Genomic DNA, 230,686 nt, shown 5'->3' with positions numbered 1-230,686 from the left:
GGCGACGTGCTGGGCGCGAGCCAGTCCGGCCGGGCTCGCGGCGTTCGGCTCCTGGAGCTGCTCAAGGACGAGCGGCTCATCCTCGACGCCCGCGAGGAGGCGGCCCGGCTGGTCGCCGCCGATCCGGAACTCGCCGCGCATCCCGGGCTGGGCCGGTTGGTCGGCCTCGCCCTGGACGACCGGCCGGTCGAGTTCCTGGAGAAGGGATGACGCGGGTCGTCGGCGGTGCCGCCGGTGGCCGGCGGCTGGCGGTGCCACCGGGGCAGGGGACCAGGCCGACCTCGGACCGGGCCCGCGAGGGGCTCTTCAACTCGCTGGCGAGCCTGGTGGACCTAGCCGGGGCGCGGGTCGCCGACCTGTACGCGGGCAGCGGTGCCGTCGGTCTTGAGGCGCTGTCCCGGGGGGCCGCGCACGCGCTGCTGGTCGAGCGGGATCCCAAGGCGGCCCAGGTCATCCGCCGCAACGCCGCCGAGCTGGCACTGGCCGGGGCCGAGATCGTCGTCGGCGCCGTCGAACGTGTGGTGGACGCCACTCCCGGGCAGGCTTACGACGTGGTCTTCCTGGACCCTCCGTATGCGCTCGACGACGTTCGGCTGGGCGAGGTGCTGGCCCGGCTGGTTGATCGCCGCTGGCTGGATAGGGACGGTGTCTGTGTGGTCGAGCGGGCCCGCCGTTCGGCCGCTCCGCACTGGCCGGACGGCCTCGTCGAGGTCCGTTCGCGCGGGTATGGAGAAGCCGTCCTCTGGTACGGTTCTCGATCATGAGGAGGGCTGTCTGTCCTGGTTCCTTCGACCCGATCACGAACGGCCATCTCGACATCATCATGCGGGCCAGCACCCAGTTCGATGAGGTCGTCGTCGCCGTCCTGATCAACAAAGGCAAGTCCACCCTGTTCACGGTGGAGGAGCGCATGGACCTCATCCGGCAGGCGGTTAGAGATCATCCGCAGGCCGCCGGCAAGGTCGTCGTCGAGTCCTCCCACGGGTTGTTGGTCGACTTCTGCCGAGCCCACGGCATCCAGTCGATCGTGAAGGGCCTGCGGGCCGTCAGCGACTTCGATTACGAGTTGCAGATGGCCCAGATGAACCACCGGCTTGCCGGGGTCGAGACGCTCTTCATGAGCACCAACCCGCAGTACGCGTTCCTGTCGTCCAGCCTGGTCAAGGAAGTCGCCCGGTACGGCGGCGACGTGGCTGGCCTGGTCCCCGACGTCGTCCTCAAGCACCTGCGGGAGCGCCTATAAGGCGCCGCTCGAAGGGCGCCTGCGCGCCCTGTCGCCGGCACCGGGCCGGACCCTCCGCGCCCGGCCCAACCTTGATCTCCTGAAGGCCTGCATATCCGAGGCGAGCGGCTGTCCAGGGTTGAGATCCTGGTGCCGTTTCGGTGCGGGGGTTGCGAACCACGGCCTCGGACCTCACTAGATCTCGAGGCGGTCCGGTGGTGGGTCGAGGTTGCGGGGTTCGATCAGATAGGCTTGTAACCCGTGCCCGAAGCCATTTGGCGTCGGTGCGCGTTCCACCCACACACCTGCTCAACCTGACGAGATCTCGTGACCCGCGCCGCCATGACCGGACATCGACCCCGCCGCCAGACCCCGCGTGGCCCCTTCGTGCTCGACATCCGCGAGCTCGGCCGTCGGCCCGGGGCGATGCGGCCTGTCCGGGTTCAGGTGCCGGCGGCGGAGGACATGGGGACCCCGATGCTGTGGGTCCCGGCCGGCGGGCCCGTCGACCTGGACCTGCGGGTCGAGTCGGTTCTCGAAGGCGTGCTGGTCAGCGGCACCGCGTCCGCCGACCTGGTGGGCGAGTGCGCGCGCTGCCTCGACGAGGTCCGCGACGGGGTCACCGTCGAGTTGCGGGAGCTGTTCTACTACCCGGACCGGGCCGAAGAGATCGACGACGATGAAGAGGACGTCCTCGTCGTCGTGGACGACCACCTCGACCTGGCGCCGGTGGTGCGCGACGCGCTGGTTCTGGACCTGCCGTTGTCGCCGCTGTGCGACCCGGACTGCGAGGGCCTGTGCGTCGACTGTGGCGCCCGGCTGGCCGACGTGGAGCCGAACCACTCCCATGACAGCGCTGACCCCCGGTGGGCGGCGCTGTCGGCACTGACCGAAGCTGGAACCGCGGGCGACGCCGCTGCGCGGGAGACGAAGGAGAAGTCCTAGTGGCCGTCCCGAAGCGGCGGATGTCGCGCAGCAACACGCGTTCTCGGCGCTCGCAGTGGAAGGCTGTCCTTCCCGCCCTGTCGAAGTGCCCGCGTGGCCACGTGATCCGGCAGCACAACGCCTGCCCGACCTGTGGCCGGTACGGCGACCGACAGGTGCTCGACGTCTGATCTCGACGTGACCCGCGTCGCCGTAGATCTCCTCGGTGAAGGGGCCCAGCCCGAATTGGTGCTGGACTCCCTTCCCGCCGCGCTGGACGCTGACCCCGAACTGGTCGTGACGCTCGTCGTCCCTCCGGGCTCGACGACCGACGACCTGGCCGGGCGCGGCATCCTGACGGGTGACCGGGTACACGTTGTCACCGCCGCTCGGGGTATCCCCGCCGGCGCTGGCGCGGTCCGTGACGTGCGGGCCCGTCGGGACAGTGGCGTGCGCGTCGCCGCCCGGCTCGTCCGGGACGGCAAGGCGGACGCGATGGTCTCGGTGGCCCCGCTGGAAGCGATCGCGGCGGCGGCCCAGTTCACCTTCGGCCTGCTTCCGGGAGCTACCCGGGCCTCGCTCGCGGCCGTCGTCGATGTCAGCCGCCCGGGTGAGCCGGCTGGTGTCGTGCTCTGCGACGCGGGTGGGTCCGTCGACGTCACCTCGGACGACCTGGCCCAGTTCGCGCTCGCCGGAGCCGCCTACGCGCGGGTCCGGGCCGGCGCGGGTGAGCCGCGCGTGGGTCTGCTCGCCGCCCGCCCGGCGCTGCCCGACACGGTGCGCCGCGCCGCGCACGAGCTGCTCGGCACGCTGGGCGTCGACTACCTCGGCCAGGTGGATGCGGGGTCCCTGGTCGCCGCGAACGGCTCGGACCTGCCGCGCCCCGATGTGGTGGTGACCGACGGCTTCACCGGTGACGTGCTCCTGTCCTGCCTGCGCGCCGTGCGGGCGTCGACGGCCGGCCCGGACGCATCGGGGAGCCTGGACCCGGCCTGGCGCAGTCCGGCCGGCCCTGACCTGCAGGGGGGGACGATCGTGCTGGGGGTGGACGGCCTCGCGGTGCGCGCGGGCGATCCGGTCGGCGGTCCGGACGACCTGTCCACCGGCCTTCCCGCGGCGCTGGTGACCGCGGCGACCGTGTGGCGTGGTGGGCTGGTCGGCCAGATCCGCGCCGAGCTCGCGCGGCTGGTCGCGCGGCGCCGGGCACTCGCGGGGCTGTCCCTGTGAGCGCGGGAACGGGCGAGCGCAGGAGCGCCGGGCCGGACCGGGCCCGCCACTCCGCCAGCCGCGGCGCGGCGGTGACCGAGCTGCGCGCCGGCCTGCTCACGGCGCTGGGACTGAGCCTCAGTCCGGACCTGCTCGACCGCGCCCTCACCCATCGCTCGTACGCCTATGAGAACGGCGGGCTCCCGACCAACGAGCGGCTGGAGTTCCTCGGCGACGCCGTCCTGCAGCTGGTGGTCACCGACGCCCTGTACAACCGCCACCCAGACCTTCCCGAGGGAGCGCTGGCCAAGCAGCGCGCCTCGGTGGTGAACAGCCGCGCGCTGGCCGACGTCGCGCGTGTCATGGGTCCCAAGGGAATCGGGCCCTATCTGCTGCTGGGCAAGGGCGAGGAGACGACCGGCGGGCGGGACAAGGCGAGCATCCTCGCGGACACGCTCGAGGCGCTGATCGGCGCGGTCTACCTGGAGCTCGGGCTCGAGGTCGCCGCCGAGCTGGTCCACCGGTACTTCGACCCGCTGCTCGACGTGGCGGCCGGCCGCGGCGCCGGGCTCGACTGGAAGACCTCGCTGCAGGAGCGCACCGCCGAGCTGGGGATGGGCCCGCCGGACTACGTCGTCACCGACTCCGGCCCGGACCACGCCAAGCGGTTCACCGCCCGGGCCCGGATCTCCGACCGGATCTACGGCGAGGGCGAGGGCGGCAGCAAGAAGGAGGCCGAGCAGCGGGCCGCCGAGCGCGCCTTCCTCGCGCTCGAAGGCCGTACCGCAGCGAGCAACGGGGAACTGGAGTCCGCGGGCGACGGCGGCGCGGATCTGGTCGCCGCGGACGGCGTGCTCGGTGACGGCCAGGGGCCCCGCCCGCCCGAGCCTGGCCTGGACGAGCCTGACCGGGCCGACGCGGTTGCCCAGCCGGCCGATGCCGCCGCGCTGGGGCCAGAGGGCGCGACCGCGCGCGTGCTCGATCCGGGCTAGGACGTGCCCGAGCTCCCCGAGGTGGAGGTCGTCCGGCGCGGCCTGGAACGCGGCGTGGTCGGCCGGACCATCGCCACAGTCACGGTGCTGCACCCGCGGGCCGTGCGGCGCCACACCGGCGGCGGCGCCGACTTCGCGGGCGTCCTGACCGGCCAGACCGTCAACGCCGCCCGCCGTCGCGGCAAGTACCTGTGGCTCGCGCTCTCCGCCGGTACAGACCCGGCTCCAGCTCCGCTTCCCGAGCCCCCAGGTCTCGCCCTGGCCGCCGCGACGACGCTCGCCGGGCCCTGCGAGGGCGACGCGCTGCTCGGGCATCTGGGCATGAGCGGGCAGCTGCTCGTCGTGCCGCCCGGCGCTGCCGACCAGACGCACCTGCGGATTCGGTTCACCTTCACCGACGGCGGCCGGGAGCTGCGTTTCGTCGACCAGCGGACCTTCGGCCACATGCTGGTCGACGAGGCGGGAGCGGCGTTGCCAGCCCCGATGGCGCATATCGCCCGCGACCCGCTGGACCCGCTGTTCGACGACGACGCCTTCGTCGCCGGCCTGGCCGCCCGGCGCACCGGGCTGAAGCGGGCGCTGCTGGACCAGGGGCTTGTCAGCGGAATCGGCAACATCTATGCCGACGAGGCGCTCTGGGCGGCCAGGCTGCACTACGCCCGGCCGACGGAGACGTTGCGCGCGAGCGAAGCGCGCCGCCTGCTCGCCGATGTGCGGACGGTACTGACGGCGGCGCTCGCGGCCGGCGGGACGTCCTTCGACCGGCTCTACGTCTCGACCGAGGGCGTGAGCGGGCTGTTCGAGCGGGAGCTGACCGCCTACGGCCGGGCCGGCCTGCCGTGCTCGCGCTGCGGCAGCCCGATCCGCCGCGACTGCTTCATGAACCGTTCCAGCTTCACCTGCCCCAGCTGCCAGCCCTTGCCCCGTAACGCCCGCTACTAGCGCGCAGACGCGGCGGCGACACCCGAATCGGGGGGTGTACCCCCCGACCGCGACAGAGTCCTGGCTGGGCTGACACTGGGGGCACGGTTGGCCTGAGGGTCATCCCGGCAACGAAGGAGACACCCCATGAACTCGGATGCCCTGCTGGGACGGGTGCGCAAGCTTCTCGCGATGGCCGAGGCCGAGGGGCTGACCGACGCGGCCCGCGAGACGTACAACGCGAAGGCCGCCGAGCTGATCGCGCAGTACGGGATCGACCGGGCGCTGGTCGAGGAGGCCGGGCCGGCTCGGGTGGCCGCGGCGGACCTCGTGCTGGAGGTGCATCCGCCCTACGCACGGGACAAGATCACTCTGCTGGCCAGCATCGTGGCGCCGCTGGGCTGCCGGCTGGTGCACCGCACCGAGCGACGCGGCGGTGCCACCGGGCACTGCGCGCACCTGTTCGGCATGGACGCCGACCTGACCAGGGCGCAGCTGCTGTTCACCTCGCTGCTGGTGCAGCAGGCGCACGGGCTGGCCGTGGCGGTCCCGCCGCCGTGGGAGGACGCGCGGGCGTTCCGCCGGTCCTGGATGGCCGGGTTCGCGGTCGCGGTGCGTCAGCGGCTGACCGCCGCGGAACAGGCGGCGCGGTCAGCGGCCGAGCCGGCGGCCCAACCGGGCACGTCGGTCGCGTTGGTGCTCGCGGACCGGTCGGCCCGGGTCGACGAGCACCTCGCCAGCGTCTACCCGCGCCTGCGCTCCGCTCGGGGCCGCCAGCTCTCCGGCTCCGGCGGGCGCGCCGGTTTCGACGCCGGCCAGCGCGCAGACCTGGGCACCCAGTCCCATGTCGGCGCGACGCCAGCCCGCAGAGCCCTCAGCTGACGAATGCGAGGCGAGACCGCCTCAGTCGATCTTGCCGCCGGGGAGGTTCGGCGCGCCGGTCTGGGTCGGGCCGGCGGTGTGCGGCGGCGCGTAGCCGTCGGTCGGCGCGGATACGGCGTTCGGGTTGCCGTACGGCGTGGCCGGCGGCCCGTTCTGGATGGTCGCCTTCGGTACCGGGACGGCGCCGCCGTCCTGGGAGAAGTTCTGCCCGCAGCCGGCAAGCAACAGCGCCGAGCTGAGAGCACCGACGGTGACGGCCGCAGCGGCGGCACGTCGGCCGAGCCGGGCGGGCCGCGCGGCACGCCGGACCAGGCTGTTGGGGAGGAAGGATGTCGTGTTCACGATGGCTCAGTACCCTACCGTGCCGATGAATGACCTTCCTCAGAAGCCGACGCGGCCCAGCCAAAGCGCGACGTCGGACACAGCGGACGCGGCCTCGGCCGGGTCGACCGAGGCGGTCCGGCTGACCGCATCCGTGTTCGGCCTGGTGCAGGGCGTCGGTTTCCGGGACTACGTACGTACGAAGGGCCGGCGGCTCGGGCTGGTCGGCTCGGCGACCAACCGTCCGGATGGAGGCGTCGACGTGATCGCAGAGGGCCCGGCCGAGGCCTGCCGCGCACTGCTGGAACTCCTAGTAACCGGACACACCCCGGGGCGGACGGACCGGGTAGAACACGTGATCGGTCCGGCCACGGGCGGGCTGGCCGGATTTGTCCGCCGCTGAGCCGGCTGCACCCCCGATGACCTGGTCGGACAGGTCTGACGGCAACCCCGGATCGGGGCCGAGGTTGCCGGTGTCGCAGGGCTACGGGCCCCAGCCGTGGCATGCTCTTGACTTTCGGTGACGGGGTGTGAGAGGCTTAGGGCATTCTTTGGGGCGTACTCCGCCCACGTGTGCGGCACGAGTTGACGCGCATCGGAGGAGCAGACCAGAGGTGGAGTTGCACCGATGGTTGGACGGGGACGGCCTGACTGGGATTCGTCCCGGTTTTGTCGCGCCCAACACCCCGCAAGGTCACTCATCGTGGAGGACCATCACCATGGCGAAGGCCCTTTTCGGCCACGTCGGCTCCGGCAACGACCTCCGGCTCTCGTACGAGGTACGTCGGCTGCGTGCCCGCGTAGCCGAGCTCGAGGCTGAGCTTGCCCGTACGCGTGCCGTCAACGACGCGCTCGTTGGCGTTGACGTCCCGGAGGACGTCCGCGAGCTGGAAGCAGAGCCCGTCCTGACCTGATCTGAGCGGCGGATCGCCTGCTTGCCGCTCTGGCTGGCAGGCTGGACCACTGACTCAGTCGTCTCGCGAAAGACCCTCTGCTCCGAGGCCGGGATCTCTCGATCGGGCGGCGAGCCGCCCTGCATCGTCAGGCCTCGACGTGGGCGGCGTCCTTCGGCGACCAGAGACGTCGGCCTGCCTTCCTTCCATTCCGACGGGCGTAGGTCCGTTTCAACGTGGAAGGTTCCGCTTGGCGCTCCGGCTCTGGCCGGTAGCCAGGCGGGCACGGCGCTGGGCCGCGCCCGCGATCAGACCGACACGTGGTCGAGTCGGTCTCTATCGACATCGGGCGGTGGACCGTCCAGTCCCTGGATGCGTTCCGCTCTCGCCCCCTGACTCGTGGACTTCGCCCTGCGGGGCCGTCGCGTCCAGGGGTTCAGCTTGGCCTGCCGGAAGCAGGTTGGGAGTGGTCTGCTCGTTGGCCTCCCGTCGCCAGCGGTGGTCCGTCCGGAGGTACCCTCCCCGGCTGGGTCATACCTTGTTGCCGACCGCCAACACCCACAGGTCCCACAACTCTTCCCTGCCAGGTCAGATCGTGTTCGGCCCCTGGTCATCGACGGTTCGCTAGATAATGCCGGGTTCCGTTGGTCTTGGCACGTTTTTTCGGCGGCGTGTTGGGGATCGCCCCCACTGTGTCCGGCGACTAGTGGGGCGTCGAGGTCCGAGTGGTGGTCTCGCGCACACTATCGCGTTCTGTCTCCACTTCACGCGCAGCGGCGTGTCCTGTTCGTGACAGTGAGTTCGCGGATATCGTGGGCCCGCGGCTCGGAAACCCGCTACCGGCGGCGCTGGCCCGGTTGGTCCCCAACCGGTCACCTCGTCGCCCGGCGTGCCGGGTTCGCCGCGGGGCAGCGACCTACGTCGCGCTCCGTGCCGGTCGCGCCGCCCGTCACGACCGTCGCCATCGCCGCGGAGATCCGTGTACCTCAAGAGCCTGACACTGCGGGGCTTCAAGTCCTTCGCGAGTTCGACCACGCTGCGCCTCGAACCCGGGATCACCTGCGTCGTGGGCCCGAACGGCTCGGGCAAGAGCAATGTCGTCGACGCGATGGCGTGGGTCCTCGGCGAGCAGGGCGCGAAGGCACTGCGCGGCGGCACGATGTCGGACGTCATCTTCGCCGGCACCCCCTCGCGCCCGGCGCTCGGTCGTGCCGAGGTGCTGCTCACGATCGACAACTCCGACGGTGCGCTGCCGATCGCGTACAGCGAGGTCACCGTCGGCCGGCTGATGTTCCGCAGCGGCCAGAGCGAGTACACGATCAACGGCACGTCCTGCCGGCTGCTGGACATCCAGGAGCTGATGAGCGACTCGGGCATCGGGCGCGAGCTGCACGTCATCGTCGGCCAGGGCCAGCTCGACGCGGTGCTGCACGCGAGTCCCGAGGAACGCCGCGCGTTCATCGAGGAGGCGGCCGGCGTCCTGAAGCACCGCAAGCGCAAAGAGAAGGCGCTGCGCAAGCTGGAGGCGATGGCGGCCAACCTGACCCGGCTGTCCGACCTGTCCGCCGAGCTGCGCCGCCAGCTCGGCCCGCTCGGCCGGCAGGCCGAGATCGCCCGCAAGGCCGGCGCCATCCAGGCCAGCCTGCGCGACGCCCGGCTGCGGCTGCTCGCCGACGACCTGGTCACCGCCCGGGTGGAGCTCGCCGCGGACATCGCCGATGAGGAGACCGTCCGGGCCAAGCTCACCGAGACCGAGGGCGCCCACGCCGCCGCCGTCGAGCGGGAAGGCGCGCTGGAGCAGGAGCTGGCCCGGCTGGTCCCGCGGGCCGCAGCCGCGCAGGAGACCTGGTACGCCCTGTCGGGCGTGCGCGAGCGCCTGCGCGGTACCGGCCAGCTCGCCTCCGAGCGGGCCCGGCTGCTGCGGGCCGGCGCCCAGGCCGCCCGCGGCGGGCGTGACCCGGAAGAGCTGGAGCAGGAGGCCGCGGCCGTCCGGGAGCGGGAGGCGGCGCTGCTCGTCCGCCTCGACCGGGATCGCGACACGCAGGCCGACGTCATCGACCGGCGGGCCGAGCTCGAACGTGCGCTCGCCGCCGAGGAGCAGGCGCTCCTGGCCGCCAGCCGCGCGGCCGCCGCCCGGCGGGAGGGCATCGCCCGGCTCGCCGGCAAGGTCGAGGCCGCCCGCTCTCGGGCTGGCTCCGCCGAGGCGGACATCGTCCGGCTGACCGAGGCCCTGGACGCGGCGCAGGCACGCGACGCCGAGGCGAGCGGCTCCCGTACCGCCCTGGACACCGAGCTCGCCCGGATCGAGGCCGAGCGGGAGGAACTGGCCGAACGGCACGAGTCGGCCGTGGTCCTGCACACCGCCGCGAACGAGCGGCTGGAGGCGCTGCGCTCGGCCGAACGGGCTGCGGACCGGGACCGCGCGTCGGCCGCGGCCCGCCGGGAGGCGCTGTCGCTGTCGCTCTCGCCGGCGGACGGCGCGGCCGCGCTGCTCACCGCCACCTCCGGACCGGGTGCGGCCGAGGGCCCGGAGGGGAGCGGGCCGGACAAGGCCGCGTCCGGCAAGCCGGGCAGCGGGGGCAAAGCGGCCAAAGGCAAGGTTGTGGCCCCGGCCCCGGCCCCGCCCGACACGCCGATCCAGGTCGTCGGCCGGCTCGCGACCATTCTCGCGGTCACCCCCGGAGCGGAGGTGGCGATCGCCGCCGCGCTCGGCCAGGCGGCCGACGCGCTCGCCGTCGGGTCCGTCGACGACGTCGTCACTGCGCTGCGCTGGCTGCGGTCCGCTGAGGCGGGCCGGGCCGCGTTCGTGCCCGCGTCGCCGGCGCCGCCCGCCCCGAGTCGGCCGACGGAGCTGCCGTCGGGGGCGGTCGCCGCGCTCGACCTGGTCCGGGTGGTGGACGAGCGGTTCGCTCCGGCCGTCGCCGCCATCCTCGGCGCGGTGGTCGTCGTCGACGACCTTTCCGACGCCGCGAAGCTCGCCGGGCTGCGCCCCGCTCTCGCCATGGTCACCCGCGACGGGGACGTGCTGGGCCCGCCCGCAGCCATCGGCGGCAGCGCGCACGCGCCGTCGCTGCTGGAGCTCGCCGCCGCCGCCGACGAGGCAGCGGGCGCGATGGACACGGCGGCGGCCAGGGCCGACGCCGCGCGCGGCGCTATGGAGCCCGCCCGCGAGGAGGTCGCCAGGACGCGGGCCGCGATCGACGCGGCCAGCTCCGGCCGCTCGGCCGCGAACGCCCGTCACCGGGCACTGGCGGAGCAGCTCGCCCAGCTGGACCGGGGGCGTGGCTCCGTCGCGGGTGAGATCAGCCGGCTGGAACGCAACCGACTCGCCGCCGAGGCCGCCCGCGACCAGGCGTATGGCGCGCTCGGGGAGCTCGAGGCCCAACTGTCGGCGAGCGACGACGAGCCGGACGGGGAGGACCGTCCCGCGGACGAGCGGGACCGGCTGGTCGCCGCGACCGCCGCCGTGCGCGGCGAGGAGGTCGAGGCCCGGCTCGCGGTGCGTACCGCCGAGGAGCGGGCCCGTGGCCTCGCCGGCCGGGCGGACGCGCTTGTCCGCCAGGCCGGGCAGGAACGAGCCGCCCGCGCGGCCGCCGCCCGGACCCGGGCGCTGCGCGAGCAGCAGGCCAAGATTGCTTCCTCGGTCGCCGAGGTCGCGCAGGACGCGCTCGCGGCCTGCGAGACGTCGCTGGCCGGTGCCGCCGCGGAACGGGAACGGACCGACGCGGCCCGGCGGGCCACCGACACCGAGCTTTCCGGCGTCCGCGACCGGGTCCGCGCCTATGCGACGGCGCTCGCCGCACTGCGGGACGAGGCGCACCGCGACGAGTTGGCCCGCGAGGCCAAGCGGCTGCGCTCCGAGGCCCTGGAGGCCAAGGCGCTGGAGGAGCACGGCATCGCCGCCGACGACCTGGTCGCGGAGTACGGCCCAGAACTGCCGGTTCCGCCAGACGAGGAGGGCGGCGCACAGCGGCCCTACGACCGGGCCGAGCAGTCGGCGCGGCTCGCGACGGCCGAGAAGCAGCTGACCCGGCTCGGGAGGATCAACCCGCTGGCGCTGGAGGAGTTCGAGGCGCTGCAGGAGCGGGCCGCGTTCCTCTCGGCCCAGCTGGACGACATCAAGAACACCCGCCGTGACCTGCTGCTGGTCGTCGACGAGGTCGACTCGCGGGTTCGCGAGGTGTTCGCGGCCGCGTTCCACGACACCGCACGTGAGTTCGAAGTCGTCTTCGACACGCTGTTCCCCGGCGGTGAGGGCAGGCTGGTGCTCACCGATCCCGAGGACATGCTGGCCACCGGCATTGAGGTCGAGGCCCGTCCGCCGGGCAAGAAGGTCAAGCGACTGTCGCTACTGTCCGGCGGGGAACGCTCGCTCACGGCGCTTGCTCTCCTGCTGGCGATCTTCCGGGCACGGCCTTCGCCGTTCTACGTGCTCGACGAGGTCGAGGCGGCGCTCGACGACCGCAACCTGGGCCGGCTGCTGAACGCCGTCGAGGGCCTGCGGCAGAAGTCCCAACTGATCATCATCACCCACCAGAAGCGGACGATGGAGATCGCGGACGCGCTGTACGGGGTGTCGATGCGCGGCGACGGCGTGACCACGGTGATCAGCCAGCGCCTCCGCGAGCGCGCCTCGGCTTAGGGACGAGTGGCCGGAACGGGCGCTCAGCGCCCGTTCCGGCCACCCGACCGTCGGGCGCTGAGCGCCCTCCCACCCTGGCTCGGGGCTTGCCCGGAGACTTGTGGCCGGGGATGCACGATGGTCGGCGTCATGGCTGGGATGCGCTGATCGGTTGCGGGTTGCAGTGAGTGGTCGCGCGCCGCGCTTGTGCCCCGGCGGGCTCGGGCTTGCCGGGGCTGGAAGGATCGGGCTGTGGAGTACGTCTACCTGATCATCGCGATCGCCGTCGTCCTGGTCGCCACGATTGGCGCGCTGGTCGGGAACGCCGTGCGTAGGCGCGGCCGGCTGCCAAGCACCCGGGCCGGTGCCGAGACCCTGCCGTCCGGCGAGAAACCCGCCGTCGAGCAGGCAGGCGGCGAGCCGTCGGGCGGTGTCGGGCTGCTGGAGCGGCCGGCCGCGCCAGCCGCGCGCACCGCGGCCGACGAGGTCGAGGTCGTGGCCGCGCCTCCGGCGCACGAGATCCCGGCGCCGTCGGCGGGTCGGCTCGTGCGGCTGCGGGCCCGGCTCGCCCGCTCGCAGTCGTCGTTCGGGCGCGGTCTGCTCGCGCTGCTGTCGGGGGACGACCTGACCGACGAGGACTGGGAAGACGTGGAGTCGACCTTGCTGCTCGCCGACGTAGGCGTCGCCGCCACGAGTGAGCTCGTGGCGGCGCTCAAGGAACGCACCGCGGTGCTCGGCGCGCGCAGCTGGTCGGACGTGCGGGACATGCTGCGCGACGAGCTGCTCGCCCAGATCGGCACGACCGCCGACCGGTCGCTGCGCATGGCCGCCGACGGCCGGCCGGGTGTTCTCCTCGTCGTCGGCGTCAACGGGACCGGCAAGACCACCACCTGCGGCAAGATCGCCCGGCTGTTGGTCGCCGACGGGAAGTCCGTCGTGCTCGGCGCCGCCGACACGTTCCGCGCGGCTGCGGCGGACCAGCTGGAGACCTGGGGCGGCCGGGTCGGCGCCGTCACCGTGCGCGGGGCCGAGGGGGGCGACCCGGCGTCGGTCGCCTTCGACGCGGTCAAGCGCGGGATCGCGGACGGCGCCGACGTCGTCCTGATCGACACGGCTGGCCGGCTGCACACCAAAGTGGGCCTGATGGACGAGCTCTCGAAGATCAAACGAGTCGTCACCAAGCAGAGCCCGGTCGACGAGGTGATCCTCGTCCTCGACGCGACCACCGGGCAGAACGCGCTGACCCAGGCGCGGGTCTTCACCGAGGCCGTCGACATCACCGGCGTCGCGCTCACGAAGCTCGATGGCACCGCGAAGGGCGGTATCGTGATCGCGGTGCAGCGGGAGCTGGGTGTTCCGGTGAAGCTGGTCGGGCTCGGCGAGGGCCCGGATGATCTCGCGCCCTTCGAGCCCGAGGGCTTCGTCGACGCGCTACTCGGTGACCCCGTCCGATAGCCCGGACGCGACGCGCTGCACGCCTGTCTTGGGTGCTCCGCGACCGATAAGACGGATGTGTCCTGGGACACGCCGACGTGCCGATGGGGCTTTCCATCGGCAGGCAACCCGATCTAGCATTTTCCGGCGGTCTTCTTTGGCCTGCTGACCGCGCCACGTGCCTCCGCCAGGATCCCGTCCCGTGGCCCTGCCCGCGACGGGACACCAGCGTCCGGCGAGGTGTTCCGCCCTCCTCAACGAAGAGGGCGGACCCGGCTGGCGATCACCCGCCAGGTCCGGGTCCGTGCGGCATACCTCGCCGGACCGCGGACAGCCGCGGAGGGCCAAGCCAGGGCCTGGGCCGTGGTCGGATTCTTCTGGCTTGGCCGGCCGAGGTCGTTCGGGCCGACTGTCGGGGCGAGCGTTGGTCTGGGTGCGTACCCTAGGACTGTCCGTTCCGATGTTGTCCGAGGCCCCGCCTGAGCTCCAGCCCGGGGCCTGCCCGCGGTCCGCGCGCGCTGGCGGTGCCGGGGTCGGCGGGTGGACGGCGGCAAGCCCTACCCTCGGTGGCCCGACCCTCGGCAACCCGACGCGTCCCAGCGCGGGCCCGTGATTCCGGAGTGTGCGCGTGTTCGACACCCTGTCCAGCCGACTCGAGACGGTCTTCAAGTCGCTGCGCGGCCGGGGCCGGCTGTCCGAGGCCGACATCGACGCGACCGCGCGCGAGATCCGGGTCGCGCTGCTCGAGGCCGACGTCGCGCTGCCGGTCGTGCGCGCCTTCGTCGCCGCGATCAAGGAGCGGGCTCGCGGCGTCGAGGTCAGCCAGGCGCTGAACCCGGCCCAGCAGGTCATCAAGATCGTCAACGAGGAGCTCGTCGGCATCCTCGGTGGCCAGACGGCGAACATCCGGCTCGCCAAGACGCCCCCGACGGTCATCCTGCTCGCGGGCCTCCAGGGCACCGGAAAGACGACGCTCGCCGGCAAGCTCGGAATGTGGCTGAAGAAGCAGGGCCACACCCCGATGCTGGTCGCCGCCGACCTGCAGCGCCCGAACGCCGTCAACCAGCTGCAGGTGGTCGGTGCGCGCGCCGGGGTCGAGGTGTTCGCGCCGGAGCCGGGCAACGGGATCGGTGACCCGGTCGCCGTCGCCCGCGACGCGATCGCGCACGCCCGCCGCAATGTGTTCGACGTGGTGGTGGTCGACACCGCCGGGCGCCTCGGCGTCGACCAGGAACTGATGGAGCAGGCGGCCGATATCCGGGACGTCGTCAAGCCCGACGAGATCCTCTTCGTCGTCGACGCGATGGTCGGCCAGGACGCCGTCTCCACGGCGATGGCCTTCCTCGACGGCGTCGGCTTCAGCGGCGTGGTGCTGACCAAGCTCGACGGCGACGCCCGCGGCGGCGCCGCCTTGTCGGTCGCTCATGTGACCGGCCGGCCGATCATGTTCGCCTCGACCGGCGAGGCGCTCGGCGACTTCGACGTCTTCCACCCCGAGCGGATGGCGTCGCGCATCCTCGGCATGGGTGACGTGCTGACCCTGATCGAGCAGGCCGAGCAGGCCTTCGATCAGTCGGAAGCCGAAGAGATGGCGCGGAAGATGGCCGCGTCGGAGTTCACCCTCGAGGACTTCCTCAACCAGATGCTCCAGGTCCAGAAACTCGGGCCGATCGGCAACCTGCTCGGGATGCTGCCCGGTATGGGCCAGATGAAGGAACAGCTGGCGCAGGTAGACGACCGGGACGTCAACCGGGTCGTCGCCATCATCCGGTCGATGACGCCGGGCGAGCGGCGTGATCCGGGCATCCTGCAGAAGACCCGCAAGGAGCGGGTCGCCCGCGGTTCCGGCGTGACCGTGACCGAGGTCAACCAGTTGCTCGACCGGTTCGCCGAGGCGCGCAAGATGATGCGCCAGATGGCGGGCGGCGCGGGTTTCCCCGGTATGGGCCGTGGCAAGGGCGCCCAGGCCCGTAAGCAGACGAAGAAGGGCAAGGGCGCGAGCAAGAAGGGCAACCCGGCGGCGCGCGCCGCTCAGGCGGCCCAGGCGAAGAACAAGCAGCCCGGCGGCGGGGCTCCCGGCCTCGGTGGCCTCCCCGCCGGCCCACCCCCCAGCGACCTCGGCGACGTCGACCTGAGTGCCCTGCTCAAGCCAGGGGCGTTTGGGCAGAAAGGGCGCTGAGCGCCCTCTGCCCAAACGCCCGGTCGGGCGCTGAGCGCCCGACCAAGCCTTGTTGGTCGGTGGCGTGAAAGGCTGAGGCGAGCCTTCATGGGGGTCGAGTTCCCGGTCGGCTCCCGGTGTTCGGCGTGGAGGCTCGGCTCGGTTGTCAGCGGGCGCTGCGCGCCTGCTGCCCCGCCCTGCCAGCCTGCCGCTGGTGGGCGCGGGCACTTGATCGCCGTTTTCGCCCGCCTGGCCAGCCGTGCTGGGCGCCGGCCGCGAGGGAGCCGGCGGCCCATTGCGCCGGCGATCTGGCAGACTGTAGGCGCGAGCTGTTCGTTATAGGTTTGCCCGGGCCGGCTTGCCGCTGACCTCCGCAGGCGGCAGACCCAGGGTCAGCTCCCGGATCGTGAGGTCTGGCCGAGGGGCGACCCCCGGAGTATCGCGCCGCGAGTCCCGCGGCCCCTCAAGCAATGGAGCTTTTCAACAACCGTGGCTACCAAGATCAAGCTGCAGCGTACCGGCAAGATGCGTGAGCCGCACTACCGCATCGTCATCGCCGACGCCCGTACCAAGCGGGACGGGCGAGTCATCGAGGCCATCGGCCAGTACCACCCCAAGGACGAGCCGAGCACGATCATCGTGGACGGCGAGCGGGCGGCTCACTGGTTGTCTGTCGGCGCCCAGCCGACCGAGCCGGTGCTTGCCATCCTCAAGGTCACCGGTGACTGGCAGAAGTTCAAGGGCCTGCCGGCGCCCGAGCCGATGAAGGTCGCGGCCCCGAAGGTCAGCCGTAAGGAGATCTTCCAGGCTGCCGCGCGCGAGGCCGCCGGGCTCGAGGAGAAGCCGGCGACCACGCCGAAGAAGAAGGGCGGCAAGGCTGCCGCCGAGGGCGACGAGACCCCGGCTGCGGAGTAGTAGGTGCTGGAGGCCGCGCTCGAACACCTCGTTCGAGGCATCGTGGACCATCCGGACGACGTCCGGGTGGACCTGCTCTCCAACCGCCGCGGTCGCACCCTCGAGGTCCGGGTAAATCCCGAGGACCTCGGCAAGGTGATCGGCCGCCGCGGCCGGACTGCCCGCGCCCTGCGCACCGTGATGGCCGGAGTGGGCGGCCGGGGCCTGCGCGTCGACGTCGTCGACGTCGATCGGTGACCCGGGCGGCTGCCTTGGCTCGCCGCCCCTCGGCCGTCTCCCCGTTGGCACCGCCGGCCAGGTCTGGTCGGCGGATGCCGCTTGTGGACGTCTGCCGGCCCGGATCCTTCGGGGTCCCCGGTTCCGGACACCCGAGGTCGAGTTCCGCTCGGCCTCGGGCCGCGGCGACCGAGCCTGCGCGCTGGACCGGACCGTCCGATGGGTGAGCCCATCGTCGTCGGCCGAGTCGGGAAACCGCACGGTGTGCGCGGTGACGTGACCGTCGAGGTCCGGACCGATGTGCCCGACCGGCGGTTCGCCGCGGGGGAGAAGCTGGATCGCTCCGGCGGCGGCCCCGGCCTCGTCGTCGAGGACGCCCGTTGGCATTCCGGTCGGCTGCTCGTCCGCTTCGAGGGCGTGGCGGACCGGAACGGGGCCGAGTCGCTGCGCGGTGCGGTGCTGACCATCGACGCGGAGCGGGCCGGCGACGCCGTCGACCCGGACGAAGCTGACGAGGGCGGCGAGTTCTGGTGGGACCGCGACCTCGTCGGTCTGCGTGCCGTCACCCCGGACGGGAGTCCGCTCGGCGAGGTCACCGACGTGGTGCACACCGCGGCCGGTGAGCTGCTCGCGATCGGTAAGCCGGGCGGTGGTGAGCACCTGGTGCCGTTCGTCCGCGACATCGTCCCGACGGTCGACCGGGCCGGCGGGCTGCTCGTCGTCGACGCCCCGCCCGGCCTGCTCGACCTCGACTAGCGGATCGACGCGGAAGGACTGGCGCCGGCATGCGGGTCGACGTGGTGACGATCTTTCCGGCCTACCTGGAGCCACTTCGGCTGTCCCTGCTGGGCAAGGCCCGCGACCGCGGCATGCTGGAGATCAACGGCCACGACCTTCGGGACTGGACGACCGACCGGCACCGGACCGTGGACGACACGCCCTACGGCGGCGGGCCCGGCATGGTCATGCGCCCGGACCCGTGGGACGCGGCGTTGACCGCCATCGCGGGCTCAGACGGACCGGCGCCCCGGCCGAGGGTCATCGTTCCGACGCCTACCGGCCGGCCCTTCTCGCAGGCCTACGCGGCCGAGCTCGCGGCGGCCCCGTGGCTCGTCTTCTGCTGCGGCCGGTACGAGGGCATCGACGCCAGGGTGATCGACGCCTGGGCGGACGACGAGATCTCGATTGGCGACTATGTGCTGTCCGGCGGCGAGGTCGCGACCCTCGTCATGCTGGAGGCGATCGCCCGGCTGCTGCCGGGCGCCGTCGGCAACGCGGAGTCGATCACCGACGACTCGTTCGCCCACGGCCTGCTCGAAGGGCCGGTCTACACCCGGCCGCCGGACTGGGCGGGGCGGCGCGTCCCCGAGGTGCTGCTGTCCGGTGACCACGGTGCGATCGCCCGCTGGCGGCGCGACGAGGCGCTTCGGCGGACCGCTCGGCGCCGCCCCGACCTGCTGGCCGCGATGGACCTGGACCGCCGGGATGAGGCGGTCGTCGCGGCGGCGTTGGCCGAGCCCTCGGCGTGACCTGACCGGGCCGGCGCGACGCGTCGGGCGGTCCGTGTGGCACAGTAGGATGCAGTGTCCGTCGGTCCGTGGCCGACGGACGAGCCCTCTGGCCCCCGCTCTCGAGTACCTGCGGATCGGGGACCTGCGGATCGGGGACCTTCGCGATCGAGGACCTGCATGACCGGGGGACCGCACGATCGGGACGGGTTCGCCGCCGTAGGCGCGGCCCGCCGCGAGGGCCTTGGTTCAAGGATGCGTTCCTGATCCGCCCGGCCCCGCTGGTCACCTGTTGATCGGCGTCACCCACGGACGCGCGGTGCCATAGACCCACAGCCACCACTGAGTGCCTGTCACCACTGAGGAAGCGACTGCCATGCAAACCCTGGACAGCCTCGACGCCGAGTCGCTGAGGACCGACGTGCCCGAGTTCCGTCCGGGCGACAACCTCAAGGTCCACGTCCGCGTGGTCGAGGGCAACCGCCAGCGCATCCAGGTCTTCCAGGGCGCTGTGATCCGTCGCCAGGGTGACGGCCTGCGGGAGACGTTCACCGTCCGCAAGGTCAGCTTCGGCGTCGGTGTGGAGCGTACGTTCCCGGTGCACAGCCCGATCGTTCAGAAGATCGAGGTCGTCACCCGCGGCGACGTCCGCCGGGCGAAGCTCTACTACCTGCGTGACCTGCGCGGCAAGGCCGCCAAGATCAAGGAAAAGCGGTAGGCAACCGGGTCATCCCGGCCCACTGTCTGGCGCATGAGGCGTGGGCATCACCGCATGGTGGTGCCCACGCCTTTTGCTGAGCTACGCGACAGCACAACGCCGACACACCGGCGGCGCGGCGAGGGCGGGTGCCTGCCTGCGGCCGTCGGGTCGATGGGCGAAGATAGACGGGTTGTGATCCAGCGTCGCCGGGAGGGGTCTGGCTACGGCTGCCGCTCACAACGGGTGCGTCGGTGGATGTCGAGCCGGCTAGGCGCGGCGCCGGAGCCTCGCGAACCGGCGAGGACCACAACGTGAGGTGGCGTAGTGAGCTCGTCCGAGCAGGGCACACCAGACCCGGCTGACGTCGGCGGCGCGCTGCCCGCGGGCTCCGGCCGGGCCGGTGGCTGGTCACCGGCGACCGGGCCCCGGCATGCGGCCCCGCCGGCCGCCGGCCGCACGGCCGGGCGTGGCCCCTGGGAGAGCGACGTCCCGACGGATGACGTCGACACCGACGAATCCGGGTCCGGCGAAACCCCACCCGCCACCGGCCGACGTCTGCTGGGCCGGCGAGGCAGGTCCGGCGGGGGCGACGGCCGTGAGCAGCGGGGATCCTTTCTGCGCGAGCTTCCCGTGCTCGTACTGATCGCGTTCGTCCTCGCGCTGCTCATCAAGGCCCTGTTGGTTCAGGCGTTCTGGATTCCGTCCGAGTCGATGGAACGAACGCTGCTGATCAACGACCGGGTGCTCGTGAACAAGGTCGTCTATCACTTCCGGTCGGTCCATCGCGGCGACATCGTGGTGTTCAACGGCGACGGCACCGGCTTCCAGAGCCACGAGACGATGATCGCGCCGCCCTCGAACGGCTTCAGCAGGTTCGTCCGTGGCGTCCAGGACCTGCTCGGCCTCGGCGCGCCGAGCGACAAGGACTTCATCAAGCGGGTCATCGGTGTCGGCGGTGACACCGTCGCCTGCTGTGATCCGCAGGGCCGGGTGATGGTGAACGGCAAGGCGCTCGACGAGGGCTATCTCTTCGAGAACGACGTCCAGCCGTTTGGGCCGGTCAAGGTTCCCAAGGGTCAGCTGTGGGTCATGGGTGACCATCGCAGCGCCTCATCCGACTCGCGCGCCAACGGCACGATCCCGACGAGCGCGGTCGTCGGCCGGGCGTTCGTCCGGGTCTGGCCGCTCAGCCGGTCCGGCTTCCTGACGACGCCCGGAACCTTCCACGGCGTCCCCTCCGCCAGCGGGCCCGTTCCGGGCGTCGGCGGCTACGGCGCGGACTCGCTGTCGGCGGGGACGCCGGCCTCGGTCCCGTTGGTCGGCGCGCTGGCGCTCGCCGTCGGCACGCGAGGCGGGCGCGGTCGGCTTGTCAGGTCGCGGGCCGACCGTCGACGGGTGTGGTCGAAACGTTCCAGATGAGGCCGCCAGGCGTTGTCATCCGGCGTGACAGCGGCCTGTTCGGTTACGAGCGTGCGCTCGCGCGGCGCGGCCTCGGCCCGGTGGCCGGCGTCGATGAGGCGGGGCGTGGAGCCTGCGCCGGGCCGCTGGTCGTCGCCGCCGCCATCCTGGACCCGCGCCGCACCGGTCGGCTGTCCGCGCTCGCCGACTCGAAGCTACTGACCGAGCGGATCAGGGAGCAGGTCTACGAGGACGTACTGGCCGTGGCTTCGGCGTGGTCCGTGGTCGTGATCCCGGCGGCCGAGATCGACCGGCACGGCCTGCACGTGATGAACGTGACCGGCATGCGGCGCGCGGTCGCCCGGCTGGCGATTCATCCGGGGTACGTGCTTGTCGACGGGTTTCCGGTGCCCGGGATCGACACGCCGTCGCTGGCGGTGCGCAAGGGGGACCGGGTCGCGGCCTGCGTCGCCGCAGCCTCGGTGATCGCCAAGGTGGCCCGTGACCGGATCATGTGTCAACTGGACGAGCGCTACGGCGAGTACGATTTCGCGCAGCACAAGGGATACGTCACCGCGGCGCATGCCGCGGCACTGGCGAGACACGGGCCGTGCGAGGAGCACCGCCTCTCGTATGCCAACGTCCAGTCCCTGATAGTCCGGGACGGGGACGAACGAACGGCGCGGCTGGAGGAGACCGTGACAATGGCCGGCCGGCACGGCGCGACGGAGACCGCATGAGCGCCGAGGACCTCGAGAAGTACGAGACCGAGATGGAGCTCCAGCTCTATCGCGAGTACCGGGACGTGGTCGGGCTCTTCTCGTACGTCATCGAGACCGAACGCCGCTTCTACCTCGCGAACGAGTACAAGATCGAGGTGCGTAACACCGCCGACGGCGAGGTCTTCTTCGAGCTGTCGCTGCGGGACGCCTGGGTGTGGGACATGTTCCGCCCTGCCCGTTTCGTGAAGAACGTCCGGGTTGTGACCTTCAAGGACGTCAACGTCGAGGAGCTTACGAAGGCCGAGCTCTAGGGCGGAGCGGCCCGAACGGGCGCGGAGCGCCCGCGGGCCGCTCCGTCCGTCGGGCGCTGAGCGCCCTCTCTGCCTTTGCTGGGCCGTGGCCTGGAGGTCTGCGCTCTGGCTGGGTCGACGGTATCCAAAGCCGGCCGGCTGGCCGGCGGCTTGTGGACGGTTGGGGGTCGTCCACAGCTGAGTGCTCGGCCTCGACGTTGGGGCTGGGCGCTTTCATTGTGATCTCCGCAGGCGGCAGCAGCCGCCGTGGGCGGCGCGCTGACCACTGATCCTGGTCCGCGAGCCGTCAGGGAAGCCGGTTCCAGGGAGCCGGCTGGCGGCGGAGGTCCGGCTGTGGCATCCAGGCCAAGGGCAGGCCAGCGGGCCAAGGACGTGCTCGGCCGGTTCGGTGAGGACCTCGCCGCGCGGCACCTGGTCGAGGCCGGGGCGCAGATCCTCGACCGCAACTGGCGTTGCCGCGACGGCGAGCTCGACATCGTGGCACTCGACGCGGGCACGCTGGTGTTCTGCGAGGTCAAGACCCGAACGGGCACCCGGCACGGCACCCCGGCCGAGGCCGTGGACGACCGGAAGGTGGCCCGGGTCCGCCGCCTCGCGGCCCGCTGGCTGGCTGAGCACCCCCAGGTCTCCGGCCCGATACGGTTCGATCTGGTCGCCGTGTACCGCGAGGTTGCTCCGGGGCAGGCCGGCTCGGTACGGGTCGACCATCGGCGCGGGGCGTTCTGATGGCGCTCGCCCGTACTCTCGCCGTCGCGGTGATCGGCGTCGAGGGCCATCTCGTCGAGGTGGAGGCACATCTCGCCGGCGGCCTTCCCGCGCTGACACTGATCGGGCTGCCTGACGCCGCGCTGGCCGAGGCTCGCGACCGGATCCGGGCGGCGGTGCTGAACTCCGGGCAGAAATGGCCGGACGAGCGGATCACAATCGGGCTGTTCCCGGCGACGCTGCCCAAGTCCGGCAGCGGGTTCGACCTGGCGATGGCCCTTGCGATCATGGCGGCGGCCGGGGTCGTGCCGCAGCACACGCCCGGCCACCGGGTGCTGCTCGGTGAGCTGGCGCTCGACGGGCGGGTCCGCCCGGTCCGGGGCGTGCTGCCCGCGGTGCTGGCCGCCGTCGATGCGGGCGTGTCCCGGGTCGTCGTGCCCGGGCGCAACGCCGCCGAGGCCGCGCTCGTCCCCGGTGCCCAGGTCGAACCGGTCCCGGATCTGCGCAGTGCGATCGGCCTGCTGCGCGGTGAGTACGAGCCGGAGGCGGTCGCCGTGTCGCCTGTCGTTCGCGTGGCGCCGGGCACCGAGACCGAGCTGGACCTCGCGGACGTGGCGGGCCAGGGCCGTGGCCGGCTAGCCGTCGAGGTCGCCGGAGCCGGCGGGCATCACCTGTACCTGCAGGGGCCGCCGGGCGGTGGGAAGACGATGCTCGCCGAGCGGTTGCCCGGCCTGCTGCCCGACCTGGACCTGGCCGCGGCGATCGAGGTGACCGCCGTGCATTCGGTGGCAGGCGTCCTGCCGTCCGAAACGCCGCTGATCATTCGCCCGCCCTACCGCAGCCCGCACCACACGGCGACGCCGGCCGCGCTGGTCGGCGCCGGATCGACCGTGATCCGCCCCGGGCTCGCCTGCCAGGCCCACCGCGGAATCCTCTTTCTGGATGAGGCCCCGGAATTTCAGCGGACCGCGCTGGACGCGCTGCGTCAGCCGCTGGAGAGCGGCGTGATCGAGATTGCCAGGGCGCGCGCGACGACCCGCTTCCCGGCCCGGTTCCTCCTCGTCCTGGCGGCGAACCCGTGCCCCTGCGCCCGCGCGCGGGCAGCCGGGCCGAACGCCTGTGAATGCTCCAGCGTCGTGCGCCGCCGCTATCAGGCGCGACTCTCCGGGCCACTGCTGGACCGGATCGACCTCCAGGTCGAGATCGGCGCTCCCACCCGGGCGGAGCTGCGCGCCGACGCTGGTGCCGCCGAGTCGAGCGCCGTCGTGGCCGCCCGGGTCGCCGTCGCCAGGGCGGCGATGGCTTCCCGGCTGCGTGATACCCCGTGGCGCACGAACGCCGAGGTGCCGGGTGCGGTGCTGCGTCGCCGGTGGCCGCTGCCCGCGTCGGTCACCTTCGCCGCCGACCGGGCCTTTGAGACCGGGGCCCTGACGGCCCGGGGCCTCGACCGGGTGCTGCGGGTCGCCTGGACGCTCGCCGACCTCGAAGGTCTTGACCGGCCCGGTCCGGCCGAGCTCGGCCTCGCCCTCGATCTACGCATCCCCGGGCGCCCCGGATGAGCGCGAGCCAGACCTGCGCCGACGAGTCCCCGGAGCGGCTCGCGCGGGCGGCGCTGTCGCATCTGGTCGGCTACGGCAACGCGAGGCTCATGGCCGCGATCCGGACGTACGGGCCGGCCGAGGCCTGGGCGCGGGCGCGTCCGGACCACCCGGACATCGAGCCGCGCCGGGACCTGGACCGGCTGCGCGAGATCGGCGGCTGGCTCCTGTGCCCCGGCGACCCCGGCTGGCCAGACGGCCTCGCGGGTCTGGGACGGGTGGCCGAGCGGGCCGAGCCGGAGTACGGGACGCCGTTGGCCCTGTGGTGCCGCGGCGCCGCCGACCTGCCGGCGCCGAGCCCGGCGGGCCTCACCGACTGTGACCGGCGTGGCGTCGCGGTCGTCGGTAGCCGGGCCGCCACCGGCTACGGCCAGCACGTCGCCAGCGAGCTCGCCTGTTCCCTGGCTGAACGAGGCTGGACGGTTGTGTCCGGCGCGGCCTTCGGCATCGACGCCGCCGCGCACCGGGGCGCGATGGCCGGTGACGGTGTGACGGTCGCCGTCCTCGCCTGCGGCGTCGACATCCCCTATCCAGCAGCCCACCTGCGGCTGCTGGACGAGATCCGCGAGCGCGGGCTACTGATCAGCGAGGTGCCACCCGGCAGCCCCCCGTTACGTAGGCGCTTCCTGATCCGCAACCGGCTGATCGCCGGGCTGGCCAGAGGCACGGTCCTCGTCGAGGCCGGCCTGCGCAGCGGCGCGTTGAGCACAGCCCGGCATGCGCGGCGGCTCGGACGCGGGCTGATGGTGGTGCCGGGCCCGGTCACCAGCGCGATGTCGGCCGGCTGCCACCGGCTGCTGCGCGAGCACCGGGAGGCCTGCGCGCTGGTCACCGACGCGCGTGACGTCGAGGAGGAGATCGGGCCCGTGGGCCAGCCTGCCGGCGACGGCGAGACCGCGGCCGGCGGGCAGCCGCTGGGCCCGCGTGACGGCCTGCCCGCCGTCGTGGGCGCCTTGCTGGAGGCCATGCCTGCCCGAGGGTGCGTCGGGGTGGCGGTGTTGGCCGCGCGGATCGGCCAGCGGCCACGCGACGTGCTGGCGATGCTCGGGCCGCTCGCGGTCGAGGGACTGGTCGAGGCCCGGCCGGAGGGCTACCGACTGACCGCGCTCGGCCGTGGTCCGGCCCACCACCGTCCCAGCCGTGAGGACGGCGGAGACGGCGGAGACGACGGTTTGTTCCCAACCCGGGAGGTTCGCCCATGATTTCGAGTTCTGAGCTCGCCGGCCTGCGCGCGGCGCTCCGGCTGGTCCAGCGGGATCTCGACAGCCATCCGCGCGTCGAGACCCGCAACCGGCCGGCGGAGGCTGAGGACCAGGCCGGGGACGAGGCCGACGGGCCGGCCGGGATACCGCGCGCGGCGCGACTTCAACTGGTCGGCACGGAGCAGGGAGTCTTCGTCGCTCTCCCGGACGGGCGCTTCTGGCCCGCCGGGGCCGGGCCGCTTCCTGGCGGCACGCAGGGTGGTGCCACCGTGGTCGCTGTCGCGATGCGGGTGCAGGAATGCCTCGCCGAGATCCTCTGGCACAGCTGGCCCCGTTGCTCCGACCACGACACGGCGCTGCGCCCCGAGGCCTGCGATGACGACGCCGTGTGGTGTTGCGATGCCGACGTCGGCCATCAGGTAGCCGCGATCGGGCGGCTCGCGCAGTCCGGGTCGAGCCCGCTCGGCGCCCCAACCGGTACCTGAGCAATTGCCGGCAGGTCAGCCGCTGTGCCTCACTGGCGAGGCACGGCGGCTGACGCACGACGGTCCTCCTGGCTCGGATCCGCGGTTCGCCTGCCGTCGGCACGGCCTGGTCACTGTTCCGGTCCTGGACGGCGCGCGGTTCGGTTGGTCTGTCACGAACCAGGGCCGAGCGGGAGCAGGCGGGGTGGGGTGGGCAGCAGCAGCGTCAGCGGGCTCAGGTAGTCCCGGCCGCGGATGAGGCCCCAGTGCAGGCAGACCGCGGGCCGGCAGGCCGCGTGCCCGGCGTCGAGAAGACCAAGCGGTGCGCCGGCGGCGACCGGTTGGCCAACCTGGACCAGCACGGTCAGTGGCTCGTACGTCGTCCGGAGCTCCCCGTGGGTGACGGCGACGACGCCCCGGCCGGCGAGCACCCCCGCGAAGCTGACGACACCTGGCCCGGCGGCCCGAACCGTCGTCCCGGCCGGCGCCGCGAAGTCCACCCCGCGGTGGCCCGGCCCGTATGGAGTGGCCGGCGGCGCGAATGGCCGCATAACCGTCAGGGGCTCGTCGAGCGGAGCCCGCCACTCGGCCGCGGCGGGCGCCGTAGCCGCCGACGCCACACCGGTCGTGGCCACCGGAGCGGCTGACACCACCGCCGAGGCTGGCCCGACCGCCGAGGCCGCCGAGGCCCGCGCGCCCTGCGCGCCTGGAGCAGCCAGGGCGGCGCCGGGGCGGGGCCAGCCGAGGGCGAGGAGGGCAGCCAGCATCGTGGTCGCGACAAGTGCCGGGACGCGCGGGTCAGGGCGCGGGGACAAAGCCATCGGGGGCTCCTGCTGCTGTGGCTCAAGGGCTGGGCTGCTGTGGCACTGGCTGGGCTGGGGAATCCGGGAGCGACCGGGGGCGGCTGGCACGGGTGGAGGACCGGGCCGCCCCCGGTCGCCGGGTGCCGGCCCGGGGGCGGTTGGCCGGCGCCGCCCACGATCCGGGTCGCGGCCGGCCGGGCCAAGTGGCTGCGTCAGTCTGTGGATCGGCGGATTCCTGTGGAGAAGTCCTCGAACCGATGTTTGCGAGAACGTTTGTTCGTCCGGGCCGATCAGGCGGACCTCCGATGAGGCCGAGTATCATCGGACTCGGAGCTTCGCGAGGAGCTCACTTCGCACGCCCGCTCCTGGTGGGCGCGCAGGGCTCGGTGCCCGTCGATGTGTCTGTCGGTCCGGCGTTTGCCGCCGGTCGGATGTCCATCGGTCATCAACTGCCCGCGCGTCCCGTCCGCCCGGCTCGTCGTCGGCGCGGAGCCAGGAAGGCTCCCTCGGTCCACCGCCTCGCGGTGGTTTGGGGCCGCCCGGGCGTCAGGGGCCGCTGGCGCCAGCCGCGGCCGACAACCGAGACGTTCCGGCCGCGTGCCGGACGGGAAGGGCGGTCATGGCCGTCGTAACGATGAGGCAGCTGCTTGAGAGCGGCGTGCACTTTGGGCACCAGACCAAGCGCTGGAACCCGAAGATGAAGCGCTACATCCTCACAGAGCGCAATGGCATCTACATCATCGACCTCCAGCAGACGTTGTCCTACATCGACCGCGCCTACGACTTCGTCAAGGAGACCGTCGGGCACGGCGGAACGGTGCTGTTCATCGGCACCAAGAAGCAGGCCCAGGAGGCCGTCGAGGAGCAGGCCCGCCGCGTCGGGATGCCCTACGTCAAGGAGCGCTGGCTCGGCGGCATGCTGACCAACTTCTCCACGGTCTACAAGCGCCTGCAGCGGCTCAAGGAGCTCGAGGAGATCGAGCTGACCGGTGGTACCGAGGTCCGCACCAAGAAGGAGCAGCTCGTCCTCTCCCGGGAGAAGACGAAGCTGGAGCGCACCCTCGGTGGTATCCGGGACATGTCGCGCGTTCCCAGCGCGGTCTGGGTCGTTGACACCAAGAAGGAGCACATCGCCGTCGGCGAGGCTCGCAAGCTGAACATCCCGGTCGTCGCGATTCTTGACACCAACTGCGACCCGGACGAGGTCGACTACCCGATCCCGGGGAACGACGACGCGATCCGCAGCGCCGCGCTGCTCACCCGGGTGGTCGCGGACGCCGTCGCCGCCGGTCTGATGAGCCGCGCGGGCGCCAGCGCCGCCGACGTCAAGCCCGACCAGATCGCCGCCGCCGAGCCGCTGGCCGAGTGGGAGCAGGAAGTCCTGCGCCGCGACGCCGAGGCTGCCCCGGCCGAGACCGCCGAGGCCGTCGCGGTTGAGGCCATCGAGGTCGAGGCTCAGGCCGAGACCGTCTCCGCCGGCACCTCCGCCTGACTCGGCCTGGCTGTCGCCTCGGCCCGGCCGCACCGCGGCCGGGCCGAGGCGACAGCCGGCAACGCCCTGGTGGCCTGACGCGACTCTGAGGGTCGCGGCGGGCCGTCAACGAAGAAGGAGCCCGCTCTCGCGGTGGGCTCACCTTGACGATCATCTGCCGGCTGGCGTGCCGCCGCGCGACTCGGAGTGGGCCGCTGGAGGCGGACGGGACGTGCCGCGCCCCAGATCCAGCCAGCCCACGTGGGACCGACCTGTCACATCATCGGCCGGCCAGAGCGCCGCGGCGCGACCCAGCCGCGGCGTGGGACCAGAGTGGGACAGCCGGCCAAGGCCACCCAGAACGGGACGACAAAAACGATGGCAAACATTTCTGCCGCGGAGATCCGCAAGCTCCGCGAGGTGACCGGCGCCGGGATGAGCGACGTCAAGAAGGCGCTCGTCGACCATGACGGCGACTTCGAGAAGGCCAAGGCCTGGCTGCGGGAGAAGGGCCTCGCGGGCAACGCGAAGCGCTCCGGGCGGTCCACGGCGAACGGCCTGGTCGACTCCTACCTGCACCGGACCGACCCGCAGCTGCCGCCGACGATCGGCGTGCTGGTCGAGCTGCGCTGCGAGACCGACTTCGTGGCGAAGACCGACCAGTTCAAGCAGCTGGCCCGGGACATCGCGCAGCACGTCGCGGCGGCCGACCCGCTGTACGTGGCCGCGGACGCGATCCCGAACGAGGTCCTCGAGCAGGAGAAGCGGATCTACGAGGCCGCGGCCCGCGAGGAGGGCAAGCCCGAGGCGGCTCTCGCCAAGATCATCGAGGGCAAGCTCAACGGCTACAAGAAGAGCTCCGTGCTGCTTGAGCAGCCGTGGGTGAAGGACAACAAGGTCACCATCAAGGCGATGATCGAGGATGCGGGCGCCTCGCTCGGCGAGAAGATCGAGATCGGGCGCTTCGCCCGGTTCAACATTCGCCAGGCCTGAGCGGCCACCGCGGGCCGGGTCGGGCGCGCCGCACGAGCGGCGCGCCCAGGCCCGGCCCGCGCCATTTGTCACTGCTGGTCCCGGGTCCGTCGGGGGTACGGGCCGCCGGAGGTGGCCTGCGATGGGGCAGACTGCACTCAGCGACGTCTCCGGCCGACGAGTCCGGCGGCCGCAGCGATGCCAATGGGGGCGCGCTCATCTCCGAGCGGGCTTCTGGAAGCCTCCGTGGGGAGAGGGCCACCCGTGATCGATCAAGCCGAGGTGGCCACCGGGCCAGAACGCACCGAGCCCAGGTGGTCGCGCGTCCTTCTCAAGCTTTCCGGCGAGGCGTTCGCCGGCGGGGACCCGCTGGGGATCGACCCGACCACCGTCGCCACGATCGCGCGCCAGGTCGCGACGGTTGCCCGGTCCGGGATCGAGATCGCGGTGGTGGTCGGCGGGGGCAACATGTTCCGCGGGCCGGCGCTCGCCGAGCGCGGCATGGACCGGGCCCGCGCCGACTACATGGGCATGCTCGGCACCGTGATCAACTGCCTGGCGCTCGCGGACTTCCTGGAGCGCGAGGGCGCCGTGACCCGGGTCCAGACGGCGATCGCGATGGGCCAGGTCGCCGAGCCGTACCTGCCGCTGCGGGCCATCCGGCACCTGGAGAAGGGCCGGGTCGTCATCTTCGGTGCCGGCCTTGGTGCCCCGTTCTTCTCGACGGACACCACCGCCGCGCAGCGCTCTCTGGAGGTCAAGGCCCAGGCCGTGCTCAAGGCGACCAAGGTCGACGGCGTCTACGACTCCGACCCGCACACGAACCCGGCGGCGGTGAAGTTCGACACCCTCACCTACGGCGAGGTCCTCAACCGCGGGCTGAAGGTGATGGACGCCACGGCGATCAGCCTCTGCATGGACAACGCGATGCCGATCGTCGTCTTCGACCTGCTCACCGAGGGAAACATCTCGCGAGCCGTCCGAGGTGAGAAGATCGGGACTCTGGTCAGTGTCGACGCCTACGGAACGGAAGGACAGCGGTGATCGACGACACACTCCTCGAGGCCGAGGAGAAGATGGACAAGGCTGTCACGGTCGCCAAGGACGACTTCGCCAACATCCGGACGGGCCGCATCACGCCGTCGGTGTTCTCGAAGATCTTTGTCGACTACTACGGCGCCCCGACCCCCGTGCAGCAGCTCGCGTCGTTCCACATCCCCGAGCCGCGCATGGTCATCATCACGCCGTTCGACAAGTCCTCGCTGGGGGCCGTCGAGAAGGCGGTCCGGGACTCGGACCTCGGCGTGAACCCCAGCAATGACGGCTCGATCATCCGGGTGGTCTTCCCCGAGCTCTCCGAGCAGCGCCGGCGCGACCTGGTCAAGGTCGCCCGCGGCAAGGCCGAGGACGCGAAGATCAGCATCCGTAACGTGCGCCGGCACGCCAAGGAGGCGCTCGACAAGATCGTCAAGGATGGCGGCGCAGGCGAGGACGAGGGCCGCCGCGCGGAGAAGGACCTGGAAGAGTCGACCCACCGCTACGTCGCTCAGATCGACGAGCTGCTGAAGGCCAAGGAGTCCGACCTCCTCTCGGTCTGACCCCCTCGACCTGCCCGGCGTCGGCTCCGGTGGCCCGCTCTCTGCCGGTGGGGGAGGATCCCCCGGAACTGGCGAGACGCACGGCTGGCCGGACCGACGGCCGGCGATCTGACGTGAGCGAAGGGACGAGGTGAGCGACGGTCTGCGTGCCACCGCGCCCGGGGCTGCGGCCCTCGCGGCCCAGCCGGTCGACGGCGCCGTGAGCGCGCCAGGGGACCCGAACGAGCCCACCGCCCCCCGGCCGCCCCGGCGCCGGATCAGGGCCGGCCGCAACCTGCCGGCCGCGATCGCGGTGGGCGCCATCCTCGGCGCGTTCATCCTCGTGCCGCTGTTCACGCTGAAGGTGGGCTTCGTCGGCGTCGTCGGCCTCGCCGTGGCGATCGGCACCTTCGAGGTGGTTCGGGCGCTCCGGCTGGCGGGGCTGCGGACGCCACTGGTCCCACTGGTCGCCGGCGCCGTCGCGATGCCGGTCGTGGCCTACTTCTACGGCCCTGGCGCGCTGATCGGAGCGCTCGCCGTCACGCTGCTCATGGCGCTGGGCGTCCGCGCGGTCGGTGAGCCGGCCGGGCTCCTCCCGGATCTGGCCGGGACGATCTTCGCCGCGGTCTACGTCGGCTTCACCGCGGGCTTCGCGGCGCTGCTCACCGCCCCGGACGACGGCGACTGGCGGGTCGTCGCCTTCCTCGGCACCGTCGTCGCCAGCGACATCGGCGGCTACACGGCAGGCGTGCTGTCAGGCGGCCGGCACAAGCTCGCGCCGACGGTCTCGCCGGGCAAGTCGTGGGAGGGCTTCGCCGGCTCGGCGCTCGCCTGCGTGGTCGTGGCCAGCGTGGTGATGCGGTTCGCCCTGGGGGGCAGCGCCTGGCAGGGGGTCGTGCTCGGGCTCGCGGTCGTCTGCACGGCGACCGTCGGTGACCTCGGCGAGTCCCTGCTCAAGCGGGACATCGGCATCAAGGACATGGGCAACCTGCTGCCCGGCCACGGCGGGATCATGGACCGGCTGGACTCGCTGCTGTGCACGGCGCCGGTGGCCTGGCTCCTGATCACCGCCTTCCTGCCCCCGACCTGACGCGGCGCGTGCCAGCTCGGCCGGATTTGGCACACTGGACGAGCCATGACATCAACCAGCGCCCACAACGACCACCCCGCCGGCGCCGCGCCGGGCGCGGGCCGGGCGCTCGCCCTCACACCTCGGGCCTCCCGGCCCAGGCCGCCGCGGCACCTGGCCGATCTTTCCCGCGACGAGCGGCGCGCGGTCGCCGTGGAGCTGGGCCAACCGGCGTTCCGCGCCGACCAGCTGGCCCGCCACTACTTCGCCCGGCTGGCCGCTCCCGGTGACACGACCGGGATGACCGACGTGCCCGCCGCGGTCCGCGAACCACTGGCTGACGCGCTGCTGCCGCAGCTGCTCACCGCCAGCACGACGCTGACCTGCGACGACGGTGCCACCCGCAAGACCGCCTGGCGCACCGTCGACGGCGCGACCATCGAGTCGGTGCTGATGCGCTACCCGGACCGGGCCACCGTGTGTGTCTCCAGCCAGGCTGGTTGTGGCATGGGCTGCCCGTTCTGCGCCACCGGCCAGGGCGGCCTCACCCGCAACCTGACCGTCGCGGAGATCGTCGAACAGGTCGTGGACGCGGCCCGGGTGCTGCGGCGTGGCGGGCTGCCGGCCGCCGGCCACCGGCCCGCCGGGCAGGCGGGCGACGCGCGGCTGTCCAACGTCGTCTTCATGGGCATGGGCGAGCCGCTGGCGAACTACAGGGCGCTGGTCACCGCGCTGCACCGGATCAGCGACCCGGCTCCGGACGGGCTGGGAATCTCGGCCCGGACGCTGACCGTCTCCACCGTCGGGCTGGTGCCGGCGATCGGCCGGCTGGCCGAGGAGGGGCTGCCGGTGCGCCTCGCGGTCTCACTGCACGCTCCGGACGACGAGCTGCGCGACACGCTGGTCCCGATCAACACCCGGTGGAAGGTCGCCGAGGTGCTCGGCGCCGCCTGGGACTACGCGGCCCGAACCGGCCGGCGGGTCAGTATCGAGTACGCCCTCATCGACGGCGTCAACGACCAGCCCGAGCGAGCGGACCTGCTCGGCCGGCTGTTGCGCGACCGCCCGGTGCACGTCAACCTCATCCCGCTGAACCCGACCCGGGGCTCCAGCTGGCATGCCAGCGCGGCGGCCAGCGAGCGGGAGTTCGTGGCCCGGCTGCGCGGCCGCGGGGTCACCACGACGGTCCGGGACACCCGCGGCCGGGAGATCGCCGCCGCCTGTGGCCAGCTCGCCGCGGACGACTCCAGCTCCCGTCGCGGCCGGGCCGGTGCCGTCTCCGACGACCTGGCCGGCCTGGAGTCCGGCGCGGGCACGCTCGACGGGGTCCCGGACGCCTCGGACGTTCGGCCCAGCCTGGGCCTGGGCGGCATCGGCGAGGTCGCGGTGGACCATGGCCGTCCGTAACCCGGCGTCGCGGGGCCGCGGCCTGTCGACGCGCGCCGGTGCCCGGGCCTCGGCCGCGCGGTCCCGGGGCAACACGGTCTGGCTGCCGCTCGTCGCCGCGCTGGGCGTGCTCGTTCTGCTGCTCTGGTACATCCTCGCGCACCAGCCGTCCCACCCGGCGTCCAGCGGAGGCAGCCTGGGCGCGGCGGCCGCGAAGGCCGGTTTCCCCGACACGGCCGGGAGCGGGGCGCCCGCGGCGGGCGGCACCGGCGCCTCAGCGGTGGTGGCTGTCCCCACCGGCCCGAGCGGCTGCCAGACCGGCAGGACGCTGCCGGGGGGCGTGACGACCCAGACGGTGACCGTCGGCTCGGTCAAACGGACCTACCTGCTCGCCGTGCCGCAGCCGCTGCCGAACACCGGTCCGCTGCCACTGATCCTGAACTTCCACGCCGCCGGCGAGAGCCCGCTGCAGGCCGAGGCCGACACCGGGCTCGCTGGGACGGCGACCAAGCGGGGCTACGTCGTGGCCTACCCCGCCGGGGTGAGCGACCGGTGGAACGTCTCCCGGGCGACGGCGGCCGGGCCGGATGACGTGGCCTTCATCGCCGCCCTGCTGGGCGACCTGCGTACCCGTGGCTGCATGGCGGACAACAAGGTCTTCGCCGCCGGCCTCGGGGACGGCGCCGACATGGCCGTCACCGCCAGCTGCGCGATGCCGGGCCGGATCGCCGCGATCGTCTCGGTCGCGGGCAGTGTCGTGCCGGCCAGCTGCCCGAGCCCGGTCACGAACCTGTTCGAGATCCACGGCGCGGCGGACCCGATCTCGCCGTGGGACGGCGGCGGGCCGGCGCGCACGGCGCCGTTCGCCGCGGTCACCGCGCAGCCGGTGGCCGACCGGCTCGGCCGCTACGCGCAGGCCACCGGGTGCGCCGCCGCGGCGGCGAGCCAGCAGCTGCCCGGCCTCGGCGCCCTGACGTCGTGGACCTGCAACGGCAAGCCGGACGTCGGCGCGCTCTCGGTCATCGGGGGCGGTCACACCTGGCCGCAGGCGCCGGCTCATCCCGACCTGGGCCCGACGGCGGCGACCTTCTCCGCGACCGTGGTCAGCCTGCTGTACTTCCAGTCGCACCCGGTGCTCGGCTCGGTCGTCTCCCCGACCTCCCCAAGCCTCGCCCAGTCCCTCGGCGGCGCCCTGGGCGCCGCCGGCAACTGACTGAGCGCCGGTGCGCCCGAGCGCATGAGAGCCCGTCCGGGCGCACTTCCCTTAGCGGGCGGACCAAGAACTCGTCAGGCGGTAGATGCGGGTGCGCGATCGCCAAGCGGAACGCGACCAAGGCTCTGACCCTGGACAGCGCACACCCCCGGTCTTCTGCGCCACCTGAGTCTCACGTTGGGGAGGGCGCCCAGCGCCCGACCCGGTGGTGACGGCCGGCGGGCGCTCCGCGCCCGTTCCGGCCGTCAGCACCGCACCGTGTCGCGTAGAGAACAGGATGAACCGAACAGGCCGTCGTCGGTCCGCCGATGGGCCTGCGACAATGGTCTGGTGTCGAAGCCGCGCGCCGTTCGTGAGGTCGTACTGCTCGGGTCGACAGGCTCGATCGGAACCCAGGCAATCGACGTAGTTCAACGCAACCCGGACAAGTTCCGGGTGGCCGGGCTGCTCGGTGGGGGTTCCCGGGTGGACCTGCTGGCCACCCAGGCGCTCGACCTGGGTGTCGAGGTCGTCGGCGTCGCGGTCGCGTCAGCCGCGCAGGACCTGCAGCTCGCCTTCTACGCGGAGGCCGCCAAGCGTGGCTACCGCAAGGGTGAGTTCGCGGTCCCGAAGATCCTCGCCGGGCCGGAGGCGGCGGTCGAGATCGCCGCCTGGCCGTCGGATGTAGTGCTCAACGGCATCACCGGCTCGGTCGGCCTCGCGCCGACGCTCGCCGCGCTCGCCGCCGGCCGGACCGTGGCCCTGGCGAACAAGGAGTCGCTGGTCGCCGGCGGCCCGCTGGTGCTCGACGCGCTCGACGGTGACCCCGACCGGCTGATCCCGGTCGACTCGGAGCACTCGGCGCTCGCCCAGTGCCTGCGGGGTGGCCGGCGTGACGAGGTCCGCAAGCTGGTCCTGACCGCGTCCGGTGGCCCGTTCCGCGGCCGGACCCGCGCGGAGCTGACCGAGGTCACCCGGGAGCAGGCGCTGGCCCACCCGACCTGGGACATGGGGCCGTTCGTCACGATCAACTCGGCGACGCTGATGAACAAGGGTCTCGAGCTCATCGAGGCGCATCTGTTCTTCGGCGTCCCGTACGACGACATCGCCGTGGTCGTGCACCCGCAGTCGCTGGTGCACTCGATGGTCGAGTTCTACGACGGCTCGACGATCGCCCAGGTCTCGCCGCCGGACATGCGGCTGCCGATCGCGCTCGCGCTCGGCTGGCCGGACCGGGTGCCCGAGGCGCAGGCGCCGATGGACTGGACCCGCGCCCAGAACCTCACCTTCGAACCGCTGGACACGACGGCGTTCCCGTCGGTCGCGCTGGCCCGCGAGTCGGGCAAGCGCGGCGGGACGGCGCCCGCGGTGTTCAACGCGGCGAACGAGGAGGTCGTCGGCGCCTTCCTGGCCGGGAAGCTGCCGTTCGTCCGGATCGTCGACATCGTCGCCGAGGTGCTCGCCGGGCACGAGGTGATCCCCAAGCCGACGCTCGACGAGGTGTTCGCCACCGAGGTCGAGGCGCGGGCCGCCGCGGCCCGCCTCATCGGGCGCGCGGTGGCCGACGAGGGCGTAGTGGCCCGTCCTTGGCCGGGTGAGGCACAGGTGTCGCGGTGATGGCGCTCGGCATCGTCGCCTTCGCGGCGGCGCTGCTGATTTCGGTCTGCCTGCACGAGGCCGGGCACTTCATCACGGCTCGGCACTACGGGATGAAGGCGTCCCGCTTCTTCGTCGGTTTCGGCCCGACGCTGTGGTCGCGCGTCCGCGGCGAGACCGAGTACGGCGTCAAGCTCGTCCCGGCCGGCGGCTTCGTGAAGATCGAGGGGATGACCCCGCTCGAGGAGATCGATCCCGACGACGTGCCGCGGGCGTTCTACAACAAGCCCGCGAAGGCCCGGCTGGTCGTCATGTCGGCCGGCTCGATCGTGCACTTCATCATCGCGATCATCATGATCTACGGCGTGCTGTTGGCCCTGGGCACGCCGACCGACAGCCAGAACAAGGTCGGTGTCACCAGCTGCGTGTCGACCAGCGGCTCGTGCACCGGCCCCGGTCCGGCCGCCGCGGCCGGCCTGCGGGTGGGCGACCGGGTCGTCAGCTTCGACGGCACCCCGATCACCACCTGGAAGCAGTTCACCCAGCTCGTCCGCGACCACGGCAAGGGCGTGGCGACGGTCGTCGTCGACCGGGACGGCAAGCGGCTCACGCTCACGCCTGACCTCGTGCAGGTGCTGCGCAACCGGGAGACGGGCCTCGCCGGCAACGACCCGGTGGGCGCCCTCGGGGTGCGGCAGGGCACGGACACCAAGCACTACGGGCCGATCTCCGCCATCCCGAGTACCGGGAACTTCATGTGGACCGGTGTCAAGGGGATGTACGAGACCCTGACGCACCGGCTGTCGAGCCTCGGCGACCTGTTCAGCAGCAAGCGTGACGCGAACGGTTTCGTCAGCGTCGTGGGGGCCGCCCGGCTCGGTGGCGACGTGGTCGCCGCGTCCGACACGTCGTGGACCGACCGCATCCGCGGCTTCCTGGTGCTGGTGGCCGGCATCAACCTGGCGGTCGGAATCTTCAACCTGCTGCCGCTGCTGCCGCTGGACGGTGGCCATATCGCCGTCCTCGGCTTCGAGCAGGCCAGGCACGGGCTTCGCAGGCTGCGTGGATACCGTGGACCGGTCAAGCGGGTGGACTTCGCGAAGCTGTTACCAGCCACCTACGCGACGGTGTTCCTGCTCCTCGGGTTCAGTCTGCTCGTCCTGTCCGCCGACATCGTCAACCCGATTCGCCTGCAGTGATCCCCGCCCCGATCCTGGCAAGGCGGCACAGCCGGTCCTGGTCGAGATAAACCCAGGGCCACGCGCACACCGTAATCACATCCCAGTGAGGACAAAGTGACCGTAACTCTGGGCATGCCACAGGCTCCGGCTCGTCCGCTCGGCAAGCGCCGGGTGAGCCGGCAGATCAAGGTCGGCAGCGTCCTGGTCGGTGGCGACGCCCCCGTCTCGGTGCAGTCCATGTGCACCACGCTGACCGCGGACGTCAACGCGACGCTGCAGCAGATCGCGCAGCTGACCGCGTCTGGCTGCCAGATCGTCCGGGTCGCCGTACCGAGCCAGGACGACGCCGACGCCCTCTCCGCGATCGCGCGCAAGTCGCCGATCCCGGTGATCGCCGACATCCACTTCCAGCCGAAGTACGTGTTCGCCGCGATCGACGCAGGCTGCGCCGCCGTCCGGGTGAACCCTGGCAACATCAAGACGTTCGACGACAAGATCGGCGAGATCGCCAGGCGGGCCAAGGCCGCCGGCATCCCGATCCGGATCGGCGTCAACGCCGGCTCGCTCGACAAGCGGCTGCTCGCCAAGTACGGCAAGGCCACGCCGGAGGCGCTGACGGAGTCGGCGCTGTGGGAGTGCTCGCTGTTCGAGGAGCACGACTTCCGCGACATCAAGATCTCGGTCAAGCACCACGACCCGGTCGTGATGATCCAGGCCTACCGGATGCTGGCCGAGCGCTGCGACTACCCGCTGCACCTGGGCGTCACCGAGGCCGGCCCGCAGTTCCAGGGCACGGTCAAGTCGGCCGTCGCGTTCGGCGCGCTGCTCGCCGAGGGGATCGGGGACACCCTGCGGGTGTCGCTGTCCGCCCCGCCGGTCGAGGAGGTCAAGGTCGGCACAGCGATCCTGGAGTCGCTCGGCCTGCGTGAGCGGCGCCTCGAGATCGTCTCCTGCCCGTCCTGCGGCCGGGCCCAGGTCGACGTCTACACGTTGGCCGAACAGGTCTCCGCCGGCCTGGAGGGCATGACGATCCCGCTGCGGGTCGCGGTCATGGGCTGCGTCGTCAACGGCCCCGGCGAGGCCCGCGAGGCCGACCTGGGCGTCGCGTCCGGCAACGGCAAGGGCCAGATCTTCGTGCGTGGCGAGGTCATCAAGACCGTGCCCGAGGCGCAGATCGTCGAGACCCTGATCGAGGAGGCCATGCGACTGGCCGAGGAGATGGAGGCCGAGGGCGTCGCCTCCGGCGATCCGTCCGTCTCCGTCGGCTAGCGGCGGCGGGCACGGCAGCGGATGGGACTGCCGCTTCGATCAGCCCCGGTGAGGCTGCTGGACGACCGTGACCTGCCCGCGGTCCGTCAGCTGCTCGCGCGCGACCCGGTGACCGACGTCTTCGTCGCGTCCCGGGTCGAGGCGTGTGGGCTGGACCCCTGGCGTCTCGGGGCTGAGATCTGGGGACACATCGTCGACGGCCGGATCGCGGCGCTGTGCTACTCGGGCGCGAACCTGTGGCCGGTCGGCGCCGGGCCTTCGTCGGTGAAGCTCTTCGCCGAGCGGGCCCGGCGCGCCGGGCGCCGCTGCTCGTCGATCGTCGGCGAGGCGCGCTCGGTCGCCGAACTGTGGCGCCACCTGGAACCGGCCTGGGGACCGGCCCGGGAGGTGCGCGGCGAGCAGCCGCTGCTGGTCATCGACGGTCCACCGCTCATCCGGCCGGATCCGGGGGTACGGCTGGTCCGGCCCGACGAGCTGGACATCCTGATGCCGGCGAGCATCGCCATGTTCACCGAGGAGATCGGCGTCTCGCCGATCCTGGCCGATGGTGGCGCGCTCTACCGGGCCCGGGTCGCGGAGTTCGTCGGGCAGCGCCGTTCCTTTGCCCACATCGAGGACGGCCGGGTGCTGTTCAAGGCCGAGATCGGCGCGATCGCCGGTGGGGTCAGCCAGGTGCAGGGCGTCTGGGTCGCTCCGGCGCTGCGCGGGCGGGGCCATGGGGCCGCGGGCACGGCGAGCGTCGTCGCGCTGGCCCAGGCGATGTACGCCCCGGTGGTCAGCCTGTACGTCAACGACTTCAACACCCCGGCCCGCGTCGCCTACGAACGGGTGGGCTTCCAGCGGGCCGGTACCTTCGCGTCCGTTTTGTTCTAGATCGTCGGGTGCTCCGGCGGTCTGGCCGAGTCCTTTCTTCATAATCCCGATGAGCTAACTAGGAAAAGCGTTTCTCTAGGCCCCGCAGCGCTTTTTGGGTTGGTCATTCCGCCCGAACTACGCCCACGGCAGATTGTTGCAAGATCGTGTCATCGGTGCAACAAGCGGCTGGTTCTCCCGTGATCCCTCTGGCATGCTGGCGTTCCCGACAAGTCCGATTGACTTGCGTGTACCGTCGCTGTGTGCGTGTCCTGGGAGGAACAGATATGAAGCCGACGAGGCTGGGGTCATCCGGTCGGGGAGCGGGCTGGTCGACATCAGGGCCAAGGGCGGGCCGGTGGACATCAGGGCCGACAGCGGGCCGGGTGCGCCGTGGGGTACCCCTGATCGCTGCTGGTGCGGCTGTCGCGCTGGCGGTGGCCGCCTGCGGCGGCAGCTCGGGCGGCGGTGGCAGCGCGGCGGCGAGCGGCACCCCGGGCCCGAACGCGGGCCAGACGGTCGCGATCGTCGGGTATTCGGTTCCCAAGCCCGCGTACGACGCTCTGGAGGCGGCGTTCCTCAAGACCGACGCCGGTAAGGGCGTCAAGTTCTCGGAGACCTTCGGGGCGAGCGGAACCGAGAGCAAGGCCGTGGCGGCTGGCCAGAAGGCCGACTTCGTTGCTTTCTCCCTCGACCCGGACATGACCCGCCTTGTGCCGAAGTTCGTAGCCTCGGGCTGGAACGCGGATGCCAACAGGGGCCAGATCTCCGACTCGGTCGTCGTGATCGCGGTGCGCAAGGGCAACCCGAAGCACATCACCGGCTGGGATGACCTGATCAAGCCGGGCGTGAAGATCGTTACCCCGGACCCGGCGTCCTCCGGCTCCGCGAAGTGGAACATCCTCGCGGCCTACGAGCACGTCATCGCCGAGGGCGGCACCGACGCGGACGCCCAGACGTACCTGACGTCGTTCTTCAAGAACGTCGTGAGCAAGCCCTCCAGTGGCGCTGACGCGACCACGACGTTCACGCAGGGCACCGGTGACGTGCTGATCTCCTACGAGAACGAGGCCATCGGCGCCCGCCAGAAGGGCACGTCGCTCGACTACGTCGTGCCGAAGGAAAGCTTCCTGATCGAGAACCCGGTCGCGGTGACCCTGACCGCCAACTCGGCGGCCAAGGCGTTCCTGGACTTCGCGCGCAGTGACGCGGGCCAGGCCATCTTCGCCAGCAAGGGCTTCCGGCCGGTCGACCAGAACGTCACCGTCGGCACAGTGGCGGGCGCCAGCGACCCGAGCAAGCCGTTCCCGACGGTCGCCAAGCTGACCACCATCGCGGACCTCGGCGGCTGGTCGAAGGTCAACAAGGAGTTCTTCGACGCCGACAACGGCATCGTGACGAAGATCGAGAACGCTACCGGATGAGTATCGCGGTGGAGTCGGCTCCAGCGGCTTCACCGGCTCGGACCCGAGCCGCGCGGGACGCCTCCGGCGCCGCGCGGCTCGGTCGCGGGTCGGGCCTGGGGCTCGGCATGGCGGTCCTGTGGCTGAGCCTGCTGGTGTTGATCCCGCTGGCGGCGGTCGTCGCGCGCGGGTTCACCGGAGGGTGGAGCGGCTTCTGGGACAACATCACTGACCCCAGCGCCCTGCGGGCGCTGCGCCTGACGGTGACCAGCTCGCTGCTGGTGGCCGCGATCAACGCGGTGATGGGGACGCTGCTGGCCTGGGTGCTGGTGCGCGACCCGTTCCCCGGCCGGCGGCTGGTCGACCTGATCATCGACATCCCGTTCGCGCTGCCGACCATCGTGGCCGGGCTGGTGCTGCTGGCCGTGTACGGCAGCGACAGCCCGGTCGGGATCCATCTGCTCGGCACGCAGCGGGCGATCGTGCTCGGGCTGCTCTTCGTGACGCTCCCGTTCGTGGTCCGGTCGGTCCAGCCCGTGCTGATGGCGCTGGACACCGAGGCCGAGCAGGCCGCGGCCTGCCTGGGTGCCGGGCCCCTGACCATCTTCCGGCGGATCGTGCTCCCGCTGCTGCTGCCGGCCATCGCCTCCGGCGCGGCGCTCGCCTTCGCCCGGGCGATGGGGGAGTACGGGTCGGTGCTGCTGATCTCCGGTGGCCTGAGCCGGACCAGGGTCTCGTCGATGTACGCGTATCAGAAGATCGAGAACTTCGACTTCGGTGCCGCCTCGGCGACCGCCACCGTCCTGCTGGTGGTGAGCCTGCTGGTGATCGTCGGCCTCAACCTGCTCCAGCGTTGGGCGGCCCGCCGTGGGTAGCCGCGGCCCCGGGCGCCTCGTCGGCCGGTTCATCGCGCTGGCGTACGTCGCGATCCTCGTCCTGGTCCCACTCGTCGTGGTCTTCTGGAACACGGTGAGCGCCGGGCCGTCCGAGTTCTGGTCGGCGATCAGCTCCCACCAGGCGCTGACCGCCTTCCGGCTGACCGCCGAGATCTCAGTGGCCGCGGTGGCGCTCAACACCGTGTTCGGTGTCGGCCTGGCGCTGCTGATCGCCCGGCACCGCTTCCCCGGGCGCCGGCTGCTCGGCGCGCTGGCCGACCTGCCGATCTCGGTCTCCCCGATCGTCGTCGGTCTCGCGCTGGTACTGGTCTACGGCCCGGTCGACGGCTGGTTCGGGAAGGGCCTGCACAGCGCGGGCATCGAGATCATCTTCGCGGTTCCCGGCATGATCCTGGCGACGACGTTCGTCTCGATGCCGCTGATCCTGCGCGAGCTCGTCCCCGTCCTGGAGGAGGCCGGCACCGAGCAGGAGCAGGCCGCCCAGGTGCTCGGCGCCAATGCCTGGCAGCGGTTCGTCCGGATCACGATTCCGATCATCCGGCCGGCCCTGCTGTACGGCATCGTGCTCAGCCTGGCCCGGTCGATCGGCGAGTACGGCGCCGTGCTGGTGGTGTCCGGCAACGTCAGCGGAGCCAACCAGACCCAGACCGTGCCGCTGCTGGTCTCCGAACGGATCCAGCAGCTGGAGCCCGGCGCCTACCAGCTCGCGTGCCTGCTGATCGTGGTCACCGTGCTCGCGATCATCGTCGTCAACCTCCGGCGGACCAGGGACGAACCGAACAATGTCGAACCGCAGGACGCGGGACTGGACGAGGGTGGACTCTAGGTGAGCATCAAGGTCAACTCGGTCGGGAAGCGGTTCGGCACCTTCGTCGCGCTGGACGATGTCAACCTGTCCGTGGCGGACGGACGGCTGACCGCCCTGCTGGGGCCCAGCGGCGGCGGCAAGTCGACCCTGCTGCGCATCATCGGCGGCCTGGAGCAGCCGGACACCGGAACCGTCCGCATCAACGGGACGGACGCCACCGGGATCCCACCGCAGCGGCGCAACGTCGGCTTCGTGTTCCAGCACTACGCCGCGTTCAAGCACCTGTCGGTCTACCGGAACGTCGCGTTCGGGCTGGAGATCCGCAAGCGCCCGAAGGCCGAGATCCGGGAGCGGGTCCACGAGCTGCTGGCCCTCGTCCACCTGGAGCAGTTCGCCGACCGGCTGCCCGAGCAGCTCTCCGGCGGGCAGCGCCAGCGGATGGCGCTCGCCCGTGCCCTGGCGGTCGAGCCGTCGGTGCTCCTGCTCGACGAGCCGTTCGGGGCGTTGGACGCTCAGGTGCGCAAGGAGCTGCGCGACTGGCTGCGCCGGCTGCACGACGAGGTGCACGTGACGACCATCTTCGTGACGCACGACCAGGAGGAGGCCCTCGAGGTCGCCGACGAGCTGGTGGTCATCAACCACGGCCGGATCGAGCAGGTCGGCAGCCCAGCCGAGGTCTACGACAAGCCGGCGAACGACTTCGTGATGGGCTTCCTCGGTCCCGTCACCCGGCTGCGCGGCCGGCTGGTCCGCCCGCACGACCTGGAGATCTTCACGGCCGAGACGCCCGAAACGGTGCCGGCGGCGGTCGCCAGCCTGCAGCGGATCGGCTTCGAGGTGCGGGTCACGCTGGACGTCGACGCGGAGCAGTCCTGGGCCCAGCTCACCCGCGGGCAGTCCGAGGCGCTGGGACTCGCCACCGGTGACCGCGTGTGGGTCCGCGCGCCGCGCTGATCGCGGCGCGGCACCCGGCGTGGGCGTGATCATGGCGGGGGCGGCAAGATGGGGACATGCAGATCTCCGCGCGTGCCGACTACGCCCTGCGCGCACTGCTGACCCTCGCCGCCAGCGACGGCGGGCTGGTCAAGGGTGAGACGCTCGCGTCGGCGCAGGACCTGCCGTTGCGGTTCCTCGAGAACATCCTGACCGACCTGCGGCGCAGCGGCCTGGTCGCCAGCAGGCGCGGCGCCGAGGGCGGCTACCAGCTGGCGCGCCCGGCAGCCGAGATCGACGTGGCGACCGTCCTCCGGGCGACCGACGGCCCGCTCGCCGGCGTGCGCGGCCGGCGGCCGGAGGAGGTCACCTACGAGGGTGCCGCCCGCAGCCTGCAGGATGTCTGGATCGCCGTCCGGGTGAGCCTCCGTCAGGTGCTGGAGTCCGTGACCCTCGCCGACATCGCCTCGGGGGAGCTGCCCGAGCTGATCCGCGAACACAGCCAGGCCCCGGGCGCCTGGTCGCGCCGCTGATGCCGCGCCGCTGATGCCGCGCCGCTGATGCCGCGTCGCTGATGCCGCGTCGCTGACGCCCGCGTTGCCGGCTCGGTGGACCGCGCGCGTCAGGAGCGGCCAGGGAACGCCTCGATGGCGGTCGCGGCGCTCTTGCCGGCGATGAGCCTGGCCCGCGCGGCGCGGACGGACGCCTGGGTCAGCGCGTCGACGACCAGCTCGCGAGCGGGGCCGCCCACCGCCGCGACCGCGTTGTAGGCTGCGGCCGCCGTCTGGTCGTCGAGCTGCGCGAGCAGCGTCAACGCGGCTGGAACCGTCGCGGGGTCGACGGGCAGGGCGTAGGCGGGCAGCGCTGCCGGCGGCTGGGCGCCCGCGGCCAGCAGCAACGCGGTCAGCTGGTCGCGAAGCTCGCGGTGCGCGGCGTAGGCGGCGAACGCCAGCGTGCGGGCGTCCCCGGCCGGCGGGCCGAGCGGAGCGAGCGCCCCACCGGCCGCCGACGTCCCGTACACCGCCCCGTGCTCGACGGCGAGCAGCGCCGACAGCGCGGTCACCGCGGCCGGGCCGAGCGCCGCGGCCGCGGGCGACGGCGTCGCCGGCCGGCTGGTCCCCACCATCGTGCCCTTCCTCGTCCGCGTTGTCTGGGTCGGTCGCCGGGTCGTCCCAGGGCGGGACGCGACCCGGCCGGGTCAGCCGATGGCGCCGAGCGCGAGGAGATCGGCGTGGCAGGTCTCGGCCGCGCACAGGCTGGCGAGCAGCGGCGCGAGCACGGTAGTCGTCAGACAGCTCGCCCGGTGCGCGCCGGCCGCGGTGCGTTCGGCCGCCGCGAGGGCCGCCAGCGCGCTCGCCCGGGCCGCGGTGGAGTCGTCCACCGGTACCGCGGTCGTCCCGGTGGCGGTGGCGGGACTGGCGCCAGGCCTGGCGGAGCCGGCCCCCGACGGGGTCGGGACCGGGCCGGTGGGCGCGGCCGCGGGCACGAGCGCGGCCAGCGCGGCCAGGTGCTGCGCGTGGTGCGAGCGCAGGCCGGCGAGCAGCCCGGTGAGCGCCGGGTGGCTGGCGATCGCCGCGTCGTAGCGGGCGATCAGGGCGCGCTCGGTGCCGGCCGCCGCCCGGGCCGCGGGGAGATCGACCGGCGGTGCGAGGAAGCTGCTCGGCAGCGTCGTGCTGCAGCCGGCGGCAAGCGTGGCCAGGCCGGCCGTGGCCAGGCCGGCCGCCGGCAACGCCAGCACTGCCCGCCGGGACGGGGCCGCGACCCTACGCACGCAGCGCAGCCAATCACACTCCTGTGCGCCCGACGTGGTCTGGGCTCCCGCTCGGGCGAGCGGTCGAGTCGCGCGGCCACGCGGTGGCGACCGGACAGCCTGGTCATCATGGGACTCTGCCGGGCCAGGTCCTGGCAGCCCGGCGGTGAGGCTGGATTGGAGCCGTACCGCGACGGACGTAGGCTAAGGATCTCGAAGACCACCCAGACCGTCGGCAGGCGTCCTGATCGTCTCTGGCCAGCGGCAACACCCGGTGACGCGGCGCCAGTCGGTCGGCAGCAGCGGCGCGGGACGAGATCCGGCCGGGGGAGCATCTCCCGGGACCGCCCCAGACCCGCACACACCCACCGAGGCGCGAGCCTCATCGGGCAGGACAGAACGAAGGGATCGGGCGACGTGGCACGGGACGCGAGTGGCCGGACGGGCCACCGGCCGCAGGCGGGCGGCTCCGCCCGGCCTGGCGGCGCCGCCACGGGCGCCGGGCCGGCGGGAAAGAAGGCCCAGCCGGGCCGGTCGGTGCCCTCGGGGCACCTGGATGAGCCGGGGACGGCCCAGCGCGCCCGAGCCGGCTCGGGCGCGAAGGCCACAGCCGGCTCGCTGCCGGCCGAGATCCGCGACCGGCTCGCCGAGGCGCTCGCCGAGGACGGCTTCGACCTGGACGGCCTGAGCCTGTCCCGGGCCGGCTCCCGCAGCGTGTTGCGGGTGGCCGTCGACCGGGACGAGGGCATCGATCTCGACGCGGTCGCCGACGCCAGCCGGTTGATCTCCGAGCTGCTCGACCGGATCGGCGACGAGGGCGGCCTGGCCGGCGCGTATGTGCTGGAGGTGACGTCGCCCGGGGTTGACCGGCCGCTGACACAGCCCCAGCACTGGCGGCGGGCTCGCGGCCGGCTCGTCGAGGCGCAGCGCGCGGACGGCGCCGTCGTCGTCGGCCGCGTGCTCGGCGCGGACGACGAGGGCGCGGACCTCGCGGTCGCCGCCGGCCCGGTCCGGCGCGGCCGCCCGGTGAAGACGAAGCTCGAACGGCTACGGTTCGCCGATGTGGCCCGGGCCGTCGTCCAGATCGAGTTCGGCCCGGCCGGCGGGGACGCGGTCGCCGCCGCTGGAGTGGATGCGGGCCGCGTCGACCCGGCCGGCGACGAGCTGGATGACGGCTGGGCCGATGACGGCTGGGCCGATGACCTTGACGAGCTGGACGTCGGCGATGACCAGCACGGCGACGACGACCCGGGCGATGCCCGGCGCGCGCCGACCGCCGGGCGCCGCGAGGATGGCGGCGGGAGCCCGGGTGAGGAGACAGACCGGTGAAAATTAGCGTCGCCGAGCTGCGCGGCATCGAGCGGGAATACGATCTTTCGTTCGAGACGCTGGTCGAGGCGATCGAGACCGCGCTGCTCAAGGCATACCAACACACCCGTGTCCAGGCGGACGCGGGCGACGAGGAGGAGCCCCGGGCCGCCGACGCCCGGGTGGTCGTCGACCGCAAGACCGGTGAGGTGACCGTCCTGGCCCAGGAGATCCAGCCGGACGGCTCGGCCCGGGAGTGGGACGACACGCCGGCGGACTTCGGCCGCATCGCCCAGGCGACCGCCAAGCAGGTCATCATGCAGCGGCTGCGGGAGGCCAAGCAGGAGGTCACCTACGGCCAGTACGCGGACCGTGAGCACGAGATCGTCTCGGGCGTGGTCCAGCACCACGAGCAGCGGGCCGGTTCCAGGGTGGTCCTGGTCGACCTGGGCGCGGTCGAGGGCGTCCTGCCACCTGCCGAGCAGGTGCCCGGCGAGACGCTGGAACACGGTGACCGGATCAAGTGCTACGTCGTGCACGTCGCCCGTGGTCCGCACGGTGCGGCCGTCACTCTCTCCCGGACCCACCCCGAGCTGGTGAAGGGCCTGTTCCGGCTGGAGGTTCCCGAGGTCGCGGACGGTACTGTCGAGATCGCCGCGATCGCCCGGGAGGCCGGGCACCGCAGCAAGATCGCGGTTCGGTCCAAGGTCGCCGGGGTGAACCCGAAGGGCGCGTGCATCGGCCCGATGGGCAGCCGGGTCCGGGCGGTCATGGCCGAGCTGCACGGCGAGAAGATCGACATCGTCGACTGGTCAGCTGACCCGGCGACGTTCGTCGGCAACGCGCTCTCGCCCGCACGGGTGTCCCGCGTCGAGGTCACCGACCTCGCTGGCCGGGCCGCTCGGGTGACGGTGCCGGACTACCAGCTCTCGCTGGCGATCGGGCGCGAGGGGCAGAACGCGCGGCTCGCCGCCAGGCTGACCAGCTGGCGGATCGACATTCACTCGGACACGGAGGGTGATCATGGTGGCGTCGCGCGACGCCCCGCCGACTCGCCGCGCCGCGCCGGCGCCGGGCCGGCGGACCTCCGCCGCCCGGACGCGGCCTCAGTCGTCGCCGGACCGGGCGCCGGTGGACCGGGTGTCAGACGCTCGCCCGCAACGGGCGGGCAACCCAGGGGCGCAACGGGATAGACTCGCCGTGGCGCGCCGTTCGGAGCAGGGCCTAGCTGATCGAGATCTAGCTGATCGAGATCTAGCTGGGCAAGATCCAACTAGTTCGGTTCGGACCTGTGTTGGTTGTCGGTCCCGGGCGGCGCGGTCCGACCTGCTGCGTATCGTCGTGGTGGACGGGGAGCTCCTGCCCGATGTTCGCCGCCGCTTGCCCGGCCGGGGGGCGCATCTGCACCCCGACCTGGCATGTCTCGACCTCGCGGAGCGCCGGAGGGCTTTTCCCCGTGCGTTGCGGGTGTCCGGCCCACTCGGTCTCGAGCGGGTCCGGGCGCACGTCCAGCAGATTCCTCGCCCCGGTCGGGACGAGGACGAGCCGGGACGTTGTTGACAGTTCCTGCGGGAGCCGACGGCCCCCGCAGGGGCTGCCAGGTCTCGGGCAGGACCGGATGGCGTGCTCCTCGCGCTACCCGGGCAGGGAACGGTAAGGATCAAGGTGGGGGAGTGCCCCACTCGACGGTGGCGTCCGCCGGCGGGAAACCGGCTGACGCCGACATGGAAGCAGGTCGAGAGCGATGACCGCGCAATGAGCACGCAGCCATGATCGCGACCAGCAGGTAACGAGGTCACGCGGGCGCCGAACCGCGGGCCGAACGAAGGAGCACCGTGGCAGGTAAGGCCCGCGTACACGAGCTCGCCAAGGAGCTCGGCGTCGACAGCAAGACCGTGCTTGGCACGCTGAAAGACATGGGCGAGTTCGTCAAGTCCGCCTCGTCCACCGTTGAGGCGCCCGTCGTCCGCAAACTCAAGGAGCGCCTCGGCAGTCCCGCGGAGGCCGGCCCGAAGCCGGGCCGTCCCGGTCCTGCCGGCAACGGCGGTCGTCCCGCCAATGGTGCGGGTCCTCGTCCTGGTCCCGGCGCAGGTGCGCCCGGTCGGCCGGGCCCCCGCCCCGGCCCCGCCCCGGCTCCTGGCCGTCCCGGTCCCGCGACCGCTCCTCGGCCTGCCGCGGCTCCCACCGGCGGCGCCACCCCGGCCCCGGTGTCCAGCCGCCCGTCGGTGAACGCCCCGGTCGAGCCGGTGCGCCGGGAGCCGGTGCCGCAGGTGGACCGACCGGCCGCGCCCGCCGCGGTCGCGCAGTCGCCCACTCAGTCAGGTCCTCGTCCCGGCCCACGGCCTGGGATGCCTGGCCCGCCCGGGTCGCGGGCGCGCCCCGGTGGCCCGGCCGCCGCTCCTGGTAGCCCGGCCGCTGCTGGCGGTCCGGCTGCCCCGGGTGGCCCGGCCGCTCCTGGTAGCCCGGCCGCTCCTGGTGGTCAGGGGACCCCGCCTGCCGCCGCCGGTGGTCCGGCTGCCGGGGCCGCGCAGGCGGCCGCCGGTGGTCCGGCTGCCGCGCCGGCTCGTACCGGTGGCCCGCGGCCTGGTCCGCGTCCCGGCCCCCGGCCGCAGGGACCTGGCAACAACCCGTACACCACGCCCGGCTCCGCGGCGCCCCGCCCCAGTGGCGGCGCTCCTGGCGGTCCCAGGACTGGTGCTCCGCGTCCCGGTGGCGCGCCCGGCGCGCCGCGCTCGGGCGCCCCGGGCGGTCCCGGTGGCCCGCGGCCGAGTCCCGGCGGCATGCCGCCTCGGCCCGGTGGCAGCGGTGGCCCGCGGCCGGGTGGCTCTGGCGGCATGCCGCCGCGGCCCGGTGGCTCCGGCGGTCCGCGCCCTGGCCCCGGCATGTTCCAGCCTCGCCCGGCGGGCGGCGCTCCCGGCCGCCCCGGCGCGCCGGGGCCGCGTCCCGGCGGCGGTGGCGGTCCGCGACCCGGCGGAGGCGGCGGCTTCGCCGGCCGCGCCGGTGGTGCCCCCGGTCGTCCCGGTGGTCCGGGCGGCGCCGGTGGCGCTGGTCGTCCCGGTGGTCCCGGCGGCGGCGGTGGCGCGGGCGGCGGTGGCCGCCCGGCCGCCGGTGGTCGTGGCCGCGGCGGTACGACGGCGGGCGCGTTCGGTCCCGGTGGCCGTGGCCGTCCGGGCCGTCAGCGCAAGTCCAAGCGCGCGAAGCGCCAGGAATGGGAGAGCGGCCTCGAGGCGCCGCGCATGGGGGCGATGGTCCCGCGCGGTAACGGGCAGGCCATCCGGCTCCCGCGTGGCGCGTCGCTCGCCGACTTCGCCGACAAGATCGAGGCGAACCCGGGCGCTCTGGTCCAGGTGGTGTTCACCCAGCTCGGCGAGATGGTGACGGCGACCCAGTCGTGCACCGACGAGACGCTGCAGCTGCTCGGCGTCACCCTCGGCTACGAGGTCCAGATCGTCAGCCCCGAGGACGAGGACAAGGAGCTCCTGGAGACCTTCGACCTCGAGTTCGGTGGCGCCTACGCCGACGACGTCGTGCTCGGCACGCGTCCGCCGGTCGTCACGGTCATGGGTCACGTCGACCACGGCAAGACGAAGCTGCTTGACGCGATCCGGTCGGCCGACGTGGTCGCCGGCGAGGCGGGTGGCATCACCCAGCACATCGGCGCCTACCAGATCACCGCCACGGTCGACGGCGACGAGCGGCCGATCACCTTCATCGACACCCCGGGTCACGAGACCTTCACGGCCATGCGTGCCCGCGGTGCCCAGGTGACCGACATCGTCGTGCTGGTCGTCGCGGCTGACGACGGCGTCATGCCGCAGACGATCGAGGCGCTCAACCACGCCCAGGCGGCAAACGTGCCGATCGTGGTCGCGGTGAACAAGATCGACAAGGAGGGCGCGGACCCGGCGAAGGTCCGCGGCCAGCTCACCGAATATGGCCTGGTGGCCGAGGAGTACGGCGGCGACACGATGTTCGTCGACGTCTCCGCGCGCAGCCGGACCAACATCGACGGGCTGCTCGAGGCGATCATCCTCACGGCTGACGCGTCGCTTGACCTGCAGGCGGCGTTCGGCGTCGACGCGCAGGGTGTGGCGATCGAAGGCCGGCTCGACCGCGGCCGTGGCCCGGTCGCGACGGTTCTGGTGCAGCGCGGCACGCTGAAGATCGGTGACTCGATCGTCGCCGGCGAGGCCTTCGGCCGCGTCCGGGCGATGCTCGACGAGCACGGCGCGAACGTGACCGAGGCTGGTCCGGCCCGTCCGGTGCAGGTGCTGGGCTTCACCAGCGTGCCGGACGCGGGCGACAACCTCCTGGTCGTGCCCGAGGACCGGGTCGCCCGGCAGATCGCCGAGCGGCGTCAGGCCCGCGAGCGCAACGCCGAGCTGGCGATGAGCCGTGGCCGCCCGACGCTGGAGACCATCCTCGAGCGGATGAAGGAGGGCGAGAAGACTCAGCTCAACCTCATCCTCAAGGGAGACGTCTCCGGTTCGGTGGAGGCCCTCGAGGACGCGCTGCTCAAGATCGACCTCGGTGACGAGGTCGGGCTGCGCATCATCGACCGCGGGGTCGGCGCGATCACCGAGACCAACGTCATGCTGGCCTCGGCGTCGGACGCGCTCATCATCGGCTTCAACGTCCGCCCGCAGGGCAAGGCGACCGAGCTGGCCGACCGTGAGGGTGTCGAGGTCCGGTACTACTCGGTCATCTACCAGGCGATCGAGGACATCGAGAACGCCCTCAAGGGCATGCTCAAGCCGGTGTACGAGGAGGCCCAGCTCGGCACGGCGGAGGTCCGCGAGGTCTTCCGGGTGCCGCGGATCGGCAACGTCGCCGGCTGCATCGTCCGGACCGGGATCATCAGGCGTAACAGCAAGGCGCGCCTGATCCGGGACGGCGTGGTGGTCGCCGACAACCTCACCGTCGAGTCGCTGAAGCGGTTCAAGGACGACGCCGTCGAGGTCCGCGACGGGTACGAGTGCGGTATCGGGCTCGGCTCGTTCAACGACATCAAGATCGAAGACGTCATCGAAACCTTCGAGCAGCGCGAGATCCCGCGCGTCTGACCTGCGGTGACCGGCTCGGGCCGGCGCCCCCTGCTCGCTGCCTGACGGCAGCTTCGCCGGGGGCGCCGGTCAGATATCTGCTCCGGGGGGCGGCCCCCGGACCCCCGATGTCGCGCGCGGAGCGCGCGACCGGAGGCCCGGGGACGCCCGCCGCACGAGGGGCTCGGCGACTTACTAGTCAGTGGGAACAAGACTTGTATGTGGATAGGTCTGCTCAGTGTGGACGTGCGGCTTGGTGACGTTCATTCGCTGAAGGAGAAGCGGTCGCTCGTGCGGCCGGTCGTGGCCGAGCTGCGCAAGCGGTTTCCGGTGAGCGCGGCCGAGGTCGACCATCACGAGCTGCACCGGCGGGTGAAGTTCGGCATCGCGGTTGTCGCCGCCGACCGGGGCTTCTGCGTCGACGTCCTCGACGGCTGTGAGCGCCTGGTCGCCGAGCGGCCGGAGCTCGAGGTTCTCGAGGCGCGCCGCCGCTTTCTCGCCGAAGACGACATCGACGAACAGGCCGACCCCTCCAGTGGCTGGAGCGGCCTACAAGGGGCATGACCGACGGAGGCCGGCTAGGTCTCCGAGCGGCTTGCATGGAGGTGTGAACGGTGGCTGATCCCGCCCGCGCGCGCCGGTTGGCGGTCCGCGTTCGGGAAGTGGTCGCGGCCGCGCTCGAACGCGGTGTCAAGGACCCCAGGCTGGGGATGGTGACGATCACGGACGCCCGGGTAACCCCGGATCTCATGGAGGCGACTGTCTTCTACACCGTCTACGGCGACGACGAGGCTCGCGAGGCGTCGGCCCGCGCCCTGGAGTCGGCCAAGGGACTGCTGCGCTCCCAGGTGGGCAGGGCGACCGGCGTGAAGTCGACGCCGACGCTGACCTTCGTGCACGACCGGTTGCCCGACGACGCCCAGCACCTCAACGATCTGCTCGCGGTCGCCAGGGCACGGGACGCGGCGCTCGAGACCGCGCGCGAGGGCGCGAGCCCCGCGGGCGAGGCCGACCCCTACCGCAAGCCCAGGGAGGTCGACGACGGCCTCGACGACCTCGACGACCTGGACGACGACGAGCCTGGCTACGGTGCGTTCGGTACCGGCGAGCGCGATGACGAGGCGGACGAGCCAGGCCCGGCCAGCGAGGGCCGACCGGTGGGCGGCGTCGGGCGATGAGCCCCGAGGCGGCGTCCGGTCGTCCGTGGGTCTGGCCGGACGCGGTCGCGCTGCTGCGCGCGGCGCTGGACGAGGGCTGGGCGGTCGGGCTGTTCGCCCACGTCAACCCGGACTCGGACACGCTGGGCTCGGCGCTCGCCCTGGGGCTCGCGTTGCGCGCCGCCGGCGGGAAGGTCGTCGTGTCGTTCGACGCGGAACCCTTCCAGGTGCCGGACGGTCTCGCCTTCCTGCCGGGCCAGGACCTGCTGGTCGCTCCGGCGGAGCTGCCGGCGCGGTTCGACCTGGTGGTCACGCTCGACGCCGCCGCGCCGCACATGCTCGGTACCCTCGCCGACCGGATGGCGGGCGCCCCCCGCACCCTGGTCGTCGACCACCACCGGTCTGGCGCCGACTTCGGCCAGGTCCGGATGGTGGACCCCGACGCGCCGTCCACCTCGAGCGTGGTGCTCCAGCTGCTCGACCGGCTCGGCCTCGAGCTGACCGCCCACGTCGCGACCGCGCTGTATGCCGGGCTCGCGACCGACACCGGCTCGTTCCGGCAGGCCACCACCTCGGCGGCGGCGCACCGGGCGGCGGCCCGGCTGGTCGACGCCGGCGCGGATCCGACCGTGATCGGCTGGTCGGTCTGGGGGATACACCGGTTCGGCTACGTCGGCCTGCTCGCCGAGGTGCTCGGCCGGGCCGGCCTGTCCCAGTGCGCCGGGGCCGAGGAGCACCGGCTGGCGTGGACCTACATCACGGACGCCGACCTGACCAGGCACGGGCTGCGCCTGGAGCACGTCGAGGGTGTCGTCGACGTGCTGTGGGGGGTGCTGGAGGCCGACCTCGCCGCCGTCGCCAAGGAGCTGCCCGACCGGGGCTGGACGGTGTCGCTACGCTCGCGCGGGCCGATCGATGTCGGTGCCGTGGCGATGGGCCTCGGCGGCGGCGGTCACCGGGAGAAGGCCGGCTTCCTGGTCAGCCCCGCCACCGACCAGCCATCCGGCGGCCAGCCCTGTGCGGGCCAGGCCGGTGGCGGGCCGTCCGAGTACGAGGCACGCGTCGGCCAGATCGTGGCGAGCATTCTGAACCAGGTCCGCCGCCTGGCCGCTGGCCGCGGCGGCGTCGGGCCGATGGGCTTGCAGACCATCCGTGTCGCCCACCTCGCCGCCTCGCCACGGCGGTCCTGACGCGGCCGTGCCGCCCGGCGGCCCAGGAAAACCGCGGCCGGTCATGAACGGAGCAGGAGTGACCTTGTCATCGACGTCCGCGGCCGAGCCGTCACCGGCTCCGGTCGCGCCCGCTCCGGCCGCGCCCCCGCCCGTCCTGGACGGGCTGGTAATCCTAGACAAACCGGCCGGCTGGACGTCGCACGACGTGGTGGCGAAGGCCCGGCGGATCCTGCGCACCCGCAAGATCGGCCACGCCGGCACGCTCGACCCGATGGCGACCGGCGTCCTGGTCCTCGGTGTCGGCCGGGCAACCAAGCTGCTCGGCCACCTCGCGCTGACGGAAAAGGAGTACGAGGCGGTCATCAGGCTCGGGGTCACGACCGTCACGGACGACGCCGAGGGCGAGGTCGTCGAGGAGCGCCCGGTGGACGCCGCTCCGGCCGAGCTGGCCGCGGCCATGGCCAGGCTCACCGGCGGGATCGACCAGGTCCCGTCCAGCGTCAGCGCGGTGAAGATCGACGGGAAGCGCGCCTACGCCAGGGTCCGCTCCGGCGAGGAGGTCGCGTTGGCCGCCCGCCGGGTGACCGTGAGCGCCTTCGAGCTGCGGGAGCGCCGGGACCGTGACACCGGCGCCCTCGACCCGGCCGGCACCGACCTGGCCGTGCGGGTCGCCTGTTCGAGCGGGACCTACGTGCGGGCGCTGGCCCGAGACCTGGGCGCGGACCTCGGCTGTGGCGGCCATCTGACCTACCTCCGCCGCACCCGCGTCGGGCCGTTCGACGTCGCGGGTGCGCTGGATCTGGCCGCTTTCGCTGAACGAGCGGGCACGGCGGTGACTCCACTGGCCGACGCGGTCGCCGGGGCCTTCCCGGTGCGGCGCGTGGACGCGGATCAGGCCGACGCCGTGGCGCACGGCCGCCGGCTGCCCGCGGCTGGCCTCGCCGGGCCCTACGGCATCCTCGGCCCGGACGGCACGGCCCTCGCTCTCGCCGAGGACCACGGCCCGCAGGCCCGCTACCTGGTGGTCTTCGCCGCTGCGGGGTGAGCGGTCAGGACCGCTGCTGTGTGCCCCGGGGAGCCCCGCGGGCCGACCGGGCCCGAGCACGGCGTCATCCGGTGGCTAAGGGCGTCCACGCGTCGGCGGCCCGGCCGGCGGGGAGCTCCGGTCGCGGATCCGGTTGTGGATCATGTTGTTCGCCGCACCCGCGAAGGACCGCGCCCGCCATGCCCTAGGCTCGGCACGTGCGTTGGTGGCGAGGGCTGGACAACACACCAGTCGACTGGCGTGGTGGCGTCGTCACGATCGGTTTTTTTGACGGCGTCCATGTGGGCCATCGGAAGATCATCGGTCGGGCCGTCGCGCGGGCGCAGGCGCTAGGCCTGCCGTCGCTGGTGCTGACCTTCGATCCGCACCCGGGCGAGGTGCTGCGCCCCGGCAGCCATCCCGCGCTGCTGACGACGCTGCCGTTCAAGACCGAGCTGCTCGCGGCGAACGGCGTCGATGCCCTGTGCGTGCAGCCGTTCACCCTGGAGTTCAGCGAGATTCCGGCGGAGGAGTTCGTCGCCAAGATCCTGGTCGAGACGCTGCAGGCCCGGGTGGTCGTGGTCGGGCAGAACTTCAGCTACGGCCACCGGGCCCTTGGCAAGATCGACACCCTGGTCCGCTCCGGCGCGCAGCACGGGTTCGAGGTCGACGGCGTCCCGTTGCTGCGCGAGGACGAGCTGACCGGCCCTGACGCGACCCCGGTCGTCAGCTCCACCCACATCCGCGCCCAGGTCGCCGAGGGTGACGTCGCCGGCGCGGCGCAGGGCCTGGGCCGGCTGCACCGGGTCGAGGGGGTCGTGGTGCACGGCGACGCGCGCGGCCGCACCATCGGCTTCCCCACCGCGAACCTGCAGGTCACCCCATGGGCGGCGATCCCGGCCGACGGCGTCTACGCGGGTTACGCCTGCTGGTCGGGCCGTCGTCAGCCGGCCGCGATCTCGATCGGGACGAACCCGACCTTCGCCGGCCGGGAGCGTCGGGTGGAGGCGTTCCTGCTGGACTTCGACGGCGACCTGTATGGCGAGTACATGGCCTTCGAGTTCGTCGCCCTGCTGCGCCCGACCCTTAAATTCAACTCAGTTGAAGAACTCGTCAGCCAGATGACCCTCGACGTCGAGGCGACCCGCACCGCCACCATCCCCACCTGACCCGCGCCGCCGGCGGCCGGCGGGAGCGGCTGGTGGGCGCCGCACGGGCGGACGGCCGACCGCCGTAGCTGCTCGGTTCCCCGCAGTTGATAGGCTGCGGAGTGAAGACGGGTGAGGTGTGTTCGGATCGCTGCTGAGATGTATCGATTTTGAGACGAATCGCTTCTGAGACGGATCGCCGTTGAGACGGATCGCCGTTGAGACGGATCGCCGTTGAGACGGATCGCCGTTGAGACGGATCGCCGTTGAGACGTGGGTGGCCCGAGAAACGGCGAGATCTGATCAAGAGAGATTTTGATCAAGGCGCGGTGTGGACAGTCGGACTGCCTGGGTGACGAAGACCCCGGGCGCGCCCCCCGTACGAGAGATGAAGAGGTGGATCGTGCCGCTTTCCAGCGACGTGAAGCAGAAGATCATGTCCGATTACGCCACGGTCGAGCACGACACCGGCTCCCCTGAGGTGCAGGTGGCGATGCTGACCCGGCGGATCAGCGACCTGACCGAGCACCTGAAGGTGCACAAGCACGACCACCACAGCCGTCGCGGCCTGCTGCTGCTGGTCGGTCGGCGCCGCCGGCTGCTGAACTACCTGCAGAAGACGGACATCGGCCGGTACCGGGCCCTGATCGAAAGACTCGGCCTTCGCCGGTAACGACCAGAGGGAGCGGTCCTTGGGGCCGCTCCCTCTGCCGCATATCGGGTCGAGGCGGCTGATCCTGGTCGCGAGGCGGCTGATCCTGGTCGCGAGGCGGCTGATCCTGGTCGCGAGGCGGCTGATCCTGGTCGCGAGGCGGCTGATCCTGGTCGCCGCCCTGACGGGCGGCTTCCCGGTAGCCCGTGATGCTGGCCCCGGGGGGGGCGACCCCCGGACCCGCGGCGATCCGCGGGTCGCGGGTTCTCGGGCCGGTGGTCCGAGGGCCGGCAGCCGGCGGTTCAGGAGGCCGGCAGGCGGGCGCAAGGTACGAGAACGAGAAGTGCAGAACCGCGTCGGGCGAGACGAGACCCCGGGGCGGCGGAGGACCTGACCGGGTCCGTGGTGGCGCGAGCCGCCGGTCCTCGGTCGTGGCCCCCGGAGGCCCCGCCCTGGTGGGGCCGGCCGAGGGCCACGACTGAGCACCGGCACCCCTTCGCCAGACGGCCCCGGCCAGGCGAAGAGGATGGAGGTCCAAAGAAGTGGATGACTCGACAACGGCGACCGAGGCGGTCGTCACCACCCCGCTAGGCACCCGGACGATCCGGTTCGAGACCGGCCGGCTGGCCAAGCAGGCCGCCGGCTCCGTGGTCGCCTACCTGGGTGACACGATGGTGCTGTCCGCGACGACGGCCAGCAAGAACCCCAAGGACAACCTGGACTTCTTCCCGCTGACGGTCGACGTCGAGGAGCGGATGTACGCGGCCGGGCGCATCCCCGGCTCGTTCTTCCGCCGCGAGGGCCGGCCGAGCGAGGACGCGATCCTGACCTGCCGGCTGATCGACCGGCCGCTGCGCCCGTCGTTCACCAAGGGCCTGCGCAACGAGATCCAGGTCGTCGCGACGGTGCTCGCACTCGACCCGGAGACGCTCTACGACGTGGTCGCGATCAACGCGGCCAGCGCGTCGACGCTGCTCGCCGGCCTGCCGTTCACCGGCCCGGTCGGCGCGACCCGTGTCGGCTACGTCGACGGCCAGTGGGTCGCGTTCCCGACCCACGCCGAGCTCGCCCGCGCGACCTTCGACATGGTCGTCGCCGGCCGTGTGCTGGAGGACGACTCCGACGTCGCGATCATGATGGTCGAGGCGGAGGCGACGCCGGGCACCGTGGCACTGCTCGCCGACGGCGCCCCGGCGCCGACCGAGGACGTCGTCGCCGCAGGCTTGGAGGCCGCGAAGCCCGCGATCCGCGAGCTGTGCCGGGCCCAGCGGGAGCTGGCCGCCGCCGCGGCCAAGCCGGTCCGCGAGTACCCCGTGTTCCTGGACTACACCGACGACGTGCTCGACGTGCTGACCAGTGCGGTCGGCGACGAGCTGGCCGCCGCGCTGCGGATCGCCGGCAAGCAGGAGCGCGAGACCGAGCTCGACCGGGTCAAGGCCCTGGCGGTCGAGAAGGTCGGCTCGCAGTTCGACGGCCGCGACAAGGAGATCGGCGCCGCCTACCGCGCGCTGACCAAGAAGCTGGTCCGCAAGCGGGTCGTCGAGGACGGCCTGCGCATCGACGGCCGCGCGACCACCGAGATCCGCGCGCTGTCCGCCGAGGTGGACTACGTGCCGCGGGTGCACGGCTCCGCGCTGTTCGAGCGTGGCGAGACCCAGATCCTGGGCGTCACGACGCTGGCGATGCTGCGCCTCGAGCAGACCATCGACACGCTCAACCCGGACCGCACCAAGCGCTACATGCACAACTACAACTTCCCGCCGTACTCGACCGGTGAGACCGGCCGGGTCGGCTCGCCGAAGCGCCGCGAGATCGGCCACGGCGCGCTCGCCGAGCGGGCGCTGCTGCCGGTGCTGCCGAGCCGCGAGGAGTTCCCCTACGCGATCCGGCAGGTCTCCGAGGCCCTCAGCTCCAACGGCTCGACCTCGATGGGCTCCGTGTGCGCGAGCACGCTGTCGCTGCTGAACGCCGGTGTGCCGCTGCGGGCGCCGGTCGCCGGCATCGCGATGGGCCTGATCCGCGAGGGCGACGCGTTCGTCACGCTGACCGACATCCTCGGGGCCGAGGACGCCTACGGCGACATGGACTTCAAGGTCGCCGGCACCCGGGACTTCGTCACCGCGCTGCAGCTGGACACCAAGCTCGACGGCATCCCGGCGAACGTGCTGGCCGCCGCGCTGCAGCAGGCCCGCGCGGCCCGGCTCGCGATCCTCGACGTCATGGCCGAGGCCATCGAGGGACCGGACGAGATGTCGCAGCACGCGCCGCGGGTCATCTCCGTCAAGATCCCGGTGGACAAGATCGGCGAGGTCATCGGCCCGAAGGGCAAGATGATCAACCAGATCCAGGCCGACAGCGGCGCCGAGATCACCGTCGAGGACGACGGCACGATCTACATCGGCGCGGCCGACGGCGTCTCCGCGGAGACGGCGCGCTCGGCGATCAACGCGATCGCCAACCCGCAGATGCCGGAGGTCGGCGAGCGGTACCTGGGCACGATCGTGAAGATCACGAACTTCGGCGCCTTCGTCTCGCTCACCCCGGGCAAGGACGGGCTGCTGCACGTCAGCAAGCTCAAGCAGCTCTCCGGCGGCAAGCGGGTCGAGAAGGTCGAGGACGTGCTCAACGTCGGCCAGAAGCTGCAGGTCGAGATCACCGAGATCGACAGCCGTGGCAAGATCAGCCTTTCGCCGGCGGAGGAAGCCGCCGCCGTCGCGGGCGCCTGACACGCACATGACACAACTCGACGAGACCCAGACGCCGTCGGCCCGGACGGCCGCACTGCTCGCGGGGCGCCCGACCGAACAGCTGCTCGGCGGGAGTGCGCGGCGCACGGTCCTGCCCGGCGGCCTGCGGGTGCTGACCGAGCAGGTGCCCGGCGTGCGGTCGGCCGCCATCGGCGTCTGGGCCGGCGTCGGCTCGCGGGACGAGGACCCGGCGACGGCGGGCTGCTCGCACTTCCTGGAGCACCTGCTGTTCAAGGGGACGCCGAGCCGCGACGCGCTGACCATCAGCGCGTCCGTCGAGGCCGTCGGCGGTGATCTCAACGCGTTCACCGCGAAGGAGTACACCTGCTACTACGCGCGGGTCCTGGACGAGGACCTGCCGATGGCGATCGACGTCGTCTGCGACATGGTGGCGAACTCGCTCATCACCGCGGCCGACGTCGAGGCCGAACGGGGCGTGATCCTCGAGGAGATCGCCATGCACGAGGACGACCCCGGAGACGTCGTGCACGACGTCTTCGCCGAGGCCGTCCTCGGCTCGTCGTCGCTGGGCCGCCCGGTTCTCGGCACGATCGACTCGATCGAGTCGCTCAGCCGGGACACGATCGCCGACTACTACCGGGGGCGCTACACCGCGCCGGCGCTGGTGGTCGCGGTCGCGGGCAATATCGACCACGACCGGGCACTGGCGATGGTCGCGGAGGCCTTCGCCGACCGGCTGGCCGGTCCGGCCGACTCCGCCGGGCCACGCGGCGGCGCCTACGGCTACCCGGGCAAGCCGGGGCTGCTCGTCTCGCGCCGGCCGACCGAGCAGGCCAACGTCGTGCTCGGCACCGCGGGCATGTCCCGACGTGACCCGCGCCGGTTCGCGCTGGGCCTGCTCTCGACGGCCCTCGGCGGCGGCATGAGCTCCCGGCTGTTCCAGGAGGTCCGGGAGAGACGCGGCCTGGCGTACTCGGTCTACTCGTTCGCCACGCACTTCGCGGACGCGGGCCTGTTCGGCCTGTACGCAGGCTGCGCGCCCAAGCGGGCCCGCGAGGTGCTGGAGATCTGCCGCGACGAGGTCCGCCAGATCGCCGAGCGGGGGATCACCCAGGAGGAGCTTGACCGGGCCCGCGGCCAGACCCGCGGCTCGCTCGTCCTCGGCCTGGAGGACACCGGCTCCCGGATGAGCCGCCTCGGCAAGGGCGAGCTGGTCCACGGCGAGCTGCTCTCCGTCGACGAGGTGCTCGCCAGGGTCGACGCGGTGACCCTCACCGAGGTCCAGGCGATCGCCGGCGAGCTCGTCGCGCAGCCCTGGGGCCTCGGCGTCATCGGGCCGTTCAAGAACGACGGCGACTTCGCGGCCCTGGTCTCCTGACCGGTCCGCCCACCGAGGCCCTTCCCCGCCGGGGAAGGGCCTCGGCTGGTTCCGGACCGGTCCGAGCCGACCTGGCCCGTACCCACGTGGCGCCGCACTAACCTGACAGAGCGCAGCCGGTCCGTGGGCGTGTCCGCCGAGCTGATGGGTGGTTCCTTTTCATGATCAACGTTGGTGTGCTCGGGTCGCGGGGCCGGATGGGCGCGACCGTCCGCGCGGCCGTCGAGGCGGCCGACGACCTGGCGCTGGTGGCGGCCATCGACGCCGGTGACGACCGGTCGGCCCTCACCAAGGCCGAGGTGGTCGTCGACTTCACCAGCCCGTCCGCCGTCATGGACAACGTGCGCTGGTGCGTCGAGAACGGCCTGCACGCCGTCGTCGGCACCACCGGCTTCGACGACGAGCGCCTGGCCCAGGTACGAGGCTGGCTCGCGGCCTCTCCCGAGGTCGGCGTGCTCGTCGCGCCCAACTTCGGCATCGCCGCGGTCCTGATGATGCGGTTCGCCGCCCAGGCGGCCCCGTACTTCGAGTCGGTCGAGATCGTCGAGCTGCACCACCCGAACAAGGTCGACGCGCCGAGCGGCACCGCGAGGCGCACCGCCCAGCTCGTCGCCGCAGCCCGCCGCGAGGCCGGCCTGGACGCGGCTGGCCCGGACGCCACCACCACGTCCCTGGACGGAGCCCGCGGCGCGACCGTCGACGGCGTCCCCGTGCACGCGGTCCGCCTCGGTGGCCTGGTCGCCCACCAGGAGGTCCTCCTCGGCGGCTCCGGCGAGACCCTGACCATCCGCCACGACTCGCTCGACCGGACGTCCTTCATGCCCGGTGTCCTGCTCGCCGTCCGGCACGTCGGCGCCCGCCCGGGCCTCACCGTAGGCCTGGACCCGCTGCTCGGCCTGTAGCCCGTGGTTTGGCCGGGCCCGCCCTCGACCGGGATGAAGCGAGCGGTCTCGATCCCGTTGTGCGGACTTCCGATCGCGACCTGTGTCTGCCGGATCCGCCCCGACTCGGAGCCCTCGGCGGGTGTGCCGCTCATGAGCAGCCGGTGTACCTCGCACAACAAGGACACTGTCACCGAGCGGCCGTCGTCGACCCAGCCGTACGCGTTCAATCTCGCCGCCGCCGTGGGTCAGCCGAGGCGGTCGCGGGGAACAAGCAGGCGGCGGGCGGGCGGGGCGGCGATCGAGGCGACGATCAGCGTGCCGACGCGGTCGCGCAGGCAGGCGAAGATCGCGACGTGCAGCGGGCGGGCGGACGGGAGCGCGAGGCCGTTGTCTAGCTCGTAGCGGGTGTTGGTGACCTTCCGGAATCCCGCGACCGGGTCGTTGGCGGCGATCGGCGGCGCGTCGGGCCGCCAGGTGACGATCATCTCGGTGCAGCCGTCCGGCCAGGTCCACTGGAGCTTGCCGGCGACGACCGTGAGGTCACGGGCCGGTGCCAGGTCGTCGGCCGGTGTCCGGGTGAGCAGCCGGGTGCGCTCGCCGTCCGGGTCGGCCGCTTCCGCCGGCTGGCCCGCCGCGCCGCCGGCCGGCTCGGTGATCGTCTCGGCGGCCAGCTCCTCCGCGGCCGGTCCGCTCCAGACCGCGGGCTGCGACCACACCCCGCCGATGCCGGCGCGGACCTCGTAGCCCGGGATCGCAGCCGCGGCCGGCACACCGCCGTCGTCGATCCGGGTCGTCGCGGTGACGCCGACCGCGCGGCTGGAACCGTCGGCGCCGATCCGCAGCACGCGATAGCGGACCCCGGGCGTGGGGGAGGCGTCCCAGCTGACCTCGACGGCGCCGGCGGCCCGCCGGACGGCCAGCGCGCCGGGCGGCAGCAGGCTCTCGACGAGCATGGCGCGGGCCTGGCCCGAGTCCGCCACCAGCTCCAGTGCGGCGAGCGCCAGTGCGGCGCGGTCGGCCGGTGCCGCTTGCGCCGCGGCGGCCAGCAGCTCGCCGGCTCGCTGGTAGCGCTCCTCGATCTCCACCGCGACGGCGGCCAGCTCCGCGCCGTCCGGGCCGGGAACGTCCCGGGCGATCCGGCCGAGCTCGTCGGCCAGCTGCCTGGCCTGTTCCAGGCGGTGGGCGGCGACGGCCTGGGCGAGCCGCACCCAGCACTCCTGGCCTCGGCGGATCGACGCCTCGATCGTGTCGCCGAGCCGGCGGATCGGCGGGGTCGCGGTACCGGCGATCTCCAGGGCGTGGGCGAGCCGGTCGCTGGCCGCGATGGGCGCGCCGGCCTCGAGCAGGACCCTGGCCTGGCCGAGAACCTCACGCCACTCGTGGTCACGGGACCCCGGGTCGCCCGGCTGGTCGGCCGGCTCGGCCGCCGTCCTGGGCGTGCCAGTACGGCGCCTCGCCGTCGGCTCGGTCCGCCGGTCCGTGGGCGAGCCCGCCGCCGCGTGTTCCGGCTCGCAGGACGGCCCGACGACGGCGTCGTCCAGGCCGGCCTCACGGGCCAGCGCGCGGACCACGGCCTCGGCTCGGGCTCGGTCGAGGCCCTCGCCGCGCGCCGCCGTGACCAGCGCGGCCGCGTCGGCCGGCAGCAACCGGTCCTCCACGAGCAGCACGGCCGCCAGCCTGGGGCGCAGCAGCTCGGCCGCGGCGGCCGCGAGCCCGTCCAGGTAGGCCTCCGGGTCGCCGTCGATCAGCAGCGTCGCGACGGCGGCCAGCAGGTCGTCGATCAGCGCGCGGCGCCGGTCCGGCCGGCGGGCCCGGTTGCGGGTGGCCGCGTCGTCGTGGGCCGCCCGGATCGTCGCCCGGTCGCTGCCCGGAGGCACGCCGAGCAGGTCGAACAGGCTGCGTGGCGCGTCCTCGCCGACGATGCGGCCGAGCTCGTCCAGGTCGGCCCGGACCTGACGCAGCACCTGGCGTGGCACCGGGCGTCGCGTCGTGCGTTCCGGGGTGCCGGCTGGGACGCGGGGATAGCCGGCGATGCGTCGTTCGAACTCGCCGGCGTCGACGCCGGCCGACGCGGCGATCAGGCGAAGGCCGGGGATCTTGTCTTCGGGCAGCCCGCCGAACCGCTCGACGAGCCGGTCGGCGGCCGAGGCCACCGTGGTGAACCGTTCGGAGTCCCGCTCCGCGCGGGCCTGGGCCACCAGCGCGGCCAGCTCGGCCCGCGCCTGTCGGCCCCGCAGTGCCGCCGCGAGCTCGGCATGCTGGCGCAGCAGGGCGTCGATCACGCCGCGGTAGCGAGGATGGTCGCGGCTGCGCTGCCAGAACGCCCAGACCGCGTCGATCCGGGCCGCGACGGCTGCGTCGTCGAGCGTGGCCGCCTCGGCCAGCGGAATGTCGTAGATCTCGAACGGGTCACTGTGCTCGACCCCGCCGCGCGCATGGATCGGCCCCAACACCCGGCTTCGGTAGTCGTTGGCGTCGAACGGCCCCATCAGATCCCTGCCCTCGTCATCCTTCCGCTGCGTCGTCCAGGCGCTGTGTCGTCCAGGCGGCCCGGGGCTCAGGTCCAGCCGATCGGTGGTCCACCGAGGCCGCCGCGGAAGCCGGGTCCGGGTGCCGGGCCGCGGCCGGGGTTGCCATCGGTGGGCCGGCGGGCGCGGCTCGCGTCCCTGGCCCGGCGGGCGCGGGCGACCTGGTCCCGCTCCCGGGCCACGTCCGCCTGGCTGAGCGCGGCGGACGTCTCCACCCGGACGGTCAGCGGCCGGTCGGCGAGGCCCTCGTGCCGCGCGGTGACCTCCAGGATGCCGTCGAAGCCCATCCGGAAGGTGATCTCAATCTCGGTTCCGGCCGGGTAGCCGGCCGGGATCTCGGCGATCTCGGCCTCGGCGATGACCTTGTTGTCGTCCAGGCGGCGGGACTCGGTCCCGCCCGCCTGCTCGACGACGTAGACCGTGACGGCGTCCTGGTCGTCGCGCACCGTCCCGAACGGGCGGCGCACGACGACGGGCAGCCGGTCGTTGCGATGCACCAGGAAGACGGCGCCGTGCTCGCCGTACCGGTCGAGCGCGAGCACCCCGAAACCGCGGGAGATGACGTTGATGACCTGCACCTCGACGGTGCGGCGCACCCGCGCCGCCGGCAGGCCGAGCGCGTCGGCCAGGCGGCGGCAGGCCGCGTCCAGGTCGGCCGGGTCGGCGGTGTCGACGCCCGCGCCGTCGGCCAGCTGGCCGCGGGTCACCAGATCGCCGACGACGAGCCGCTCGAGCGCCTTCTTCTCACCGTAGATCGCCGCGCCCTTCGCGACGGCCAGGTCAGGGTCGGTCAGCTCGACCGGGACACCGAACTCCTCGGACAGCCGGCGGGCGACGGCGGGCATCCGGGAGGCGCCGCCCACCAGCAGGACCCGGTCGACGCCGCTGGCCCCGCGCTCGGTGGCCGCCGCGACGGCCGCCCGGGTCAGCGTGAGGGTGCGGTCCAGCAGGCCGCTGGTGAGCCGTTCCAGCTCGGCGCGGGTGAGCTCGACGTCCAGCGCCGCGCCCGCGTGCTCGACCCGTACCACGGTCGCCGTGCGGCCGGTCAGCTCGCGGCGGGCCTGCTCGGCCGCCAGGGACAGCGTCTGCGCGGCGGCGCCGTCGTCGAGCAGGTCGGGCAGCGCCGGGTACTTGGCGGTGAAGGCGTCCGCCAGGTGGAGCACCAGCTTCTCGTCCCAGTCCGCGCCGCCGAGCTGGTGGTCGCCGTCGATCGCCACCACCGAGACCCGGCGGTCGGCGAGCTCGACGATCGTGACGTCGAACGTGCCGCCGCCCAGGTCGTAGACCAGCGCGACCTCCTCGTCGGCGGCGCCCGGGCCGGCGAGGGTGCGCCGGGAGCCCACCTCGAAGCGGGCGAAGCCGTAGGAGAGCGCGGCCGCGGTCGGCTCGTTGATGACGTCGACGACGTTCAGGCCGGCGTACTCGCCGGCGAGGACGGTCGCCCGGCGTTCCTCGTCGCCGAAGTAGGCCGGGACGGTGATCACGACGTCGCGCACCGGCTCGCCGCCGGTCAGCTCGGCGTCGGAGATCAGCGCCGAGAGGATCAGGCCGCTGACCGCGGGGGCCGACCAGGCCGTGCCCGGCGGCGCTCCGGCCGGCACGAAACGCCACTCACCGTCGCCCATCCGCCGCTTGACCAGTGCGCACACGTCGTCCGGCCGGGACCGGGCGAGCTGGCGGGCGGTCTCGCCGGTGATGTAGTCGTCGGAGCCGACGAAGAGGACGACGCTGGGCAACGTCGACGAGCCGTCCAGCAGGGGCACGATCTCGGCTTCGCCGGCCGGGGAGACGCGGGCCAGGCAGCTGAAGGTGGTGCCGAGGTCGATGCCGAAGACCGTCCCGTCTCCGGACAGGCCGGATGAACCGCCTCGTCGTGCGCGCACGGGCAAAAACCTATCCGGTCGCGGACTTCGACGGGCTCTGGATGCCCGATCGGCCGTTCGATCGGGGCGGGTAGAGTAACGGCCCGTGCATATCGTCCTCTCGCCGCGACATCGGTAGCGGGCCCGCGTTCGTCCGCGCGCCGCGCTGTTGCCGTTCTTCAAGCCAAGGTGAGAGGTCAGGATTTTTCCGCGATGAGTGACGCCCCGATCGTCAAGCCGGTCGCGATCAGCGGATTCCCCGAATGGCTACCGGGGGTCAGGGCCGTCGAGCTGGCCTGGCTCGACCGGATTCGCGCCACCTTCGAGCGGTACGGCTTCTGTTCCGTCGAGACGCCGTCGGTGGAGTCGCTCGACGTGCTCGCCGCCAAGGGAGAGACCTCCCAGGAGGTCTACGCGCTGCGTCGGCTGCAGGCCGAGTCCGGCGACGACTCCGGCCGCCTCGGGCTGCACTTCGACCTGACGGTGCCGTTCGCGCGTTACGTCGCCGCGCACTTCAACGACCTCGCCTTCCCGTTCCGGCGCTACCAGATCCAGCGGGTCTGGCGGGGTGAACGGCCCCAGGAGGGCCGGTTCCGCGAATTCACCCAGTGCGACATCGACGTCATCAACGTCGACTCGGTGCCGTTGTACTTCGACGCCGAGCTGCCGCGGATCGTGCACGAGGTGCTCACCGAGCTCGGCGTCCCGGCCTGGACGTTGAACGTCAACAACCGCAAGCTGCTGCAGGGCTTCTACGAGGGACTCGGCATCGACGACCCGGTGGCCGTCATCCGGGCCGCGGACAAGCTCGACAAGATCGGCGCTGACGGCGTCGCGAAGGTGCTCGTCGACCAGGTCGGGCTCACGTCCGCGCAGGCGAAGTCGGTGCTGGACCTCGCCGCCGTCAAGGCCGACGGCTCGGCCGCCGTCGTCGACGCCGTCCACCGGCTTGGGGTGAAGTCCGACCTGCTCACCACCGGTCTCGACGAGCTGACGTTCGTCCTCGACGAGCTCGCCGACCTGCCGGCCGGCAGCGTGGTCGCCGACCTCTCGATCGCGCGGGGCCTGGACTACTACACGGGCACGGTCTACGAGGCGAAGTTCGTCGACTGGCCTGGCTTCGGCAGCATCTGCTCCGGCGGCCGCTACGACGACCTGGCCGGCTCGTTCATCCGGCGCAACCTGCCGGGCGTCGGCATCTCCATCGGCCTGACCCGGATCTTCGCCAAGCTGGTCGCCGAGGGGATGATCACCCCGGGACCGGCGAGCCCCGCCGATGTCCTCGTCATCATCCCGAGTGACGAGCGGCGCCGGGTCGCTGTCACGGCCGCCGCGCGGCTGCGCGCCCGCGGCCTGAAGGTCGAGACCTACCACCAGGCCGACCGGCTGAACAAGCAGTTCCGCTACGCCTCCCGCAAGGGCATCGGCGCGGTCTGGCTCCCGCCGTTCGAGGACGGCAAGCCCCACGAGGTCAAGAACCTGGCCACCGGCGAACAGACCGAGGCCGACCTCGAGACCTGGACCCCCTGAGGCGCGGCTGCTCGCCGTTTCGGCCCTCGCGTGGTTGTGCCCAGCGGCCGTCAACGACCACCCGAAGGTCCAGACGGCGATCATTGCGCCAAGGCGGATCGCCCGGGTTCCGGGCGTCGTGGCGACCGCCCATAACGGCCCACCGGGAAGCTGACCCGGGGGGTCAGCCTGCTCGGTGGGCCGCTAGCCGGGGGTGACGGGGGCGAAGACCCCGGCCGTAGCCGTAGTGGCTGTCCGTCGGCGAGGCCGGCGGCGGGTACACAGTCACCTTGGCGGTGGCGACCGCTCGTGAGCGGCTGCCGGTTCCGGTGTACCACGGTCGTGCGCGGCGACCCAGACCTTGCTCCGGACGGGTGACCGGACGGGTATGTGGGTGCGGACACCGCCCCACTCGGGGGTCTCTTCCCGGCGAGTCCGGGTGCGTACCAGGTCGTCGGGCTCGGCCCACCCGCGGGTTCGGCTCGCTGGAGACCGTCGTGCCCGGGCGGCTGACCGCACGGACGGCGTCGCTCGGCGTGGTCTTCGATCCGATGCCGGCAACCGGGAACCGGGACATCTGGCCCGGCGGTTACGGTGGTTCGGCCGCCTTCAGCAAGGCGGGGAGATCGTGGAGGTGGCAGTGCGGGTTCAGGTGATCGCGCGGACGGAGTTCCTCCCGCCGGCCGACGTGCCGTGGGAGACCGACGCCGACGGCGGTCAGGCGCTGGCCGAGTTCGCCGGCCGGGCCTGCTACCAGAGCTGGAACAAGCCGAACCCGGCGACCGCCACCAATGCTGGCTACCTGCGCCACATCCTCGATGTCGGTCATCTGTCCGTGCTGGAGCACGGCACGGTGACGCTTTACATCACGGGTGTCTCCCGCAGCCTCACCCACGAGCTGGTCCGCCACCGGCACTTCTCCTACAGCCAGCTCTCCCAGCGCTACGTCCCGGAGCGCGACGCCGAGATGGTCGAGCCCGAGGTCGTCGCGGCCGACCCGGAGCTGCACGCGCTGTTCCAGGAGGCCGCCGCCGCGTCGCTGGAGGCGTACTCGAAGCTGCTGGAGGGCCTGGAGAAGCACTTCGCCGAGGTGGCCGCGCCGACCTCGCGGCGCAAGCAGGCCCGGCAGGCAGCCCGCTCCGTGCTGCCGAACGCCACCGAGACCCGCATCGTCGTCACCGGCAACTACCGGGCCTGGCGGCACTTCATCGGGATGCGGGCCTCCGAGTCGGCCGACGTCGAGATCCGCGGCCTGGCCATCATGGCGCTGCGCGCCCTCCAGGACGTCGCCCCCAACGTCTTCGCGGACTTCCGGGTCTCCACGCTCGACGACGGCACCGAGGTCGCGTCCAGCCCGCTCGTCTCCGAGGGGTAGCCGTCCCGCGCGGCCGGCCACCGGGCCGTCGTCTCGGGGCGGCCTGACCCGGCGGCGACAGCCCCCGTGAACCCGATGCGCCGTTTCGGGCAAATACACGTGTGAGCGCAGAGACCAGCGTCCCAGCCGTCGCGCAGTCGGCCGATGTCCCGCGCGGGCGTGGGCAGTGGCCGCTCGGGGCGTCCGGACCGGCGGACAGTCCTGTCGTTCCGGCTCGAGATCAGCCGCCGGAGCGGACCGACGCGCAGATCGTCGCGCGGTCCGTCGAGATGCCCGCGGCCTTCGCGGAACTCTTCGACCGGCACGCGGTGGCGATCTACCGGTACCTGGCGCGCCGGGCCGGGCCGCAGGCCGCGGACGACCTGGTGGCCGCGACCTTCCTGGTCGCGTTCGAGCGGCGCGCCGCCTACGACCTGGATCGTGCCGACGCCCGGCCCTGGCTGTACGGCATCGCGTCGAACCTGGTCGGGCGCCAGCACCGCGACGAGGCCCGCATGCTGCGGGCTTACGCGCGCAGCGGCGTCGACCCAGCGGCCGAGGACGGCATGGACCGAGCGCTGGAGCGGGCCGACGCCCAGGCCTCTGGGCCGGCCGTCGCGGCCGCCGTCGCGGAGCTTGCGGTCGAGGACCGGGACGTGCTGCTGCTGTTCGCCTGGGCCTCGCTGAGCTACGCGGAGATCGCCCAGGCCCTCGCGATCCCGGTCGGCACCGTGCGCTCACGCCTGCACCGGGCCCGTCGCCGGGTCCGGGCCGCCCTCGACACCGACGCCGGCCGCCCGATCGTGACCGAGGAGAGCGACCATGGCTGACCACCTCCCGGTGCCCGGGGCTGGCCGCGCACCAGACGCCCGCCCGAACCCGGCCGCCGCCCTCAACGGCGCGTGGACGGCGGTCCCCGCGGACGAGACGTCCGGCAGCCTGACCGCCGGCCAGCTGGCCGCCGAGGAGGCCGTGGTCCGGGCCGAGCTCGCGCCGTTGGCCGGGCTGCGTCTCGGTCTTCCCGAGCCGAGGGCCGCCGCGCTCGCGACCGCTCGCGACCGGCTGCTGGACCGGGCGGCACGGGTGAGCGCCGCCGACGTGCCCGCCGCCCGCTCGATGGCCGCCGGTGCGCCGGCCACAGCGCGGACCACCGAGCTGGACGTGGCGTCGGGCCGCGCGGCCCGCCACCGGCGGCGGCTACGGCCGCGGATCACGACCCGCCGCGTGATCGCGGTAGTGGTCACGGCCGTCGTCGTGGCGGCTGGGCTGTTCACACTCGACACGGTGACGGTGGGGGGCAGGGCGGACGCGACCGCCGAAGCGTCGACCCTGCTGCGGCAGGCCGCATCCGCCCTGTCGACGAAGGCGGATCCGCCGGTCGGCCCGACGCAGTACCGGGAGATCACCACCCGAGCCTCCAACGCTGGGACAGCCCAGGGGAGGGACGGCAGGGAGGCGACCTGGCTGGAGGAGTCCGTGACCAGGACCTGGATTCCCGGCGACCCGACAAAGCCCTGGATCCTGCAGCAAGGCGGCCCTAGGTCGATTCACTGGTTCAACCCCGCGGACGAGGCCTGGGCGAAGGCCAACGGGCTGGTCGGGCCGGGTTCCCCGCCGTATCTGACCCGGGCCGTCGACGGCGAGTTCAACGGCCCGATCTCGGACATTCAGGCCTGGCAGGCCCCGACTCCGGGCTTCCTGTCCCGCCTGCCGCGCGACCCGGACAAGCTGCTGGCGCGGATCTACCACGACTCGAGTGGCGAGGGCAGGTCCAAGGACGGCGAGGCGCTGGTCTTCATCGCCGACGTCATGCGCTGCGGATTCGTGCCCGCGGATCTGCGGGCCGCGTTCTTCCGCGCCGCGACCGGCATCCCGGGCGTGACGGTCACGGACCACGCGGCGAACCTGGCCGGCCGTACCGGAGTCGCCGTCGGCCGCGACGAGGGCGGCGGCACCCGCCAGGAGATGATTTTCGACCCGGCCACGGGCCAGTTCATCGGAGAGCGGGAGGTCGTCCTGAACGCCGACTACATTCCCGGGGTCGCGGTGGGTACCGCGATCTCCTACACGGCGGTGAGCAGCGAGGTCGTCGACTCGGCCCCCACCGGCTGACCGTACTGGGCCGGCCAGGCCGGAAGTCACAGCCTGAGGGTCGGCAAGGCAGGTCGGAACGGGTCGGTTCGCCGCGGTGCTGGACCACGCGCTCGAGGAGATCGCCCGAATCCAGCGGGAGGCCAGTGCGAGCGCCGCGGCCGGCCAGGATGTCAGCCGCTCCGCATGGCCCATGATCATCATGCGGACCCCGAAGGGCTGGACCGGGTTCCACCTCGTCGCGGATGTGATCGACCGGGTTCCGGCACTGGGCGCCCGGGCGGCCCACATCCGCCAGCTGATGATCGACGAGCGCCTCCGGGTCCGCGCGTACACCCGCGAGCACGGCGAGGACCCGCCCGAGATCAGCGACTGGGTCTGGCCCTACTGACCAGGCCCATGCGGGCTGGCCTACGCGGTGGACGTCGGGTGCCGGGCATTCGCGGTCGCGGGGTATGACTACGGCTGGCGCTCGCGTCTCGTCACCGGCTGGGAGCTGATCACAGATGAACGGGCGGTCGTCGCCAGCCGTGGACGTGCTGGTGGTCAACGCGGGTTCGTCGACGCTGAAGCTGGCCCTCGTCGCGCCGGATGACGCCCTGGTCGGCGCCCGCGAGCTGGCCGCGCCCGGCGGCCACGCCGATCTCGCCGAGGTCCGAGCCGCCATCGACGGTCTGCTCGACCGACGCGGCCGCGGCCGCGCCGACAGTGGCCCCGGCGGCGGCGCCGGCGACCAGCTCGACCGGGCCGGCGCCGGGCGGCTGGCCGTCGGGCATCGGATCGTGCACGGCGGCCTGGAGTTCACCGCGCCGGTCCAGATCGACGCTCGCGTCGCCGGGAGGCTCGCCGAGCTGACCGCACTCGCGCCGCTGCATCAGCCGGCCGCGCTCGCGGCGCTCGACGAGGCGAGGACGCTGCTGCCGGACGCCGTCCAGGTCGCCTGCTTCGACACCGCCTTCCACGCGACGCTGCCGCCCGCCGCGACCACCTACGCCCTGCCGGCGGCCTGGCGCGAGCGCTACGGCCTGCGCCGCTACGGCTTCCACGGCCTGTCGCACTCCTACGCGGCCGGCCGGGCCCGCGAGCTGACCGAGGCCATGACCGGATCGCCAGCCCGCCGGATCGTCACGTGCCACCTGGGCTCGGGGGCGTCACTCGCGGCCGTGCGGGACGGGATCAGCGTTGACACGACGATGGGCTTCACCCCGCTGGAAGGGCTCGTGATGGCGACCCGCTCCGGCGATGTCGACCCCGGGCTGCTCCTCTGGCTGCAGACCTCCGGCGGGCTCAGCGCCGAGGAGCTGACCGACAGGCTCTTCCACGCGTCGGGCCTGGTTGCCCTCGGCGGAACAGCCGACATGCGCGCCCTGGTCGAGCGTGCTGGGCAAAGCGACGAAGCGGCAGATCTCGCGCTCGCGGTGTACCTGCGCCGGCTGCGCGCCGGCATCGCCGCCATGGCCGCGTCGTTGGGCGGACTCGACGCGCTCGTCTTCACCGGCGGTGTCGGCGAACACTCACCCCAGATCCGGGCCACGGCGGCGGACGGCCTCGCCTTCCTCGGGATAGGCCTGGACCTGACCCGCAACGCCGGCCATGACCCGACCATCGACCCCGACGCCGACCTCACAGCCGAGGGCGCACCCGTCCGCACCTTCGTGCTCGCCGCCCGCGAAGATCTGGAGATCGCCCGCGGCGTCCGCTCGGTGCTGGCATCCCGCTGACGGCCCGAGTGCGTCAGCGGCCGGCCGGCGCGACAGTCGCTGGCGGCGAGGTGGGCGCGGCGCCGTCGGCCGGGCGGTGCCAGCCGACGGCGCGCAGGCCGGACAGCACGGCCAGGACGACCAGGAGGGCCAACAGGGTGGTCTTGGCGGGGCCGAGGACCCAGGCGGCGAGGCTGCTGCGCTCGCGGGTCAGCAGGATCGTCGCCGCGAACGAGGACGGGATCGTGATCACGGCGACCGCGTCGGGCCCGAGCCTGAACGGCAGCGCCGCGAGGCCCACGGCCAGGGCCATCAGGATGAGCAGCGCCACCGTCACGCGGGAGACGTCCGGGGAGATCGACAGGCCGACCGAGAGGCGGGCCCGGCTGGGGCGCCGGACGTCGGTCGTGTAGTAGGCGTAGACCTCGCGGTTGTGCTGGACGTCCTCGACGTAGATCTGCTCTATCTCGTGGTTGTAGAGGTCGAGGACGGCGGGATGGCTGAGCTCGATGCTCGAGTCGTCCGTGCCGATGCTGACGTGGTAGCTGCCCGGGCCGCCGGGGTCCAGGTCGACGAGCGCGACCGGGTTCGTCAGGGCCAGCGCGCGGGTGGGCCGGCGCCACCACCAGCCCGGGGTGCTCCGGGACGGCGGCGGCGGGCGCCGGCACAGGATCGCGCGGCGCTCCTCGGTCATCTTGATCAGGCTCGGCTGGTATGGATCGAGGCGGACAGCGGCGAGCGCCTCCCAGCGCCGGCCGTACTCGGCGACCGTCGAGAGCACCGGTTCGGCGTCGGGGCCGGCGGCCTCCAGCTGGGCGACCCAGCTGACGAACTCCGCCAGGTGGCCCTCGACCTCGTCGACGGTCGGGCTGTCGGGGCCGTCGGGGTCGCGCCACAGCTCGCCGGCCGCGAGCAGCAGTGTGCCGGCGCTGCACAGCGCGTCGAACGGCTCGTCGAGCGCCCTGGTGAGCACCTCCTGCGCGGGTTTGGCCAGCACGGACCACTGGAGCAAGGTCGGCTCCGGCACCCACAGCTCGGCGGCGCGGCCCAGGTAGGTGCGCAGCGCGGCGAGCCGCAGCGGGCCGCGGCCGTTCGACGGTGCCAGCCTCGGGTAGTTGCCGGAGAACTTGCCGGGACGGAACCTGGAGATCGCGTCCACCATCCGGCGGACCGGTGCCGACGGTGGCAGGCCGATCCCGGCGGCCAGCAGCGCGACGACGTTCCCCTGGATCGCCACCGAGGTGGAGTAGGGCATCAGGTGGGCGGCGGTGTCGCCGGGGCCGGAGAGGTCGAAGCCGACCAGCGCGCGCTTGGGCAGCGTCGAGATCGGCAGCAGCACCGAGACCTCGGGCGGGAGTGCGCCGGAGGTGTCGACCCGGCCGGTCGGCGGGACGACGGCGCTCAGCAGTCCGTCGAGCGGGCCCCAGTTCACGGAGCGGGCGAGCTGCGCGCGGTTCGCCGACAGCAGGGTGAACTGGTCGACGACGCGGCGGCGCACGCCGAAGAACTCGGCTGGCGGCGCGAGCAGGGTGGTCGTCACCTCGTCGACGTCGGTCAGGTCGAGGATCGGCGCGGCCGCCGCGTCGTCGAGCCGCCGCCAGCGGGCGAGCGCCTGGCCGCCGGTCCCCGGGCCGGGCGGCGGGCCGGTGCCGTCGGGCGCCGGGCCCGCGCCGTCCGCGCCGTCGGTCATCGGCACCGCTCCAGGCCGGCCGTAAGGCGCGCGAGACGGCCGACTGCCACCGTCGCAGACTAGGACATTTCTCAGCGTGAGATGCGGGCGCCGGCTCGCCGAACGTTTCCTCGGCCCGGCCGGGTCGCGCACCGGCCGGTCTCCGAAGGCCGGGTCACCCGGTGGGACCGGTTTCGCCAGCGTGCCGGCCCGGGCCGGCAGGCCGGTATCGGTGACGGCGTCGTCGCGGCACGGTAGCCTGATCTGGACCCGACCCCGGACCTGCCGGCTGTACCTCGTCGATCGGGCGGGCGTCCGGCATTCGACGGATGGACCGGTGATCATGCCCAAGAACTTTGGCCTCGGCGTCACGGTGCGCACTCCGCGGGCCGGCGGTCACGCGCTGGTTCGCCTGGCCCGCCGCGACCTCTGGCAGCGGCTCGACCGGAGCATGATCTCCAGGGTGCGCGGCGCCCGGTCCGAGCCAGGAGCCGGCCAGCACACGCGCTGACCGGCCGGGTTCGGGCGGTCCCCGCCGCTTGGGGGCAATGCCGACAGCCGGAGGCGGTGCCCCCGGCTTGGGAGGCCTGGGCCGGCTCGCGCGGCCGGTGCGAAGAGATCGGGCACCGTATCGTCGGGGTGTCCGCGGTCTCGTCCAGCGTCGACCGGCCGCGGCCGGGACCGTGGGCGCGTCCTGGCCGCCGGCGGGAGAATGAGACCTGCCCCGCGGCGCCGGCGCGCCGACGGCCGGGCGGGGTGCGACCGTGCGCGGGCCTGGCCCCGTGGGTGGACGGGCCCGGGTAGGCGGCGCGTCGTCGCCTGGATTGGAGCCGAGCGGAATGTCGGAGGTGCCAGCTAGCGTGGCCGGTATGTCAGTGTTGCCCCCAGCGCCGTTCGGGCGTCTGCTCACCGCGATGGTGACGCCGTTCGACAGCGACGGTGGGCTCGACCTCGACGGCGCGGCGGCGCTGGCCACGCACCTGGTGGACGCGGGCAGCGACGGCCTGGTGATCAGTGGGACCACCGGCGAGTCACCGACCACCTCCGACGCGGAGAAGGACCAGCTGCTGCGGGCCGTGCTCGCCGCCGTCGGTGACCGGGCGAGCGTCATCGCCGGCGTGGGCACCTACGACACCCACCACACCATCGAACTGGCCGGCGCGGCCGAACGAGCCGGCGCCCACGGGCTGCTCGTCGTCACGCCGTACTACAGCAAGCCGCCGCAGGCCGGGCTCGCCCGGCATTTCCGGTCGGTCGCCGACGCGACCGGGCTGCCGGTGATGATCTACGATATTCCGGGCCGGTCCGGCGTCCCGGTGGCGACCGAGACGATGCTCGCCCTGGCCGAGCATCGGAACATCGTCGCGGTGAAGGACGCGAAGGCCGACCTGGAGGCGTCCGCGCGGGTCATCGCCGAGACCGACCTCGCCTACTACTCCGGCGACGACGCGCTCACGCTGCCGCTGCTCGCAGTCGGCGCCGTCGGCCTGGTCAGCGTGGTCGCGCATGTGGGGGCGCCGGCGCTGCGGGCCATGATCGCCGCGTTCGACGCCGGCGACCCGGTGACCGCCCGGGAGCTGCACCAGCGGCTACTACCGATCTTCAAGGGAATTTTCAGAACGCAGGGAGTGATCACAACGAAGGCCGCTCTGACCCTCGCCGGCCTGCCCGGCGGGCCGGTCCGCTCACCACTCGTCGACGCCACGGCGGACGAGATCGCCCAGCTGACGCTCGACCTCGCCGCCTCGGCGCTCACACCACCCGCGGACCTGCCCATCGCGATGGCCGGGGTCACTACCCGGCCGGCGCAGCCGACCTGGGCGGCCCGAGGGGCGGCTGCCTCATGAGCCACCCGCATCCGGGGCTGAGCGCCCCGCCGCCGCTGCCCGCCGAGGGCCTGCGGATCATCGCCCTCGGCGGTCTCGGTGAGATCGGCCGGAACATGACGGTCTTCGAACACGCGGGCCGGCTGCTCATCGTCGACTGCGGCGTGCTGTTCCCGGAGACCGACCAGCCCGGCGTCGACCTGATCCTTCCGGACTTCACCGCCATCCGGGACCGCCTCGACGACATTGAGGCGGTAATCCTCACGCACGCACACGAGGACCACATCGGCGCGGTGCCCTACCTGCTGCGCGAGCGGGCGGACATCCCGCTGGTCGGGACGCGGCTGACGCTGGCGCTGATGGTCGCCAAACTGCAGGAGCACCGGATCAAGCCGGTCACCCTCCAGATCACCGAGGAGGAGCGGCACAGCTTCGGGCCGTTCGACCTCGAGTTCTTCGCGGTCAACCACTCCATCCCGGACGCGGTCGCCGTCGCGATCCGCACCGCCGCCGGCCTGGTGCTGCACACCGGCGACTTCAAGATGGACCAGCTGCCGCTCGACGGCCGGCTCACCGACCTCGGCGGCTTCGCGCGGCTGGGTGCCGAGGGCGTCGACCTGCTGATGTCGGACTCGACGAACGCCGAGGTCCCCGGGTTCGTCACGTCCGAGCGCGAGATCGCCCCGGTGCTCGACGGCGTGTTCCGCGAGGCCGGCAAGCGGATCATCGTGGCCTGTTTCGCGAGCCATGTCCACCGCGTCCAGCAGGTCCTCGACGCCGCCGAGGCGCACGGCCGCTCGGTCGCGTTCATCGGCCGCTCGATGGTCCGCAACATGGGGGTCGCCCGCGACCTGGGCCTGCTCCGGGTGCCGCCGGGCCTGATCATCGACGCCCGCGACGTCGAGTCGCTGCCGGACCGGAACATCTGCCTGATCTCCACCGGGTCCCAGGGGGAGCCGCTCTCGGCGCTGTCCCGGATGGCCAACCGCGACCACGCGATCCGGATCGAGGCCGGCGACACCGTCGTGCTCGCCTCCAGCCTGATCCCGGGCAACGAGGAGTCGGTCTACCGGGTCATCAACGGGCTGACCAGGTGGGGCGCCAAGGTCGTCCACAAGGGCGTCGCCAAGGTGCACACCTCCGGCCACGCGCCGGCCGGCGAGCTGCTCTACGTGCTGAACGCGACCAGGCCGTCGAACATGATGCCCGTGCACGGCGAGTGGCGGCACCTGCGGGCGCACGGCGTGCTCGCCGAGCTGACCGGCCTGCCGCCGGAGCGGATCGTCCTCGCCGAGGACGGCATGGTCGTCGACCTGGTCGAGGGCCAGGCGTCGATCACGGGCGTCGTGCCGTGCGGCTACGTCTACGTCGACGGCCTGGCCGTGGGCGACGTCCGTGAGTCGAGCCTGAAGGACCGGCGGATCCTCGGTGAGGAGGGCTTCATCACGATCACCGCCGTGGTGGACGCCGCCGCGGGGAAGGTCGTCGCCGGCCCGGAACTGATGGCGCGCGGCTTCTCCGACGACAAGGTCGCCTTCGACAAGGTGCGCAAGCTGATAAACGACGGCCTGGCCGACGGCATGCGCAACGGCATGACCGACGTCAACGCGCTCCAACAGCTGGTCCGCCGCATCGTCGGCCGCTGGGTGAGCGACAACTACCGCCGCCGCCCCATGATCATCCCGGTGGTCGTCGAGGTCTGACCCTCGTCTGGGCTGAGGCAGCAGGCACATCAAGATCCCCGTTTCGGCCCCCGGGTGGTTGTAGGTCAGCCTGACCCCGACCACCGGGGGCCGAAAGCGTGCTGGCGGCCTGGGCTGCCGCGTCCTCGTCAGTCCGCGGCCGTCGAGCTGGCGTGGTGAGCCTGGCGGCGGGCGGCGCGTTGGAGATCAAACCCGCCGAGCAGGATGAGGATGAAGACGAACAGGCCGAGCAGGAGAGCGTGGTCGGCCGCCGCATAGTCATACGCCCGGATGCGGGAGAAGCCGAGGGGCGAGACGGCAACGCCGGTGACGCTGAACGCCGCCAGCCATCCGGGCCTGAAGACGCTGAGTGCCGCCGTGGCCCGAGGACTCGGCGCTCACGCGGGAGCGCCGAGGCGGGCCAGCCCGGCCGCGGAGTCGAGACCGCCGCCCACAATGATCGGCGGCGCGCCCGGAAGGTCGGGGATGCGTGGAGTGGCGGAAGCCCCGCTGTACCGTGCTCGCGTGGCCACACGCACGACCGGGGCGGGCGCTCGACCCCGGGAGGGATCCGCCGCGTCCCGGTCCTCCGGCAGCGGCAGCCGGTCGGCGGCCCGCGGCGCGGGTGCGAGCCGTCCGTCGGGCGGCTCCGGCGGCGGCCGAGGCAAGTCCGCCAAGACGCCGTGGTCGCTCGCGCTGACGTTCTGGCTGCTGCGCGGGGTCGTCCGGCTGTGGCAGGCGATCGCGACGATGTTCGGCTCCTCGCTGCGCCATGTCCGGCGCGGCGGCAAGGAGCTGTGGATCGAGCCGGAGCACCGGCGTGACGGCGCCGGGCTCGCGTCACTCGGCGCCGCCATCCTGACCATGGCGGCGGTCTGGTTCCACGCCGCCGGGCCGGTCGGCTCCGGCCTCGACCTCGTGCTGCGGCTGCTGTTCGGTGCTGGTGCGCTGTTGCTGCCGCTGATCGGGCTGGTGGCCGCGTGGCGGCTGGTGCGGGCGCCGGCGGACCCGGGCAGCCGTGGCCGGGTCGTCATCGGCTGGGCCGCGACAGCGCTCGGGACGCTGGGCTTCTACCACATCGTGCGGGGCATTCCGGACTTCACCGGCGGTACCCATCGGCTGCGCGCCGCCGGGGGTACAGCGGGCTTCGTCGCCTCCTCGCCGCTGGCCGCCGCCGTGACCCCGTATGTCGCGGCGCCACTGCTGATCCTCCTGGCCCTGTTCGGAATCCTGGTGGTCACCCGGACTCCGCTGCGGCAGGTGCCGGTGGTCTTCCGCGGTCTCGCCGACCGGCTGGCCACCGGGCTGCGCGAGGATGCCGCCGCCGGCCGAGGCCGTGGCCGAGCGGCCGCCGACCGGCCCGGCGCCGGCGCGGACGATCTTGACGACGGGGCCGGGCTCGCGGACGAGCTGCTCTCCAGAGGCTCCGGGGCGGGCGAGACCGCTGCCCCGGCCGGCCGTAGCCGGGGCCGGTCTCGGGGCAGCCGCGCCAGCAGGTCGGTAGACGACGTGTACGACATCGACGCCGCCGCCGGCCGCGGGCGGGTCCCACCGCCGGACGGGCACGGCCCCGCGGTCGAGGCCGGCGACATCCTCGATCTCGACCTGGGCCTCGACCTCGGCCCCGGCCTGGAAGCCGCGGAGGCCGAGCCGGCCCCACCGGCCGCCACCCGGCGCCCGCCACGCCAGCGCAACCCGGCCGCAGGCACGGCCGCCGCCGCGGACGACGAGATCGAGCACCTGGTGCCCGTGCCGGTCGAGGGCGACTACGTGCTCCCGTCGCCGACGCTGCTGAAGTCCGGCACGCCGCCGAAGCTGCGCTCGGCCGCGACGGACGCGGTGATCGCCTCGCTGACGGATGTCCTCACCCAGTTCAAGGTGGACGCCCGGGTCACCGGCTTCACCCGCGGCCCGACGGTGACCCGCTACGAGGTCGAGCTGGGCCCGGCGGTCAAGGTCGAGCGGATCACCCAGCTCGGGAAGAACATCGCCTACGCGGTCAAGAGCCCCGACGTCCGGATCATCAGCCCGATCCCGGGCAAGAGCGCCGTCGGCATCGAGATCCCGAACACGGACCGGGAGCTGGTCTCGCTCGGCGACGTGCTGCGCAGCGCGGACGCGACGGGCAACCCGGCCCCGCTGCTCGTCGGCCTCGGCAAGGACATCGAGGGCGGCTACGTCCTCGCGAACCTCGCGAAGATGCCGCACATCCTCATCGCGGGCGCCACGGGCGCCGGCAAGTCGACCTGTATCAACACGCTCATCACGAGCGTGTTGGCGCGTGCCACCCCCGATCAGGTGCGGATGGTGCTCGTCGACCCAAAACGTGTCGAATTGACGAGCTATCAGGGAATTCCGCATCTCATCACCCCCATCATCACGAACCCGAAAAAGGCGTCCGACGCGCTGCAGTGGGTCGTGAAGGAGATGGAAAACCGATACGAGGACCTAGCAGCCTGCGGCGTTCGCCATGTGGACGACTTCAACCGCAAGGTGCGAAACGGTGAGATCGTCGCGCCGCCCGGCTCGGAGCGCGTCTACACGCCGTACCCGTACATCCTGACGATCGTCGACGAGCTCGCCGACCTGATGATGGTCGCTCCGCGTGACGTTGAGGACGCGATCTGTCGGATCACCGCGATGGCGCGGGCCGTCGGCATCCACCTGGTGCTCGCCACCCAGCGGCCGTCGGTCGACGTCGTCACCGGCCTGATCAAGGCCAACGTGCCGTCCCGGCTGGCGTTCGCGACCGCGTCCCTGGCCGACAGCCGGACCATCCTCGACCAGGCCGGCGCCGAGAAGCTGGTCGGCCTGGGCGACGCGCTCTTCCTGCCGATGGGGGCCAGCAAGCCGGCCCGTATCCAGGGCGCCTACGTCTCCGAGGACGAGATCGCCGCGATCGTCGACCACACCAAGGAACAGGCGCAGCCGGCGTTCCGCGAGGACGTCTTCGAGGGGGAGGCCGGCCCCCGCAAGGAGATCGACGAGGAGATCGGCGACGACATGCAGCTGTTCCTGCAGGCCGTCGAGCTCGTCGTCAGCTCCCAGTTCGGCTCGACCTCGATGCTGCAGCGTAAGCTTCGGGTGGGTTTCGCGAAGGCGGGCCGGTTGATGGACCTGATGGAGAGCCGCGGGATCGTCGGGCCCACTGAGGGCTCTAAGGCCCGTGATGTCCTGGTGATGCCAGATGAGCTGGAAGGCCTTCTGGTTACGTTGCGGAGTGGCTGACGTCAGTCAGTTGGTCCTCTCGGGTCCCGTTGCGGGTTTCTACCGGCGGCGTTGAATCGTAAACTCAGACAACGTCTGTTCATCGCCGCTCGGCCGCTCTCACCCCGCGCTCCGTTGATCGTCATTGGCTGGCTGTCGCCCCCGCGCCGGTTGCCGATGTCGGGTCATCGGTGTCGCGGCAGCGCGGACCAGCGCCGGACGCGTGCGGAGGTTCGCCCGTGGTGGCTATCGACGAGCCGCGCGACCAGCGACGCGCCGAAAATCCCGGCCCGTCGCCGGACGGGCCGGCCGCGCAGCCGGTGACCGACCCGTCCTCGGGCGGCGCCGATCCGGCCGCCTCCCCAGGGGCGCGCCTGACCGCGGCGCGCGTCGCGGCCGGGATGTCGGTCGACGAGGTCAGCGCTCGCACCCGGATCCGGGCCACGCTGATCCGCCAGATGGAGGCAGACGACTTCGCAGCCGTCGGCGGCGCCGTCTATGCCCGCGGCCACATCCGCGGGATCGCCCGGGCGCTCGGCGCCGACCCGGAGCCGATCGTCGCGGCCTTCGCCGTGGCGCAGCCGGCTGGTGCGCCGCCGTCGCTGCGGGCGCCGACCAACTCGTTCGATCCGCTGCGCCACGGCGCCACCAGCGGGAGCAGCCGGCGGTGGGGGACCGCGATGGTCGTCGCCGCGGTCGTGTTCTGCGTCGTCCTCGTGTTCACCCTGCTGCGGCCCGGTCCGTCCCACGGCCGGCCCGGGGCGACGTCCAGCTCGCGAAGCCCGGTCGCCGCGGCCCCGGCGCGCCCGGCGCCCGCCCCGACGACGCCGGCGCCGACCGAGGTCAGCCTGCGGCTGCAGGCCGTGGGGGCGCCCAGCTGGCTGCAGGTCAGCGACGACTCGAACAAGGTGCTCTACCAGCAGATCCTCACGCAGGGCGCGTCCCAGACGCTGACCGCCAAGGCCATGCGGGTGCGGATCGGCAACGCGGGCGCGATGAGCCTGAACTGCAACGGCCACGATCTGGGCTCGCTCGGCGGTCCGGGCCAGGTGGTGACGGTGCAGCTCGGGCTGGGTGACGCCGGAGCGTGCAAGGTCGAGGGCGGCCCGGCATCGGCGGGACCGGCGCGCTGACCCTGCGCGGGGCCGGCCTGGATGTTCCACCGGTGTCCGGCCCGGGCGCTCGCGCGTCCGACCGGTCCGGCCCGGTAGCCTGATCTGGTGCCCGCTGGTCAAGCCCACCGCGTCGCTCTGGTCACGCTGGGTTGTTCGCGTAACGAGGTCGACTCGGAGGAACTCGCCGCCCGGCTCGCCGCCGGCGGGTTCCAGCTGGTCGACGATGCTGCCGACGCCGACGCGGTGCTGGTGAACACCTGCGGTTTCGTCGACGTCGCGAAGAAGGACTCGATCGACGCGCTGCTCGCCGCCGACGGGCTGCGCGGCGACGGCGGGAGCGGTCCGGGCCCCCAGGCCGTCGTCGCGGTCGGCTGCCTCGCCGAGCGGTACGGCGCCGAGCTCGCCGAGAGCCTGCCCGAGGCCGACGCCGTCCTCGGCTTCGACGCCTACCCCGACATCGCGGACCGGCTGTCCGCAGTGCTGGCTGGCAACCGGCCGGCCGCGCACGTGCCGCGGGACCGCCGGTCGCTGCTGCCGATCTCTCCGGTCGAACGTGGTCAGGCCGCGGCCGGCGTGGTCGTCCCGGGCCACGGCTCGCGGGCGGCCGAGAGCCTGGGCGCGGCGGTGGTGCGGCGACGGCTGGAGGACGGCCCGGTGGCGGCGCTGAAGATCTCCAGCGGCTGCGACCGGCGGTGCAGCTTCTGCGCGATCCCGTCGTTCCGCGGCTCCCACGTCTCCCGGCCGCCGCAGGACATCCTGGCCGAGGCCGAGTGGCTGGCCGGCCAGGGCGCCCGCGAGCTGGTGCTCGTCAGCGAGAACTCGACCTCCTACGGCAAGGACCTCGGCGACCTGCGTGCGCTGGAGAAGCTGCTGCCCCAGCTGGCCGCCATGCCCGGCATCGTCCGGGTCCGCACGGTGTACCTGCAGCCGGCCGAGACCCGCCCGTCGCTGCTCGAGGTGCTGCTGACGACTCCGGGGGCCGCGCCCTACCTGGACCTGTCGTTCCAGCACGCGAGCCCGTCCGTACTGCGCCGGATGCGCCGGTTCGGTGGTTCGGCCGACTTCCTCGACCTGCTGCGCCGCGGCCGGGACCTGGCGCCCGCGCTCGGCGCCCGGTCGAACTTCATCGTCGGCTTTCCCGGCGAGACGGCCGAGGACCTCGACATCCTCGCAGACTTCCTCGAACAGGCCGACCTCGACGCGATCGGGATCTTCGGGTACTCGGACGAGGACGGTACCGAGGCCGTCCGCCTGCCTGACAAGCTTCCCGACGGCGAGATCGAGGACCGGCGTGCCCGGATCGCCGACCTCGTCGAACAACTCACGGCCGCCCGCGCCGAGCGCCGGGTGGGCGAGATCGTCGAGGTCCTCGTCGAGGAGATCGACGAGGACGAGGGTGGCGGCGCCGGGGCGGCCCAGATCGCCTACGGCAGTGCCGGGCACCAGCAGCGTGACGCCGACGGCGCCTGTTCCGTGCGGCTGGCGGCGGGTGCTGGCGGCGAGCCCGTGGCCGTCGGTGACCTGGTGGCGGCCCGCGTGGTCGGGGCCGAGGGCGTCGATCTGGTCACCGAGCTCGTCGAGGTGGTGGACCGGGCCCGCGGCGTGCCGGAGCCGGTCGCCGCCGGAGCACGTCCGTGACGATCGCCGGCATGGCCGGCGGCGCCTCGGCGCCGGACGGCGAGGCCGCCTTGTCAGCGGGCACCGGGCCCGTCGACGCCGCCGCGTTGGCGGGCACCGTGCCCGTCGTCGGCGCGGCCACCGGGGCCGCCGGCGAGCTCGCCGGCCCGGGCGCCGACCCGGTCGCGTCGGGGGCGCGACTGCTCAACATCGCGAACATTCTGACGATCATGCGCCTCGTCCTGGTGCCGGTGTTCGTCGTGTTCCTGTTCGTCGGGCCGCATGAGGACGTCTGGCGGCTCGCCGCGTTCGCGGCCTACGCCGTCGCGGCCGTCACCGACCAGATCGACGGTGCGGTCGCCCGCAAGCACGGCCTGGTGACCGAGTTCGGGGCGTTCGTCGACCCGGTCGCGGACAAGGCGCTGACCGGCGCCGCGCTGGTGTCGTTGTCGATCCTGAACGAGATCCCGTGGGTGGTCACCGCGGTGATCGTGCTGCGCGAACTGGGCGTGACGCTGCTACGGCTGTGGGTCATCAGGCACGGGGTGATCGCGGCCAGCCGCGGCGGCAAGCTGAAGACGTTGCTGCTGAACATCTCGCTCGGGCTGGCGGTGCTGCCGCTCACGGGCCTCGCGGCGGACGTCAGCAAGGCGGTGCTCGCCGTCGCGCTGGTCGTGGCCGTCGCCACGGGCATCGACTACGTCGCCCGGGCGCTGAAGCTTCGGAACACCTCCAGAGCGGCGCGCCAGCCGGCCGAGGCCGGGCAGGCACCGGATGGGTCAGGACGGGGCGTCGATGCTGGCTGAGGTCGTCGCGGTCGGCGACGAGCTGCTCTACGGCGACATCATCAACGGCAACGCGGCCTGGCTGGGCCGCCAGCTCGCCGATGTGGGCGTCCGGGTCGAGCGGTCGGTGGTCGTCGGTGACGACGTGGCGGTCATCGAGCAGGCGGTGCGTGCCGCGGCCGGCCGGGCGGACGTCGTCGTCGTCACCGGCGGCCTGGGCCCGACGCAGGACGACCTCACCCGGGAGGGCATCGCCGCGGCCGCCGGGGTGGGGCTGCGCCGCGACGACTTCGTCGAGGCCCAGCTGCGCCGGCGGTTCCGGGAGCTGGGCCGCCAGGTGCCCGACATGAACTACCGGCAGGCCGACCTGCCCGAGGGTGCCGAGCCGCTGCCGAACGTCCCGGGGACCGCTCCCGGCGTCCGCGTGGAGATCGGCCCGGCGGTGGCCTACGCGCTGCCGGGCGTGCCGCACGAGATGTACGCGATGTTCACCGCCAGCGTGCTGCCGGACCTGCTGCGCCGCGCCGGCCAGCCCGCGGTCGTCGTGCACCGGGTGCTGCGCACGGCCGGAATCTGGGAGTCGGCCGTCGCCGAGGCGGTGGCCGGCGAGGTCGAGCGCCTGCGCGGGGTGGGGAACCCCACGATCGCCTTCCTCGCCAGCGGCGGGCAGACCCGGATGCGGATCACGGCGCGGGCCGGCGACCGGGCCGAGGCCGACCGGCTGATCGCGCCGGTCGAGGCCGCGGCGCGCGCCGCGCTCGGCCCGGCCGTCTACGGCGTCGACGACGAGACGCTCGCCGGCGTGGTCGGCCGGCAGCTGACCACCCGGACCGGCACGATCGCCGTCGCCGAGTCGCTCACCGGGGGTCGGCTGGCCGCCGCGTTCACCGAGACGCCCGGTGCCTCCGCCTACTTCCGCGGTGGCGTGGTCGTCTACGCCACCGACTCGAAGGCGTCCGTCCTCGGCGTCGACCCGGAGGTCCTCGCGACCGACGGTGCCGTGTCGGCGCGCGCCGCGGCAGCCCTCGCCGTCGGCGTCCGGGACCTGTTCGGCGCTACGTGGGGGCTCGCGACGACGGGTGTCGCGGGTCCGGACGAGCAGGAGGGCAAGCCCGTCGGCACGCTGCACCTGGGCCTGGCCGGCCCGGACCGCACGACGACCCGATCGCTGCGCCTGCCCGGGGACCGGCCGCGCATCCAGGCCTTCGCGGTTGTCCAGGCGCTGGACGTGTTACGGCGTACGCTCTCGGGACTCCCAATGGCAGGCACCGGGCCGTCGGGAGCCGTGGAGCTTCCGGACAGGTAGCGGTCGAGGAAGCGCGGTCATGACGAACCTCCACTATGATCGCGAGATGAGCCCGCAGGCCGCGTCCCGGCGCAGTGGGGGCGTGCCGAGCGCGGTCGTAAGGCCCAGCAGGCTCCCGACCGCCGCCGGGCGGAATGCGCGGGCGCGACGGCTCGCACGGCCCGAGCGGCGAATCGGTCGTGTAGTCGGAATGAGAACACGGGATGTCCAGGCCATCCGTGGTGAGGCCTCGGGCGGTCACGGCCTCGGGCGGCCGGCGCAAAGGGAATCCCCGGTCTTCGGTCCGGGTTGCTCGATGAACAGCTACGGTCCCGTTAACGACGGCCCGGCGGCCGCGGCGGTAGGTATACGGTGAAGCTCAGCCCGTGGACGAAGGGGGAGGCGCGATGGTCCTGCTCCGACGCATGATCGGCGAGGCGCTCCGCCGCCGCCGCCAGGATCAGCACCGCACGCTGCGCGAGGTGTCCTCAGCGGCGCGGGTCTCGCTCGGTTACCTGTCCGAGGTCGAGCGAGGGCAGAAGGAGGCCAGTTCCGAGCTGCTCGCGTCGATCTGCGACGCGCTCGGCGTCCGGCTGGCCGATCTGCTCCGCGAGGTCAGTGACGACGTGGAGCTCGCCGAGCTCGCGGCCGACACCCCGCGGGTCGGCGCTCCGATCGTGGTGTCCGCCCGCCCGCCGGCCCCGATGGTCGACCGCGCCGCCTAGGTCTTTTTCGCGCTTTCATCAGCCGGTGGCCAGCGCAGGGTAGGGCTGCCGCGTTTGTTCCGGTTTGGCTGATATGTGTGCCCAGGTGGGCACCGCTTTGGCTGAGTGTTCTGCCTGGTCAGCGGCGCGAGTGTCCGATCTCGGACATATCTCGCGCGGGCGACCTGGGCCGCGGGGGGTTTCTCCGGCGCCGGGACGTGCGACGATCGGAGCATGGCGAATGTCGTCCGGCGGGCCTTCCGCTATCTGTCGGCGTCGGCGAACCGGAAGTTCGACGAGAAGGCCGATCCGCGGGTGCAGATCGACCAGGCCATCGACGAGAGCCGCCGCCAGCACGAGGCGCTGCGCCAGCAGGCCGCCCTCGTGCTCGGCAACCAGCGTCAGCTGGAAATGCGGATGGCCCGCCAGATCGAGAACGTCGCGAACCTCACCGAGTCGGCCCGTACCGCGCTGACCTTCGCCGACGACGCGCGGGTGGCCGGCGACGCGGCGGCGGCCGCCCAGTACGAGCAGACCGCGCAGACGTTCGCCAGCGAACTGGTCTCCGCCGAGTCGGCCCTGGAGGACATGCGCACGCTGCACCTGCAGGCCGAGCAGTCCAGCAGCTTGGCGCGCCGCGCGGTCGACGACAACACCGACCGGCTACGCCAGCAGCTCGCCGAGCGGGCGCGGCTGCTGACCCAGATCGAGCACGCCGCGATGCGCGAGCAGATGAGCAAGGCCATGGAGTCGATGTCGGAGCTCACCCCGGTTGGCGACACTCCGACGCTCGCGGAGATCAGGGAGAAGGTCGAGAAGCGGTACTCGGTCGCGATGGGCCGCCACGAGCTGGCGTCCTCCGGCGTCGAGGCGAGAATGCTGGAGGTCCGCCGGGCGAGCATCGACGCCCGGGCCACCAACCGGCTCGCCGAGCTGCGGGCCAGCCTGCCGGCCGGGCCCGCCGCGGCCCGCGGCGAGGCGGGCGGTCCGGCGCAGCAGGTAGCGTCCGGCGGCGACCGGGTCGCCCTCGGTAAGAGCGAGCAGCCTGGGCCGGGCACCTCCACCGCGCACGGCACGCCGGAGAACCAGAACGCCGCCGGTCCGACGCCCGAGAACCACTGAGCCAGCCCACGGGGGAACGGACGATGACCACACCGGGAGCCGGCCCGCCAGGCGCAGACCCGCTCGGGCCGCCTGGTCGAAACCCGTCGTGGTCGACACCCCAGTGGTCGCCGCCATACTCGGCCGGACCAGCCTGGCCGCCATACCCCGCTCAGCCCGGCGGCCCCGCCGCGGACACGTCCCAGCGGCGGCCCTGGATGCGGTTGGAGGGCTGGGACTGGCGCCGGACGCGGCCCAAGGTGCCCGACGCGGTCGGCGCCGACCTGGAACGGCGCGCTGCCTGGCGGGAGACCCGGGCGGCCGGCCGATATGTGCGCCGGGCGCACTGGACGGCGGGCTGGTGGGCAGCGTTCGGCATCGTCGCGGGCGGGGTCGGCGCCGCCGCCGACCTGTCGCAGTGGTGGCTGTGGCTGGCGGTCGGAGTGGGCGCCATGATCAACAGTGGCGGCTGGGCCGTGCACGCGGCGCGCTACCGGCTGCGCAACCCGGAGCTGCCGCTGCCGGCGGCGCCCGCTCCCGGCGTCCGGGCGCTGACCGGCTCGGCGGCGGCCGGCCCGCTGCGCCGCGGCGAGGCCGTGATCACGGCCTTCGTCGCGCTGTCGCGACCGCTGCCCCCGGGCCCGACCGCGGACGTCGTTCGAGACGCGATGGCCTCGGCCGCCGAGGTCGTCGACGGGCTGCGGATGCGGGCGAGCCGGGTGATCGCCTGCGAAGGGGCGGCCCGAGCGGTCACCGATCCGGCGGGGCGGGCCCAGATCACGGCCGCCGCGCGGGCCCTCGTCGGGGAGATGGAGGCCGCCCTGCGCGCGCTGGACGAGCTGGTCGCGGCGGCCGCGGAGGTCGTCGGCGCCGGTGCCGCGGCGGACGGCCTCCCACTGGCCACGCCCGGTGGCCCACCGCCGCTCGCCGGCTCCGGGCTGGGGATGTCGCCCGTCGACCTCGACCGGCTCGCCGCCCAGGCCGCGAACCTGCGCGGGTATGCCGCCGGCCTGCGTGAGCTGGCCGTGGGGCAGCCGGCCGCCGGCCTCCGGGGCACCTGGAAACCGCCTCAGGCTTAGTCGGCCACGCTGATCCCCGGTGCGGCTGGCTGCTCGGCGGCCAGCCTCGTGGCCGGCAGGCGCCGCGCCACGGCGACGCCCGTCAGGCCGACGGCGACCGAGAGCGTGAACGCGGCGGCCAGGCCGGCCGGCGACGCCGCCTGCACCGCCGAGTCCACGTGACCCCCCTGGCCGGCCGAGCTGGCGGCGGCCACGGCGACTCCGCCCAGACCGGTGCCGAACGCGGTGCCCAGGTTGTCGGCGAGGGAGACCGAGCCGCTCGCCGCTCCCTGGCGGTCGGGCGGGGCCGCGTTCAGCGCGACGTTCATGCACGGCGAGTAGGAGATGCCGATCCCGTACGCGGCCACCGACCACAGCGCGATGCCGACGGGCAGCGGGACGGCGGAGTCGAGCAGCGTCACGCCGGCTCCGGCGATACCGACGACCATGAGGCTCATCCCGGCCGTGACCAGGAACCGGGCGGAGTGGCGGGCGGCGAGCCTGGCCTGCGTCCACGACCCGCACGTCCAGATGATCGCGGCCGCGGTGACACCGATGCCCGCGACGCCCGTCGTCGAGTGCCGGTGCGAGGTGATGGTCAGCGGGAGGAAGGCCTCCGCGCCGAAGTAGACGAACGCGATCAGGCCGCGCGAGACCACCGCCGCGGGCGCCCCCGGGCTCGCGCGCAGCGCGCCGGTCGGCAGCAGCCGGCGCAGCGGCCCCAGGCCGCCCAGCAGCCCGGCCGCGACCAGCGGAATCCCGAGCAGAGAACGGCTGGTCAGCCCGGCGAGCACCAGGCCGGCTCCCACCGCGACCAGCACGGCCCGCAGCAGCGGCGTCCGTCCCGTCTCCTCGGGCGGCCAGATGTCGGCCACGGCGGCGGGGCGGGCGGGTCCGGTCAGCCCGTCGGCGGGGCGGACGGCGTCGGTCTCGGTGGGTCCCATGCCCAGCCGGCCCGCGGCGACGCGCATCGCGTAGACCGTGACGCCGCCGGCGAGCACGACCAGCGGGATCAGCCCGCCGAACACCCAGCGCCAGCCAGCCTGCTCCGCGACCACCGCGGCCACCGCGGGCCCACCGAGGCTGGGCACCACCCAGGCCGTGGAGATCACGGCGAACATCTTCGGCCGGACCTCGGCCGGGTACATCCGGCCGATCAGGGCCATGTTGATCGACGTCATCGCGCCCGCGCCGAGGCCCTGTAACCCCCGGCCGACGATCACGACGGGCATGCTGACCGCGGTGGCCGCGACCGCGAGGCCCAGTCCGAACGCCAGCAGGCCGCCGAGCAGGGGCCGGGCCGCTCCCGTCCGGTCCATCGCCGCTCCGGCGAGCACGGCGCCGACGACCGTGGTCAGGAAGAACGCGCCCGTGACCCAGCCGTACAGGTTCAGGCCGCGCAGATCGGCCGACATGGCGGGCGCGACGGTGAGCACGGCCAACGACTCGAAGGCGACGAGCGTGATGGTCGAGACCAGGCCGATGCTCAGCATCCGCAGCTCGGGGCCCCAGATCCGGGCCGCGGGCGCGGTACGAGGGCCGTCCGCCAGGGCGGTCACTCGCTCAGCCCCGCAGCCGCAGGCCGCCGCGCGGCGTCGGGTGGAACCCCGCGCGCACCAGCGCGTCTCCGAGCGCGCTGCCGGTGATTGCTCGGCCGTCCGCCCGCTCGACGGCGAGCTGGCCGAGCCAGCCGTCGCGCACCGCCAGCGCGAGCGCGTCGACCGCCGGCTGCAGGGCGCGCGCGGGCTCCGGCCAGGACAACAAGGTCTTTCCTCCTCGCTCCACGTACAGCGCCAGGTCGCCGTCGACCAGCACCACCAGCGCCCCGGCCTTGCGGCCAGGCCGGTGGCCCGGCCCGTCGGCATCCTCGGCCCGGGCCGGCCACGCGAGGGCCGCGCCGTAGGGGTTCGCGGGGTCCGTGGCCGCTAGCACCACCGCGCGGCCGTCGGTCTCCCGGCGCCCGCCCGGCTGAGCCCGCCCGCCGCGTGCCGCGCCAGCAACCGGTCCGCCCGGTCCCGTTGTTCCGGGTTGCTCGGACCAGTCCGGCTCCTCGTCGGCGGCGCGCTGCGTGGCGGCGACGGCCCGCAGCCGGTCGACCGCGCCGGGCATCGCGAACTGGGCGGCACCGAGGCCTTCGACGAAGTAGCCGCGGCGGGCCCGGCCCGCGTCCTCGAAGGCGGACAGCACCCGGTAGACGGCGGCGAACCCGCCTGGTGCGCGCTCGGCGACGACCGCGCCGCGGGTGACGAGGCCGTGCCGGTCGAGCAGTGCCTCCGCCAGCGCGTGCGCCCGTCGGGTCGGGTCGGTGTCGCGGGGCGGGAGCAGCGACCAGCGGCCGGCGACCATGGGCGGGCCACCGCGCCGCGGTGTCGCGGGCCGGCCGGCCACGCCCGCGCCGGCGAGGCCGGCGCCGTAGCCGGAGGCGAACCGCATGCTCGAACGGCGCGGCCGAGCCGTCGCGCGGTGGGTGGTCGCCGAGCCGCCGGACAGCCGGGCGCGCAGCGGGGCGAGCGTGTCGTTGGTGATCAGGCCGGCCCAGACCAGGTCCCAGATCACGGCGGCCAGCGCGGCGTCGTCGAGGCTGCCGACCCGGTCGGACAGCGTACGGAAGAACAGCGCCTGGTCGTCGGCGAGCGCGTCGAGAACGGCCCGGTGCAGCGGGGTCGCGGCCGGGTCGTCGATCGCCGGGACCGCGCCGTCCTCGTCGGCGGCGGCCGCGCGTAGGCCCTCGTCGGTGCCCGCACGTGCGTCGGCCCGGCCGGTGGCGAGCGTGGCGAGGTCCGCCACCCCGCCCGGGTCCGCGCCGGAGTCGCCTGGCGCGCCGGCGGTCCGGGCGGCCAGGGCGGGCAGGAGCAGCGGGGCGGCGTCGGCGAGCACCAGCGTCACCCAGCCGTCATCGCCGGGCAGTCCGCCCGCTCCGGCCCAGAGCACCTCGCCGGTCGCGCACAGCTCGTCGAGCATCGCCGGTGAGTAGTCCGCGACCCGCGCCGGCAGGACCAGCTGCTCCCAGGCGCTCGCCGGGATCAGCGCCCCCTGTAGCTGCTCGACCGCCCGCGCGACGGCGTCGACGCCGCGGGCCCGGCCGGCCGTGACCGACTGCCAGGCCGGCAGGAAGGCGCCGAGCGCTCTTGGTGGCACCGCCTCCACCTCACGGCGCGACGCGGCGAGGCTGCGGCGGCGCAGCCGGCGCAGCACCTCGGCGTCACACCACTGCTCTCCGGTCCGGCCGGGCCGTAGCTCGCCGCGCACCAGCCGGCCCGCGCCCACCAGCCGTTCCAGCGCGCCGACGGCCACCGAGACACCGAGGCCGAACCGGGTGGCGAGCTCCTCGGCGTCGAACGAGCCACGCGTGCGCGCGAAGCGGGAGACCAGGTCGCCGAGCGGGTCGCGGACCGGCTCGGTGAACGCGGCCGGCACCCCAACCGGAAGCGGTACCCCCAACGCGTCCCGCAACCGACCGGCGTCCTCGACCGCGACCCAGCGCTCCTCGCCCGCGATCCGCACCTCCAGAGCCCGGCCCGCGGCCGCCAGCGCCGGCAGCCACTCCGCGGCCGCGCCTCTGGCCACCGCCTCGGCGGTGGTCAGGTCGCCGAGCACCCGCAGCAGGTCGGCGGCGCCCTCCAGATCGCGGGCCTGCCGGCCGGGCGCGAGCCGGGTCAGCTCCGCCTCGACCTCGGCGAGCGCGGCCGGGTCGATCAGCTCGCGCAGGTCGGTCTCGCCGAGCAGCTCGGCGAGCAGCCGGCTGTCCAGCGAGAGCACCTGGGCGCGGCGCTCGGCCAGCGGCGCGTCGCTGTCGTAGAGGAACGTGGCGACGTAGCCGAACAGCAACGAGCGGGCGAACGGGGAGGGCGCCGGCGTCTCCACCTCCACCACCCGCAGCCGGCGGGCGTCGACGTCGCGGTGCAGCTCGACCAGCGCCGGGACGTCGAAGACGTCCTGCAGGCACTCGCGCATCGTCTCCAGGACCACCGGGAAGTTCTCGAACCCGGCCGCCACCGACAGCAGCGCCGCGCTGCGCTGGCGCTGCTGCCACAGCGGGGTCCGCCGGCTGGGGGAGCGCCGCGGCAGCAGCAGGGCCCGCCCGGCGCACTCGCGGAACCGGCTCGCGAACAGCGCGCTCGCGCCGACCTCGGCCCGCACCACCGCGGCGATCTCGTCCGGGTCGAAGACGACGTCCGCGGCGCTTGGAGCGGCATCGGCGTCCGGCACCCGGGCGACGATGCCGTCGTCGGTGTGCATGACCTGGACCTCGGCGCCGTAACGCTCCCGCAGCCTGCCACCGATCGCGAGCGCCCACGGGGCGTTCACCCGGGCGCCGAACGGGGAGTGCACCGCGAGGCGCCAGTCACCCAGCTCGTCGCGGAACCGCTCGACCACGAGCGTCCGGTCGTCCGAGAGCCGGCCGGCCGCCTCCCGCTGCTCGGCGAGGTAGGTGAGCAGGTTGCTCGTGGCCCACTCGTCGAGGCCGGCCTGCCGCAGCCGAGCCTCGGCGTCCTGCGGGCTCTTCCTGGTCAGCTCCCGCAGGAAGGCGCCGAGGGCGCGCCCGAGCTCGGCGGGCCGGCCGGGGGAGTCGCCGTGCCAGAACGGGAGCCGGCCGGGCCGGCCCGGGGCCGGGGTGACCAGCACCCGGTCCGGGGTGATCTCCTCGATCCGCCAGCTCGACGAGCCGAGCAGCACCACGTCGCCGACCCGGGACTCGTAGACCATCTCCTCGTCGAGCTCGCCGACCCGGCTCGCCTTCTCGCCGACGAGAAACACGCCGAACAGGCCCCGGTCGGGGATCGTGCCGCCGCTGGTGACGGCGAGCCGCTGGGCGCCGGGCCGGCCGGCGACGGTGTTCGCGGCGCGGTCCCACACGATCCGCGGGCGCAGCTCGGCGAAGGCGTCCGACGGGTAGCGGCCGGACAGCATGTCCAGCACCGCGTCGAACGCGCTGCCCGGCAGCGTCGCGAACGGTGCCGCCCGGCGGACCAGCGCGCCCAGCTCGGCCACCGGCCAGGGGTCGACGGCCGTCATCGCCACGATCTGCTGGGCCAGCACGTCCAGCGGGTTGCGCGGGTAGCGGGCCTCCTCGATCGCGCCGTCGCGCATCCGCTCGGCGACGACGGCCGCCTCCAGCAGATCCGCGCGGTGGCTGGGGAGGACCACCCCTCGGCTCTCCACGCCGACCTGGTGGCCGGCTCGGCCGACCCGCTGCATGCCCGCCGCGACGCTCGGCGGCGACGAGATCTGCACGACCAGGTCGACGGCGCCCATGTCGATGCCCAGCTCCAGGCTGGACGTCGCGACGACGGCGGGCAGCCGGCCGGCCTTGAGGTCCTCCTCGATCAGCAGCCGCTGCTCCCGGCTCACGCTGCCGTGGTGGGCGCGGGCGACCTCGGCGTACGGCAGCGACCCGCGAGCCAGCCCGGCGGCGCCCATCACCTCGGCTGGCGTCACCCGGATGGGCTCACCCTGGTGCCTGCCTGAGGCGGGTACGCGCGCTTCGGTGCCTGCTGGCCGGGCCGATCCGTGGTCGCCGCTCGGGCTGTCGAGATCGACCAGCAGGCTGCCCGCATCTGGAGGGCCGTCGTCACCCGGCGGGCCGTCGAGCTCGTCCAGGTCGATCCGGCCGCCGCCGCGTTCCACCCGCGCCGCCTCGGCCGCGATCAGCCGTTCGGCGTGCAGCTCGTTCAGCCGGGCACAGAGCCGTTCGGCGACCCGGCGGGAGTTGGCGAAGACGATCGTCGACGTGTGAGCCTCGATCAGGTCGAGGACGCGGGCCTCCACGGCCGGCCAGATCGACGGCCTGGTCGGCTCGGCGACCGGTGGGCCGCCGTCGAGGCTCTCCAGGGTCGGTCGCGCCGACACCCCGCCCGGCGCGGTCAGCCCGGCGAGCCCGGCCGGAGCGCCTGGGTCGGCCATGTCACGCACCGGCACCACGACGTCGACCAGCAGCGTCTTGCTGGCCGGCGGCCGGACGACCGTCACCGGCCGGGCGCCGCCGAGGAACCGGGCGACCTCCTCGACCGGCCGCACCGTTGCTGACAGCCCGACCCGGCGGGCCAGCGGCGCCCCAGCTGGCGGGTCGGCCGTGCCCGCGGGCCGATGGCGGCCCGGCTCCGGCGTCCGCAGCGCGTCCAGCCGCTCCAGGCTGAGGGCCAGATGGGCGCCGCGCTTGGTGCTCGCGACCGCGTGCACCTCGTCGACGATCACCGTCTCCACCGCGCGCAGCGCCTCGCGCGCCTGGCTGGTCAGAATGAGGAAGAGCGACTCCGGGGTGGTGATCAGAATGTCTGGCGGGGTCCGGCCGAACGCCCGCCGCTCGGTCGCGGGGGTGTCGCCGGTGCGCATCCCGATCCTGATCTCGGGAACCGCGTGGCCGAGCCGGGTCGCCGCCGCCTGAATGCCCGCCAGCGGGGCGCGCAGGTTGCGGGCGACGTCGACGGCGAGTGCCTTCAGGGGGCTGACGTAGAGCACCCGGCACCGCCGGGTCGGGTCGGCCGGCGGGCTGGAGCGTGCCAGCTCGTCGAGCGACCACAGGAACGCGGCCAGCGTCTTGCCGGATCCGGTCGGCGCCACCACCAGCGCGCTCCCGCCTGCGCGCACCGCCGCCCACGCGCCCGTCTGGGCCGGGGTCGGCGCGGGGAAGGCAGCCTGGAACCACGCCCTGGTCGGCGCCGAGAACGCGGCGAGCGGATCGGAGTCTGGCACGCCCGCCAGTCTGCCTCCCGCCTCCGACATAACGCCCCGATCCGGCGCCGGGCCTGAGCCTGCGGCGGTCCCGTCGTCCGCGCGGCTGGGGCCGTGATGGCCCGAAGGGGAACGGCTCGCCGGGCGTTTGGTGGGGTGACCGCACCTGGCTGGCAGGGCCGTCATCCGGGCGCGGCAGACTGGATGGGTGCGACTCACCGAGTTCTGGTCCAGGATGAACCGCCAGTTCGGGGCCGACTATGCGGAATCGGTTGCCCGGGACCACGTGCTGGGCAGCCTGGGCGGTGCCACCGTCGAGGGGGCGCTGGCCCGTGGTGACGACGCGAAGGCCGTCTGGCGCGCTGTCTGCCAGGAGTTCGACGTCCCGGCCCGGGAGCACTGACCTTCGACGTCACTGTCCGCGCCCAGGTGCCTCGCTGGCCCGTCTGGGAAAAGCCGGGGCGCGCTGGCGCGCCGACGTTCAGGTCGAACGAGTGTTCGGTTAGTCTGACCACAGGTAGACCGTTGTCCACAGTTGCGGGACACCCTCTCGAAACTGTCGGACCCACCCCCTAACGTCGCCTTCGTGGCCACCAAGACTCGACGACCTCAGCCAGGAGTAGCTCCCATGGCAGGACCCGACCGCGAGAAGGCTCTCGAGAACGCCCTCGCGCAGATCGACAAGCAGTTCGGCAAGGGCTCCGTCATGCGCCTCGGCGACGAGACCCGCGTACCGATCCAGGCGATCCCGACCGGCTCGATCGCCCTCGACGTGGCGTTGGGGATCGGTGGTCTGCCCCGCGGCCGGATCGTCGAGATCTACGGCCCGGAGTCGTCCGGCAAGACGACGGTCGCGCTGCACGCCGTGGCCAACGCCCAGGCCCTCGGCGGGATCGCCGCCTTCATCGACGCCGAGCACGCGCTCGACCCGGAGTACGCCACCAAGCTCGGCGTCGACACGGACAACCTGCTGGTCTCCCAGCCGGACACCGGTGAGCAGGCGCTGGAGATCGCGGACCTGCTGGTCCGCTCGGGCGCGCTGGACATCATCGTCATCGACTCGGTCGCGGCGCTGGTGCCCCGCGCCGAGATCGAGGGCGAGATGGGCGACAGCCACGTCGGCCTGCAGGCCCGGCTGATGTCCCAGGCGCTGCGGAAGATGACCGGCGCGCTGTCGAACTCGAACACCACCGCGATCTTCATCAACCAGCTGCGCGAGAAGATCGGCGTGATGTTCGGCTCGCCGGAGACCACCACGGGTGGCAAGGCGCTGAAGTTCTACGCCTCCGTCCGCCTCGACGTCCGCCGGATCGAGACGCTCAAGGACGGCGCGGACGCGGTCGGCAACCGGACCAGGGTCAAGGTCGTCAAGAACAAGGTGGCCCCGCCGTTCCGGACCGCTGAGTTCGACATCGTGTACGGCGGCGGCATCAGTCGCGAAGGCTCGCTCATCGACATGGGCGTCGAGCACGGAATCATCCGGAAGTCCGGCGCCTGGTACACGTACGACGGCGACCAGCTCGGCCAGGGCAAGGAGAACGCCCGCAACTTCCTGCGCGACAACCCCGATCTCGCCGACGAGATCGAGAAACGCATCAAGGAGAAGCTCGGCATCATCCCCACCCTCGACGGTGACACCCTGGCTCCGGTCCCGGTCGACATCTAGGCGGATCGGTCGCCGGTCCGCCTGTCGCCGGTCGGTCTGTCGCCGGTCCGCCGGGCCGGCCTTTCGGTGCCCGACCTCCCCGCGACGACGGATGGGTGGGGACCGTGTGTCGAGCGCCTGAGGTGGTCTTTCGGAGCTGGGAGGTGGATGGTGGCGCGGGCCAGGGCGGGCCAGGAGGCGGACGTCGAGCGGGATCCGGTGGCCGTCGCTCGGGAGATCTGTCTACGGCAGCTGGCGGTTCGAGCGCGGAGCCGAGCCGAGCTGGCCGGAGCGCTGCGGCGGCGCGGGGTGGCCGACGACGTCGCGGAGGCGGTGCTCGACCGGCTGACGGCGGTCGGACTGATCGACGATGATGCCTTCGCCGCGGCGGTGGTCTCCTCTGCCCACGAGAACCGTGGGCTCGCCCGGCGGGGCCTCGCCGTCGAGCTGCGTCGCCGGGGGATCGCCGACGACGTCGCGACGACGGCGCTCGCCAGTGTGGACGGCGCCGCCGAGGAGACGGCCGCTCGCGACCTCGTCGCCCGCCGGCTGCGTGGCATGCGCGGGCTCGAGACGCAGGTGCAGCTGCGCCGCCTGGTGGCGATGCTCGGCCGGAAGGGCTACCCGACGGATCTCGCGGTCCGGGTCGTCACCGAGCTGCTCGAAGCAGCCGACAGCGAGGCGCTCGACGACGTCCTCGGCGACCTGGACGAGGGCGAGGGGTGACTCCGGGAAGCCGTCGACGCGCCCGCGGGCACGCCTGTACCGGCAGCCGGGCTCCAAGAAGCGGCGACAGACCGAGAAGGCCGTTGACCTGCGGGCTAGAGACCAACGATCTGCGCTGTCCGGTATTTCTTGACCCGCCAAAACTGATCGATCTACGCTCAGCAACGGCGCGAGGACTCCCGCGGACAACGCGGTCGCTATAGTTGACTCAAGTGCATATGTAGGCGACGCCACCCAGTGCTCCCTCGTGCTACCGAGATCCCTCGGTCACGCAAGGAGAGTTTCCGTGTACCTGGAGACTGCCACCGGGTGAATGCCGACGGGGTCGAGAAGGCGTCCTGGCGTTTTCTCCGGCCCTGGTGGAAATGCCGCCGTCTCGCGTGGGCTACTCGCCGCTCCGGTCCGTTCGACGGGACCCGACAGGGTCGGCTTTTGTAGTTCGCCGGCCTTGGGCTGGCTCCCGGTGGGCTGGACGTGTGCCCGGGAGCAGCTTTCCGTCGACTCCGCCCGGGGTTGGTGGGGGCTCCTGCTCCACGACCCGGATCGGGAGGAGCAGCGTTGATCGGCGTGCTCGTGGCACTCGTCGTGGTGGTGCTGGTGGCCATCGTCGCCCTCGCTCTGGTCGTCCTACGGCTGTTGCGGGCGGGCTCGCGCACGGGCATCGAGCCGGGCGCACGGCCATCGTCGGTGCCGGACGCCGACGCGGCGGCTGCGCTGCGTGCCGCACAGGCCGAAGCAGTCGCCCATGCAGAGACGGTCGCCCGGGAGCGCGCCACGGCCGTGGCCCGGGAGCACGCCGAGGCCACCTCCCGGGAGCAGGCCCAGGCCTTGGCCCGCAAGCTCGCCGAGGCCGACCGCGAACGGGCCGAAGTGGCCCGCCGTGAGGCCCACGAGGAACGCGACAAAGCGATGGCCGAGCTTCGTGGCCGCCGAGCCGAACTGCGCGAGTGGGACAGCAGGCTCACCCAGCGCGAGGCCCGCATCGAGGAACGCCTTGCCACCCTGGAAGACCAGACCCGACGGATCGAGTCCCGTGACCGCGAGCTCGCCGATCGGGATGCCTCCCTTGCCCGTCGGGCCAGGGACGCCGAGGAGCTGGACGCTCGTCGGGTCGCGGCACTCGAACAGGCGGCTGGCATGACCTCGGCCGAGGCGAAGACCGAACTGCTGTCGGTGGTCGAGCACCACGCTCGGCTGGAGGCAGCGGCGCTGGCGCGCGAGATCGAGGCGCGTGCCGAGGACGAGGCCCAGGACAGGGCCCGGCGCATCGTCACCATCGCGATCCAGCGGGTCGCCGCCGAGCAGACCGCTGAGTCGGTCGTCTCCGTACTGCACCTGCCGGGCGACGAGATGAAGGGCCGGATCATCGGCCGCGAAGGCCGCAACATCCGCGCCTTCGAGTCGGTCACCGGTGTGAACGTGCTCATCGACGACACTCCCGAGGCGGTACTGCTCAGCTGCTTCGACCCGGTCCGCCGTGAGGTCGGCCGGATCACGCTGTCCGCGTTGGTCGCCGACGGCCGGATTCATCCGCAGCGGATCGAGGAGGAGTACGAGCGCGCCCAGCGCGAGGTCGAGGAGCGCTGCGTGCGCGCAGGCAAGGACGCGCTGGTCGAGGTCGGCATCGGCGAGATGCATCCGGAGTTGGTCGTGCTGCTCGGCCGGCTGCGGTACCGCACCAGCTACGGCCAGAACGTGCTGGGCCACCTGGTCGAGTCCGCGCACCTGGCCGGGCTGATGGCCGCGGAGCTGCGGCTGCCGGCGGTGATCGCCAAGCGCGGCACCCTGCTGCACGATCTCGGCAAGGCGCTGACCCACGAGGTCGAGGGCTCGCATGCCCTGGTGGGCGCCGAGATCGCCCGTCGCTACGGCGAGCACGAGGACGTCGTGCACGCCATTGAGGCCCATCACAACGAGGTCGAGCCGCGTTCCGTCGAGGCGGTGCTCACCCAGGCCGCGGACGCGATCTCCGGTGGCCGGCCCGGCGCCCGGCGCGAGAGCCTTGAGTCCTACGTGCGGCGCCTGGAGCGCATTGAGCAGATCGCCGCCGAGCGCCCCGGCGTCGAGCGGGTGTTCGCCATGCAGGCCGGGCGGGAGGTTCGAGTGATGGTCGTCCCCGAAGAGGTCGACGACTCCGCGGCCCGTCTGCTCGCCCGGGACGTCGCCCGCCAGATCGAGGACGAGCTCACCTACCCAGGCCAGATCCGGGTCACTGTGGTCCGCGAGACCCGCGCCATCGAAACCGCCAAATAGGGCGGTCCACGAGGCGGGTATCGGTGCGGTTCCGGCGACGCGACCATCGCTGGAAGGGAGTGCGGACCGAGCCGGATCGCCCGCTGTCTGGACCGGCCGCGCGGGCCTCGGCCAGGTGCGTTCCTCGGCGCCCAAGCGCGTTCCGCCGAACGCGGAGATCATCTCGACCCCAACGGCCACCACGGTTGGGCCGAGGCCACCAGCGAGCATCGGCCCGCGCCCGACATGCGGGCCCAGTCGCGCCCCCGGACGTCCACCGAAGATCGCCGTTTCGGTCCTCCTTGCGGTTGTGAACTAGGCTGGTAAGCGTGATTGGCCGTAGTTACCAGGTGCGCACGTTCGGGTGCCAGATGAACGTGCACGATTCAGAGCGGATCTCGGGTCTGCTCGAATCCGCCGGCTATGTCCCGGTGCCGGCCGGCGAGACGCCCGACCTTGTCGTGTTCAACACCTGTGCCGTCCGGGAGAACGCCGACAACCGGCTGTACGGGAACCTCGGCCATCTGTATCCGACGAAGCGCGACAACCCGGGCATGCAGATCGCCGTCGGCGGCTGCCTCGCGCAGAAGGACCGCGGCACGATCACTCGTAAGGCCCCGTGGGTGGACGTCGTCTTCGGCACCCACAACCTGCACCGCCTGCCGGTGCTGCTGGAGCGCGCCCGGCACAATTCCGCGGCCCAGGTCGAGATCGCCGAGGTTCTCGAGGTCTTTCCCAGCACGCTGCCGGCGCGGCGGGCCAGCCACGCGTCTGCCTGGGTGAGCATCAGCGTCGGCTGCGACAACACCTGCACGTTCTGCATCGTCCCGAGCCTGCGCGGCAAGGAACGCGACCGCCGGCCCGGGGACGTGCTCGCCGAGGTGGAGGCGCTGGTCGCCGACGGCGCCGTCGAGATCACGCTGCTCGGCCAGAACGTCAACTCCTACGGCCGTTCCTTCGGAGACCCGGCCGCCTTCGCCAAGCTGCTGCGGGCCTGCGGTCGGATCGAGGGCCTTGAGCGGGTCCGGTTCACCTCTCCGCACCCACGCGACTTCACCGACGACGTGATCGTCGCGATGGCCGAAACCCCGAACGTGTGCCCCAGCCTGCACATGCCCCTGCAGTCGGGCTCCGATGACGTGCTGCGCCGGATGCGGCGTTCGTATCGCCGGGACCGTTACCTCGGCATCGTCGAACGGGTCCGAGCCGCGCTTCCCGACGCCGCGATCACCACCGACGTCATCGTTGGCTTTCCGGGCGAGACCGAACGCGACTTCCTCGACACCCTCGACGTCGTCGGCGAGGCCCGCTTCTCCGGTGCGTTCACCTTCCAGTACTCGCCCCGGCCCGGCACCCCTGCCGCGACCATGGACGAGCAGGTCCCGCCCGCCGTCGTGGCCGAGCGCTACGGCCGGCTGGTCGCGCTCCAGGACGAGGTCTCCCTGGCGGAGAACCGGGCCCAGGTCGGGCGGACCGTCGAGGTCCTGCTGGCGGAGGGGGAGGGTCGCAAGGACGACGCCACCGGCCGCCGCTCGGGCCGAGCCCGGGACGGCCGGCTCGTCCACCTCGGGCCCGACGCCAACGCGTCCGCCCGCTCGGGCGTCACCACCTCGCCCGCCGAAGAGGCGGCGGTGCTCGCCGAACTGGCCCGGCTGCGTCCCGGCGACGTCGCCACCACCATGATCACCTACGGTGCGCCGCACTACCTGGTCGCCGCCGGTGCGCCGCTCACCGCCCGGGCCACCCGCGCCGGCGATCTCTGGGAGGCCGACCGGGCGGCGCCCGCGGGCCCGGCCCGCCAGTCGGTCAGCCTGGGCATGCCGGCCATCGGCACCTCGGCCGCCACCGGCGGTCGCGCCCACCCCGCTGGTGAGACGCACGCGGCAGGCCAGTCACACGAGGCAAGTCAGCCGCACGGCGACGGGCACGCAGGTGGCTGTTCGACAGCCGGTTGCGGTCTCCCGGACGCCCAGGCCGCCCAGGCTGGCGGTGCCATGGTCGGCTCCGGAACTGACACGTCTGTGGCCGCCTCGGCCGACGGCGTCGCGGCCTCGGCCTCGGCCTCGGCCTCGGCACGGTAACGAAGTGCCGCTCGTAGTCGCGGCGGTCTGCCCGCACCCGCCGTTGCTGGTACCCAGGGTCGGCGCCGGCGAGCCGGTCGCGGCCCGCCTTCCCGCGTTGGCCGCGATTGATCGCCTTCGGGCGGCGAACCCGGATGTTCTGGTAGTCGTTGGCGATGATCCGGACGCCCTCGCGACCGGCTTCAACGTCTACCCGCCGGCAGCGGTCGGCGACTTCCGTGGCTTCGGCGTCAACTACCAGGTCCCGCTCGGGCCGGTCCCGGCCGCCGGGGTGCCCGGTGCGGCTGGAGGCCTCAACTCCGTGGGGGAGGGCGACTCTGCCGAGGCCCCCAGATTGCCGTTGTCACTCGCGGTCGGCGCCTGGCTGCTCGCCGAGACGGGCTGGGAGATCGCTCGCTGGGGCCTGGGGGTCTCGGCGAAGACGGAGGCGACGCAGGCCGCCAGCCGGGGCGCCGAGCTGGTCGCGGGACCGGAACTCGTCGCGCTGCTCGTGATGGGCGACGGGAGCGCCCGCAGGACGGTCAAGGCCCCTGGCTCCCTGGACGAGCGAGCCGAACCCTGCGACGCGGTCGTCGAACGCGCGCTAGCGACGGTCGATCTCGACGCGCTGCTCGCTCTCGAACCGGGCCTCGCCGCCGACCTGCTGGTGGCCGGCCGCGCCCCGTGGCAGGTCCTCGCCGGCGCGGCGGCCGTCCCAGGAACGCCCACCTGGTCGGCGGACGTTTTGTACGCGGACGCCCCGTATGGGGTCGGGTATTTCGTCTGCCTGTGGGAACCGGGGGGTAGCGCGTGACGAGGGCCATTGACAGGTTGGACGAGCCCCAAACCGTGACCGTGGGCGGTCTCGCCGCCCTCGTGGCCGGACCGGCCGACGGCGCGGCCGTACTGATGCTGCCCGGCTTCACCGGCAGCAAGGAGGACTTCGTCCCCATCCTGCCCCTGCTGGCGACGGCCGGGCTGCGCGCGGTCGCGGTCGACCTACGCGGACAGCACGAGTCGAAGGGCGACCCTGACGGGCCCGACAGCCAGTTCTCGCTGGATGGCCTTGCGTCCGACGTGGCCTTGGTGGCCAAGGAGCTTGGCGGCCAGGTCCATCTCGTCGGCCACTCGTTTGGTGGCCTCGTCGCGCGGGCCACGCTGCTGGAGCGTCCCGCGCTGTTGGCGTCGGTGACCTTCTTCGGCTCCGGGCCCGCGGCGATCGGCGGGCCGCGTGGTCTGGCCCTGCGGGCGCTGTACGCGCTCTACGCCCAGGGCGGCCTCAAGGCGGTCTGGGACGGCACCCGCGCGATCGACCCGGCGGTCCGTTCCGCCGAGGAGGTCGAGTTCCTGCGGCGCCGGTTCTTCGGCAGCTCCGAGCGGGGCATGCTCGTGATGGCACAGACGCTGCTCGACGAGACGGACCGGGTCGCCGAGGCGGCGGCCGTCGCCGCGGCGCACGGCATCCCGCTCCTGGTCACCCACGGGGTCGACGACGACGCGTGGCTGCCGACGCAGCAGGCGGACATGGCCGTGCGGCTGGGGGCCCGCCACGCCGCCATCCCCGCCGCGATGCACTCGCCCGCCGTGCAGAACCCGACCGGCACCGCCGATGTGCTGGTCGCCTTCATCCGCGCGGCCGAAACCGAGGCAGCGGCCTGAACGACGGCGGCGACGCTCGCGGGCGGCCGGCCCGGACGGCCACCAGGCCGCCGCTACCGACGGTCACGTCGGTTGTCGCGGGCCGTCCTACGCCCGGGCCATCCGTGGCAGGCTTGACGGAATTCTGAAGGGCGGTGGCGGTGCGCGACGACGTTGACGGGCAGCGGCAACCTGGTGGCCGCGTGGTCGCGATCGTCGGGCCCACCGCTGCCGGCAAGAGTGACCTGGCTCTGGACTTCGTCGCGTCGCTGGACGCCGGCACAGCCGAGATCATCAATGCCGACTCGATGCAGCTCTACCGGGGCATGGATATCGGCACCGCCAAGGTCCCACCGGACGAGCGCCGCGGAATACCGCATCATCTTCTTGACATCTGGGACGTCACGAGGACCGCCGACGTCGCCAGCTACCAGCGAGACGCGCGCGAGATCGTCGACCGTCTCCTGGCCGAGGGCCGGCTCCCGGTGCTCGTCGGTGGTTCCGGGCTCTACATCCGGGCCGTGCTCGACGAGCTGGAGTTTCCCGGCACGGACCCGGTGATCCGCGCGGGGCTGGAGGCCCGGCTGGCCGAGATCGGCCCGGAGGCGCTGCACGCCGAGCTGGCGGCGGCGGCCCCGGCCGCCGCGACGGCGATCCTGCCCTCGAACGGCCGGCGGATCGTGCGGGCGCTGGAGGTCGTGGCGCTGACCGGGGGGTTTGTCGCGCGGCTGCCCGAGCACCGCTCGCACTACGACGTCGTCGTAGTCGGTGTCGACCGGGCCGACCTGGACGACCGGATCACGGCCCGGGTCGACCGGATGTGGGCCGCCGGCCTCGTCGAGGAGGTCCGCGAGCTGGACAAGGCCGGCCTGTCGACGGGACGGACCGCGTCGCGCGCGCTGGGCTACGCGCAGGTGCTCGGCTGGCTACAGGGCGAGTTCGCGTCGCAGGACGACGCCCGCGCCGCGACCGTGACGGCGACGCGGCGGTTCGCGCGTCGGCAAAGGTCGTGGTTCCGACGTGATCCACGGATAAGCTGGCTCGACCAGCCCGATGCCGGCACCGTCCGCCGTCTGGTGGGTTCGTTGTGAACCTGCTCGTTGTGAACCTGCTCGCTGTGAACCTGCTCGCTGTGAACCTGGAAGGGCCGGCGGGCGCGGGGCTTCGTCATCGCCGCGCGCTGCGCGGCCCGTGACGTGTGACCGGACGTCTTTCCGCCGAAGTGCGCCGGCGGAGGCGCGGCCGGTCCATCCCGGCATCCGGGAGTGGCCGCGTGACCCAGCTCGACCTTGCGCTCATTCATGCTCTCTACGCCGCCTTCGACGACGGCACGCTGCGGTTCACCTTCGAGCCCGAGGTGGACCTGCGGACCGGCTCCGTTCCGGGGATGACCGCCCGCCTGCAGTGGGCCCACGCAGACAGAGGCCTGCTCGACGCCGCCGACGTACGGGTCATCGCCCAGTTCGCCGGGCTCGCCGACCAGCTCGACCAGTGGGCGCTGCGCGCCGCCGTCACCGAGTGCCGGACCTGGCATCGGATGGCCACCGGCAGCGCCGTCCGGCCGCCCCGGCTGTGGCTGCACATCGGCTCCCGCCAGCTCGCGCAGCCGCGGTTCGCGGACGAGATCGTCACGATGGTCCGCGACCGCGGCGCGTTGCCACCCGGGGCCGTCGGCCTCGCGTTCACCGAGGATGTGCTGGGACGGGCCGACCCGTCCCTGCCTCGCACCCTCGACCGGCTGCGCGACAGCGGCGTGGCCGTCGCCGTGCGCGCGTTCGGCCGCTGGATCGGCTCGCCGGCCACCCTGGACCTGCTGCCCCTCGACCTCGTCCGGCTCGACGACCGTTTCCTGCGGGCCACGCTGCGCGATCTGGAGGGCGAGTCGGTCTTCGCCGCGATGGTGGCCCTGGCCCGACGCCGCCGGACGGCGGTCCTCGCCGACGGCGTCGACACCGCCCGCTTCGCCGCCCGCCTCATCAGCCTCGGCTGTGACCGGGCCACCGGCCCGGTGTTCTGCCCACCCCTCGGCGTGGACGAGGCCCGGCTGCTGGCGCTCGGCCGCGGCCGTCCCGACGAGCCCCGCACCACACGCCGGGCCGGCGCCCCCGACGAGGCCACCTTCGACATGGCGCCCACCGCCTGACGCCACCCCTTGGCCCGCGGGGCGAGGTCCTGGCCGGGCCCTGGCGGAACTCGCGGGGCCGTCGAGGGCCCGTTACAGCAGGGTGAGGATGCGTGGGCCGTCCGCGGTGACGGCCACGGTGTGCTCGACGTGGGCGGCACGGCTCCCGTCGGTGGTGCGCAGTGCCCAGCCGTCGGCGGCGGTCTGGTAGCGGTCGCGGCCCCCGGCGAGCAGCATCGGCTCGATCGCCAGCACGAGGCCGGCACGCAGCGGGAAGCCACGCCCAGGCGGCCCGTCGTTGGGGACGTGCGGGTCCTCGTGCATCAGCCGGCCGATGCCGTGCCCGCCGAACCCGTCGGGAATGCCGAACCGCTCCCGGCGACAGACCGCGCCGACCGCGTGCGAGATGTCGCCGAGCCGGCCGCCCGGGCGGGCCGCGGCGATCCCGGCGGCGAGAGCCTCCTCGGCCGCCGCGATCAGCCGCAGGTCCGCCGGCCGGGCGGTGCCCACGACGAAGCTGGTCGCGGCGTCGCCCGTCCAGCCAGCCAGCTCGGCGCCGCAGTCGACGCTGACCAGGTCGCCGTCGCGCAGCCGGTAGCCGTCGGGGATGCCGTGCACGATCACGTCGTTGACCGACACGCAGGTCACCGCCGGGAACGGCGTCGGCGCGAAGCGCGGCTGGTAGTCCTTGAACGTCGAGGCCGCGCCGGCGCGCGCGATCACCGTGGCGGCGACCTCGTCCAGTTCCAGCAGGCTGGTGCCGACCCGCGCGGCCTCGCGCACCGCCGCCAGGGCCTGGGCGACGACCTGCCCGGCCGCCCGCATCGCCCCGATCGCCGCCGCCGACTTCAGCTCGACCATGTCCAAGCCCACCTGTCCCGGCCGTGGCGGCCGTTCGCGTTGCGACGCACCGCGAAGAGTCCGCGCGGTGCCGCCATCGACCGGTGGCTCCGACGAGGCACCGGTATAACTATCACGGTACGACGGTCCGAGGCGATGATGCCAACGGGTCCCACGGCGAGACGCCGGCCTGAGGCCGTCGGGATGGCCGCCGCAGGCGGCGGACGGGATGGCCCCGTACGATCGCGGAGTGCGGTTTGTCAAGGGGCAGGGGACCGGAAACGACTTCGTGATCGTGCCGGATCCGGATGGTGAGCTGGAGCTGACGCCGGAGCTGGTGCGGGCGTTGTGCGACCGCCGGTTCGGCGTCGGGGCCGACGGCGTGCTGCGGGTGGTGCTCACCGCGGCCGAGCCCGCGGCCGCCCAGCCGCGAGCCAGCCGGCCCACCGCCGAACCGGCGGGAGCCCTCGGCTCCGCCCGCTGGTTCATGGACTACCGCAACGCCGACGGGTCTAGCGCCGAGATGTGCGGCAACGGCCTGCGCGTCTTCGGCCGCTACCTCGTCGACGCCGGCTACGAGCGGTCCGGGCTGATTCCGGTGGCGACCCGCGCGGGAGTGCGGCTGGCTGACGTCCCCAGCCAGGGCGACGTGACGGTCGAGATGGGGCCCCCGACGATCGGCCCTCTCAACGCGGAGACCGTGTCCATCGGCGGGCGGACCTTCCCGGCCACCAGCGTCTCGATGGGCAACCCGCACGCCGTCTGCTTCGCCGACGACCTGGCCGAGACGGCCCTGAACGCGCTTGATCTGACCCGGCCGCCCCAGTTCGCGGCGGAGGCCTTCCCCGGCGGCGCCAACGTCGAGATCGTCATGGGCGCCCCCGACGCTGTCCGGATGCGGGTCTACGAGCGCGGTGTCGGCGAGACCCTGTCCTGCGGCACCGGGGCCTGCGCGGTGGCGGTCGCCGCCGCGACCAGGGCCGGCCGGGGCCCCGGGACCGTGGTCCCGGTCGACGTCCCCGGCGGCCGGGTCGAGGTGCTGTGGGACAGCGACCAGGTCCGGCTGCGCGGGCCGGCCGTCCTCGTCAGCGAGGGCCTGCTGCGTACCGACTGGCTTGCCGCCGCGCGGGCACGGACCCAGGAGCCGGCGCTGGCCGGAGGCCGCACCTGAGCGTCGCGTGGTCCGGGACCGGAAAACACGTCGCAGGGGTGAGCCGGGCGTGGCACGCTACCGGCATCGACACCCCGCCGCATCTCCCGCAGCGGGGTGCGAACCGCCGGAGCCGGGGAACAGAGGCCGACAGGCACCGGCGGCCGCGGGGAACAAGGCCCCAAAAGGGTCCCGGTACCACCGTCCTGGATGCACATCCCGGACAACTGGAGCGAACGGCGACCACGCGGAATCCGGACGTGGGCCCGTCGCGTTGGAACGGATGGTATGAGTCTTCCAGCTGAATCCACTCCCAACAGCCCGGTCCGCCGGCCCGCTGCCACGCGAGGCGACCGGAATCCTTCTGACGCGGTGGCCCGGGTACTGGCCACCGACCACGCTCTGGCGGACGCCAGGGACACCGGCGAGATCACCTTCACGGGTCTTGGCTTCTACGACGACGCGGGCGACGAGCTGGCGGTCGAGGAGCGCGACGCGCTGCGCCGCATGCAGGGGCTGGCCACCGAGCTCACCGATGTCACCGAGGTCGAGTACCGCCAGCTGCGGCTGGAGCGGGTCGTCCTGATCGGGGTCTGGACGGCGGGGACGATCGTCGACGCAGAGACGTCGATGGCCGAGCTCGCCCAGCTCGCCGAGACCGCGGGCTCCGTCGTGCTCGACGCGCTCGTGCAGCGCCGGGACAAGCCGGACACGGCGACCTACGTCGGCTCCGGCAAGGCCAAGGAGCTGGCCGACGTCGTCCGCACGGTCGGCGCCGACACGGTGATCTGCGACGGCGAACTCACTCCTGGCCAGCTGCGCCAGCTGGAGGAGGTCGTCAAGGTCAAGGTCATCGACCGGACCGCGCTGATCCTGGACATCTTCGCCCAGCACGCCACGTCCAAGGAGGGCAAGGCGCAGGTCGAGCTCGCGCAGCTGCAGTACATGCTGCCGCGGCTGCGCGGCTGGGGTGAGTCGATGTCCCGGCAGGCGGCCTCTGGTGGGCGCGCGCCCATCGGTACCCGCGGGCCCGGCGAGACGAAGATCGAGACCGACCGCCGCCGGCTGCGTGCCCGGATCGCCAAGCTGCGCCGGGAACTGCGCGAGATGGAGACCGTCCGCGAGACCAAGCGGTCGTCGCGGCGGCGCGGTGCAGTGCCGTCGGTCGCGATCGCCGGCTACACCAACGCGGGCAAGTCGTCGCTGCTCAACCGGCTGACCGGCGCGGGGGTGCTGGTCGAGGACTCCCTGTTCGCGACCCTGGACCCGACGGTGCGCCGCGCGACCCTGCCCGACGGGCGGGCGTTCACGCTGACCGACACGGTCGGCTTCGTCCGTCACCTGCCACACCAGATCGTGGAGGCGTTCCGCTCCACGCTGGAGGAGGTCGCCGACGCGGACCTGATCCTGCACGTGGTCGACGGCTCGCACCTCGACCCGGTCGGGCAGATCTCGGCGGTGCGCGAGGTCCTGAACGACATCGACGCGGGTGACGTGCCCGAGCTGGTCGTCGTCAACAAGACGGACATCGCCGACAAGACGACCGTCGCGGCCATCAAGCGGATCGCGCCGGACGCGGTGTGTGTCTCAGCCCGGACGGGAGCGGGGATCGCCGAGCTGGTCGAGGCCCTCGCGGGCCGCGTCCCGCACCCGCAGGTAGAGGTCGACGTCGTCGTCCCGTACAACCGGGGTGACCTGGTCGCCCGGATCCACAAGTCCGGCGAGGTCCTGCACCAGGAGCACACCGCTGCCGGCACGGAGCTGCGCGCCCGGGTCTCGGCCGCCCTCGCGGCCGACCTCGACGCCTACAGCCAGCCGGCGCGGGTCTGAGCCGACCGCGCCGCGAAGCCGGCTCCGCCCGTCCGCCTGTCCCTCGGCTGACGAACGGGGCCGGCTTCGTCGTGCATCCGGATCGTTCGTCGCCGGAGTGAGAACGCCGTCGACCGGTCAGAGGTCTGGCCGCGCTGTCCAGAGCGCCGAGATCGGGACGGCCCGCAGGCGCGGGCCGAAGCGCAGGACCTCCGGACCGGCGTAGAGGACGTATCCGGCGTGAAAGCGGCCGCCGATCTGGTCGGCCAGCCGGCGCAGTCCGCGGAAGTCGTCCGTGCGTACCGTCTCGGCTGCCTTCACCTCGACCCCGACGATCTCCCCGGACGCCCGCTCGAGCACCGCGTCGACCTCGTTGCGGTCCCGGTCCCGGTAGTGGAAGAGCGAGACCGGCTCCTGGGCCCAGGTCAGCTGCCGGGCCAGCTCGCCCAGGACGAAGTTCTCGATCAGCGGGCCGACGTTCGCCGTCGGGTGGGACGCCCGGCGCGGCGACATACCGGTCAGGTGCCCCGCGAGGCCGGAGTCGACAAATATGATCTTCGGTGTCGCGACGGCGCGCGTGGTCAGATTGCTCGACCAGGCCGGAATTCGCTGGACGACGTAGGAGAGTTCCAGCGCGGCAAGGTGCCTGCGGACGGTGGTGGCCGGCACCGCGAGGTCATTGCCTAGCCGGTTCGGAACCAGAAGACCACCCGCCGTCGCCGCCAGCGCCTGAACAAGCTGGCGCAGTTCCACCGTTCGTTCGATCTCGGAAATCTGGCGAATATCGCGTTCGATGAGGTCCGAGATGTACGACTCGAAGAACCGGGCCCGCCGGCGCAGGTCCTCGCGGCGCACGGCCTCGGGGTAACCGCCGCGCAGCGCCCGCTCGACGTAGTCGTTCCGATCAAGGGTGCCGTGGGCAAGCCATGGCTCGTCCTGCGAGAAGACGGCATCGACGAACGCGTCGGGGCCGCCGTCGATCTCGCCCTGGGCAAGCGGCCATAGCTCCACGGTCTCCGACCGGCCCGGCAGGATATCCGGAATGCCCTTCATTCCCCACAGGCGCGCGGAGCCGGTGAGCAGGTAGCGCCCGGGACGGGGGTCGCGGTCCACCTTCGACTTGATCGCGAGCAGAAGATCCGGGGCTCGCTGGATCTCATCGATCATCAGCAGCCCGTCCGCGTTGACGAAGCCAACAGGGTCCGCCAGGGCCGCGGCCCGCACCGCGTCATCGTCCAGGTAGTAGGTTCTCGCCTCGCCGTGCGCCTCGACGGCGAGGCGCGCGAGCGTGCTCTTTCCGACCTGGCGCGCACCGGTCACGACGACGACCCGCGTATCCGCCAGCGCGGCGGACACCAACGCCTCCGCGTGCCTCGGGAAGAGCTCAATTCTCAGCTGCGACACCGCCACCACCGCCGTCCCTCACCGCCAGGCCGCCGGTCGATTCTCTCATGATCGACGGTCGATCTGCCGTCATGGTCACGGTCGATCTGCCGTCATGATCACGGTCAGTCTGCCGGCCTGGTCGCGGTGGATCCGGCGCGCCGATCGGAGACGGGCGCCGGCTGGTCTGGGCAGGCCGCAGACGAACAAGGGCGAGGCGTCGGGCCGGCGGAGCGCCTGGCCGACGCGGCTGCCGGCGGTGGTGCGCCGGGCGGAAGGACCTCTGCTGAGCGGAGCGTCCGGTCGGCGGCCCACCTGGCGGGCAGTGTGCCCGGACGACGTGCCGTCTGGCGGCGGAGCGCCCGGTCGGCGCGCGCCAGCGCCGTTCCGGACGCTCCTTCGCGCCCGCGGCGGGCCTAGACCCGCCGCATCACCGCCACGACGCGGCCGAGGATGGTGGCGTCGTCGCCCGCGATGTCGTGGAACGCGGGGTTCTCCGGCTGCAGCCAGACATGGCCGTCGTCGTGGCGGCGGAAGCGCTTGACGGTCGCCTCGCCGTCGATCATCGCGGCGACGATCTCGCCGTTCTCGGCCACCGGCTGCTGGCGGACGGCGACCAGGTCCCCGTCGCAGATCGCCGCGTTGATCATCGACTCACCGACGACGCGCAGCAGGAACAGCGTGCCCTCGCCCACGATCTCCCGGGGCAGCGGCAGCACGTCCTCGACGGCCTGCTCGGCCAGGATCGGCCCACCGGCCGCGATCCGCCCGACCAACGGCAGGTAGGCCGTGGCCGCCGCCAGCTGGACGTTCTCGTCGTCGTCGGCGCGCACGCCGTCGTCCGGGCCGAGGGTGTGGACCCGCAGGGGGGCTCGGCCCCGGCCCGCGGCCACGGCGGGCCGGGTCTTCGGCAGCGGCCGGATCGGCGGCTCGCCCTCGGAGGTGACGACCTCGATCGCCCGCGGCCGGTTCGGGTCGCGGCGCAGGAAACCCTTGTCCTCCAGCATCTTCAGCTGGTGCGCGACGCTGGACGTGCTGGTCAGCCCGACTGCTTCGCCGATCTCCCGGACACTCGGCGGGTAGCCGCGGCGCTCGACGGCATCACGGATCACCTCGAGAACCTTGCGTTGCCGGGTCGTGAGACCCTGCTCGTCGACGGGGCCGTCGGGGAAGTCGCGCACGGTCCCGCCGGCCTCACCGCGTCCGGCGGACGGGCGACCGGCTCTGCGCGGTCCCCTTCCCTGCGTGGTCATGGCGTTGGCACTCCTAGCCTCGAGGTCATGGCGACCGTTCTCCTTCGTCGAGCTCGTCGAGCGAGGCTCGACATCGGGGACCCGGAGCGCCTCCCGGCGTGTCCGGATCGAACGCCCGCCGGGGGCGGGCCGTCGGCACCTGGGCCGGCGAGCCCGACCAGAACGGGCGCCGCAGGCTTCGGCGCCGCGGCCCGGCCGCGCCACCACACCAGACCGGCGGCCGGCGCCCCCGACCGTCGAGGATCTCCGGGGAGGCATCTGGGTGGAGCTGGGCGGATCGGTGCTGCTGCGCGCGTCATGCCTGATCGTGATGACCGTAGCCGGACGACGTCGGAATCTCAAACACGCGTTCGAGCGTGTCCGCGTGGCTTGCCGGGCTTATGCGTGTAAGAATCGACCATCAGTTCGAATCGCACCCTGCCCCAGTACCGGCCACCGCCGCATGTCGACCTTGGGTTAGCGTCGTCGGTGGTCCGCGATGTCTGCCCGGGGAACATCTCCCCGGACCCCCGAGTTGGTTGAGCTTCGCTCGACGAGCGCAGCCGGGTCGCTGGCCCGGCCGCTAGGAGGTTGGCATGACGAACCCGCGTGGGGCCACGACGATCCAGGGGCGCCCTGCCCCGGTAGGTCCCGACGGCGCCCAAGTAATCAGTCTTCCCGTCCCGACGCGTCGGCGCCCTGGCCGCGTGCCCGCGCCGGCGGCACTGGTACAGAGCCCGCTGGCGCGTGCGGCGGCGGCCGAGCACCCCGTGGCCGGCGTCCGGCCGCCGCGCCGCCGGGCTGGCGGCAAGTCCCAGGCCACGCCCGCGCTGCGGCTCACCAGCCGCGGTCGCGTCGTGGCCGCCTTCGTCCTTGGCCTGGCGCTCTGGGGCGCCGCGAGCGCCGGCTGGCTCGGCGTCACCTGGCTCCTCGCCGTTTCCGGCCACTGACCTAAGCCGCTCGCAAGCCCGTGCCTCACGCCCCCTGTCGGGCTCGGGGGCGAGGCGGGCTTGTGGTCGTGGCCTGGTCAAGCCAGCCGGTCCATCCGGCTTCCGTGGAGCTGCCGCGGGCCGGGAGAGCCACTCCGTGCCGCCCGCGCCCGCCCCGGCACCGCTGGCAGCCCAGACCCTCAGCGGTCGTGACCTCGCCACGCGTGATACCCGACGGTCATCCCTGGTGATGGTGTTTCATGGCGCGTCCGCGTCCGCGACCAGGACGTAGGACTGGATGCTGGTGGGCGCGGTGGATCTTTGCGTTCCGCGGGGGCGTGAGGCGTGATCATTGCCGGCTTCCGCCCCGTCCGCTCTTCCGTGCTGGTGGGGCGCCGCGTCCGCGAACCCTCGAAGGCGATCGGTGGTCCCGTCGTCGGGGCGGCGTCGGCTGCGTCCTGACCTGCGGGAAGCAGCGAGGACGAGCACCTGCGCCGGTCGCGTCCGCCGTTTCCGGCGACGGTGGGATCCGACACGCGAGGGGGGCATGCACACCGACGAACCGGGCATGCGCTAGTCTGGCGGCACAACATCTGGTAGTTACACACCTGTAAGTCATCCACTGGTAGTTTTTGAAGGGTGCCACGTCTGACGGTGTGGACAGGCTGGTGGAGGGCGTGGAGGTGTGCTTGCCGTCCCCGGTGACGCGCGGTCGCGTGCCCGCCGGTGCTACGGGGCGCTGTCGCCATGCCCTGCGCCAGCCATGCCCTGAGCGGGCGCGAGAGCCCAGGTCGATGATTGCCACGCGCTCGTGCGGGCGGCCCCGCCTCGACGAGCGTGGAGAAGGGAGGAGCCGTGCGGTGTCCGTTCTGCCGGCATCCCGACAGCCGAGTGGTCGACAGCCGGGAGGCCGAGGAAGGCGCGGCCATCCGGCGGCGACGGGCATGCCCGTCCTGTGGCCGGCGTTTCACGACGATGGAGGAAGCATCGCTGCGGGTTCGCAAGCGCAGTGGGGCCGCCGAGCCGTTCAGCCGGGCCAAGGTGGTCGCCGGGGCTCGTAAGGCGTGCCAGGGCAGGCCGGTGAGTGCCGAGGACCTCGCGATCCTGGCCCAGCGGGTCGAGGACACCGTTCGCTCGTCGGGCGCGGCCGAGGTCGCGGCCGAGGACGTGGGCCGGGCGATCCTGGGTCCGCTGCGAGAGCTCGACGAGGTCGCCTACCTGCGGTTCGCGTCGGTCTATCTGGCGTTCGAGTCGCTCGCCGACTTCGAGCGGGCGATCTCCGAGCTGCGGGCCGACCCGGCGGCGCCAGCGAGCCCGGCCGCGCTGGCCGACGAGCTGGACGTGGCCCTGTCGCCCGCGGCGGGCCCCGGCCGGCCGTAACGCCCGCGGCGGGCCTGGCTCGCCGCGGTCGCACCGACGCGACGCCGTCGGTCACACCCGTCACGACGCGCCTCCGCCAACGGTGGCGCGCGGAGTTCTGACGCGCGGAAACGCGAGCGCGTAGCAGGTCCACAACATCATCAGGGCCTTCAGGGGGACGAGGAGCTTGTGCCCTCCGAAGGCCAGCAAGCGGGTCGTGAGGCCGTCGGTCTATTCGGCACGCCCGCGTTCGGCGCAGCGCACGAGACGAGCTGAGGAGTGTCATGACGGAGACCCGCGGCGCGAAGCAGAAGGCCAGCTCCAACGGAAAGGCCGCCTCGACCGCCGGGAGGCCCGCCTCGGCGCCGGCACCCGCCGCGAACGAGGCCGCCACCGAGGACACGGTCGCCGGCGGTGGCAAGCCCGCCGCGGATGCAGGCAAGGCAGCCGGGTCCGGCAAGGCCGCCACCCTCAAGGGCGCGGCCCGCAAGCCAGGCCTGCGGATCGAGCGGCGTAACACCACCGCCGGGATGCACCCGTACGACCAGGTGACCTGGGAGTCGCGGGACGTCGTCATGACGAACTGGCGGGACGGCTCCATCAACTTCGAACAGCGCGGTGTCGAGTTCCCGGTCAACTGGTCGATCAACGCGTCGAACATCGTCACGAGCAAGTACTTCCGGGGCGCGGTCGGCAGCCCGCAGCGTGAGTCGTCGCTGCGCCAGCTGATCGACCGGGTCGTGCACGCCTACGGGCGGACCGGCCGGGAGAACGGCTACTTCGCCTCCGACGAGGATTCGGAGATCTTCGAGCACGAGCTCACCTACATGCTGTTGCACCAGATGTTCAGCTTCAACAGCCCGGTCTGGTTCAACGTCGGCACTTCGGCCCCGCAGCAGGTGAGCGCCTGCCAGCCGTATGACGCGCTGGTGACCACTCCGGAGGGCCTGATCCCGATCGGCGAGCTGGTCGAGCGCAATCTCGTCGGTACCAAGGTGTTCGACGCCCACGGGTTGACGAAGGTCGTCGCCACCAAGTCCAACGGCATGAAGGAAGTGCTGCGTGTCTGGACGAAGGCTGGTCACGCCCTTGACGTGACTGCGGACCATCTCGTCTGGAAAGGGCGCCAGGACAACGGCGGTGCCTTCGTTCCCGCCGGCGAGCTGCGGGCCGGCGACCAGCTGCAGTGGCACCGGGCCGAGGCTCCGGGAGAGCGCGAGATAACGTCGCGCGAGATCGCCGAGGCCGCGCTGGCTGGCTGGCTGCAGGCGGACGGCTTCGTCGGGCAGTACGAGGGCACCAACCGATCGCTGACCATCGAGGCGATGACGGTCACTGACGCGGAACGAGCCTGGGTCGCGGCGGCCGTCGATCTGGTGTTTCCCGGAGTCCATCGCCACGAGCGGAGGCAGGAGGTTCAGGACCCGACGCTCGACTGCCGCCGCCTGCGTCTCTATGGCGACGTCCTCAACGAGTTCGTCACGGATTGGGATTTGCGTGCCCGTGGCGTGGACATGCGGGTGCCAGCCCGTTTGCTTGCCGCGCCGCTGCCAGTCGTGGCGGCATATCTGCGCAGCCTCTTCCAGGCTGAGGGATATGTGTCGGCGCGGCAGCGGTCGACCCTGGTCGCTTTCGACATGATCTCTGAGGAGCTGATCCGGGGCGTACAGGCGCTGCTGGCTCGCTTCGGGATCTTCGCCCGAGTCGGTCGCAAGGCCGACCCGCGTCCCAACCGGCACGACCTGTGGAGCCTGCGGATCCAGAATGCCGGCGACCGGCGGATCTTCGCCGACGAGATCGGTTTCGTTGATACCGCCAAGGCAGAGAAGCTTGAGAGGTCCTTCGAGCTTCCCGGCCGTCGTGCCAACCCGGTCAAGACGTTGTTGATCGACCGGATCGAGTCGCTCGGGCGGATGCCGGTCTACGACATCCAGACTGACAGCGGGGAGTACCTCTCGAACGGCCTGCGGGTGCACAACTGCTTCATCCTCGCGGTCGACGACACGATGGAGTCGATCCTCAACTGGTACCGCGAGGAAGGCCTGATCTTCAAGGGCGGCTCGGGCTCCGGCCTGAACCTCTCCCGCATTCGTTCGTCCAAGGAGCTGTTGTCCTCGGGTGGAACGGCTTCGGGGCCGGTCAGCTTCATGCGCGGCGCCGACGCGTCAGCGGGGACCATCAAGTCCGGCGGGGCCACCCGGCGCGCCGCGAAGATGGTCGTGCTCGACGTCGACCACCCAGACGTCGTCGAGTTCGTCGAGACCAAGGCGCGCGAGGAGGACAAGATCCGCGCGCTGCGGGACGCCGGCTTCGACATGGACCTCGGCGGCAAGGACATCACGTCGGTCCAGTACCAGAACGCCAACAACTCCGTCCGCGTCACGGACGACTTCATGCGCGCGGTCCAGGACGGCACCTCGTTCGACCTGCGGGCCCGGATGGACCACCGGGTGATCGAGTCGGTCGACGCGCGCGAACTCATGCGCAAGATCGCCACGGCGGCCTGGGAGTGCGCCGACCCGGGAATCCAGTACGACGGCGTCATCAACGACTGGCACACCACCCCGGAGGCCGGCCGGATCTCGGCCAGCAACCCGTGCTCGGAGTACATGCACCTGGACAACTCCAGCTGCAACCTCGCCTCGCTGAACCTGATGCGGTTCCTGCGCAGTGACCTCACCTTCGACGTCGAGGGCTTCATCCACGCCGTCGAGCTGATCATCACCGCGATGGACATCTCGATCTGCTTCGCCGACTTCCCGACGCCCCAGATCACCGAGGTCACCCGCGCCTACCGCCAGCTCGGCATCGGCTACGCCAACCTCGGCGCGCTGCTGATGGCCTCGGCCCGCGCGTACGACTCCGAGGGTGGCCGGACGCTCGCCGCCGCGATCACCTCGTTGATGACCGGGACCGCGTACCGCCGCTCGGCCGAGCTCGCCGGTGTCGTCGGCCCGTACGACGGCTATGCCCGGGACACCGACGGCCACCGCCGCGTGATCCGCAAGCACGCCGCCGCCAACGACGCGGTCCGCAGCGTGCACAGCGAGGACGCGCGCATCCTGGCCGCCGCCGGCCAGGAGTGGGCGAAGTGCCTGGCGGTCGGCGAGCGCGACGGCTGGCGCAACGCCCAGGCCAGCCTGCTCGCGCCGACCGGCACCATCGGCCTGGCGATGGACTGCGACACGACCGGCATCGAGCCGGACCTGGCGCTGGTCAAGATGAAGAAGCTCGTCGGCGGCGCCAGCATGAAGATCGTCAACCAGACCGTGCCGGCCGCGCTGCGGGCCCTGGGGTACACGGAGGAAACGCTCGAGGCGATCGTCGAGTACATCGCCGAGCACGGCCACGTCATCGACGCCCCTGGGCTGCGTCCCGAGCACTACGAGGTGTTCGACTGCGCGATCGGCGAGCGGGCCATCGCCCCGGTCGGCCACGTCCGGATGATGGCCGCCGTGCAGCCGTTCCTGTCCGGTGCGATCTCCAAGACGGTCAACATGCCCGAGACGGCGACCGTCGAGGAAGTCGAGGAGATCTACGTCGAGGGCTGGAGGCTCGGCCTGAAGGCGTTGGCGATCTACCGGGACAACTGCAAGGTCGGTCAGCCGCTCACCGACGTCCGGGGCGCGAAGCGCTCGGTGGACGAGGCGAAGGCGATCGCCGACGCGAACGCCGGCACCAGTGCGGCCCCGGCCCCGGTCGTGCACCGACCGGTCCGCAGGCGGCTGCCGAAGACCCGCCCGTCGCAGACCGTCTCGTTCTCCGTCGGCGGTGCCGAGGGCTACATGACCGCTGGCTCCTACCCGGACAACGGCCTCGGCGAGATCTTCGTCAAGATGTCCAAGCAGGGCTCGACGCTGGCCGGCGTCATGGACGCGTTCTCGATCGCGATCTCGATCGCGCTGCAGTACGGCGTGCCGCTGGAGACCTACGTCTCGAAGTTCATCAACATGCGGTTCGAGCCGGCCGGGATGACCGACGACCCGGACATCCGGATCGCCCAGTCGCTGATGGACTACCTGTTCCGCCGCCTCGCCCTGGACTACCTGTCCGAGGAGCAGCGCGCGGAGCTCGGCATCCTGACCGCCGCCGAGCGGGCCCGGCAGATCTCGGGCCAGTACGGCGGCCCGGCCGACGCGGACCTGGCCGACCCGCCCGAGACCGAGATCGCCCCGACCGCGCCGCCGGCCGCCGCGAAGTCCGGCGAGCACACGGGCCACGGTCCGGCGTTCGTCGAGCTGGAGCTGCGCGGTGCCGCCCCCGGCCAGTCGCTGTTCGCCCAGACCGCTGTCGACGCCCCGCTCTGCTTCACCTGCGGCGTGACCATGCGCCCCGCCGGCAGCTGCTACGTCTGCGAACAGTGCGGCTCCACCAGCGGCTGCAGCTAGTCGTTCCGGGCACCTCCGGGAGCTGAGTTCCCAGGTCAGGTGGGGTGAGGCCCGGTGGCCGCACCCCACCTGAGGAGCGCCTCAAGATTGTTTGTTGCGTCTGCCGCAACCGGTACGCGGAAAGCCCCACGTCGGCACGCCGGCCGTCCCGGTCGGGGACGTCGCGGTCGAGGCCGCGGAGATGCTGCTCGCCTGCGAGGCGGGTGAAGACCTCATGGGCATATGACTCGATGTGCTGGGGCAGGCAGAACGGGTCTGTCCTGGCGATGCTCACCGTGCGGATCTCGCCTGCCCACGGATACAGATCCCCGAAGATCTCGCGGTGGAAACCGCGCAGGTGGTCGAGGTCGTAGCCGCCTGGAAGGCCTCGGATCGCAAGTTCGGCGAGCGCGGCGTAGGTCAGGCCGGCCTCGACCAGGCATGCAGGGGGCCACCGTCGAGCGCGCGCCCGCTCGCCACTGACCCGATCCGCCGGGCGGCGTAGCAGGGTCGATTTGCCCACCGCGCGTGGCCCCCGCAGGAGGGTGACCGGTTCCTCGGTCATCCGAGCGGCGGCGCAGCGCGAAAGAATGCCTCCGCCAGTATCCGAGATCCCCCGCGCGGGTCGCGACCAATACCCGTCCTGGGACTCCGGTGGTCCCAGGACGGGGGGTCATGCTCCCGCGACGATCAGGCGGGCACGACGACCGTCTTCACGATCTTGTCGGCGAGCGTCTGCCGCTTGGGGTCCCACAGCGGGAACAGGTAGCCGATGTAGCAGATGACGCTGTCGACGAAGTGGCAGAGATCGCGGGCGAACGCCATCGCCGGTCCGATCGGCTGGCCGGTGACCTCGCTGACGAGTCGGATGTTCAGCGTCTTGCGGCCCAGCGACTGACCGGTTCTGCCGGCCTGGATCCAGCGGTTGTAGATGATCCAGCCGAGTGAGGCCAGCCAGAGGATCACCAGGAGCGCCACCGCCGGGCCGCGGAGAATCGCTCCGAACAGCCCCAGCACGATGATCTGCGGCAACACGTCGATGAGGTATGCGCCGACTCGCTGGGCCCAGCTGGCGTAGGCGCCTGGCCCCGCGGGCTGGCCGGACCCGTACCCCGGCTGTGCGTACGGGTTGGGCTGGTAGTAGCCGCCCTGACCGGCGGGCGGGTACTGGCCGGGCTGCTGGTACTGGCCGGGCTGCTGGTACTGATCGGCCGGTGGGTACTGGCCGGGCTGCGGGTACTGCGGGTACTGGCCGGGCTGGGGCTGCTGGCCCCACTGCGGGGGAGTCGGCTCGGACGGGGGTGGGTTGTAGCCGGTCACGGTCGGCCTTTCTGAGAAGAGCGGTCCTGCATGGGTTGGCGACCGCTTAGATGAAGTGGTACCGATGCAGCTGGAGGAGCCAGCTGAGGGCCACGACGACGTAGGCCGAATACCGGGTCCGCGCACGCGCGGCGGCGGACCAGGGGCGTGGCGGTGGCGCCAGGCCGAGGAGCCGGGCAGCCAGGATCGGCGTCGTCGCGGTAACCAGTGCCGCCACGAGATAGACAAGAGGGCTGGTGCTCGCAGCAGCCGCCCACTCGCTGTGGGTCAGCGCGACCGTCGCGGTCGTCAGCCCGCAGAACGGACACGGCAGGCCGGTCAGCGCGCGCAGTGGGCAGAAAAGGCCCCGCTCGCCCGTGTGCGCCATGATCGTCGGGTAGATCGCCCCGATCAGGCCCGCACCCAGCCCGGCCATGGTGATGTGCTCGGGGACCGAGTACATCCTCCGCAGCATCGCCGGCATCCCCCGTGTACCCGCAGACGGCATTCGCCGCATGCTAGGTGAAGTCATGCCCATCCGCAATGTCGGAAATTTTGCTTGTTGCATGATTTGCGGCGCGCTCGGTGACCACGACGAGACCCGTGCCGACAGCCAGCCGATGATCGGCGTGTGTGGATGACTCAGGCTCGGCTAATGGTCGCGATGAGTGACGCTGGGGTGCGTGGTGTCGGTGACTGGCCCTTGGCAACGCTTCACGCGGGCATTGGCAGCCCTCGGCCGTCCGGGCCGGCGCGATCTCTCCTGGACCCCGGCCAGGGAGGTCGTTGCCGATGTTGGGTTTGTTGTCGAGGAATCGTGTTGGGCGTGAGTCAGAACGTGGGCTACCCCGGCGGTTCACCGGGGTCGAGCGGCGGCTGCTTCGGTTCGCCGGGAAAACCGCAGGCCGCGAACAAGTCCCTCCGCCAGCTTGAGTGGCTCGACTGGTGGTCGCCAATCCTTCGCCACTGGCGGGGCTGCCCAACGCAATGCGAATGCGGCGTGGTGAATGAGTCACCATGCCCTGATGTCGATACTGACGTCATGGGCGTCTGGTTCCCGCGTCAGGCTTCCTGCGGGCTGTTGCCCCTGCGGTTCGGGCTTCCCCTGTCCGGGAAGACGACCCAGCGCATGACGCAGTACATGTAGATCGCCTCGCACGAACCCCCGACGAGCCGAGCGATGTGGTACTCGACGCCGAGGTGGGCGAGGCCGTCGGTGACACCCAGGATGAACGCCGCGTAGTTGATGGCGATGGCGACGAGGTAGATCGTGACCTGCCCGCCGACCGGGCCGTGGGAGCGGAAGTTGAAGCGGCGGTTCAGCAGGAAGCTCAGCCCGAAGGCCACCAGGTAGGAGAGCGTGATCACGGCGGGAAGCGGCCAATGCAGGCCAGAGCGGAAAACCGTCAGCAGGCTGAGGTCGACGGTGAACGTGAACCCGTTGATCACGGCGAAGCCGAGAACGCTGGGAGTGACGATCCGCGACAACCCGGACGGAAGACGCCGGGAGACGCTCTCCGTCGCGGCATGAAACCGCCCGGTGCGTGCGGCGGGAACGGTCGCGGCGTCCGGTCGTTCGACGACCGTCTGACCGGCTGGCTCGACCACGGGCCTTGGCCCTTCCTGCCGATGAGTACGCGTGCCGCCGGTAACGCTACTGCCCGACGGCGACTTCTCGGTGGCCAGATATGGAAGGGAGCGGACGTCGATACCGCCGTCACGGGGTGCGCAGGGTCAGCTGTTCGGGTGGGCCGCAGTCGGGGGCGATGGTGGTGAAGGTCCAGTCGCCGGCCGGGCCGGGCTGGGCGGTGAGGCAGAAATGGCCGGCGAGGGTGGCGAAGCCGCGGGCCCAGACGTCGCGCAGCCAGCTGAACGGCAGCTCCGCTGCGATGATGCCGTCCGGGCGGCGGACGACGGCCGGCGAGGCAGCCAGCCGGACGTCGAACGTGGGCCCGCCGCCGAGCCAGGAGCGGGCGGCGGCCAGCGCGCGCCCGTACAGGGCTGCGTGCAGTGCGGGAAGTGACTCGGCGACGCGCGGGTCGTCGTCGGCGATCCGTTGCGCCCAGGCGGCGACGACGGTGGCGACGAGCCGGTCGGGCAGCGTTCCCGGCAGGCGCAACAGCCCTGTCAGGGTGTCGTCGCGCGGTTGCCCGCCCGGGCCGTGGCCGCCGCCCGCGTAGTAGAAGCCGCCTGACCTGGCGCGGGCACGCGTCGGGCTCCCCGGGACGAACGACGCGGGCATCGCTGGGATATGCGGGGGTAGTGGGGGCCTGGCCATGGGTGGCGCGGGCATGGCCATCGCAGCCGGGACCGTGGCCATCCAGCCGCCAGGCCCGCCCGTGGCCGGGAGCCGGAGCGGGTCGACGCTGCCGCGGCTGGTGAGCAGCAGCACGTCGAGGTCGGCGCGGTGGCGCTGCCAGGCGTCGAGGATCGCGATGCAGGGCGCGGACTCGCCGCCGAGTGCGCCGAGCGTGCGTTCCCCGTCGGGATCCTCATGGTCGGGGGTGGCGAGGTTGCCGCCAGCCCACCGGATCCGGTGCATGCCGTCGCCACAGCGGACTGTCTCTTCGAGGGGTGTCAGCCCAGCCCACCAGCTCGGCGTCACGGGGCGGCGTCCCAGGTCAGGGGCACGGCAATCGTGACGCGGGCCCGGTCGGTGGTGAGGATGAGGTCGAGCCGCGTCGCTGCTGGATCGAGTGCCGGCCAGAAGTCGAGTGTGCCGGAGAAGGTGCTGCCGTCGCCGCCGCCCCAGCCCCAGGTACCCGGCTGACCGAGGTAGAAGTTGCCGAGGTCGTCTAGCGCGCCGGACGTGACGACGGTCCGGCCGAGGCTGGCGTCGCCGGCCATGCCGAGCTCGATCGGGCCGGCGATCTCGAAGTCGCACTGGAACCGGTCATCGGTCGAGGTCAGGTCCAGCAGGGTGGCCCTGATCCCGTCGAACACCGGCGTGGTCGCTCCGACGAACAGCGCCCGGCGCGGGCCGCCGGTGGTGCCGCGCCGGGCGAGCAGCGACCGCCAGTGCCCGGCCGCTAGCGTGGCCGGCAGGAGGTACGGCCCCGACTGGGGGATGAGCGCGTTGTAGACCGCGGCGATGGCGGCGATCGCGGGATCGGCGCCGTCGACGAGGCCGGCGGCCCGCAGCGCCCCGAGTGCGTGGGCCATCGCCCGGGGGCGCGGCTGCGCGCTGTCCACGGCCAGGCACTGGGCCAGGTAGCGCTCGACCGCGTCGGCCTCGGCCAAGTGGTCGATCGTGACCGCTCGGTCGCTCGCGTCCGGCCCGAGCACGACTCGTTCGCCATACAGCTCGATCCACCCGGTGTCCGGGGCCAGCGCGGGCCGCAGCGTCAGGAACCCGCGCCACTGAAGGGCCGTGCCGCCGCCGGAGAACGCCGACGAGGTGACCGTCGTGCCCCGGTCGTCGGTCACGCTGATCGAAGGCACCGTGGTGATGCCGATCGGCATGCCCGCCGGGCGGCGGGCCACGTCGGGCGAGACCCGCGCGTTGGACCGGAAGGTAATGGCGAGACGGGTCTCGGTCGGGCCCAGGATGGCGTAACGGATCTCCAGGTCGCCGGTAGGCTGCCTGATCACACGGCGGCCCGGAGCGATCCGGCGAGCCGGGAGCGGCGCGGCCGAGGGCGGCGGTCCGGACTGGGCCGGTCCGCCCTGTCCGCGCAGCGCGCGGGCCCGGGCGTAGTCGTCGACGACGCGTTGCGCCACCGGCCTGGCGACGGCGCCCACGGCCGCCAGGGCCCGCGCCTGCCCAGTCAGCGGGTCGCCGAGTGGATCCTGCGACGCACCGGAAAGCAGCAGTCGCTCGCCAAGCAGGCGGAGGTGGAGTTCGCCGTCAAATCCGTCCACCGCGGAGAGCCTGCCACACTGCGCATGTGGGTGGACAGTCTTCGGTAACCGGGGCGCTTGGCCTTGCCGTCGCGGCCCGGGTCCCGGTGCTGCTGTGGGGACCGCCCGGGACCGGCAAGACCTCGGCGATCCAGGCGATGGCCGAGGCGGCGGGCTGGCCGTGCGAGACGGTGATCTCCTCCATCCGGGAGCCCTCCGACTTCGCCGGGCTCCCGGTCGTGACCGGCCTCGGCGGGTCCGCCCGGGTGGAGTTCGCGCCGCCACGGTGGGCGACCCGGCTGGTCGGCGCCGGGCACGGGCTGGTGTTCTTCGACGAGATCTCCACCGCGCCGCCGGCGGTGCAGGCTGCGCTGCTTCGGGTCGTGCTGGAACGAACGGTCGGCGATCTCACCCTGCCCGACGAGGTCGCCGTCGTGGCCGCGGCCAACCCGCCGGAGCAGGCCGCCGACGGCTGGGATCTCTCCGCGCCGCTGGCCAACCGCTTCTGCCATCTGGACTGGCCGCTGGACCCACGCGCCGTGGCCGAGGGCTTCGCCGGCGGCTGGCCGACCGTCACGCCGCCCGCCCTGGCCGGCGACTGGCCCGACCAGGTCCCGGTGGCCCGCAGCTGGGTGGCCGGGTTCCTGACCGTACGGCCCGAGCTGACCATCGCCGTGCCTGAGCAGGCCCTGACCGCGGGGCGGGCCTGGCCGAGCCCGCGGACCTGGGAGATGACGGCTCGGCTGCTCGCCGCGGCGCGGGCCGCCGCCGTCGGCGACGGGATGGTCTCGCTGCTGGTGCGCGGCTGCGTCGGCCCGGGCGCCGGGGCGGAGTTCCTGACCTGGCTCGTCGAGGCGGACCTACCCGACCCCGAGTCCGTGCTGGCAGACCCGGACTCCTTCGTCCTGCCGGAACGGGGCGACCGGGCCTACGCGGCGCTTTCGTCGATCGCGGCCGTGGTCGCCGCGGACCCGGGCTCGGGGCGCTGGGAGCGCGGCTGGCGGGCGTTCGGGCGTGCCGCCCACGCGGCTCCCGACGTCGCGGCGGCCGCCGCCCGCACCCTGGCCCGCTGCCGCCCGGCCGGCGCGCCGATCCCACCCGAGGTGTCGACGTTCGCCCCACTGCTGCGCGAGGCCGGCCTGCTCGGATGAGCCGGCCTCGCGGGATGAGCCGGCCTTCTCGGATGGGCCGGCGCCCTCGGCTGAGCTGGCTTGCCCGGCTGAGCCGGCTTGTCGGGGTGAGCCGAGCGGACCAGCGGCGATGAGCGCGCTGACCGGGCCGGACCGGACGAAGATCGCCGCCGCGCGGATCTGGGCGGTCGCCCGCCAGCCCTACCTGGCCCGCGCCCTGTTCGCCTGCTCCGTCGTGGCCGCGCCCGCGAGCGGCACGATCGCCGTCGACCGGAACTGGCGGCTCTGCGTCGACCCCGACCTCCTGGCCGGCTTCGACCCGACTGAGCTGGGCCGGTTGTTCCTCCATCTCACCGGCCATCTGATCCGCGATCACGCGGCCCGGGCCGAGGCGAACGGCGTCACCGAAGACGAGGGCCGCGCCCGCTGGAACAGGTCCGCCGACGCGGAGATCAACGACGACCTTGAGGTCGACGGCTGCCGGCCGCGCGCGGCCCCCGACCTGCCGGGAGACCTTGACGCCCCGGCCGGACAGCTCACGGAGGCCTACTACCGGGTGGCCGTGCCCGGGCCCCGGCACTGGGACTGCGGGGCCGGTGCCGATGCCCGGCCCGCAGAGCGCGGCGGTGGCATCGAAACGGGGGACCACACGGCGGACGGGCCGCCCGGCGGGCTCTCACGTGCGCAGGGCGACCTGTTGCGGCTCGGCGTCGCCGCGGACATCCACCGCCAGTACGCGACCGACCCGGGCACGGTCGCCGGCGGCTGGCTGCGGTGGGCCGAGGCGATGCTGCCGTCACGGGTCGACTGGCGGCGGGTGCTCGCGGCCGAGATCCGCGCCGCGATCAGCGTCGCGGCCGGTGCGGTCGACTACAGCTACCGCCACCCGTCCCGGCGGGCGCGCGCCGCGCCCGGCGTCGTGCTGCCCACGATGCGCCGGCCGGTCCCCGAGGTGGCCATCGTCTGCGACACCTCGGGTTCCATGCACGAAGGCCTGCTCGCCCAGGCGCTCGCCGAGATCGACGGCATTCTGAGCCGGGCCGGGCTGCGCGGCGGCGGGGTCCGGGTGCTCGCGGTCGACACCACCGTGCCCACGCTGCGGCGAGTCAGCCAGGCCGGTCAGGTCCGCCTGGCCGGCGGAGGCGGCACGGACATGGGCGCGGGTATCGCCGCGGCCGCCAGGCTGCGCCCGCGCCCGTCGACGATCATCGTGCTCACCGACGGCTACACCCCTTGGCCCGAGCAGCCTCCGCCCGGCGTCCGGGTCGTCATCGGCCTGCTGCGCGAACCCGGTCTGGGCACCACCGGGCCGAACCCGCCTGGGTGGGCTCGCACGGTGGTCATCGAAGCCACGCACTGAAGAAGCAACCGATGGTTGCGTAACGCCGGTTCCGCGGCTAACCTCAAGGGCAACCAAATGTTGCGGGAGGCTGCCATGGAGCTCGGCACCATCGAGCGCGAGATCTACATTGACGCGTCGCCCGAGGTCGTCTTCGAGGTGGTGAGCAGTCCCGACCACGTCAAGGAGTGGTGGCCGGACGACGCCCGGTACGAGCCGACCCTCGGATCCACGGGGGAACTCGTCTTCGGGGACCGCGACGCGGGCGGGACCGTGATGGCCTTCACGGTCGTCGAGGCGTGGAAGCCGCGGACCTTCGCGTTCCGCTGGACGCACCCGGCCGACCAGGCCGCGGCGGCGGGCAACTCGCTGCTGGTCACCTTCGAGCTGGTCCCCTCGGGCGCCGGCACGCTGCTGAAGATGACCGAGACCGGCTTCCGCGAGCTGGGCTGGGAGGCCGCGGTCCTGGAGCAGCAGTACAACGACCACGTCTCCGGCTGGGACTTCTACCTGGCGCGCCTGGGGCCGTACGTCGCGAAGCTCGGGGTGCGGCCGTGAGCAGCGCGGTCGCCGAGAAGGTCGACGACGACCTCTGGTCCGCGATCGGGGACCCGACCCGCCGCCGCCTGCTCGACCTGCTGCTCATCGACGGCACCGGCACCGCGACCTCGCTGAGCCGGCAGCTTCCGGTCACCCGCCAGGCGGTGGCCAAGCACCTCGGCGTTCTGGACCGGGTCGGCCTGGTCCAGGCGGCGCCGGCCGGCCGCGAGAAGAGATACCGGGTGGACGACGCCCAGCTCGCGCGCGCCGTGGCGCAGCTGACCGCGGTCGGGTCGGCGTGGGACGCCCGGCTGCGGCGGATCAAGGGGATCGCCGAGTCGATCCAGCGTGCCCAGGCCGACAGGCAACAGGACTGACAGGACTGACAGGACTGAGGAGAGCCGAGATGGTGGACATCCTGCACAGGGTCGGAACGAACACCCCGACGCCGGAGAAGGTGTACGACGCGCTGACGACGGTCGAGGGCCTCGCCGGCTGGTGGACCGAGGACACGAAGGGAAGCGGCGACCTCGGCGGGGTGCTGGCGTTCCGGTTCCCGGTCGGTGGTTTCGACATGGAGGTCGTTGAGCTGCGGCCGGCCGAGCGGGTGGCCTGGCGAGTGGTCGACGGCCCCGAGGAGTGGGTCGGGACGACGGTCGGCTGGGACCTGCGGCAGAACGGCGACTACACGATCGTGCTGTTCAGCCACGCGGGCTGGCGCGAGCCGGGGGAGTTCATGCACCACTGCAGCACCAAGTGGGGCTCGTTCCTGATGAGCCTGAAGTCGCTGGTGGAGACGGGCGCGGGCGCGCCCGCGCCGCGAGACGTGCAGATCAGCGACTGGCACTGAGCAGGCGGCCGGCCGGGCCCGGGGCACGGGTGCCCGGGGCCGGCGGCGCGCTCGGCCCTGGCCGGGCCGGCGGGATCGCGGCCGCGCGGCGAGTGATCTCGTCGCGTGACGTTGTGGTTACCAGGGCTTGCCGCGGGATGGTCGGCGCGACGGTCTCCTGTCCCGGCCGCGGCGGCGCGGGGGCCGGGAAAAACTTCGGTCGCCGGCGGCCCTTCCGTGGGTCTTCCGGCGTCCCTGCGGGCGGCTCGTGGACCCTGCGGCCGGCCGCCCATCTCCGGCGGAAATGCGCCATTTTCACGATCGTGCCTGGTAGACGGCCCAATGGTCTGCGAAGGCCAAGAAACGCCGTGACCGGGGCTGCTTGTAACGGGTTGCCGGCTCCGACGCAACAGTAGCTGGATACCCTCGCACGATGCCCGCTCCGAGGTCCGCTGGTTCCTCAGCCCCCACGTTGCCCCCTGACCTGCAGTCTTTGCGCGCGACAGCCGTCGAAGTACTGCGCGGCAACGACCTGGGCGACGTCACCCGGCCGTCCCCGACTCTGTATCCACACCAGTGGCTGTGGGACTCGTGTTTCATCGCGATCGGGCTGCGCCACGTCGACCCGGCCCGGGCCGCGGCCGAGGTGCTCTCGCTGCTGCGCGGCCAGTGGCCGAACGGCATGATCCCGCACGTGATCTTCGCCGAGGTCGACGACTTCTACCACGCCGGCCCGCAGCGGTGGCGGATCGACCGGGTCACCACGACGGCCTCGGGCGCGCTGAGCACCGGGATCACCCAGCCGCCGATGATCGCGGAGGCCGCCCTGCGGGTGGGCGAGATGCTCGACCCGAAGGCCCGCGCGGACTTCTACCGCGCCCTGCTGCCTGGCCTGATCCGCTTCCACGAGTTCCTGCACTTCGAGCGTGACCCGGACGACGACGGCCTGGTCACGCTGGTGCACTCCTGGGAGTCGGGGATGGACAACACCCCGCCCTGGATGGAGGCCACGCTCCCGATCACCCCGCGCCGGGTGAACGTGCTCAAGCGGCTGGGCGCGGCCGAGGCACTGGACGCGATGCGCCGGGACTCCAAGGAGGTCCCGGCGGAGGAGCGCCTCACCTCGGCCGAGCTGTTCACCCTCTACCGGGTGGTCCGGGAACTGCGCCGCAGCGGGTATGCCTTCCGGAACATCCGGGAGACGGACGTGCCGCTGGTGCAGGACGTCGCGTTCAACGCGATCCTCGTCCGGGCCGACGACCACCTGGTCGAGATCGCGGCCGAGGCGGGCGTGACGCTTTCCAAGCGGCTGACCCGCCAGATGCGCCGCTGCCGCGAGGCGATGGAGCGGCTCTGGTCGTCCTCGACCTACTACAGCTGCGACTTCCGTACCGGTGAGCTGCTGCGCCACGAGACCGTCGGCGGTTTCCTGCCGCTGTACGCGGGCGTCGTGCCTGAGGAGCGGGTCGACGCGCTGGTCAAGGCGATGACCTCGCCACGGTACTGGCCCCGCTACGGCGTCGCGAGCGTGCCCGCCGACGACCCGGTCTTCGAGCCCCGCTGCTACTGGCAGGGCCCGGTCTGGATCAACATCAACTGGCTGCTCGCCGACGGGCTGGAGCGGTACGGCCGACACGACGCGGCCCGCGAGCTGCGCGCGAACGTGCTGAACCTGATCGTCAACTCGGGGGAGATGTTCGAGTATTACTCGCCGCTGGACGGCTCGGGCGCCGGCAGCAACAGCTTCTCGTGGACCGCGGCGCTGCTGCTCGACCTGTTGGCCCGCGAGGACCTGCCCGAGATCCAGGCCGAGGCGGCGCGGATGGCGAGTGGGCGGCCAGGTGTCGCCGGGGTGCCGGACGCCCGGCGGGCCGGCGACGACGCCGTGGTGGGGCGGTCCGCCGGCAGCGGGATCCTCGGCGGCGACGGCCATGCTGCTGGGGACGCCGGCTAGACGGCCGCGGCGCGCCCGAGCGGCCGGCGACCCCGTGTGGGGTGGATCACAAATGTGGTGTCGTTACACGCCGCGCGCAGGGTACTCCGTCTGATGCTGGACGTGTGACGCTCGAAGGTGGGACGGCAACCGTCTACACGTGACGTGTGTTTCTGTGCAGAGGGTGCCGTTCCAACCGCGAGACGTTGTGAAAAGCGTCCGAGGGGCGTGTGCTGTAGGGAAGAACTGCCTAGATAGTTCGTCGTTTCAGCCACAACGGCCGATCGGCGGGGTAGTCTTCGCGACAAGCGAGTACAGCGTCCCGAGGTCGAGGGTCTACACTGCGGCGTAGGCCCGGCGTTCGCTGCCGTCCGGCTGTGCCTGCGCGGGGAATCGGTTCGCGTCGTCAGACGTTACCTCCACGTGCAAGGACGACGACCCACTCGCACCGACCTTCGGATCTATCACTGATGACGCTGTCTGCTCTGGAACTTCACGACGACGCCCCGCGCGCGCGTACCAGCGCGCGGCGCCCGCGTCGGTCGACTTCCGCTGCCCGTACCTCTTCCGCCCGTACCCTGACGGCAGTCGCCGAGGACATTGACGAACTCGACGTCAGCACTGTCGCGGAGCTGATCGCCCGCGGTCGCGAGTCCGGCGAGGTCAGCCGGTCCGAGCTGCGCGAGGCCCTCGAGACCGCCGACGTCGGCACCGAGCTGCTGCCCGCGCTGGTCGCCAGGCTCGTCGCGGCCGGCGTCGAAGTGGTCGAGGAGGAGGACGGCGCGGAGCGATCCGCTGCCCCGTCCGAGCCCGGCCGCGTGACGGCTGAGCACGCTGGCACCGCCGACCTCGTGCGCATGTACCTGCGCGAGATCGGCCGGGTCCCGCTGCTCAACGCCGCCCAGGAGGTCGAGCTTTCCAAGCGGGTCGAGGCCGGCCTCTTCGCCGAGCACAAGCTCAACACGGCAGGCGACCTCGAGCCCGACCTGCACCGTGACCTGAAACTGCTGGTCCGCGACGGCGAGGCCGCCAAGCAGCAGCTGGTCTCGGCCAACCTGCGTCTGGTCGTCTCGGTCGCCAAGAAGTACAGCGGCCGTGGCATGACGCTGTTGGACCTGGTGCAGGAGGGGAACCTCGGTCTCATCCGCGCGGTCGAGAAATTCGACTACGCCAAGGGATACAAGTTCTCGACCTACGCCACCTGGTGGATTCGCCAGGCCATCGGCCGCGCGCTGGCCGACCAGGCCCGGACGATCCGGATCCCCGTCCACGTGGTCGAGCAGATCAACAAGATCACTCGACTGCAGCGCCAGCTCGTCTCGACGCTCGGCCGCGAGCCGACCGACGAGGAGCTCGCGCTCGAGCTCGACATGCCGCTCGAGCAGGTCGTGGAGCTGCGCCGGTACGCGCAGGACACGGTCAGCCTGGAGACCACCGTCGGTGACGATGGCGACTCCGTGCTCGGCGACTTCATTGAGGACTCGGACGCGACCTCGCCCGCGGACGCCGCCTCGTACGGCGCCATGCAGGACGAGATCGACCACGTGCTCGGCAACCTGTCCCCGCGCGAGCGGGAGGTGATGCGCCTGCGGTTCGGCCTCGCCGACGGCAAGCAGCACACCCTGGCAGAGGTGGGCAACCGCCTCGGCCTGACCCGCGAGCGCATCCGCCAGATCGAGCGCGACACCCTGCGCGAACTTCGCAAGCCCGCCGTAGCCGGCCGCCTGCGTGAGTTCCTCGATTAGCAAGTGTTAGTCGGAGGCCCGTCCCCAACAAAGGGGGCGGGCCTTCTTCGTATGCGGAGCCTCCACCCAGTGGCCGTCGCCATGATCGCCGTTTCGGCCCTCCGGTGGTTGCGAAACATCTCCAGGTACGACCACCAGGACCCTGCTGGCTAATTCGGGAAAGCCTCGGGTGATCTAGAAGAGGTGCCCAGACATACGCCACATAACGGACGCCGGAACGACCGCTCGCCCCCTGATCGGCGGCCAGTCCCGGCCGAGTCGTAGCTGCGTGTAATTGGCCAGCAGGATCCACCAGAGGGCCAAAACGGCGATCATGGGCTGTCGGGGCTGCTGTATTTCTGGTTCGCTCCGTCCGGGCGCGGCGCTACGGCCCCTTGCTCGCTGCGCTCGCAAGGGACCTCCGCGCCACGTCCTCCTCCGCTCACGGGCGCTCCGGCGACCTCCGCTGCGGCACCCCCACGTCGCTGCGCTCGTGGGGATGCCTCCGCGGAGGCGCGCCTGCGCGCCCGCACGGTCGCCTGCCGCTGCACGTTGCGGACGGGCTGAGGTGCGCGGGAACCGCCGAGACCGCTCTAGCGGATGAACGGCGCGAGGGCCTCGGGGTTGGCGACGGCGGCGAGGCTGACGGCGCGGTCGAGGGGGACGCCGGCGAGGAGGCGCTTGACCGGGACCTCCAGCTTCTTGCCGGTCAGGGTGCGGGGGACGTCGAGGATCTCGATGATGCGGTCGGGCACGTGCCGCGGTGAGAGCTCGGCGCGGATCTCGGCCTTGAGCGCGGCGGCCCGTTGCTCGGTAAGCGTGCCGCGCTTCTTCATCACGACGAACAGCAGCAGTTGGCCGCTCTGGCGCGGCCCGGCCGAGGTGTCGGCGACCAGGCTGTCCCGCACGCCGTCGGACCGTTCGACCACCCGGTAGAGCTCGGCGGTGCCAAGCCGGATGCCGCCCCGGTTGAGGGTCGCGTCCGAACGGCCCTCGACCACCACGCCACCGGACGGGGTCAGCCGGGCGAAGTCGCCGTGCCGCCACACCCCGGGGTACGTGGAGTAGTAGCTCTCCCGTAGCCGGGAGCCGTCCCGGTCGCCCCAGAACAGCAGCGGCATCGACGGCATCGGCGCCGTCACGACCAGCTCGCCGACCTCGTCGACCAGTGGCTTGCCCGCCTCGTCGAACACGTCGACGGCGCAGCCCAGCGCCCGTCCGCCCATCTCGCCCGCGCGGACGGGGGTGGTCGGCAGCGCAGCGGCCAGCGGCCCGCACACGTCGGTGCCGCCGCTGATCGAGGTCAGCAGCACGTCCGGCTTCACCGAGTCGTACACCCACGCGTAGCCGTCGGTCGACAGCGGCGAGCCGGTGGAGCCGACGGTCCGCAGCGTCGACATGTCGGACACGACGCAGGGAGCCAGGCCCTTGCCCAGGCAGTCGTGGATGAACGCGGCCGACACCCCCAGGCAGGTCAGCTCCAGGGCCTCGACCAGGCGCCACAGGGTGGAGTTGTCCGGGAACGTCGGGCTGCCGTCGTAGAGGACGATCGTCGAGCCGACGAGCATGCCGGAGATGAGGAAGTTCCACATCATCCAGCCGGTCGTCGTGAACCAGCAGAATCGGTCGTCCGGGCCCAGATCAAGGTGCAGCGCCAGGGATTTGAGGTGTTCCAGCAGGATTCCGCCGTGACTGTGCACGATGGGCTTCGGAAGGCCGGTGGTGCCGGACGAGTAGAGAATCCACAGTGGCGCCGCGAACGGCATCGGCTCGAATGTCGGCGTCTCGGCCAGGCCGATCACGAGCTCGTCCCACCAGGTCATCCCGGGCAGCCGCATCCGGAGCGCCCGCTCGACCACGTCGGCCGCGACATAGGGCACGACGACGGTGGCGGCCAGATCCGGCAGCGACTGCACGAGCTCGCCGATGTTGTGCAGGATGTCGTGCGGCGTGCCGTTGTAGGTGTAGCCGTCGACGACGATCAGTACTTTCGGGGCGATCTGGCTGAACCGGTCGGCGAGCCCGGACGGGCCGAAATCCGGCGAGCAGCTCGACCAGACGGCGCCGATGCTGGCCGTGGCCAGCATCGCGATCACCGCGTGCGCGCAGTTCGGCAGCACCGCCGCGACCCGGTCGCCACGGTGAACGCCCAGCCGGCGCAGCCCGGCGGCGCACCGGGCCACCTGGCGCCGCATCTCGTCCCAGGACAGCACGACCGTGGCCGCGTCCTCCCGGATCGCGATCACAGCTGGTTCGGGCCCGCGGCGGCTGAGCGCGTTCTCGGCGTAGTTGACCTTGGCGCCGGGGAACCAGGTGGCGCCGGGCATCCCGGCACTGGCCAGCGCCGGGCCGTCGCCGCGCTCGCCCCGCAGGCCGCAGAAGCTCCAGATCGACTCCCAGAACGGGCCCAGCTCGGTGGCCGACCAGCGCCACAGCTCGTGCTCGTCGGCGAACCGTGTTCCGTACTCGGCGGCGATGAACTCCCGGTAGTGCGTCACGCCGGCGTCGCGGACCCGTTCCGGCGAGGGCTCCCAGAGCAATGTTCCCTCGCGGACCCCCCCACCGGAGCCGTCCGCGCCGCCGGGGGTCTGCGTGTACTGGTTGCCCGCCACGCGACCGACCCTAGTGACTGGGAGCCGGCTTTCCATCGCCTGCCACCACACACCAGGCGGAAAGTAATCTCGCGGTCTTGTCCGGCCGCCACGCTCAAACGGGCCGTATCCGTCTGGAAACCCCGCGCAATGGCTGGGCCCGGCTTCCGGACGGAACGGACGGGCTCCGTCACCGCCGGGCGGCGCGGGGACCGGTGGACGTGGGGCTCCATCCCAGGCCCAGGACGGCTACCGTCGCGGTATGGACGCGAGCGGCCGCGAGTCCGGCGCACCGGCGGGGCCCGGCCAGGAGCCGGCGGAGGCCGGCCGGGACACGCTGGTGGTCTGGGACGACGACCTGCTCGGGTACGACTTCGGCCCGCACCACCCGATGCACCCGGTCCGCCTCGCGCTGACCATGGAGCTGGCGGCGCGGGCCGGGGTGCTCGCCACCCCCGGCCTGACCAGGGCCGCGGGGTCGCTCGCGACCGACCAGCTGATCGAGCTGGTCCACGACCCGGCCTACGTCGCCGCCGTCCGGCACGTCGGCGCCCCCGGAGGCGGCAACCCGCGGCTGGCCGCGATGTTTGCGCTCGGCACCTCGGACAACCCGGTGTTCCGCGGCATGCACGAGGCAGCCGCTTCGGCGACCGGCGCGACCCTGACGGCGGCCAGGGCGGTCTGGTCGGGCACCCACCGGCATGCGGTGACGATCGCCGGCGGGCTGCACCACGCGATGCGGGCCGGCGCGAGCGGCTTCTGCGTCTACAACGATCCGGCCGTCGCGATCGCCTGGCTGCTGGCGAACGGCGCCAGCCGGGTCGCTTACGTCGACGTGGACGTCCACCACGGCGACGGGGTCCAGAACGCGTTCTACGACGACCCGCGTGTGCTGACGATCTCGCTGCACCAGTCGGGCCGCACCCTCTTCCCCGGGACCGGCTTCCCGGCGGAGAGCGGGGCGGGCGACGCCGAGGGCACGGCCGTGAACGTCGCGCTGCCGCCGGGCACCGGCGACGCCGGCTGGCTGCGCGCGTTCTCCGGCGTCGTGCCGGTGCTGCTGCGCCAGTTCCGGCCGGACGTGCTGGTCACCCAGCACGGCTGTGACACCCACGCCCTGGACCCGCTGGCCGACCTGCGGCTGACGGTCGACGGCCAGCGGGCCTCCTACGACGCCCTGCACGAGCTGGCCCACGAGGTCGCGGGTGGCCGCTGGGTCGCCTGCGGCGGCGGCGGGTACGCGCTGGAGACGGTCGTCCCGCGGGCCTGGACGCACCTGCTCGCGATCGCGGCGCACGCGCCGCTGCCGGTGGACCGCCCGCTTCCGACCGAGTGGCGCGAGGCCGCGCCCGGCCGGGTCGGCGTCGCCACCGGGCGGGGGCCGGCGCGGGACGACGCGGCGATAGCCGCGATGCCGACCGCGTTCGGTGACGGCGGCGGTCCCGTGACCTACCGTGGGTGGGACGCCGGCGAGGGCGACCCGGACGACCCGCTGGACCGCGCGGTCGCCGAGACGAGGCGTGAGATCCTTCCGCTGCACGGGCTCGACCCGTGGCGCGACCGCTGACCGGCATGGGGTACCCGGCCGGCTGGGAAGCCGACGTGATCCTCTCTGACGGCGGCACGGCGCACATCCGGCCGATCCTGGCGAGTGACGGGCCCCGGCTGCTGGACTTCTGGGACCGGCTGTCGGAACGCTCGATCTACCTGCGGTTCTTCGGAGTGCGCCGCGGCCTGTCCGCGGCGGACGTCCGGCGGTTCACCGTCGTCGACCAGTCGGTGCGCGGCGCGCTGATCGCCCTCATCGGCGAGGACATGGTCGCGCTCGCGCACTGGGAGGGCACCGCGGCCTCGTCGCAGGAGGGCACCGCGGCCTCGCCGCAGGACGGCGACGCGGCAGTGCGGCCGGCCGGCTCGGCGGCTTTGCCGCTGGACGACCCCCCGGCGCCGCCGGGGGGATCAGCGCTGCCGGCCGCGCGGTCTGGCCCTGACGGCGCGGCGTTGGTGCGCCCGGCGTCGGCGGCCGAGGTCGCCTTCCTCGTCGAGGACGCGCAGCAGGGCCGTGGCGTCGGCTCGGTGCTGCTCGAGCACTTGGCGGCGGCGGCCTGGGAGCGGGGGATCCGCCGGTTCGACGCGGACGTGCTGGCCGAGAACCAGAACATGATCAGGGTGTTCCTGGACGCCGGCTACAAGGTCGCCCGGCAGTGGGACTCCGGCGCGGTCCGGCTGTCCTTCGACATAGAGCCGACGGAGACGTCCGTCGACGTCATGCGGTCCCGCGAGCACCGGGCCGAGGCCGCGTCGATCGGCCGGCTGCTGCGGCCCCGGGCGGTGGCGGTCCTTGGCGCGTCGCGGCGGCCCGGCGCCACCGGCAACGCGGTGCTGCGCAACCTGCTGGACGGCGGGTTCGCCGGCCCGGTCTACCCGGTGAACCCGGCCGCCGCGGCCGACCCGGGCGCGGTGTCGTCGGTCCGGGCGTTCGCGCGCGTCGAGGACATCGACGGCCCGGTGGACCTCGCGGTGCTGTGCGTGCCGCCCGCCGAGACCACGGAGGTCGTCGAGGCCTGCGGGCGCCACGGCGTGCGCGGTCTCGTCGTGATCACCGACCTGCGTGACGAGCCGGCCGAGGCCACGCTGGCCGCCGCCGCGCGTGCCGCCGGGATGCGCGTGGTCGGGCCGGCGAGCCTCGGCATCCAGAACCCTGCGGTGGGCCTGAACGCCTCGCTGGCGGGCCAGATGCCGCCACCCGGACGGATCGGGTGCTACTCGCAGTCCGGGCCGCTGGGGACCGCGATGCTGACGGCGGCCGAGACCCGTGGCCTCGGCATGTCGGTCTTCGTCTCGGCCGGCGACCGGGCCGACATCTCGGGCAACGACATGCTGCAGTACTGGGAGGACGACCCGGCGACCGAGGTCGCGCTGCTGCACCTGGAGACGTTCGGCAACCCGCGCAAGTTCGCCCGGCTGGCCCGCCGGGTCGGCCGCGGCACCCCGGTGGTGGTCGTGCGGGCTGGGCGTTCCGAGCTGGACACGGCGCTGCTGCGGCAGGCCGGCGTGATCTCCGTGGACCGGGTGCCGGCCGGCTTCGACGTCGCGCAGCTGCTCGCCAGCCAGCCGTTGCCGCGCGGCCGGCGGCTGACGGTCATCGGCGACTCGCGTGCGCTGGTGCGGCTCACCGTCGAGGCGGCCGAGGCCGCCGGGCTCACCGTCGAGTCCGTGCTGCTGAAGCTCGGCAGCGCGCCGGAGCCGTTCGCGGCGGCCATGCTGGCCGCGGCGCCGACGTCGGACGCGCTGATGGTCACCGTCGCCCCGCTGCCGCCGCAGCCGGTCGCCCCGCTCGCCGCCGCCGTCGCCTCCGCCGCGGCGACCCTGGACATCCCGGTCCTCGCGGGCGTCCTCGGCGGGACCCGGATCCCGGAGCTCGGCGCGGTACCGGCCTACCCCTCACCCGAGGGCGCGGTGGCCGCGCTGCGGGAGGTGGTCTCCTACGCCCGCTGGCGGTCCCGTCCGCTGGGGACGGTGCCGGCGCTGGCGGTGGACCTCGACACGGCCCGGACCCTGGTCGCCGGCCGGTCCGGGCCGCTCGACGACGAGGCCGGCGCGGCGCTGCTGGCCTGCTACGGCGTCGAGGTCGAGCCGATGATCAGGGTGGACAGTGCGGACGCCGCGGTCGAGGCGGCGCGCCGGCTCGGCTGGCCGGCGGTGCTCAAGGCCCGGTCCCGGCCGTACCGGCACCGCCCCGAGCTGGGCGGGCAACGGCTCGGGCTGCTCGACGAGGCGGCGGTGCGGGCCGCCTGGGCCTCGCTGCGCGACCGGGTCGGGCCGGACGCGCCGCTGGTGGTGCAGCGGCAGGTGGCCACCGGGGTGCCCGTCGTGCTCGGCTCGGAGGAGCACCCCCGGTACGGCCCGCTGGTGTCGTTCGGGCTGGCCGGGCCGACGACCGACCTGCTCGGCGACCGGGCCTACCACATCCTGCCTCTCACGGACGTGGACGCGGAGCGGCTGGTCTCGTCGGTGCGAGCAGCGCCGCTGCTGTCCGGCTACCGCGGCTCCGAGCCGGTGGATGTGGCCGCGCTGCGGGAGCTGATCCTGCGGCTGGCGCGGCTGGCGGACGATCTGCCCGACGTGGCCCGGCTGATGCTCGACCCGGTGATCGTGTCGGTGCGCGGGGTGACGGTGCTCTCCGCCGAGGTCGTCGTCGGGCCGCCGCCGCGGCGTGCCGATGCCGGGCCCCGTCGCTACTGGACCGCTCCGGTCCGGGCCGTCGACCCGATCTCCTGACCCGCCACGCGGCTACCCGGCCGCCGTCGGTTGCGTCACACCTGCCGCCGGTTGCCCCGGCGAACGGGTCGCTACCCGCCGTCGTAATGTCCCACTCGGTGAGAATCGTGCCGCGGACCGGCGCGGACCGGTGTCCCGGATGCGCCTCGTGGCGGTGTGGAACCGCTGCCAGGTCTGTCCGGGCTGCTCTGGAAGCCTCAAGTCGAACGTCGCCAGACAGCAGGGTTCGGCCCGGTTCCACACAACATGTTCCCACCGTCGACAATTGGGACCCATGACGCCGTCCTCTGCCGCCGAGCCGTCCGGCCGCCCGCCCGCCGGTCAGACCGGTGGGTACGCCTCGCCCTACCCGGACCAGGGATACGGCGTGCCGGAGGACAACGACAACCGGCCTGGCGCCGCGCCCTGGCCGCCCGCGCCACCGGCCGGTGGCCACGACTGGGACGACCGCAACTGGAGCGGCGGCCAGGACTGGAGCGCGTCCGCCGTCTGGCCGCCGAGCGCGACGGCTCGGACCGAGCCGGGCCATCCGGTCGGCCTCGCCCAGCCGCCGGGCGGTTCGCCCTACCCGGACGCGGGTGGGCCGCGCGGCTACGACCCGGCGAACGGCTCGCACGGCGGCGTCCTGAGCAACGGCGCGCACGGTGAGGGCTCCGCCGCAGCCGGCGACGACACCTACGGCCCCGGGGCCACCACCTATAGCGACGCGACGTATGCCAACGGCGCCTACGGCGACGGCGGGTACGGCAACGGCGCCTACCGGGACAGCGGCTACGGGGGCTACGACCGACCGCCGTACGGCGGCCAGGGCCAAGCTGACGGCTACGGCGGCCAGGGCCAGGGCCAGAGCCAGGGCCAGAGCCAGGGCCAGGGTGACGGCTATGGCGGCTACGCGGCGGGCGGCCCGAACGGCGGGTACGCCGGCTACGAACAGAGCGGCTACGACCGCGGCGCCGAGGCGGCCGGCAGCTACGGCCCTGGCTATGGCGGATTCGAGGTCGGCGGGCCGAGCGTCGGCGGGCCGAGCGTCGGCGGTTCCAGCGTCGGGGCACCGAGCGCCGGTGGGCCAGGTCCGGGCGGATCCGGCAGCGGCGGCGGCGCGCCCTCCGTGGGCAGCGCCGGCTACGGCGCGGCACCGGTCGTCCCTGGGCTCGGTGCCACCCGGCAGGCATACGGCCAGAGCCCCTATGGCCCCGGCGCGCGGCCCACCGGCTCCGTGCCGGTGGGCGACCCGTCGGGCCGGCAGCCGGGCTCCGAGCAGGCCCGCTCCGGTGCGCCCGGGCTCGCGACCACGCCGCCACCCCAGCCACCGAGCTATCCGCCGGGCGAGGCGCCACCGTTCGGCGGTCCGCCCCCGCCCCCCGCACCGGTCTCCGCGCCGCCCCCGCCTCCGGCCCCGCCCGCTGCGCCGTCCAGCGCCGCGAACCCGTTGGCCGTTCTCGGCGGGCAGCCGGCGCCCGCCGCGGCCGGTGCGGCGCCCGGCGGTGCGACCGGGGCCGGCGGGGCGCTGCCGACGTCGGCCGCCGTCGCCGAGACGCTGTTCACCCGGGCGCCGATCGCGCTGGCGTTCCACGACGCCGCCGGCCGGTACGTCCGGGTCAACGAGGTGCTGGCCCGGCTGAACGGCCGGACCGTCGCGGAGCACATCGGGCGCACCGCTCCCGAGCTGCTCGGCGAGATCGGCCACGAGCTGGCCAACTTGCTCGGGCGGGCGCTGCGCACGGGTGAGCCCGTCGGTGATCTCGAGATGAGCGTCGCGACCGGAGCGGGTGGCCCGACCCAGACCTGGCAGGCGAGCTGGTACCCGGTGCCCGGGACCAGTGGCGCGCCCCTGGGCGCCGTCTTCGTCGCGATCGACGTCAGCGCCCGCCGGGACGCGGAGCAGGATGCGGCGCGTGAACGGGAGCGGACCCGGATGCTGGCCGAGGCGACCGGCGCGGACGTGCTGCGCGCCGGCCCGGACGGCACGCTCGACGCCGACCTGCCGCGCTGGCGGACCTTCACCGGGCAGCGGCGAGCCCAGTCCGACGGCTTCGGCTGGCTGGACGCGGTGCATCCCGCCGACCGGGACACCGTCCGGCGGGCCTGGCAGGCCGCGCTGGACCACGGTGAGAGCTTCGAGGCCGAGTTCCGGGTGCTGGGCGCCGACGGCGCCGAGCGCGTGGTCACCGCGCGGGCGCTGACCGGCGCGGCCGGCGGCGAGTGGGTCGGTGCCCTGACGGACATCACCGACCTGCGGGCCGCCGAGGCCGCGGCCGAGGCCGCGGCGGGCCGAGTCCGGGCCGCCACCGACCGGGTCGAACAGATCCAACGGGTGACCAGCGCGCTGGCACGGGCGGTGACCAGTGAGGACGTCGTCTCGGTGGTCATGGAGGCCGGCCGGGTGCTCGGCGCGGCCGGCCGTGGCGTGGCGCTGATCGACGACGCCCGCGAGACACTCGTGTTCCGGGCACTGGCGGGCTACTCGGCGGAGCACACCGCGCGTTGGTCCCGGATCGGCCTGGGCGCCGTGCACCCGGCCGCCGAGGTCGTGCGCGGCCGCCGGCCGTTGTTCCTCACCAGCCGCGACGAGCTGACGGCTCGCTGGCCGGTGCCCGACCTCGTCGCCGCGGTCAACGCGGCCGAGGACCGTTCCTGGGCGCTGCTGCCGCTGGCAACCGGTGACACCCCGGTCGGGGTGCTGCTGTTCGGCTTCCCGACCCCCCGGGACTTCATCCTCGACGAGCGTGGCTACCTGGAGCTGCTCGCCGATCAGTGCGCGCTGGCCTTCGAGCGGGCCGCGCTGTTCGAGAGCGCGCTCGCGCAGGCGGCCGCCGGCCGGGTGGCCCAGGAGAACACCGCGGCGGCCCGGGCGGCCGCGGACCGGTCGGCCCGCCGGCTGGGCGTGCTCGCCGCCGTCAGCACCGCCCTGGCGACCGGAGCCGGGCCCGCCCCGGCGAGCACACCGGACCGGGCGCTGCGCGCGCTGACCGAGGCCGCCGTCGGTGAGCTCGCCGACGCCTGCGTCGTCTACCTGCTCGCCGACCCGGCCGCCGAGCATTCCGCCGCCGACGGCTCAGGGCCGGAAGCCACCGGGCCGGCGGGCGGCGAGGACTCCGCTCCCACCGCGCCGGCGCCCCAGCTGGTCCGCGTCGCGGCGACCGCCCCGACCGGGGCCGCCGCGCTGCCCCGCCCGCGGCCGCTGCGCTGGCCGGCGGCCAGCGCAGTCGGCCGCGCGCTGGCCACCGGCCAGCCCCAGCTAGCCGTCCTGCGTGACGCCACGGGCTCGGCCCCGGCCGGGCCAGCCGGGGACGCGCCGGGTTCCGAGCGGGTCCTGCCGTCGGTCCAGACACTGGCGGCGCCGGCCACGGACGAGGTGCGCTGGGCCCGGCGGGCTGGCGCGACCACGATCGCCGCCGCGCCGGTCCTGCGGGGTGGACGGTCCGTCGGCGTCGTCGCGCTGGCCGCGCTCGGGGACCGGCAGCCGCTCGCCGAGGCCGACCTCCCGCTGGTGGCCGAGCTGGCCGCCCGCGCGGCGGACGCGGTCGACCGGGCCGAGCTCGCCGCGGCCGCGGCGCCGGCGGCGCTGGCCGCGAGCCGCCGGGCCGCCGCACGGTCGCTCACGCCGGCCGGGCTCGCCGTGGTCGCCCGGCACCGCCCCGGTGAGGGCGGCGTCAGCTGGGACTGGTTCGACGTGATCGACCTCGGCGCTGGCCGGGCCGCCCTGGCGATCGGCAACATCGCCGGTGGCGACGCCGCGGCCGCCGTGATGGACGCGCTGCGGGCCTCGGTGCGCGCCTGCGCCCGGCTCGACCTGCCGCCGCACGAGGTGATCACCCTGCTGGACGGCGTGCTCGGCGACCTGGCCGCCGAAGGCCGCCGGGCTGACCTGGCCGGTCACGTCGACCTGGCCGGTCACGTCGACCTGGCCGCCGGCTCCGCCGTCGTCGCCGGTCCGGGCGAGGCCGACCTGCCCGTGCGGCTCGCTACCTGCATCTACGCGGTCGTCGAGACCGACTCGGGCCGGGTCACGCTGGCCAGCGCCGGTCATCCGCCGCCCCTCGTGGTGGCGCCCGACGGGCTGGTCTCCCGGCTCTACATGGAGGTCGGCCCCGCGCTGGGCTCCCGGCGCGACGACGTCAAGGAGTACGTCGTCCGGCTCGGGCCTGACTGGCTGCTCGCGCTGTTCACCGACGGGCTGGTCGCCGCCGACGGCCGCGAGCTGGACACCGGGGTGTCGCAGCTGGCGGGCGCGCTCGCGCGGCCCGGCGTGCCGCTGTCCGAGCTGGCTGACGAGGCGTTCGCGCTGCTCGGCCCGGCGGCGGGTGCCAGCGAGGCCGCCGTCTCTGGCCCCGCCGTCCAGGCGGCCGGCGGCGCGGCCGAGGATCCGCTGACCGTCGACGCGGCCCTGCTGGTCGCCCGGCTGCCCGCGGCCCCACCGCCCGGTGCGACCGTGGAGATCCCGGTGGACGGCGGCGCGGCCGACCTCGCGACCGCCCGGGCCGCCGCCCGGGCCGCGCTGGCCGACTGGGCGCTGCCAGCCGACGCGCTGGAGACGACCGTGCTGGTGCTGTCCGAGCTGGTCGGCAACGCGGTCGCGCACGGCCGGGCGCCGGTCGACGCCCGGGTCCGCCGGCTCGCCGACCGGGTCGTCGTCGAGGTCGCCGACGGCGGTGGGCGACTGCCGCGGCGCCGCCACGCCGGCGTCGACGAGGAGGCCGGCCGGGGCCTCGACCTCGTCGCCACCCTCGCCGACCGCTGGGGAGCCCGGCCGTCCGCCGACGGCAAGGTCGTCTGGGCCGAGATCGGGCCGGCCGCGTTCCTGCCTGGTCAGCCCGGCTGAGCCGTCCCGTCACCCGGGCGAGGAGCGGCGACCGTCGCCCGGGCCCGGCCCGGCGCGCCCGGCCGCGCGCCGGGCCGGAGTGCCGCCTCCAGCGGCAAACGCCACCCGGTCGCTTCGATCCCGACCGGTAACGTGAGCTCCATGGCGGACACGATCGTGAGCCTCGACGCGGTCAGCGTGCGGCGAGACGGGGCGGCGTTGCTGTCCGACGTGAGGTGGAGGGTCACGGCCGGGCAGCGCTGGGTCGTGCTCGGGCCGAACGGCGCCGGCAAGACGACGCTGCTGTTGGTCGCGGCCGGCCGGCTGTTCCCGACCGCGGGCGCCGTCGACCTGTTCGGCTCCCGGCTGGGCTCGGTCGACATGCGTGAGCTGCGCTACCGGGTCGGGCTGGTCAGCTCGGCGCTCACCGAGACGCCGCCGCCCGACGAGCGGGTGCTGGACGTGGTTCTCACCGCCGCGTGGGCGGTGTTCGGCCGTGGCTACGAGCGGTATGACGACGTCGACGTGGCCAGGGCCGCCGGGCTGCTGCGCCAGTTCGGCTGCGGCGCGCTGGTCGACCGCTGGTTCGGCACCCTCTCCGAGGGAGAGCGCAAGCGGGTCGCGATCGCCCGCGCGCTGATGACCGACCCCGAGCTGCTGCTGCTGGACGAGCCGGCCGCCGGCCTCGACCTGGGTGCGCGGGAGGCGTTGTTGCGCCGGCTCACCCGATTCGCCGCCGATCCGGCCGCGCCCGCGATGGTGATGGTCAGTCATCACGTCGAGGAGATCCCGGTCGGCGTCACCCACGCCCTGCTGCTGCGCGGCGGTCGGGTGGTCGCCGCTGGCCCGGTCGAGGAGACGGTCACCGCCGGGCCGCTGTCCGAGTGCTTTGGAATCCCGCTGGACGTGACGGTCACCGCGGGCCGCTTCACGGCCCGCCTGGCACCTCACCCGCCGCGCCCCCGGGTCGTCGCGCCGGCCTGAGCGGGCCGCTGGAGCCACGGCCGGGGTGGTGCCGGCAAATCAGGTGCGATACCGGCTAGACCTGGTCCAGAAGGGCCCACAGGCTTCCCGCGCCCTGTACTTGGGCGCCGGTCTCGGTAATGCGGGCGCGCAGCGCTCGATCCGAAGTGAAGACGAGCACGGGTGGAGCCGCGGCGAGCGCCGCCGCCACGATCGCGTCGTCGCCCGGCCCCGGTGCGTGCACGACCGTCAACGTCCGAGCTGAATCGACGGGGCGGTCGGCATTCTCAGCAGACCCGGGTTGGGTTTCGGAGTACACCGTCCCGGCCTCGACGCCGGCCCGGGCCGCGCCTTCCAGGACGAGAACGGCCCGCTCCAGCCGGGCGAGCGGGCCGCCAGGGGCCGTTGCTCCGGCCGGCCCCGAGGCCGGTTCGGCGGCGAGCAGGCGCAGAATCCGCCTGTGAAGGCGGGCGGCGGCGCCCGGGCGGTCACGCCACCAGCCGTCCGGACGGGAACCGACCACGTTTGCCGCGTCGACGACCCAGGTTCGCGCGGTCATCACGGGGCGCCAACCTGACGTGGCGGAATGATGGCGCTGATCCGGGAGGTCACCGGACGGACGCCGAGGGGCAGGCGAAAGGCCGGCGGGTGGGCCGTTCCGGCGGACCATCGGTCAAGGTTTCCCATTCGTGCTGCCGACTCGTGCCGGCCTCCCCCTGCGAAAGCTTGTCCCATACGGGAGACGGCGGCCGCCGGATGCCGACCGTAGCGAGTCCAAAGCCCGCAGACACAGCGCGGCTCTGTTTGCGGAGCAATGACGTCCCACCGGCCGCTGACCGTCGCGTTGGGCTGGCTCCCGGGCCGCCGTACCCGTGCGCCGTCGTGGCCCATCTGTCCCCAAGGGTGTGAAGCTCCGGGTCCGGGCGGGTGATTCCGTTGACACGATGGGCCTTCTATCACGCCCCGCCGCGGTGGACTCTTTAGGTTCCGCTGACCGATCCACCGGTGCGACACCGTTCCGCGGGCGCAGGCATCGCCGGACGGCAACCGGGCGAACGCGGAAGCCCGTCATCAGGGTTCCGGCCCTGGCTGGCCCTTGATGGACATCACACCCATAGGCGAAGCACCAAACCACCGTGCCCGCCGATTCGTCGGGCTGCCGTAGGCTCGGCCCGGTCCGGAGCGGGGGAGGCTGAATCGGCGGGGAACCGTACGAAGCGCCGGGCGACGGCCTTGATCGCGCCATTGTCGAGGCGTCGGCTTCTCTGCTGGCACTCTTGGCGCGGGGTAGCTCCCAGATGCCGACGGGAGCTCGCCGGCAGACATTGCGGCGCGCCGGAAGCCGAGCCGAAGCGCCATGTGGTCGATTCGAGGATCTCGCCCGTAGGCCGCGTCCGCGCGTAGCGGAGTCCGCACGGATCTGCGTCGGCAGATCTGCGTGCGGCGCTGAATCGTCGGCCACCCGGCTCGCCACCTCGAACCAGTCGCGAACGTTCCCCGTGTTCTCGTGGTAATACTAGACGCGTGAGTTCTGGGGTCCGCTGACCTGAACCGCTGACCTGAAGGAGTTGACATGGCCCAGAAGACCATCGTCTCGTTGATTGACGATCTCAGCGGCGAAGAGGCCGACGAGACCGTCCGGTTCGGCCTCGACGGCGCGCAGTATGAGATCGACCTCTCCGAGAAGAACGCGACCAAGCTGCGTGAGTCGCTGGCTCCGTTCGTGGCCGCCGCCCGTCGTTCGGGTGGTCGCGCCTCGGGCAGCCGCCGCGCCGTTGCTCGCGCCACTTCTCGCCGTGGCGGCGGAACGGACCGGACCGCCGACATTCGTGAGTGGGCGCGCAGCAACGGCTACACCGTGAGTGACCGCGGCCGTATCGCCTCCAACATCGTCGAGGCGTACGAGAAGGCCCACTAGTTCGCGGCGGGTTCGGGTTCGCCTGCTAGCCGGTCTTCGGCCGGCTTCGCTGGAGGCAGCGAACCAGAGGTCTGCCACCGGGACACGTCCCCCGACAATCCGCCAGCGCGGCTTGCCGGCGGCCCCGGGTCCGTTGGAACCCCCGTTGTCGAGGTTGTCTCGGCCCCGGGGGTAGGCAGATTGTTAGCCTTCGGCGGGCTTCGCTGCCGGTCATGGACTGGGCCGCGGCCCAGGGCGCCAGGTCGTGAACCGGTGCTTCGGGGCGGGTACGGGTGGCCGTTCCGGCGGTTTTCGGCCGGCTTCCCGTTGGCCCGCATTGTCTGTCCAGGGGCGTCTCCCCTGATGGCCCGTCGGCGCGTCCCGTCGGCGTGGCTCGTCGCGGGTGATCCTGGTTCCCGGAACCCCGGCTGTCGAGCACGACTCGACCCGGGGCTGCCGGATTTCCACGTTCGACCGGCTTCGTTGGCCGGTCCGGGACCAGATGGCCGCCGAACGGCTGGTTCCACAGCTATCCGCCGCCGGGGTTCGCTCGGGGTTTGGGCGATGGCGGGGCCGACGATTGTCTTGGAGTCAGCGAGGTTCTGGTCGGTGCGATCGCCCGGTGCCGGTGTAGCTGGCGGTGTTCGGTCGGTTGCGGCGGCGGCCGGTCGGTGTTGTCGTTTCCGCATTTTTCTGGTGACTTCGGAGATCCGGCCGGATTTGTCGACTGCGTGGCGTCAGCCGGGTTGCCCGGACGGTGAGTCCGGCGGTGACCTCCGTCAGCCCTAGGTGAATCGTGTCACCACTTGGTGCCGAAGAAGGCCGGCTGGCCCCGAGCGGGGGCCAGCCGGCCTTCTTCGGCTGAAACCAGCCCTTGCGTGTGCCGAGGCGCCGCTGGTTGGCCGGGCGTCGGGCGCCGATCAGACCGGGCGGTGCTGACGCATCCAGGTCTCGATATCTCCGACCGTGCGGGGGAGAGCCGACGACAGGTTGCGAGAGCCGTCCGAGGTGACAAGGATGTCGTCCTCGATGCGCACTCCGATGCCGCGCAGCTCCGGCGGAACCGTCAGATCGTCGGGCTGGAAGTAGAGGCCGGGCTCCACGGTGAGCAGCATGCCGGCGGACAGATCCGCGTTGCGGTAGGTCGTGTCCCTCGCCTGCGCACAGTCGTGAACATCCAGGCCCAGCATGTGCGAGGTGGAGTGCAGGGTGTAGCGCCGGTGTACCCCGGCGCCCGGCGCTTTCGTGTCCTCGGAAAGTGACTGCTCGACACTCGCCGGCAGCAGGCCCCAGTCGTGCAGCGCGGTCGCAATCACCCGCATGGCCGCCCGATGCGGGTCCAGGTACGCCGCGCCGGGCCGGACGGCGTCAATTCCGGCCTGCTGCGCGGCGAGCACCACCTCGTATACCTTGCGCTGCACGTCGCTGAACTCGCCGCTGATCGGCAGTGTGCGGGTCACGTCGGCGGTGTAAAGCGAACGGCTTTCCACCCCCATGTCCAGAAGCGCGAGCTCTCCGGCGCGCACCGGGCCGTCGTCGCGCCACCAGTGCAGTGTGGTCGCGTGGTGTCCGCAGGCCACGATCGAGCCGTATCCGACGTCGTTGCCGTCGACCCTGGCCCGTCGCCAGAACGTTCCCTCCAGCCAGCGTTCCCCGTTGGGGAGCCTGGCCGCGGCCGGCATCTCGACGACGCATTCGGTGAAGCCACGCACCGTCGCGGCGACCGCCTCCTCCATCCGGGCGATCTCGTAGTCGTCCTTGAGCAGCCTGAGTTCCGACAACGCCTCGGCGAGTTCACCGTCCCTGCTCGGCTGGTCGGGGCGGGCGACCCGGCGGCTGGGATAGGTAAGCACCGCGTCGTCGACCTGGGCGTCCAGCCCGCGCAGCACCCGCGTGTTACCAGGCGCGAGGCGGCCCAGCGCGGCCGGAAGCTCCGTGAGCGGACGGCATTCGATCTCGAGTGCCTGCGAGGTGTCTCGCACGCCCGGCCGGGGGCCTACCCACAACTCGCCGAGACGGTCTGTGTAGAAGGCCGACGTCGTACGGTCGGCCCGGTCGGCCACGTACAGCACCGCGTCGTGCTCGCCGGCTGGATTCGGCAGCAGCAGCAGAACCGAGTCCGGATCATGGCAGCCGGTCAGCCAGAAGAAGGCGCTGCCCGGCCGGAATGGGTAGTCGGTGTCGTTTGCCCGCACCCGCAGCCCACCGGTCGGTATCACCAGCGCGTCGGTCGGGAATCTGGTCCCGAGCAGCGCGCGTCGTTTCGCGGCGTAGGGCGCAACGTCGTCGCGTCCCCCGGAGAGGTCCACCGGAGGCGCCCACCCCGTCGCCATGAACTGGCGGAACGCGGCATGCGGTTCCTCGTCATGGCTCACCTGACCGGCCGCCCGGCCACTGGTGGGCGCTGGCTCCTCGGCGGCCGCGGAGGCTGGCGCCGCTGCCGCGGCGACTTCGGCGGGCTCGGGCGTTTCGGCGGTCACGACCGACTCGCCATCCGGCGCGGTCGGCGAAACGTCGGCTCGGTCGGTGAACGCGCCGCTCCCCGGCGGTGACGGCGAGCTTTCGGCGGGCTGAGCACTCATGCGTCAACGTTAGGCCGAACGGTTGGGGCAGCGCGGCCGGCCGCGAAAGTCGAGGCACCCGGCCTGCGCCAGGCCCGGCGCAGGCCGCGGCCGGATGTCGAAATCACTCGGCGGGAAGGACACGAGTGGCTCGCCGGGGCCGTCGCCGCGTGTTCTGAGCGGGGACGGACGACCCGGCGTGTCCGGTCGGAGCAGCTGATCCCGTCGCCGCTGGATTACCGGAACGAGACAGCGGCGGCGACCTGGGCCGGATCCGCCGCCAGCAGCAGTTCCTCGGCGCGGTGTTCCACGCCGTGACGGCGCCGTCGACGCTGGCGAACCCGGTGCGGGTCCGCGCCCTGCTCGACGCGACGACGTCCGCGCTGACGGTCGACCAGGGCACCAGCCTGACCGATCTCGAGCCGCTGGCGCTGCGGATGCGGACGCTCGCCGGTGGCGGCTCCGGGTTCGAGACCGTGCCGGCGACGCCCGCGACCCGGGCGGGCCAGTCGGTCCTGCTCGTGGACCCGGCGAAGCTCGCCGCCTTCCTCGCCCCGCTGCGACCGGCGGCCGCCTCGGCCGCCCGCCAGCCGACGGCCGGGACGGCGCGGACGACCGGCTCGACGCTCGCCGTGCGGCCTGCCTCGCTGCTGGCCGGCGGTGCGACGGCGGCGGCTACCCAGCCTGCGACCGGTCAGTCGTCCGGCGGCTCGTCCTGTACGTACTGACCCGGGGCCTCGCCGACGCCGGCAGTGGAGGTGGAGCGGGCCGCCGGTTACTCGGTCGTTGGTGACTGGGCTGCCGGTGACTGGGCCGTGGCGGGCTCGGTGGCGGGCGCAGGCGTCTCGGGGCCGTCCTGAGGCGGCTCGGGCGCCGGCGCCCCCGGGCGGCGCTGGTCCAGGGCCGCGTTGAGCTCGGCGCCGAGAAGGACCGCGAGCCCGGTGATGTAGAAGAACAGCAGCGCGGCGGCCGGCGCGGCGAGCGAGCCGTAGACCAGCTCGTTGCCGAAGACCCGCTCCAGGTACAGCCGCAGCAGGTAGCTGCCGATCAGCCAACCGACCAGCGCGAACACGGCGCCGGGCAGCGCGCGTCGCCAGGGCCGCCGCTGGGGGAGGGCCTGGTGGTAGAGCGACGTCAGCACCGTCAGCGCGACCACCGCGACCACCGGCCAGAATGCCGACTTGAGGAGCACCTCGATCGTTGGATGATGCTTGGCGCGCAGGAGATCGGCCAGCAGGCCAGGCCCAAGCACCAGTGCGGGCAGCAGGACGATGCCGGTGATGACCTGGACGATGAACAGCCGCAGGGCGACGATCCGGCTGCGGACCGCGGAGCGCAGGTCGCGCTGGCCATAGGCGATCGTGATCGTGTTGACGAAGGTCGCCATGGCGGTCGAGCCCGTCCACAGCGACAGCACGAACCCGATCGAGATCACATCGGGGCGCCCGTGCGTCAGGATCTGGTCGACCGTCGGGCGGACCACGTCGTCGACGACGTCGGCGGTCAGCAGGTCGTCCGCGCCGCGCAGCAGGCTGTTGCGGATGCTGTTGACCGCGTCGGAGCCGAGCGCGTCGCCGAGGTAGCCGATCGACCCGAGCAGGGCCAGCAACAGCGGCGGCAGCGACAGCAGCTGCCAGAAACCGGCTTCGGCCGCGAGGCCCAGCACCCGGTCCCGCCAGGCGTTCGACATCGCACGCGCGGCCACCCGGCCCGCGTCCGTCGCATGCAGCCGTGCCGCCGCGACAACCCGGCGCGCCAGCGGGACGGCTGGCGCTGCGTCGCGGCTGTGCTCGGGCCGGTCCGCGGGCTCTCTGGACGCGGGGCCGCCGGGACTGGCCGGTTCGCCGTGCGTGGCCGTCGGGACGTCGTCGTCCGCCACCCTGGCATCGTCTGTGGTCGGCCCCGCGGGGGCGGTCAGCCCCGCTGACGCCGCGCCGGCCGCCGGCGCCGTGGTGATGTCGGCCGGCGCCGAAGCAGCGCCGATGGCGGTCGTGGTCCCGTCGTCCCTTGGCAGAGCCTGGTCGTCGCCCGGACGGACCCCGTCGCCGTCCGCCCCGGGCCCGTTGGCCGCGCCGTCCGGTGTAGTGGAGCCCGGACTCGCGGGCCGGCCGTCGTCGGGACGCGACCGCCCGGTCGGCCCCCCGGACGCCTGGCCGGTGGAGCCCGCCGGACCGCCGACAGGGAGGGCGGGCGTGGCGCGGCGGTCGGGCCCTGGCGCCTCGTGGCGTCCAGCCAGCCGCACGGGCGGCGGCGCCATCGCGGGCGCGCCCTCGTTGGCCATGGTCACGGCCCCAACCGTACGGGGTCGGCGGCCGGCCGTTGTGGACCATCCGCCGACTTGCGCAGTTGGCAGTATCCCCGGCGTGCGCTCATCCCGAGGGGTGGGCGTGCGGAGGGTCGACATTGATGTTCACGAGCCGACGTTCATGAGTGTTCGGGTCGCCGGGGCTCTGTCGGCCCGCGTCGTGGGCACAACGCGACGCGGGCCTGCCGGGAGGCCGCCTCAGGACGGGCGACCATGATGGCCACCCACCTCAGGCGGCGGACCCGGCAGGCCCGCGCCAGTAGGTTCGTTAGCTGCCGACGGTGAGCTTGTCGGACTCGTCGTGGTATTCGACGGCCATCTCGCGGAGCTTGGAGTCGTGGGACTTGGCGTGGTGCCGGCAGAAGAGCAGGTCGCTGCCACCGGGCAGGACGACGCGGACGTACGCCTGAGCGCCGCACCTGTCGCACCTGTCGAGATTGGTCAGCGTCGGCTTCGTGGTAGTACCAGTCACACCCTCTCCAACTGTGTCCGGCGGCCAGACCTTCCAGGCCTGGCCGTGTGATCGGTCCCTCACACTTCGCTAGGACCGCCGGCCACGCGATGAGGTTGCATCGCATGGCGTCCGGTCATGCCGGCTGGAGTGGCGCCGTTGCGTCCAGAGCGGCTGTACCGCGTCCCGTTGGGTCTCCTCTGAACCGCCGAGACCACCATCTTCAACCCTTCCCGGTCTTGCGCCCCGCGTTTCACGGTTTCCGGGACTTCAGCCCCCTTTCGGGGGATTGGAGCGGCGTACGCCAAGGGCCCTGCCCCGCCTAGGTGCGGCGGGCACCGAAGACGATGTCATCCCATGCTGGCACCGACTTGCGCCCACGTCGACCGCCTCCGGCACGTTCACCAGTTCGGGGGGTGTTCCGTGGCCGGTTCGACGGCTGGTTCGTCGCGTCCCTGTCACCATCCGTAGCGGACGATCCGGGCGTCCCGTCCTGATTCTTCCCTGGCGACTTCTCCGGCTTGTCCTGCTTTTCGCCGGCTTTCGCGGCGGCGGCCGCCGCGGCCAGCCGGTTCCCGCCAGCGGCCGACGTCTTTTTCGTCACGTCGCCCTTCGCAGGGCCTGCCTGGTCCGTCGCCGTCGTGACCGACGTCACCTCGACTGTCGCTCCGTCGCCGATCGGTTCCTCGCCGTTCGGTTCGTCGGCCGCGGCCTCCGTCGCGACGAGCGCCCGCTCGTCCGCCTTGGAACCGCCAGGGGTAGTCGTTGCCGCCGCGGTGACGGCCTCCCTGCCCCGCGTGGGAGTGGCCTGGCCGGTTCTGGTCGCCGCCGCGGCCGGGAGCGGCTCAGCGGCCGCCGCGGCCGGAGCCGCTGTACCCGGCGCGACGGGTGCCGCGGTGGCGGCCACTGCGCCGGTCGGGACGTGCCCGGCCGCGGCCGGGGCTGAGGCAACCGGAGCTGGGGAAGACGCGTCGGTGGTCGACGGGCGGGCGGCCGCCGGGCCTTTGGCCGCCGGGCGTGCCGGGGACCTGGTCGGCCGGGCTGGTACGACGGCCGGGCCGGCGACCCGGGGCGCCGTCAGGACTGGCTCCGCGGCCGGTGCGACGTCGGGCAGCTCGTCCAGCTGGTCGGCCTCCGCGGTGGTAGTGGCGCCGGACTCGTTGCCATTGGGCGCGTCCCACGATGGCGCCTCCGGCGCAGGTGTCTCCGGCTGGCGGGTCGCCCGAGCCGGTGCCTCGGGTCGCGTCGCCTGCTGGTCACCGGCCGTGTCGGCGACGGACTCGTCCGCGGCCACGCCCTCGGCCTGCCACGGCGTGTTCGGGTCGGACGCCGGCAGGGCGGCCCGGGGCTCGGGCTGCTGGGCGACCTGAGGTACCGCGGCCGGCGGCGTCGGTCGTGCCGCGGGAGCGCGTGGCGGTTCGAGGCCGGGCGACGGCGGCACCGGGCGTGGCTGCGCGGGGCGAGCCTCGGGCCGTTGCCGCGGGGAAAGCGTTGGGATCGGCGGCAGCCCGGCGCGCTGGGTCTGCGGCTGGGCCTCGGCGGCCGGCGGCCGTGCCGGGGCGGGCGCCGGGCGGGCCGGGGTAGCTGGCGTCCCGCGCGGCGGGGCCGTGGCCGGCCGCGGCAGCGGGCGCGCTCCCGCGGGTGACGGCGGGGCGGGGTGGTCGGCCGGCTCGTCGAACAGGTCCGCGTCCAGGGTGAGATCAAGGCCGGCGTCGTCGTGCTCCGGCCACCGGCGGCCGTCCAGCGGCCGACCCGGCCGTGGTTCGAGCGCCGGCGGCCGGGTCGGCCGGTGCGCGGCGGCCGGGCGGGCCGGGCGGCCCGCGGGCGCGGCGAAGGGCGTCGGCGCGTCGGGCTCGTCGGCCGGTGGCATGACCGGCAGCCCGCCGGTGTGCTCCGGCGCAGGGAGGCGGTAGGCGGCTGGCACCGGCGTCGGGCCCGTCGGCGGGCCAGCCGGCGCGTCTCGTCCGTCTCGTCCGTCTCGTCCGCCTGGGCCGCCGACCTGCGGATCGGTGTAGGTGTCCGGATCGGCGTAGGTGTCCGGTGCGTACGACTCCGCCGCGAACGGGTCCTCGCCGAACAGCGGCCCGGCGGCCGGGTCGGCGTACGGCTCCGCGGGAAACGCCGGGAACGGACGCTGGGCGTCCGCGGCCGGGTAGCGCGTCGGGGCCGGCTGGCCCGGCGGCGGGTAGCCGTCCGCCTGGTAGCGGGCCTGGCCTGCGTGCTCAGGCCGCTGCTGGGCCGGCGGGTAGGCGGCCGGGTCCGGGTAGTGGCCGGCCTGGGCGCCGCCCAGGCCGAGGTCCTCGCCGGGGGCCGGGGACGGCTCACCCGGGTACTGGGCGCCGGGGTACTGGGCCGCCGGGAACCGAGCCGCAGGGTGCTGGGCAGCGGGGTACTGAGCCGTCGGATGCTGCGCGCCGGGGTGATGGGCGGCTGGCTGGTGGGCGGCCGCCGGGTAGTGGGGCTCCTGCGGCGCGGGCGGGAACGGAGCCGCCGGGGTGGGTGCCTCCTGGTAGCCACCTGCCGGGAACGAGGCCGGCTGGGCGTACCGCGGTCGCTGGTCGCCCGGGTAGCCGGGCGCCGGGCGCGCCGGGGCGGGCTGCCGCGTGGCCGGCTCGGTCACCAGCGTGAGGGCCGGCGGGCCGGGGCGCGGCGGCGCGGCGGTGGTCGCGGCGGGCGCCGGCGCCGCGTCAAGGGGCTCTGGCGCGACCAGCGTGCGGGCCGCGTCGTCGTGCGGCCGGACCCGGCGGACCACCGGGTCCCAGGTCCAGCGCGCACAGCGGCTCTCGGAGGTGAGCTGCACCAGCCAGATCCCGTCGACCCGGCGCCAGGCGTCCCACTGGGCGCTGTCCGGGTCGTCCTGGCCTGCCATCAGACGGGCGTCGACCACCTCGCCCAGCGGCCGGCCGGGTGCGCCGCCGGTGTCCTTGGGCAGCAGCGCGGCGCGCGCCTCCTGCACCACCCTGGCCCGCTCAGCGAGCACCGGGCCCTCGTACCGCTCGACCCGCTCCACTGGAATGCCCGCGGCGCGGGCGACATCGGCGGCGGTCTCACCGGCGCGCAGCCGGGCCTGGATCTCGCGCGGAGTCAGCGCGCTCTCGGTCCGGACCTCGCTGCGCCGGGCGCCCCGCAGCGCAGCCCGCAGCCGGTCGTCGACGGGGACCCGGAACTGCTCGGCGTCGGACCGGCTGCTCGTGTCGGCGAGCACGAGGTAGCCGCCGTCCTCGCTGAGTGCGACCGCCCGCAGCTCGCGCATGACGCCATCTCCTCCCGTCGCCTTGCCCGCGTCCCGCCCGACGGGCCGCGCTTCATCCCGGCCCGGCCGCGGCCGAAGCCTGGTCCGCGCCGCCCGGCAGACCTTGACCCGCCGGCACCGCCGCACATCGTCCCGCGTCGCCGTCGCGCTGACTCCCGAACCCGCCCGGAAGCCGGACAGATCAGCCAACGGGCACGGCCACGATCACGCAGGGTGAGGCATGACCGGCGGAACATGGGCGACGACGGGGCTGGAAACGACGGTTGGCCTGCGCCGGTACGCGTCTGGCCAGGGACCTCTGCGGACGCGGCCGGAGGGCTTGGCACCTCGCTGGGCGCCAATGGCATGGTCGCGTCTGCTTTGGCCGGCTGGCCCGTGCCGGGCACCGACACCCATAGTCTGCCGTCCTGACCGGGTCGCGGCGATGTTCACCCGGCCGGCCGGGCGTGTCGGGCGGGTGGTCTGGCCGCCGGAGGCGGCCAGACCACCCGCCTGTGAAGGGCGCTGAGCGCCCTTCGACCCTTTTTCGGGCTTGCGGTGGAGTCCGGTGGCCGGGCGTGTCTTTGTGGCTGGCATCGCGGCTGGGTGCCGCCAAAGGACCGATGACCGAGGCCGGAGCGGCCTCAGGGGCGGCGTCCGCCAGGCGGACGGGTCGCCGGCGGGCGGCGGCGGACGGTGCGGGACGGGATCTTCGGCCGGTTCTGGTCGATGCCGGCGGCCAGCGCGGCACCGACGATCCCCGCGTCGTTGCGCAGCTGCGCCGGGACGACCTTGGTCCGCACCGTCAGCAGGTCGAGGAACTTGTCGGCCCGCTTGCTCACCCCGCCGCCGATGATGATCAGGTCGGGCCACAGCAGCGCCTCGACGGTGTTGAGGTACTTGCTGACCCGCTTGGCCCAGTGCTCCCAGCTCAGGTCCTCGCGCTCGCGGGCCGCGTCGGAGGCCTTGGTCTCGGCGTCGTGGCCGCCGACCTCCAGATGCCCCAGCTCGGTGTTCGGGATGAGCTGCCCGTGCAGGAACAGCGCGGTGCCGATGCCGGTGCCGAACGTGGTCATCACCACGAGCCCGGGCACGTCCCGCCCGGCGCCGAAGGCCATCTCGGCCACGCCGGCGGCGTCCGCGTCGTTGATGATGACGACCTCCCGCCCGCCGAGCGGCTCGGCCAGTGTCGCGGCGACGTCGGTGCCGACCCAGCCCTTCGCCACGTTGGCCGCGGTCTGCGCGACGCCGCCCTGGATCACGGCAGGGAAGGTCACCCCGATCGGGCCCTGCCAGCCGAACTCGCCGACGACCTCGGCGACCACGGCCGCGACGGCGGCCGGCTCGGCCGGGCTCGGGGTGGCCAGCCGGACCCTGGGCGCGGCCAACGTGCCGTCGTCAATCTCCACCGGTGCGCCCTTGATGCCGGACCCGCCGATGTCGACCCCGAAGACGCGCATCCCACTCCCTCCAACGCCGTCTGCCCGCCGGTGACGTCGTCGACCAACCACCCGGGGATGTCCCGGGCGCCGCCGTAGTGTCCCAGGCCCGTCAACGAAATCGCGACCGACCGGCGATATCCCACTTCGCTCCGTCACACGCGGCCCACCGAAGCCGGCCTGGCGCCCTCGTACCGGCCCGCGACCGTGTCCGGCCCACGCGGCCAGCCGTACCCATACCCTGTCAGGTGTGCAGCTCATCGACACCTTCGGGCGGGTGGCCACGGACCTGCGGGTATCCCTGACCGACCGGTGCACGCTGCGCTGCTCCTACTGCATGCCGGCGGACGGGGTGCCGTGGCTGCCGGGCTCCGACATCCTCACCGACGACGAGGTGGTCCGGCTCGTCCGGATCGCCGTCGAGCGGTTCGGCGTCACCGAGGTCCGGCTCACCGGCGGTGAGCCGACGCTGCGCCCGCGCCTGGTCGAGCTGGTCGGTCGGCTGGCCGCGCTGCGGCCCCGGCCGGAGCTCTCGCTCACCACCAACGGCCTGTCCCTGGCCCGGTCGGCCGGCGCGCTGCGCACGGCCGGTCTCGACCGGGTGAATGTGTCGCTCGACTCGACGGATCCCGCGCGCTTCCGTGAGATCACCCGCCGCGGCCGCTGGCACGACGTCGTCGCCGGCCTCGCGGCCGCGGCGGCGGCCGGGCTGCGGCCGGTGAAGGTCAACGCGGTGCTGACCCGCGGCGTCAACGAGGACGAGGCGCCTACGCTGCTGCGCTGGTGCCTGGACCGTGGCTACGAGCCCCGCTTCATCGAGCAGATGCCGCTGGACGCGCAGCATGGCTGGAACCGCGCGTCGATGGTCACCGCCGCGGAGATCCTCGCCGCGCTGCGCGCCGAGTTCACGCTCACCCCGGTGGGCGGCCGCGGCTCCGCGCCGGCCGAGCTGTTCCACGTCGACGGCGGCCCCGCGACGGTGGGCGTGATCGGGTCGGTGACGGCGCCGTTCTGCGCCGCCTGCGACCGGGTCCGGCTGACCGCCGACGGGCATGTGCGCAACTGCCTGTTCGCCCGCGAGGAGGGCGACCTGCGCGGGCCGCTGCGCTCCGGCGAGACTGACGACGACATCGCGGAGCGCTGGCGGCAGGCCGTCTGGATCAAGCGCCCTGGCCACGGCATCGGCGAGCCGTCGTTCCGGCAGCCGGACCGGCCGATGTCCGCGATCGGCGGCTAGCGAGGGCGAGGGAACCGGTGGGCGCGCTGGAGGACTGGGTGGGCCGCGTGGGTGACGTGCTGGGGCTGGACCCGGCCGCCGTTGACGTCGCGCAGCTGCTCGACCTGACCCGGGAGGTGGCGCACGGGGTGGCCCGGCCCGCCGCGCCGCTGACGGCGTTCCTCGTCGGCCTGGCCGCCGGGCGGGCCGGTGGCGGCCCGGCGGCGGTGGCCGACGCCGTCGCCACGGTCCGCGCCGCGCTTGCCGAAGAGGTTCCCGACGTGGATCGCTGACGGGTCTCCCGGATCCGCGGACGTGGCCGCCGCTGGGCGTCGGACCAGCTGGTCCTACGGCATCCGGAAGCTTCCGGTGTCGTCCAGGTAGCCACGCATGTCGAGGGCCATGGTGTGCATCATGTCCTCGTTCGGCTCGGGCTCGGGCTCGCTGTCGTAGTCCCAGTCCGGCCGCCGCCAGCCACGCCACCGCCTGGTCTCGGCGCCCGAGTCGTCGAGGTCCTCGCCCTGGTCGTCACCGTCGTGGTCCTCGTACTCGTCGTAGCCGTCGGCGCCGTCGTACTCGGCCCGCCGCGGGGCGGGGTAGCCAGGCTGCTGGTCGTGGTGCTCGTCGGCTGGCCCGCGTTGGTAGGCCGCGGGCCCCTGGCCGGCGGTGTAAGGATCGCCGCCGTACCCCGCCTCGCCGTACCGCGCGTCCTCGTACCGGGCGGCACCGGGCCCGGTGCCGCCCGTCGGCGCACCGCCGGGGCCTGTGCCGGTGTAGCGGCCGTCGGCCGGGTCCCGCGCGGCCGGCTGGGCGGAGCCCGGCGCCGACGGGTGCCGGCCGTCCGGGGCCGGGCCGCCCTGGTCATGGCCGGGCCGGACGTAACCGGAGCGCTCGTCGGGGGAGTGATACGGCGCGTCCGCATAGCCGGGCCGCTGCTGGCCTGCCGGGCGGGCGCCGTCGCGGGGGAGCGCGCGGCCCTGGTCGTCGCCAGGGCGGCGAGCGGCGGCGCGGCGTGGGTGGTCGTAGTCGGGCTCGAAACCCGGTGAGGGAGTGGTGGCCCGCCGGGGCCTGGGTTCCTGCTCGTCGTGGCGGTCGCGGGCGTCGTCCCGGCCGTAGCGCACGTCGGCCGGGTTTCGCCCGGCCGGTGTTGCCGGGCGGCGGGTCGCCGTGGTGGGAAGCTCGGCTTCCTGGTCGTAAGGCGCCCGGTCGTCGTAACGGCTGGCGTTGACTGGCCGGCGCGCGGGAGCTGTCCGTGACGACGGGACCCCGCGGGACGAGGCCGTGGCGGTGGACCGGGCCTGTCCGTCCCGGCCTGGGCGGCGGGCGGGGGCCGCGGCCTTGGCCGCGGGCACCGGCACGGCCCGTCGGACGATCAGGGCGAGCACCGCGATGAGCGGCACCGCGACCAGCGCCGACAGGGGCCGCCAGAGGGTGAGCCCGACGAGGGCGAACACGACGGCCACGGCGACGATGCCGAAGAGGTGCCGGGGGCCGCCGTCGCGAGCGGAACGCCCAGGTGTGCCCGGCAGGTCGCCGCCGGGAACGGCCCGGTACGCGTTGTCGTGCCCGGCTGCCCGCGTACGCGCCATGCCGACCAGTGTGCCTGACCCGTCCCGCGTGGGGATGGAAGTGGCCGAGACCTGCGGGTGTGACCGTCATGTCCGCGTGGCGTCGGCAGGGTGGCGCGTCGCTGGGTCCCGGGCGGGATCGATGTGATCTGCTCGGGATCGGGGATCCGATGGTGGCGTTCGACGGCGAGCCCACGGTCTGGCAGGGCGCGCCGGGCCGGACGTGTCTCACCGTGGCTCCCGGAGACGTCCAGTGGCGGCGTCCAGTGGCGGCACGGTACGTGGCGTCGCAGGGTGGTGCCGGGAGGCGGTGAAGGTGCGTGCTCGGACGACGCGCGCGGGTGGACGGAATCACAAGTGGTCGGCAGGACGCGGCACGGCGGCCGATAGCTTTAATGTTGTGTGAAGACGTAGTTTGACCATGGCTCGGTGCCGCACCATGGATTCGGCCTCATATTGGGGAGGTTTGCCGTGGTCGCGCGAGCAGCCGATCGGCGTCGCTGGTCGGGGTCCGTCCTCAGGGCCGCCGTAGCGGGCGCCGTCGTGAGCGTCCTTGTGCTTACTTCCGCGTGCAGTTCCGCGAGTAACAAATACGTTACAAATAAGGCTGCTGGCGTGTACGTGAAGGTGCCCGACGGCTGGAGCCACGTCCGGATCCAGGACCCGCAGCTGCTGGGCATCGACGCTCGCCAGATGAGCCCGGACATGTACGTCGCGCTCAGCCAGCGCGAGTGGATGACCAAGCTCGACGCCTCGGGAAGCACCCAGCCGACCACCGCGCTGGCCCCCGACTCCCAGCAGCCGAACGGGTTCCTGCAGGTGCGCCAGCTCCTGCCGGAAGAGGCCAAGACGATTTCCACCGACAGCCTGCGCAACCTGCTCGTGTCGATCGACGACGCGGAGGCCGCGCAGGAGGCGGCCATCAAGCAGGACCCGGTCGGCGCCCGGCTGCACCCGGCCTTCCTGCTCCTGGCCGACGAGACCGTCAAGAAGGCCGATGGTGTGCACGGGGTGCACCTCATCTACCAGCTCTCGACGTCAGCGGGCCTCGCGGAGATCGACCAGACCAGCCTGCTGGACCAGAACCAGACCGTGCTCTACCAGCTGGTGATCACCTGCACCGCGCTGTGTTACGCGCAGAACAGCCCTGCGGTGGACCAGGTCCTGCGCTCCTTCACGATCAAGCCGACGTCGACGAGCTGACGGCGCGAGCCCAGGCGACCGCGCGCAGCCGCGACAACCCACCGACGAGACCGACGGACTGAGGGCGATAGTCATGAACCACACCGACCCGCCGACGCCGGACGTCCTCGCCACCGCCGGGCCGAACGGCACGTTCCCGGCGCCGGAGGGCGACCCAGGCGCGGCGCCGGCGACGCCCGGCCCGAGGCGCAAGAAGCTCTCCCTCTGGGACCGGGGGAAGTTCCTCCTGCTGCTGCTCGGTCTGTTCGCGTTCGTGGTCGCGGCGCAGGTCTCCGGCAACCCGTTGATGTCCTGGGGGGACGCGCTCAGCATCGAGGCCCGGTCGAGCTGGTGGCTGCTCGCCCTGATCGGCGTCGAGGTCGTCCGCCAGGTGCACATGTACCTCGGCGAACGCTCCTCGCCGTACTACGTGTTCTGGACCGACCGGGTGTTCGGCCGCGCCGAGACCCGGATGCACCGGTACAACGACTGGAACCGCTACCGACTCAGCCGCGCGGCCAAATGGATCGTGACGCTGGTCGTGGCGCTGTTCGTCTACGCCCGTCTCGAGCACGTCTCGCTGTTCGACGCGGTCGTCAAGGTGCCGAACGCGATCTGGAGCGCCATCCCGCTGCTGTTCCAGATCGTGCTGCTGCTGCTGATCGTCGTCGGGCAGTTCGCCGCGATCTTCTGGTTCATGTCCAAGGGCGGCGTCGAGGTCTACTACCCCGATGACGTCAAGACCCGGTTCGCCGACGTCTGGGGCCAGGACCACGTCGTATCCCGGGTCAAGGAGAACGTCTTCTACCTGGAGCACCCTGAGGAGATCGAGAGCAGGGGCGGCTACGTTCCCGGCGGCATTCTGCTGTGGGGCCCGCCCGGCACCGGCAAGACGCTGCTCGCCGAGGCGGTCGCGGGCGAGACCGGCAAGCCGTACGTCTTCATCGACCCAGGCGCCTTCCAGGCGATGTTCATGGGCGTCGGCATCCTGAAGGTGAAGTCGCTCTTCCGTAAGCTGCGCAAGCTCTCGCTGCGCTACGGCGGCGTCATCGCCTTCTTCGACGAGGCGGACAGCCTCGGCAACCGCGGCCAGCTGGCCTCGGGCTTCAACCGGCCCGGCGGGCGGGCGGCCCACGCGGCGACCCGCCTCGGGGCGCATGGCTGGCGGGCGCCGTCGTACGCCGACGGGCTGGAGGACTTCTCGGGATGCAACGGTGTGCACTACCTGAGCAGCCGGGCGCAGGCCGAGCTGTACGAGCACCGTGCCTCGGCAGCCGGCCGTCCCGGATTCGGTGCCGACGGGTCGGTGCAGGCCGGCGGTTCCGTGCACCGGGCCGTCATGCCGATGGGCGGGATGATGGGCGGCGACATGGGCACGCTGCAGTCGCTGCTTGCCGAGATGTCCGGCCTGAAGAAGCCGCGCGGCTTCCTCAACCGGGTGGTGCGTCGTGCGCTGGGGATGAAGCCGAAGCCGCCGCCGAAGTACCGGATCCTGATCATGATGGCCACCAACATGCCGAACTCGCTGGACGAGGCACTGTTGCGGCCGGGAAGAATCGACCGTCAGTACGAGGTCGGGTACCCCAGCAAGGAAGGCCGGGTGAAGACCTACAACGGCTACCTTGCCAAGGTCAAGCACGAGCTGACCGAGGAGCAGATCGACCGGTTGGCCATCATGAGCCCGCAGGCGACCGGTGCGACGATCAAGGATACGGTCAACGAGGCGCTCACCCAGGCCATCAAGGACGGCCGCGAGATCATCACCTGGTCCGACGTGCTGCGCGCGCGGGTCATCAAGGAGCACGGCCTACCCGACGACCACGAGCACATCGAGCGGGAGCGGCACAGTGTCGCCCTGCACGAGGCCTGCCACGCGGTCGTCGCCTACCGGCTGCGCCGCAACATGGCGATCGACATCGCGACCATCGAGCGTCGCGGCGGTACCGGCGGTTTCGTCGCCTCGGTCCAGCTCGAGGACTCCATGTTCTCGTGGAAGTCCGAGGTCGAGGTCGGGGTGATGGTCTCGCTGGCCTCGCTGGTCGGGGAGCGGATGTTCTTCGACGGTGACAACACGATGGGCGTCGGTGGCGACCTGGGCTCCGCGACCATGCTGGTCGCGCAGAGCATCACGCGGTGGGGCATGGGCGACACCATCGCCAACTGGACGATGATGGTCTCGGAGGGAATGGGCGTCGGCTCCGTCGACGCCGACCGGCCGTTTGGCAAGCAGGTCGAGGCGAAGCTCCAGGAGCTCTACCGGCGAACGGAAGAGGTCCTGGCGGCCAACCGCCGCGAGGTGCTCGCGCTGACGCACGCACTGGAGACCCACAAGACCATCACCGGCGAGGACGTCGAGTCGATCATGGAGGGGACCGTCGGCCCGACCGTCGACGGCCGCCGCTACCACGAGCCGGAGTTCGTCGACATCGCTGAGGAGTACCACACCAGCGCGTTGCAGGCGCACCGCGGCGGCTCGGACGACCTGCGCGACCTTCCCGAGCTGGACCGGGTCGCCGCCAAGGCCCCGGCCCAGTCGCCTCAGCCGACGTCGTCCACCCAGGCGGCCGCCGAGCCCGAGTAGCCCGGCGGCAGGCAGCCCGCGACCCGCGCGGCCCCCGGTCATCAGCTGGACGGGGGCCGCGTGGGCCGACATCTGTCATCCGCCGATCCTGAGATCGAGCTGCTTCTGCCCGGGTGGGCTCAGCTCGAGACAGGCGTCGGCCGGCCCGCGGCGGTGACCGGGTGGGCGGCGGCCTGGCGCCGCGAGGCCAGGCCGATCAGCGCGGCGACGAGCGCGGCCACACCGGCCAGCACCAGGCCCGCGCGCGCCCCCAGGGCCTGGGCGACGGCGCCGGCGACCGGGCCGCCGACGGGGGTGGTGCCGAGGAAGGCGACCGACCACAGCGCCATCACCCGGCCACGCATCCTGGGATCCGACGACAGCTGGACGGTCGCGTTGCCGGTCGAGATGAAGGCGACGCTGGCCGCGCCGGTCAGGACCAGCGCCGCGACGAGCAGCGGCAACGACGGAGCCGCCGCCGCGGCGAGGATCAGCACGCCGAACACGGCGGCGATGACGACGAGGCTGCGTACGCCGGTCAGGCGGCGTCGCGCCACCAGCAGGCCACCGATGACAGCGCCCGCGCCCATCGCGCCGGTCAGCAGGCTGTAGGTGGCCGCGGTGCCGTGGAACGCCTGCCGGGCGATCAGTGGCAGGGTGACCTGGAACTCGTAGGCCAGCGTGCCGATGATCACCATCATCGTCAGCGGGATCCGGATGCTCGGAGTACGAACCGCGTAGCGCAGGCCGTCCCGGATCTGGCCCGGGGCCTTCGTCAGCCGGGGCTTGGGCCGCAGCTCCGCGCGGTCGAGGCGGATCAGCGCGACGATCACCGCGGCGAACGACAACGCGTTGAGCAGGAAGCACGTTCCGGTGCCGATCAGCGTGATGAGCAGGCCCGCGATAGCCGGGCCGACCACCCGCGCCGCGTTCATCGTGACCGAGTTCAGGGTGACCGCGTTCGGCAGCGTCTCCGGGCCGACCATCTCCTGGACGAAGCTCTGCCGAGCCGGGTTGTCGGCGGCCTGGGTCAGGCCGAGCAAGGCGGCGAACGCGACGACCATCCACAGCGTCACGACGTGGGTGATCACCAGGACGCCGAGCACCGCGGCCAGCGTGGCCTGCAGCGACGCAGTCGTGATCAGCAGCGCACGGGTGTTGGCCCGGTCGGCCACGAGCCCGCCGTAGGCACCGAGCACCAGGATCGGCAGGAACTGCGCGGCGGTGACGATGCCGAGGATCGTGCCGGAGGCGCCGAGGGACAGGACCAGCCAGCCGAGCGCGATGGTCTGCATCCAGGTGCCGCACATCGAGATGATCTGGCCGGTCATGAACCGCCGGTAGTTCGGCACCCGCAGCGCCGCGAACGTCCCGCCGGAGCGGCCGCTGGTCCGCGCCGATCCGGCCGGGGTGACGCTCGGGCTCGTGACCGGCCTCGCCGCCGCAGCCGCCACAGTAGGCCTCGCTGTCGCCAGGGTGCGCGGCTGGTCGGCCGTCGGGGGAGGGTCGCCAACCGCCGTCGGTGATCGCCTGGCGGGTGCGCCGACGGTTCGCGCCGCCGCCCCTTCCGTGGTCGCCGCCGCCTCGCGATCCGCCTCGAACTCCGTTCCCAGCTCCCGCAACACCCGTCACGCACCTCCGAGCAGTGCAACCTCACCGTCAAGGTCGTTATTTCACATTAGGTAACTATCTCGCCCGCAGCCGGTCATCCGCGACCTCGCGTCGGGTGGGTCCGCGGCGGATTGTCGCCCGGCGCCTTGATGGTGAGCCGTACGCTCGTCCAGCAAGCCAACTGATGGACAACTGGCCGCTGGCGAACAGCCGTCCGATCCCCTAAAATACGAACATACGTTCGAACTCCAGACGGCCTCCCCGATCGTGGCGCTGGGCATCCGCTGGCCACGGCGCGGGCGTGCCGTGGTGGGCTGGCGCAGAGGGGTGGCAAGGTGACCGACGTCCCCGACGACCGCGCAGGCGTGCCCGAGCCAGGGATACCGAGGGAGTCCGGCGACGCCTCCAGTCGGCCCGACCGGCCCGAGGCCGGGATGCCGGACGGCGATCAGGCCCGACCGGCTACAGAGGCTTCGTCCGAGGGCCGGCCGCCGGGGCTCGACGGCGCCGAACTGGCCGAGTCGGCGCTGGCGGCCGGCTGCGGTGACGACCCGACCTATCCGGGTTGGGCGCCGCCGAACCCGCGGCTGCCGACCGAACCGGAGCGGCTTTCCGACATAGACCTGGCGACCGCGGTGATCGAGGGTCGAACGACGGTCGACGCCACGACCGCCCGTTGGATCCTGCTGCTCGGCGAGTTCGACCGCCGCTCGCTCTGGCTCGCCGACGGGGCCGTCTCGCCGACCGCCTGGCTGCGGCGGGAGTGCCGGATCAACGCACCCACCTCGACGAACCTGATCACTGTCGCCCGCGCCCTGCGCGACCTGCCGGCAACCCGCGCGGCCTTCACGACCGGCACGATCAGCTTCGACCACGTCCGCGCGATCGCCCCGGCCCTCGGCGACGGCCGCCTGGACCTCGCCCGCCGCGCCGACCCGATCTTCGCCCGCGCCGCAGCCTGGATGACCCCCCGCCAGGTAGCCCGCGTGGTAAGCACCTGGGCCGACATAGCCGACGCCTAGGCAGCCGGCCGGAACCGGCGCTTGCGCGCCTTCGGCCGACTTGCCTGTTCTGACACTGGTTCGCTGCGTCCAGGCGGACGCAGCGAACCAGTGTTACAGCGGGATGTTGCCGTGGACGTTCTTGTCGGGGCGGCCGGCGGCGAGCGCGTCGGCGATGGCGGCGGCCACCACCGTGCGGGTGTCGCCCGGCTCGACAACGGCGTCGACCACGCCGAGCTCGACGGCCTTGTCGACACCGCCGACGGCGACGGCGTGCTCCTCGGCCAGTTCCTTGATCTTGTCCGGCTGGCGCTGCTCGGGCACCGCGGCGATCGCGCGCCGGTGGATGATCTTCACGGCGGCCTCGTGGCCCATGACGGCGACCTCGGCGGTCGGCCAGGCGTAGACGGCCGTCGCGCCCAGGGACGCGGAGTTCATCGCGATGTAGGCGCCGCCGTAGGCCTTGCGCGTCATCACGGTCACCCGCGGCACGGTGGCCTCGGCGAAGGCGTAGAGCAGCTTGGCGCCGCGGCGGACGACGCCCTCCCACTCCTGGCCGACGCCGGGCAGGTAGCCGGGCGTGTCGACGAGGACGACCAGCGGCACGCCGAACGAGTCGCACAGCCGCACGAAGCGAGCCGCCTTCTCCGCCGACAGCGAGTCCAGGCAGCCGCCGCGGCGCAGCGGGTTGTTCGCGATCACGCCGACCGTCCGGCCACCGAGGCGGCCGAGCGCGGTCACGATGTTGCGGGCCCAGCGGGGGTGGATCTCGACGAACCCGTCGTCGACGAGGCCACCGACCAGCGGGCGCACGTCGTAGGCCCGCCGGGGCGACTCGGGCAGGAACTGGGCGAGCTCGCGTGGCTCGACCGGGCCGATGTCACCCTGGTCGGCCAGCAGCCCGACGACGTGACGGGTCGTCTCGAACGCCTGGTCGTCGGAGTCGCAGGTCATGTGGACGACGCCACTCTTGGTGGAGTGGGTGGTCGGGCCGCCGAGGCTGTCGAACGTGCAGTCCTCGCCGGTCACCGAACGGACGACGTCCGGACCTGTGACGAAGACCTTCCCGTCCGGGCCCATGATGACCAGGTCCGTCAGTGCCGGGCCGTAGGCGGCGCCACCGGCGGCCGCGCCCAGCACCAGCGAGATCTGGGGGATCCGGCCGGACGCCCGCACGATCGCGGCGAAGACGCGGCCCATGCCGTCCAGGGACGAGACACCCTCCTGCAGCCGCGCGCCGCCCGAGTGCCAGATGCCTACCACCGGGACGCCCATCCGGGCCGCCGACTCGATGGCGTGCACGATGCGCGCACAGCCGTCGCGGCCCATCGCCCCGCCCTGCACCGTCGCGTCGCTGGCGAACGCGACCACCTCGTTGCCGTCGACCATCCCCTGACCGGCGACGACACCCGAGCTGTCGGGCGCGGCGAACAGGTTGACGCTGTCGGCATCGAAGAAGCGGTTCAGCCGGGCAACGGGGGAGCGGGGGTCGACGAGTTCCAACGTGGACAGACTCACCGGTAATCTCCTGCCTGAGCGGCGAACAGTCTGCTCCTGCACCCGACCGCGGCAGCGGCGGGGCGTGTTGCACATCCGTGTTGCGCGGGGCGAGTCGCGACTACGAGGGGCGATACACAGTTCCCTCGGCGAGGTCGCCATCCCGCAAACCGCGCAGGCGGATCGCGGGAGGCGCCTTGACGAGGCCCGGCCCGTCGGCCTTCTCGCGGGGAACACGGGGTCTCCGTCTGGCCCGCTCGGCCATCGGCGCCGACGTTGGCGCCGCCAACACTCACGGAGAGCGGCCGGGCGCCCGGGTCGCCCCGGGCACCCAGCGCCTTCCACGTGCCTCCGGGGTCTGGCCCCGGATCGCGTACCCGCTCGCCCGGCATTCTCGCCCGGCGGGCGGGGTTCTCGCCGCCGCTAGGCGGGCGTGAACGCGAGGCAGACGTCGTGTCCGCCGAACCCGAAGGAGTTCGACAGGGCGGCGCCTGATTTGATCTTGCGGTTGTCGATCCGCACCACGTCGAGCTCGACCTCGTCATCGAGGGCGTCGAGGTTGCGGGTCGCCGGGACGACGCACTGCACCATCGTCATGACCGTCACCACGGCCTCGACAGCGCCCGCCGCGCCGAGCAGGTGCCCGGTCATCGACTTGGTCGCCGTCACCGCCGTCGAGCCGGCCGCTGCTCCGAGTGAAAGGTACAGCGCCTTCGCTTCGGCAAGGTCACCGACCGGTGTCGACGTCGCGTGCGCGTTGACGTGCGCGACATCACCGGCCATCAGCTCGCCGGTCTCCAGCGCCTCGGTGACCGCCCTGGCCGCGCCGGCGCCGGTCGGCTCCGGCGCCGCCACGTGGTACGCGTCGGAGCTGATCCCGGCGCCCGCCAGGTAGCCGTAGACCCGCGCGCCGCGGGCCTTCGCGTGGTCCTCGGCCTCCAGCACCAGGATCCCGGCGCCCTCGCCCAGGACGAACCCGTCACGGCCCTTGTCGAACGGCCGCGAGGCGGCCGCCGGGTCGTCGGACCGCCGCGACAGCGCCTGCATCTGCGCGAACCCGGCGATCGGCAGCGGGTGGATCGCCGCCTCCGTACCGCCCGCGATGATGACGTCGGCGCGGCCGAGCTTGATCAGGTCGTACGCGAGCGCGATCGCCTCCGTGCCCGACGCGCAGGCGCTGACCGGGGCACGTACCCCGCCCTTCGCGCCGAACGCCAGGCCCACCGTCGCGGCCGGCCCGTTCGGCATCAGCATCGGGACGACGTGCGGGGTGACCTTGCGGAAGCCCTGCTCGCGCAGCACGTCGTGCTGGGAGAGCAGGGTCAGCACGCCGCCGATGCCAGAGCCGAGACAGACCTGAAGCCGTAGCGGGTCGATCTCCGGCGAGCCGGCGTCGGCCCACGCCTCCCGGGACGCGACCAGAGCCATCTGCTGGGTCCGGTCGAGCTTGCGGGCCTCGACACGGCCGAGCGGAGGCTCGACCGCCAGCGGGGCGGCGATGTGGACCGGCACCGTCTCGATCCAGTCCTCGGTGAGAGTGCGGACGCCGGACCGGCCGGCGAGCAGGCCCTCCCACGTGGACGCCACATCGCCCCCGAGCGGAGTGGTCGCCCCGAGGCCGGTGACCACAACCCGCCTAGGGGATCTGGTCACGCCGCGACGCCCGCCTTCTGGATGTACGAGACCGCGTCACCGACGGTCTTCAAGGTCTTCACGTCGTCGTCCGGGATCTTGACGCCGAACTTCTCCTCGGCCGCGACCACGACCTCGACCATCGACAGCGAGTCGACGTCCAGGTCGTCGATGAAGGTCTTCTCGGGGGTGACGTCGGAGGGCTCGACGCCGGCCACCTCCTCGAGGATCTCGGCGAGACCGGCGAGGACATCAGTCTGGGACATCGGGGACCTTTCTTGATCGGGCAGGGGAGTCACGTGCAGTTGTTGGTGCTGCCACCCGCGGGTGCGGCCCTGGGCCGGGCAGGCCCGGCAGATGGGGGTTCCAGGGGGCCGCCCCCCGAGCGGTGTCGTGGGCGGGCTCCGGCGGAGCCGCCCGCGACGCCCGGCCTAGGGGCAGCGGATGACCTGGCCACAGTAGGTCAAGCCGGCACCGAAGCCGAACAGGAGGACCGGGTCGCCGCGCCGCAGTTCCCCGGCGTCGAGCAGCCGGGCCAGGCCCAGCGGGATGCTGGCCGCCGAGGTGTTGCCCGCGTCGACCACGTCGCGGGCGATGACGGCGTTCTTGGCGCCGAGGCCGTTCACGAGCGCCTCGATGATCCTGAGGTTGGCCTGGTGCGGGACGACGCCGGCCAGCTCCTCCGGCGCGACCCCGGCCCGCTCGCAGATCTTCTTCAGCGCCGGCACCAGGGTGATCGCCCAGCGGAAGACCGCCTGTCCCTCCATCCGGAACAGGTTGTCGCCGTAGCCGGGCACTCTGATGACGTCCGGCCGGGAGCCGTCGTGGCCCCAGACCGCCGGGCCGATCTCGTCGGCCTCGCTCGGGCCCACCACCGCGGCACCGGCGCCGTCGGCGAGCAGGATGCAGGTCGTCCGGTCATCCCAGTCGACGTAGTCCGAGAGCCGCTCCGTCGCGACCACCAGCACGTGGCGGGCCGAGCCGGAGCGGACCGTGTCGGCCGCCTGGGACAGCGAGTAACAGAACCCCGCGCAGCCCGCGTTGATGTCCAGCGCGCCGGCCGAGAGGGCGCCGATCCGGTGCGCGATCTGCGGGCTGGCGCCCGGGATCTGCGACGGGCTGGTGCAGCTCGCGGTGATCACCAGGCCGATGTCGGCGGCGGTGAGGCCGGCAGCGGCGAGCGCCTTCTCCGCGGCGGCGGCGCCCATCATCACGGTGGTCTCGTCCGAGTCGGCGATCCGCCGGGTGGCGATGCCGGTCCGGGTGCGAATCCACTCGTCGGACGTCTCGACTCGTTGGGCGAGATCGTCGTTGGTGACGACGCGGACCGGTCGGTAGGTACCGAATCCGAGCACGCGTGCTCCGATGGTCATCAAGCCTCCCCGGCGTGGACAGTGGTGGGTACCAGTTCCCTGGCGGGAGCGGGGATCACGACCGAGGGCTGCTCGGCGCCGACGTGCTCGGCGATGAGCTCGCGGGCGGCGGCCAGGTCGTCGGGGCTCTTCACCGCGAGGACCCGGACACCAGGCAGCTCCCGGCGGGCGATGCCGGCCAGCGTGCCCGCCGGCGGCAGCTCGATGACGGCCTTGACGCCCAGCTCGCGCAGCGTCGCCATGCACAGGTCCCAGCGGACCGGGCTCGCGACCTGGCTGACCAGGCGGGCCAGCACCTCGGGACCGTCGGTGACGACGGCGCCGTCCGCGTTCGACACCTGGCCGACGCGAGGCGCGCCGGGCACGATGCCGGGCGTGACCGCGGCGAGCGTGTCGCGGGCCGAGGCCATGTAGTGGGTGTGGAACGCCCCGGCGACGGTGAGCGGCCGGACGCGGGCTCCGGCCGGTGGTTCGTCGGCCAGCCGCGCGAGCGCCGCGAGGTCGCCGGCGGCGACGATCTGGCCGGCACCGTTGCGGTTCGCGGGCGTCAGGCCGAGGCCCTCCAGATGCGCGGCGACCGCGTCCGGGTCACCGCCGAGCAGCGCGGACATGCCGGTCGGCGTGACGGCGGAGGCCGCTGCCATCGCGCGGCCGCGCAGCGCCACCAGCACCAGCGCGGTCTCCGGCGTGAGCGCGCCGGCGAGCGCCGCGGCGGTGATCTCGCCGACGCTGTGTCCGGCCACCCGCAGGTTCGGGCCCGCGAGGCCGGGCAGGCCGAGCTGTTCCGCGGCGAGGAGGCCGGACGCCACGATGAGCGGCTGCGCCACCGCCGTGTCTTTGATCGTCTCTGCCGTCGCCTCAGTGCCGAGCTCGACGAGGTCCAGACCGGTCGCCGCCGAGAACCAACGCAGCCGAGCCGTGGCACTGGGGAGACCGAGCCACGGGTGCAGCATGCCTGGGGTCTGGGCGCCCTGGCCTGGCGCGAGAATCGCGAGCACCTGTCTACCTAACCCTTCGCGGCGGTGGCCTGTCGCTGGCGGCCACTCACCGATGTGCCGACGGCTCGTTGTAGCGGACCTACAAAACCCGCCGCCCGGTTGGGTGCGTTAGCCGCGTCGCTGGACGACGGCCGACAACCGTGTGACAGGCCTGTTAAGTCGGTGGATGTGACCGGTGTCGCACCGGTAACCTGCGGTCAGCTGACCATGCTCGCATTCTCGCGGCTGTAGGTCACGCACGAGGCGCGAGCCGTGTTCGTGTGCCGCGCGCGACGGCTGGCCGTCGGCGATCTACAACCGGCGGCTACGCCCGTGTGCTGTCCAGGCGGCCCAGGAGCAGGGCTATGTGCAGGGTAAAACGCTGCCGGTGCTCGGCGGTGTCAAGGCCGCAGATCTCGGATGCCTTCCGCAGCCGGTACCGGACCGTGTTCGGATGCAGGTAGAGCGCCTTCGCCGTCGCCTCCAGCGAGGCGCCGAAGTCGAGGTAGGTGCCCGCCGTCTCCAGCAGCGGCGCCCCGGCGTCCCGCAGCGGGACGTACACCTCGTCGATGAGCGCCCGGCGCGCCCCCTCGTCACCGGCCAGCGCCCGCTCCGGCAGCAGCGCGCGGGCCGTCACCGGCCGCGGCGCCGCGGGCCAGGCCGCGACCACGTCGGCGGCGGCGATCGCCGCCCGGGCCGACTCGGCTGCGCCCGCCAGGTCCGCCGCGACGGGCCCGACCACGACCGGACCGGGCCCGCAGGCCGACATCAGCACCTCGGCGGCCGCCACCGCCGACTCGACGCCGGAGGCGAGCTCACCGTCGGCGCCCCGCCGGCTTCTCGGCCGGTTCGGGTCACCGGTCGCGGCCGCCACGGCGCGCGCCGCTGCCTCGCGCGGCACCGCGCCGCCGCCGGCCGCGACGGCCGCAGGCGGGCCGGCCGGCGGGTCTGCGCCCGCCGGCCCGTCGCCGAGGACGTCGGTCGTGCGGAACCGGCCGCCCACGATCATGACCAGCCGCTGGTTGTGCACGCTGGTCAGCACCTCCAGGCCACCCGAACGGGCCAGCCGGTGGACCTCGTCCACGACCGCCTCCGGCGCCTGCGGCGGTGCCGCGCCGACCACGACCGTCACCGCGGGCGGGTTGCGCCAGCCCACCGCCGCGGCGCGCGAGGACAGCGCGCGGTCCTGGTCGCCGCGCACGACGTGGTCGACGACGAGCGCCTCGAGCCGGGCGTCCCAGGCGCCGCGTTCCTCGGCGACCCGGGCATACACCACCGCGCCGGCGAACGCGATGTCGCGGGAGTAGCGCAGCACGTCGGCGAGCACCCGCTGCTCGTGCTCCGGGTCGACGATGTTCGGCACCTCGGCCTCGATCGTCTCGACCGCCACCCGGACCAGATCGACAAGCCGGCGGAAGGTCACCGCCCGGACCAGCTCGCGCGGCGCCACCCGGAACACGTCGCTGGACAGTTCCCGGGCGTGCTGCGGGCGCCGGCACCACTCGACGAACGACGCGATGCCCGCCTGCACGACCAGCTGGATGTCGGCCCGGTACCGCGCCGACATGCCCGGGTACCACGGCAGCTGCTCGGACATCCTGGCCACGGCCTTGTTCGCCAGCAGCCCGCTGGCCCGCTCGATCCGGCGGATGACGGCGTCGTTCGTGGCCGCGTCGGGGCGGCTGGCGGTCTCCCCGGTCGCGGCGCCCGGGTCCTGGGCCGCGGCCTGCGCCGGCACCGGGGATGACTCCCCGGCGGGCGGGCCGGGCGGCCGTGGCGACGTCACCTCGGCCGCTGGCTGCTGGCGGGCGGCTGGTGGCGACCCGTCCCGGCGGGCGGATGCCGGTTTGGCCGGAGGGTGTGTCACGGCCTCCAGCATGCCTCACCGCGGGACCGCCGACCGTGCCGTCCGGGCCGGACACCGCGGGTGCCCCCGACCGGCGCCGGTCGGGTCCGCCGCGGTTCCCAGCGGAGGGCCGCTGGCCGTCTTGCCGGATGTGCTCCGAGGCCCCGGCTCGCGACGTGCCGTGGCAGATGCCGGACACGGCCGTGGCGAGGCGGCCACAATGAGGCGATGTCCCGCCAGCGAACACGCCAGTCGCCCGTCCTCGTGGCGGGCCTGGTGACCGTGGTCGCCGCGCTGCTCGGCGCCTGTTCGCAGGTGCTGCCGATGAGGTCGAGCAGCCTGATCCCGACGGACCTCATTCCGGCCTTCCGCGCCGCCGCCACCACGTACGGACTGCTCTCGGCCGCCCAGCTCGCGGCCCAGGCTCGGGTGGAGAGCCGCTTCGACTCCTCGGTGGTGTCCCACGCGGGCGCCGTCGGGATGATGCAGTTCCTTCCGAAGACCTGGGCCGAGTTCGGCATCGATGGCGACGGCGACGGCGTGGCCGACCCGCTCGACCCGCTCGACGCGATCCCGTCGGCCGCCCGCTACGAGCAGCACCTCGCCGCGCTCGTCGGCCACCTGCCCGGGGACCGGGTCGCCCTCGTGCTGGCCGCCTACAACGCGGGCCCGTCGGCCGTCCAGGCGGCCGGCGGCATACCGGACTTCGCCGAGACCCGGACCTACATCGCCCGGGTCAACGAATGGGCCGCCACCTTCGCCACCGAGGTCTAAGCGGTGCGCTGGCGCGGCCGGCCACCGACCGGCCGCGGCCCGTTTCACCGCCCGGTCGCCCGTCGGCACCCGGCCGGCGGTAGACAGGGAACGCCGGCCGGGTGCGGGCGGTGGCGGGCCGGTCCGGGACCGCGAGGCGGCGCGAGGTTGTCGGGACCGGTGCGCCGGGCGACGGGAGACACGCGGCCATGGTGACCACCGCTGACCTGTTGACGGACGGCTTCGGACGGGTTCAGGAGGCGGTCCATGAGGCCGTGGCGGGGCTGACCGCAGAGCAGCTGAACCACCGCCCGCTGGGGCGGGCCAACTCGATCACCTGGCTGGTCTGGCACCTGGCCCGGGTGCAGGATGACCACGTGGCCGACGTCGCCGGGACCGAGCAGGTCTGGACCGCGGCCGGCTGGGTGGACCGGTTCGGCCTGCCGCTGCCGGCGGAGTCACATGGATACGGCCACACGTCGGACCAGGTCGACAGCGTCCGGGTCAGCGACCCCGGCCTGCTGACCGCCTACTACAACGCCGTCCACGCCGCGACCCTGCGCTACGTCGCCACGCTCGGCGACCAGGACCTCGACCGCGTGGTCGACACCCGCTGGGATCCTCCAGTCACCCTCGCCGTCCGCCTCGTCAGCGTGATCGCCGACGATCTCCAGCACGCCGGCCAGGCGGCCATCCTGCGGGGCCTGCTGGCCCCGGGCTGACGCGGCCGTGCGACCGGGCAGGCCGACGGCTATCCGGCCGCTGGCCGTCAGTCGCCGACGGAGCCGTCGAGGCGCTCGCGGAGCAGGTCGGCGTGGCCGTTGTGGCGGGCGTACTCCTCGATCAGGTGGACGTAGACCCAGCGCAGGCTGAGCCGCTGGCCGCGCCGGTCCACGAAGGTGTCCTCCAGGCCATGCGTGGCCGCCACGGCGCGGCAGGTCTCGACCTCCGTCGTGAAGGCCGTGAACGCCTCGTCGGGGTCCGCCGTGTCGACGTCGTCGAAGTCGGAGTTCTCGTTGTCCTCCCTGATGAAGCGGTACTCGACGTCCTGCTGGTCGAGTCTGCGGCGAAACCAGGAACGTTCCACGTCGGCCAGGTGCCGGACGAGGCCCAGCAGCGACAGCGACGACGGAGGTACCGCGCGCTCGCGCAGCTGCTCGGCTGTCAGGCCCGCGCACTTGAGCAGCAGCGTCTCGCGGTGGTAGTCGAGCCAGCTCTCGAGCATCTCGCGCTCACCCGCGATGCCTGGCTCGTCCCGGCGGTTGACCTTGGGGGCAGTCCACGTCATGCCGGCATCGTGCCGTCGACCTGTGACAGTCTCGAGCCATTTCCCGGCAGGTGCGGTCGCGCCCAGGCAGGCCGTGGCGGGACGCGGTCTGGTGGTTCCGGCGGCACGGCGCTAGGTTTCCGACCATGACCGACTTCTCGGCTCGCCTGGCCGCGGGCGACGTTGCCCCCGGCTTCACGCTCCCGGACGCGGACGGCAAGGACGTGTCGTTGGCCTCGTACCGGGGCCGGCGGGTCGTCGTCTACTTCTACCCGCGCGCGAGCACGCCCGGCTGCACCAAGCAGGCCTGCGACTTCCGGGACAGCCTCGCCCAGCTGAACGACGCCGGCATCGACGTGCTGGGCGTCTCCCCGGACAAGCCCGCGGCGCTGGTGAAGTTCCGTGACAACGAGGGCCTCACCTTCCCGCTGTTGTCCGACCCCGATCGCGCGGTGCTGACCGCGTACGGCGCCTACGGCGAGAAAATGATGTACGGCAAGGTGACCACCGGCGTGATCCGCTCGACTTTCGTCGTCGGGGCCGACGGCACCCTGGAGAAGGTGCTCTACAACGTGAAGGCGACCGGCCACGTCGCCAAACTGATCCGCGAGCTGGGGCTCACCGCGGCCTGACCCGCCGGCCGGGTCCGGGGCGCCACGCCGGCCGGGCACGGGCGAGGTGCTACGCCTTCAGTACGGCGTCGAAGAGTTCGGCGGTGTGCTCCCAGTGGCGTTCCGCGGCCTTCTCGTCGTAGACGCCGGGGTGGTCCGTGACCGCGAAGCCGTGCCGGGCGCCGGGGTAGAGCTCCAGCCGGTAGTCGACCTTCGCCTGGTCCAGCGCGGCCGCGAGCCGGGCCTGGTCCTCGGGGGTGCAGGAGCCGTCCTCGTCCGCCACCCCGAAGTACAGCCTCGCCTGAATCCGGTCGGCCTGGGTGTGCGGGCTCGCCGGGTCGTCCGCGACGGCGAGCCGGCCGCCGTGGAACGACGCTGCGGCGGCGACCCGGTCCGGGAACGTGCCGGCCGCGAGAAACGACAGCCGCCCGCCCATGCAGTAGCCGGTGGTGCCGACCTTGTCGGCGTTCGCCGCCGGCACGTGGGCCAGCGCCGCCAGCAGCGCGCCGGTGGCGGCCATGGCGCCGGCGTTGGCCACCGTCATGACCTGCCCCAGCTTGGCCCGCTCCGCCGGGTCGGAGAACGCGGTCTTCGGGTCGAACGGGAGGGCGTCCCGGGTGCGGAAGTGGACGTTCGGCAGCGCCACCGCGTAGCCGAGATCGGCCAGCCGCTGGGCCATGTCGTCCGTCGCCGGCCGAACGCCGAACGCGTCCGGGTACATGATCACAGTGGGCAGCGCGGGGCCGTCGTCGGCCGGATGCCCGGCCGGAAGGTGCAGGTGGACGTCCATCACACCGTCGTCGGTGGGCACATCGAGCCTGGTCACGGACAACACGAACTCCTGGGCGTCTGCCGCCCGGCCGCGCAGGGGCCGCCCCGACGCCGAGCGCGGTCGGGTCCTGCGGGTCGAGCGGGAAAGGATCTGCCTGGGCCGGGCCGGCGGCGGCACCCGGCAGGCCCGATCGGACCCGGCAGATGTCGACGCGATCCCGCCGAGTTCCCCCGGTCCGGACTGTCACCGGACCTGCCCTGACCAGGCGCGCCGCCTGTCGGCGCGACCACGTGGAGCAGCATCTCTCATCGGCCCGAGGACGGACGCGGGCGAGGTCGGACGGCGGCCCGGCCAGCCTCTCGCCCCTGATCGTCGTTTGGGCCCTCTGGTTGTCGTCTTCAGGACCTTTTCAGACCACCGGAGGGCGCAGACCGCGATCGTGGGCGACCGTGTCAGCCGGCGGCGTTGACCGCGGCCTTGAACGGGTCGGGGAGCAACTGGTCCTGGGACAGCGTCTTGCCGTCGACCATCACGGTCGGTGTGCCGGTCACCCCCCGCCTGGACGCGCTGTCCGCGACCTTGGCGACGTAGCCATCGAACTTGCCCGACTTCACCGCGCCGGTGAAGGCGGGCGACGTCAGACCCACCTGCGAGCCGAGCTGGATGAGCTTGTCGTTGCTGAAGCCGCCGGAGTTCTCGGTGGGCTGGTTGGCGAACAGCACCGTGTGGTAGTCCTCGAACTTCCCGGCATCGGCCGCGGCGGCGCCCGCGTTGGCGGCGCGGACCGAGTCAGGCCCGATGAACGACATCATGTGGTACACGGTCTTGATCTTCCCGGCGTCGATGAGTGACCGCACCGTCGGGCCGGTGGTGGTCTCGAACTGCCGGCAGACCGGGCACTGGAAGTCCTCGTAGAAGTCGACCGTGACCGGGGCGGCCGCCCTGCCGACGACGATGCCGTTGTCCTGGCCGGTCGCCGTGGCCGGAAGGACGACCGGTTTCGAGTGCTGGCGGGAGTTCTGCACGACGATGCCGATCACGGCGGCGACGATGATGATGCCCAGTACCGAGGCGAACACGATCATCTGCTTGCGCCGCCGCTCCCGCGCCGCGGCCTGTGCCCTGGCCGCGGCGGCCCGCTCACGGCGCGCCGCCCCGCGCGGGTCCCGGTCCGGCCGGGGGCCGGTGTCGACCCCGCCGCCGGAGCGGCCCGCGCCCGGGCCGTTGCCTCGGCCGGATCCGCGTCCCGCGCCTGTGCTCATCGCTCACGCCTCATTCGTCCCGCCCTGTCCCCAGACCGCGGCCGGTCTCCCGCCCGCGCCCGGTACCCGTCCTGCCAGTCCCCGCCGTCGCGGCTGTCGTCGGTGTCGTGACCGTCGCCCCGACGGCCGTCACCCCGGTCGTCGTCGTCCCACGAGGCGTCGTCCCAGTCGTCGTCGAGATCACTGGAGGCCGCGGGCCGGTCGTCCGCGGCCGGGCCGAACAACAGGCGGTCCAGCGTCAGGTAGCCGTGGGGCCAGACCGTCAGCAGCACACTGGCCAACAGAAGCAAGCTGTCACGGACCAGCTCCGATGTGTAATGGGTCGGCGCGTTCTTCGCGAGGTCGCCGCCCTTCGAGAAGCAGCCACACTCGATGTGCAGCCCGCGGGCGGCGGCGGACGCGATCGCCCCGATGTAGACGGCCAGTAGCAGGCAGGACAGCAGTGCGCCGGCTCGCACGGCCAGGCCCAGCAGGAGCAGGACGCCGAGCGCGATCTCCACGAACGGCACCGCGTACGCGACGGGATGGACCAGCGCCTCCGGCAGGATCCGGAACGCCCGCACCGAGCGGACCATCCCGTCCGCGTCGCCGGCCTTCAGGGACCCGGCGACCAGCCACAGCACGCCCAGCCCGACGCGCAGCAGGGTCGAGGCCACTCGCCCCCAGTGCGGCGGCGCGCCACCCACCAGCAGCTGACGGCTCACCGCGGCGCTCCCGTGCGCACCAGGACCGGCAGGTCGTGGATGTAGTCGGTGATCTGGGTGCCCGGCGGGTAGCGCAGCGCCAGGCCGCCGTCGCGGCCGAACGCCAGCACGTCGGCGCCGTGGTTCTGCGTCATCGCGCCGTCCGCGCGTGCGGTCGGCGGTGGGACCCCGACGCCGAGCGTGCGTGCCGTCGCCTGGATCTCCGGGAACGGGCCGGTCAGGCCGTAGAAGCCGAACCCGGGGTCGAAGTGGTGCAGCCAGCTGGCGAGCACGGCCGGCGTGTCGCGGGCTGGGTCGGTGCTGACGAAGACGACGCGGACCTGGCCGCGTACCGCCGGGTCGAGCGCGCCCAGCGCGGCGGCGAGGTCGGCCATCGTCGTCGGGCAGACGTCCGGGCAGTGCGTGTAGCCGAAGTACAGCAGCGTCACCAGCCCGGCGGTGCGGGCGCGCAGGTCGAACGGCTGCCCGTCGGTGCCGGTCAGTTCGAGCGGCGGCATCGGCACGCGTGTCGTCGGGCTGATCCCGTGCATCCCGTCGCCACGCCGGTCGTCGATGATCGCCGCCTTCATCCCGGGGGTGTGGTCGGCGCAGGCCGCCGCCGCGAACAGCGCGGTCAGCGCGATCGCCGCGACCGGCGCCGTACGCGCGGCCGGCGGGCGGACGCGGGCCGCGCGACGGACGGCGACGTCGGCCGGCGAGGTGGTGACCATGGTCCTCCGCGTTGAGAACATGGGCAGACGAGCGGACGTCTCCGGAAGGGTTCTGGCGCGCCGGTTGCCTGTGACTGATCGACCAACTGTAGTGACGGGACGTTGTTACGGTAACCGCAACCGGCGAGGGGTGGCGTGAGGTGCGGCCCGGCCGTCCCTGCGCCGGGCCGGGCGTGACCCTTCGGCCTGACCTCCGTTTCCGCTCGTCAGCCGTTGCCTCCTCTGGCACTCTTGGTGATGGACCCGTCAACGCTCCACCTACCGTTGGCCCGGGTTGCGCGTCCCGAGTGCGCGCGGACCGTGGCTGGCGAGACGAGAGGTCGCACCCGTGCCGCAGGACCCGGCGACCATCCAGCGCCAGATCGAGGAGACACGCGCCGAGCTGGCGGAGACCATCGACGCGATCGCGGAGCTGGTCCACCCCCGCCGGGTCGCCGAGCGCGCGGGCGAGCAGGCCCGCGCGAAGCTCGCCGAGCTGCGCGCCCGGGCCGGCCACCACGGCCGGCCGCTCGAGCTCGCGGCCGACGCCCCTGCCGCGGGTGCGGGCCTGGCCGCGGCCCGGCCGTCCGGAGCGCAGGGTTCTACCGGTGGGTCCCGCACTGTCCGGTGGGGCCGGGTCGCGCTCGCCGTCGGCGCGACGATGTTGCTGGTGGTGGGCACCACCAGGCGCCGCCGCCGCCGGCACCGCGCCTGAGGCCAGCGCCGCCCAGGCAGCGGCGACTACTCTCCCGACTGGGAAGCCTGGACGCCTAGTGAGCCTGGGGACGCCGAGTGAGTCTTGACAGCCACGGCCGCGTGCCCGCCGGCCGGATCGTGCTGATCCGGCACGGAGAGACAGAGTGGAGCAGGTCGGGCCGCCATACCGGCCGCACCGACATTCCGCTCACCCCCGACGGCGAACGGCGCGCGGCCGCGCTGCTGCCGGCGCTGCGGGGCTTCCGGTTCGCACTTGTCGCCACCAGCCCCCGAACTCGCGCGATCAGCACCGCCGACCTGGCCGGCCTGATCGCCGCGCCCATGGGCGGCGGGTGGGCAGGTCACGTCGGCGGGCGGGCGGGGCATGGCCAGGACGGGGTCGACGGGGTGCGCCCGCCGACGGCTGACGTGGCCGCCCGCGAGGTCTGGCCCGACCTGGCCGAGTGGGACTACGGCGACCTGGAGGGCCTGACGACGCCCCGGATCCGCGAGAGTCAGCCGGGCTGGACCATCTGGACCGGCCGGGTGCCCGGCGGGGAGACGGCCGCTGCCATCGCCGCCCGGGCCGACGCGGTACTGGCCCGGGCGCTGCCGCTGCTGCGTGACGGCGACGTCGCGCTGGTCGGCCACGGGCACATGTCCCGGGTGCTGGTCGCCCGCTGGCTCGGGATGGACGCGGCCCGGGGCGCGTCGTTCCTGGTGGAGCCGGCGAGCCTGACCATCCTCGGGCACGAGCGGGAGACCCGCGTGCTCGGCTCGCTCAACCTGCACCCGTCCGCGCCGGACGCCGGGCTGGACGCCGTCCAGCCCGGCACCGCCGCCCGCGCGCTATAGGTCGCCGCGCCGGCGCAGCGCCGTCAGCGCGATGACCCCCGGCGCGACCGGCAACCAGTAGGTGATCAGCCGGAAGACCAGGACCGCGGTGACCATCGCGGCGGCGGGGCCACCGGCGGCGGTCAGGCCGATCGCGAGGGCAGGCTCGATCGCGCCGACGTTGCCGGCCGTCGGGGCGGCGCCCGCCACCGCCGAGCCGACCAGGTAGACGGCCGCGACCGACAGCACGCTGACGTTGCCGCCGAACGCCCGCTCGCTGGCGGTCAGCGCGATCACCTGGGCGACCTTCGTCCCCGCCAGCGAGCCGCTGAGCGCCGCGGCCCGGCCGGGGGAGTGGGCGAGCCCGCTCAGATGCGCCCGGAACGTCGCCAGCGGGCCACGCAGCCGGTCGCGTACCCGATGGCGGGTCAGCACCACCACGAGGACGGCGAGGACGGCGCCGACCCCGATGCACACCGGCCCGAGGCCGACGCTGGACATCGTGTCGCGCAGCGGCCCGGTCAGCGCGGCGGTCATCCGCGAGTCGCCGAGCAGCCCGGCGACGCAGACGAGCGCCGCGATGTGCACCAGGCCGCAGACGACCCGGATGGAGGCGATCGTGGCGACGCCCGCCGAGCGGGGGAGGCCACGGCGCTCCAGGAACCGCAGGTTGATGGCGATCGCGCCGAGGCCCGCGGGGATGATGCGGTTCGCCGCCGCGGCGGCGAACTGCACCCCCGTCGCGACCCGCACGCCCACCGGCAGCCCGCTGCCGGCGCGCAGCGCGACCCCGTTCGAGACGTAGTAGAGGACCGTGCCGAGGCCGCACAGCGGCAGCCACGGCCAGCTCGGCGCCGGAATGTCGGCCAGCTGGTGCTCGACCTCGGCGCGGAACTGGACCGCGAGCACCGCGAGCGGCACCCCGAGGACCACCGCGAGCAGGACCGTGCGCCGCCGGGGCGGCCGGAGCGCCGAGCGGGCGCCGAAGTCCAGCTCGGTCGCGGCGAGGGCGCGGTCTCCCAGGCTGGTTGGTGCTCGGTCGCGCGCCGCGTCGCCGCCGTCGCGTGAGCCTCGACCCAGCAGTGGCAGCCCGGCCGGTGACGTGGGGAGCGTCGTCGCTCCGGTCGCGTCCGCTGCCAACAACGTCGGAGTCTCGATGACTGGGGCTCCCCTCGGGCCAGGACGGTTCGGGCGGAGTCGATCGGTTACTGTCCGGGACTGCCCGCTCCGCCCGTCATCATTGTGCGCACGGCCATGCGCGTTCGGCCATCGACGCGACCGGCGCCACCGGCCGGGGCGTCCGGCTTCGGCGTCACCGGTCGTGACGGTTCCGAAGTGCCGGCCACGACTGGGCGGTACAACGGTCAGTGTGGGTGTGCCGTGCGACGGAACTCCCCGCTGTCGGGTGTCCGTTGGCGGTCTGACGGAAGAAGTAACGGTGTGGCCCGGATCGCCCCATGCCTGACAGTCATGACGATATGTGGCGCCGGAGCCCGACGGGAGGAAGCTCGATGTCCGACAGTCTGGATCTGGCGGTCGGCACTCTGGGTGGCGAGCCGGCGACCTTTGGCGGGCTGACCGGCGGGCGGGTCGCGCTCGTCGTCAACGTCGCGAGCCGCTGTGGCCTCACCCCGCAGTACACAGGTCTCGAGGCGCTGCACGAGGAGCTCGCCGGCCGGGGCTTCACGGTGCTGGGCTTTCCCTGCAACCAGTTCATGGGCCAGGAGTCGGGCACGCCCGACGAGATCGCCGAGTTCTGTTCGGCGGCCTACGGCGTGACCTTCCCGCTGACCGAGAAGGTCGAGGTGAACGGGCCCGGCCGGCACCCGATCTACCAGGTGCTGACCGAGACGGCGGACTCGGCCGGAGCCGCGGGTGACATCACCTGGAACTTCGAGAAGTTCGTCGTCGGCGCCGACGGTCGCGTGCTGGGCCGGTTCCGTCCCGGGGTCGAGCCGGCGGACCCGGAGCTGCGCGCCACCATCGAGCAGGCGCTGAACGGCTGACCGGCCGGCCTGGCCGACGACGAGGCGCCGCGTTCCGGCGCGGCGCCGGTCAGGCCTCCTGGCTGGCCGGCACGCCGGTGCGACTGACCGTCGGGCCGCCCGTACAGAGCTCGAACCAGACCTGCTTGCCGTGGCCTTCCTGGTTGCCATGGCCCTCCTCCGCCGGTGGGTGCACCACGCCCCAGGCGCTCGCCAGCGTCGCGACCAGATGGATGCCGCGGCCCGACTCGTCGGACGGGTGCACCGTGCGCAGCACAGGATGCAGCGGGCTTCCGTCGCCGACGAAGAACCGGATGCGGTCCGGGTGCGCGACGAGCGCCAGCTGCAGCGCGGTGAGCCGCCCGGCGAACCGGACGGCGTTGGTGACCACCTCGCTGATCAGCAGCCGGGCCACATCCGCGTCCTCGGCGCGGTTCCAGGCGGCCAGCAGGTTGGACACGAGTCGCCTCGCCTGGCCGGCGGCACTCGTGTCCGCGAGCAGGTCGAACCGAGCGGTCAGATCGTCCGCCACGCCCCACCCTCCAGCTGCGAACCGGTCCGGCTGTAGAAGCCCAGCCGCGTATGCCCAACCGTGACGTGCGGCCCGAGCCGCAGGGCTCGCGCGACCCGGACCCGAGCGCCAGGTCCGGGCCCGAAGGCCAGGCGCGGAACGTGTTCCTGCTGGTTGCCTGCCACCGCTGCCTGTGCCGCAAACCCCTGGCAACCGGTGGCCGGGTCGAGCCCGGCCGTTGACGCACTGGGTGGCCCGGCTCCGCCGGAGTGGGGGCGCCACCTTCGGGCGGCGCCTAGATCACGTCGATGCCGTCCAGGATCGGGTCGCGCCGGGTCATCCACTCCGGGGTGATGTCGTCGGTGAGCGGCGGCTGGCCGGGGCGGCGTGCCATCGGGTCGAGCGGGCGGCCCGTGGCCGGGTCGACGCTGTCGCTGTGGATCGAGCGGTGCGGCGGCGGTGGCGCCGCGATCGAGCGGCTCTGGCCACGCGGCGGACCGGCGTGGGGCCGCAGGCGTGGGTCGATCGAGCCCGGCAGCCCGTCAAGGCCCAGCACGCCGAACTGGTCCGTGACTCCGTTGTTCGGGCCGGCGGGCCGCTGCCCGGCCGGTGGCGGGCCGGCCGGCCGGCCCTGCGGGTCGCCGGGGTAGCCGGGGCCCGGCCGCCCGTCCGTCGGCCCCGGTGGCTGTCGGGGCGGGTATGCGGCGGGACCGCGGCCCTGGCCAGGCTGCCCGCCGGGCCCGCCCTGGCCGGGCATCGCCGTTCCCGGGTGCGCCGGACCCGGCTGTCCTCCCGGCGGGAAACCGGGCTGGCCGTTCGGGGAGCCCGGGTAGCCGCCGCGGGCCGCAGCCGGCCGCGGCCCCGACTGGCTCGGGGGCAGCTGCTGTTGGCCGGGTAGCTGGTGTCCCGGTGGCAGCTGTTGGCTGGGCGGCCCCGACTGCCCGCCGGGCCCGCCTGGCTGGCTGCTGGGCGGTGCGCCTGGACCGAGGCCGCCGGGTCGCTGGCCCCCCGGGCGGGAGCCCTGCTCGGGGTAGCGCCCAGCCAGCTGCCCTGACTGGGGTGCCGGCTGGCGAGGCGGCCCGCCAGGCTGGTGTCGCGGCTGCTGCTGCGGAGCCGGGCCGGGCTGCCGGGTGGCGGGCCGGGCCGGCGGGCCGAAGCCCTGGCCGCCGGCGCTGCGGCCCTGCTGCGGGCCGGAGCTGAGGAACGGGTCTTCCTCGGACCGCGCCGGCGGTGCGAGCGGGACGCCGCCCGTCATGCGGGGCGGCGGCAGGATCGGGCTTCCCCCGGTCATCCCGGGCGGCGGGAAGCCGAGGCTCGCGGCAGTGGTCCCCGGAGCCGGGAACGCCGGGTTGCTGTTCGTCGTCACGGGCGGCGGGAACGCCGGGTAGCTCTCGCCCGGCGGCGGAATGTGTGGCATCGGACCGGTCGGTGGCGGACTGGTCGGTGGCGGGGTGGACGGCGGGCCCGAGCGGTTGGCCGCCGGGATGAGCACCGGCCGGCCGACCGTCGGCGGCCCGGCCGGTGGCTGGGACGACGGTGGCTGGGACGACGGTGGCGATACGGCTGGCGGCGGCGGAGCGACGGCGAGGCGCGGGCCCGGCGGCTCCGGCAGGTTCCCCGGCATCATGCGGCCGTCGGGCGTCATGACCGGGTGCGCTCCGGTCGTCGTGCCGCCGGGCCGGGCCGGGTTCATGATCGGCTGCTGGCCCGTTACCGGCTGCGCGTGCGGGATCGGCTGGGCGCCGGTCCGCGGCTGGGCGGCCGCGCCGGGGATGGCATGCGCGCCCGACATCGCGTTGGTGATGGCACGGCGGGTGGCGCCGGGCAGCGGCCGCGGCGGGGCAACCTCGTCGTCGATCCCTGGAAGCTCGGGCGGCAGGCCCGTGACGGCGACCACGGAGGCGCAGGGCCAGAGCCGGTCGCAACCGAGGCAGACGTCGAACTCGTTGGGCTGGTGGAGGTCGATCAGCGCGAGCAGCGAACGGATGTGCTCGATCGTGCGCGGGCCGGCAAGCACCGGCCCGCTCCTGATCATGTCAAGTTCCGAGCAGAGTCGGCCGTGATAGCGCTCGACGTCGGAAACGTCCTGATCCTCCATTATGACCAAGCATGCACCATGCGTCGGCGCGACGCGCGGGCGGTACCCGGCAACCTGGACCAGACCTGCGACTCGTCGGTCATCGTGGCGCGCGTTCGCCTCGGCGCCGGACTCGTTGTGTCCGGCGCCGGGCCTCCCCGGGCCGGCGCGGTCAGGCGCGCTCGGGCCGAACCTCGTCGTTGCGGCGGACCTGACGCATCAGGCCCTCCTGCAGGCGAGCGAACTCCTCGATGTAGGGGCTGTCCGCCGGGTTGCCGCCGGGCAGTTCCTTGCCGGGCGCGCCGCGGTCGAACGCGGGCTCGAAGCCGGCGTACGGGCTGCCGCCGCCACCCGGCATACGGTCGGGCTGGCTGTTGTCGAACGCCGGGTAGTGGTTGCCGCCCTGCGCGGGCGCGCCTCGGTCCGCCGGCGCGTCGTAGGCCGGGTAGGACGGCGGCGGGCTGCTCGGCCGCTCGGGCGCGTTGTCGAACGCCGGGTAGTGCGAGCCGTTCGAGGGCGCCGAGCGGTCCGGCGCGGACTCGTAGCCGAAGGGCGCCGAGCCGTTGGTGGCTGGCGCCGCGCTGATCGACAGCGGCGACGAGCGCAGCGCGTCCGAGCCGCCGTCCGGCTCGACCGCCAGGAAGCCGTCGGACTGCGGGAAAATCCGGGCCGAAAGGCTGACCGACATCGGGTCGCTGCCGTAAGTGATCACGTCGACCTGGTCGTCCGGGCCGATGCCCCCGTTGCGGGCGAGGTCGACGAACCGGAACAGATCGGCCCAGCGCAGGCCGTCAAGGTCCACACTGATGCGGAGTGCCATGTTGTGTCCCGTCCCGTGAGCTGCGTCGTGTGCCGACCGGCGCATGGCCGAAGCGCGTCCCCCGCTGATCCGCGTGCGCCGATCGGCGGGCCCCCGCTCGAGGCGGGATGAGTCGGCTCGTCCGCGGGTGCCTGCCCGCGCCCCCCCGGTGTGGATCCGACCAAGGTGTGGATCTGGCCAACTCCGGGCGATGGGCGGCAGCTTATACCCCGTTGGGAATGTGCCCGCGCGGCGGGCGGCTTCCGGGACATCCGGGGCCTTCCGGGCGGGCGTCGCGGCGCTGCCGGGCGTCTCCTCGCCGGCCCGGTTCTCGCTGGTGGCCGTGACGGCGGGCGAACCGGATGGTGGTGCCGGACGGGTGGGGAACGCGCACTGGTCCACAAGCCGGCTATGGGACCGGCGACCAGCGGCGGACGGCGGAGTAGTCTGCCGCCCGTGACCAGTCTTTCCGGTGGTGTCAACGGCCTCGGTGGCACGGCCGGGGTCGACATGCGCGCCGGTTCGCTGCCGATAAGGCTGCTGCATGACAGAGTGCTCGTCGAGCCGCGTGAGGACTCGATCGACCGGCGTTCCAAGGCCGGCATCGTGATTCCTGCCACGGCCCACATGGGGAAGCGGCTTTCCTGGGCGGACGTCGTCGCCGTCGGGACGGCGGTGCGCACCATCCAGATCGGTGACCGGGTGCTGTTCGACCCGGAGGACCGTGCCGAGGTCGAGCTGCACGGCTCCACCTACGTCCTGATGCGTGAGCGTGACGTCCATGCGGTCGCCGCCGAGCGCCTCGACGACGGGCTGACCGGGCTCTACCTCTGACCGGCCGGCGGCGGTCCGTCGCCGATCTCGTCGTAGCCCGCCCGGACGGCGAACCGGGCCAGCTCGACCCGGTTGCGCAGCCGCAGCTTGCCGAGGACGTTGTGGACGTGGTTCTGCACGGTCCGCGGTGAGACGCCGAGCCGGGCGGCGGCATCCTTGGCCGACAGGCCCTTGGCCACGAGACGCAGCACCTCGATCTCCCGGGCCGTGAGGCTCGGCCTCCCCGGCTCCGCTGGGCGCCGCGCCGCCCGGGACATGTCGCCGAGGACCAGCGCCGCGAGGCCAGCGCCGAACACCGGGATTCCGTCGGCGGTCCGGCGCACCGCGTCGACGAGCTCCTCGGGCCGGGCCGACTTGACCAGGTAGCCCGACGCACCGGACTTCACCGCCGCCAGCACGTCCGCCTGCTCCCCGGACGCCGACACCACCAGCACCGAGCCGGTGAAGCCGCTGTCGCCCCCGTGCAGCGCCCGGATGGCCTCGACGCCCGAACCGTCCGGCAGTGAGAGATCCAGCACGACGATGTCGGGCCGGGTCGCGGCCACCACCCGCAGCGCCTGGGCGACGGACCCGGCCGTCCCGACCACCGGAAGGCCCGCCTGGTCCAGGTCGCGGGCGAGCGCGTCGCGCCACAGCGGATGGTCGTCCACGACCACCACCCGCGGCGGCTGCCCGGCGGCGTGCCCGCGCGCGGCCGGCCGCGGCGGCCTGTCATCTGGGGACACGCAGCTCAACCTCCGTTCCCAGTCCCGGCCCGCCGAGGACGGTGACGTCGCCGCCCAGGTCACGGACGCGGCCGCGGATGCTGACCGCGAGCCCCAGCCGGCCCGCCGCGGCGGCCTCGTCGGCGCGCCCAGGGGCGATGCCCACCCCGTCGTCCCGGATCGTCACCAGCACCTCGTCGCCGTCGTCCTCGACCAGCACCCAGGCGGACGCAGCCGGACCGGCGTGCCGGGCGACGTTGTCGAGCGCGGCGCGCACCGCCGCGACCACCTCGGCGGCGCGGTGGGCCGCCAGCGGCACCGGGACCCCCGGCGTCGCGACCGTCACCCGCGGTGCTGGGAGACCGGCGTGCTCGCCCGTCCCGCTCAGCGGCTCGTCGGTGCGGCCTGTAGGCGGATGTGCGAGCCGGACCAGCAGCTCGGCAAGGTCGGTGCGCTCGCCGGCGGCCGGGGCACCCGGCCAGGCGGGGTCGACGGGGGCCTCGCCGGGGCCGGCGACCCGCAGCAGGTCGCGCAGCACCGACTCCTGCTCGGCGGCCAGCCGGGCGACCTGGTCGGCGGGCAGGCCGCGCGGCGCCTCCCGGGCGATCAGCGCGAGCACCTGCAGCACGCCGTCATGCACGGCGCGGGCCAGCCGGGCCCGCTGCGCGTCGGCGGCCCGCGCGGCGAGCACGGTGGCCACCGTGGCCTCCGCTCGCAGCGCGGTCCGGGTCAGGTACCCGGCGACCGCCCCGGCGAGCAGCGTCTGCAAGGTGGTCCTGACCAGGGAGTCGGTCAGCGTGCCCCACTCGACGAAGAAGGCCGCCGAGATGACCAGCCCACCGACGACGCCGCCGACCGTGCCCCAGACGAGCGCGACACCGAACACGGCGCTGATCGCCCAGATCATCGGCAGCGCGTGGCTCGGCCGGGGGCCGACCAGCTCCGCGCCGACCACGAGGGCGGCACACAGGGCGAGGTCGGCCACGGCGAGCGCTCGCAGCAGCCGAGGCCGGGACCGGCTGGCGCTCGGCACCACCGCGGTCAGGGCCACCGACCAGGCGGCCATCACCCCGATCAGGGCAAGCCCGAGCGCAGGCCGGTCGGCGTGGCGGAGGCGGACTCCGGCCGCGATCGCCGCATAGCCGAAGGCCACCCAGCGGAAGACGGCCAGCGACCGCCACAGCGCCCCACGGACGCCGTCCGGGCCGGCCGGGTAGGCCGCCGGGCTGACGGTGGGGAACACCGCTGTCTCCTTCAGTCGTGTCGCTGTGCGTGCGAATGGCGCACCGAGGCCGCCGGGAGCAGTGTGGCAGAACCGGGCAGTCCCGCCCTGAGCGTTCCTACTCAGGACGATTCGGGTGTCGGCGCTCAGGCGGGGCGCCTGCCGGCTCCCGAAACTGGCGGCATGGCTACCAAGGCGCCGTCCTCGCGCAGCACTACCGCGTTCCTCGTCCAGTCGGCGATCTCGTTCGGGATCTCGATCATCGCGGTCCTCTGGGCCGCCGCCCACCTGCCCGGCGACGGGTGGATGCGTGCCTTCGTCCTTCTCGGGCTGCTCTACGTCGTCACGTCGTCCTTCACGCTGGCCAAATGTGTGCGCGACCAGCAGGAGGCCGCGGGCGTGATCAACCGGGTCGACCAGGTCCGGCTGGAGCGGCTGCTCACCGAGCACGACCCCTTCCAGACGCAGCGCCCCTGATGCTTGGATGTGACGGGTCAGACACGAGGAGACCGCCTTGAGATTGGCCCGGGGCGGCTCCGGGCCCGTATCCTTCGCACCGTCTCCGGTGATCCGGGCGTGGCCGGCCCGCCTGGGCGGGCGTCGGCATGGCCAAACGTGGACATTTGGCGCGGGGATCTCTGCGCGCCATGGGCATTGCGTATTGTGACCATCCGATCCGTTCGGGTAAGCGAGCCTGGGTATAGCGGTGGAAGTGGCCTATGCCGGGCGCGCTGCTCGCCGGCGGCGGGCCCACGGCGAACGCCTCGTCTGACCCGGCGAGATCGGCCCGCCGCTGGCGGGACCCGGTGGCGTTCGGCCACGGCCTGGCCGGCGTCACCGGCATCAAGAAGTGGACGGAAGGAGAGGCATGGCTCGAGACTTCGATGCCCCGCGCGGCGGCGACGGGGATGACGTCCTCCAGGAACAGAGCCTGGAGTCGCTGAAGGCACAGCGGGTCGGCGCGGCCGCGGACCTGGGCGACGACGTGGACGCCCTTGAGACCGAACTGGACCTGCCCGACGCGGAGGTGCGCGACGACGAGCTCGCCCTGCGCGTGCTGCCGCGCCAGGCGGACGAGTTCACCTGCACGAGCTGCTTCCTGGTGCACCACCGCAGCCAGCTCGCCGACGTACGTCGCGCGGTCTGCTCGGACTGCGCCGCCTGACCCGCCCGCGCACCGATCCGGCGGCGTGCCCGGGATTGGCGCGCGACGCGGTCAATGCCCCTGCGGACGCCAGCGAAAGCCCGCGGGGAGCGACGCGCGGCCGCGACAGAGGGTGACCTCACAGCTACCGTACGGTGGGTGCTGGGGGGTGGTGGGGATGCCGGGCGAGCGTGACAACGTTCCCGGAGCGCGGGGCGACGGTCCCGGAAAGCCGGGCGACGGTCCAGGGGAGCCGGACGGGAGCCCGCGCGGACCTGGACGGCCGGCGAGCGCGGCGGCGAGGCCCGAGGCCGTGGCGGCCGGCCTGCGACCGCTGCGCAGCCGGCTCACGCCACCCGCGCTGCCCGTTCCTCATATACCCAGGCCGCGGCTCTGGGAACTACTCGATGCGTCCTGCGGCCAGGCACTGACGATCGTGCGCGGACCGGCGGGCTGCGGCAAGACGGCCCTGCTCGCGTCCTGGTACCTCGCCCGCCGGGAGGCCCTGCCGCTGGTCTGGCTCCAGGTCGACCCGGCGACCGATGTCGCGCCGGTACCCGCCGGGCCCGACGACCCGGCGGCGGCCCAGCCCCCGGCTGCTCCCGCCGACGGCCCGCCCCCGCCCCGGGCGTCGTTCTGGGAGCACCTGCTCGTGGCGCTGCGCGCCCACCCCGAGGCGGACCTGGACGGCGCGCTGGCCCGGCTGCGCCCACCGGCTCCGGGGGGTGCCGCCGACCTGTTCTGCCGAGAGCTGCTCGACGCGCTGGCCGCCGGCCGGCCCCAGCCGCTGGTACTGATCGTCGACGACCTCGGGCTCGTCGGCGGCCCGGCGGACATCGCCGGCCTGGAGCTGCTCGCGGCCGGGGTGACCGGGCTGCGGCTCGTGCTCTCGGGCCGACGGGTCCCAGTGGCCGCGCACCGGGCCCGGGCCGCGGGCCAGCTGACCGAGATCGGTCCGGAGCTGCTCGCGTTCGACGCCACCGAGACCGACCGGCTGCTCGCGGCGATGCGGGTACCGGCCGCGGCGGGCCCCGGCCTGCTGGCCGCCACCGCGGGCTGGGCCGCCGGGCTGCGGCTCGCCGCCGCGGGCCTCACGACCACGGCCGATCTCGCGGCTCTGACCGCCAGCCAGAGCGAGCTGTCCGGCGGACGCGCACTCGCCGCGGTGACCGCCGGGCCGCAGCGTGTCGGGGCGCAGGCTCCGGCCGGTGGCGGCCCGGCCGACACCGACCGGGCCGGCGCGGCCGGGGCCCCGTTGCCCCCAGCCGCGTTCGCCCCGGTCGCCGAGTACCTGCGGGCGGAGGCGCTCGCCACCCTGCCGGGGCCGATACGCCGGCTGTTGCTGCGGACCAGCGTGCTCGACGCGGTGTGCGCGCCGCTGGCCGACGTCGTCGCGGCCGAACCGGAGGCCGGCGCGCGGCTGCTGGCCGAGCTCGCGGCCGGTGCCGTCCTCGCCGCGCCGGTAGCCGCCGCGGCGCAGGCCCACGGCCCGGCGGCGACCGACTCCGGCCTTCCGTGGGACCTCGGCTACGGGACGGATCCGCCGGGTGCCGGTGCTTCGGCCGGCGTCGCCACAGCCGGTACAACGCCGTCCGGCGACGCGTGTTCGGCGGGCGCGGTCGCGGTGGCCCCGACCTCCTGGTACCGCTACCACTCCCTGCTGCGCGGGATGCTGCGCGAGACCCTGCGACGCGACCCGGCCGAGGACGAGGCCGAGCTGAACCTGCGCGCCGCGCTCTGGTACGCGGCGAACCGCCGGCTGGTCGACGCGGCGCGCCACGCCCGCCGGGCCGGTGACTGGCGCTACCTGGCCTGCCTGGTCGCGCGCGGCACGGTCCCGCTGATCCTGCAGGGCGAGCTGCCCGAACTGGCCGCGCTTGTCGCGAGCTTCCCGGACCGTGCCGCCGGCCTGGGCCCGGAGTGCGCCATCACGGCCGCCCTGGCGCGGGTCCTCGCCGGCGACGCCGTGACCGCCGGAGAGCACCTGGAGCTGGCCCGCTCCGGGCTTTTCGGGCTCCCGACGGCGGGGCCGAGCGGAGGCGGCGCGGGCACGGAGCGCCCAGGTCAGCCAGGACCGCCGGCCGTGGCCAACAGCGGCGGCACGCTGGCGTCGGCTCGACGAGTGCTTCTCGTCGCGATCGAGGCGGTCGAGCTGCGCCGCGCCGAGCTGGCCGGGGACGTGGACACCACCCTGGCGGCGGCCCGTCGGGTGCTGCGGGTGCGCGTCGCGTCCGAGTTTGGCCCCGCGGCGGGACTGCCAGACGGTCTGCGGCCGCTCGCGCTCGCCGCCCGCGGTCGCGCCGAGCTGTGGCGCGGCCGGCTGGAGGCCGCGGAGGACGCGCTGCGGGTCGCGCTCGCCGAGGCCCGGCGGGCCCGGCTGTCCGGCGCGACCGTCGGCTGCCTTGGTGCGCTGGCCCTCGGCTATGCGCTGCGCGGACGGCTGCGGCAGGCCGACGAGGCCGCCGCCGCCGCGCTCGCCGCCGCCGTCCGGCTGCGTACGGCCGCCCCCGCGGGCCCGGCGCCGGCCACGGCGAACGATGCTGTCGGACCGGGAGCGGCGGAGCTCGGTGCCGGTTCCGGCACCGGCGCCGCGGTCCTTGGCCACGCCCGCGGCGGCCCGCCGGCCGGCCAGCCGGACACCGATAGGCTGGCCTGGCTCGCCGAGGCGCCCGCGCTCACCGGCGTCGCCGAGGCGCTGCTGGCGCTGGCGGCCGCGGCCGGCCATCGGGGCGACACCGCGGGGGGCCTCGACTGGGCGGACCTCGCCGCACACGCGGCGGGCGACACCGGGCAGCTGCCCGACCTGGTGAACCTGCTGCGCGCCTGGCTGCGGCTCGGCCGGCGCACCGGTGAGGACCTGCGGGCCGCCAGGCGCACGCTCGCCGCGTTCCCGGCACGGGAGGCGCCCGGCCTGCTCGTCCTGGTGCGCGAGGCGACCCAGGCAGACCTGCTGGTCGCCGGCGGGAACCCGGACGCGGCGCTGCGGCTGCTCGGGCCGCCGGATCCCGCTGGCCGCCGCGAGCGGCCGTCGGCCCGGCTGGCCAGGGGACGGGCCCACCTGGCACAGGGCGAAGCGGCGGCGGCGGCACTCGCGGTCGCCCCGCTGCTTCGGGCGGACGGTGGCGGTTCAGCGAGTGTCGTCGCCGCGTGCGCGATCAGCGCGGTCGCCGCGGCGCGCCGCGGCGACGGGGCCCAGGCGGGCGGGCTGCTCGCCCGAGCCTTCGCGCTGGCCCAGGACGAGCTGCTGGTGCGGCCGTTCCTGGAGCTCGGGCCGGAGATCGTGGCGTTGACCGACGCACACCCCGGCCTGCCGGACGCGGCGCCGGCCCTGGTCGCCGCGCTGCGCCTGGCGGCCGCCCGGGACGAGCCGCGCCGGCCGGCCGGAGCCCGCAGGTCCGGAGCGCCGGATACCCGGGCACGGACCGGCTCGGCCGATTCGGCTTCGGTCGGCCCGGACGCGCCCCGATCCGACCGGGGTGGCGCCGTCACCGTGCCGACCGCCCGCCAGGCGCCGCTGCTGGCCGGCGGCAACCCGTCCGCTCCTGTTGGTGCGGGCCTGGAGGACCGCGGGCGGGCGGCGGGTTCGGGCGGCGACCTCAGCCGTGCCGGCGCCGGGCCGCCGTCGCTTGCCCTCAATGGTCCGGCGCAGGGGGAGCCGGCGCGGGCGGCGCGGCCAGGGCCGGCAGGCCGGCCGGCGACGCCTGGGCCCCTGCCGCCTGGCGGGCCTGGACGTTACCCGCCTGGGCCTGCGACGGCGGACCGCCGGGGGCTCAGCCACCGAGATGCCGCGGACCGCGCCCACGGCGGCGCGCCGAGCTACGGCGCGCGCGGCCCCGGCCCGTCCGGTCCGCCCGGCCGGGCAGACGGCCCGCGACCGGCTGGCACGGAGGTACGGCTGGCGGGCGGCGGCCTGAGCCCGCTGCCCGGGGAGCGCGCACGGGACGCGGGTCAGCCGTCGGCCGGCCGGGCCGGGCGTGGGGCGGACCGGCTGAGCGAACGCGAGCTGGCGGTGCTCAGCTACCTGCCGACCATGCTGACGACAGCCGAGATCGCCGCCGAGCTCTACGTCTCGGTCAACACCGTGAAGACGCATCTGAAAAGCATCTACCGCAAGCTCGACGTGGCTCGCCGGCGCGATGCCGTGCACCGCGCCCGCGCTCTGCACCTGCTCTGAGGGCCGCCCGGGGAGGCGGCGGCTGCGCCGCGTTCGCGCACGTTGGCGCGGTATGTTCCAGAAGGGGTCCCGCGCCACGCTGCCCCCGTCCGGCGCAGGTGCGTCACCGTACGTGGCGGTGACGCACCGCAGTCGAGTGGCGGCATTCGGCGGGCGCCGAGTGCTGAGCCGGGACCGGGCCTCCTATTGGCGGAAGCCGCCCGGTCGCCACGCGTCGGGGCCGGTGGTCGCCGGCCGCGGCGCGGCCGGGGGCGGCGTGTTCGCGGGATTGGCTGTCCAGTCGCCCAGCTCGTCCGGGAGCCAGGCGGGTGGGCGCGGCGCCCGTTCGCCGAGGCCAGGGTTGAACAGCCAGATCAGCCGGAGCACCAGGGTGACGATGCCCGCGATTGCCAGGATCAGGCCCAGCGCCGGCAGGTTCAGGCCCTGAACCCGCCAGGTGATCGCGTATCGGAGGATCGCGCCGACGACGATCATGAAGATCGACGAGCCGATGGTCACCGTTCCTCACCCCTCTCGGGCCGCGGTTCCGGCTCGCCGCTGGCCGTCGGACGTCGCGCCCCTCGTGGTGGGCGGACGGCTGTAGGCCTGGCGCGGGACCCGGTCGCGGGCACGGTGAGTGCCGCGACCGAACGGGTCGGAACGGGCGGACCGTGTCGCCAGGGACCGTACCCTCGGTAGCAACCTGTTACACAGAGTCGGTGCGGGGGCGTTGGCCCGGTCGTGCCAGCGGTGCAGAGAATGGCCCATGTGTGCAGAGCGTGACTAGCCCGTTCGGGTAGTCGGAATGCGATCAACAACTACCGGGTGAATCCAATTCGTAACTCTCCATAGAGAGGGAGCGCTCTCGCGGGACTTTAGGCCCTGTGTTGATCTCGAAAGCCGCCGTCAACGTTCGCAAGGGGTAGAAAGTCCTGCCCGGCGTCTGGCGTGCCTCCGAGGGTGCCCCTACGCTGACCCAACATGTCCAGCTTGGTCGGTAATACCCCGGCGGCCTCGACCCGGGACGCCGAACCGTCCGCGCCGATCGTCGCAGCGGCGCTCTGGCGGCCCAAGGCGCCCGCCCCGGCCGCCGGACACCTCGTTAGCTGTGCAGTTGAGCCTGGCGTCGACCGGACCCGGAGGCGGGCGTGACCGACCGCATGCTTGATGGCGAGACGGATACCGATGTGGCCGGTACAGCCGGAATGTCTCATCTTCGTCGCCAGCCGAGACCGGTGACCATCGACACACCCTCCGCTGTCCTACGCGGACCAGCTCCGCTGGTCGACGCCGCGGGCGTTCACCGGCATCCAGGAGCGGGCGGGAACGCGCCGATCGCGAACGCCTCGATGGTGGGAAATTCGTCGTCCCCCGCGGTCGACCGGGTACGCGGCGCCGGAATGGGAGCTCAGCCGGTTCGCCCGGCGGTGGTCGGAATGCAGGCCCGTACCCAGCTGAGCCCGCGCACGGGTCAGGCACCGCGCGACCTCGCCCTCGGCGCGGCCGAGCTGCGCGGCATCCTGCGCCTCGTCGAGGACTGTGAGCGTGCGCCCACGCTGCCCGCGTTCCGCGAGGCCGTCCTCGACGCCATGTCGCGGCATCTCGGATACCGGAATTCGGCCTTCTTCATCGGTCCGACCCTGGAAGCCGCCTTCCAGGACCCGCGCCCGTCCGGACGTGGGCTCGCGTTGCGGATGGCCGGTCCCTTCCTGGACCGTTACCGCGGGCTGGAGGTGTTCTCCGACCCGGAAAGCCTCCGGCTCATCCGGGAGCGCGGCCTCGTCACGCTGGAAGACGTCGGCAACCCGGCCCGGCCGGAGATCCGGCTGCGGATGGAACGGTTCCTGCGCGCACAGGGCATCCACTCCGAGCTGCTGCTACGGCTGGCCGGGCCGGTGAACATAGGCGCGGTGATCTCGCTGCTGGATCCTCGGCCGGGCGCCTTCGGCCCGCGTGACCGAGCGATCGCGGCGGTCCTCGGCCGGCATCTGGGCAACCTGCTGCGGTTCCACGTCCGCGCCAACACCGGCCCGGCGGTGACCGCCAAGCTCTCCGCCCGGGAGCGAGACGTGGTGCGGCTCGTCGCCGAGGGCCACTCGAACCGCCAGGTCGCCGAGGCGCTGTGCATCAGTATCGACACCGTCAAGCACCACCTGACGCACGCACTGGTCGCGACCGCCTGCACCAACCGGACCCAGTTGGCCCTTGCCTGGCAACGTGAGATGGGCCCGTCGACGCCGGGTGCGAGCGCCGGCCGGGAGTGAGTCGGCGCCGGGCGCCGAGGCCGGGCGCCCGGAGGTCCGGGGGTGCCCAGGCGGGGCCCCCGCCTGGGGCCCCGGCCCGCTGCAGGCTGAATGCCTGCCTTGTCTGGTTTTTGCTGTTAACGACCGAATCACGCGTGTTCCGGGAAAGCCTCGACCCGCGATACGCACGGTCGCCGGGCGGCTCCCGCTTGGGCGCGCGGCAGGCCGAGTCGGGTATGAACTGCCTCCAGCGGCGGTGCGCCCCGGTGCCCGATTGACGGGCGTCGTCGTGAACGCCGTGGGTCGTTCTCGGCGCGGGCGGCCGGCATTTGACGGGGCAAGCGGTGAGCGCGCGGGCACCCCGCTGGCAGCAAGCACGGTGGTCGCACGTAACCCCCCGATCTGACTAGCCGGAACGTGCCACCCCGGTGTAGCCCCGCGGTCGGCCCCGGCACCGTTTGCCGAGGACCGGCGTGTCGTGCGGACACGCAAGGGCCGAACGTCCGCGGCGCCGCCCGGCCCCGCGCGGGCTGGCTCCGTCACGGCCACAGCCCAGGCCGCCGCGTCGTAGACCCGCCCCTTCCGGGCGTAGTTCGCTTTGCTTTGCGGACTCGCGTCATGAATTTGTTTCCCGGGATTGTGTCAGGCAAAGATTTTTTCGGACCCGCTGTGGCGAAAAGGTGCCGAGAAACGCCGGACGGTGTCTGCGGACCTCATTCGGAAGGAACGGAGCGGTGGTGCTCCAACCGCCGAGAGTGGCCGGTTCGACCGCATCGGATTCGTCGTCGGATGCCGGTATCTTTCGCCGGCCGGGTCGCGGCAGCGCAGCGGCACGATCGTTATCGGTTGACCGCCTGGACACGCACAGGCATGGTCTGTACAGCTCCACCAGGCTCAGCTGGTGCCACCGCGCAGAGATCACTCTGCGGCCGGCTAGAATTCCCAGGAAGCTTCTCGGCTACGCGTCGTACCTACGTGACGGGTAGCCGGGGACTCGCGTGAAACCCGACCCGGGTGCGTCCGGACATGCCCGGCGGCGCCCGTAGTACGGCACCTGGAGACGTTGTTTTTCGAGATGACCAAGGCTGTGGCGCACGCGTGTACTGGCTCGCCGGCGCGGCATCGCGCGAGTGGCCGAGGGCCCGCTGCTCCGGTGGCGAAACCGGCGCGGTGATGATGCTCACGACAGGCCTGTCCGGCGAGCCCGTTCGGCCGCAGCGGCGCGGCCTGGGGAATGGCCGTCGCGGCGGGATGGCAGCCGTCACCCCGCAGCCCGTACTCCGGTGTCGCCGCGCGCGTCACTGGCTCAGGAGGACCAGTCGATGACCAGGACTTCCAGTCAGCTCGACCCAGTCCGCCCCACCCGGCCGGGCGACGCGGCAACCGTGCCGGTCCCCGCGACCGGCACCTGGCCAGCACCGACGCCGGCAGCCCGGGAGCTCGTCGCCGTCGTGACCCCGTTCGCGGAGCCGAACGCGGCGCTGGTGGCGGCCGTCGAGCGGGCCGGTGGCCTGGGAGTACTCGATCTGGGCCGGGACGCCGCCCGCGCCCGGCGGGCGCTGGCCGACGCCGCCCGCTGGTGCGCCGCGTTCGCGGTCCGGGTCGGCCCGGCGGCGCCGCTCGGTCCTGAGGACCTGCCGTCCAGCGTCGATCTCGTCCTGCTCGCCGACCCGGACCTGCTTGCTAAGACCCGGCCGACAACCTCCGCGCCGACCCCCGGCTGGGACGTCGCCAACGCGGCCGGGCCGGCGGCGCGGCGCCGGGTGCTCGTCGAGGTGACCTCGGTGGCCGGCGCGCGCGCGGCCCTGACGGCCGGGGCGGACGGCGTGGTCGCGCGCGGCAGTGAGGCCGGCGGCCTGGTCGGCGACCTGACCACGTTCACCCTTCTGCAGCATCTGCGCGCCGCGGGCCTGACGACCCGGGCGGGCGCGCCGGCCCCGGTCTGGGCCGCCGGCGGGATCGGGCCGCACTCGGCGGCCGGCGCGGTCGCCCTTGGCGCGGCCGGCGTCGTCCTGGACGCCCAGCTCGCCCTGGTTCGTGAGGCCGAGCTGCCCGCCGAGGTGGCCAGCGCCATCCGGGCCATGGACGGCAGCGAGACCAGCCTGGTCGGCGACCACCGGGTGTACACCCGCCCAGACCTCCCGGTCGCACGCCTGACCGCGGCGCCGACCAGCGATCTCGCCCGGCCGCCGGCCGCCGCCGAGACGGCCCCTGACCTGCGGGACACCGGGGGCGAGATCGCCTCCGACGGCACCCTGCCGGCCGGCGCGGACGGCCTGCCCACCGCGGCCGACGTCGCCACCCGGCTGGGCGCCCGGGACCTGCGGGCACAGCTCCTCCCGATCGGTCAGGACGGGGCCTTCGCCGGCCCGCTGGCCGACCGGTATGTCACCGCCAGCGGCGTCGTCGGCGCCGTCCGGGCCTCGATCAGCGACCAGCTGGCCACCGCGGCCAGCCTGCGCCCGCTCGCGGCCGGCGCGCCGTTCGCCGCCGCACGCGGCCTGCGCTACCCCCTCGCCCAGGGCCCGATGACCCGGGTGAGCGACGTCCCCGGCTTCGCGAAGGCGGTCGCGGACGGCGGCGGGCTGCCGTTCCTCGCGCTCGCGCTGCTGACCGGCGAGCAGTCCAGGGCGCTGCTGGCCGAGACGGCCGAGCTGCTCGGCGACCTGCCATGGGGCGTCGGGATCCTCGGCTTCGCGCCGCCGGAGGTGCGCACCGCCCAGCTTGAGGCGGTCCTGGCCGTGCGGCCGCCGTGCGCGCTGATCGCCGGCGGCCGGCCGGCGCAGGCGGCGCCGCTGGAGGCCGCCGGGATCGACACGTTCCTGCACGTCCCCTCGCCGGGGCTGCTGGACCGGTTCGTCGCCGACGGCGCGCGCAAGTTCGTCTTCGAGGGCCGCGAGTGCGGCGGGCACGTCGGGCCGCGGGCGAGCTTCGCGCTCTGGGAGGCCCAGGTCGCCGGGCTGCTGGCCGCCGGCGAGCGGGCCGGCGGGACGTTCTTCGAGGAGCTGCACCTGCTGTTCGCCGGCGGGGTGCACGACGAGGCGTCGGCCGCGGCCGTCGCGGCCGTCGCGGCGCCGCTGGCGGCCCGCGGCGCCAAGGTCGGCGCCCTGATGGGCACCGCCTACCTGTTCACGGACGAGGCGGTGGCGACCGGCGCGATCCAGCCCGGCTTCCAGGACGCGGCGCTCGCCTGCGAGCGGACCGTCCTGCTGGAGACCTCGCCAGGGCACGCCACCCGGTGCGTCCGCTCGCCGTTCGTCGACACCTTCCTCGCCGCCCGGGCGGACCTGGCCGCCGCAGGGCGCGGCCGCCAGGAGATGTGGGCCGAGCTGGAGAGCCTCAACCTCGGACGGCTGCGGATCGCCAGCAAGGGCGTCCGCCGCGACGGTGGCGCGCTGGTGACCGTCGACCCGTCGACCCAGGCGGCCGAGGGCATGTTCATGATCGGCCAGGTGGCCGCGCTGCGGGCCGAGCGGACCACCGTCCCCGCGCTGCACGAGCAGGTCACCACGGGCGCGGGCGACGCGCTCGCGCGCCGGGCCGCCGAGCTGGGCCTGGCCCCCGTCGAGGTCCCGGCCCAGGCCGGCTCCGAGGCGGTGGTCGAGGGGACGCGGCAGGACGCGGCGGCGCGGTCGGTGGCCGCCGTCCGCGAGACGGCCCGGTCGCTCGACATCGCGATCGTCGGCATGGCCGCGGTCTTCCCGGGCGCTCCGGACGTCGAGACCTTCTGGGCGAACATCGTCTCCGGTGTCGACGCGGTCACCGAGGTGCCGGCGGACAGGTTCGACGCGGACCGTTTCTACGCCGAGGACGCGTTCGTCAAGGACGCCGGGAAGATGACCCCGTCGAAGTGGGGCGGCTTCCTGCCGCCGGTGCCGTTCGACGCGCTCGCCTACGGCATCCCGCCGCGCTCGCTGCGCAGCATCGAGACCGGCCAGCTGCTCGCGCTGGAGGTCGCGGCCAGGGCGCTGCGCGACGCCGGCTACGACTCCGGGATCGGCGGTGACAAGCAGGCAGGGGGCCGGCGGCCCGGCCGCTCGTTCGACCGCTCCCGCACCTCCGTCGTCTTCGGCGCCGAGGCGGGCGCCGACCTCTCCGGCGCCTACGGGCTGCGGGCCGGCTTCCGGTCCCTGCTCGGCGACCTTCCGCCCGAGCTCGACGACCACCTGCCCGAGCTGGACGAGGACTCGTTCCCCGGGATCCTGGCCAACGTCATCGCCGGCCGGGTCGCCAACCGGCTCGACCTCGGCGGGTCGAACTTCACCGTCGACGCCGCCTGCGCGTCGTCGTTCGCGGCCCTCGACGCCGCCTGCAAGGAGCTCGTCGCCGGAAACGCCGACATGGTGCTCTGCGGCGGCGCCGACACCCACAACGGCCTGAACGACTTCCTGATGTTCGCCTCCGTGCACGCCCTGTCGCCCAGCGGCCGGTGCCGGTCGTTCGACTCGACAGCCGACGGGATCACGCTCGGCGAGGGCGTCGCGGTGGTCGTGCTCAAGCGGCTGGCCGACGCGGAGCGCGACGGCGACCGCATCCAGGCCGTGGTCCGGGCCGTCGCCGGCTCGTCGGACGGGCGGGCGCTCGGCCTGACCGCGCCGCGCCGCGCCGGCCAGGTCCTCTCGCTGGAGCGCGCGTACGGGCGGGCCGGGGTGTCGCCGTCCGAGGTCGGCCTCGTCGAGGCGCACGCCACCGGCACCGTGGTCGGCGACCGGACCGAGCTCTCGACCCTCACCGACGTGTTCACCGAGCACGGCGCCGAGCCGGGCAGCATCACCGTCGGCTCGGTGAAGTCGCAGATCGGCCACGCCAAGTGCGCTGCCGGGATGGCTGGCCTGATCAAGGCCACCCGGGCGCTCGCGGCCGGGGTCCGGCCGCCGACCCTGCACATCACCCGGCCCAACGAGGCCTGGGAGGCCGGGTCCAGCCCGTTCACCTTCGAGCGGGCCGCGCGCCCGTGGGCCGCGCCGGCGGCCGAGCGGCACGCCGGGGTGTCCGCGTTCGGCTTCGGCGGCACGAACTTCCACGTCGTTCTCTCGGCGTATGACGGCGCGCCAGAGCCGGCGCACGGGCTGGGCCAGTGGCCGGCTGAGCTGTTCGTCATCCGCGCCGCGGACCGGGCCGGTGCGGCCCGCCGGCTCGACCGGCTCGCCGAGCTGGCCGAGACGAACGAGTCCGCCGGGCGGCCGTGGCGGCTGCGCGACCTGGCCCGCACGGTCGCCGATGACCGGTCCGGGCCGGTACGGCTCGCCTTCGTCGTCGCCGACCTCGACGAGCTGCCCACCGCGCTCGCCCGGGCGCGCTCGTTCCAGTCCGACCCGCGGGCCGGGCTGTTCGTCGCGCCCGAGACGGCCGACGACGCCGCCGGCCCGGGCCGGGTCGGGTTCCTGTTCCCGGGCCAGGGCAGCCAGCGGCCGGGGATGCTCGCGGACCTGTTCGTCACGTTCCCGCGGCTGCGCGAGCTGCTCGCCCACGGCCCGCACCTGGCCGACACGATGTTCCCGCCGGCCTCGTTCAGCCGGGCCGAGGCGGACGCGCAGGTCGCCGCCATCACCGACACCCGGGCCGCCCAGCCGACCCTCGGCCTCGCGGACCTGGCGATGGCGCAGCTGCTGGGCACGCTGGGCATCCGCCCCGACGACCTCGCCGGCCACTCGTACGGCGAGCTGGTCGCGCTGACCGTCGGCGGCGCCCTCGACCAGGCCGACCTGGTAGGGCTCTCCGAGGCGCGCGCCGCCGCGATCCTCGCGGCGGCCGGCGACGACCCGGGCACCATGGCGGCCGTCTCCGCCACCGCGGAGAAGATCCGCGCCGCCCTCGCCGCGGCCGGTGGCCTGGCCGGCGAGGTCGTGCTCGCCAACCAGAACGCCCCGAAGCAGACGGTCATCTCCGGTTCGACCGCTGCCGTCGGCGCGGCGCTCACCGCGCTGTCGGCCGCCGGGCTCGCGGCCAAGCAGATCCCGGTCGCCGCCGCGTTCCACAGCCCGGTCGTCGCCGGTGCCGCAGGCACGCTCGCGGAGGTGCTCGCCGGCCTCGACGTGCGCCCGGCCGACATTCGGGTCTGGGCGAACACGACCGGAGCCCCCTACCCGGGCACGAGCGACGAGGTGCGGGCGACGCTGGCCGGCCAGGTCGCCGCGCCGGTCCGGTTCGTCGAGCAGGTCGAGGCGATGTACGCCGCCGGGGTCCGCACGTTCGTCGAGGCCGGGCCCGGCCGGGTGCTCACCGGCCTGGTCGGGAAGATCCTCGCCGGCCGGCCGCACCGGGCCGTCGCCACCGACGTCGCCGGCGAGCCAGGCCTGCGCCGCCTCCTGGTGGCCGTGGCCGAGCTGGCCGCAGCGGGTGTCCCCGTCGACGTCGCCCCGCTGTTCGCCGGCCGCGACGCCAAGGCCGTCTCCGTCGCGCAGGCACCCCGCCGGCCGGGCTGGCTGGTCGACGGCGCCTACGTGCGTACCGCGGACGGCAAGCCGGTCGCCGGTGGCCTCAAGCCGCCGGCGGTCCTGGAACTGGCCGCGCCGCTCGTCGCCGCGCCTGGGCCGGTCGCGCTGTCGGCCGCGCCGGACGTCACCCGGCCGGCCGACGCCGCGGTGCTGGAGTTCCTGCGGACCACCCGGGACCTGGTCGCCGCGCAGCGTGACGTTGTGCTCGGCTACCTCGGCCGCGGCGGCTCCTATGACCCGGCCGCCTTCCAGGACCCGGCCGCGCTGGGCCACGACGGTGCACTGCTCGACGGGCTGGGCCTCACGGGCGTCACGCCCCGGGCCTTCCAGCCTGGTGGCACGCAGCCGGCCGGGGCCGCCGGGCGGCCGCTGGCGATCCCCGCGCAGGCCCTGCCGGTGGAGCCGGTGCCGCCGGCACCCGCCGCCGCCTCGCCGGGTGCCGGCGCGCCGGCGGGCCGTGGTGTGGTGTTGGACGCGGTCGTCGAGGTGATCGGTTCGCAGACGGGTTATCCGGCGGAGATGCTGGAGCCGGGTCTTGACCTGGAGGCGGATCTGTCGATCGATTCGATCAAGCGGACGGAGATTTTGGGGGAGTTGGCGGGTCGGCTTGGTCTGGCGGGTGCCGAGGGTGGCGAGCTGGATGAGTCGGTGGTGGAGGAGTTGGCGGCGATCAAGACGGTGGACGGCATCGTCGACTGGATCGTCGCGCACACCAGCGGTGCCGCGAGCGAGCCGGAGAGCGCGACAGACGCCGTAGCGGCCCCGAGCACGCGGATTCCGCTGCGCAGGTTCGTCGTCGAGCCGGCACCGCTGCCGGCGGCGCTGACCGTGGCCGAGGCGCTCGCCTCCCGCGCCGGCGCGGCCGGTGGCTTGCTGGCCGGCGGCCGGTTCGCCGTCGTCGAGGGTGGCCTCGGTGTCGGCCTGGAGCTCGCCGACCTGCTGGAGCAGGCGGGCGCCGCGGTCCGGCTGCTTGATGCCGGCGCCCCCGACCTGGCCGCCCAGCTCGGCGGCGGGGTCGCGGCCGACGGGCTGCTGTGGGTCGCCGCGCTGGACGGGGCCACCGGGTCGGCCGCGGAGCTGCCTGGGGCGTTCGCCGCGCTGAAGGCCGCGGCGATCGGCCCGGGCGCAGCGGGCGGCGGTACCCGCCGGCTCGTGCTCGCCAGCGGCCTGGGCGGCGACTTCGGCCGCCGCGCCGCGGCCGGCGTGGACCCGGGGCCGGCCGCCGGCGCCGGCTTCGCGGGCCTGGCCAGGACGCTCGCCTACGAGTTGGCGGACGTGGCCGTCCGGGTCGTCGACGTCGACCCGAAGGAGGCGCCCCGCCGGATCGCCGAGTCGCTGCTCGTCGAGATGCTCGCCGACGACGCTCCGCTGGTCGTCGGCCACCGCGACGGCGTCCGCTCGGCCCTGCGGGTGATCCCGGTGGAGCTCGCCCAGCCGGCAGCGGCCGAGGCGGTCGCCGCGCAGGAGACAGCCCAGCTGGGACCGGACTCGGTGGTGCTCCTGACCGGCGGCGCGCGTGGGATCACCGCGCGGCTCGCCGTGGAGATCGCGCGCCGGTCCGGTGCGCACGTCGAGCTGATCGGCCGTACCCCGCCACCGGCCGCCCCCGAGGACCCGGCGACCGCCGGTGCCGCCGACGCCCCGGCGCTGCGCCGGGCGCTGATCGCCACGGGGATGCGCAAGCCCGCGGAGATCGAGGCCCGACTGGCCCGGCTGCTCGCCGAGCGCGAGGTCCGGGCGACCCTCGCCGAGCTCGACCGCACGGCGGCGAGCGTCCGCTACCACGCCGTCGACGTCCGGGACGCCGCCGCCGTGCGGGCCGTGGTCGCCGACGTCTATGCCCGCCGCGGCCGGCTCGACGGCGTCGTCCACGGCGCCGGTGTGCTGGAGGACCGGCTCGTGCGGGACAAGACGCCCGAGTCGTTCGCCCGGGTGTACTCGACCAAGGTTGACGGGGCCCGGGCGCTGCTCGGCGCGCTGCGCCGCGACCGGTGCCAGCGCGAGACCGGCTCCGCCGCGCCCGGCGGCCGCGACCTCGGCGGCCCCCGCTTCGTCGTCCTGTTCGGCAGCGTCGCCGGCGTCTTCGGCAACCGCGGCCAGGTCGACTACGCGGCCGCCAACGACACCCTGGACGCACTCGCGAACGCGCACGCCGGGGTGTTCCGGACGTACCCGGCTACCGTTCTGCCCGGCTCGGCCGACGCGGCGGGAATCCCGGGCCGCGTCGTCAGCGTCGACTGGGGCCCCTGGCGTGCCGAGGGCGGTGGCATGGTGTCCGCCGAGCTCGAGCGTGAGTACGCCCGGCGCGGGATCGGCCTGATCGAGCCCGCCGAGGGGGTCGCCGCGCTGTTGCGCGAGCTGTCCACCCCGACCGGCCCGGCGCAGGTCGTCTACCTGTGCGGCGAGGCGGATGCCTTCCATGGCTGACCATCCCAGGGCGGGCCACCTCGGTCCCGACGGCGCTGGCGGTGAGCCGGTCGCGATCGTCGGGATGGCGGCGCTGTACCCGGGTGCCGGCGACCTGGACCGCTACTGGGCGAACATCGCCGGCGGCATCGACGCGATCCGGGAGGCGCCGCCCGGCCGCTGGGACGACGAGTTCCACCGGCCGGAGGCGGCCACCACCCCGCCGCCGGGCACGCCCCGCGCCGACCGGCTCTATACGCGGCGCGGCGGGTTCGTCGACGAGCTGGCCACCTTCGACCCGACCGAGTTCGGCATCATGCCGATCGCGGTCGAGTGGGCCGAGCCGGACCAGATGCTGGCGCTCCGGCTCGCCGCCGAGGCGATCTCCGACGCGGGCGGCACCGACCGGCTGACCGACCGCGACCGGGTCGGCGTGGTGCTCGGCCGGGGTGGCTACTTCGGCCCGGCGTTCGCCCGGATCGAGCAGCGTGTCAAGACCGCCCGCCAGGTCGCGGTCACCCTGCGCGAGGTCCTGCCCGACCTGCCCGACGACGCGATCGAGCGTGTCCACGACGCGTTCGTCGCCAAGCTCGGCCCGGAGCGGCCCGAGGCGGCGATCGGGCTGGTGCCGAACCTGGCCGCGTCCCGGATCGCCAACCGGCTCGACCTGCGCGGCCCCGCCTACACCGTCGACGCGGCCTGCGCGTCGTCGCTGGTCGCCCTCGACGCCGGCGTGCGCGAGCTGCGGCTCGGGCGCGCCGACACGATGATCGTCGGTGGTGCGCACATCGTGCACGAGCCGACCTTCTGGTCCACTTTCGCGATGCTGCGGGCGCTCTCGCCGTCGCAGCGGATTCGCCCGTTCGACAAGGGCGCCGACGGGGTGCTCATCGGCGAGGGCGTCGGCCTGGTGGTGCTGCGCCGGCTCTCCGACGCGCTGGCCGCCGGCGACCTGATCCACGCGGTCGTGCGCGGCACCGGGATGGCCAGCGACGGGCGGACGTCCTCGCTGATGGCGACCGCCGCGCAGGGCCAGGCCTCCGCCGTCCGCCGGGCCTGGGCCGACGCGGGGCTGGACCCGCGGGCGCCGGGCGCCGTCGGCCTGATCGAGGCGCATGGCACCGCCACGCCGACCGGCGACGCGGCCGAGCTCGCCAGCATGGCCGAGGTCTTCGGCCCGGCCGGCCCGGCTGCAGCGACGATCGGGCTCGGCTCGGTCAAGTCGATGATCGGGCACACCATGCCGGCCGCGGGCGCCGCCGGACTGATCAAGGCGGCCCTGGCGCTGCGCCACCGCACCCTGCCGCCGACGCTGCACTGCGACGACCCACACCCCGCGTTCGCCGGCACCCGGTTCGCCCCGGTGCTGACCGCGACGCCCTGGGCACAGCCGATCGGTGACGGGCCGCGCCGGGCCGGCGTCAACGCCTTCGGCTTCGGTGGCATCAACGCGCACGCCGTGCTCGAAGAGGCGCCCGACCGGACGGCGCCGTCGCTCGCCGGCACGTTCCCGGCGCCGGTCGCCACCGCGGTGCCCGTCGGGGCTACCGGCTCCGGGCCCGTGACGCCGGCGGCCGATCCGACGGCGGAGCCGGTTCTTCTGCTCGTCGCCGCGACGCCCGCCGAGCTCGCCGCCCAACTCGCCGTTCCCGACGCGGAGCTGCTCGCCCGCGACGACGCCGCCAGCCCGCCGACCGGGGGGCCGTGCCGGCTCGCGCTGGTCGCGCCGACCCCGCGCCGGCTCGCGCTGGCCCGCACAATCGTCAAGCGCGGGACCCCCTGGCGGGGCCGCAACGACCTCTGGTTCACCAAGAACCCGCTGCTTGGGTGGCCCGCCGCCGCCGCCGCCACCGCCGGCGGCCCCGTCCCGGCGCCGCGCGCGCCCGAGACCGAGCAGACCGGGCGGCTGGCGTTCCTGTTCTGCGGGCTCGAGGACAAGTTCTCGCCGCGGATCGACGACGTCTGCGCGCACTTCGAGCTGCCGATGCCGGACCTGGGCGAGACCGGCGTCCTCGGTGGCCACGGGCGGGCCAGCGTCGAGGTCGGCCGGGTTCTCGACCTCGCCCTGCGCCGGCTCGGGATCGTCCCCGACCTGGTCGGCGGGCACAGCATCGGCGAGTGGAACGCGATGATCTCGTCGGGCATGGTCCCGAACGACTTCGTCGACGCGTTCATCAGCGGCTTCGACCCCGGGTCGGTCGAGGTGCCCGGCGTCTTCTTCGGCGCGGTCGGCTGCGGTGTCGAGCTGGTGACCGAGGCGATCGCGGGGCTCCCGGACATCGTCGTCTCGCACGACAACTGCCCGCACCAGTCGGTGATCTGCGGCAAGGAGGCAAGCGTCACCGAGGCGCTGGCCCGGCTGCGGGCCAAGGGCGTCCTCGGCCAGGTGCTGCCGTTCCGGTCCGGGTTCCACTCTCCGTTCCTGCGGCCCTACCTGGATCTGGAACACTCCCCGATGGCCGCGATGCCGCTGGCCAGCCCGGTCGTCCCGGTCTGGTCGGCGACGACCGTCGCGCCCTACCCGGCCGAAGCGGGCGCGATCCGTGAGCTGGCCGTGCGCCACCTGCTGGAGCCGGTGCGGTTCCGCCAGCTCACCGAGCGGCTGTACGCCGACGGCGTCCGGATGTTCGTCCAGGTCGGCGTGGGCAGCGTCGCCGGCTTCGTCGACGACACGCTGGCCGGGACCACCCGGGCCGGCGCGGCGCCGGGTGAGGCGCCTGCTTCTGACCACGTGACGGTCGTGTCGAACAGCCCGAAGCGTTCTGGCCTCGACCAGCTGCGCCGCGTCGCGGCCGCGGTCTGGGCCGAGGGCGGCGCGCCCCGGCTTGATCTGCTGCCCTGCCGCCAGCGTCCCTCTGCAGCACCGGGCGCCCCCGCGCCGGCAGCGTCGACGGCGCCTGACGGTACGGCCGAGCCCGCGCGGCCGGCGGCCACGCCGACGCGGCGCGGCGGGCAGCCGACCTTGCTGCGGCTGGGCTCGCCGATGGTCCGGCTCGGGCCGGACGCCCCGGCGCTGCTCGGCGACCTCGCGTCCGTGGGCCGGCCCACCGCCGCGCCTGCCCACGGTCCTGTCCCAACCGCCGCCACGGCTGATCCGGTCCCACCCGTGCCCCTGGCCGGGGCGGTGGACCATCCGGTGCTCGCGGAGCTCGGGCTGGCGCTGGCGGAGACGGCGTCGGTACTCGCGGACGTCCAGGCGAGCTGGGACCGCCGCCGTGCCGCGGTGCCGGCCGCCGCCTGGGCGCCCGGCTCCCTGCTGACCCGGCCGCGGACCGCCCCGGCCGGTCCCGGCGGTCCCGGCGGTCCGGGCGCGGCCGGCAATGGCGCGGCTGGCAATGGCGTGGCTCACCCCGCGCCGCCGACCCCGGTGACGGCACCGGCGCCCGCGGCGCCGCCGCGCGCCGCGCCGGTCGTCGTCGGCGGCCCCGGCCCGATCACGAAGACGGTGCGCCGGACGCTGTCGCTGGCGGAGCTGCCGCATGTCATCGATCACTGCTTCTACCGGCAGCCACCCGGCTGGAAGGATCGGTCGGACCGCTTCCCGGTCATGCCGATGACCGCCGTGCTGGAGATGATGATCGACGAGGCGCGGGCGCTCGCCCCCGGCCGCGTGGTCGTCGCCGTCCGGGACGTCCGGGCGCTGCGCTGGGTCGCCATCGAGCCGGCGGTCGAGGTGACCATCGCCTGCACCGAGCTGCCCGACGGCGCGGTGCGGGTCTCGATGGACGGCTACGCCCGGGTGACCGTCGTGTTCGGTGACGCCTTCCCCGCGGCCCCCGCCCACACGTCGTCCAGCGTCGACCTGCCCCCCGACGGGCGGCTGGCCGACGAGGTCCCGTCGCCGCACCAGGCAGCGGAGCTCTACGGCGGCCGGTGGATGTTCCACGGCCCCAGCTACCAGGGCATCACCCACGTGGACGCGATCGCCCCGCTGGGCGCGCGCGGCCAGCTGGTCGTCACCGGCGCCCCGGGTGCGCTGCTCGACACGATCGGCCAGCTCTACGGGTACTGGGCCACCCAGTACCTCGACGTCGACTCGCTGCTGCTGCCGCAGGCCGTCACCGAGATGCGCTTCTACGGCGCCGATCCGGCCCCCGGGGACCGGATGACCTGCGTGACCCGCATCCGCGACATCGCGGCCAAGACCGTCACGGCCGACCTGGAGGTCCGGGCGGCGGACGGCACGGTCTGGTGCGAGGTCACCGGCTGGACCGACCGGCGGTTCACGGCGAACGCCTGGCTGTGGCTGCTGATGCGCGACCCGGAGCGCAACACCGTCGCCGAGCCGCGCCCGGACGGCTGGGTCGTCGTCCCGGACTACTGGCGCGACATCGCCTCCCGGGAGCTGGTCGTCCGCCATTTCCTGGACGCCGAACGCCGCCGGGTGCTGACCGGGAAGAACCCACGTGCGGCCCGGGAATGGCTGCTCGGCCGGATCGCGGCGTCCGACGCGGTCCGCCGCTGGCTGTGGGCACGCGGAGCCGGGCCGGTCTGGGGCATCGAGGTCACCGTCGACAACGACGCGAGCGGCCGGCCGGTGATCACCAAGGTCCCGGAGCGGCCGGGTATCCCGGCCGGACCGCTGCCCAACCTCTCGATCGCCCACAAGGTGGACCTGGCCGTCGCGCTGGTCGACTCCGAGGGTGACGTCGGCATCGACCTGGAGACCGTCGCGGTGCGGACCGCCGGTGCCTACGCGGCCGGGCTCACCCCGGCCGAGCGCCAGCTGCACGCCGCGCTGGTCGCGGGTGCCGCAGACCCCAAGCGCAACGCCGACGCCGTCCGGCCCCCCGCCGAGGCGGCCCAGGTGGGCCCGGCCGAGCCCGGCACCGGCGCCGAGGACGAGGCCGCCCAGCTGGCCGCGGCCGCCTGGTTCGCCCGGATCTGGGCGGCCAAGGAGGCCGTCGCCAAGGCCGACGGCACCGGGCTGCTGGGCCGGCCGCGCCGGTTCGTCGTCGACCTGGTCGTGCCCGTCGGCGCCGGGGTGAGCGACTCCGGTGTCGACCTGGCCATCGAGCTCGGACTGGATGTCGACGACCCGGCCGGTGAGGTCCTCGGGCCCGACCAGGTGACCGCCGACGGCATCAAGTCGCCGCCGCCGCGCCCGGCCGAGTCGGCGCTGGCCGAGCCGCCGCTGCTGCTGCGGGTCACCGTGCTCGCCGACCCGGCGCCGGACGAGGGCGCCGTGGACCCGGCGGCGGGCGGTGTGACGGGCTACCTGCGCCGACGTTGGGTGGCGGTGCGTACCGTCGACGGTATGGGCCGGGTGCGGCGGGAGACCGGCGGCACCGACGGCGTCCGGATCGGTGACCACGTCGTGGCCTGGACGTCGCCCTCCGTCGAGCGGGGTGCCCGTGCCCGCCTGCCGCGGGCCTTATCCGAACTGGTCCCGGCGGACCAGGCCATCGAGCCCGACCACCAGGTCGGCACCGGGTAGCCGGGCCAGCGGCCGCCGAAGCCCGTGAACCCGGAAACCTGAGCACCCCTGACGAAGGAGCGCAGACGACATGACCATGCAGGACACCCTCCGTCCGGCCGACCCGGCGCTGGATGCCCTCGACACGCGGATTCTCGGTGAGGTCGCCGAGATGCTGCGGGAGGTGATCGGCGAGGAGTACGTGGTGGACATGGAGATCACCATGGACACCTCGTTCAACGAGGACCTCGAGCTGGAGAGCATCGAGTTCGTGACCCTCGCCGACCGGATGCGGGTCACCTACGGGGACAAGGTCGACTTCGTCGGCTTCCTTGCCGAGATGGACGTCGACAAGGTCATCAACATGCAGGTTGGTGAGGTCGTCCGTTTCATCGCCGACTCGCTGCGGGCCGGCGTCGGCTCGTGAGCATGGACCGCCTGCCGGCGGCGCCGACGGGCCTGGTAGTACCAGTAGGGCTGGTGGGGCTGGCGACGTCGACGTGCCGGGATGGCATGTCGAGAAAGGAGTCCAACCGTGGCTGAGATCGTCGCGAACGGCGTGCGGCTGCATGTCCAGCGGCTCGCGCCGAGCGGTGGCGCGCGTCCCGATGCACCTGTCGTCGTCATGCTGCATGGCATGGTGATCGACAACCTGGCGAGCTTCTATTTCTCGCTGGGCAATGCGATGGCCGACGCCGGCTGTGAGGTCGTCTGTTACGACCTGCGCGGGCACGGCAAGAGCGAGCGCACTCCAAGCGGCTACGGCATCGCCACTGCGATGGCCGACCTCACGGCGGTGCTCGGCGAGCTCGGCATCGATCGGCCGGTACACCTGGTCGGCAACAGCTATGGCGCCACGCTCGCGCTGACCTACGGCGTCGAGTACCCCGACCGGGTCGCGAGCCTCACGCTGATCGAGCCGCCGTTCCGGATCGAGGGCCTCGGCGAGGAGATGGCTCGCTCGCTCACCCAGGTACTGGCCGCCATCTCCGACGACGAGGTCGAGGAGTGGCTGCAGTTCAGCGCGGGACGCGCGGTCGGGCGCATCATGCGCTCGGCGCAGGCGCTGTTGCGCGAGACCACGGTCGCCGAGGACATGCTGGCGACGAAGCCGTTCTCGCCGGAGCGCCTCAGCGCCCTCCCGGCGCCGGTGCTCGCCATCTACGGCGGCAACTCCGAGATCATCGAGCAGGGTGACGGCCTGGCCCGGCTGGTGCCAGACTGCACCTTGGTGGTGCTCGAACACCACACCCACATGGTGCTGCGCGAGGCCGCCGACTACCTGCGCGAGCTGCTGCGCTGGTGGGTGCTGCACCGCGACGAGCAGATGCCGGCCTACCAGCTGCACGAGGGCAAGAAGTTCGAGCTGGCCGACTGGGTGCTCTCGCGGACCATCCCGGCGGACCTCAACGCCGAGCGCCGGGCGGCGCGCGCCGAGGCCGGGGAGAGCGCGGAGCGGGCCGCGGCCGTCCCGCAGCATGTCCCGGCTGGCGCCAGCGCAACTTCGGCAGCGGTCGGCGCGTCACGAAAGGAGCCCCGGGCCTCAGCCGGGGCGGCGCAGCGCGAACAGTAAGTCTCGGCGTCAGGCAAAGACCGAACCATCGGGGAGTGATCAGGAGTGGCTCGCATCCTGTTCGTCGTCCCGCCATTGGCCGGGCACGTCTACCCGGCCATTGGAGTCGCCGGCGAGCTCGCGGAACGTGGCCACGACGTCGCGGTCGCCGGTCACGCGAGCGTCGTGCGGTCCCTGGTGCCCGGGCCGCTGCGGCTGGTCGAGCTGCCCGAGGACCTCACCGCCGAGGCGCGGGCCGAGGTCGAGGAGAAGTCGCGCCGCCAGCGTGGCACGGGCTCGTTCAAGTTCCTGTGGGAGGACTTCCTGCTCCCGCTGGGGGCGGCGATGGCCCGGGATCTGGAGCCGATCGTCGAGAAGTGGCATCCCGACGTCGTCGTAGTGGACCAGCAGGCGGTCGGTGGTGCCCTGCTCGCGCGGCGCCAGGGCCTGCGCTGGGTGACGCTCGCGACCACCTCGGCCGAGTTCGACAACCCGTACGGGGTGATCGCCGCGGTCGGCCAGTGGGTCGTCGACCAGCTGCGTGAGTTCCAGGTGGCCGCCGGCGTCCCGGCGCCCGAGGCCGCCCGCGGCGACCTCCGGTTCTCCGACCAGCTGACCCTGGTCTGCTCGGTCACCGGGCTGCTGCGCACTCCGGACGCGGTCGCGGCGCTGCCGCCGCGGACGGAGTTCATCGGCTCGGCCGCCGGGCTGCGCCAGCCGTCGGACGACTTCCCGTGGGACTGGCTGGACCCGGCGCGCGCCCAGGTACTCGTCTCGCTCGGCACCGTCACCCGGGAGGCCGGCGGCCGGTTCCTGCGCGTCGCGACCGAGGCACTCGCCGGGATGGCAGACCGGGCGCAGACGATCGTCGTCGCGCCGCCCGGCATCGTCGATGACCTGGCCGCCGCCGCGCCGGCCGACGTGCTCGTGCGTCCCGCCGTGCCGCAGCTGGAACTGATGGGCCGGCTCTCGGCTGTCGTCTGCCATGGCGGCAACAACACCGTCTGCGAGGCGTTGTCGATGGGGGTACCGCTGGTGGTCGCCCCGGTGCGCGACGACCAGCCGGTGATCTCCGAGCAGGTCACCCGGGCCGGCGCCGGCGTGCGGGTCCGGTTCGGCCGGGTCAACGCGGCCGGGGTCGCCGCGGCCGTCGGGGCGGTCCTCGACGACCCGGAGATCCGGGCGTCCGCCGACCGGCTTCGCGCCGAGTTCGCCGCCGCCGGCGGGGTGACCGCGGCCGCGGCGCACATCGAGAAGCTGTTGGGCTGAGCTCGTTGCCGTGGTGACCGTACTTTCCTGGGCGCCGATCTTTGTCGTGCTGGGGCTGATGGTCAACGGGATACGGCTGCGCGGCCGGCTGCGCCGGCTGGACACGCTGCCGGCGTCGGGCCGGCCGACCGACCCGGACCACCTGTTCATCTGCGCCGCCGGCGTCCAGCTGACCGAGGCCGCGAAGCGGTCCGCCAGCTACCACGCCAGCCGGGAGCGGCTCGACGTCCTCGACCTGATCCCGGCCGACCTCACGATCGAGCGTGCGCTGGACGTCGCCCGCATGGTCGACACCCGCACCTACCGCGCCAACCGGCTCGCCCCGGGCCGAGGCGCGTTCCAGGCGCTGCTGGTTCGGGCCGAGGCCGCGGATCGGGCCGGCGTCGAGGTGCGCGACGACTACACCCCGGTCGAGCTCGTCGAGGTCACCGAGAAGCTGAAGCGCCACGCGCCCGCGAGCACCGACCTCGCGGTGCTGCCCGGGCTGCGGGCCGCCCGCGACGACGGCGCGACCCGGGTGCGGGTTCAGCGGCGGTGCTGGTCGGCCGTCCGGCCGATGAACAACATCTACCCGACGCTGCGGGACATCGCGACGATCGTCGGGGTGCACCTGAACCGGCCGTGGGGCCTCGCCGCGACCGCGCTGTTCTGGTGCCAGCCCTTCTTCGTCTGTGCGGGGCGGGTTCCCGTCGCCCCCCGCGACCTGATCCGCAGCCCGATCGTGCGGATCACGGCCGGGGTGGAGTACTCGATCAGCACGGTCCGGGCCTGGCGGCGCCAGCAGCGCGCCGCCTCCGAGGCCAAGGCCGCCGGCCTGCCGGCCGACCCGGTCAAGGCGAAGACCAAGGCCGAGTCGGCGGCCCGCCGCGCCCGCTACCAGCGGGCCTTCGCCGACGGCCCGGAGATGTTCCTCGCCCGCCCGTGGCCGGACTGCCCCTGGTGCGGGTCGCCCGAGCTCCGGGTCCGGCTCGTCTCGCCCGATCTGGAGCTACGCAAGCCGGGACGCTTCCAGCTCGACGAGTGCCTCGTCTGCGGCCATCTGTTCCAGAACCCGCGGCTGACCCCGGCCGGCCGGGTGCTTTATGAACGAGACCGCCAGGACGGCATGAACGCGGCGAAGACCGAGGTCGCCGTCGCCGCCAAGGCCGCCCGGCTGCGGGCCCGGGCCGAGCTGGTGCGGCCGTTTCTGCGGCCGCGGGCCTGGCTGGACGTCGGCGCCGGGGTCGGCTCGTTCTGCAACGCGGCCCGTACGGTCTGGCCGCGGGCAGTGTTCGACGGGGTCGGGCCGGCGGAGTCCATCGGCGAGGCGCGGCGGCGCGGCTGGGTCGACCGGGCCTACCCGGCGAGCTTCGCTGACATCGCCGAGGCGGTGACCGGCCATTACGACGTGATCAGCATGTTCGGCTACCTGGAACGCAGCCGCGACCCGTCCGAGGATCTCGACGCGGCCGCCAAGGCGCTCGGCCCGGGCGGGCTCCTGGTCGCCGAGCTGCCGAACCCGGCCGGTCTCGGCGCCCGGCGGCTGGGCCGGTACTGGCCGGGCTGGGGGGTCCCTGGGGTGCGTCAGCTGATCCCGGTCGACAACCTGGTCGCGGCCCTCGAGGACCGGGGGATGCGGACCGTCCTGGTCCAGTTCGGTGCGGCGCACCAGCCCGGCGACCTGCTCGCCGCGGTGGGCCTGATGACCCAGGCGGTGGCGCCGAGCCCGACGCTGCCGTGGCTGCCCGGCTCGCCGTCGTCCCCGATCCGTTGGCTAGCCCGTGGGACGGTGCTGACCGCGTCGATCGTCCCGGCGGTGCTCGCCGGAACCGTCGGTGCCGCACTGACTTCGTATATGCGCCAAGGAGACCGCTCCAACACCTATCGTGTGGTGGCACGGATGGAAGGCTGACGTCCGACGCTGCCACCGATGGTGCCAGTGATTTGGTAGAGTATGCGTAGTTTGTCCCGAACTCATCCACAGTGGTGTGGTTGTGCATTGAATGTCTGATCTGCCGCGTTCATTGTGATTCCCATGAGATCGCAGCGCGCCCCACATGGTTCCGTGTCCCGGTCCGGCGCGACCCTCGTCGCCGACCTTAGCTCGTCCGGCCGGCCCGGGCCCGACGGGCTCAGACCCCTCGACGCCGGCTCGTCCAGCAGTACCGGCTCTTCCAACCGCCCCGGCTTCGCCGGCAGTGCTGCCCTGCCCGGCGGTACTGGCTTCGCCGGGAGCGCTGGCTCGCCCGGCGGTACGGCTCTGCCCGGCGGTACGGCTCTGCCCGGCGGTACGGCCCTGCCCGGCGGTACTGCCCTGCCCGCTGGTACTGACTTGTCCGGCGGTACTGGCTCGCCTCGGGATGCTGGCCTGCTCGGCGGCGGGGGCGCTGGCCTGTCCAGCCTCGGCGGCCTGGCGGTGGTGCCGCCGGCAGGTCCGCCGGTGCCTGCCGCGCGCGACGGCCAGCGGGCCGCGGCCGCCGGCGCCCAGCAGCCCGCGTGGCTCGCCCCCCAGCGCGACGGCGTCCTGACCATGAAAGAGGCCGTCGCCGCAGGCTTCTCCCGGACCGAGATCCGCCGACGGGTCGACGCCGGCCTGTGGCAGCTCTACTCCGGCGACGTCCTGGTCACCCAGGCCGGCCCGCTGACGCTGATCCAGCGCCTGTGGTGCGCCCTGGTGTCGATCGGTCCGGACGCGCTGCTCGGCGGTGCCTCGGCGGCGGCGCTCGGCGGTCTGCGCGGCTGCGGGGAGCCCTGGCTTACGGTCATCCTCGCCTCTGGCCGCCGGGTCACGCCTCGTCCCGGGGTGAAGCTGCGCGCCACCGCCCGGCTCGGCGAGGAGGACCTGCACCGGGACGGCTGGCCACCGCGCACCACGCTGCCGCGGTCACTGGTGGACATGGCCGAGTGGGCGCCCAGCCACGACGACGCCCGGACCCTGCTCGCCCTCGCAGTGGCCAGCGGGATCGTCGAGTCCGACGAGATCCGGGCGGCGCTGGCCCGGCGTGGCCCGATCGCGCGCCGCCAGATCATCGGCGACGTTCTCGACGACCTCGACGCCGGCGCCCCGTGGGTCCCCGACCTGCTGTACCGCCGACTGGAGGCGCGCCACGGCCTGCCGCCCGCCTTGCGCGGCCGGCCCGACTCCCGCCTTCCCGGGCGCCTCGACCTGCTCTACGAGGCCTGGCAGGTCCGGGTCGAGATCGGCGCCGTGTCGGCTCCCGGCATCCGCACCGCCACCGAAGCCCCGGCCCCCGCGGCCGGGCCTGTCAGCGCTCGCGGCCCCGGCGGGCTAGCCCCAGCGGCCGGCCCGTGGTCTCTGGCAGCCGACTCCCGGGGCTTCGACCGGCGCAACCGGCTCGTCCTGCGGGTGCCCCGGCATCTGCTCATGGAGGAACCGGACCGGGTCGGCACCGCCATCGCGACCACCCTGCGCCAACGAGGCTGGCCCGGTGTCCCTCGTGCCGCCCGCGGCCCAGGCGCCTTGCCGTTCGGCCAAGCCTTCGGCCCGGCGCTCGACCAGGCCTTCGGCCCCGCTGTAGGCCTGGCACTGGGCGGACCCGCGTTCGGCGGTGGTCCCGGCCTGTTCGGCGGTCCCAACGTCGCTGGGGGTGCGGTCGCGAGTGGGCTGCCCGATCAGTGCCCACCTCACCGGGCGACGGACCACGAGATCGACCTGGACGTCGACTGAGCCCCGGGTAGCGATCGAAGCCTGGTGGTCGCGGTACCAGCGCGAGATCGCGACCACCAGGCACGCGCCGCGGCGCGGGTCATGCCGGACGTGGGCCTTTCGGGGCCCGAGTCACGTCACATCAGGCGGCTCGGTCTCCGGTGGGCGCCCCGTCGGGTGGACGCCGATGGCGCATGAGGACGTAGAGCGAGTCGTCCCAGCTGAGGCGCCCGCCGTCTCGGGTGCGGATGGCGTCGGCCGCGACGTGCCCGGTAGCGTCGGCGAGCTGTTCGGCGAGGCCAGCCCCCGGGACTGCGCCTGGCCCTGGGGCGAGGCCGGTCTCCGGGCCGAGGCGCGGCGCCCGGATCAGGACGAATCCGTCGGGCATCACCGCCTCGATCATTCCGTTGACCCGGCGGCGCAGCCGAATCTTCTCGTCGTGGATCAGCGAGTGATGGCGGCTGCACAGCAGGGTCAGGTTTTCCAGATCCGTCATGCCCTCGTCGGCCAGCCACTCCCGCAGATGGTGGATCTGCAGCCAGCGGGTGTGGGCGCAGCCCGGGTATTGGCAGGTCCCCTGGTCGCGGGCGTGGACGGCGTCCCGCAGCCGTCGCGTCGGCATCCGGCGCCGGCGGCCCAGGGCCAGCGGGCTCCCACCCTCGTCCCGGACCAGGGCCCGAACCAGCGCGTCGCAGCCCAGCCGGGACAGCGCCGCGAGAGGTAGGCCGACCCCAGGCCCGCTGTCGCAGCGCAACAGCCTCTGGGCGAGCCGCGTGGCGGGGTCCGTCCCGCCGTGAGCGTTCGCACGCTGGGCGGCAGGGCCTACCGGATCGGCCGAGCCTGCGTCGCTCGTGCCTGGTGTAATGGGGTCGTCGCCGTCACCCCGGCCCTTACGCCGAGACCCTCGAGAGGCTCGGGATCATGGATACGCTCGCCGAATTGGACGCGGAGCGTCGGGCCTCCGGCGTGGCCGCCGGACGCGGCGGCGTGGTCCGCGAGTACGACGACCGTGCTACGGAATGCCGGATCGTCTACTCGCACCTCTCCCCGGACCTGGCCGACGACGTCATCCGTGAGGAAATGTCCTTGGCAGAGGAGCGCGCGTACACCCTGGAATGGAAGGTCTACGGGCACGACCGTCCAGTGGACCTCCCGCAGCGGCTGGTCGCCGCCGGGTTCGAGCCCGACGACCCCGAGCAGGTTCTCGTGATGGCGCTGACTGACGCCAACCTTGCGGCGTTCAGCACTCCGGCGGACCGCGAGCTGTACCGGGTGCCGGATGAGGCGGGACTCGCCGACTACGCCGAGATCGCCCGGGAGATCGGCCGTAAGAACCCGGAGCAGGAGCGAGAGCGGCTGGCGTACATCCTGCGCGAGGCCCCAGAAACGATGAGCGTCTATGTGGCATACGTCGGCGGGGAGCCCGTCGCGGGTGGGCGCATCCACTACCAGGCCGGCAGCGGCTCTGCCGAGCTGGCCGGCGGTCGGACCAAGACCGCGTACCGACGGCGGGGCCTGTTCAAGGCGATAGTCGGGGCCAGGTTGCAGGAGGCCCACACGCGGGGCCGCAAGCTGGTGTTCACTGACGCGCTACCCAGCTCCGAGCCCATTCTTGTCAAGCACGGGTTTTGGCCGCTTACCTCCACCCGGCCCTTCGTGTACGACCCCTGCGTCCTGACTCGGGAGCTCTGAACCCATGTCTGCCGACCGACCTGACGCCGGATCGTGTCCGCCCGCAGCCCATCGCGGGGATCCAGGAACGCCTCGCGTGCCGGCTGCCGATCGTGTTCCCCCGCACTCGGCGGATGACGTCGCAGAGATGATCTACGCGTTCCGCGATGCGGCGCGCTCGTCGTTCTGGGCGCGACAGCCTTCGAGGGAGTGATTTTCGCAGTGGGCAGTCGGCAGTGGGCAGTGGGCTGCCGGATCTGGCGGGCCGGTCGCGGTGGCCGTCCGGTGGGTGATCTTCGCGTACCGCGGCGCGGTCACCAGCGGGTTGTCGGGGGAGGCGGTGCAGGTCGCCGCGGGCAGCACGGGAGCTGCCGAGCTCGTTCAGCGGAACGCGGAGACCGTGTGCTGGGCGACCGTGAGGTGTCGGTCGCCTTCGGTGCGCCTACGACCGTTCCACGTGCGCGGGAGTGAGGCGCGGAGGTCACGGTCGACGTAGTCCCTCGGTCCCCGCGGGCGGCGCTCCGGGCGGGTGCCGGCCGACGAGCAGACGGGCGGCCGATGCGGTCCGAACGGCGACCGGTGCGGCGCGTGGTCGGCCGTGACTCGGTGACCTCCCAGCCCTTCAGTTCGACGAAGCATCCCGCGACGGCACGCCTCGGCGCAGCGCACCGCGGCAGCGCGGCACGTCGCGGCACAGCGTCAGGGAGATCGCCGTGGCGCGACGGCGGCACCTGCCAGTGCGTACCTGGCAGGTGCCGCCGGGCTCTGACGGGGATGGCCGCCTGCGCCCAGGGGGATCGGGCTCAGCTGGCCGGCTTCTCGCTGTGGCCGCCGAACTGCTTGCGCATGGCCGAGAGGATCTTGTCGGAGTAGAGCGACTCGCCGCGGGAGCTGAAGCGCTCGTAGAGGGAAGCCGTCAGCACGTGCGCGGGTACGCCTTCCTCGACGGCGGCGAGCACCGTCCAGCGGCCCTCGCCGGAGTCGGAGACCCGGCCGCCGAACTGGGCCAGCTCCGGGTCCTCGACCAGCGCCGCGGCGGTCAGGTCGAGCAGCCAGGACGCGACGACGCTGCCGCGCCGCCACACCTCGGTGATCGCCGGCACGTCGAGGTCGTACTGGTAGTACTCGGGGTGGGTGAGCGGGCTGGTCTCGGCGTCGTGCTCGCCGGCCAGGGCCTTGCCGATGTTCGCCTTGTTCAGCACGCCCAGGCCCTCGGCGAAGGCAGCCATCATGCCGTACTCGATGCCGTTGTGGACCATCTTCACGAAGTGGCCGGCGCCGGCCGGGCCGCAGTGCAGGTAGCCCTGCTCGGCCGGGACCGGGTCGCCGGAGCGGCCGGGAGTGCGCTCGGCGGTGCCGACGCCTGGGGCGATGGTCGCGAACAGCGGCTCCAGGTGCGCCACGACCTCCGGCTCGCCGCCGATCATCAGGCAGAAGCCGCGTTCCAGGCCGAAGACGCCGCCGGACGTGCCGACGTCGACGTAGTGGATGCCCTTGGGCCCGAGCGCCTTGGCCCGGTCGACGTCGTCGCGGTAGTAGGAGTTGCCGCCGTCGATGATGATGTCGCCCGGCTCGAGCAGGCCCGCGAGCCTGAGGACGGTGTCGCCGGTCAGCCCGGCCGGGACCATCACCCAGGCCGCCCGCGGGGTGGTCAGCGCCGCGGCGAACTCCTCCAGCGTGGTCGTGCCGGTGGCGCCCTCGGCCGCGAGCGCGGCGACGGCGTCCTTGTTGACGTCGTAGACGACGCACTCGTGCCCGGCCCGTTGCAGCCGGCGCACCAGGTTGGCGCCCATCCGGCCCAGGCCGATCATCCCCAGCTGCATCTTGGTCTCTCCGCTCGTCGCGCGTGTACCCACCCGAGTCCGCCGCCTACGGACCTACCACCACCGACGACCGGCTCCAAGCCGGTGCTGCCGTCGTGCTTGCCACAAACCGTGCCGGCCTCGGCACGTCCCGCACCACTGTGCCCCTCGGCCCGCAGGCCCCGCCAACCGGCCCCGCCGGAGGCGTTCGGTTCTTGATCCGGTGGGCTGAGCGGGTGTAGACCCCGGGCTATGAGAGCGCCGGAGTGTGGCCGACGATGACCGCGCAGGACTCGATCCCCGCCCAGCCAGGCGTCGAGGCGCCACGGCGGCAGTTCGTCAACGATCCCGACGCCATCGTCGAGGAGGCGCTGGAAGGTCTGGAAGCCGCCTATCCACGCCTGATCCGGTGGAATCGGGATCCCAGCTTCGTCGTCAGGGCCGAGCCCCCGCCCGCGGGGCGGGTGGCCGTCCTCTCCGGCGGCGGGTCCGGGCACGAGCCGCTGCACGTCGGGATGGTCGGCGCCGGGATGCTCGACGCCGCGGTCCCGGGCGCGGTGTTCGCGAGCCCCACCGCCGGGCAGATCCTGGCCGCCACCCAGGCCGTGTCGGAGGGGGCCGGGGTGGTGCACGTGGTGAAGAACTACACCGGCGACGTGCTGAACTTCGAGATCGCCGCCGAGGTCGCCTCCGATGACGGGATCGAGGTGCGCCAGGTGCTGGTCGACGACGACCTGGCGACGGCGTCCGCCACCGGCGACGGGCCGGGCCGGCGCGGAACCGCGGCGACGGTCGTCGTCGAGAAGATCGTCGGTGCCGCCGCCGCGGCCGGTGCCGATCTGGCCCGGGTCGCCGCGCTCGGGCAGCGCGTCGCGGCGACGTCGCGGTCGATGGCCGTCGCGCTCGCGGCCGGCGCCCATCCGGGTGACCCGCGGCCGTCGTTCGAGCTGCCGCGCGACGAGGTCGAGTTCGGCGTCGGGATCCACGGGGAGCGCGGGGTCGGCCGGCGGGCGTTCGCCTCGGCCGACGAACTGGCCGACCTGCTCGTCCGGCCGCTGGTCGCCGATCTCGCTATCGGCCGCGGCGACCGGGTCATCGCGATCACCAACGGCCTGGGGGCGACGACGAGCCTGGAGCTCGCGGTCATCCATCGGCGGGTCGCGAAGATCCTCGCGGCGGCCGGCATCACGATCGAACGGGCGCTCGTCGGCCCGTACGTCACGTCACTGGACATGGCCGGCGCCTCGGTGACGTTGACCAGGGCCGACGACGAGCTGGTCTCACTGTGGGACGCCCCGGTCCGCACGATCGCGCTGAGCTGGTGACCAGGCCGGCCGGGCGCCTGACCAGGGGAGTGGCGCGGTGCGGGCGGGGGGGCCGTGGGTGACAGGTGGGGCGGCGTGCCGGAGGGGGCGAAGTGGACGGAACAGCGGTGGACACCAACGAAGGCCGGGACCAGGGCGTGACGAGCGAGGCTGGCCCGGGCGCGGCAGCCGGTGGGCAGCCCGCCCACGCCGGAGCGGCACGGCCGGATGCCGGGCCGGATGCCGGGCCGGGCGGGCCGGGCGGTCCAGGCAGGCTGGGCGGCGGCCTGGACGTGGCGGGCGCGTGGGCCTGGGTGGAGGCGTTCCACCGGCGGTTCTCCGACGACGCGGCCGAGCTGGGCGAGCTGGACCGGCGTGCCGGCGACGGGGACTTCGGGACCAACATCCTGGCCGCGTTGCGGCGGGTCCGGGCCCGGCTGGAACAGGCGCGGCCGACGACGCCCGGCGCGGTCTTCCTCGGCGTGTCGCACGGGTTCCTGAACACCGGCGGCACGTCTGGCCCGCTTTTCGGGCTGTGGTTTCGGGGCATCGGCCGGGCCGCGGAGGGCTCGGTTCTCACGCTCGCCGAGCTCGCGGCCGGGGTCGAGGCCGGCACCGCGACGGTCCAGCGGCTCGGCAAGGCGCGTCCGGGCGACAAGACGATGGTCGACGCGATGGTGCCCGCCGCGGCCGCGCTCGCGGCCGCCGTCGCGGACGGGCTGGACCTACCGGCCGGCATCGCGCTCGCCGCCGAGGCCGCCCGGGACGGCGCCCTGGCCACCGAGCCGCTGCGCGCCCGCCGTGGCCGGGCCTCCTATGTCGGTGACGTCGCCCGCGGTGTCCTTGACCCGGGCGCCCTCACCGTGGCGCTGTTCTTCGACTCCGGCCGCGGCTAGCGCTTTCCCGGGGCTGCGGCGAAATGCCGAGCCGGGCGGCTGTCGGAGGACGGAGGTCGGCTTTGCGACCGGTCGTCCCGCCTCACGCGGCGCGTGGCATATTCAGCCGTGCGCGGTCGCTTCGCGCCGCCTGACCTTGTGAGTCCGCACTGCTGGGGGGCACCGCCGACGATGACCGAGACCGGTGTTCCCCTGCAGGAGAGGCGCCCGGGCGACCCGGAGATGCTGGGCCGCCACCGGGTCCTGGGCCGGCTCGGCGCTGGTGGCATGGGCGTCGTCTATCTCGCCGAAGGCCCCTTCGGGCGGGTGGCGGTGAAGCTCATCCGGGAGGACCTCGCCGACGACCCGGATTTCCGGCGCCGGTTCCAGCGTGAGGTACAGGCCTGTTTCCGGGTGGGGGGCACCCGGACGGCCCGCCTCGTCGACTTCGAGCTGGCCGCGGTTCGGCCCTGGCTCGCGACGGAGTTCGTCGACGCGCTCAACCTCGCCGAGCACGTGCGCGAGCATGGCCCGCTGAACGCCGACGAGCAGCTTCTGCTGGGCGCCGGGCTCGCGGAGGCATTGCTCTCGATTCATGCGACCGGCCTGATCCACCGTGACTTCAAACCGTCGAACGTGTTGTGGACGGCGCAGGGTCCAAAGGTCATTGATTTCGGTATCGCGGCGGCCGCTGACGCGGCCGGACTGACCTCGACCGGGCATTTCGTCGGCACGCCAGGCTGGCACTCGCCCGAGCAGGTATCCGGCCTGGAGGTCACCGGCGCGGCGGACGTCTTCGCCTGGGGCGGGCTGCTCTGCTACGCGGCGACCGGGAAGGCGCCGTTCGGCACGGGCACCCCGGAGCTGGTGCTGCACCGGGTCGCGGCGGCCGAGCCCGCCGTCGACCGTGAGCTGATCGCGCCGGCGCTGCGCGACGTGGTCGCGAGCGCGATGGCCCGCGACCCAGCCGCCCGGCCGACCGCCGCGGACCTTTACGCCACCCTGGTCGGCCCGGTGCCGAGCGATGTCAGTCTCCCAGTGACGCGGGTTCTGCAGACCAAGCCGGGGGACACTCCACCCGCCACCCCCGTGGCCATGGCGCCGACACCCCCGTGGTCGGCGACGGTCGCGGCGGGCCAGGCTGCGCCGCCGTCGGCGGCCAGGCCGCGCCGGTCGCGCAGGCTGATCGCGACGTTCGTTGTCGGCGGCGTGCTCCTGCTCGCGGCGGCGGGCACGCTCGTCGGCCTCCTGGCGACCCGCGACAGCGGGCAGACGCCGGCGAGCGCGGGCAGCTCGAGCGAGTTCACGGCCGACGCGCCGTGGCGGATCACGATCGACGACCAGATCACCGGCAACGACGACCAGGGCTGCACGGTGACCGTCCTGGACGGCGGGGGCGTCGAGCGCGGGAAGGTCGACGGGATCTACGGCCGCAAGACCTACCAGGTCTCCGTGACCGGTGTGTTCCACTGGACCGTCAACAACGACGAGTGCGCCGTGACCCCCGAGCAGGGCTCGGGCGACGTCCCGCTGCCCTTCGCGCAGCAGGCCTATTCGGGCGACACACAGTCCTTCCAGGCCCCGGGCCCGATCTCGGTCGATCCGATCGACTTCGGCGACGCCGACACCTGCGATCTGATGTTGCGCGCGGTCGACGGCCGGACGCTCGACTTCACCACGGCCCACAAGGGCGCCGGCCCGGTCACCCTGAACCCCGGCGCGCCGACCGAGGTCTACCTGGCCGAGCCCGGCTGCGGCATCAAGATCGCGGCGGCCGGGTAGCCGACGGCGCCGTCGGGTCTGGCAGCCGGGCCCGGTCAGGCCTGCTGAGCCTCGCCGGGCGGGTTCAGCAGCTCGAGCAGGCGGTCGAGGAACGTCACCTGGCCGGGGTGGAGCCTGGTCCGGGCGGTCGCCACGTCGAACCAGGCGACCCGGTCGATCTCGGGGAAGGACTGGACCTGGCCGGAGCCGCGCGGCCACTCCATCTCGAAGGTGTTGCTGACCGCCGTCGCGGGGTCGAACTCGCCGCGCAGCGCGTACGCCGTCACGATCTTTCCGGTGGACTGGCGGGCGTCGCCGAGGTCCAGCCAGGCACCGGCCGGCGGCGGCGCGCCGATCTCCTCGGTGAACTCCCGTGCGGCGGCGGCGCGCAGGTCCTCGCCCGGCTCGGTCAGGCCCTTCGGGATCGACCAGGCGCCGGCGTCCCGGCGCGCCCAGAACGGGCCGCCCAGATGCCCGATCAGCACCTCGGTCACGCCGTCGACGGTCCGGAAGAGCAGCAGGCCGGCACTTCTCGCCGGGTGCGACGGCATGCGGCACCACCTCTCGTCGAGCGCGGCCCAGCGCCGGTCCGTCCCACCGCCGGCGCCGGCTCCAACGGGTGTGGGCCGGGTTCGGCGACTCGACTTCCGAGCGTATGCCGCGAGGCCACCACGTCCGGGGCCGACAAGTGCCCGGCCGTCCCGGGATGGCCCGACCGGGCCTACAGGCCGTAGTTCTCCAGCAGTCGGAGCCAGACCTCGCTGACGGTGGGGAACGACGGGACGGCGTGCCAGAGCCGCTCCAGTGGCACCTCACCCACGATCGCCACCGTCGCCGAGTGCAGGAGCTCCTGGACGTCCTGGCCGGTGAAGGTGGCGCCGACGAGCACGCGGCGTTCCTCGTCGACGACCAGCTGGGAGGTGCCGACCAGGTTCACGCCCCGGACCGAGGAACCGGCGACCGAACTGGTGGGTACCGAGACCGCCCGGATCGGCAGGCCGGCCTCCCGGGCGGCCTGCTCGGTCAGCCCGACGGCCGCGACCTGCGGGTCGGTGAACGTGACGCGGGGGATGAGGCGCTCGCCCGCGACCTCGACGGGCACCGTCCCCGCCGCGTCCCGGCGGCCGGCGACGAGGTCGGCGACCAGCCGGCCCTGGTACTTGCCCATGTGGGTCAGCAGCGCCCGCCCGTTCACGTCGCCGATCGCGTACAGCCAGCCGTCGCCTTCGGAGCCGGGGGGCGGTGTCACGCCGAGGGCGCGCAGGCTGCTGTCGACGGTGACCGGCCGGCCGGGGGCCAGGCCGACGGTCTCCAGGCCAAGGTCCTCGGTCGCGGGCCGGCGTCCGACCGCGACCAGGATCTCGTCGGCCTCCAGCTCGTCGCCGCTGTCCAGGGTCACCACGACGGGCGGTCGCCGTCGCTCGCTGGACGACGCCGGCCCCGCCGCGGCGACGTCCCCGGCCCGCCGGACGGCGGTCACACGGCAGCCGGTGCGCACAGTAATGCCCTCGGCCTCGAACGCGGCGCCGACCTCGTCGCCGGCGAACGGCTCCTCACGCGCGAGCAGCCGGGGCTGTCCCTCAATGATGGTGACCTCGGCCGTGCCGAGCCTGCGGAACCCCTGGGCGAGCTCGGTTCCGACCGCCCCGCCGCCCAGCACCACCAGACGGCGCGGAACCGCGGTGGCCCCGGTGGCGCTTCGGTTGTCCCACGGCTGGACGTCGGCGAGGCCGGGAATCGGCGGCATGAAGGCCTTCGTCCCGGTCGCGAGCACGATGGCCTTGCGGGCCGCCAGCCGCCGGATCGTCCCGGTCGGCGCGTCCTCGTCCGGCTGGATGATCGCGTCGGCGGTGTCGACGTCCACCCGCAGCGGGCCGGCCAGCCGGCCGCGGCCGCGCACCAGCGTGACCCCGCGGTCCACCAGCCACGGCACCGCGCCCTCGTCCGAGTAGCCGCCTACCATCTCGTCCCGGCGGTCGAACGCGGCCGGGGTGTCGATCTCGCCGGTGACCGCGCTCGCCGCCCCGGGCACCCGGCGGGCCGCCGCGATCACGTCCCCTGGCCGCAGCAGCGTCTTGCTCGGGATGCACCCCCAGTACGAGCACTCGCCGCCTACCCGCTCGCGCTCGACCACGGCCACCGAAAGCCCGGCGTCGGCCATCCTCCCGGCCACCACCTCGCCGGCCGGACCGGCCCCGATGACGATCACGTCGAACATCTCGTCGGTGGGCGTGACAGCACCCTGCGGCGTCACGCCGTGCCGCTCAGGTCGAGGACATGCAACAGCGGCACAGTTCTCTCCTTCTCCGTCAAGTCCTGCCAGCCTCCGTCTTTCACCGGGGCAGGTGATATGCCGGGCTGACCTTGCCGGAACGTGATCGAGGTGCACCTGACCAGTAAGGATGCGATTTGTCTAGGACCGCGTCCGTGTGAGGTAGGTGCACCTCTTCCGTGCAGGCTACGCCAGGTGCCGGGTGGGCTGACCGGCTGGAGTTCGTCGGGGACGATGACCGGCTGGTCGCCTCCGTCGCTGCTCGGCGGGGAGGCGATCAGTGACTTCCAGGGGCTGCGCCACCTCGCCCCGGTAACCGGGCCGGTGGCCTCGAACGCCGACGGTGTGGCGGTTCCTGAACGAGGCCGACGAGGAGACACTCGGGCGGCTGGTGCGAGCCGTGTCCGCGTTCCGCCGCCGCTGGTGGGGGCTGCTGGCCGCCCGGCCCGAGGGTTTCCCGTGGCTGACGGTCGCCGGGAAGGAACTGACCGGGATCACGGTGGTCGACCTGGACGCCTCGCTGGTGTTGTCCCGGTCGCAGGACAAGGAGCAGGCGAAACCGCGACCTACAAGGGCGGGGTCGGGTTCTCCCCGAACCTGGCTACCTGCGACAACACCGACGACCTGCTCGTCGTCGACCCGCGGCCGGGCAACGCCACGTCCAACGACGCCGCCGACGACATCGCCACTCTGACCCGGGCGGTCGAGCGGATCCCGGGCGCCTACCGCCACCGGCTGCTGATCCGCCTCGACGGCGCGGGCTTCTCCCACGAACTACTCGGACACATAGCGTCCGGCGGCGGGAGGCGCGGCCGGCGCTGGGAGTTCTCCGTCGGCTGGCCCCGCACCGACCGGGAGCTGGCCGCGATCGCGAAACTCCCCGCGGCGGCGTGGACCCCGGCGATCGACCAGGCCGGTGACGTCGTCGAGAACGCCTACGTCGCCGAGCTGACCGGCCTGCTCGACCTGTCCGCCTGGACCGAGAAGATCCCCGGCCTGCGGATCCTGGTCCGTGACGAGCCGCTGCACCCGAAGTACCTGGCCCGCGCCACCGACCAGGAGAAACAGCAGGGCCGGCGTTACCAGCTGATCGCCCTCAACGCGAACGCCGGCCAGCTCGCCTGGCTCGATGCCCGCCACCGCTCCCACGTCCACGTCGAGAACGACGTCAAACAGGGCAAGGCGATCGGCCTGAACCGCTGGCCGTCGCGCCACTGGAGAATCAACAAGGCCTGGCCCCAGATCGTCCTACTCGCCGGCAACCTGCTCGCGGCCTACCGCTGGCTCGCCCTGGAACCCGGACACCTGCGCGACGCCTCCATCAAGCTCCTGCGTTTCCGCCTGTTCGACCTGCCCGCCCGGCTCACCCACGGCCAGCGGAAACGCCGGCTGCACCTACGCGCCGACTGGCCCTGGCTCGACACCGCCCTCGGCGCCTGGAACCGGGTCAGGGCCCTGCCCACCCCGACCTTGACCACCCACCCCCCGCCCCGACGAGCAGTGGAAGGACCCCCTCCGGGCCGTGGACCCGGCGCCACGACGCGACCGCCGTCATCCCACCCCGCCCACAGACAGGAAACCAAGATCACAAACCCTGGTCGCCGCTCACCCAGCGAAGCCCCGCCAACCCCGTGAACGATCGAGGCCGAGATGCGTCGCGAGCTCGGACACCTGCGACTTCGAAATGCCCGAAACGCCGAGTTGCTCGACGAGCTTGTCGACCCTGCGCGTTGAGACGCCCAGCAGATAGGAGGTAGCGACGACCGAGATCAGCGCCTGCTCGGCCCGCCGGCGCCGGGTCAGCAGCCAGTCCGGGAAATAGGTGCCCTCGCGCAGCTTCGGGACCCGCAACTCGACGGTGCCCGCCCGGGTATCCCACTCCCGGTTCCGGTAACCATTCCGACGATTCACCCGATCAGCCGAGATCTCCCCGTATTCCGCGCCGCACAGCGCGTCCGCCCCCGCGGACATCAGGGAATCCGCGAACCTTTTCACCAACGCGCCCAACAGATCCGGACTCGCCATCATCAGTTCCTTGCCGACCAGTTCCGCATCAGGCACAGTCGGTCGCACGGCCATCGCAGTGTTCCTCCATCTTCGAGATCTTTGAACGGTTCTCGAAGAGGATCACGCGGTGGCCGTCCCACTTCCCGGACCGCCACTCCAGAAGGTCACTGTTCGATCACAACCCGTACACCACGTCCGTGGATTCCACTACCCACACACTCGGCCCACTGCCGGTCCGCGGCCCTGTAGGAGGAAATCCCACGCCCGCGGCATCGACATCGGCCGGACTCCTAATCCTCGCACCAAGCTTCCTAGCGGCGTGTCAGAGTCTCCGTACAACCGGGGACGATTCACTACCGGCTGGCTGCAATCGGATGTGCGATGATGCCGCCTCCGTCGTCGAGGGGCTCTCCGGAACCGCCGCCAGCGAAGCTGACTAGGACACGCACGTCCTTCGCGCTGTCGACTTTCTGAGGGTCGAGCCGCAATACGCTGGTGAGCGGGCCGGTGCCATTCGGGTAATTTGGGTCCTTCCGGCAGCCTTTGACGCCGTCTTTGTGGAAAATAATTTGGACCGTATGCGGATCGATGACCTTCAGGGATTCGGGAATCCCGTGGCACATCGGATTCTCCCAGATCGCCACGTGGAGTTGGTCAGGCGCCTCAATCACGGCCACGGCCGCGCCGACATCCCCGACTACCCAACCACCGGTCGGCTCCTTGGCCCCCGCCGGCGGCCCATAATATGTTCGCTCCGCGATGCTGCGGGCGCCACAGCCGCTCAACGTCGCCGTGACCATGCCAATGGAGAACGCAATTAGCGCTATTTGCATGCCTCGCCGTCGCGCCGTAGGCAGGATGGCCTGAACACCGATGCTCATCCCCTTAGTCTCGCACCGCCGCCTAGGGCTGTCCAACGCCGCCAGCATCCCCAATGCGAACCCACGAGGCGCCTGTCAAACATCCCTCCGGTGCGGGCCGTGCCCGACCAAGCGCGGCGACAGGCCGTGTCGGATCAAGTCGAGCGGCGTCGTGCTGCGACACCACGGACGACGTGAACCCGCGAGTCTACCTCTCCCGGCGGTGGGCACCGTGCTGTACGGTGCGCCAGGGATCTGCGACCGCCGAGCGGCCTCAAGCAGCGACGGGCCGTTCACTCCGGTTTGGCCAGGTCACGCTGGCGGCGCGACCACACCAAGGCACCTGAACACGCAGCGCCCAGGGGCGGACTCGCATCGATCCGGCCGCGGTCTTGAGTCGGCTTGATATCGACAAGGACTTCTCTCGACGAACCGCTGGCAGGCGGCGCGAGGACACGGCGAGGTTCGAACGCGCTGGTCCCTTTCGTGTCGATGCATGCCACGCTGCGGAGGCTCGGGGCATCGTCGTCCCGTCCGCTCGGCTTGCTCTGCCAGAAGATGTCCCGACGCTCTACCTGTTCCGCTGAGAGCACGGTCGCCGACGGCGACGCGCTTCGTCTGTGGTTGGCCGATTCGCCCTCGGCGGGTGGCACACGCTTGGCGCGGGCTGCGGTGACCGCACCGGTCAGTCGACTGGTAGTGTCGCGACCTTGACCTGGCGAGGCGTCTTCCAGACGGCGGGTCTGTGCATCTCGTTGTGTAGAGGTCGTTTGTGCTCTCGGCCGCAGCGTTGTCGCGGACGTTGTCGACGTCGCGGACCGTCTTCGGTCAAGGCGATCAAGGAGCTCGCGCCGCCGTGCTGAACTGGACGAGCCAGTGGTTGCCCGCTCATACCTTCCGGCGTCCGGCGACGTGTGCTTGCCCTCGCCGAGGCGTCGGCTCTTCGTTGGTATCCGTAGGTGAGGGTCTGTGAGTCAACCGGGCCGCGTCGAGAAACCAAGCGATCACTGAGTGAACCCGCGGCCGGGTGCTGGAGCGGGGCCAACCGAGGTCGCCGCAGGCGCCCGCAGCCCCGCCGTGTCATCCGAGATGTACGCTGCGGGACCAGTCCGCAGGTCCCGGCGCACGCGCGCCACGGCATCCTCCCGTCGACGCCCGATCCTGGCGTCGTTGGGATTGCCCGATCCCGGCGTCGTTGGGATTGCCCTGCCGCCAGACGTCCATCCCCACAGAGAGATCGTTACCAATCGTAGCTGATCGGTGACTTGGCGAGGACACCGCTCCTGGCGGCCCTGGCAAGAGTCTAGGCAATTGGCTGTCACGCTCCGTGCAAGTTGCAAGGACACGACCGTCCAGCCAAGAAGGCCGATCGTTCCTGCTCAGCCGATACGAAGTCAGATCACGTAGACGCTCGGGATCTGCAGAAAAGGCGCACGCAGAGTAATTCATTGCGATAAGGACCGAATCGTGCCACGATTTGCCCGCGACACCGTTCAGCCGCTCCCGCTCGACAACATGTCAATCGCACCAAGGCTTTTGGATGACGCCAGGTGTCCGGCTGTGCACGGCGATGTGCCACGGCCATCTTCGGCGTACGATGATTCGACTTTCGGGTGCCGCTCCAATCAGTAGCGGCCAATGACTCGACTTAACTCCTGACGCCCGTTGCCGCCAGCATTGCCGGCCCGATGGTGGCGCGCCCTGCCGCGCCAGGGCCACTAGTCGATCTAAAGTATTCTTCGAAGTAACACCACCAGCGCTCCGTGAGTGCGCTCAGTCGCTGTGTCAATTCACAGGACGCCCCGGCGGAACCGATCAGCGAACCGCTATCCGTTTGGAAATCGTGCAGCAAGCAGAAGATGATCACGCAACCGCCCAGAAGTCGTGCGGTCGATGTTTCGCGCCTTCTCCCCGGGCAACCTGCCGCCCGTTTTCACAAAGAGCCTGCCGTATCCGCGCAGGGTTGCTGCACCGTGCAAAAACGGAGGATGTTAGTGGCACTAAAACGTTCGGTAACTAGTCAGGTGTTTCTTGGCTGACGGTTACTGGTTGTCACGCGGTGGCGGTGGGGGCTTGGGTGTTGGTGGGCAGCCAGGGGCGGCCCTCGGCGAGTTGGACGAGGGCGTCGAGCATGGCGAGGCCGTGTTTGGCGGTGGTCGAGAGGTAGCTGCGCAGTGCGCAGAACTGGCGGGCGCCGGTGAGGGAGCGCAGGCAGCCGGAGACCTTCTGTCTCAGCTTGACCATTCTGATGTCGCGCTCCGGCCCGTTGTTGTCTGGTGGGATGGCCAGGTTGTTCAGGAAGCGCAGGTAGTCGGCCTCGCGGTCGGCG

General features: G+C 73.4%; 177 protein-coding genes and 2 pseudogenes (1 of these 179 only partly in view). 128 read left to right on the top strand and 51 right to left on the bottom strand.

Annotation, left to right across the window (positions count from 1 at the left end):
• The 9 genes from FRADC12_RS07540 to FRADC12_RS07500 all read left to right on the top strand — a co-directional run.
• A protein-coding gene (locus FRADC12_RS07540) for an ATP-dependent DNA helicase RecG (RefSeq protein WP_045879223.1) crosses the window boundary here: on the top strand, positions 1-210 show its 3' end. The gene continues 2,037 nt to the left of window position 1, outside the view; only the last 210 of its 2,247 coding nucleotides appear in the window; its start codon lies off the left edge, out of view; the stop codon is at positions 208-210.
• Positions 207-764 (top strand): 16S rRNA (guanine(966)-N(2))-methyltransferase RsmD, encoded by a 558-nt coding sequence (gene rsmD / locus FRADC12_RS07535; RefSeq protein WP_045876115.1) that lies wholly within the window; start codon positions 207-209, stop codon positions 762-764. The genes FRADC12_RS07540 and rsmD overlap by 4 nt, the downstream gene beginning before the upstream one ends.
• Positions 761-1,243, top strand: coding sequence for a pantetheine-phosphate adenylyltransferase (coaD, locus tag FRADC12_RS07530; protein ID WP_045876114.1), 483 nt, complete (start codon positions 761-763; stop codon positions 1,241-1,243). Before rsmD ends, coaD begins: the two co-directional genes overlap by 4 nt.
• A gap of 321 nt (positions 1,244-1,564) precedes the next feature.
• Positions 1,565-2,167 (top strand): YceD family protein, encoded by a 603-nt coding sequence (locus tag FRADC12_RS07525; protein ID WP_045879222.1) that lies wholly within the window; start codon positions 1,565-1,567, stop codon positions 2,165-2,167.
• Positions 2,089-2,337: a 50S ribosomal protein L32 gene (gene rpmF, locus FRADC12_RS07520; RefSeq protein WP_502685236.1), complete on the top strand. Its 249-nt coding sequence runs from the start codon at positions 2,089-2,091 to the stop codon at positions 2,335-2,337. The genes FRADC12_RS07525 and rpmF overlap by 79 nt, the downstream gene beginning before the upstream one ends.
• Before the next feature lie 7 nt (positions 2,338-2,344).
• Positions 2,345-3,373 carry a phosphate starvation protein PhoH gene (locus tag FRADC12_RS07515; protein ID WP_045876113.1) on the top strand — a complete coding sequence of 343 codons (1,029 nt, stop codon included), beginning with the start codon at positions 2,345-2,347 and terminating at the stop codon, positions 3,371-3,373.
• Complete coding sequence (gene rnc / locus FRADC12_RS07510) at positions 3,370-4,344, top strand: ribonuclease III (RefSeq protein ID WP_045876112.1); 975 nt, start codon at positions 3,370-3,372, stop codon at positions 4,342-4,344. Before FRADC12_RS07515 ends, rnc begins: the two co-directional genes overlap by 4 nt.
• 3 nt (positions 4,345-4,347) lie before the next feature.
• Entirely contained in the window at positions 4,348-5,286 is a 939-nt protein-coding gene (mutM, locus tag FRADC12_RS07505; RefSeq protein ID WP_045876111.1) for a bifunctional DNA-formamidopyrimidine glycosylase/DNA-(apurinic or apyrimidinic site) lyase, read from the top strand.
• Between the two features lie 126 nt (positions 5,287-5,412).
• Complete coding sequence (locus FRADC12_RS07500; protein WP_045876110.1) at positions 5,413-6,147, top strand: DUF2786 domain-containing protein; 735 nt, start codon at positions 5,413-5,415, stop codon at positions 6,145-6,147.
• A 21-nt stretch (positions 6,148-6,168) separates the two neighbouring features.
• Here the strand turns inward: FRADC12_RS07500 and FRADC12_RS07495 are convergent, their stop codons facing one another.
• Entirely contained in the window at positions 6,169-6,489 is a 321-nt protein-coding gene (locus tag FRADC12_RS07495) for a hypothetical protein (RefSeq protein ID WP_045876109.1), read from the bottom strand.
• A 1-nt stretch (position 6,490) separates the two neighbouring features.
• Here FRADC12_RS07495 and FRADC12_RS07490 point away from each other — a divergent pair, with 1 nt between their 5' ends.
• The 17 genes from FRADC12_RS07490 to FRADC12_RS07410 all read left to right on the top strand — a co-directional run bounded on the left by FRADC12_RS07490 (position 6,491) and on the right by FRADC12_RS07410 (position 25,334).
• Positions 6,491-6,871: an acylphosphatase gene (locus FRADC12_RS07490; protein ID WP_502685235.1), complete on the top strand. Its 381-nt coding sequence runs from the start codon at positions 6,491-6,493 to the stop codon at positions 6,869-6,871.
• A gap of 316 nt (positions 6,872-7,187) precedes the next feature.
• Positions 7,188-7,382, top strand: a complete 195-nt coding sequence (locus FRADC12_RS07485) for a hypothetical protein (protein ID WP_045876108.1) — start codon at positions 7,188-7,190, stop codon at positions 7,380-7,382.
• Positions 7,383-8,340: 958 nt separating this feature from the next.
• Positions 8,341-12,003 (top strand): SMC hinge domain-related protein, encoded by a 3,663-nt coding sequence (locus FRADC12_RS07480; RefSeq protein WP_045876107.1) that lies wholly within the window; start codon positions 8,341-8,343, stop codon positions 12,001-12,003.
• Positions 12,004-12,234: 231 nt separating this feature from the next.
• Entirely contained in the window at positions 12,235-13,437 is a 1,203-nt protein-coding gene (gene ftsY, locus FRADC12_RS07475; protein ID WP_045876106.1) for a signal recognition particle-docking protein FtsY, read from the top strand.
• Positions 13,438-14,044: 607 nt separating this feature from the next.
• Positions 14,045-15,595: a signal recognition particle protein gene (ffh, locus tag FRADC12_RS07470; protein WP_045879220.1), complete on the top strand. Its 1,551-nt coding sequence runs from the start codon at positions 14,045-14,047 to the stop codon at positions 15,593-15,595.
• Positions 15,596-16,063: 468 nt separating this feature from the next.
• Entirely contained in the window at positions 16,064-16,489 is a 426-nt protein-coding gene (rpsP, locus tag FRADC12_RS07465) for a 30S ribosomal protein S16 (RefSeq protein ID WP_045876105.1), read from the top strand.
• A gap of 3 nt (positions 16,490-16,492) precedes the next feature.
• On the top strand, positions 16,493-16,726 hold the full coding sequence (locus FRADC12_RS07460; RefSeq protein WP_045876104.1) for an RNA-binding protein: 234 nt from the start codon (positions 16,493-16,495) through the stop codon (positions 16,724-16,726).
• A 198-nt stretch (positions 16,727-16,924) separates the two neighbouring features.
• On the top strand, positions 16,925-17,461 hold the full coding sequence (gene rimM, locus FRADC12_RS07455) for a ribosome maturation factor RimM (RefSeq protein WP_045876103.1): 537 nt from the start codon (positions 16,925-16,927) through the stop codon (positions 17,459-17,461).
• 29 nt (positions 17,462-17,490) lie between these two features.
• Positions 17,491-18,234 (top strand): tRNA (guanosine(37)-N1)-methyltransferase TrmD, encoded by a 744-nt coding sequence (gene trmD, locus FRADC12_RS07450; RefSeq protein ID WP_045876102.1) that lies wholly within the window; start codon positions 17,491-17,493, stop codon positions 18,232-18,234.
• Between the two features lie 355 nt (positions 18,235-18,589).
• Positions 18,590-18,931, top strand: a complete 342-nt coding sequence (gene rplS, locus FRADC12_RS07445) for a 50S ribosomal protein L19 (RefSeq protein ID WP_013422265.1) — start codon at positions 18,590-18,592, stop codon at positions 18,929-18,931.
• A gap of 306 nt (positions 18,932-19,237) precedes the next feature.
• Positions 19,238-20,332, top strand: coding sequence for a signal peptidase I (gene lepB / locus FRADC12_RS07440; RefSeq protein WP_045876101.1), 1,095 nt, complete (start codon positions 19,238-19,240; stop codon positions 20,330-20,332).
• Entirely contained in the window at positions 20,329-21,051 is a 723-nt protein-coding gene (locus FRADC12_RS07435; protein ID WP_045876100.1) for a ribonuclease HII, read from the top strand. The genes lepB and FRADC12_RS07435 overlap by 4 nt, the downstream gene beginning before the upstream one ends.
• Positions 21,048-21,344 carry a DUF2469 domain-containing protein gene (locus FRADC12_RS07430; RefSeq protein ID WP_013422268.1) on the top strand — a complete coding sequence of 99 codons (297 nt, stop codon included), beginning with the start codon at positions 21,048-21,050 and terminating at the stop codon, positions 21,342-21,344. Before FRADC12_RS07435 ends, FRADC12_RS07430 begins: the two co-directional genes overlap by 4 nt.
• A gap of 333 nt (positions 21,345-21,677) precedes the next feature.
• Complete coding sequence (locus FRADC12_RS07425) at positions 21,678-22,070, top strand: YraN family protein (protein WP_045876099.1); 393 nt, start codon at positions 21,678-21,680, stop codon at positions 22,068-22,070.
• The gene (locus tag FRADC12_RS07420) at positions 22,070-23,608 is read left to right on the top strand and encodes a YifB family Mg chelatase-like AAA ATPase (RefSeq protein WP_045876098.1); all 1,539 of its coding nucleotides are present in this window, start codon (positions 22,070-22,072) and stop codon (positions 23,606-23,608) included. Before FRADC12_RS07425 ends, FRADC12_RS07420 begins: the two co-directional genes overlap by 1 nt.
• A complete protein-coding gene (gene dprA / locus FRADC12_RS07415; RefSeq protein WP_045876097.1) occupies positions 23,605-24,849 on the top strand; it encodes a DNA-processing protein DprA in 1,245 nt (414 codons plus the stop codon). Before FRADC12_RS07420 ends, dprA begins: the two co-directional genes overlap by 4 nt.
• The gene (locus FRADC12_RS07410; protein WP_045876096.1) at positions 24,846-25,334 is read left to right on the top strand and encodes a hypothetical protein; all 489 of its coding nucleotides are present in this window, start codon (positions 24,846-24,848) and stop codon (positions 25,332-25,334) included. Before dprA ends, FRADC12_RS07410 begins: the two co-directional genes overlap by 4 nt.
• Before the next feature lie 152 nt (positions 25,335-25,486).
• Here the strand turns inward: FRADC12_RS07410 and FRADC12_RS07405 are convergent, their stop codons facing one another.
• The gene (locus FRADC12_RS07405) at positions 25,487-26,134 is read right to left on the bottom strand and encodes a murein hydrolase activator EnvC family protein (protein ID WP_045876095.1); all 648 of its coding nucleotides are present in this window, start codon (positions 26,132-26,134) and stop codon (positions 25,487-25,489) included.
• 601 nt (positions 26,135-26,735) lie between these two features.
• Here FRADC12_RS07405 and rpsB point away from each other — a divergent pair.
• From rpsB to FRADC12_RS07325, 16 genes are all read left to right on the top strand, one after another.
• Positions 26,736-27,608 carry a 30S ribosomal protein S2 gene (gene rpsB, locus FRADC12_RS07400; RefSeq protein WP_045876094.1) on the top strand — a complete coding sequence of 291 codons (873 nt, stop codon included), beginning with the start codon at positions 26,736-26,738 and terminating at the stop codon, positions 27,606-27,608.
• A 357-nt stretch (positions 27,609-27,965) separates the two neighbouring features.
• On the top strand, positions 27,966-28,580 hold the full coding sequence (locus FRADC12_RS07395) for a translation elongation factor Ts (RefSeq protein WP_045876093.1): 615 nt from the start codon (positions 27,966-27,968) through the stop codon (positions 28,578-28,580).
• A gap of 243 nt (positions 28,581-28,823) precedes the next feature.
• Positions 28,824-29,603, top strand: a complete 780-nt coding sequence (pyrH, locus tag FRADC12_RS07390; RefSeq protein ID WP_045876092.1) for a UMP kinase — start codon at positions 28,824-28,826, stop codon at positions 29,601-29,603.
• On the top strand, positions 29,600-30,157 hold the full coding sequence (gene frr / locus FRADC12_RS07385; protein WP_045876091.1) for a ribosome recycling factor: 558 nt from the start codon (positions 29,600-29,602) through the stop codon (positions 30,155-30,157). Before pyrH ends, frr begins: the two co-directional genes overlap by 4 nt.
• A 130-nt stretch (positions 30,158-30,287) precedes the next feature.
• Positions 30,288-31,226 carry a phosphatidate cytidylyltransferase gene (locus tag FRADC12_RS07380; RefSeq protein WP_084010506.1) on the top strand — a complete coding sequence of 313 codons (939 nt, stop codon included), beginning with the start codon at positions 30,288-30,290 and terminating at the stop codon, positions 31,224-31,226.
• A gap of 45 nt (positions 31,227-31,271) precedes the next feature.
• Positions 31,272-32,612 carry a dual-specificity RNA methyltransferase RlmN gene (gene rlmN, locus FRADC12_RS07375; RefSeq protein WP_232303664.1) on the top strand — a complete coding sequence of 447 codons (1,341 nt, stop codon included), beginning with the start codon at positions 31,272-31,274 and terminating at the stop codon, positions 32,610-32,612.
• Positions 32,599-33,804 carry a CE1 family esterase gene (locus FRADC12_RS07370; protein ID WP_052710750.1) on the top strand — a complete coding sequence of 402 codons (1,206 nt, stop codon included), beginning with the start codon at positions 32,599-32,601 and terminating at the stop codon, positions 33,802-33,804. The genes rlmN and FRADC12_RS07370 overlap by 14 nt, the downstream gene beginning before the upstream one ends.
• A 330-nt stretch (positions 33,805-34,134) precedes the next feature.
• Positions 34,135-35,400 (top strand): 1-deoxy-D-xylulose-5-phosphate reductoisomerase, encoded by a 1,266-nt coding sequence (dxr, locus tag FRADC12_RS07365; protein ID WP_045876090.1) that lies wholly within the window; start codon positions 34,135-34,137, stop codon positions 35,398-35,400.
• On the top strand, positions 35,400-36,578 hold the full coding sequence (locus FRADC12_RS07360; RefSeq protein WP_045876089.1) for a M50 family metallopeptidase: 1,179 nt from the start codon (positions 35,400-35,402) through the stop codon (positions 36,576-36,578). Before dxr ends, FRADC12_RS07360 begins: the two co-directional genes overlap by 1 nt.
• Positions 36,579-36,674: 96 nt before the next feature.
• Positions 36,675-37,829, top strand: a complete 1,155-nt coding sequence (gene ispG / locus FRADC12_RS07355) for a flavodoxin-dependent (E)-4-hydroxy-3-methylbut-2-enyl-diphosphate synthase (protein WP_045876088.1) — start codon at positions 36,675-36,677, stop codon at positions 37,827-37,829.
• A 21-nt stretch (positions 37,830-37,850) separates the two neighbouring features.
• Positions 37,851-38,702, top strand: a complete 852-nt coding sequence (locus FRADC12_RS07350) for a GNAT family N-acetyltransferase (RefSeq protein ID WP_045876087.1) — start codon at positions 37,851-37,853, stop codon at positions 38,700-38,702.
• A 365-nt stretch (positions 38,703-39,067) separates the two neighbouring features.
• Positions 39,068-40,105, top strand: a complete 1,038-nt coding sequence (locus FRADC12_RS07345) for a sulfate ABC transporter substrate-binding protein (protein WP_045876086.1) — start codon at positions 39,068-39,070, stop codon at positions 40,103-40,105.
• Entirely contained in the window at positions 40,102-40,959 is an 858-nt protein-coding gene (gene cysT / locus FRADC12_RS07340; protein ID WP_045876085.1) for a sulfate ABC transporter permease subunit CysT, read from the top strand. The genes FRADC12_RS07345 and cysT overlap by 4 nt, the downstream gene beginning before the upstream one ends.
• Positions 40,952-41,806, top strand: a complete 855-nt coding sequence (locus FRADC12_RS07335) for a sulfate ABC transporter permease subunit (RefSeq protein ID WP_045876084.1) — start codon at positions 40,952-40,954, stop codon at positions 41,804-41,806. The genes cysT and FRADC12_RS07335 overlap by 8 nt, the downstream gene beginning before the upstream one ends.
• Complete coding sequence (locus tag FRADC12_RS07330) at positions 41,807-42,742, top strand: sulfate/molybdate ABC transporter ATP-binding protein (protein WP_045876083.1); 936 nt, start codon at positions 41,807-41,809, stop codon at positions 42,740-42,742. It abuts the gene before it with no gap.
• Between the two features lie 56 nt (positions 42,743-42,798).
• The gene (locus FRADC12_RS07325) at positions 42,799-43,254 is read left to right on the top strand and encodes an RrF2 family transcriptional regulator (RefSeq protein ID WP_045876082.1); all 456 of its coding nucleotides are present in this window, start codon (positions 42,799-42,801) and stop codon (positions 43,252-43,254) included.
• Between the two features lie 89 nt (positions 43,255-43,343).
• Here the strand turns inward: FRADC12_RS07325 and FRADC12_RS07320 are convergent, their stop codons facing one another.
• Positions 43,344-43,847 (bottom strand): DUF4439 domain-containing protein, encoded by a 504-nt coding sequence (locus FRADC12_RS07320; protein WP_045876081.1) that lies wholly within the window; start codon positions 43,845-43,847, stop codon positions 43,344-43,346.
• 72 nt (positions 43,848-43,919) lie between these two features.
• Entirely contained in the window at positions 43,920-44,492 is a 573-nt protein-coding gene (locus FRADC12_RS07315) for a hypothetical protein (RefSeq protein ID WP_045876080.1), read from the bottom strand.
• Between the two features lie 396 nt (positions 44,493-44,888).
• Between FRADC12_RS07315 and rimP the strand changes: the two genes are divergently transcribed.
• The 13 genes from rimP (at position 44,889) to dapB (ending at position 60,962) form a co-directional block, all read left to right on the top strand.
• Complete coding sequence (rimP, locus tag FRADC12_RS07310; protein ID WP_084010504.1) at positions 44,889-45,800, top strand: ribosome maturation factor RimP; 912 nt, start codon at positions 44,889-44,891, stop codon at positions 45,798-45,800.
• Positions 45,797-46,972 (top strand): transcription termination factor NusA, encoded by a 1,176-nt coding sequence (gene nusA / locus FRADC12_RS07305; RefSeq protein WP_045876079.1) that lies wholly within the window; start codon positions 45,797-45,799, stop codon positions 46,970-46,972. Before rimP ends, nusA begins: the two co-directional genes overlap by 4 nt.
• Entirely contained in the window at positions 46,911-47,339 is a 429-nt protein-coding gene (locus FRADC12_RS32935; RefSeq protein WP_232303662.1) for a YlxR family protein, read from the top strand. The genes nusA and FRADC12_RS32935 overlap by 62 nt, the downstream gene beginning before the upstream one ends.
• Before the next feature lie 275 nt (positions 47,340-47,614).
• Complete coding sequence (gene infB, locus FRADC12_RS07300) at positions 47,615-50,842, top strand: translation initiation factor IF-2 (RefSeq protein WP_045876078.1); 3,228 nt, start codon at positions 47,615-47,617, stop codon at positions 50,840-50,842.
• A 198-nt stretch (positions 50,843-51,040) separates the two neighbouring features.
• Positions 51,041-51,385, top strand: coding sequence for a DUF503 domain-containing protein (locus tag FRADC12_RS07295; RefSeq protein ID WP_045876077.1), 345 nt, complete (start codon positions 51,041-51,043; stop codon positions 51,383-51,385).
• A 50-nt stretch (positions 51,386-51,435) separates the two neighbouring features.
• Complete coding sequence (gene rbfA, locus FRADC12_RS07290; protein WP_045876076.1) at positions 51,436-51,999, top strand: 30S ribosome-binding factor RbfA; 564 nt, start codon at positions 51,436-51,438, stop codon at positions 51,997-51,999.
• Positions 51,996-53,168 carry a DHH family phosphoesterase gene (locus FRADC12_RS07285; RefSeq protein WP_045876075.1) on the top strand — a complete coding sequence of 391 codons (1,173 nt, stop codon included), beginning with the start codon at positions 51,996-51,998 and terminating at the stop codon, positions 53,166-53,168. Before rbfA ends, FRADC12_RS07285 begins: the two co-directional genes overlap by 4 nt.
• Positions 53,169-53,226: 58 nt before the next feature.
• Positions 53,227-54,195 (top strand): tRNA pseudouridine(55) synthase TruB, encoded by a 969-nt coding sequence (gene truB / locus FRADC12_RS07280; protein ID WP_232303661.1) that lies wholly within the window; start codon positions 53,227-53,229, stop codon positions 54,193-54,195.
• Between the two features lie 197 nt (positions 54,196-54,392).
• Positions 54,393-55,343: a bifunctional riboflavin kinase/FAD synthetase gene (locus FRADC12_RS07275; protein ID WP_045876074.1), complete on the top strand. Its 951-nt coding sequence runs from the start codon at positions 54,393-54,395 to the stop codon at positions 55,341-55,343.
• A gap of 382 nt (positions 55,344-55,725) precedes the next feature.
• Positions 55,726-55,995, top strand: a complete 270-nt coding sequence (rpsO, locus tag FRADC12_RS07270; protein WP_045879214.1) for a 30S ribosomal protein S15 — start codon at positions 55,726-55,728, stop codon at positions 55,993-55,995.
• A gap of 521 nt (positions 55,996-56,516) precedes the next feature.
• Positions 56,517-58,700, top strand: a complete 2,184-nt coding sequence (locus tag FRADC12_RS07260) for a polyribonucleotide nucleotidyltransferase (protein WP_045876072.1) — start codon at positions 56,517-56,519, stop codon at positions 58,698-58,700.
• A 7-nt stretch (positions 58,701-58,707) separates the two neighbouring features.
• Complete coding sequence (locus FRADC12_RS07255) at positions 58,708-60,060, top strand: M16 family metallopeptidase (RefSeq protein WP_045876071.1); 1,353 nt, start codon at positions 58,708-58,710, stop codon at positions 60,058-60,060.
• Between the two features lie 161 nt (positions 60,061-60,221).
• Positions 60,222-60,962, top strand: a complete 741-nt coding sequence (gene dapB / locus FRADC12_RS07250) for a 4-hydroxy-tetrahydrodipicolinate reductase (protein WP_045876070.1) — start codon at positions 60,222-60,224, stop codon at positions 60,960-60,962.
• A gap of 227 nt (positions 60,963-61,189) precedes the next feature.
• Here the strand turns inward: dapB and FRADC12_RS07245 are convergent, their stop codons facing one another.
• Together FRADC12_RS07245 and FRADC12_RS07240 are read right to left on the bottom strand one after the other, a co-directional pair.
• The gene (locus tag FRADC12_RS07245; protein ID WP_045876069.1) at positions 61,190-63,433 is read right to left on the bottom strand and encodes an amino acid adenylation domain-containing protein; all 2,244 of its coding nucleotides are present in this window, start codon (positions 63,431-63,433) and stop codon (positions 61,190-61,192) included.
• Between the two features lie 68 nt (positions 63,434-63,501).
• The gene (locus FRADC12_RS07240; RefSeq protein ID WP_052710748.1) at positions 63,502-65,355 is read right to left on the bottom strand and encodes an Hsp70 family protein; all 1,854 of its coding nucleotides are present in this window, start codon (positions 65,353-65,355) and stop codon (positions 63,502-63,504) included.
• A gap of 192 nt (positions 65,356-65,547) precedes the next feature.
• On the opposite strand from FRADC12_RS07240, the gene hisS reads away from it, so the two are divergent.
• The 6 genes from hisS (at position 65,548) to FRADC12_RS07210 (ending at position 72,009) form a co-directional block, all read left to right on the top strand.
• Positions 65,548-66,864: a histidine--tRNA ligase gene (gene hisS, locus FRADC12_RS07235; RefSeq protein WP_045876068.1), complete on the top strand. Its 1,317-nt coding sequence runs from the start codon at positions 65,548-65,550 to the stop codon at positions 66,862-66,864.
• Between the two features lie 619 nt (positions 66,865-67,483).
• Positions 67,484-68,218, top strand: a complete 735-nt coding sequence (gene thyX / locus FRADC12_RS07230) for an FAD-dependent thymidylate synthase (RefSeq protein ID WP_045876067.1) — start codon at positions 67,484-67,486, stop codon at positions 68,216-68,218.
• Positions 68,219-68,319: 101 nt separating this feature from the next.
• Positions 68,320-69,027 (top strand): RNA polymerase sigma factor, encoded by a 708-nt coding sequence (locus tag FRADC12_RS07225; RefSeq protein WP_198152819.1) that lies wholly within the window; start codon positions 68,320-68,322, stop codon positions 69,025-69,027.
• Positions 69,020-70,309, top strand: a complete 1,290-nt coding sequence (locus FRADC12_RS28185) for a CU044_5270 family protein (RefSeq protein WP_052710747.1) — start codon at positions 69,020-69,022, stop codon at positions 70,307-70,309. Before FRADC12_RS07225 ends, FRADC12_RS28185 begins: the two co-directional genes overlap by 8 nt.
• 76 nt (positions 70,310-70,385) lie before the next feature.
• Entirely contained in the window at positions 70,386-70,679 is a 294-nt protein-coding gene (locus FRADC12_RS34815) for a phosphoketolase family protein (RefSeq protein WP_045876066.1), read from the top strand.
• Between the two features lie 115 nt (positions 70,680-70,794).
• Positions 70,795-72,009: an acetate/propionate family kinase gene (locus FRADC12_RS07210; protein ID WP_045876065.1), complete on the top strand. Its 1,215-nt coding sequence runs from the start codon at positions 70,795-70,797 to the stop codon at positions 72,007-72,009.
• A 13-nt stretch (positions 72,010-72,022) separates the two neighbouring features.
• Here the strand turns inward: FRADC12_RS07210 and FRADC12_RS07205 are convergent, their stop codons facing one another.
• Positions 72,023-73,678 (bottom strand): hypothetical protein, encoded by a 1,656-nt coding sequence (locus tag FRADC12_RS07205; RefSeq protein WP_045879210.1) that lies wholly within the window; start codon positions 73,676-73,678, stop codon positions 72,023-72,025.
• A gap of 316 nt (positions 73,679-73,994) precedes the next feature.
• Here FRADC12_RS07205 and FRADC12_RS32080 point away from each other — a divergent pair, with 316 nt between their 5' ends.
• The 11 genes from FRADC12_RS32080 to pspM all read left to right on the top strand — a co-directional run bounded on the left by FRADC12_RS32080 (position 73,995) and on the right by pspM (position 88,058).
• On the top strand, positions 73,995-74,168 hold the full coding sequence (locus FRADC12_RS32080) for a hypothetical protein (RefSeq protein ID WP_232304216.1): 174 nt from the start codon (positions 73,995-73,997) through the stop codon (positions 74,166-74,168).
• Positions 74,169-74,496: 328 nt separating this feature from the next.
• Positions 74,497-75,504: a 4-hydroxy-tetrahydrodipicolinate synthase gene (gene dapA, locus FRADC12_RS07195; protein WP_045876063.1), complete on the top strand. Its 1,008-nt coding sequence runs from the start codon at positions 74,497-74,499 to the stop codon at positions 75,502-75,504.
• Positions 75,501-77,186 carry a ribonuclease J gene (locus FRADC12_RS07190; protein ID WP_045876062.1) on the top strand — a complete coding sequence of 562 codons (1,686 nt, stop codon included), beginning with the start codon at positions 75,501-75,503 and terminating at the stop codon, positions 77,184-77,186. Before dapA ends, FRADC12_RS07190 begins: the two co-directional genes overlap by 4 nt.
• Positions 77,187-77,651: 465 nt before the next feature.
• Entirely contained in the window at positions 77,652-80,393 is a 2,742-nt protein-coding gene (locus tag FRADC12_RS07185; protein ID WP_198152817.1) for a DNA translocase FtsK, read from the top strand.
• A gap of 221 nt (positions 80,394-80,614) precedes the next feature.
• The gene (locus FRADC12_RS07180; RefSeq protein WP_157488737.1) at positions 80,615-81,505 is read left to right on the top strand and encodes a helix-turn-helix domain-containing protein; all 891 of its coding nucleotides are present in this window, start codon (positions 80,615-80,617) and stop codon (positions 81,503-81,505) included.
• A gap of 87 nt (positions 81,506-81,592) precedes the next feature.
• Positions 81,593-83,125 (top strand): MiaB/RimO family radical SAM methylthiotransferase, encoded by a 1,533-nt coding sequence (locus FRADC12_RS07175; protein ID WP_045876061.1) that lies wholly within the window; start codon positions 81,593-81,595, stop codon positions 83,123-83,125.
• Positions 83,122-83,910 (top strand): CDP-alcohol phosphatidyltransferase family protein, encoded by a 789-nt coding sequence (locus tag FRADC12_RS07170; protein WP_157488736.1) that lies wholly within the window; start codon positions 83,122-83,124, stop codon positions 83,908-83,910. Before FRADC12_RS07175 ends, FRADC12_RS07170 begins: the two co-directional genes overlap by 4 nt.
• On the top strand, positions 83,900-85,195 hold the full coding sequence (locus FRADC12_RS07165; protein WP_045879206.1) for a competence/damage-inducible protein A: 1,296 nt from the start codon (positions 83,900-83,902) through the stop codon (positions 85,193-85,195). Before FRADC12_RS07170 ends, FRADC12_RS07165 begins: the two co-directional genes overlap by 11 nt.
• A 386-nt stretch (positions 85,196-85,581) precedes the next feature.
• The gene (locus FRADC12_RS07160) at positions 85,582-85,899 is read left to right on the top strand and encodes a helix-turn-helix domain-containing protein (protein WP_045876060.1); all 318 of its coding nucleotides are present in this window, start codon (positions 85,582-85,584) and stop codon (positions 85,897-85,899) included.
• A 213-nt stretch (positions 85,900-86,112) separates the two neighbouring features.
• On the top strand, positions 86,113-87,000 hold the full coding sequence (locus FRADC12_RS07155) for a PspA/IM30 family protein (RefSeq protein WP_045876059.1): 888 nt from the start codon (positions 86,113-86,115) through the stop codon (positions 86,998-87,000).
• A gap of 197 nt (positions 87,001-87,197) precedes the next feature.
• Positions 87,198-88,058, top strand: coding sequence for a phage shock envelope stress response protein PspM (gene pspM / locus FRADC12_RS07150; RefSeq protein ID WP_045876058.1), 861 nt, complete (start codon positions 87,198-87,200; stop codon positions 88,056-88,058).
• Here pspM and FRADC12_RS07145 read toward each other — a convergent pair.
• Positions 88,055-89,596, bottom strand: a complete 1,542-nt coding sequence (locus tag FRADC12_RS07145) for an MFS transporter (protein ID WP_045876057.1) — start codon at positions 89,594-89,596, stop codon at positions 88,055-88,057. The two genes, pspM and FRADC12_RS07145, sit on opposite strands and share 4 nt — an antisense overlap.
• 4 nt (positions 89,597-89,600) lie before the next feature.
• The gene (locus FRADC12_RS07140; protein WP_045876056.1) at positions 89,601-94,760 is read right to left on the bottom strand and encodes an Lhr family helicase; all 5,160 of its coding nucleotides are present in this window, start codon (positions 94,758-94,760) and stop codon (positions 89,601-89,603) included.
• 157 nt (positions 94,761-94,917) lie between these two features.
• On the opposite strand from FRADC12_RS07140, the gene FRADC12_RS07135 reads away from it, so the two are divergent.
• The 9 genes from FRADC12_RS07135 to FRADC12_RS07095 all read left to right on the top strand — a co-directional run bounded on the left by FRADC12_RS07135 (position 94,918) and on the right by FRADC12_RS07095 (position 105,153).
• Entirely contained in the window at positions 94,918-95,112 is a 195-nt protein-coding gene (locus FRADC12_RS07135) for a DUF3046 domain-containing protein (protein WP_045876055.1), read from the top strand.
• 225 nt (positions 95,113-95,337) lie between these two features.
• On the top strand, positions 95,338-96,375 hold the full coding sequence (gene recA, locus FRADC12_RS07130; protein ID WP_045876054.1) for a recombinase RecA: 1,038 nt from the start codon (positions 95,338-95,340) through the stop codon (positions 96,373-96,375).
• 147 nt (positions 96,376-96,522) lie between these two features.
• Positions 96,523-97,080: a regulatory protein RecX gene (locus FRADC12_RS07125; protein WP_045876053.1), complete on the top strand. Its 558-nt coding sequence runs from the start codon at positions 96,523-96,525 to the stop codon at positions 97,078-97,080.
• Positions 97,081-97,638: 558 nt separating this feature from the next.
• Positions 97,639-99,333, top strand: a complete 1,695-nt coding sequence (gene rny / locus FRADC12_RS07120) for a ribonuclease Y (protein ID WP_045876052.1) — start codon at positions 97,639-97,641, stop codon at positions 99,331-99,333.
• Between the two features lie 308 nt (positions 99,334-99,641).
• Positions 99,642-101,393 (top strand): tRNA (N6-isopentenyl adenosine(37)-C2)-methylthiotransferase MiaB, encoded by a 1,752-nt coding sequence (gene miaB, locus FRADC12_RS07115; RefSeq protein ID WP_255355178.1) that lies wholly within the window; start codon positions 99,642-99,644, stop codon positions 101,391-101,393.
• 4 nt (positions 101,394-101,397) lie between these two features.
• A complete protein-coding gene (locus FRADC12_RS07110; protein WP_045876051.1) occupies positions 101,398-102,186 on the top strand; it encodes a class III extradiol dioxygenase subunit B-like domain-containing protein in 789 nt (262 codons plus the stop codon).
• A gap of 35 nt (positions 102,187-102,221) precedes the next feature.
• A complete protein-coding gene (locus tag FRADC12_RS07105) occupies positions 102,222-103,031 on the top strand; it encodes an alpha/beta fold hydrolase (RefSeq protein WP_232303660.1) in 810 nt (269 codons plus the stop codon).
• 140 nt (positions 103,032-103,171) lie between these two features.
• Positions 103,172-104,101: a tRNA (adenosine(37)-N6)-dimethylallyltransferase MiaA gene (gene miaA, locus FRADC12_RS07100; RefSeq protein WP_045879204.1), complete on the top strand. Its 930-nt coding sequence runs from the start codon at positions 103,172-103,174 to the stop codon at positions 104,099-104,101.
• A 182-nt stretch (positions 104,102-104,283) separates the two neighbouring features.
• A complete protein-coding gene (locus FRADC12_RS07095; RefSeq protein ID WP_045876049.1) occupies positions 104,284-105,153 on the top strand; it encodes an EAL domain-containing protein in 870 nt (289 codons plus the stop codon).
• Positions 105,154-105,225: 72 nt separating this feature from the next.
• Here the strand turns inward: FRADC12_RS07095 and map are convergent, their stop codons facing one another.
• Positions 105,226-105,993: a type I methionyl aminopeptidase gene (map, locus tag FRADC12_RS07090; protein ID WP_045876048.1), complete on the bottom strand. Its 768-nt coding sequence runs from the start codon at positions 105,991-105,993 to the stop codon at positions 105,226-105,228.
• Between the two features lie 229 nt (positions 105,994-106,222).
• Here map and dapF point away from each other — a divergent pair, with 229 nt between their 5' ends.
• Positions 106,223-107,143: a diaminopimelate epimerase gene (gene dapF, locus FRADC12_RS07085; protein ID WP_232303659.1), complete on the top strand. Its 921-nt coding sequence runs from the start codon at positions 106,223-106,225 to the stop codon at positions 107,141-107,143.
• A 267-nt stretch (positions 107,144-107,410) separates the two neighbouring features.
• Positions 107,411-108,952, top strand: a complete 1,542-nt coding sequence (hflX, locus tag FRADC12_RS07080; protein ID WP_084010502.1) for a GTPase HflX — start codon at positions 107,411-107,413, stop codon at positions 108,950-108,952.
• Positions 108,953-109,069: 117 nt separating this feature from the next.
• Here the strand turns inward: hflX and FRADC12_RS07075 are convergent, their stop codons facing one another.
• Together FRADC12_RS07075 and lexA are read right to left on the bottom strand one after the other, a co-directional pair.
• Positions 109,070-110,335, bottom strand: coding sequence for an ATP-binding protein (locus FRADC12_RS07075; protein ID WP_232303658.1), 1,266 nt, complete (start codon positions 110,333-110,335; stop codon positions 109,070-109,072).
• A gap of 395 nt (positions 110,336-110,730) precedes the next feature.
• Positions 110,731-111,567: a transcriptional repressor LexA gene (gene lexA / locus FRADC12_RS07070; RefSeq protein WP_045876045.1), complete on the bottom strand. Its 837-nt coding sequence runs from the start codon at positions 111,565-111,567 to the stop codon at positions 110,731-110,733.
• Positions 111,568-112,142: 575 nt separating this feature from the next.
• Between lexA and FRADC12_RS07065 the strand changes: the two genes are divergently transcribed.
• The 4 genes from FRADC12_RS07065 (at position 112,143) to FRADC12_RS33775 (ending at position 118,448) form a co-directional block, all read left to right on the top strand.
• Positions 112,143-112,496 (top strand): hypothetical protein, encoded by a 354-nt coding sequence (locus FRADC12_RS07065; protein WP_045876044.1) that lies wholly within the window; start codon positions 112,143-112,145, stop codon positions 112,494-112,496.
• A gap of 816 nt (positions 112,497-113,312) precedes the next feature.
• Positions 113,313-113,855, top strand: a complete 543-nt coding sequence (gene nrdR, locus FRADC12_RS07060) for a transcriptional regulator NrdR (protein WP_502685234.1) — start codon at positions 113,313-113,315, stop codon at positions 113,853-113,855.
• Between the two features lie 263 nt (positions 113,856-114,118).
• Positions 114,119-118,222: a vitamin B12-dependent ribonucleotide reductase gene (locus FRADC12_RS32920; RefSeq protein WP_232303657.1), complete on the top strand. Its 4,104-nt coding sequence runs from the start codon at positions 114,119-114,121 to the stop codon at positions 118,220-118,222.
• A 94-nt stretch (positions 118,223-118,316) separates the two neighbouring features.
• Positions 118,317-118,448, top strand: a complete 132-nt coding sequence (locus tag FRADC12_RS33775; protein WP_255355177.1) for a hypothetical protein — start codon at positions 118,317-118,319, stop codon at positions 118,446-118,448.
• Between the two features lie 443 nt (positions 118,449-118,891).
• Here the strand turns inward: FRADC12_RS33775 and FRADC12_RS07050 are convergent, their stop codons facing one another.
• The 5 genes from FRADC12_RS07050 to FRADC12_RS07030 all read right to left on the bottom strand — a co-directional run bounded on the left by FRADC12_RS07050 (position 118,892) and on the right by FRADC12_RS07030 (position 123,361).
• Positions 118,892-119,521 (bottom strand): RDD family protein, encoded by a 630-nt coding sequence (locus tag FRADC12_RS07050; RefSeq protein ID WP_045876042.1) that lies wholly within the window; start codon positions 119,519-119,521, stop codon positions 118,892-118,894.
• Positions 119,522-119,567: 46 nt separating this feature from the next.
• On the bottom strand, positions 119,568-119,975 hold the full coding sequence (locus FRADC12_RS07045) for a DUF2752 domain-containing protein (RefSeq protein ID WP_198152815.1): 408 nt from the start codon (positions 119,973-119,975) through the stop codon (positions 119,568-119,570).
• Positions 119,976-120,562: 587 nt separating this feature from the next.
• The gene (locus FRADC12_RS07040; protein ID WP_045876041.1) at positions 120,563-121,108 is read right to left on the bottom strand and encodes a GtrA family protein; all 546 of its coding nucleotides are present in this window, start codon (positions 121,106-121,108) and stop codon (positions 120,563-120,565) included.
• 109 nt (positions 121,109-121,217) lie between these two features.
• Positions 121,218-122,042 carry a hypothetical protein gene (locus tag FRADC12_RS07035; RefSeq protein ID WP_045876040.1) on the bottom strand — a complete coding sequence of 275 codons (825 nt, stop codon included), beginning with the start codon at positions 122,040-122,042 and terminating at the stop codon, positions 121,218-121,220.
• 59 nt (positions 122,043-122,101) lie between these two features.
• Positions 122,102-123,361, bottom strand: a complete 1,260-nt coding sequence (locus FRADC12_RS07030) for a hypothetical protein (protein ID WP_045876039.1) — start codon at positions 123,359-123,361, stop codon at positions 122,102-122,104.
• A gap of 26 nt (positions 123,362-123,387) precedes the next feature.
• Here FRADC12_RS07030 and FRADC12_RS07025 point away from each other — a divergent pair, with 26 nt between their 5' ends.
• The 7 genes from FRADC12_RS07025 to FRADC12_RS06995 all read left to right on the top strand — a co-directional run bounded on the left by FRADC12_RS07025 (position 123,388) and on the right by FRADC12_RS06995 (position 130,856).
• Positions 123,388-124,491, top strand: coding sequence for an AAA family ATPase (locus FRADC12_RS07025; protein ID WP_045876038.1), 1,104 nt, complete (start codon positions 123,388-123,390; stop codon positions 124,489-124,491).
• A 109-nt stretch (positions 124,492-124,600) separates the two neighbouring features.
• Entirely contained in the window at positions 124,601-125,830 is a 1,230-nt protein-coding gene (locus tag FRADC12_RS07020; protein ID WP_045876037.1) for a vWA domain-containing protein, read from the top strand.
• Positions 125,831-125,905: 75 nt separating this feature from the next.
• Positions 125,906-126,367 carry an SRPBCC family protein gene (locus FRADC12_RS07015; RefSeq protein ID WP_045876036.1) on the top strand — a complete coding sequence of 154 codons (462 nt, stop codon included), beginning with the start codon at positions 125,906-125,908 and terminating at the stop codon, positions 126,365-126,367.
• Positions 126,364-126,726 (top strand): ArsR/SmtB family transcription factor, encoded by a 363-nt coding sequence (locus FRADC12_RS07010; RefSeq protein WP_045876035.1) that lies wholly within the window; start codon positions 126,364-126,366, stop codon positions 126,724-126,726. The genes FRADC12_RS07015 and FRADC12_RS07010 overlap by 4 nt, the downstream gene beginning before the upstream one ends.
• 29 nt (positions 126,727-126,755) lie before the next feature.
• A complete protein-coding gene (locus FRADC12_RS07005) occupies positions 126,756-127,199 on the top strand; it encodes an SRPBCC family protein (protein WP_045876034.1) in 444 nt (147 codons plus the stop codon).
• 412 nt (positions 127,200-127,611) lie between these two features.
• The gene (locus FRADC12_RS07000) at positions 127,612-129,132 is read left to right on the top strand and encodes an amylo-alpha-1,6-glucosidase (protein ID WP_045876033.1); all 1,521 of its coding nucleotides are present in this window, start codon (positions 127,612-127,614) and stop codon (positions 129,130-129,132) included.
• A gap of 449 nt (positions 129,133-129,581) precedes the next feature.
• Positions 129,582-130,856 (top strand): sigma-70 family RNA polymerase sigma factor, encoded by a 1,275-nt coding sequence (locus tag FRADC12_RS06995; RefSeq protein WP_084010499.1) that lies wholly within the window; start codon positions 129,582-129,584, stop codon positions 130,854-130,856.
• Between the two features lie 572 nt (positions 130,857-131,428).
• Here the strand turns inward: FRADC12_RS06995 and FRADC12_RS06990 are convergent.
• Positions 131,429-133,483, bottom strand: a complete 2,055-nt coding sequence (locus tag FRADC12_RS06990) for an acetoacetate--CoA ligase (protein ID WP_198152814.1) — start codon at positions 133,481-133,483, stop codon at positions 131,429-131,431.
• A 205-nt stretch (positions 133,484-133,688) separates the two neighbouring features.
• On the opposite strand from FRADC12_RS06990, the gene FRADC12_RS06985 reads away from it, so the two are divergent.
• The 4 genes from FRADC12_RS06985 (at position 133,689) to FRADC12_RS06970 (ending at position 143,492) form a co-directional block, all read left to right on the top strand.
• Positions 133,689-134,993, top strand: coding sequence for an acetoin utilization protein AcuC (locus FRADC12_RS06985; protein ID WP_045876032.1), 1,305 nt, complete (start codon positions 133,689-133,691; stop codon positions 134,991-134,993).
• 5 nt (positions 134,994-134,998) lie between these two features.
• Positions 134,999-137,707, top strand: a complete 2,709-nt coding sequence (locus tag FRADC12_RS06980; RefSeq protein ID WP_045879198.1) for a bifunctional acetate--CoA ligase family protein/GNAT family N-acetyltransferase — start codon at positions 134,999-135,001, stop codon at positions 137,705-137,707.
• A gap of 274 nt (positions 137,708-137,981) precedes the next feature.
• Complete coding sequence (locus FRADC12_RS06975) at positions 137,982-142,529, top strand: ATP-binding SpoIIE family protein phosphatase (protein ID WP_052710743.1); 4,548 nt, start codon at positions 137,982-137,984, stop codon at positions 142,527-142,529.
• 141 nt (positions 142,530-142,670) lie between these two features.
• Positions 142,671-143,492, top strand: coding sequence for an ABC transporter ATP-binding protein (locus tag FRADC12_RS06970; RefSeq protein ID WP_045876031.1), 822 nt, complete (start codon positions 142,671-142,673; stop codon positions 143,490-143,492).
• Between the two features lie 55 nt (positions 143,493-143,547).
• On the opposite strand, the gene FRADC12_RS06965 is transcribed toward FRADC12_RS06970, so the two are convergent.
• On the bottom strand, positions 143,548-144,030 hold the full coding sequence (locus FRADC12_RS06965; RefSeq protein ID WP_045876030.1) for a hypothetical protein: 483 nt from the start codon (positions 144,028-144,030) through the stop codon (positions 143,548-143,550).
• A 1,014-nt stretch (positions 144,031-145,044) separates the two neighbouring features.
• Between FRADC12_RS06965 and FRADC12_RS06960 the strand changes: the two genes are divergently transcribed.
• Positions 145,045-145,389 carry a histone-like nucleoid-structuring protein Lsr2 gene (locus FRADC12_RS06960; RefSeq protein WP_045876029.1) on the top strand — a complete coding sequence of 115 codons (345 nt, stop codon included), beginning with the start codon at positions 145,045-145,047 and terminating at the stop codon, positions 145,387-145,389.
• Positions 145,390-146,288: 899 nt separating this feature from the next.
• Here FRADC12_RS06960 and FRADC12_RS06955 read toward each other — a convergent pair.
• The gene (locus FRADC12_RS06955; RefSeq protein ID WP_232303656.1) at positions 146,289-147,950 is read right to left on the bottom strand and encodes an aminopeptidase P family protein; all 1,662 of its coding nucleotides are present in this window, start codon (positions 147,948-147,950) and stop codon (positions 146,289-146,291) included.
• A 239-nt stretch (positions 147,951-148,189) separates the two neighbouring features.
• Between FRADC12_RS06955 and FRADC12_RS06950 the strand changes: the two are divergent.
• Positions 148,190-148,657 (top strand): annotated as a pseudogene (locus FRADC12_RS06950) (LCP family protein); the annotation flags it as partial.
• A 47-nt stretch (positions 148,658-148,704) separates the two neighbouring features.
• On the opposite strand, the gene FRADC12_RS32915 reads toward FRADC12_RS06950, so the two are convergent.
• The 4 genes from FRADC12_RS32915 to ppgK all read right to left on the bottom strand — a co-directional run bounded on the left by FRADC12_RS32915 (position 148,705) and on the right by ppgK (position 155,377).
• Positions 148,705-150,210: a YihY/virulence factor BrkB family protein gene (locus tag FRADC12_RS32915; protein WP_232304126.1), complete on the bottom strand. Its 1,506-nt coding sequence runs from the start codon at positions 150,208-150,210 to the stop codon at positions 148,705-148,707.
• Between the two features lie 292 nt (positions 150,211-150,502).
• Positions 150,503-150,706, bottom strand: coding sequence for a DUF7455 domain-containing protein (locus FRADC12_RS06940; RefSeq protein WP_013422367.1), 204 nt, complete (start codon positions 150,704-150,706; stop codon positions 150,503-150,505).
• A 301-nt stretch (positions 150,707-151,007) separates the two neighbouring features.
• A complete protein-coding gene (gene sepH / locus FRADC12_RS06935) occupies positions 151,008-153,938 on the bottom strand; it encodes a septation protein SepH (protein ID WP_045876028.1) in 2,931 nt (976 codons plus the stop codon).
• Positions 153,939-154,561: 623 nt separating this feature from the next.
• Positions 154,562-155,377 (bottom strand): polyphosphate--glucose phosphotransferase, encoded by an 816-nt coding sequence (ppgK, locus tag FRADC12_RS06930; RefSeq protein WP_045876027.1) that lies wholly within the window; start codon positions 155,375-155,377, stop codon positions 154,562-154,564.
• A 229-nt stretch (positions 155,378-155,606) separates the two neighbouring features.
• On the opposite strand from ppgK, the gene moaA reads away from it, so the two are divergent.
• On the top strand, positions 155,607-156,593 hold the full coding sequence (moaA, locus tag FRADC12_RS06925) for a GTP 3',8-cyclase MoaA (protein ID WP_045876026.1): 987 nt from the start codon (positions 155,607-155,609) through the stop codon (positions 156,591-156,593).
• A gap of 17 nt (positions 156,594-156,610) precedes the next feature.
• Complete coding sequence (locus FRADC12_RS06920) at positions 156,611-156,865, top strand: DUF6457 domain-containing protein (protein ID WP_045876025.1); 255 nt, start codon at positions 156,611-156,613, stop codon at positions 156,863-156,865.
• 54 nt (positions 156,866-156,919) lie between these two features.
• On the opposite strand, the gene FRADC12_RS06915 is transcribed toward FRADC12_RS06920, so the two are convergent.
• Entirely contained in the window at positions 156,920-158,161 is a 1,242-nt protein-coding gene (locus tag FRADC12_RS06915; protein WP_045876024.1) for a hypothetical protein, read from the bottom strand.
• A gap of 594 nt (positions 158,162-158,755) precedes the next feature.
• Here FRADC12_RS06915 and FRADC12_RS06910 point away from each other — a divergent pair.
• Entirely contained in the window at positions 158,756-159,343 is a 588-nt protein-coding gene (locus FRADC12_RS06910) for a hypothetical protein (protein WP_502685233.1), read from the top strand.
• A 73-nt stretch (positions 159,344-159,416) separates the two neighbouring features.
• Complete coding sequence (locus tag FRADC12_RS06905; RefSeq protein ID WP_045876022.1) at positions 159,417-161,903, top strand: AAA family ATPase; 2,487 nt, start codon at positions 159,417-159,419, stop codon at positions 161,901-161,903.
• Positions 161,904-162,022: 119 nt separating this feature from the next.
• Here FRADC12_RS06905 and FRADC12_RS06900 read toward each other — a convergent pair whose 3' ends face one another.
• Complete coding sequence (locus tag FRADC12_RS06900; RefSeq protein WP_255355176.1) at positions 162,023-163,336, bottom strand: MFS transporter; 1,314 nt, start codon at positions 163,334-163,336, stop codon at positions 162,023-162,025.
• Between the two features lie 492 nt (positions 163,337-163,828).
• On the opposite strand from FRADC12_RS06900, the gene FRADC12_RS28180 reads away from it, so the two are divergent.
• A complete protein-coding gene (locus tag FRADC12_RS28180) occupies positions 163,829-164,515 on the top strand; it encodes a DUF222 domain-containing protein (RefSeq protein WP_052710741.1) in 687 nt (228 codons plus the stop codon).
• 93 nt (positions 164,516-164,608) lie between these two features.
• On the opposite strand, the gene FRADC12_RS06890 is transcribed toward FRADC12_RS28180, so the two are convergent.
• The 6 genes from FRADC12_RS06890 to FRADC12_RS06865 form a co-directional block, all read right to left on the bottom strand.
• A complete protein-coding gene (locus tag FRADC12_RS06890; protein WP_045876021.1) occupies positions 164,609-166,012 on the bottom strand; it encodes an acyl-CoA carboxylase subunit beta in 1,404 nt (467 codons plus the stop codon).
• Positions 166,013-166,414: 402 nt separating this feature from the next.
• Positions 166,415-167,644: a beta-ketoacyl-ACP synthase II gene (gene fabF, locus FRADC12_RS06885; protein WP_045876020.1), complete on the bottom strand. Its 1,230-nt coding sequence runs from the start codon at positions 167,642-167,644 to the stop codon at positions 166,415-166,417.
• Positions 167,641-167,889, bottom strand: coding sequence for an acyl carrier protein (locus tag FRADC12_RS06880; RefSeq protein ID WP_045876019.1), 249 nt, complete (start codon positions 167,887-167,889; stop codon positions 167,641-167,643). Before FRADC12_RS06880 ends, fabF begins: the two co-directional genes overlap by 4 nt.
• 165 nt (positions 167,890-168,054) lie before the next feature.
• A complete protein-coding gene (locus FRADC12_RS06875; protein ID WP_045876018.1) occupies positions 168,055-168,996 on the bottom strand; it encodes a beta-ketoacyl-ACP synthase III in 942 nt (313 codons plus the stop codon).
• On the bottom strand, positions 168,996-169,994 hold the full coding sequence (locus tag FRADC12_RS06870) for an ACP S-malonyltransferase (RefSeq protein ID WP_045876017.1): 999 nt from the start codon (positions 169,992-169,994) through the stop codon (positions 168,996-168,998). The genes FRADC12_RS06875 and FRADC12_RS06870 overlap by 1 nt, the downstream gene beginning before the upstream one ends.
• Before the next feature lie 304 nt (positions 169,995-170,298).
• On the bottom strand, positions 170,299-171,852 hold the full coding sequence (locus FRADC12_RS06865) for a helix-turn-helix domain-containing protein (RefSeq protein WP_052710740.1): 1,554 nt from the start codon (positions 171,850-171,852) through the stop codon (positions 170,299-170,301).
• A 195-nt stretch (positions 171,853-172,047) separates the two neighbouring features.
• Between FRADC12_RS06865 and FRADC12_RS06860 the strand changes: the two genes are divergently transcribed.
• The gene (locus FRADC12_RS06860; RefSeq protein WP_045876016.1) at positions 172,048-172,593 is read left to right on the top strand and encodes a lytic transglycosylase domain-containing protein; all 546 of its coding nucleotides are present in this window, start codon (positions 172,048-172,050) and stop codon (positions 172,591-172,593) included.
• Positions 172,594-172,781: 188 nt separating this feature from the next.
• Positions 172,782-173,294: a mycothiol transferase gene (locus FRADC12_RS06855; protein WP_157488735.1), complete on the top strand. Its 513-nt coding sequence runs from the start codon at positions 172,782-172,784 to the stop codon at positions 173,292-173,294.
• 47 nt (positions 173,295-173,341) lie between these two features.
• Here the strand turns inward: FRADC12_RS06855 and FRADC12_RS06850 are convergent, their stop codons facing one another.
• Positions 173,342-173,860, bottom strand: coding sequence for a DinB family protein (locus FRADC12_RS06850; RefSeq protein ID WP_045876015.1), 519 nt, complete (start codon positions 173,858-173,860; stop codon positions 173,342-173,344).
• 125 nt (positions 173,861-173,985) lie between these two features.
• On the opposite strand from FRADC12_RS06850, the gene bcp reads away from it, so the two are divergent.
• Entirely contained in the window at positions 173,986-174,471 is a 486-nt protein-coding gene (gene bcp / locus FRADC12_RS06845; RefSeq protein ID WP_045876014.1) for a thioredoxin-dependent thiol peroxidase, read from the top strand.
• Between the two features lie 49 nt (positions 174,472-174,520).
• On the opposite strand, the gene FRADC12_RS06840 is transcribed toward bcp, so the two are convergent.
• The 4 genes from FRADC12_RS06840 to FRADC12_RS06825 form a co-directional block, all read right to left on the bottom strand.
• Positions 174,521-175,276 carry a dienelactone hydrolase family protein gene (locus tag FRADC12_RS06840; protein WP_084011279.1) on the bottom strand — a complete coding sequence of 252 codons (756 nt, stop codon included), beginning with the start codon at positions 175,274-175,276 and terminating at the stop codon, positions 174,521-174,523.
• 398 nt (positions 175,277-175,674) lie between these two features.
• Positions 175,675-176,484, bottom strand: a complete 810-nt coding sequence (locus FRADC12_RS06835) for a DsbA family protein (protein WP_045876013.1) — start codon at positions 176,482-176,484, stop codon at positions 175,675-175,677.
• A complete protein-coding gene (locus FRADC12_RS06830; RefSeq protein ID WP_045876012.1) occupies positions 176,481-177,188 on the bottom strand; it encodes a MauE/DoxX family redox-associated membrane protein in 708 nt (235 codons plus the stop codon). Before FRADC12_RS06830 ends, FRADC12_RS06835 begins: the two co-directional genes overlap by 4 nt.
• Positions 177,185-177,898: an SCO family protein gene (locus tag FRADC12_RS06825; protein ID WP_045876011.1), complete on the bottom strand. Its 714-nt coding sequence runs from the start codon at positions 177,896-177,898 to the stop codon at positions 177,185-177,187. Before FRADC12_RS06825 ends, FRADC12_RS06830 begins: the two co-directional genes overlap by 4 nt.
• 328 nt (positions 177,899-178,226) lie before the next feature.
• On the opposite strand from FRADC12_RS06825, the gene FRADC12_RS06820 reads away from it, so the two are divergent.
• Complete coding sequence (locus tag FRADC12_RS06820) at positions 178,227-178,592, top strand: DUF3618 domain-containing protein (RefSeq protein ID WP_045876010.1); 366 nt, start codon at positions 178,227-178,229, stop codon at positions 178,590-178,592.
• A 77-nt stretch (positions 178,593-178,669) separates the two neighbouring features.
• Positions 178,670-179,428 (top strand): histidine phosphatase family protein, encoded by a 759-nt coding sequence (locus FRADC12_RS06815; RefSeq protein WP_052710739.1) that lies wholly within the window; start codon positions 178,670-178,672, stop codon positions 179,426-179,428.
• On the opposite strand, the gene FRADC12_RS06810 is transcribed toward FRADC12_RS06815, so the two are convergent.
• On the bottom strand, positions 179,423-180,550 hold the full coding sequence (locus FRADC12_RS06810; protein ID WP_232303654.1) for a lysylphosphatidylglycerol synthase transmembrane domain-containing protein: 1,128 nt from the start codon (positions 180,548-180,550) through the stop codon (positions 179,423-179,425). The two genes, FRADC12_RS06815 and FRADC12_RS06810, sit on opposite strands and share 6 nt — an antisense overlap.
• Positions 180,551-180,918: 368 nt before the next feature.
• Here FRADC12_RS06810 and FRADC12_RS06805 point away from each other — a divergent pair, with 368 nt between their 5' ends.
• Positions 180,919-181,413 (top strand): glutathione peroxidase, encoded by a 495-nt coding sequence (locus FRADC12_RS06805; protein WP_045876009.1) that lies wholly within the window; start codon positions 180,919-180,921, stop codon positions 181,411-181,413.
• 49 nt (positions 181,414-181,462) lie between these two features.
• On the opposite strand, the gene FRADC12_RS06800 is transcribed toward FRADC12_RS06805, so the two are convergent.
• The 3 genes from FRADC12_RS06800 to FRADC12_RS06790 all read right to left on the bottom strand — a co-directional run bounded on the left by FRADC12_RS06800 (position 181,463) and on the right by FRADC12_RS06790 (position 184,800).
• Positions 181,463-181,924, bottom strand: coding sequence for an ATP-binding protein (locus tag FRADC12_RS06800; protein WP_045876008.1), 462 nt, complete (start codon positions 181,922-181,924; stop codon positions 181,463-181,465).
• Positions 181,925-182,198: 274 nt separating this feature from the next.
• Positions 182,199-183,938 (bottom strand): hypothetical protein, encoded by a 1,740-nt coding sequence (locus FRADC12_RS06795; RefSeq protein ID WP_198152813.1) that lies wholly within the window; start codon positions 183,936-183,938, stop codon positions 182,199-182,201.
• A gap of 214 nt (positions 183,939-184,152) precedes the next feature.
• Positions 184,153-184,800, bottom strand: a complete 648-nt coding sequence (locus FRADC12_RS06790; protein WP_045876006.1) for a hypothetical protein — start codon at positions 184,798-184,800, stop codon at positions 184,153-184,155.
• Between the two features lie 390 nt (positions 184,801-185,190).
• Here FRADC12_RS06790 and FRADC12_RS06785 point away from each other — a divergent pair, with 390 nt between their 5' ends.
• Positions 185,191-185,613, top strand: a complete 423-nt coding sequence (locus FRADC12_RS06785) for a GroES family chaperonin (RefSeq protein ID WP_502685232.1) — start codon at positions 185,191-185,193, stop codon at positions 185,611-185,613.
• Here the strand turns inward: FRADC12_RS06785 and FRADC12_RS06780 are convergent.
• Entirely contained in the window at positions 185,604-186,338 is a 735-nt protein-coding gene (locus FRADC12_RS06780) for a response regulator (RefSeq protein ID WP_045876004.1), read from the bottom strand. The two genes, FRADC12_RS06785 and FRADC12_RS06780, sit on opposite strands and share 10 nt — an antisense overlap.
• Complete coding sequence (macS, locus tag FRADC12_RS06775; RefSeq protein ID WP_045876003.1) at positions 186,325-187,560, bottom strand: MacS family sensor histidine kinase; 1,236 nt, start codon at positions 187,558-187,560, stop codon at positions 186,325-186,327. Before macS ends, FRADC12_RS06780 begins: the two co-directional genes overlap by 14 nt.
• A 162-nt stretch (positions 187,561-187,722) precedes the next feature.
• Between macS and FRADC12_RS06770 the strand changes: the two genes are divergently transcribed.
• The 3 genes from FRADC12_RS06770 to FRADC12_RS32055 all read left to right on the top strand — a co-directional run bounded on the left by FRADC12_RS06770 (position 187,723) and on the right by FRADC12_RS32055 (position 192,857).
• A complete protein-coding gene (locus tag FRADC12_RS06770) occupies positions 187,723-188,016 on the top strand; it encodes a YiaA/YiaB family inner membrane protein (RefSeq protein ID WP_045876002.1) in 294 nt (97 codons plus the stop codon).
• A 391-nt stretch (positions 188,017-188,407) separates the two neighbouring features.
• Complete coding sequence (locus FRADC12_RS06765; RefSeq protein WP_045876001.1) at positions 188,408-188,704, top strand: DUF4193 family protein; 297 nt, start codon at positions 188,408-188,410, stop codon at positions 188,702-188,704.
• Between the two features lie 292 nt (positions 188,705-188,996).
• A complete protein-coding gene (locus tag FRADC12_RS32055) occupies positions 188,997-192,857 on the top strand; it encodes a LuxR family transcriptional regulator (RefSeq protein WP_198152812.1) in 3,861 nt (1,286 codons plus the stop codon).
• Positions 192,858-193,040: 183 nt separating this feature from the next.
• On the opposite strand, the gene FRADC12_RS06755 is transcribed toward FRADC12_RS32055, so the two are convergent.
• The gene (locus FRADC12_RS06755) at positions 193,041-193,355 is read right to left on the bottom strand and encodes a hypothetical protein (RefSeq protein WP_045875999.1); all 315 of its coding nucleotides are present in this window, start codon (positions 193,353-193,355) and stop codon (positions 193,041-193,043) included.
• Between the two features lie 716 nt (positions 193,356-194,071).
• Between FRADC12_RS06755 and FRADC12_RS06750 the strand changes: the two genes are divergently transcribed.
• The 8 genes from FRADC12_RS06750 to FRADC12_RS06715 all read left to right on the top strand — a co-directional run bounded on the left by FRADC12_RS06750 (position 194,072) and on the right by FRADC12_RS06715 (position 215,826).
• Entirely contained in the window at positions 194,072-195,100 is a 1,029-nt protein-coding gene (locus tag FRADC12_RS06750; RefSeq protein WP_232303653.1) for a helix-turn-helix transcriptional regulator, read from the top strand.
• Positions 195,101-196,401: 1,301 nt separating this feature from the next.
• The gene (locus FRADC12_RS06745; protein ID WP_084011278.1) at positions 196,402-203,943 is read left to right on the top strand and encodes a type I polyketide synthase; all 7,542 of its coding nucleotides are present in this window, start codon (positions 196,402-196,404) and stop codon (positions 203,941-203,943) included.
• Positions 203,936-209,359 carry a type I polyketide synthase gene (locus FRADC12_RS06740; RefSeq protein WP_045875996.1) on the top strand — a complete coding sequence of 1,808 codons (5,424 nt, stop codon included), beginning with the start codon at positions 203,936-203,938 and terminating at the stop codon, positions 209,357-209,359. Before FRADC12_RS06745 ends, FRADC12_RS06740 begins: the two co-directional genes overlap by 8 nt.
• Before the next feature lie 70 nt (positions 209,360-209,429).
• Entirely contained in the window at positions 209,430-209,765 is a 336-nt protein-coding gene (locus tag FRADC12_RS06735) for an acyl carrier protein (protein WP_045875995.1), read from the top strand.
• A gap of 108 nt (positions 209,766-209,873) precedes the next feature.
• The gene (locus FRADC12_RS06730; RefSeq protein WP_045875994.1) at positions 209,874-210,911 is read left to right on the top strand and encodes an alpha/beta fold hydrolase; all 1,038 of its coding nucleotides are present in this window, start codon (positions 209,874-209,876) and stop codon (positions 210,909-210,911) included.
• A gap of 45 nt (positions 210,912-210,956) precedes the next feature.
• On the top strand, positions 210,957-212,159 hold the full coding sequence (locus FRADC12_RS06725; RefSeq protein WP_045875993.1) for a glycosyltransferase: 1,203 nt from the start codon (positions 210,957-210,959) through the stop codon (positions 212,157-212,159).
• A gap of 10 nt (positions 212,160-212,169) precedes the next feature.
• On the top strand, positions 212,170-214,050 hold the full coding sequence (locus FRADC12_RS06720) for a class I SAM-dependent methyltransferase (RefSeq protein ID WP_198152811.1): 1,881 nt from the start codon (positions 212,170-212,172) through the stop codon (positions 214,048-214,050).
• A 420-nt stretch (positions 214,051-214,470) separates the two neighbouring features.
• Positions 214,471-215,826 (top strand): type IV toxin-antitoxin system AbiEi family antitoxin domain-containing protein, encoded by a 1,356-nt coding sequence (locus FRADC12_RS06715; protein WP_198152810.1) that lies wholly within the window; start codon positions 214,471-214,473, stop codon positions 215,824-215,826.
• A gap of 121 nt (positions 215,827-215,947) precedes the next feature.
• Here the strand turns inward: FRADC12_RS06715 and FRADC12_RS06710 are convergent, their stop codons facing one another.
• Complete coding sequence (locus FRADC12_RS06710) at positions 215,948-216,559, bottom strand: HNH endonuclease (protein WP_052710736.1); 612 nt, start codon at positions 216,557-216,559, stop codon at positions 215,948-215,950.
• 167 nt (positions 216,560-216,726) lie between these two features.
• Here FRADC12_RS06710 and FRADC12_RS06705 point away from each other — a divergent pair, with 167 nt between their 5' ends.
• A complete protein-coding gene (locus FRADC12_RS06705) occupies positions 216,727-217,497 on the top strand; it encodes a GNAT family N-acetyltransferase (protein WP_198152809.1) in 771 nt (256 codons plus the stop codon).
• Between the two features lie 782 nt (positions 217,498-218,279).
• Here FRADC12_RS06705 and gnd read toward each other — a convergent pair.
• Positions 218,280-219,299: a phosphogluconate dehydrogenase (NAD(+)-dependent, decarboxylating) gene (gene gnd / locus FRADC12_RS06695; RefSeq protein ID WP_045875991.1), complete on the bottom strand. Its 1,020-nt coding sequence runs from the start codon at positions 219,297-219,299 to the stop codon at positions 218,280-218,282.
• A 257-nt stretch (positions 219,300-219,556) separates the two neighbouring features.
• Between gnd and FRADC12_RS06690 the strand changes: the two genes are divergently transcribed.
• The 3 genes from FRADC12_RS06690 to FRADC12_RS06680 all read left to right on the top strand — a co-directional run bounded on the left by FRADC12_RS06690 (position 219,557) and on the right by FRADC12_RS06680 (position 223,239).
• Positions 219,557-220,603: a dihydroxyacetone kinase subunit DhaK gene (locus FRADC12_RS06690; protein ID WP_045875990.1), complete on the top strand. Its 1,047-nt coding sequence runs from the start codon at positions 219,557-219,559 to the stop codon at positions 220,601-220,603.
• Between the two features lie 107 nt (positions 220,604-220,710).
• Complete coding sequence (gene dhaL / locus FRADC12_RS06685) at positions 220,711-221,478, top strand: dihydroxyacetone kinase subunit DhaL (RefSeq protein ID WP_232303652.1); 768 nt, start codon at positions 220,711-220,713, stop codon at positions 221,476-221,478.
• 171 nt (positions 221,479-221,649) lie between these two features.
• The gene (locus FRADC12_RS06680) at positions 221,650-223,239 is read left to right on the top strand and encodes a serine/threonine-protein kinase (RefSeq protein WP_045875989.1); all 1,590 of its coding nucleotides are present in this window, start codon (positions 221,650-221,652) and stop codon (positions 223,237-223,239) included.
• A 35-nt stretch (positions 223,240-223,274) separates the two neighbouring features.
• On the opposite strand, the gene FRADC12_RS06675 is transcribed toward FRADC12_RS06680, so the two are convergent.
• Together FRADC12_RS06675 and FRADC12_RS06670 are read right to left on the bottom strand one after the other, a co-directional pair.
• The gene (locus tag FRADC12_RS06675) at positions 223,275-223,769 is read right to left on the bottom strand and encodes an NUDIX hydrolase (RefSeq protein ID WP_045875988.1); all 495 of its coding nucleotides are present in this window, start codon (positions 223,767-223,769) and stop codon (positions 223,275-223,277) included.
• Between the two features lie 170 nt (positions 223,770-223,939).
• Positions 223,940-225,436, bottom strand: a complete 1,497-nt coding sequence (locus tag FRADC12_RS06670; protein ID WP_045879181.1) for a dihydrolipoyl dehydrogenase family protein — start codon at positions 225,434-225,436, stop codon at positions 223,940-223,942.
• A 513-nt stretch (positions 225,437-225,949) separates the two neighbouring features.
• On the opposite strand from FRADC12_RS06670, the gene FRADC12_RS06665 reads away from it, so the two are divergent.
• The gene (locus FRADC12_RS06665; RefSeq protein ID WP_052710735.1) at positions 225,950-227,125 is read left to right on the top strand and encodes a transposase; all 1,176 of its coding nucleotides are present in this window, start codon (positions 225,950-225,952) and stop codon (positions 227,123-227,125) included.
• Positions 227,126-227,137: 12 nt separating this feature from the next.
• On the opposite strand, the pseudogene FRADC12_RS06660 reads toward FRADC12_RS06665, so the two are convergent.
• The 3 genes and pseudogenes from FRADC12_RS06660 to FRADC12_RS32050 all read right to left on the bottom strand — a co-directional run.
• Positions 227,138-227,569 (bottom strand): annotated as a pseudogene (locus FRADC12_RS06660) (IS256 family transposase); the annotation flags it as partial.
• A 281-nt stretch (positions 227,570-227,850) separates the two neighbouring features.
• On the bottom strand, positions 227,851-228,378 hold the full coding sequence (locus tag FRADC12_RS06655; RefSeq protein ID WP_157488732.1) for a hypothetical protein: 528 nt from the start codon (positions 228,376-228,378) through the stop codon (positions 227,851-227,853).
• A gap of 2,031 nt (positions 228,379-230,409) precedes the next feature.
• Positions 230,410-230,686 (bottom strand): IS66 family transposase (locus FRADC12_RS32050; protein ID WP_198152807.1); only part of this gene is annotated, 277 nt, incomplete at its 5' end.

It is taken from the genome of Pseudofrankia sp. DC12 (assembly GCF_000966285.1).
Taxonomy (GTDB): Bacteria; Actinomycetota; Actinomycetes; order Frankiales; family Frankiaceae; genus Pseudofrankia.
Note: the sequence above shows the minus strand (reverse complement) of the source record. Positions and strands in the feature narration are given on the sequence as shown.

Bases quoted from the DNA above. Each gene is read 5' to 3' on its own strand.
- FRADC12_RS06785 (WP_502685232.1), top strand. From the start codon at position 185,191: ATGGGACCGGCGACCAGCGGCGGACGGCGGAGTAGTCTGCCGCCCGTG.
- hisS (WP_045876068.1), top strand. From the start codon at position 65,548: ATGAGTGACGCCCCGATCGTCAAGCCGGTCGCGATCAGCGGATTCCCC.
- FRADC12_RS07020 (WP_045876037.1), top strand. From the start codon at position 124,601: ATGAGCGCGCTGACCGGGCCGGACCGGACGAAGATCGCCGCCGCGCGG.
- FRADC12_RS06735 (WP_045875995.1), top strand. From the start codon at position 209,430: ATGACCATGCAGGACACCCTCCGTCCGGCCGACCCGGCGCTGGATGCC.
- rlmN (WP_232303664.1), top strand. From the start codon at position 31,272: ATGACATCAACCAGCGCCCACAACGACCACCCCGCCGGCGCCGCGCCG.
- trmD (WP_045876102.1), top strand. From the start codon at position 17,491: ATGCGGGTCGACGTGGTGACGATCTTTCCGGCCTACCTGGAGCCACTT.
- FRADC12_RS07370 (WP_052710750.1), top strand. From the start codon at position 32,599: ATGGCCGTCCGTAACCCGGCGTCGCGGGGCCGCGGCCTGTCGACGCGC.
- dapB (WP_045876070.1), top strand. From the start codon at position 60,222: ATGATCAACGTTGGTGTGCTCGGGTCGCGGGGCCGGATGGGCGCGACC.
- FRADC12_RS07350 (WP_045876087.1), top strand. From the start codon at position 37,851: ATGGGACTGCCGCTTCGATCAGCCCCGGTGAGGCTGCTGGACGACCGT.
- FRADC12_RS06675 (WP_045875988.1), bottom strand. From the start codon at position 223,769: ATGCCGTCGCACCCGGCGAGAAGTGCCGGCCTGCTGCTCTTCCGGACC.
- FRADC12_RS06860 (WP_045876016.1), top strand. From the start codon at position 172,048: ATGTCCCGCCAGCGAACACGCCAGTCGCCCGTCCTCGTGGCGGGCCTG.
- FRADC12_RS06765 (WP_045876001.1), top strand. From the start codon at position 188,408: ATGGCTCGAGACTTCGATGCCCCGCGCGGCGGCGACGGGGATGACGTC.
- FRADC12_RS07245 (WP_045876069.1), bottom strand. From the start codon at position 63,433: ATGGGGCCGTTCGACGCCAACGACTACCGAAGCCGGGTGTTGGGGCCG.
- FRADC12_RS06990 (WP_198152814.1), bottom strand. From the start codon at position 133,483: ATGGAAAGCCGGCTCCCAGTCACTAGGGTCGGTCGCGTGGCGGGCAAC.
- FRADC12_RS07165 (WP_045879206.1), top strand. From the start codon at position 83,900: ATGCTGGCTGAGGTCGTCGCGGTCGGCGACGAGCTGCTCTACGGCGAC.
- FRADC12_RS07485 (WP_045876108.1), top strand. From the start codon at position 7,188: ATGGCGAAGGCCCTTTTCGGCCACGTCGGCTCCGGCAACGACCTCCGG.
- rsmD (WP_045876115.1), top strand. From the start codon at position 207: ATGACGCGGGTCGTCGGCGGTGCCGCCGGTGGCCGGCGGCTGGCGGTG.
- FRADC12_RS07490 (WP_502685235.1), top strand. From the start codon at position 6,491: ATGGCTCAGTACCCTACCGTGCCGATGAATGACCTTCCTCAGAAGCCG.
- lexA (WP_045876045.1), bottom strand. From the start codon at position 111,567: ATGACCACGCAGGGAAGGGGACCGCGCAGAGCCGGTCGCCCGTCCGCC.
- FRADC12_RS07395 (WP_045876093.1), top strand. From the start codon at position 27,966: ATGGCAAACATTTCTGCCGCGGAGATCCGCAAGCTCCGCGAGGTGACC.
- gnd (WP_045875991.1), bottom strand. From the start codon at position 219,299: ATGCAGCTGGGGATGATCGGCCTGGGCCGGATGGGCGCCAACCTGGTG.
- FRADC12_RS06970 (WP_045876031.1), top strand. From the start codon at position 142,671: ATGGCGGACACGATCGTGAGCCTCGACGCGGTCAGCGTGCGGCGAGAC.
- FRADC12_RS07015 (WP_045876036.1), top strand. From the start codon at position 125,906: ATGGAGCTCGGCACCATCGAGCGCGAGATCTACATTGACGCGTCGCCC.
- cysT (WP_045876085.1), top strand. From the start codon at position 40,102: ATGAGTATCGCGGTGGAGTCGGCTCCAGCGGCTTCACCGGCTCGGACC.
- FRADC12_RS07285 (WP_045876075.1), top strand. From the start codon at position 51,996: ATGAGCCCCGAGGCGGCGTCCGGTCGTCCGTGGGTCTGGCCGGACGCG.
- FRADC12_RS32920 (WP_232303657.1), top strand. From the start codon at position 114,119: ATGACGGAGACCCGCGGCGCGAAGCAGAAGGCCAGCTCCAACGGAAAG.
- FRADC12_RS06835 (WP_045876013.1), bottom strand. From the start codon at position 176,484: ATGAGCACAGGCGCGGGACGCGGATCCGGCCGAGGCAACGGCCCGGGC.
- FRADC12_RS06975 (WP_052710743.1), top strand. From the start codon at position 137,982: ATGACGCCGTCCTCTGCCGCCGAGCCGTCCGGCCGCCCGCCCGCCGGT.
- FRADC12_RS07430 (WP_013422268.1), top strand. From the start codon at position 21,048: ATGAGCGCCGAGGACCTCGAGAAGTACGAGACCGAGATGGAGCTCCAG.
- FRADC12_RS06965 (WP_045876030.1), bottom strand. From the start codon at position 144,030: ATGACCGCGCGAACCTGGGTCGTCGACGCGGCAAACGTGGTCGGTTCC.
- FRADC12_RS06795 (WP_198152813.1), bottom strand. From the start codon at position 183,938: ATGATCAGGAGCGGGCCGGTGCTTGCCGGCCCGCGCACGATCGAGCAC.
- FRADC12_RS07045 (WP_198152815.1), bottom strand. From the start codon at position 119,975: ATGCTGCGGAGGATGTACTCGGTCCCCGAGCACATCACCATGGCCGGG.
- FRADC12_RS06865 (WP_052710740.1), bottom strand. From the start codon at position 171,852: ATGCTGGAGGCCGTGACACACCCTCCGGCCAAACCGGCATCCGCCCGC.
- FRADC12_RS07160 (WP_045876060.1), top strand. From the start codon at position 85,582: ATGGTCCTGCTCCGACGCATGATCGGCGAGGCGCTCCGCCGCCGCCGC.
- FRADC12_RS07185 (WP_198152817.1), top strand. From the start codon at position 77,652: ATGCGTGGAGTGGCGGAAGCCCCGCTGTACCGTGCTCGCGTGGCCACA.
- FRADC12_RS06770 (WP_045876002.1), top strand. From the start codon at position 187,723: ATGGCTACCAAGGCGCCGTCCTCGCGCAGCACTACCGCGTTCCTCGTC.
- FRADC12_RS06855 (WP_157488735.1), top strand. From the start codon at position 172,782: ATGGTGACCACCGCTGACCTGTTGACGGACGGCTTCGGACGGGTTCAG.
- FRADC12_RS06875 (WP_045876018.1), bottom strand. From the start codon at position 168,996: ATGACCATCGGAGCACGCGTGCTCGGATTCGGTACCTACCGACCGGTC.
- FRADC12_RS06915 (WP_045876024.1), bottom strand. From the start codon at position 158,161: ATGGCGCGTACGCGGGCAGCCGGGCACGACAACGCGTACCGGGCCGTT.
- rplS (WP_013422265.1), top strand. From the start codon at position 18,590: ATGCAAACCCTGGACAGCCTCGACGCCGAGTCGCTGAGGACCGACGTG.
- FRADC12_RS07210 (WP_045876065.1), top strand. From the start codon at position 70,795: ATGAACGGGCGGTCGTCGCCAGCCGTGGACGTGCTGGTGGTCAACGCG.
- FRADC12_RS06655 (WP_157488732.1), bottom strand. From the start codon at position 228,378: ATGAGCATCGGTGTTCAGGCCATCCTGCCTACGGCGCGACGGCGAGGC.
- FRADC12_RS07205 (WP_045879210.1), bottom strand. From the start codon at position 73,678: ATGACCGACGGCGCGGACGGCGCGGGCCCGGCGCCCGACGGCACCGGC.
- ppgK (WP_045876027.1), bottom strand. From the start codon at position 155,377: ATGCGCGTCTTCGGGGTCGACATCGGCGGGTCCGGCATCAAGGGCGCA.
- FRADC12_RS06745 (WP_084011278.1), top strand. From the start codon at position 196,402: ATGACCAGGACTTCCAGTCAGCTCGACCCAGTCCGCCCCACCCGGCCG.
- FRADC12_RS07000 (WP_045876033.1), top strand. From the start codon at position 127,612: ATGCCCGCTCCGAGGTCCGCTGGTTCCTCAGCCCCCACGTTGCCCCCT.
- hflX (WP_084010502.1), top strand. From the start codon at position 107,411: ATGAGTCTTCCAGCTGAATCCACTCCCAACAGCCCGGTCCGCCGGCCC.
- FRADC12_RS07325 (WP_045876082.1), top strand. From the start codon at position 42,799: ATGCAGATCTCCGCGCGTGCCGACTACGCCCTGCGCGCACTGCTGACC.
- FRADC12_RS07155 (WP_045876059.1), top strand. From the start codon at position 86,113: ATGGCGAATGTCGTCCGGCGGGCCTTCCGCTATCTGTCGGCGTCGGCG.
- dapA (WP_045876063.1), top strand. From the start codon at position 74,497: ATGTCGGAGGTGCCAGCTAGCGTGGCCGGTATGTCAGTGTTGCCCCCA.
- FRADC12_RS06680 (WP_045875989.1), top strand. From the start codon at position 221,650: ATGACCGAGACCGGTGTTCCCCTGCAGGAGAGGCGCCCGGGCGACCCG.
- FRADC12_RS07035 (WP_045876040.1), bottom strand. From the start codon at position 122,042: ATGCACCGGATCCGGTGGGCTGGCGGCAACCTCGCCACCCCCGACCAT.
- pspM (WP_045876058.1), top strand. From the start codon at position 87,198: ATGCGGTTGGAGGGCTGGGACTGGCGCCGGACGCGGCCCAAGGTGCCC.
- FRADC12_RS07500 (WP_045876110.1), top strand. From the start codon at position 5,413: ATGAACTCGGATGCCCTGCTGGGACGGGTGCGCAAGCTTCTCGCGATG.
- FRADC12_RS06825 (WP_045876011.1), bottom strand. From the start codon at position 177,898: ATGGTCACCACCTCGCCGGCCGACGTCGCCGTCCGTCGCGCGGCCCGC.
- coaD (WP_045876114.1), top strand. From the start codon at position 761: ATGAGGAGGGCTGTCTGTCCTGGTTCCTTCGACCCGATCACGAACGGC.
- FRADC12_RS07420 (WP_045876098.1), top strand. From the start codon at position 22,070: ATGGCGCTCGCCCGTACTCTCGCCGTCGCGGTGATCGGCGTCGAGGGC.
- sepH (WP_045876028.1), bottom strand. From the start codon at position 153,938: ATGCGCGAGCTGCGGGCGGTCGCACTCAGCGAGGACGGCGGCTACCTC.
- FRADC12_RS06980 (WP_045879198.1), top strand. From the start codon at position 134,999: ATGGGGTACCCGGCCGGCTGGGAAGCCGACGTGATCCTCTCTGACGGC.
- map (WP_045876048.1), bottom strand. From the start codon at position 105,993: ATGGTCGAGCTGAAGTCGGCGGCGGCGATCGGGGCGATGCGGGCGGCC.
- FRADC12_RS07525 (WP_045879222.1), top strand. From the start codon at position 1,565: ATGACCGGACATCGACCCCGCCGCCAGACCCCGCGTGGCCCCTTCGTG.
- FRADC12_RS07435 (WP_045876100.1), top strand. From the start codon at position 20,329: ATGAGGCCGCCAGGCGTTGTCATCCGGCGTGACAGCGGCCTGTTCGGT.
- rpsB (WP_045876094.1), top strand. From the start codon at position 26,736: ATGGCCGTCGTAACGATGAGGCAGCTGCTTGAGAGCGGCGTGCACTTT.
- FRADC12_RS06955 (WP_232303656.1), bottom strand. From the start codon at position 147,950: ATGAGTGCTCAGCCCGCCGAAAGCTCGCCGTCACCGCCGGGGAGCGGC.
- FRADC12_RS07410 (WP_045876096.1), top strand. From the start codon at position 24,846: ATGATTTCGAGTTCTGAGCTCGCCGGCCTGCGCGCGGCGCTCCGGCTG.
- bcp (WP_045876014.1), top strand. From the start codon at position 173,986: ATGACCGACTTCTCGGCTCGCCTGGCCGCGGGCGACGTTGCCCCCGGC.
- FRADC12_RS06850 (WP_045876015.1), bottom strand. From the start codon at position 173,860: ATGACGTGGACTGCCCCCAAGGTCAACCGCCGGGACGAGCCAGGCATC.
- FRADC12_RS06805 (WP_045876009.1), top strand. From the start codon at position 180,919: ATGTCCGACAGTCTGGATCTGGCGGTCGGCACTCTGGGTGGCGAGCCG.
- dprA (WP_045876097.1), top strand. From the start codon at position 23,605: ATGAGCGCGAGCCAGACCTGCGCCGACGAGTCCCCGGAGCGGCTCGCG.
- FRADC12_RS07255 (WP_045876071.1), top strand. From the start codon at position 58,708: ATGACACAACTCGACGAGACCCAGACGCCGTCGGCCCGGACGGCCGCA.
- FRADC12_RS07295 (WP_045876077.1), top strand. From the start codon at position 51,041: ATGTGGATAGGTCTGCTCAGTGTGGACGTGCGGCTTGGTGACGTTCAT.
- FRADC12_RS06995 (WP_084010499.1), top strand. From the start codon at position 129,582: ATGACGCTGTCTGCTCTGGAACTTCACGACGACGCCCCGCGCGCGCGT.
- FRADC12_RS06985 (WP_045876032.1), top strand. From the start codon at position 133,689: ATGGACGCGAGCGGCCGCGAGTCCGGCGCACCGGCGGGGCCCGGCCAG.
- FRADC12_RS07190 (WP_045876062.1), top strand. From the start codon at position 75,501: ATGAGCCACCCGCATCCGGGGCTGAGCGCCCCGCCGCCGCTGCCCGCC.
- FRADC12_RS06790 (WP_045876006.1), bottom strand. From the start codon at position 184,800: ATGGCACTCCGCATCAGTGTGGACCTTGACGGCCTGCGCTGGGCCGAT.
- FRADC12_RS06905 (WP_045876022.1), top strand. From the start codon at position 159,417: ATGAACCACACCGACCCGCCGACGCCGGACGTCCTCGCCACCGCCGGG.
- rimM (WP_045876103.1), top strand. From the start codon at position 16,925: ATGGGTGAGCCCATCGTCGTCGGCCGAGTCGGGAAACCGCACGGTGTG.
- FRADC12_RS07405 (WP_045876095.1), bottom strand. From the start codon at position 26,134: ATGGCTTTGTCCCCGCGCCCTGACCCGCGCGTCCCGGCACTTGTCGCG.
- FRADC12_RS28185 (WP_052710747.1), top strand. From the start codon at position 69,020: ATGGCTGACCACCTCCCGGTGCCCGGGGCTGGCCGCGCACCAGACGCC.
- recA (WP_045876054.1), top strand. From the start codon at position 95,338: ATGGCAGGACCCGACCGCGAGAAGGCTCTCGAGAACGCCCTCGCGCAG.
- FRADC12_RS06960 (WP_045876029.1), top strand. From the start codon at position 145,045: ATGGCCCAGAAGACCATCGTCTCGTTGATTGACGATCTCAGCGGCGAA.
- FRADC12_RS07360 (WP_045876089.1), top strand. From the start codon at position 35,400: ATGGCGCTCGGCATCGTCGCCTTCGCGGCGGCGCTGCTGATTTCGGTC.
- FRADC12_RS06705 (WP_198152809.1), top strand. From the start codon at position 216,727: ATGGATACGCTCGCCGAATTGGACGCGGAGCGTCGGGCCTCCGGCGTG.
- FRADC12_RS06670 (WP_045879181.1), bottom strand. From the start codon at position 225,436: ATGTTCGACGTGATCGTCATCGGGGCCGGTCCGGCCGGCGAGGTGGTG.
- FRADC12_RS32915 (WP_232304126.1), bottom strand. From the start codon at position 150,210: ATGGCCAACGAGGGCGCGCCCGCGATGGCGCCGCCGCCCGTGCGGCTG.
- FRADC12_RS06690 (WP_045875990.1), top strand. From the start codon at position 219,557: ATGACCGCGCAGGACTCGATCCCCGCCCAGCCAGGCGTCGAGGCGCCA.
- FRADC12_RS06880 (WP_045876019.1), bottom strand. From the start codon at position 167,889: ATGTCCCAGACTGATGTCCTCGCCGGTCTCGCCGAGATCCTCGAGGAG.
- FRADC12_RS07005 (WP_045876034.1), top strand. From the start codon at position 126,756: ATGGTGGACATCCTGCACAGGGTCGGAACGAACACCCCGACGCCGGAG.
- FRADC12_RS06740 (WP_045875996.1), top strand. From the start codon at position 203,936: ATGGCTGACCATCCCAGGGCGGGCCACCTCGGTCCCGACGGCGCTGGC.
- FRADC12_RS07065 (WP_045876044.1), top strand. From the start codon at position 112,143: ATGACGAACCCGCGTGGGGCCACGACGATCCAGGGGCGCCCTGCCCCG.
- FRADC12_RS07125 (WP_045876053.1), top strand. From the start codon at position 96,523: ATGGTGGCGCGGGCCAGGGCGGGCCAGGAGGCGGACGTCGAGCGGGAT.
- FRADC12_RS07320 (WP_045876081.1), bottom strand. From the start codon at position 43,847: ATGGTGGGGACCAGCCGGCCGGCGACGCCGTCGCCCGCGGCCGCGGCG.
- FRADC12_RS07140 (WP_045876056.1), bottom strand. From the start codon at position 94,760: ATGTCGGAGGCGGGAGGCAGACTGGCGGGCGTGCCAGACTCCGATCCG.